The 203,801-nt window shown below is 73.2% G+C and carries 186 protein-coding genes, 1 tRNA gene and 5 pseudogenes (1 of these 192 cut by a window edge); 76 read left to right on the forward strand and 116 right to left on the reverse strand.

The window, feature by feature from the left end; genetic code table 11:
* Positions 1 to 1,665: the 3' portion of a hypothetical protein gene (locus ABGB16_RS00250; RefSeq protein ID WP_347665874.1), read on the forward strand. Its footprint begins 198 nt before the window's first position; the window shows 1,665 of its 1,863 coding nt (coding positions 199–1,863); its start codon lies beyond the left edge, outside the window; it ends in the stop codon at positions 1,663 to 1,665.
* A 69-nt stretch (positions 1,666 to 1,734) separates the two neighbouring features.
* Here the strand turns inward: ABGB16_RS00250 and ABGB16_RS00255 are convergent, their stop codons facing one another.
* The 17 genes from ABGB16_RS00255 to eno form a co-directional block, all read right to left on the reverse strand.
* The gene (locus tag ABGB16_RS00255) at positions 1,735 to 3,063 is read right to left on the reverse strand and encodes an NAD(P)/FAD-dependent oxidoreductase (RefSeq protein ID WP_347665875.1); all 1,329 of its coding nucleotides are present in this window, start codon (positions 3,061 to 3,063) and stop codon (positions 1,735 to 1,737) included.
* A gap of 102 nt (positions 3,064 to 3,165) precedes the next feature.
* Positions 3,166 to 3,735, reverse strand: coding sequence for a hypothetical protein (locus ABGB16_RS00260; protein WP_347665876.1), 570 nt, complete (start codon positions 3,733 to 3,735; stop codon positions 3,166 to 3,168).
* Positions 3,732 to 5,093 (reverse strand): DUF58 domain-containing protein, encoded by a 1,362-nt coding sequence (locus ABGB16_RS00265; protein WP_347665878.1) that lies wholly within the window; start codon positions 5,091 to 5,093, stop codon positions 3,732 to 3,734. The genes ABGB16_RS00260 and ABGB16_RS00265 overlap by 4 nt, the downstream gene beginning before the upstream one ends.
* 4 nt (positions 5,094 to 5,097) lie before the next feature.
* Positions 5,098 to 6,102, reverse strand: a complete 1,005-nt coding sequence (locus ABGB16_RS00270) for a MoxR family ATPase (RefSeq protein ID WP_347665880.1) — start codon at positions 6,100 to 6,102, stop codon at positions 5,098 to 5,100.
* Positions 6,102 to 6,662 carry a hypothetical protein gene (locus tag ABGB16_RS00275; RefSeq protein ID WP_347666042.1) on the reverse strand — a complete coding sequence of 187 codons (561 nt, stop codon included), beginning with the start codon at positions 6,660 to 6,662 and terminating at the stop codon, positions 6,102 to 6,104. Before ABGB16_RS00275 ends, ABGB16_RS00270 begins: the two co-directional genes overlap by 1 nt.
* A gap of 17 nt (positions 6,663 to 6,679) precedes the next feature.
* Positions 6,680 to 7,441 carry a DUF4129 domain-containing protein gene (locus tag ABGB16_RS00280; RefSeq protein ID WP_347666043.1) on the reverse strand — a complete coding sequence of 254 codons (762 nt, stop codon included), beginning with the start codon at positions 7,439 to 7,441 and terminating at the stop codon, positions 6,680 to 6,682.
* Between the two features lie 18 nt (positions 7,442 to 7,459).
* Positions 7,460 to 8,173, reverse strand: a complete 714-nt coding sequence (locus ABGB16_RS00285) for a uracil-DNA glycosylase (protein ID WP_347666044.1) — start codon at positions 8,171 to 8,173, stop codon at positions 7,460 to 7,462.
* A gap of 19 nt (positions 8,174 to 8,192) precedes the next feature.
* On the reverse strand, positions 8,193 to 8,879 hold the full coding sequence (locus ABGB16_RS00290; protein ID WP_347665881.1) for a dienelactone hydrolase family protein: 687 nt from the start codon (positions 8,877 to 8,879) through the stop codon (positions 8,193 to 8,195).
* Positions 8,880 to 9,108: 229 nt separating this feature from the next.
* The gene (locus ABGB16_RS00295) at positions 9,109 to 9,675 is read right to left on the reverse strand and encodes a hypothetical protein (protein WP_347665882.1); all 567 of its coding nucleotides are present in this window, start codon (positions 9,673 to 9,675) and stop codon (positions 9,109 to 9,111) included.
* Between the two features lie 180 nt (positions 9,676 to 9,855).
* On the reverse strand, positions 9,856 to 10,875 hold the full coding sequence (locus ABGB16_RS00300) for a hypothetical protein (RefSeq protein ID WP_347665883.1): 1,020 nt from the start codon (positions 10,873 to 10,875) through the stop codon (positions 9,856 to 9,858).
* On the reverse strand, positions 10,872 to 11,204 hold the full coding sequence (locus ABGB16_RS00305) for a PadR family transcriptional regulator (protein WP_347665884.1): 333 nt from the start codon (positions 11,202 to 11,204) through the stop codon (positions 10,872 to 10,874). The genes ABGB16_RS00300 and ABGB16_RS00305 overlap by 4 nt, the downstream gene beginning before the upstream one ends.
* Before the next feature lie 449 nt (positions 11,205 to 11,653).
* On the reverse strand, positions 11,654 to 12,583 hold the full coding sequence (locus tag ABGB16_RS00310) for a Ppx/GppA phosphatase family protein (protein WP_347666045.1): 930 nt from the start codon (positions 12,581 to 12,583) through the stop codon (positions 11,654 to 11,656).
* A gap of 22 nt (positions 12,584 to 12,605) precedes the next feature.
* Entirely contained in the window at positions 12,606 to 13,691 is a 1,086-nt protein-coding gene (locus ABGB16_RS00315) for a hypothetical protein (protein WP_347665885.1), read from the reverse strand.
* Positions 13,692 to 14,013: 322 nt separating this feature from the next.
* Positions 14,014 to 14,523 carry an amino-acid N-acetyltransferase gene (locus ABGB16_RS00320; protein WP_347665886.1) on the reverse strand — a complete coding sequence of 170 codons (510 nt, stop codon included), beginning with the start codon at positions 14,521 to 14,523 and terminating at the stop codon, positions 14,014 to 14,016.
* Positions 14,520 to 15,077 carry a DUF501 domain-containing protein gene (locus ABGB16_RS00325; protein WP_347665887.1) on the reverse strand — a complete coding sequence of 186 codons (558 nt, stop codon included), beginning with the start codon at positions 15,075 to 15,077 and terminating at the stop codon, positions 14,520 to 14,522. Before ABGB16_RS00325 ends, ABGB16_RS00320 begins: the two co-directional genes overlap by 4 nt.
* 34 nt (positions 15,078 to 15,111) lie before the next feature.
* Positions 15,112 to 15,744 carry a septum formation initiator family protein gene (locus ABGB16_RS00330; RefSeq protein ID WP_347665888.1) on the reverse strand — a complete coding sequence of 211 codons (633 nt, stop codon included), beginning with the start codon at positions 15,742 to 15,744 and terminating at the stop codon, positions 15,112 to 15,114.
* Positions 15,745 to 15,773: 29 nt separating this feature from the next.
* Positions 15,774 to 17,057 (reverse strand): phosphopyruvate hydratase, encoded by a 1,284-nt coding sequence (eno, locus tag ABGB16_RS00335; protein ID WP_347665889.1) that lies wholly within the window; start codon positions 17,055 to 17,057, stop codon positions 15,774 to 15,776.
* A 211-nt stretch (positions 17,058 to 17,268) separates the two neighbouring features.
* On the opposite strand from eno, the gene ABGB16_RS00340 reads away from it, so the two are divergent.
* Both ABGB16_RS00340 and ABGB16_RS00345 read left to right on the forward strand, forming a co-directional pair.
* Positions 17,269 to 17,961: a hypothetical protein gene (locus ABGB16_RS00340; protein ID WP_347665890.1), complete on the forward strand. Its 693-nt coding sequence runs from the start codon at positions 17,269 to 17,271 to the stop codon at positions 17,959 to 17,961.
* A gap of 56 nt (positions 17,962 to 18,017) precedes the next feature.
* Positions 18,018 to 18,902 carry an NUDIX domain-containing protein gene (locus ABGB16_RS00345; protein ID WP_347665891.1) on the forward strand — a complete coding sequence of 295 codons (885 nt, stop codon included), beginning with the start codon at positions 18,018 to 18,020 and terminating at the stop codon, positions 18,900 to 18,902.
* A gap of 60 nt (positions 18,903 to 18,962) precedes the next feature.
* Here the strand turns inward: ABGB16_RS00345 and ABGB16_RS00350 are convergent, their stop codons facing one another.
* The 5 genes from ABGB16_RS00350 to ABGB16_RS00370 all read right to left on the reverse strand — a co-directional run bounded on the left by ABGB16_RS00350 (position 18,963) and on the right by ABGB16_RS00370 (position 26,812).
* On the reverse strand, positions 18,963 to 20,579 hold the full coding sequence (locus ABGB16_RS00350; protein ID WP_347665892.1) for a DUF885 domain-containing protein: 1,617 nt from the start codon (positions 20,577 to 20,579) through the stop codon (positions 18,963 to 18,965).
* 89 nt (positions 20,580 to 20,668) lie between these two features.
* Positions 20,669 to 21,667: a nucleoside triphosphate pyrophosphohydrolase gene (locus ABGB16_RS00355; protein ID WP_347665893.1), complete on the reverse strand. Its 999-nt coding sequence runs from the start codon at positions 21,665 to 21,667 to the stop codon at positions 20,669 to 20,671.
* Complete coding sequence (locus ABGB16_RS00360) at positions 21,664 to 22,437, reverse strand: hypothetical protein (protein WP_347665894.1); 774 nt, start codon at positions 22,435 to 22,437, stop codon at positions 21,664 to 21,666. Before ABGB16_RS00360 ends, ABGB16_RS00355 begins: the two co-directional genes overlap by 4 nt.
* Before the next feature lie 154 nt (positions 22,438 to 22,591).
* On the reverse strand, positions 22,592 to 26,245 hold the full coding sequence (mfd, locus tag ABGB16_RS00365; RefSeq protein ID WP_347665895.1) for a transcription-repair coupling factor: 3,654 nt from the start codon (positions 26,243 to 26,245) through the stop codon (positions 22,592 to 22,594).
* 234 nt (positions 26,246 to 26,479) lie between these two features.
* A complete protein-coding gene (locus ABGB16_RS00370; protein WP_347665896.1) occupies positions 26,480 to 26,812 on the reverse strand; it encodes a hypothetical protein in 333 nt (110 codons plus the stop codon).
* Positions 26,813 to 26,995: 183 nt separating this feature from the next.
* Here ABGB16_RS00370 and ABGB16_RS00375 point away from each other — a divergent pair, with 183 nt between their 5' ends.
* Entirely contained in the window at positions 26,996 to 27,223 is a 228-nt protein-coding gene (locus ABGB16_RS00375; RefSeq protein WP_347665897.1) for a winged helix-turn-helix domain-containing protein, read from the forward strand.
* A gap of 134 nt (positions 27,224 to 27,357) precedes the next feature.
* On the opposite strand, the gene ABGB16_RS00380 is transcribed toward ABGB16_RS00375, so the two are convergent.
* On the reverse strand, positions 27,358 to 28,398 hold the full coding sequence (locus tag ABGB16_RS00380; RefSeq protein WP_347665898.1) for a S66 peptidase family protein: 1,041 nt from the start codon (positions 28,396 to 28,398) through the stop codon (positions 27,358 to 27,360).
* Between the two features lie 109 nt (positions 28,399 to 28,507).
* On the opposite strand from ABGB16_RS00380, the gene ABGB16_RS00385 reads away from it, so the two are divergent.
* Both ABGB16_RS00385 and ppc read left to right on the forward strand, forming a co-directional pair.
* On the forward strand, positions 28,508 to 29,560 hold the full coding sequence (locus tag ABGB16_RS00385) for a hypothetical protein (protein WP_347665899.1): 1,053 nt from the start codon (positions 28,508 to 28,510) through the stop codon (positions 29,558 to 29,560).
* Positions 29,561 to 29,689: 129 nt separating this feature from the next.
* Positions 29,690 to 32,476 carry a phosphoenolpyruvate carboxylase gene (gene ppc, locus ABGB16_RS00390; RefSeq protein ID WP_347665900.1) on the forward strand — a complete coding sequence of 929 codons (2,787 nt, stop codon included), beginning with the start codon at positions 29,690 to 29,692 and terminating at the stop codon, positions 32,474 to 32,476.
* A 116-nt stretch (positions 32,477 to 32,592) separates the two neighbouring features.
* Here the strand turns inward: ppc and ABGB16_RS00395 are convergent, their stop codons facing one another.
* Positions 32,593 to 33,372 carry a hypothetical protein gene (locus ABGB16_RS00395; RefSeq protein WP_347665901.1) on the reverse strand — a complete coding sequence of 260 codons (780 nt, stop codon included), beginning with the start codon at positions 33,370 to 33,372 and terminating at the stop codon, positions 32,593 to 32,595.
* A 54-nt stretch (positions 33,373 to 33,426) separates the two neighbouring features.
* Here ABGB16_RS00395 and ABGB16_RS00400 point away from each other — a divergent pair, with 54 nt between their 5' ends.
* Complete coding sequence (locus ABGB16_RS00400) at positions 33,427 to 34,581, forward strand: DNA recombination protein RmuC (protein WP_347665902.1); 1,155 nt, start codon at positions 33,427 to 33,429, stop codon at positions 34,579 to 34,581.
* A 337-nt stretch (positions 34,582 to 34,918) separates the two neighbouring features.
* Here the strand turns inward: ABGB16_RS00400 and ABGB16_RS00405 are convergent, their stop codons facing one another.
* Both ABGB16_RS00405 and ABGB16_RS00410 read right to left on the reverse strand, forming a co-directional pair.
* Positions 34,919 to 35,341: a hypothetical protein gene (locus ABGB16_RS00405; protein WP_347665903.1), complete on the reverse strand. Its 423-nt coding sequence runs from the start codon at positions 35,339 to 35,341 to the stop codon at positions 34,919 to 34,921.
* Positions 35,342 to 35,580: 239 nt separating this feature from the next.
* Positions 35,581 to 36,570, reverse strand: a complete 990-nt coding sequence (locus ABGB16_RS00410) for a 4-hydroxy-3-methylbut-2-enyl diphosphate reductase (RefSeq protein ID WP_347665904.1) — start codon at positions 36,568 to 36,570, stop codon at positions 35,581 to 35,583.
* 217 nt (positions 36,571 to 36,787) lie between these two features.
* Between ABGB16_RS00410 and xseA the strand changes: the two genes are divergently transcribed.
* Positions 36,788 to 38,002: an exodeoxyribonuclease VII large subunit gene (gene xseA, locus ABGB16_RS00415; protein ID WP_347665905.1), complete on the forward strand. Its 1,215-nt coding sequence runs from the start codon at positions 36,788 to 36,790 to the stop codon at positions 38,000 to 38,002.
* Positions 38,003 to 38,203: 201 nt separating this feature from the next.
* A complete protein-coding gene (locus tag ABGB16_RS00420) occupies positions 38,204 to 38,425 on the forward strand; it encodes an exodeoxyribonuclease VII small subunit (RefSeq protein WP_347666046.1) in 222 nt (73 codons plus the stop codon).
* Positions 38,426 to 38,571: 146 nt separating this feature from the next.
* Here ABGB16_RS00420 and ABGB16_RS00425 read toward each other — a convergent pair whose 3' ends face one another.
* From ABGB16_RS00425 to ABGB16_RS00435, 3 genes are all read right to left on the reverse strand, one after another.
* Complete coding sequence (locus ABGB16_RS00425; RefSeq protein ID WP_347665906.1) at positions 38,572 to 39,417, reverse strand: hypothetical protein; 846 nt, start codon at positions 39,415 to 39,417, stop codon at positions 38,572 to 38,574.
* A gap of 216 nt (positions 39,418 to 39,633) precedes the next feature.
* Positions 39,634 to 40,452 (reverse strand): hypothetical protein, encoded by an 819-nt coding sequence (locus ABGB16_RS00430; protein ID WP_347665907.1) that lies wholly within the window; start codon positions 40,450 to 40,452, stop codon positions 39,634 to 39,636.
* A 102-nt stretch (positions 40,453 to 40,554) separates the two neighbouring features.
* The gene (locus ABGB16_RS00435) at positions 40,555 to 41,340 is read right to left on the reverse strand and encodes a DUF4245 family protein (RefSeq protein WP_347665908.1); all 786 of its coding nucleotides are present in this window, start codon (positions 41,338 to 41,340) and stop codon (positions 40,555 to 40,557) included.
* A 159-nt stretch (positions 41,341 to 41,499) separates the two neighbouring features.
* Here ABGB16_RS00435 and glpX point away from each other — a divergent pair, with 159 nt between their 5' ends.
* Complete coding sequence (gene glpX / locus ABGB16_RS00440) at positions 41,500 to 42,531, forward strand: class II fructose-bisphosphatase (protein ID WP_347665909.1); 1,032 nt, start codon at positions 41,500 to 41,502, stop codon at positions 42,529 to 42,531.
* A 149-nt stretch (positions 42,532 to 42,680) separates the two neighbouring features.
* Positions 42,681 to 43,625: a DMT family transporter gene (locus ABGB16_RS00445; protein WP_347666047.1), complete on the forward strand. Its 945-nt coding sequence runs from the start codon at positions 42,681 to 42,683 to the stop codon at positions 43,623 to 43,625.
* 45 nt (positions 43,626 to 43,670) lie between these two features.
* Here ABGB16_RS00445 and ABGB16_RS00450 read toward each other — a convergent pair whose 3' ends face one another.
* A complete protein-coding gene (locus tag ABGB16_RS00450) occupies positions 43,671 to 44,636 on the reverse strand; it encodes an NAD-dependent epimerase/dehydratase family protein (RefSeq protein ID WP_347665910.1) in 966 nt (321 codons plus the stop codon).
* Between the two features lie 144 nt (positions 44,637 to 44,780).
* Between ABGB16_RS00450 and ABGB16_RS00455 the strand changes: the two genes are divergently transcribed.
* The gene (locus ABGB16_RS00455; RefSeq protein ID WP_347665911.1) at positions 44,781 to 45,476 is read left to right on the forward strand and encodes a TetR/AcrR family transcriptional regulator; all 696 of its coding nucleotides are present in this window, start codon (positions 44,781 to 44,783) and stop codon (positions 45,474 to 45,476) included.
* Between the two features lie 14 nt (positions 45,477 to 45,490).
* Here ABGB16_RS00455 and ABGB16_RS00460 read toward each other — a convergent pair whose 3' ends face one another.
* The 6 genes from ABGB16_RS00460 to ABGB16_RS00485 all read right to left on the reverse strand — a co-directional run bounded on the left by ABGB16_RS00460 (position 45,491) and on the right by ABGB16_RS00485 (position 50,897).
* The gene (locus ABGB16_RS00460) at positions 45,491 to 46,459 is read right to left on the reverse strand and encodes an NAD(P)/FAD-dependent oxidoreductase (RefSeq protein WP_347666048.1); all 969 of its coding nucleotides are present in this window, start codon (positions 46,457 to 46,459) and stop codon (positions 45,491 to 45,493) included.
* A 133-nt stretch (positions 46,460 to 46,592) separates the two neighbouring features.
* Positions 46,593 to 47,240 (reverse strand): rhomboid family intramembrane serine protease, encoded by a 648-nt coding sequence (locus ABGB16_RS00465; protein ID WP_347666049.1) that lies wholly within the window; start codon positions 47,238 to 47,240, stop codon positions 46,593 to 46,595.
* A gap of 118 nt (positions 47,241 to 47,358) precedes the next feature.
* A complete protein-coding gene (locus tag ABGB16_RS00470) occupies positions 47,359 to 48,045 on the reverse strand; it encodes a lytic transglycosylase domain-containing protein (protein ID WP_347665912.1) in 687 nt (228 codons plus the stop codon).
* Positions 48,046 to 48,323: 278 nt separating this feature from the next.
* Positions 48,324 to 49,733, reverse strand: a complete 1,410-nt coding sequence (locus ABGB16_RS00475; RefSeq protein WP_347665913.1) for a PhoH family protein — start codon at positions 49,731 to 49,733, stop codon at positions 48,324 to 48,326.
* 347 nt (positions 49,734 to 50,080) lie between these two features.
* The gene (locus ABGB16_RS00480) at positions 50,081 to 50,458 is read right to left on the reverse strand and encodes a hypothetical protein (protein ID WP_347665914.1); all 378 of its coding nucleotides are present in this window, start codon (positions 50,456 to 50,458) and stop codon (positions 50,081 to 50,083) included.
* Positions 50,459 to 50,552: 94 nt separating this feature from the next.
* Positions 50,553 to 50,897, reverse strand: coding sequence for a hypothetical protein (locus tag ABGB16_RS00485; RefSeq protein WP_347665915.1), 345 nt, complete (start codon positions 50,895 to 50,897; stop codon positions 50,553 to 50,555).
* A gap of 264 nt (positions 50,898 to 51,161) precedes the next feature.
* Between ABGB16_RS00485 and ABGB16_RS00490 the strand changes: the two genes are divergently transcribed.
* From ABGB16_RS00490 to otsB, 3 genes are all read left to right on the forward strand, one after another.
* Positions 51,162 to 51,602, forward strand: a complete 441-nt coding sequence (locus tag ABGB16_RS00490; protein ID WP_347665916.1) for a helix-turn-helix transcriptional regulator — start codon at positions 51,162 to 51,164, stop codon at positions 51,600 to 51,602.
* A gap of 162 nt (positions 51,603 to 51,764) precedes the next feature.
* Positions 51,765 to 52,118 (forward strand): hypothetical protein, encoded by a 354-nt coding sequence (locus ABGB16_RS00495; RefSeq protein ID WP_347665917.1) that lies wholly within the window; start codon positions 51,765 to 51,767, stop codon positions 52,116 to 52,118.
* Positions 52,119 to 52,186: 68 nt separating this feature from the next.
* On the forward strand, positions 52,187 to 53,011 hold the full coding sequence (gene otsB, locus ABGB16_RS00500) for a trehalose-phosphatase (protein ID WP_347665918.1): 825 nt from the start codon (positions 52,187 to 52,189) through the stop codon (positions 53,009 to 53,011).
* 65 nt (positions 53,012 to 53,076) lie between these two features.
* On the opposite strand, the gene ABGB16_RS00505 is transcribed toward otsB, so the two are convergent.
* The 4 genes from ABGB16_RS00505 to ABGB16_RS00520 form a co-directional block, all read right to left on the reverse strand.
* Positions 53,077 to 53,847, reverse strand: a complete 771-nt coding sequence (locus tag ABGB16_RS00505) for an isoprenyl transferase (protein WP_347665919.1) — start codon at positions 53,845 to 53,847, stop codon at positions 53,077 to 53,079.
* A 31-nt stretch (positions 53,848 to 53,878) separates the two neighbouring features.
* Positions 53,879 to 55,021, reverse strand: coding sequence for a geranylgeranyl reductase family protein (locus ABGB16_RS00510; RefSeq protein WP_347665920.1), 1,143 nt, complete (start codon positions 55,019 to 55,021; stop codon positions 53,879 to 53,881).
* A 68-nt stretch (positions 55,022 to 55,089) separates the two neighbouring features.
* Positions 55,090 to 55,473, reverse strand: a complete 384-nt coding sequence (locus ABGB16_RS00515; protein WP_347665921.1) for a hypothetical protein — start codon at positions 55,471 to 55,473, stop codon at positions 55,090 to 55,092.
* 37 nt (positions 55,474 to 55,510) lie between these two features.
* On the reverse strand, positions 55,511 to 57,355 hold the full coding sequence (locus ABGB16_RS00520) for a phosphoenolpyruvate carboxykinase (GTP) (RefSeq protein ID WP_347665922.1): 1,845 nt from the start codon (positions 57,353 to 57,355) through the stop codon (positions 55,511 to 55,513).
* A 401-nt stretch (positions 57,356 to 57,756) separates the two neighbouring features.
* On the opposite strand from ABGB16_RS00520, the gene ABGB16_RS00525 reads away from it, so the two are divergent.
* The 3 genes from ABGB16_RS00525 (at position 57,757) to ABGB16_RS00535 (ending at position 59,767) form a co-directional block, all read left to right on the forward strand.
* Complete coding sequence (locus tag ABGB16_RS00525; RefSeq protein ID WP_347666050.1) at positions 57,757 to 58,293, forward strand: GtrA family protein; 537 nt, start codon at positions 57,757 to 57,759, stop codon at positions 58,291 to 58,293.
* Positions 58,294 to 58,355: 62 nt separating this feature from the next.
* Positions 58,356 to 59,075 (forward strand): GtrA family protein, encoded by a 720-nt coding sequence (locus ABGB16_RS00530; RefSeq protein ID WP_347665923.1) that lies wholly within the window; start codon positions 58,356 to 58,358, stop codon positions 59,073 to 59,075.
* A complete protein-coding gene (locus ABGB16_RS00535) occupies positions 59,072 to 59,767 on the forward strand; it encodes a MaoC/PaaZ C-terminal domain-containing protein (RefSeq protein ID WP_347665924.1) in 696 nt (231 codons plus the stop codon). The genes ABGB16_RS00530 and ABGB16_RS00535 overlap by 4 nt, the downstream gene beginning before the upstream one ends.
* A 90-nt stretch (positions 59,768 to 59,857) precedes the next feature.
* On the opposite strand, the gene ABGB16_RS00540 is transcribed toward ABGB16_RS00535, so the two are convergent.
* Both ABGB16_RS00540 and ABGB16_RS00545 read right to left on the reverse strand, forming a co-directional pair.
* On the reverse strand, positions 59,858 to 60,430 hold the full coding sequence (locus tag ABGB16_RS00540) for a PH domain-containing protein (RefSeq protein WP_347665925.1): 573 nt from the start codon (positions 60,428 to 60,430) through the stop codon (positions 59,858 to 59,860).
* A 129-nt stretch (positions 60,431 to 60,559) separates the two neighbouring features.
* A complete protein-coding gene (locus ABGB16_RS00545; protein ID WP_347665926.1) occupies positions 60,560 to 61,435 on the reverse strand; it encodes a biotin--[acetyl-CoA-carboxylase] ligase in 876 nt (291 codons plus the stop codon).
* 109 nt (positions 61,436 to 61,544) lie between these two features.
* On the opposite strand from ABGB16_RS00545, the gene ABGB16_RS00550 reads away from it, so the two are divergent.
* On the forward strand, positions 61,545 to 63,128 hold the full coding sequence (locus ABGB16_RS00550) for an acyl-CoA carboxylase subunit beta (protein ID WP_347665927.1): 1,584 nt from the start codon (positions 61,545 to 61,547) through the stop codon (positions 63,126 to 63,128).
* 58 nt (positions 63,129 to 63,186) lie between these two features.
* On the opposite strand, the gene ABGB16_RS00555 is transcribed toward ABGB16_RS00550, so the two are convergent.
* From ABGB16_RS00555 to ABGB16_RS00565, 3 genes are all read right to left on the reverse strand, one after another.
* Positions 63,187 to 64,092 carry a hypothetical protein gene (locus ABGB16_RS00555; protein WP_347665928.1) on the reverse strand — a complete coding sequence of 302 codons (906 nt, stop codon included), beginning with the start codon at positions 64,090 to 64,092 and terminating at the stop codon, positions 63,187 to 63,189.
* Positions 64,085 to 64,585: a SigE family RNA polymerase sigma factor gene (locus tag ABGB16_RS00560; RefSeq protein ID WP_347665929.1), complete on the reverse strand. Its 501-nt coding sequence runs from the start codon at positions 64,583 to 64,585 to the stop codon at positions 64,085 to 64,087. Before ABGB16_RS00560 ends, ABGB16_RS00555 begins: the two co-directional genes overlap by 8 nt.
* Before the next feature lie 210 nt (positions 64,586 to 64,795).
* A complete protein-coding gene (locus ABGB16_RS00565) occupies positions 64,796 to 65,539 on the reverse strand; it encodes a M50 family metallopeptidase (protein WP_347665930.1) in 744 nt (247 codons plus the stop codon).
* A 105-nt stretch (positions 65,540 to 65,644) separates the two neighbouring features.
* Between ABGB16_RS00565 and ABGB16_RS00570 the strand changes: the two genes are divergently transcribed.
* Positions 65,645 to 66,196 (forward strand): Uma2 family endonuclease, encoded by a 552-nt coding sequence (locus ABGB16_RS00570; RefSeq protein WP_347665931.1) that lies wholly within the window; start codon positions 65,645 to 65,647, stop codon positions 66,194 to 66,196.
* Between the two features lie 151 nt (positions 66,197 to 66,347).
* The gene (locus ABGB16_RS00575) at positions 66,348 to 67,217 is read left to right on the forward strand and encodes an AraC family transcriptional regulator (RefSeq protein WP_347665932.1); all 870 of its coding nucleotides are present in this window, start codon (positions 66,348 to 66,350) and stop codon (positions 67,215 to 67,217) included.
* 273 nt (positions 67,218 to 67,490) lie between these two features.
* Here the strand turns inward: ABGB16_RS00575 and ABGB16_RS00580 are convergent, their stop codons facing one another.
* Together ABGB16_RS00580 and ABGB16_RS00585 are read right to left on the reverse strand one after the other, a co-directional pair.
* A complete protein-coding gene (locus ABGB16_RS00580; protein ID WP_145775191.1) occupies positions 67,491 to 67,736 on the reverse strand; it encodes a hypothetical protein in 246 nt (81 codons plus the stop codon).
* 101 nt (positions 67,737 to 67,837) lie between these two features.
* Positions 67,838 to 69,880, reverse strand: a complete 2,043-nt coding sequence (locus tag ABGB16_RS00585) for a protein kinase (protein WP_347665933.1) — start codon at positions 69,878 to 69,880, stop codon at positions 67,838 to 67,840.
* A gap of 94 nt (positions 69,881 to 69,974) precedes the next feature.
* On the opposite strand from ABGB16_RS00585, the gene ABGB16_RS00590 reads away from it, so the two are divergent.
* From ABGB16_RS00590 to ABGB16_RS00610, 5 genes are all read left to right on the forward strand, one after another.
* Positions 69,975 to 70,187 (forward strand): acyl-CoA carboxylase subunit epsilon, encoded by a 213-nt coding sequence (locus ABGB16_RS00590; protein ID WP_347665934.1) that lies wholly within the window; start codon positions 69,975 to 69,977, stop codon positions 70,185 to 70,187.
* An 88-nt stretch (positions 70,188 to 70,275) separates the two neighbouring features.
* Complete coding sequence (locus ABGB16_RS00595; RefSeq protein ID WP_347665935.1) at positions 70,276 to 70,737, forward strand: hypothetical protein; 462 nt, start codon at positions 70,276 to 70,278, stop codon at positions 70,735 to 70,737.
* A gap of 1,414 nt (positions 70,738 to 72,151) precedes the next feature.
* Positions 72,152 to 73,315, forward strand: a complete 1,164-nt coding sequence (locus ABGB16_RS00600) for a S8 family serine peptidase (RefSeq protein ID WP_347665936.1) — start codon at positions 72,152 to 72,154, stop codon at positions 73,313 to 73,315.
* 257 nt (positions 73,316 to 73,572) lie between these two features.
* Positions 73,573 to 74,229, forward strand: a complete 657-nt coding sequence (locus tag ABGB16_RS00605) for a Maf family protein (RefSeq protein ID WP_347665937.1) — start codon at positions 73,573 to 73,575, stop codon at positions 74,227 to 74,229.
* Between the two features lie 10 nt (positions 74,230 to 74,239).
* Positions 74,240 to 74,893, forward strand: coding sequence for an O-methyltransferase (locus ABGB16_RS00610; protein ID WP_347665938.1), 654 nt, complete (start codon positions 74,240 to 74,242; stop codon positions 74,891 to 74,893).
* Positions 74,894 to 75,105: 212 nt separating this feature from the next.
* Here ABGB16_RS00610 and ABGB16_RS00615 read toward each other — a convergent pair whose 3' ends face one another.
* Complete coding sequence (locus ABGB16_RS00615; protein ID WP_347665939.1) at positions 75,106 to 76,494, reverse strand: MFS transporter; 1,389 nt, start codon at positions 76,492 to 76,494, stop codon at positions 75,106 to 75,108.
* Between the two features lie 259 nt (positions 76,495 to 76,753).
* On the opposite strand from ABGB16_RS00615, the gene ABGB16_RS00620 reads away from it, so the two are divergent.
* Positions 76,754 to 78,505 carry a biotin carboxylase N-terminal domain-containing protein gene (locus ABGB16_RS00620; protein WP_347665940.1) on the forward strand — a complete coding sequence of 584 codons (1,752 nt, stop codon included), beginning with the start codon at positions 76,754 to 76,756 and terminating at the stop codon, positions 78,503 to 78,505.
* Between the two features lie 62 nt (positions 78,506 to 78,567).
* Here the strand turns inward: ABGB16_RS00620 and ABGB16_RS00625 are convergent, their stop codons facing one another.
* Positions 78,568 to 79,464 (reverse strand): LysR family transcriptional regulator ArgP, encoded by an 897-nt coding sequence (locus ABGB16_RS00625; protein WP_347665941.1) that lies wholly within the window; start codon positions 79,462 to 79,464, stop codon positions 78,568 to 78,570.
* 85 nt (positions 79,465 to 79,549) lie between these two features.
* Here ABGB16_RS00625 and ABGB16_RS00630 point away from each other — a divergent pair, with 85 nt between their 5' ends.
* From ABGB16_RS00630 to ABGB16_RS00660, 7 genes are all read left to right on the forward strand, one after another.
* On the forward strand, positions 79,550 to 80,146 hold the full coding sequence (locus ABGB16_RS00630; protein ID WP_347666051.1) for a LysE family transporter: 597 nt from the start codon (positions 79,550 to 79,552) through the stop codon (positions 80,144 to 80,146).
* Positions 80,147 to 80,215: 69 nt separating this feature from the next.
* On the forward strand, positions 80,216 to 81,655 hold the full coding sequence (locus tag ABGB16_RS00635) for a GuaB1 family IMP dehydrogenase-related protein (protein WP_347665942.1): 1,440 nt from the start codon (positions 80,216 to 80,218) through the stop codon (positions 81,653 to 81,655).
* A 122-nt stretch (positions 81,656 to 81,777) separates the two neighbouring features.
* Complete coding sequence (locus tag ABGB16_RS00640) at positions 81,778 to 82,269, forward strand: MarR family winged helix-turn-helix transcriptional regulator (protein WP_347665943.1); 492 nt, start codon at positions 81,778 to 81,780, stop codon at positions 82,267 to 82,269.
* Positions 82,263 to 83,996: an ABC transporter ATP-binding protein gene (locus tag ABGB16_RS00645; RefSeq protein ID WP_347665944.1), complete on the forward strand. Its 1,734-nt coding sequence runs from the start codon at positions 82,263 to 82,265 to the stop codon at positions 83,994 to 83,996. Before ABGB16_RS00640 ends, ABGB16_RS00645 begins: the two co-directional genes overlap by 7 nt.
* Positions 83,996 to 86,026 carry an ABC transporter ATP-binding protein gene (locus ABGB16_RS00650; protein WP_347665945.1) on the forward strand — a complete coding sequence of 677 codons (2,031 nt, stop codon included), beginning with the start codon at positions 83,996 to 83,998 and terminating at the stop codon, positions 86,024 to 86,026. The genes ABGB16_RS00645 and ABGB16_RS00650 overlap by 1 nt, the downstream gene beginning before the upstream one ends.
* Positions 86,027 to 86,976: 950 nt before the next feature.
* Entirely contained in the window at positions 86,977 to 87,651 is a 675-nt protein-coding gene (locus ABGB16_RS00655) for a DedA family protein (protein ID WP_347665946.1), read from the forward strand.
* 131 nt (positions 87,652 to 87,782) lie between these two features.
* Entirely contained in the window at positions 87,783 to 88,478 is a 696-nt protein-coding gene (locus ABGB16_RS00660) for a DUF998 domain-containing protein (RefSeq protein WP_347665947.1), read from the forward strand.
* On the opposite strand, the gene ABGB16_RS00665 is transcribed toward ABGB16_RS00660, so the two are convergent.
* Entirely contained in the window at positions 88,456 to 89,856 is a 1,401-nt protein-coding gene (locus ABGB16_RS00665; protein ID WP_347665948.1) for an NAD(P)H-quinone dehydrogenase, read from the reverse strand. The two genes, ABGB16_RS00660 and ABGB16_RS00665, sit on opposite strands and share 23 nt — an antisense overlap.
* A gap of 106 nt (positions 89,857 to 89,962) precedes the next feature.
* Between ABGB16_RS00665 and ABGB16_RS00670 the strand changes: the two genes are divergently transcribed.
* A complete protein-coding gene (locus ABGB16_RS00670) occupies positions 89,963 to 90,418 on the forward strand; it encodes a gamma-glutamylcyclotransferase (RefSeq protein WP_347665949.1) in 456 nt (151 codons plus the stop codon).
* A gap of 72 nt (positions 90,419 to 90,490) precedes the next feature.
* Here ABGB16_RS00670 and ABGB16_RS00675 read toward each other — a convergent pair whose 3' ends face one another.
* The 4 genes from ABGB16_RS00675 to ABGB16_RS00690 all read right to left on the reverse strand — a co-directional run bounded on the left by ABGB16_RS00675 (position 90,491) and on the right by ABGB16_RS00690 (position 94,122).
* Positions 90,491 to 91,453 (reverse strand): GNAT family N-acetyltransferase, encoded by a 963-nt coding sequence (locus ABGB16_RS00675; protein WP_347665950.1) that lies wholly within the window; start codon positions 91,451 to 91,453, stop codon positions 90,491 to 90,493.
* Positions 91,454 to 91,699: 246 nt separating this feature from the next.
* The gene (locus ABGB16_RS00680) at positions 91,700 to 92,449 is read right to left on the reverse strand and encodes a hypothetical protein (RefSeq protein ID WP_347665951.1); all 750 of its coding nucleotides are present in this window, start codon (positions 92,447 to 92,449) and stop codon (positions 91,700 to 91,702) included.
* 6 nt (positions 92,450 to 92,455) lie between these two features.
* A complete protein-coding gene (locus ABGB16_RS00685) occupies positions 92,456 to 93,487 on the reverse strand; it encodes a hypothetical protein (protein ID WP_347665952.1) in 1,032 nt (343 codons plus the stop codon).
* A 5-nt stretch (positions 93,488 to 93,492) separates the two neighbouring features.
* Positions 93,493 to 94,122: an MBL fold metallo-hydrolase gene (locus tag ABGB16_RS00690; protein WP_347665953.1), complete on the reverse strand. Its 630-nt coding sequence runs from the start codon at positions 94,120 to 94,122 to the stop codon at positions 93,493 to 93,495.
* A 155-nt stretch (positions 94,123 to 94,277) separates the two neighbouring features.
* On the opposite strand from ABGB16_RS00690, the gene ABGB16_RS00695 reads away from it, so the two are divergent.
* Positions 94,278 to 95,228 (forward strand): DUF4349 domain-containing protein, encoded by a 951-nt coding sequence (locus ABGB16_RS00695; RefSeq protein WP_347665954.1) that lies wholly within the window; start codon positions 94,278 to 94,280, stop codon positions 95,226 to 95,228.
* Here the strand turns inward: ABGB16_RS00695 and ABGB16_RS00700 are convergent.
* The 3 genes from ABGB16_RS00700 to ABGB16_RS00710 all read right to left on the reverse strand — a co-directional run bounded on the left by ABGB16_RS00700 (position 95,185) and on the right by ABGB16_RS00710 (position 98,492).
* A complete protein-coding gene (locus ABGB16_RS00700; protein WP_347665955.1) occupies positions 95,185 to 96,447 on the reverse strand; it encodes an amidohydrolase in 1,263 nt (420 codons plus the stop codon). The genes ABGB16_RS00695 and ABGB16_RS00700 overlap by 44 nt on opposite strands.
* A complete protein-coding gene (locus ABGB16_RS00705; protein WP_347665956.1) occupies positions 96,444 to 96,566 on the reverse strand; it encodes a hypothetical protein in 123 nt (40 codons plus the stop codon). Before ABGB16_RS00705 ends, ABGB16_RS00700 begins: the two co-directional genes overlap by 4 nt.
* A gap of 342 nt (positions 96,567 to 96,908) precedes the next feature.
* Positions 96,909 to 98,492, reverse strand: coding sequence for a methylmalonyl-CoA mutase family protein (locus tag ABGB16_RS00710; RefSeq protein WP_347665957.1), 1,584 nt, complete (start codon positions 98,490 to 98,492; stop codon positions 96,909 to 96,911).
* Between the two features lie 198 nt (positions 98,493 to 98,690).
* On the opposite strand from ABGB16_RS00710, the gene ABGB16_RS00715 reads away from it, so the two are divergent.
* Both ABGB16_RS00715 and ABGB16_RS00720 read left to right on the forward strand, forming a co-directional pair.
* A complete protein-coding gene (locus tag ABGB16_RS00715) occupies positions 98,691 to 100,925 on the forward strand; it encodes a protein kinase (RefSeq protein WP_347665958.1) in 2,235 nt (744 codons plus the stop codon).
* 67 nt (positions 100,926 to 100,992) lie between these two features.
* Positions 100,993 to 102,663, forward strand: coding sequence for a phospho-sugar mutase (locus tag ABGB16_RS00720; protein WP_347665959.1), 1,671 nt, complete (start codon positions 100,993 to 100,995; stop codon positions 102,661 to 102,663).
* Positions 102,664 to 102,907: 244 nt separating this feature from the next.
* Here the strand turns inward: ABGB16_RS00720 and ABGB16_RS00725 are convergent, their stop codons facing one another.
* Entirely contained in the window at positions 102,908 to 103,585 is a 678-nt protein-coding gene (locus ABGB16_RS00725) for a GPP34 family phosphoprotein (protein ID WP_347665960.1), read from the reverse strand.
* A 101-nt stretch (positions 103,586 to 103,686) separates the two neighbouring features.
* Positions 103,687 to 104,319: a uracil phosphoribosyltransferase gene (gene upp / locus ABGB16_RS00730; RefSeq protein ID WP_347665961.1), complete on the reverse strand. Its 633-nt coding sequence runs from the start codon at positions 104,317 to 104,319 to the stop codon at positions 103,687 to 103,689.
* Between the two features lie 142 nt (positions 104,320 to 104,461).
* On the opposite strand from upp, the gene deoC reads away from it, so the two are divergent.
* From deoC to ABGB16_RS00780, 10 genes and pseudogenes are all read left to right on the forward strand, one after another.
* The gene (gene deoC, locus ABGB16_RS00735; protein WP_347665962.1) at positions 104,462 to 105,451 is read left to right on the forward strand and encodes a deoxyribose-phosphate aldolase; all 990 of its coding nucleotides are present in this window, start codon (positions 104,462 to 104,464) and stop codon (positions 105,449 to 105,451) included.
* Between the two features lie 5 nt (positions 105,452 to 105,456).
* Positions 105,457 to 106,887 carry an aldehyde dehydrogenase family protein gene (locus tag ABGB16_RS00740; protein WP_347665963.1) on the forward strand — a complete coding sequence of 477 codons (1,431 nt, stop codon included), beginning with the start codon at positions 105,457 to 105,459 and terminating at the stop codon, positions 106,885 to 106,887.
* Entirely contained in the window at positions 106,880 to 107,704 is an 825-nt protein-coding gene (locus ABGB16_RS00745) for an aldehyde dehydrogenase family protein (protein ID WP_347665964.1), read from the forward strand. The genes ABGB16_RS00740 and ABGB16_RS00745 overlap by 8 nt, the downstream gene beginning before the upstream one ends.
* A gap of 205 nt (positions 107,705 to 107,909) precedes the next feature.
* Positions 107,910 to 108,260: pseudogene (locus ABGB16_RS00750) on the forward strand (BlaI/MecI/CopY family transcriptional regulator); the annotation flags it as partial.
* 31 nt (positions 108,261 to 108,291) lie between these two features.
* Complete coding sequence (locus ABGB16_RS00755) at positions 108,292 to 109,197, forward strand: M56 family metallopeptidase (protein WP_347665965.1); 906 nt, start codon at positions 108,292 to 108,294, stop codon at positions 109,195 to 109,197.
* Positions 109,198 to 109,521: 324 nt separating this feature from the next.
* On the forward strand, positions 109,522 to 110,772 hold the full coding sequence (locus tag ABGB16_RS00760) for a cytochrome ubiquinol oxidase subunit I (RefSeq protein ID WP_347665966.1): 1,251 nt from the start codon (positions 109,522 to 109,524) through the stop codon (positions 110,770 to 110,772).
* A 9-nt stretch (positions 110,773 to 110,781) separates the two neighbouring features.
* A complete protein-coding gene (locus tag ABGB16_RS00765) occupies positions 110,782 to 111,786 on the forward strand; it encodes a cytochrome d ubiquinol oxidase subunit II (RefSeq protein WP_347665967.1) in 1,005 nt (334 codons plus the stop codon).
* On the forward strand, positions 111,783 to 113,471 hold the full coding sequence (cydD, locus tag ABGB16_RS00770; protein ID WP_347665968.1) for a thiol reductant ABC exporter subunit CydD: 1,689 nt from the start codon (positions 111,783 to 111,785) through the stop codon (positions 113,469 to 113,471). The genes ABGB16_RS00765 and cydD overlap by 4 nt, the downstream gene beginning before the upstream one ends.
* A 17-nt stretch (positions 113,472 to 113,488) precedes the next feature.
* Positions 113,489 to 115,225: pseudogene (gene cydC / locus ABGB16_RS00775) on the forward strand (thiol reductant ABC exporter subunit CydC); the annotation flags it as partial.
* Between the two features lie 59 nt (positions 115,226 to 115,284).
* Positions 115,285 to 115,959 (forward strand): permease prefix domain 1-containing protein, encoded by a 675-nt coding sequence (locus ABGB16_RS00780; RefSeq protein ID WP_347665969.1) that lies wholly within the window; start codon positions 115,285 to 115,287, stop codon positions 115,957 to 115,959.
* 108 nt (positions 115,960 to 116,067) lie between these two features.
* Here ABGB16_RS00780 and ABGB16_RS00785 read toward each other — a convergent pair whose 3' ends face one another.
* Positions 116,068 to 116,403 (reverse strand): helix-turn-helix transcriptional regulator, encoded by a 336-nt coding sequence (locus tag ABGB16_RS00785; protein ID WP_347665970.1) that lies wholly within the window; start codon positions 116,401 to 116,403, stop codon positions 116,068 to 116,070.
* 116 nt (positions 116,404 to 116,519) lie between these two features.
* Between ABGB16_RS00785 and ABGB16_RS00790 the strand changes: the two genes are divergently transcribed.
* Both ABGB16_RS00790 and ABGB16_RS00795 read left to right on the forward strand, forming a co-directional pair.
* Positions 116,520 to 117,500, forward strand: coding sequence for a DNA primase (locus ABGB16_RS00790; protein WP_347665971.1), 981 nt, complete (start codon positions 116,520 to 116,522; stop codon positions 117,498 to 117,500).
* A gap of 63 nt (positions 117,501 to 117,563) precedes the next feature.
* Positions 117,564 to 119,999: a transposase gene (locus ABGB16_RS00795; RefSeq protein ID WP_347665972.1), complete on the forward strand. Its 2,436-nt coding sequence runs from the start codon at positions 117,564 to 117,566 to the stop codon at positions 119,997 to 119,999.
* 184 nt (positions 120,000 to 120,183) lie between these two features.
* On the opposite strand, the gene ABGB16_RS00800 is transcribed toward ABGB16_RS00795, so the two are convergent.
* The 4 genes from ABGB16_RS00800 to ABGB16_RS00815 form a co-directional block, all read right to left on the reverse strand.
* On the reverse strand, positions 120,184 to 120,777 hold the full coding sequence (locus ABGB16_RS00800) for an ATP/GTP-binding protein (protein ID WP_347665973.1): 594 nt from the start codon (positions 120,775 to 120,777) through the stop codon (positions 120,184 to 120,186).
* Between the two features lies 1 nt (position 120,778).
* Positions 120,779 to 121,156, reverse strand: coding sequence for a DUF742 domain-containing protein (locus ABGB16_RS00805; protein WP_347666052.1), 378 nt, complete (start codon positions 121,154 to 121,156; stop codon positions 120,779 to 120,781).
* Between the two features lie 100 nt (positions 121,157 to 121,256).
* Positions 121,257 to 121,661, reverse strand: coding sequence for a roadblock/LC7 domain-containing protein (locus tag ABGB16_RS00810; RefSeq protein ID WP_347665974.1), 405 nt, complete (start codon positions 121,659 to 121,661; stop codon positions 121,257 to 121,259).
* Complete coding sequence (locus tag ABGB16_RS00815; protein WP_347665975.1) at positions 121,658 to 125,185, reverse strand: nitrate- and nitrite sensing domain-containing protein; 3,528 nt, start codon at positions 125,183 to 125,185, stop codon at positions 121,658 to 121,660. Before ABGB16_RS00815 ends, ABGB16_RS00810 begins: the two co-directional genes overlap by 4 nt.
* A 194-nt stretch (positions 125,186 to 125,379) precedes the next feature.
* Here ABGB16_RS00815 and ABGB16_RS00820 point away from each other — a divergent pair, with 194 nt between their 5' ends.
* Positions 125,380 to 125,985 (forward strand): ATP-binding protein, encoded by a 606-nt coding sequence (locus ABGB16_RS00820; RefSeq protein WP_347665976.1) that lies wholly within the window; start codon positions 125,380 to 125,382, stop codon positions 125,983 to 125,985.
* Here the strand turns inward: ABGB16_RS00820 and ABGB16_RS00825 are convergent, their stop codons facing one another.
* On the reverse strand, positions 125,986 to 127,062 hold the full coding sequence (locus ABGB16_RS00825) for an adenosine deaminase (protein ID WP_347665977.1): 1,077 nt from the start codon (positions 127,060 to 127,062) through the stop codon (positions 125,986 to 125,988).
* Positions 127,063 to 127,156: 94 nt separating this feature from the next.
* On the opposite strand from ABGB16_RS00825, the gene ABGB16_RS00830 reads away from it, so the two are divergent.
* The gene (locus ABGB16_RS00830) at positions 127,157 to 128,311 is read left to right on the forward strand and encodes a putative RNA methyltransferase (protein WP_347666053.1); all 1,155 of its coding nucleotides are present in this window, start codon (positions 127,157 to 127,159) and stop codon (positions 128,309 to 128,311) included.
* 28 nt (positions 128,312 to 128,339) lie between these two features.
* Here ABGB16_RS00830 and ABGB16_RS00835 read toward each other — a convergent pair whose 3' ends face one another.
* The 12 genes from ABGB16_RS00835 to ABGB16_RS00890 form a co-directional block, all read right to left on the reverse strand.
* Complete coding sequence (locus tag ABGB16_RS00835) at positions 128,340 to 129,020, reverse strand: DUF4272 domain-containing protein (protein ID WP_347665978.1); 681 nt, start codon at positions 129,018 to 129,020, stop codon at positions 128,340 to 128,342.
* A gap of 110 nt (positions 129,021 to 129,130) precedes the next feature.
* Entirely contained in the window at positions 129,131 to 130,411 is a 1,281-nt protein-coding gene (locus tag ABGB16_RS00840) for a thymidine phosphorylase (protein ID WP_347665979.1), read from the reverse strand.
* Positions 130,412 to 130,558: 147 nt separating this feature from the next.
* Positions 130,559 to 131,263, reverse strand: a complete 705-nt coding sequence (locus ABGB16_RS00845; RefSeq protein ID WP_347665980.1) for a cytidine deaminase — start codon at positions 131,261 to 131,263, stop codon at positions 130,559 to 130,561.
* A 15-nt stretch (positions 131,264 to 131,278) separates the two neighbouring features.
* Positions 131,279 to 132,559: an ABC transporter permease gene (locus ABGB16_RS00850; protein WP_347665981.1), complete on the reverse strand. Its 1,281-nt coding sequence runs from the start codon at positions 132,557 to 132,559 to the stop codon at positions 131,279 to 131,281.
* A gap of 4 nt (positions 132,560 to 132,563) precedes the next feature.
* Complete coding sequence (locus ABGB16_RS00855) at positions 132,564 to 133,895, reverse strand: ABC transporter permease (protein WP_347665982.1); 1,332 nt, start codon at positions 133,893 to 133,895, stop codon at positions 132,564 to 132,566.
* Positions 133,892 to 135,478 carry an ABC transporter ATP-binding protein gene (locus ABGB16_RS00860; protein ID WP_347666054.1) on the reverse strand — a complete coding sequence of 529 codons (1,587 nt, stop codon included), beginning with the start codon at positions 135,476 to 135,478 and terminating at the stop codon, positions 133,892 to 133,894. The genes ABGB16_RS00855 and ABGB16_RS00860 overlap by 4 nt, the downstream gene beginning before the upstream one ends.
* Positions 135,479 to 135,678: 200 nt before the next feature.
* Positions 135,679 to 136,749 (reverse strand): BMP family ABC transporter substrate-binding protein, encoded by a 1,071-nt coding sequence (locus ABGB16_RS00865; RefSeq protein WP_347666055.1) that lies wholly within the window; start codon positions 136,747 to 136,749, stop codon positions 135,679 to 135,681.
* 281 nt (positions 136,750 to 137,030) lie between these two features.
* Positions 137,031 to 137,372 (reverse strand): hypothetical protein, encoded by a 342-nt coding sequence (locus ABGB16_RS00870; protein WP_347665983.1) that lies wholly within the window; start codon positions 137,370 to 137,372, stop codon positions 137,031 to 137,033.
* A 62-nt stretch (positions 137,373 to 137,434) separates the two neighbouring features.
* The gene (locus ABGB16_RS00875) at positions 137,435 to 139,252 is read right to left on the reverse strand and encodes a glycoside hydrolase family 13 protein (protein WP_347666056.1); all 1,818 of its coding nucleotides are present in this window, start codon (positions 139,250 to 139,252) and stop codon (positions 137,435 to 137,437) included.
* An 8-nt stretch (positions 139,253 to 139,260) separates the two neighbouring features.
* Positions 139,261 to 140,163 carry a sugar ABC transporter permease gene (locus ABGB16_RS00880; RefSeq protein WP_347665984.1) on the reverse strand — a complete coding sequence of 301 codons (903 nt, stop codon included), beginning with the start codon at positions 140,161 to 140,163 and terminating at the stop codon, positions 139,261 to 139,263.
* Complete coding sequence (locus ABGB16_RS00885) at positions 140,160 to 141,800, reverse strand: ABC transporter permease subunit (protein WP_347665985.1); 1,641 nt, start codon at positions 141,798 to 141,800, stop codon at positions 140,160 to 140,162. Before ABGB16_RS00885 ends, ABGB16_RS00880 begins: the two co-directional genes overlap by 4 nt.
* Positions 141,800 to 143,050, reverse strand: coding sequence for a maltose ABC transporter substrate-binding protein (locus tag ABGB16_RS00890; RefSeq protein WP_347665986.1), 1,251 nt, complete (start codon positions 143,048 to 143,050; stop codon positions 141,800 to 141,802). Before ABGB16_RS00890 ends, ABGB16_RS00885 begins: the two co-directional genes overlap by 1 nt.
* A gap of 198 nt (positions 143,051 to 143,248) precedes the next feature.
* On the opposite strand from ABGB16_RS00890, the gene ABGB16_RS00895 reads away from it, so the two are divergent.
* The 3 genes from ABGB16_RS00895 (at position 143,249) to ABGB16_RS00905 (ending at position 146,677) form a co-directional block, all read left to right on the forward strand.
* Positions 143,249 to 144,328 carry a LacI family DNA-binding transcriptional regulator gene (locus ABGB16_RS00895; RefSeq protein ID WP_347665987.1) on the forward strand — a complete coding sequence of 360 codons (1,080 nt, stop codon included), beginning with the start codon at positions 143,249 to 143,251 and terminating at the stop codon, positions 144,326 to 144,328.
* A 186-nt stretch (positions 144,329 to 144,514) separates the two neighbouring features.
* Positions 144,515 to 146,161: a glycoside hydrolase family 13 protein gene (locus tag ABGB16_RS00900; protein WP_347665988.1), complete on the forward strand. Its 1,647-nt coding sequence runs from the start codon at positions 144,515 to 144,517 to the stop codon at positions 146,159 to 146,161.
* A gap of 195 nt (positions 146,162 to 146,356) precedes the next feature.
* Positions 146,357 to 146,677 (forward strand): multidrug efflux SMR transporter, encoded by a 321-nt coding sequence (locus ABGB16_RS00905; RefSeq protein ID WP_347665989.1) that lies wholly within the window; start codon positions 146,357 to 146,359, stop codon positions 146,675 to 146,677.
* 113 nt (positions 146,678 to 146,790) lie between these two features.
* On the opposite strand, the gene ABGB16_RS00910 is transcribed toward ABGB16_RS00905, so the two are convergent.
* From ABGB16_RS00910 to ABGB16_RS00935, 6 genes are all read right to left on the reverse strand, one after another.
* Positions 146,791 to 147,234: a hypothetical protein gene (locus ABGB16_RS00910; protein ID WP_347665990.1), complete on the reverse strand. Its 444-nt coding sequence runs from the start codon at positions 147,232 to 147,234 to the stop codon at positions 146,791 to 146,793.
* Positions 147,235 to 147,254: 20 nt separating this feature from the next.
* Positions 147,255 to 147,641, reverse strand: coding sequence for a GntR family transcriptional regulator (locus ABGB16_RS00915; protein WP_347665991.1), 387 nt, complete (start codon positions 147,639 to 147,641; stop codon positions 147,255 to 147,257).
* A 1-nt stretch (position 147,642) separates the two neighbouring features.
* Positions 147,643 to 148,566: a YhjD/YihY/BrkB family envelope integrity protein gene (locus ABGB16_RS00920; RefSeq protein WP_347665992.1), complete on the reverse strand. Its 924-nt coding sequence runs from the start codon at positions 148,564 to 148,566 to the stop codon at positions 147,643 to 147,645.
* A 128-nt stretch (positions 148,567 to 148,694) separates the two neighbouring features.
* Positions 148,695 to 149,252, reverse strand: coding sequence for a 2'-5' RNA ligase family protein (locus ABGB16_RS00925; protein ID WP_347666057.1), 558 nt, complete (start codon positions 149,250 to 149,252; stop codon positions 148,695 to 148,697).
* Between the two features lie 47 nt (positions 149,253 to 149,299).
* Positions 149,300 to 150,325, reverse strand: coding sequence for a tryptophan--tRNA ligase (gene trpS / locus ABGB16_RS00930; protein WP_347665993.1), 1,026 nt, complete (start codon positions 150,323 to 150,325; stop codon positions 149,300 to 149,302).
* 33 nt (positions 150,326 to 150,358) lie between these two features.
* Complete coding sequence (locus tag ABGB16_RS00935) at positions 150,359 to 151,384, reverse strand: hemolysin family protein (RefSeq protein WP_347665994.1); 1,026 nt, start codon at positions 151,382 to 151,384, stop codon at positions 150,359 to 150,361.
* A 163-nt stretch (positions 151,385 to 151,547) separates the two neighbouring features.
* Here ABGB16_RS00935 and galE point away from each other — a divergent pair, with 163 nt between their 5' ends.
* Both galE and galK read left to right on the forward strand, forming a co-directional pair.
* The gene (gene galE / locus ABGB16_RS00940) at positions 151,548 to 152,531 is read left to right on the forward strand and encodes a UDP-glucose 4-epimerase GalE (protein WP_347665995.1); all 984 of its coding nucleotides are present in this window, start codon (positions 151,548 to 151,550) and stop codon (positions 152,529 to 152,531) included.
* On the forward strand, positions 152,528 to 153,766 hold the full coding sequence (gene galK / locus ABGB16_RS00945; protein ID WP_347665996.1) for a galactokinase: 1,239 nt from the start codon (positions 152,528 to 152,530) through the stop codon (positions 153,764 to 153,766). The genes galE and galK overlap by 4 nt, the downstream gene beginning before the upstream one ends.
* A gap of 52 nt (positions 153,767 to 153,818) precedes the next feature.
* Here the strand turns inward: galK and cysN are convergent, their stop codons facing one another.
* The 9 genes and pseudogenes from cysN to ABGB16_RS00990 form a co-directional block, all read right to left on the reverse strand.
* Positions 153,819 to 155,120, reverse strand: a complete 1,302-nt coding sequence (cysN, locus tag ABGB16_RS00950; RefSeq protein WP_347665997.1) for a sulfate adenylyltransferase subunit CysN — start codon at positions 155,118 to 155,120, stop codon at positions 153,819 to 153,821.
* Complete coding sequence (gene cysD / locus ABGB16_RS00955) at positions 155,120 to 156,031, reverse strand: sulfate adenylyltransferase subunit CysD (protein ID WP_347665998.1); 912 nt, start codon at positions 156,029 to 156,031, stop codon at positions 155,120 to 155,122. Before cysD ends, cysN begins: the two co-directional genes overlap by 1 nt.
* 77 nt (positions 156,032 to 156,108) lie before the next feature.
* Complete coding sequence (locus tag ABGB16_RS00960) at positions 156,109 to 156,927, reverse strand: inositol monophosphatase family protein (protein WP_347666058.1); 819 nt, start codon at positions 156,925 to 156,927, stop codon at positions 156,109 to 156,111.
* Between the two features lie 122 nt (positions 156,928 to 157,049).
* Positions 157,050 to 157,640: an aminoacyl-tRNA hydrolase gene (gene pth / locus ABGB16_RS00965; RefSeq protein WP_347665999.1), complete on the reverse strand. Its 591-nt coding sequence runs from the start codon at positions 157,638 to 157,640 to the stop codon at positions 157,050 to 157,052.
* Between the two features lie 140 nt (positions 157,641 to 157,780).
* Positions 157,781 to 158,476 (reverse strand): 50S ribosomal protein L25/general stress protein Ctc, encoded by a 696-nt coding sequence (locus tag ABGB16_RS00970; RefSeq protein WP_347666000.1) that lies wholly within the window; start codon positions 158,474 to 158,476, stop codon positions 157,781 to 157,783.
* Positions 158,477 to 158,762: 286 nt separating this feature from the next.
* Positions 158,763 to 159,743 carry a ribose-phosphate diphosphokinase gene (locus ABGB16_RS00975; protein WP_347666001.1) on the reverse strand — a complete coding sequence of 327 codons (981 nt, stop codon included), beginning with the start codon at positions 159,741 to 159,743 and terminating at the stop codon, positions 158,763 to 158,765.
* A 53-nt stretch (positions 159,744 to 159,796) separates the two neighbouring features.
* Positions 159,797 to 161,344: pseudogene (glmU, locus tag ABGB16_RS00980) on the reverse strand (bifunctional UDP-N-acetylglucosamine diphosphorylase/glucosamine-1-phosphate N-acetyltransferase GlmU).
* 113 nt (positions 161,345 to 161,457) lie between these two features.
* Positions 161,458 to 161,529: transfer RNA gene (locus ABGB16_RS00985), tRNA-Gln, on the reverse strand.
* Between the two features lie 29 nt (positions 161,530 to 161,558).
* Complete coding sequence (locus ABGB16_RS00990) at positions 161,559 to 162,404, reverse strand: helix-turn-helix domain-containing protein (protein WP_347666002.1); 846 nt, start codon at positions 162,402 to 162,404, stop codon at positions 161,559 to 161,561.
* Between the two features lie 134 nt (positions 162,405 to 162,538).
* Here ABGB16_RS00990 and ABGB16_RS00995 point away from each other — a divergent pair, with 134 nt between their 5' ends.
* On the forward strand, positions 162,539 to 163,531 hold the full coding sequence (locus ABGB16_RS00995; protein WP_347666003.1) for an acyl-CoA desaturase: 993 nt from the start codon (positions 162,539 to 162,541) through the stop codon (positions 163,529 to 163,531).
* Between the two features lie 198 nt (positions 163,532 to 163,729).
* Positions 163,730 to 164,419: a TetR/AcrR family transcriptional regulator gene (locus ABGB16_RS01000; RefSeq protein WP_347666004.1), complete on the forward strand. Its 690-nt coding sequence runs from the start codon at positions 163,730 to 163,732 to the stop codon at positions 164,417 to 164,419.
* 80 nt (positions 164,420 to 164,499) lie between these two features.
* Here the strand turns inward: ABGB16_RS01000 and ABGB16_RS01005 are convergent, their stop codons facing one another.
* The 7 genes from ABGB16_RS01005 to ABGB16_RS01035 form a co-directional block, all read right to left on the reverse strand.
* Entirely contained in the window at positions 164,500 to 164,961 is a 462-nt protein-coding gene (locus ABGB16_RS01005; RefSeq protein ID WP_347666005.1) for a DUF4383 domain-containing protein, read from the reverse strand.
* Positions 164,962 to 165,213: 252 nt separating this feature from the next.
* Complete coding sequence (locus tag ABGB16_RS01010) at positions 165,214 to 165,672, reverse strand: DUF4383 domain-containing protein (protein ID WP_347666006.1); 459 nt, start codon at positions 165,670 to 165,672, stop codon at positions 165,214 to 165,216.
* A gap of 89 nt (positions 165,673 to 165,761) precedes the next feature.
* The gene (locus tag ABGB16_RS01015) at positions 165,762 to 167,561 is read right to left on the reverse strand and encodes an ABC-F family ATP-binding cassette domain-containing protein (RefSeq protein WP_347666007.1); all 1,800 of its coding nucleotides are present in this window, start codon (positions 167,559 to 167,561) and stop codon (positions 165,762 to 165,764) included.
* Between the two features lie 118 nt (positions 167,562 to 167,679).
* Positions 167,680 to 168,636, reverse strand: a complete 957-nt coding sequence (locus ABGB16_RS01020; protein WP_347666008.1) for a 4-(cytidine 5'-diphospho)-2-C-methyl-D-erythritol kinase — start codon at positions 168,634 to 168,636, stop codon at positions 167,680 to 167,682.
* Positions 168,633 to 168,761 carry a hypothetical protein gene (locus ABGB16_RS01025; RefSeq protein ID WP_347666009.1) on the reverse strand — a complete coding sequence of 43 codons (129 nt, stop codon included), beginning with the start codon at positions 168,759 to 168,761 and terminating at the stop codon, positions 168,633 to 168,635. The genes ABGB16_RS01020 and ABGB16_RS01025 overlap by 4 nt, the downstream gene beginning before the upstream one ends.
* Before the next feature lie 9 nt (positions 168,762 to 168,770).
* Complete coding sequence (gene rsmA / locus ABGB16_RS01030) at positions 168,771 to 169,640, reverse strand: 16S rRNA (adenine(1518)-N(6)/adenine(1519)-N(6))-dimethyltransferase RsmA (RefSeq protein WP_347666010.1); 870 nt, start codon at positions 169,638 to 169,640, stop codon at positions 168,771 to 168,773.
* 4 nt (positions 169,641 to 169,644) lie between these two features.
* On the reverse strand, positions 169,645 to 170,559 hold the full coding sequence (locus ABGB16_RS01035) for a TatD family hydrolase (RefSeq protein ID WP_347666011.1): 915 nt from the start codon (positions 170,557 to 170,559) through the stop codon (positions 169,645 to 169,647).
* A 141-nt stretch (positions 170,560 to 170,700) separates the two neighbouring features.
* On the opposite strand from ABGB16_RS01035, the gene ABGB16_RS01040 reads away from it, so the two are divergent.
* Both ABGB16_RS01040 and ABGB16_RS01045 read left to right on the forward strand, forming a co-directional pair.
* Positions 170,701 to 171,948 (forward strand): hypothetical protein, encoded by a 1,248-nt coding sequence (locus ABGB16_RS01040; protein ID WP_347666012.1) that lies wholly within the window; start codon positions 170,701 to 170,703, stop codon positions 171,946 to 171,948.
* A gap of 169 nt (positions 171,949 to 172,117) precedes the next feature.
* Positions 172,118 to 172,969 carry an alpha/beta hydrolase gene (locus ABGB16_RS01045; RefSeq protein WP_347666013.1) on the forward strand — a complete coding sequence of 284 codons (852 nt, stop codon included), beginning with the start codon at positions 172,118 to 172,120 and terminating at the stop codon, positions 172,967 to 172,969.
* Between the two features lie 89 nt (positions 172,970 to 173,058).
* Here the strand turns inward: ABGB16_RS01045 and metG are convergent, their stop codons facing one another.
* Positions 173,059 to 174,861, reverse strand: coding sequence for a methionine--tRNA ligase (gene metG, locus ABGB16_RS01050; protein WP_347666014.1), 1,803 nt, complete (start codon positions 174,859 to 174,861; stop codon positions 173,059 to 173,061).
* 210 nt (positions 174,862 to 175,071) lie between these two features.
* Between metG and ABGB16_RS01055 the strand changes: the two genes are divergently transcribed.
* The 3 genes from ABGB16_RS01055 (at position 175,072) to ABGB16_RS01065 (ending at position 179,323) form a co-directional block, all read left to right on the forward strand.
* On the forward strand, positions 175,072 to 176,736 hold the full coding sequence (locus ABGB16_RS01055; protein WP_347666059.1) for a phospholipid carrier-dependent glycosyltransferase: 1,665 nt from the start codon (positions 175,072 to 175,074) through the stop codon (positions 176,734 to 176,736).
* Positions 176,737 to 177,197: 461 nt separating this feature from the next.
* The gene (locus tag ABGB16_RS01060; protein ID WP_347666015.1) at positions 177,198 to 178,532 is read left to right on the forward strand and encodes a VWA domain-containing protein; all 1,335 of its coding nucleotides are present in this window, start codon (positions 177,198 to 177,200) and stop codon (positions 178,530 to 178,532) included.
* A 2-nt stretch (positions 178,533 to 178,534) separates the two neighbouring features.
* Positions 178,535 to 179,323 (forward strand): peptidase, encoded by a 789-nt coding sequence (locus ABGB16_RS01065; RefSeq protein ID WP_347666016.1) that lies wholly within the window; start codon positions 178,535 to 178,537, stop codon positions 179,321 to 179,323.
* 108 nt (positions 179,324 to 179,431) lie between these two features.
* Here the strand turns inward: ABGB16_RS01065 and ABGB16_RS01070 are convergent, their stop codons facing one another.
* On the reverse strand, positions 179,432 to 179,701 hold the full coding sequence (locus tag ABGB16_RS01070; protein ID WP_347666017.1) for a hypothetical protein: 270 nt from the start codon (positions 179,699 to 179,701) through the stop codon (positions 179,432 to 179,434).
* 180 nt (positions 179,702 to 179,881) lie between these two features.
* Between ABGB16_RS01070 and ABGB16_RS01075 the strand changes: the two genes are divergently transcribed.
* Positions 179,882 to 180,538 carry a 4'-phosphopantetheinyl transferase superfamily protein gene (locus ABGB16_RS01075; protein ID WP_347666018.1) on the forward strand — a complete coding sequence of 219 codons (657 nt, stop codon included), beginning with the start codon at positions 179,882 to 179,884 and terminating at the stop codon, positions 180,536 to 180,538.
* A gap of 104 nt (positions 180,539 to 180,642) precedes the next feature.
* Positions 180,643 to 181,620: a hypothetical protein gene (locus ABGB16_RS01080; RefSeq protein ID WP_347666019.1), complete on the forward strand. Its 978-nt coding sequence runs from the start codon at positions 180,643 to 180,645 to the stop codon at positions 181,618 to 181,620.
* Positions 181,621 to 181,687: 67 nt separating this feature from the next.
* Here ABGB16_RS01080 and ABGB16_RS01085 read toward each other — a convergent pair whose 3' ends face one another.
* Positions 181,688 to 182,968 (reverse strand): multidrug effflux MFS transporter, encoded by a 1,281-nt coding sequence (locus ABGB16_RS01085; RefSeq protein WP_347666020.1) that lies wholly within the window; start codon positions 182,966 to 182,968, stop codon positions 181,688 to 181,690.
* A gap of 231 nt (positions 182,969 to 183,199) precedes the next feature.
* Here ABGB16_RS01085 and ABGB16_RS01090 point away from each other — a divergent pair, with 231 nt between their 5' ends.
* Both ABGB16_RS01090 and ABGB16_RS01095 read left to right on the forward strand, forming a co-directional pair.
* Positions 183,200 to 185,554, forward strand: a complete 2,355-nt coding sequence (locus ABGB16_RS01090) for a hypothetical protein (protein ID WP_347666021.1) — start codon at positions 183,200 to 183,202, stop codon at positions 185,552 to 185,554.
* Between the two features lie 20 nt (positions 185,555 to 185,574).
* A complete protein-coding gene (locus ABGB16_RS01095) occupies positions 185,575 to 186,096 on the forward strand; it encodes a GNAT family N-acetyltransferase (protein ID WP_347666022.1) in 522 nt (173 codons plus the stop codon).
* 80 nt (positions 186,097 to 186,176) lie between these two features.
* On the opposite strand, the gene ABGB16_RS01100 is transcribed toward ABGB16_RS01095, so the two are convergent.
* The 3 genes and pseudogenes from ABGB16_RS01100 to ABGB16_RS01110 form a co-directional block, all read right to left on the reverse strand.
* Complete coding sequence (locus tag ABGB16_RS01100; protein WP_347666023.1) at positions 186,177 to 186,395, reverse strand: hypothetical protein; 219 nt, start codon at positions 186,393 to 186,395, stop codon at positions 186,177 to 186,179.
* Positions 186,392 to 186,751: pseudogene (locus ABGB16_RS01105) on the reverse strand (hypothetical protein); the annotation flags it as partial. The gene ABGB16_RS01100 and the pseudogene ABGB16_RS01105, both read right to left, overlap by 4 nt.
* 43 nt (positions 186,752 to 186,794) lie before the next feature.
* On the reverse strand, positions 186,795 to 187,028 hold the full coding sequence (locus tag ABGB16_RS01110) for a hypothetical protein (protein WP_347666060.1): 234 nt from the start codon (positions 187,026 to 187,028) through the stop codon (positions 186,795 to 186,797).
* Positions 187,029 to 187,270: 242 nt separating this feature from the next.
* Between ABGB16_RS01110 and ABGB16_RS01115 the strand changes: the two genes are divergently transcribed.
* The gene (locus ABGB16_RS01115) at positions 187,271 to 188,020 is read left to right on the forward strand and encodes a helix-turn-helix transcriptional regulator (RefSeq protein ID WP_347666024.1); all 750 of its coding nucleotides are present in this window, start codon (positions 187,271 to 187,273) and stop codon (positions 188,018 to 188,020) included.
* A gap of 26 nt (positions 188,021 to 188,046) precedes the next feature.
* Positions 188,047 to 188,517 (forward strand): NUDIX domain-containing protein, encoded by a 471-nt coding sequence (locus ABGB16_RS01120; protein ID WP_347666025.1) that lies wholly within the window; start codon positions 188,047 to 188,049, stop codon positions 188,515 to 188,517.
* On the opposite strand, the gene ABGB16_RS01125 is transcribed toward ABGB16_RS01120, so the two are convergent.
* On the reverse strand, positions 188,505 to 188,984 hold the full coding sequence (locus ABGB16_RS01125; RefSeq protein ID WP_347666026.1) for an HD domain-containing protein: 480 nt from the start codon (positions 188,982 to 188,984) through the stop codon (positions 188,505 to 188,507). The genes ABGB16_RS01120 and ABGB16_RS01125 overlap by 13 nt on opposite strands.
* Positions 188,985 to 189,088: 104 nt before the next feature.
* Complete coding sequence (locus ABGB16_RS01130; protein WP_347666027.1) at positions 189,089 to 190,255, reverse strand: hypothetical protein; 1,167 nt, start codon at positions 190,253 to 190,255, stop codon at positions 189,089 to 189,091.
* 237 nt (positions 190,256 to 190,492) lie between these two features.
* Here ABGB16_RS01130 and ABGB16_RS01135 point away from each other — a divergent pair, with 237 nt between their 5' ends.
* Complete coding sequence (locus ABGB16_RS01135; protein ID WP_347666028.1) at positions 190,493 to 190,684, forward strand: hypothetical protein; 192 nt, start codon at positions 190,493 to 190,495, stop codon at positions 190,682 to 190,684.
* Between the two features lie 449 nt (positions 190,685 to 191,133).
* Here ABGB16_RS01135 and ABGB16_RS01140 read toward each other — a convergent pair whose 3' ends face one another.
* From ABGB16_RS01140 to ABGB16_RS01160, 5 genes and pseudogenes are all read right to left on the reverse strand, one after another.
* Positions 191,134 to 191,592, reverse strand: a complete 459-nt coding sequence (locus ABGB16_RS01140; protein WP_347666029.1) for a hypothetical protein — start codon at positions 191,590 to 191,592, stop codon at positions 191,134 to 191,136.
* 376 nt (positions 191,593 to 191,968) lie between these two features.
* Positions 191,969 to 192,403, reverse strand: coding sequence for a hypothetical protein (locus ABGB16_RS01145; RefSeq protein ID WP_347666030.1), 435 nt, complete (start codon positions 192,401 to 192,403; stop codon positions 191,969 to 191,971).
* Between the two features lie 608 nt (positions 192,404 to 193,011).
* The gene (locus ABGB16_RS01150; RefSeq protein WP_347666031.1) at positions 193,012 to 193,230 is read right to left on the reverse strand and encodes a hypothetical protein; all 219 of its coding nucleotides are present in this window, start codon (positions 193,228 to 193,230) and stop codon (positions 193,012 to 193,014) included.
* A pseudogene (locus tag ABGB16_RS01155) lies at positions 193,227 to 193,586 on the reverse strand (hypothetical protein); the annotation flags it as partial. The gene ABGB16_RS01150 and the pseudogene ABGB16_RS01155, both read right to left, overlap by 4 nt.
* Positions 193,587 to 193,629: 43 nt before the next feature.
* Positions 193,630 to 193,863: a hypothetical protein gene (locus ABGB16_RS01160; protein WP_347666032.1), complete on the reverse strand. Its 234-nt coding sequence runs from the start codon at positions 193,861 to 193,863 to the stop codon at positions 193,630 to 193,632.
* 159 nt (positions 193,864 to 194,022) lie between these two features.
* Here ABGB16_RS01160 and ABGB16_RS01165 point away from each other — a divergent pair, with 159 nt between their 5' ends.
* Complete coding sequence (locus ABGB16_RS01165; RefSeq protein WP_347666033.1) at positions 194,023 to 194,805, forward strand: XRE family transcriptional regulator; 783 nt, start codon at positions 194,023 to 194,025, stop codon at positions 194,803 to 194,805.
* A gap of 273 nt (positions 194,806 to 195,078) precedes the next feature.
* On the opposite strand, the gene ABGB16_RS01170 is transcribed toward ABGB16_RS01165, so the two are convergent.
* The 3 genes from ABGB16_RS01170 to ABGB16_RS01180 form a co-directional block, all read right to left on the reverse strand.
* Positions 195,079 to 195,366, reverse strand: a complete 288-nt coding sequence (locus ABGB16_RS01170) for a hypothetical protein (protein ID WP_347666034.1) — start codon at positions 195,364 to 195,366, stop codon at positions 195,079 to 195,081.
* Positions 195,367 to 195,493: 127 nt separating this feature from the next.
* Positions 195,494 to 195,862, reverse strand: a complete 369-nt coding sequence (locus ABGB16_RS01175; protein WP_347666035.1) for a hypothetical protein — start codon at positions 195,860 to 195,862, stop codon at positions 195,494 to 195,496.
* A 118-nt stretch (positions 195,863 to 195,980) separates the two neighbouring features.
* Complete coding sequence (locus ABGB16_RS01180) at positions 195,981 to 196,505, reverse strand: SRPBCC family protein (RefSeq protein ID WP_347666036.1); 525 nt, start codon at positions 196,503 to 196,505, stop codon at positions 195,981 to 195,983.
* Between the two features lie 256 nt (positions 196,506 to 196,761).
* Here ABGB16_RS01180 and ABGB16_RS01185 point away from each other — a divergent pair, with 256 nt between their 5' ends.
* From ABGB16_RS01185 to ABGB16_RS01195, 3 genes are all read left to right on the forward strand, one after another.
* Entirely contained in the window at positions 196,762 to 198,450 is a 1,689-nt protein-coding gene (locus tag ABGB16_RS01185) for an SdrD B-like domain-containing protein (RefSeq protein ID WP_347666037.1), read from the forward strand.
* Between the two features lie 834 nt (positions 198,451 to 199,284).
* Positions 199,285 to 200,514, forward strand: coding sequence for a low temperature requirement protein A (locus ABGB16_RS01190; RefSeq protein WP_347666038.1), 1,230 nt, complete (start codon positions 199,285 to 199,287; stop codon positions 200,512 to 200,514).
* Between the two features lie 643 nt (positions 200,515 to 201,157).
* Complete coding sequence (locus ABGB16_RS01195) at positions 201,158 to 201,970, forward strand: IS5 family transposase (protein WP_347666061.1); 813 nt, start codon at positions 201,158 to 201,160, stop codon at positions 201,968 to 201,970.
* Positions 201,971 to 201,994: 24 nt separating this feature from the next.
* Here ABGB16_RS01195 and ABGB16_RS01200 read toward each other — a convergent pair whose 3' ends face one another.
* On the reverse strand, positions 201,995 to 202,867 hold the full coding sequence (locus ABGB16_RS01200; protein WP_347666039.1) for a hypothetical protein: 873 nt from the start codon (positions 202,865 to 202,867) through the stop codon (positions 201,995 to 201,997).
* Positions 202,868 to 203,388: 521 nt separating this feature from the next.
* Between ABGB16_RS01200 and ABGB16_RS01205 the strand changes: the two genes are divergently transcribed.
* Positions 203,389 to 203,577, forward strand: coding sequence for a hypothetical protein (locus ABGB16_RS01205; RefSeq protein ID WP_347666040.1), 189 nt, complete (start codon positions 203,389 to 203,391; stop codon positions 203,575 to 203,577).
* Positions 203,578 to 203,801: the final 224 nt, after the last annotated feature.

Here is a 203,801-nt window from a genome sequence, read left to right on the forward strand (position 1 = left end):
CGGGTGCTGGCGCTCAATCCGGAGGACCAGGCCCTGTACGAGTGGTTCCTGGCGGTCGACGCGCGGGCCCTGCTGGGCGACTTCGGTCTGCTCAGCGACCGGCTCAACGCCCCGGACGGGGTGAACCTGATGGCCAACACCACGGTCATCGCGCTCGGCGTGCTGTTCGCCCCGGTCACCCTGCTGTTCGGCGCCCCGGCCACGTTCGCCCTGCTCGCCGGGATCAACCTGGCCGGCACCGCGCTCGCCTGGCACCTGCTGTTCACCCGGCTCCTGGGGGCCCGCCGGCCGGCCGCCGCACTCGGCGCGGGGCTGTGCGGGTTCGGCCCGGGGATGATCTCGCAGACCAACAGCCACCTGCACATGACCGCCCAGTGGCTGGTCCCGGTGATCGTCTGGCTGGTGGTCCGGATGCTGCGCGCCGCCGACCCGCTCGCCGGCCGGCGGAAAGCGGGTGGCGATCGGGAGGGCCGCCCCGGCCCGGACCGGCGCGGCGTGCTCACCTCGGCCGTCGGGCTCGCCGCCACGGTCAGCGTCCAGGTCTTCGTCGGCGAGGAGGTGCTCTTCCTCTGCGCGGCGACGCTGCTGGTGATGGCCGTCGCGTACGCCCTGACCGACCGGGCGCTGCTGCGCCGGGCGCTGCCGGGCTTCGCCGCCGGGATGCTGCTCGCGGCCGGGCTGGCGCTGCTCGTGCTGGCGTACCCGCTGTGGTTCCAGTTCGCCGGCCCGCTGGGCGTCGCGGACGGGATGTTCAGCCCGCACTACTTCTCGGCGGACCTGCGCAGTTGGTGGACCCTCTCCCCGCTGTCGGTGGCCGGCAGCGACGACGCCGCGCGGCTCACCACCGGGCCGGCCGAGTACAACACGTTCCTCGGCTGGCCGCTGCTCGTGGTCGTCGTGGGGTGCGCCCTCTGGCTGGGCCGCCGTCCGCTGGTGATCGCGTCCGTGGCCGGCGCGCTGACGATGGGCGCGCTGTCGCTCGGCCCCACCGTGGTGCACGGCGGCGACCGCACCGGCGTGCCCGGCCCGTACGCCCTGCTCGCCGGCCTGCCGGTGGTGGACGGCGCGCTGCCGATGCGGTTCGCGCTGGCCGTGCTGCCGCTGGCCGCGACGCTGCTGGTGCTCGCCGTGGACCGGGCGCTGGGCGTCCCCGGGCGGGCCCGCCGGCTGGTCCCGGCGGCGGTGGCTGCCGCGCTGCTGCCGGTCTTCCCGGCGCCGCTGCCCACCGCCGAGCGCCCGGCGCTGCCGGAGTTCGTGACGGGCGGGCACTGGCGGCAGTGCGTCCGCCCCGGCGGGGTGCTGGTGCCCGTGCCGCTGGCCACCCCGAAGGAGCCCTGGCCGATGCGCTGGGCCACGGCCGCCGACGCCGCCTTCGGCATGCCGGAGGGCTTCTTCATCGGCCCGTACGGGCGGGACGGCACCGCCGCCATGGGCACCTGGAAGCGGCCCACCTCCGCGCTGCTGGCGGACGTGGCGAAGCAGGGCGGACGGCCGGTGGTGGGCGACAGGGAGCGGCAGCAGGCGGCCCGGGACGCCGACCGGTGGGGGGCGTCCTGCTTCGCGCTGGCCGTCGACACGCCGCACGCCGAGGACCTGCGCGCCACCCTGGACCAGCTCTACGGTCCGTCCACGAGGATCGCCGACGCCTGGGTCTGGCGCCGGTAGCCGGACGGCCGATGTGAGAAAGGGCCCCTTCTCTACCGGAAACGATAAGAAGGGGCCCTTCCGTACACCTCAGACGCGGGGGGCCACCGGCTGGGACGCCTCGATGAACTCCTCGCGCGGGTCGTGCAGCTGGCCGAGCGCGACCACCTCGCGCTTGAGGAAGAACGCCAGCGACCAGTCCACCACGACCCGGACCTTACGGTTGAACGACGGGATCCGGCTCATGTGGTACGTCCGGTGCATGAACCACGCCGGCCAGCCGGTCATCTTGATCCCGTAGACCTGGGCGACGCCCTTGTGCAGGCCGAGGCTGGCCACGCTGCCGGCGTGCTTGTGCCGGTAGTCGACCGGCTCCCGCCCGCGGATCACGTTCGCGATGTTGTCGGCCATCCGGCCCGCCTGACGCACGGCGTGCTGGGCGCTCGGCGAGCAGAAGTTGCCCGGCTCCTTGGTCAGGTCGGGCACCGCCGCGCAGTCGCCGGCGCTCCAGGCGCCCTCGACCACCCGGTCGCCGTCCACGACCTGCAGCGTCGGCAGGCAGGTGACGCGGCGGCGGTCGTCGCGCGGGAAGTCGGTGGCGTCCAGCATCGGCGACGGCTTCACGCCGGCCGTCCAGACGATGGTGTCGGCGCGGAAGCTGTCCCCGTCCGAGAGCTTGACCACCCCGTCGACGCAGGACTCCAGCCGGGTGTCCAGCCGGATGTCCATGTTCCGCTTCAGCAACTGCTGCACCGTGTAGGCGCCCATGTCCCGGTCGACCTCGGGCAGCACCCGCTGGGTCGCCTCGACCAGCACCCAGCGCATGTCCTCCGGCTTGAGCTCCGGGTAGTACCGCAGCGCGTCCCGGGCCATGTCCTCCATCTCGGCGAGCGCCTCGATGCCGGCGTAGCCGCCGCCGACGAACACGAAGGTCAGCGCGGAGCGGCGCAGGTCCGGGTCGGGGGTCACGGCCGCCACGTCGAGCCGGTCCAGCACGTGGTTGCGCAGGTAGATGGCCTCGCCGATGGTCTTGAACCCGATGCCGTGCTCGTGCAGGCCGGGGATCGGCAGCGTCCGGGAGACCGAGCCGGGGGCCACGACGACGTGGTCGTAGGCGATCTCCCGCGGCGGGCCGCTGATCGGCTGCACCGTGGCCACCTTGCGGCCGTGCTCGATGCGGGTGACCGCGCCAGCCACGACCGTGCACCGCCGCAACACGCGCCGCAGCGGCACCACGGAGTGCCGCGGGGAGATGTTGCCCGCGGACGCCTCGGGCAGGAAGGGCTGGTACGTCATGTGCGGCTGCGGGTCGACGACGATGACCTCGGCCTCACGCGAGCTGAGCTTCTTCGACAGGCGCAGGGCGGCGTACAGCCCGACGTGCCCGGCACCGACGACAAGGATCCGCTTCGGATTCACGTCAACTATCTTTCCCCGGGCGGCCCGGCTAATCCCGAGCGATACCCCCTTCTGTGACCCAACACAACACCTGTGAGCTGCACAACGTCTGGTCGCGTCCCGTCATCTGCGACGCATCAGCCACCCCAGCAACGCGCTCACGCCCACCGCGACGAGCAGCCCCGCCACCGTCGCGGCGAGGAAGCCGCGGTCGGTTCCGGCGTCGGCGGCCCGCAGCAGCAGCACCCCGAGCACCGCCGAGGCGAGCAGCACCCCGCCGACCCGGGTGAGCCAGCGCACGACCAGCTCCGGGTCCACCACCGCGTCGTACGGCAGCAGCGCCGCCAGCGCGCACAGCGAGTGCGCCAGGTACAGCGCCGCCGCCACGGCGAGCAGCCGCCAGAGCGCGATCGGCCGCTCGTACCCCTCGGTGGCCAACAGCCAGCCACCCACGGTGACCAGGGCCGCGAAGGTCGGCCACACGCGGCGCGGCCCGATCGCCGGCAGCAACGCCACCACCGCCAGGGCGGCCAGCGACCGCCCGGCGAAGACCTCGGCCGGGTACGCCAGCAGCAGCCCGGCCAGCCCGGCCACGAAGACGCCGACGCGGACCAGCAGCGGCGTGAGGCTGACCCGGTCGGCGGCCGAGCGCGCCGCCCGGGCCCGTTCCGTCACCGCCTCGACCGGGTTCATCGCGCGCCCGCCCTCGGGGCGGTGGCGAGCCTGGCCACGTCCCGCAGGACCTCGTCCAGGCTGCCCGCGCCGGCCCAGCGGACCACCGGCACGCCGTGCTCGCGGAGCTGGCAGATCATGGTGTCCCGGTCCAGCCGCCACAGCCGGAAGGCCACCTCCGACCAGCCCTTGCGGCCCGGCGGGGGCAGGTCGGCGGGGAGCGTGTCCACGGCCACCACGAACCGCCCGGAGCGGGCCATCCGGGCCAGCATCTGCGCGGACCGCTCGTCCAGCAGCGGGGTGAGCACCACCACCAGCGCGTCGGAGGAGAGCAGGTGCGGGCCGAAGACCGGGTCGTACGGCTCGTGCGGCGCCGACTCGGCCTGCACGTCGAGCAGCCACTCCAGCAGCGTCAGGTACTGCCGCCGGCCGGTGGCCGGGCGCAGCCGGCGGGCCGCCGGCCCGTACTCCAGCATCGCCACCCGGTCGCCGCGGTGCAGGTAGTGCTCGCCGATGGCGGCGGCGGCCCGGACGGTGGTGTCCAGCACGGAGGCGGCCCCGCCGACGCCGCCGGAGCGGCCGGCCTCGGCGAGCACATCGAGCAGGATCACCACCTCGGCGTCGCGGTCGGACAGGGTCGCCGCGACGTGCAACTGCCGGGCGCGCAGCGAGACCCGCCAGTCGATGCGCCGCAGCCGGTCGCCGGGGGCGAACACCCGGACCCCGGCCAGCTCGCCGCCCTCGCCCGGGCGGCGGGAGTGGTGCGCCCCGACCAGGCCGGCGGCCCGGGGCATCGCCTCCACCGCCTCGAACGGCTCCGTCTTCGGGTACACCCGGGCCCGCACCGGCTCGGCGATCGTGGCCCGGGACACCAGCAGGCCGCCGGCGGCGGCGACCCGGGCGCCGGCCGGGCCGACCGGGTGCCGGCCCCACCGCCGGGCCGTGCCGGACAGCTCCAGGTCGACGGCGGTGTCCGGGTCGACCACGGTCACGAAGGGACGGTCCACCCCGGTGCGGGACAGGTCCGCCCGGGCGCCGCCCACGCCGGCCCGCCGGACCCACAGCCACGGGGAGACCCGCGTACGGACCACCGCGACGTCGTATCCCACCGTGTCCGGGTTGCCGACCGTGACGGTGGCCGTGAACTCCCCGCCCTCGACCAGGTGCCCCTCGTCGGCGGCCACCCACACCTGCGGCCCCGCGGTCGGCCGGCGGCGCAGCGCGTACGCGGTGCCGAGCGCGAACGGGACGGCGAGCACGACCAGGTCGACGCGGCCGAGCAGCACCCCGGCGATCAGCAGCAGGCCGGTGAGCAGCACCGCCCGGCCGAGCGCCCAGGTGGGGGCCCAGCCCGCCGCCGGCCCCTGTCCGGTCGACACGACGTCAGTGCCCGGCGCCGGCGGCGTAGCTGGGCAGCGCGCCGCTCGCCGGGGCCGGGGTCTGGTCGAGCACCTCACCGACGACGAAGGACGGGTCGACCCGGCGCAGCCACATCTCGGGGCGCAGCGTGATCCGGTGCGCCAGCGCCGGGACGGCCACCTCCTTGACGTCCTCCGGCACCACGTAGTCCCGGCCGGCGAGGACCGCCCGGGCGCGGGCGAGCAGCAGCAGCGCCAGCGAGCCGCGCGGGGACGCCCCGACCAGCACCGACGGGTGCTCCCGGGTCGCGGCGGTCAACTGCACGATGTAGCGGCCGAGGGAGTCCTCCACCACCACGTCCTCCAGGGCGGCCTGCATGGCCCGCAGGGTGGCGGCGTCGACGACCGGCTTGATCTCGGCCTCCTCGCGGCGGCGGGCGATGCGCCGGCGCAGCACGTCCCACTCCTCCTCGTGGTCGGGGTAGCCGAACGACACCCGCAGCAGGAACCGGTCGAGCTGCGCCTCCGGCAGCGGGTACGTCCCCTCGTACTCGATCGGGTTCGCGGTGGCCAGGACGTGGAACGGCTCGTCGAGCCGGTAGGTCACGCCCTCCACGGAGACCTGCTTCTCCTGCATCGCCTCGAGCAGCGCCGACTGGGTCTTCGGCGGCGTCCGGTTGATCTCGTCGGCGAGCAGCAGGTTGGTGAAGACCGGGCCGGCGCGGAACGCGAAGTCGCCGCTGCGCTGGTCGTAGAGGAACGAGCCGGTGACGTCGGCGGGCAGCAGGTCCGGGGTGAACTGGAGGCGGCGGAAGTCCAGGCCGAGGGCCTGGGCGAAGGACCGGGCGGTCAACGTCTTGCCGAGGCCGGGCAGGTCCTCCAGCAGCACGTGGCCGCCGGCCAGGATGCCGGAGAGGACCAGTTCCAGGGCCTCCCGCTTGCCGACCACGACCGAGCCGACCGCGTCCAGCACCGTCCGGGCCAGGCGGCCCACCTCGGCGGCGGGCACGGTCCGGTCCACGTCGTTCATCAAATCTTCTCCAGTTCGGCGACGATCGCCGCGAGCTCGCGCGGCGAGGGGGTACGTCGGGGCGGGGCGTCGAGGAACGCCCACAGCCGGTCGCCCAGCAGGGCGCGGGCGCGGGCCGGGTCCGACTCGCGGGTCACGCCGTGCCGCTGGCGCAGCCGTTCGTCGGCCAGTTCCCCGAGCCGGGGCAGGATCACCTTGGCGAACCGGTCGGGGTTGCCCCCGCACCAGTCCAGCGGGCGTTCCCAGCCGATGACCGCGGCGCGCAGCGCGTCCCGGGCCGTCCAGTGGTAGTGGCCGTCCTCCTCGCCGGCGGGCGCCCGGCCCCCGGCCCGGGGCGGGGGCGGCGGGGTGAGCGCGGCGGTGACCCGGCGCACGGCGAGCAGGGCGAGCACGCCGGCGACGACGATCCAGAGCGAGACCTGCAGGCCGACGGCCCGCAGGCCGGTGACCACCACCGCGGTCAGCGCCCCGGCCGCGGCCAGGGCCTTCAGCACCGAGCGGACCCGCCCGCCCCCGGTCGGCCCGGCCGGCCGCGGGCGTTCCTCCTCGAACGTCAGCAGGTCGTGGATGCTGGTGCTCACGCGCCCACCACCCCGCCCCGGGCGGCGGGCGTCGACTCACCGGCGGCCACGGCGGTCAGCTCGCCGCGCAGCCGACGCAGGGCGGCCCGGGCCTGGTCGCGGGTGCGCTCGCCGACCGGCCGGGTGGCGTACCGGGCCTCGCGGTAGACGTGGGCGAACTCGGCCAGCACGTCGGCGCTGACGATCGCCGGCACCCCCGCCTCGGGATCGCCGCGCAGCAGGCGGGTGACCAGGTCGGTGGGGGTGTCTCCGGCCCGTCGCCGCACCCCGGCCGCGGCGGCGGCCTCCTCCAGGCGTACCCAGCAGGCGATCACGGCGGTGCGCGGGTCCACGTCGGCGTCGTCCAGCTCGACCAGGCCGGCGTCGAGCGCGGCGACCACCTCGCGGGCGGTGCCCTCGGCGGTGCGCCGGGCCCGGCCCTGCGGCAGCGCCCGGCTGGTGCGCCGGGCCACGCCCCGCAGCAGCGTCCACACCAGGTAGCCGAGGGCGACGGCGATCGCCAGGCCGAGCAGGATCAGCGCCACGGTGCCGAGCCACCCGGGGATGTGCGCCCGGGTGCTCTCCCCGGCGTCGCGGGGCTCGGCCGGGAGCGACGGCGGCGCCACGGAGGGGTACTCCGGCACGTACGGGACGTTGTCGACGGCCGGCGGGATGCGGCTGGCCCCGATCGACGAGTGACCGGCGGCGAGCGCGGCGACGGCGAGCAGGACGGTCACCGCCGCGACCGGCCACCACCTGCGCAGCACGCCGAGGTCCATCGCCACCGTCCCATGCCGTCAGTCCACTTCGGCCAGCCGCTTCGCCCGGTCGAACACGTCGTCGAGCATCGCCGGCGTCAACCGCCCGGTGAAGGTGTTCTGCTGGCTGACGTGGTAGCAGCCGAGCAGATCCGGTACGGCCCCGCCGGACCAGTGTGCCCCATGGCCGAACGCCGGTCGCGGGCTGGGCGGGCGGACGCCGTACACCGCGCGCAGCGTGGGCCACCACGCGGCCCAGGCGAACGCGCCCAGCGCGACCACGACGCGCAGGCTCGGCCTGATGAGCGCGACCTCGCGGCGCAGCCACGGGGCGCAGGTGTCCCGCTCGGCCGGCGTCGGCTTGTTGTCCGGCGGCGCGCAGCGCACGGCGGCGAAGATGCGGGTGTCGCGCAGGGCCAGCCCGTCGTCGGCGGCGACGCTGGTCGGCTGGTTGGCCAGGCCGGCCCGGTGCAGCGCGGCGAAGAGCACGTCGCCGGAGCGGTCCCCGGTGAAGATCCGCCCGGTGCGGTTGCCGCCGTGCGCGGCGGGGGCCAGTCCGAGGATGGCGATCCGGGCGTCGGCGGCGCCGAAGCCGGGCACGGGCCGCCCCCAGTACTCCTGGTCCCGGAAGGCCGCCCGCTTCGTCCGGGCGGCCTCCTCCCGCCAGGCGACCAGGCGGGGGCAGGCGAAGCAGTCGCTGATCGCGCGGTCGAGGTCGGGCAGGTCGGTCGCCCGCGCGGCGCGGGCGACCACCTCGCCGGGGGTACGGGGCTCAGCCAAGCTTCGCCCGGAACAGTTCGAGGGTGCGGGCCCAGGCGGTGGCCGCCGCGCGCTGGTCGAAGTGGCCCGGCCGGTCCTCGTTGAAGAACGCGTGCGCGGTGCCCGGGTAGTCGTAGGTCTGGCAGGCGCCGCCGGCCGCCTCGACGGCCCGGCGTACGGTCTGCACGCCCTCGTCGGCGGAGGTGCCGTCCGCCTCGGAGCAGTGGATGAGCGCCGCCTTGCCCGCGTACTCGGCCCAGTCGGTGCGCATGCCCTCCCAGGGCAGCCGGGGGTAGAAACCGGCGGTGGCGACGATCCGCTCGGAGCACGTCCCCGACCAGAGTGCCAGGCTGGCGCCGGCGCAGAAGCCGGCGCAGCCGACCGGGCCGCTGACCTCCGGACGGGCGGCGAGGTACTCCGCGGCGGCGGCGATGTCCGTGGCCGCCTCGTCCATCTGCGTGCTGTTCAGCATCTGCCGGGGCTCACTCGGCCGGCTGGCCGGCCCGCCGTGGCGGAAGTCCGGCGCGAGGGCGACGAAGCCCGCCTCCGCGAAGCGGTCCACCACCGCCCGTACGTGGGGCACCAGGCCCCACCAGTCCTGGATGACGATGACCGCCGGGCTGGCCGCACCGCCGGAGGGTATCGCGAGATACCCCTCGCTCGCCCCTCCGTTGCTGGTGAAGCTCACCATCTCGCCCATCGACCCGTCCTCCTAGCGGTCAGTCATCGTCGGCTGGTCGCAGGGTGTTCCTACGTGCCGGTAGCCTCCCACGCCGCGACGGCCGCCGGAAGACGGCGAAACAGTGGCGTTCACCTCCCGTTGTCCCGCCGGTGACCCCCGGGTACGCCCGCGGCGGCGCGGTCGTCCCGCGCCGCCACCGGCCGGTGCCGGGCCGTTCGGGTCGGGCCGGCATGCGGGGTACGGCCCGTCAGGCCTTCTTCGTCAGGCAGAGCAGGTAGCCGGTGCTGCCCGGCTTGATGTTGTAGAAGAAGTAGCCGTCCTGACCCGGCTGGAGGAACTGCTTGCAAGCCTCGCCCGTCCTGGCCTGGGACTCGCTCTGCCCGTTCACCCGACCGGCCACCGTGTACACCGCCTTGGTCGAGGTGCACGGTACGACCTCGGCGCCGCTGGCGTCCTTGCGCTCGCCGTCGGTCACCTCCGGCAGTTCGGCGAGGCAGTCGCCGGCCTTGGCGTCGGCCGTGGCGTCCTCGTCGAACGCCGCGGCCACGGCGGTGCCGAGCCCGAACTTGAGCGCCGCTACCACGCCGACGGCGAGCAGCGCGGCGGCGACACCGAGCACCTTGCGGGCGACGGACCGCTTCGCCTCCGGCTGCGCGCCGTCCACCTCGGCCTGCTCCGTCCCCTGCCCGGCCGTCGTCGGCGCTGTCTCCTGCCCGGCCGCCGCCGGCCCTGTCGGCCGCTCGGCCGGCTGGTCGGCGGGCCGGGGCGCGTCCTCGGACGACGCGGCGGGGGGCATTGCGACCTGCTCTGACACGGGGATTCCTTCCGTGGGGCGGATGAGCAGACGAAACCGTAGCGATCACCATCGTGGGGCGATGTCCCGTTCGGCTCGTCCGTTCAGCCAATTTCCACCCGAGGTTCACCCGGCCGGGCGCCACGGCACGTCAGGGCGCCGGGAGGACCCGGCGCCCTGACGTGTGACGTGCCCCATAGGTCAGGAGGTGGGCTCCGGCGCCACAGTCGACGCCGAGGCGCCGGCCGTCGGAGCGGGGCGGCCGGTGGGCACGCCGGACGCCGTGGGCGCCCCCGGCGGCGTCGCCGTCCCCGAGGGCTCGGGCAGCGGGCCGACGGGCGGCGCCGGGCTACCGGGCGGCGTCGGACCCGCCCCCGGACCGGACCGGTACGGCGCCTGCTCCGGGCAGTACGGGTAGGTCGGCGCCCCCGGCTGCGGCGCGACGAACCTGTCGGCGCAGTCCGGGTACCCGATCCGGATCGGGTTGCCGTCCTGGTCGAACAGCCGGGCGTTCTCCACGAGCCGCCCCTCGCTGTCGTACACGAAGACGTCCCGGATGAACGGCGCCTCCACCGACGCCGGCTGGTACCCGGAATCGTTCCGGCCCAGCTGTCCATCCGCGTCGGCGAACCCGGCGATCGCGAAGACGGCGAGCACCGCCGTGCCGGCGTTGACCGCGATCCGGGGCCAGCGCCGCAGCTCCGGGGCGCGCCGGCCGAGCCACACCGAGGCGACCACGCAGGCGCCGAGGAGCAGCAGCGCGGCGAGGGTGCTGCCGCCCAGCCTCGGCAGCAGCCCGAACGCCGCGCCCGTGGTGACCGTGGTGATCAGCATGGCGGCCAGGTACCCGCGCAGGACCCACCACGCGGGGCGGAGCAGCCGCAGGTACTCGCTCGCGGAGGCGTACCCCAGGACGGGACCCAACCGGGAGTCGGCCGCGCGCAGCCGGGCGCGCAGCCGGGCCGTGGCGGCCGCGACCCGCTGGTCCAGGTTGCGGGCGGCGGCCGGGCCCCCCGCGCCGGCCGCCGCCCGCAGCTCCGCCGCGTACGCCTCGGGCGCGCCCAGCCGGTCGGCCAGGGGCCCGTCGCCCTCGGCGGCCACCTCAGCGAGGTGCTCCGGCAGGTCCTCGGTCAACTCGTCGCGGACGGCCGGCGGCAGATCCGCCAGGGCGGCCCGGACCCGGGCCACGTACTCCGCGATCTCCTGCTCCATGACGGTCATGCCGCCGCCCCCCGATCGTCGAGCAGACTGTCCATGGTGGTGGCGAACGAACGCCAGAGCTTGCCGGAGCGGGTCAACTGGTCCCGGCCGGCGGCGTTGAGCGAGTAGTACTTGCGGTGCGGGCCGGACTCGCTCGGCACGACGTACGTGGTCAGCAGGCCGGCGGCGAAGAGCCGGCGCAGCGTGCCGTAGACCGAGGCGTCGCCGACCTCCTCCAGCCCGGCCTCGCGGAGCCGGCGCAGGATGTCGTACCCGTAGCCGTCCTCCTCCCGGAGCACGGCGAGGACGGCGAGGTCCAGCACGCCCTTCAACAGCTGGGTGGTATCCACGCATCACACACTACTGTGCATTGCGAAATACCGTCAACGAACGCGGCCGGCAGCGGTACCGGCGCGGCACTCGCGGCGGCAGCCTCCGGCACCACCGCCAGCTGCATCACGCACAGTAATCCAGCGGCGGACGCGGCCACCGCCCTTCGCCCCCTTTGCTCTGCACCCAAGGAGGCGACACCGCCGTGAACAGGGGCGGTAGAAGCCATCCGCCTCCCCAAAGATTGCGGCGGGGTCACGCAGCGTGCCTGCCGCGTCTGCGGGTGCAGAGCAAAGGGGGCGGCGGGCGGGGGGCGGCGGGCGACGCCAGCGCCTGAGGAACCCGCGTTGTCGGCGATGTGGGGTGGTCGGGGTGGCCTGGATACCGCGATGCCGCCGATGTGGCGGTGGCGCCGATGTGGCGGTGGCGCCGATGTGGCGGTGGCGCCGATGTGGCGGTGGCGCCGCGGCTAGGCCAGGCTCCAGGCGATGCCGTCGAGGATGTCGTGCTCGGAGGCGACCACGGACGGCATCCCGGCGCGTTCCATGATCACGCGGAGCACCAAGGCGCCCGCCCCGATCACGTCGGCCCGCCCCGGGTGCATCGCCGGGATCGCCAGCCGCTGCTCGCGGCTCTTGCCCAGCAGGTCGGCGGTCACCCGGGCCACCTCGTCGTAGGACACGCGGGCGTGGTGGATGCGCTCGGGGTCGTACCCGGGGAGCCCCTCCGCGACGGCGACCACGGTGGTGACCGAACCGGCGAGCCCGACCAGCGTGGCGGCCTCCCGCCCCGGCACGGCCGCCAGCGCGCGGTCCACCGCGGCGGCGATGTCGGCCTGCGCGGCGGCGATCTGGTCCAGGCCCGGCGGGTCGCCGTGCAGGTGCCGCTCGGTCATCCGGACGCAGCCGACGTCCACCGAGATCGCGGCCCGCACGCCGCCCTCGCGGGTGCCGACCACGAACTCGGTCGACCCGCCGCCGATGTCGACGACCAGGTACGGCGGCTGCGCGTCGGCCGGCAGGCCCCGGACCGCGCCGGTGAACGAGAGCCGGGCCTCCTCGTCGCCGGTGACCACCTCCGGGCCGACGCCGAGGGTCTGCTCCACCATCGCCCGGAAGTCCCCCGCGTTGGAGGCGTCCCGGGACGCCGAGGTGGCGCACATCCGCACCCGCTCCGCGCCCAGCTTCTCGATGTCGGCCGCGTACGAGGCCAGCACGACCCGGGTCCGCTCGATCGCCTCCGGGGCGAGCCGGCCCGTCCGGTCGACGCCCTGGCCGAGCCGGACGATCTCCAGCCGCCGGACCAGCTCGCCCAGCGGCGAGTCCGGCCCGGCGTCCGGGCCGGGCAGGTCGGCGACCAGCAGTCGGATCGAGTTGGTCCCGCAGTCGATGGCGGCCACGCGCGTCGTCACGGCAGCAACCCTACGGCAGCGGGCCGGGTGTGGCCGGCCGAGCCGCCTCCCCGGGCGGGCGGAACCGGGCCGCCCCACAAACCCGGAGTGCCTCGGTAGCCGGAAGCGCCCCGGCCGCGGGCGGGCCGGCGCCGCCGCGGCGGCGCACGAGGTCCGGCAACCAGCCGAGAAGGCCGACGAGCAGCAGCGCCGACAGCAGCGGCAGTCGCCACCACCAGCGCACCGTGGCCGGCGGCGGGTCCGGCGGCGCGGCCACCCACGGCCGGGCGGTCTTCGACCAGGCCAGGAACGCGTCGCCGACCGGGAGCGCGCCGAGGGCGTACCGGCGGGTCCACGGGGTGTCGACGGGCAGGCCGACCAGCTCGCCGTAGTTCGCCAGCGCCCCGGCGAGCGCGGCGTCGCCCTGGGACTGCGCGACGCCGAGGGCGACCACGGTGGCCGACAGGCTCACCCCGAGCACCAGCGGGCCGGAGTCGACGTCGCCCGCTCCCGTCATGCCGTCCGGGTACTCGCGCACGGCCGGGCCGAGCCCGAGCGGCGCGGCCACGTACCGGTCGCGGAAGCGCAGGTACTGCTCGCGGGCGAACGCCGGGTCGACGTCCACCAGGAACCGCTGGATGACGCTCTGCGAGGTGGCCCGGGCCACCTCGGCCGGGGCGCCGGTGGCCAGGTCCACCCGGTGCGGCAGCAGCCTGGTACGCGGGTCCAGGCGCTGCCGGACGCCGTCCAGCCAGCGCGCCACGGTCGGCGCGAAGCGGGGCGGCAGCAGCGCGTCGTGCAGCCGCAGCGAGGCCACGGCCACGGTGGAGTCCACCGGCCACGCCTGCCCCGGGTACGCGGCCAGGTACGGCGACGCCGACGCGTCGAACGCGGCCCCGATGGCGGCCGACGCCTCGGCGAAGCGGCGCACCTCGGCCGGGTCGCGGCCGGCCGCCGGTTGCAGGGCCAGCACGCCGCCGCGCAACCAGTTCGTCCAGCCCTGCCAGAAGATCCCGTACGCGGGGACGAGCCCGGCGTCGAACGGGGCCCGCCCGGCGGGCGACTCCAGCCGCGCGAGCGCCCAACGGGCCTCCCGCAGCGCCGTCCCCCGCCGCACCGCCGGCGCCCGCAGACCCAGCTCGACGTGGGCCAGCCCGTACAGGGCGTGGGTGAAGAAGTAGCCTCCGGGAACAGCGCCTGCGCGTCCTCGCCCGCGCCGTCGTCGAGCGCGGCACGCAGGAAGGCGAGCTGCCGGGCCACCCCCGGCGGCTGACCGGCCGGGCCGGCGGTGGCCGGCGCGACCAGGCGTACCGCCCCGGTCAGGGCGACGGCGCTCAGCAGCACGGCGCACACCCGACGCACGATCCCGCTGCTCGCCGGCTTGGTCGCCGCCCGGGTACCCATACCCGTCAGGATGCCGGACGTGATCAAGCATGCCCCTACAGGCGCAGCAGCATCCGGGTGTTGCCCAGGGTGTTCGGCTTGACCCGTTCCAGGTCGAGGAACTCGGCGACGCCCTCGTCGTACGAGCGCAGCAGCTGCTCGTACACCGGCTGCGGCACGGGCGCGCCGTCGATCTCACGGAAGCCGAACCCGCCGAAGAACCGGGTCTCGAAGGTGAGCACGAAGATCCGGGCCACCCCGATCTCCCGGGCCGCCTCGATCAGCTCGGCGACGAGCCGGTGCCCGATCCGCCGCCCCCGGTACGCCGGGTCCACGGCGACCGTGCGGATCTCGGCCAGGTCCTCCCACATGACGTGCAGCGCCCCGCAGCCGACCACCGCCCCGTCGGGCGCGACCGCGACGCGGAACTCCTGCACGTCCTCGTACAGCGTGACGGTGGCCTTGCTGAGCAGCCGCCGGTCGTCGGTGTAGGTGTCCACCAGCCGCCGGATGCCGCGCACGTCGGAGGTGCGGGCGCGGCGCACCACGACGTCGTCGGTGGTCACGGCTGCCCCGGCACGTCCACGCAGGGGCCGGCCGTCCACCACTTCTCCACCAGCGCCAGCGTCTCGTCCCCGAACGGGTTGACCCCCGGGCCGGCGCCGAGCGCGTGGCCCAGGTGCACGTGCAGGCACTTCACCCGGCCGGGCATGCCGCCGGCGGAGATGCCGGCGATCTCCGGCACCTCGCCGATCGCCTCACGGCGGGCCAGGTAGTCCTCGTGCGCCGCCCGGTACCGGGCGGCCAGCTCCGGGTCGGCGGCCAACCGCTCGGCCATCTCCTTCATCAGCCCGGCGGACTCCAGCCGGCTGCACGCGGCGGTCGCCCGGGGGCAGGTCAGGTAGAACAGCGTCGGGAACGGCGTCCCGTCGGCCAGCCGGGGGGTCGTCTCGACGACGTCGGGCAGGCCGCAGGGGCAGCGGTGGGCCACCGCCCGGGTGCCGCGGGGCGGGCGTCCGAGCTGCGCGGCCACCGCGGCCAGGTCGGCCTCGGTGGCCGGTTCCCGTCGCGGCGGGGGTACGGAGCCCGCCGCCGGCTCCTGCGGTGGTACGACAGTCACGGTGCCCATCTTTCGTCGGTGCTGGATCGGGTGGTCAGCCGGCGGGGCGCTCGGCGTTCGCGGCCTGGACGCTGGACCACAGGGTGTCGTACCAGGGTTCCGGGTCCGTGGGCGGTGCGGGCGGGGCACCGCCGGCGGCGTCCCGGGCCGCGCCCTCCGGGTCGTACAGCACGATCACCGGCACCTCGCCGGGGTAGACCATGCCGAAGCGCTCCCGGGCCTGGATGCGGATGTACTCTTTGTCGCGCCACTTGGCCGCCCGGTCCGACAGCTTGGCGATGTGCTCGCGCTGGGCCTCCTGGGACGCCTGCATCCGCTCGATGTCGGCCTGCTGGTCGAGGTAGACCCGGACCGGGTAGGTGTACGCGAGGGCGAGCGCGATCAGCACCGCGAACAGCACGGTGGCGCGCCCGGTGAACCGTCGGGGGTGGGGTGCGGAGATCCGCTTGACCCCGCCGCCGGCCCCCGTACGACGGGCCGCGGCGGGACGGTTCGCGGAGCGTACCCCGTCGGTGGCCCGCACCGTGCTGGGCGACCGGCCGGCGGCGCGCTGATCCGCGCGGACGCCGTCGCGGGCCGACCCGCGCGCGCGGGCCCCGCCCGGCCGGCCGGGGTGACCCGGCCGGCGGACGGGGCGCTGACCGTTCGGCGTGCGCCGCTGCTGCATCGACACCCCTCCCCCGAAGGCTGCCCGTCTCAGGCGGAACGGTAACGCGGGAACGCGCCCGCCCCGGCGTACCGCGCCGCGTCGGCCAGCTCCTCCTCGATGCGGAGCAGTTGGTTGTACTTGGCCACCCGGTCCGAGCGGGCCGGGGCGCCGGTCTTGATCTGGCCGCAGCCGGTGGCGACCGCCAGGTCGGCGATGGTGGTGTCCTCGGTCTCGCCGGAACGGTGGCTCATCATGCACGTGAAGCCGGCCCGGTGCGCCAGGTCCACCGCGTCCAGGGTCTCGGTGAGGGAGCCGATCTGGTTCACCTTGACCAGGACGGCGTTCGCCGCCTTCTCCGCGATGCCGCGGGCGATGCGCTGCGGGTTGGTGACGAACAGGTCGTCGCCGACGATCTGGATCCGGTCGCCGACCGCGGCAGTCAGCGTGGCCCAGCCGCTCCAGTCGTCCTCGGACAGCGGGTCCTCGATGGACACGATCGGGTAGTCGCCGATGAGCTTGGTGTAGTAGTTGCTCATCTCCTCGGCGGACTTGGCGCTGCCCTCGAAGGTGTACGTGCCGTTGTCGAAGAACTCGGTGGCGGCCACGTCGAGCGCGAAGACGATGTCGGTGCCGAGCCGGTAGCCGGCCTTCTCGACCGCCTCGGCGATCAGGTCCAGCGCGGCGGCGTTGGTGGGCAGGTTCGGGGCGAAGCCGCCCTCGTCGCCGAGCCCGGTGGAGAGGTCCTTCTTCTTCAGCACGGACTTCAGCGCATGGTAGACCTCGGTGCCGGAGCGCAGCGCCTCGCGGAAGCTGGGCGCGCCGATCGGCGCGATCATGAACTCCTGGATGTCGACGTTCGAGTCGGCGTGCGCCCCACCGTTCAGGATGTTCATCATCGGCACCGGGAGCAGGTGCGCGTTCGGGCCGCCCAGGTAGCGGAAGAGGCTCAGCTCGGCGCTGCCCGCCGCGGCCTTCGCCACCGCCAGCGAGACGCCGAGGATGGCGTTCGCGCCCAGCTCGGCCTTGTTGTCGGTGCCGTCGATGTCGAGCATCTTCTGGTCGATCAGCCGCTGCTCGCTGGCCTCGTAGCCGACCAGCTCGTCGACGATCCTGTCCTCGATGTTGGCGACCGCCTTCTTGACACCCTTGCCCTGGTAGCGGTCGGCGTCACCGTCGCGCAGCTCGATCGCCTCGAAGGCGCCGGTGGAGGCGCCGGACGGCACCGCGGCGCGGGCGATCGTGCCGTCGTCGAGCCCGACCTCGACCTCGACCGTCGGGTTGCCCCGCGAGTCGAGAATCTCCCGGGCGACGATTCCCTCGATGGTTGCCACTGAGTCGCTCCTCGTTTGTGTGTTCCGGTCCGGTATGGGCCGCGACGGTGCGGCTGAGGCAGGTGTTGAACGCAGCGTATCGGGCGACGGTCCGGCGTACCGCGTCGGTCGGCGCACCCGCCGGGGCCGCACGTCGGACATTCCCGTATTCTCGTGCCTCAACCGACAACCGGTTTGCGCGACGTGGCGCCGATCGACAAGGCTGGTCGACATGCCCGCCGCCTCGACGCCGTTCCGCGCGCTCGCACTGTCGGTCATCGCGTCGCTCACCGTCACCGGCTGCCAGGCCCTGGACGACGCGGGACGGGCGATCGGGCGGGCGGACCTGGTCAACGACCTCGCCGCCCGGCTGGACCAGGCGCTGGAGCTGACCTATTCCGCCGACTACCAGCTCCCCGCCGGGCGGACCGCCTCGATCGTCCAGGCCCAGGACCCGGCCCGCTCGGCGTACACCTGGCCGGGCGGGAAGCTGACCGTCACCGTCGAGGTCACCGCCCAGTGCGAGACCGACCGGGCCAGGGCGGTCTGCACGCTGCTCGCCCCGCCCGCGCCGAACGCGAAGCCCGCGGTGGCCCTGTTCGCTGAGGCGAAGCGGCGCGGCCTGGCCACCCCGCCGGTGGTGGTGGGGCTGCTCACCGAGGCCGCGCTCGACCCGCAGGCGGTCATCACGCAGAGCGACACCACCCTCGCCGGCCACCACGCCACCTGCGTCGACGTACGCCGCTCGGCCGGCGACTTCTCCGCCTGCGTCACCAACGAGGGCGCGCTCGGCAGCTTCACGGGCGAGCTGGACGGCTCGCCGGTGGAGCTGGCGCTGACCCGCTGGTCCGAGCAGATCGACGGGGCCAGCTTCGAGCTGCCGCCCGGGGCCGGCGTGGTGGACCGCCGCTCCGCCAACCCGTGACCCCGCCGGTGGAGCCCGCCACCCCGCGACCTGCTGGCGCCGCATCCGCCGCTCGGGTGGCCGGTCCGGCGCCCGGCTTCGCCGGCACGTCGGCCGCCGGGTTCGCACCGGGGGCGGACCGGCCCGGGCCACCCGTGCCCGACGACCTCGCCCTGCTGGTCGCCGGCAGGAAGCTGCTGACCGGCCCGGACGGCCGGTTCCCCCGGGTGGCCGAGCTGCCCGCCGACACCGCCTGGGTGCCGCTCGGCACGCTGGACGGGGTGCCGGCCTGGGGCGCGGAGGCGACCGAGGCCGGGCACGGGCCGGCAGAGCGCGACGACGACCGCCGCTGGCGGGGGTGGCGGGAACTCGTCGCCGAGCTGCCCGGACCGCAGGCCGACCTGGCCGGGCGGGCGCTGGCCGTGCTCACCTTCCGGCGCACCCACCGGTGGTGCGGCGCGTGCCGGGCCGAGCTGGTCGACGTGCCGGGCGAGACCGCCCGGCGCTGCCCGGACTGCAAACTGACCGTGTTCCTGCCGCTCTCCGTGGCGGTGCTGGTGGCGATCACCCGACCCGGCCGGGCCGGTGGCCCCGACGAGCTGCTGCTGGTCCGGCACGCGTACGGGCCGACCGAGCTGTGGGCGCTGGTCGCCGGGTTCGTGGAGGCGGGCGAGTCGCTGGAGGCGGCCGCCCAGCGCGAGGTGGCCGAGGAGGTCGGGCTGGCCATCGGGCGTCCCGCCTACGTCGACAGCCAGCCCTGGGCGATGTCCGGGCCGGGCACGCTGCTCGCCGGCTTCACCGCCACCGCCGCCGACCCGGCCGCCGAGCCGGTCGTCGACGGCCGGGAACTGGCGCAGGCCCGCTGGTTCCCGCTCGACGCGCTGCCGCCGGAGCTGCCGCCGGCGTACTCGATCTCGCGGTGGCTGATCGACCACCTGGCCGTCCGGCGCCCCGGGCGCTGACGCCTCCGCGCGGCCCGGCCGTCAACAAGGGCCCCCTTCCATGGGGCCCTGCCCTACAGCTCAGACGCCGAGCAGGGCGCGCAGGTGGCGCGGAGGCGGGCAGTCGTGGGCGAGCATCGCGTCGTGCCACTCGCGGACCGACACCCCGGCGGGGCGGAGCGCGGCGATCTCGGCCACCTCGCTGTACCCGACGAAGTAGGTGGAGAGCTGGGTGGAGGTGAGCAGCGCCCGGCGCCACTTGACGGCCGCCTCGCCCTCCTCCTGGAAGCCCCGCTCGGTCATCAGCGCCATCGCCTCGGACTCGGGCAGGCCCTCGCAGTGCACCAGCTGGTCGAGCAGCGCGTTGATGGTCATCCGCAGCTGCATCTTGAGCTGCTGCAACCGCACGGGCAGCCCGCCGAAGCCGAGCTTGGCCATCAGCTCCTCGGCGTACACCGCCCAGCCCTCGATGAACGGCCCGGACTCGGCCAGCGCCCGCACCCGGGTGCCGCCGGCGTACCGGCGGGCGTGGGCGAGCTGGAGGAAGTGCCCGGGCATCGCCTCGTGCACGGTCAGGTTGCGGATCATGTGGTCGTTGTACTCGCGGTAGAACGACTCGACCCGGGCCGCCGGCCAGTCCGCCGGGGTGGGCGCGATGCAGTAGAAGGTCGGCAGGGCGGCCGTCTCCAGCGGGCCGGGCGCGTCGCAGTACGCCACCGCCACCCCGCGGGCGAACTCCGGCATCTCCTGGATGACGCACGGGTCGTCGACGAGGGTCACCAGGTCGTGCGCGCGGACGAAGTCGGCCGCCTCGTCGAGCGCGACCGAGGCGAGATCCACGATGGTGGCGTCGTCCGGGTGCTCGGCGGCCAGCAGGTCCAGCGCCCGGCGTACCGTCTCGTCGTCGGCCGGCCCGCCGACCAGCTCGACGGCCGTTTCCCGGATCTCGGCGGTGACCCGGTCCAGGTTGGCCCAGGCCCGGCGGAGCACCTCGGCGGCGCCCAGCTCCGTGTCGAGGGCGTGCCAGAGCCGGGCCTCCCACAGTCGCCGGCCCAACCGGGGATCCCGCCCCGCCGCGTCGGCGGCCACGCCGGCGCGCAGCCAGGCGACGAACTCCTCCAGCGCGGCGATCGCGGCGGTGGCCGCCGGCTCCACCCGGTCGTACAGCGCCGGTGCCTCGGCCAGCAGCCCCGGCACCTCGTCGCGGATCAGCGCCGCCGTGCCGGTGAACTGCCCGACCGCCGTCTCGGCGTGGACCCGCGGCATGTCGCGCAGCGTCGCGCGGGCGGTGGCCAGGGCGTCCGGTACGGCGGCGAGCCGGCCGGCGAGGTGGGTCAGCCGCACCTCGGCCGGGGCGTACGGGCGGGCGAGCAGGGCGTGCAGCAGCGGACCGGGGTTGTGCCGCAGCGGGTCCCACTCGTACGCCCGGATCTCGGTCGACTCGAACAGCTCCCGGTCGACCAGGGCGCTGAGCAGGGCGTGGTCGACCCGCTCCTCGATGTCGAGGGAGTCCGGGTCCAGTTCGGAGAGTGCGTTCGCGGCGTCGGTCAGCATCGCCCGGTCGGCGGCCACCGCCTCGGCCGACAGGTCGGGCAGCCGGTCGTCGGCCCGATGATCCCCGGCCCACGACGCCAACTGGGGCCGACTGTCCAGCAACGCATCGACCACGTTCTCCGCGAGCACGGGAAAGGACTCCACACCTCGACCCTACCGACCGCCCCCGACTCTTCCGCCGATCATGGAGTTGACGGGGCGAAATGTCCGGCTCACCGCCGCCAACTCCATGATCAACTAGCCTCCGTCGCTGGGGGGACGGCCCCGCGCTCCGCCGTGCGGACCGCCTCCGCGTACGACAGGGCGGCGCGGCGGAGAGCGGCCTCCGGGTCCAGGTCCGCCTCGCGGGCGGCGGCGACCGCGGCGAGCAGACTCGCGCCGAGGCGGGCCTCCGGGTCCACCTGGGACTCGGCGAGCGGCGGCGGGACGGCCAGCCCGGCCCGGCCGGCGCGCTGCAGGATCTTGGCGGCCAGGGCGAGCGCGGGCAGGCTCGGGGCGATGCCGTCCAGCACGGACTCGCGAGCCTTCTCGGCCCGCTTGATCCGCTCCCAGGTGGCCGTGATGTCGTCCAGCGTGCCCGCCTCCGCCCCGGCGAAGACGTGCGGGTTGCGCCGCACCATCTTGTCGACCAGAGTGCCGGCCACGTCGTCGACGTTCCACCGCTCGCCCTCGGGCAGATCCTCGGCCAGCCGGGCGTGCAGCAGCACCTGGAGCAGCACGTCGCCCAGCTCCTCGCGGAGCGCGTCGGTGTCGTCGGCGCCGATCGCATCGTACGCCTCGTAGCACTCCTCGATCAGGAACGGGGCCAGGCTCCGGTGGGTCTGCGCCCGCTTCCACGGGTCGCCCCCCGGCGAGGCCAGCCGGTCCATCACCTCGACCGCGTCGAGCAGCCGGGCGCCCGGCGGGTCCCACGAGCCGTACATCAGCTCCAGCTCGGCCAGGCCGGGCTCGCGGGCCAGCCGCAGGCCCAGCTCCCGCGCCAGCGCCTCGTCGCCCGCCGGGCCCGCCAGCCAGACCACGACGCCCTGCGCCGCCGCCGCGTCCAGCAGGGCCTGCGTGGCCGGGCCGTCCACCACGGTCACCGCGCCGCCCGCCGCCCGCACCGCCGCCGTCAGCGGGCTCTCCGCCCCGGCCAGCACCGGGTTGCCGCGTACGGCGTCCCAGGCGGCGGCGGTCAGCAGCCCGGCCGGCAGCCGGGGCGAGGTGACCAGGAGGACGATCCGGGCGGTCATGCCCCGGCTGCCGCCGACGCCGCCGGGTTCTGCGGGGTGGAGATGTCGGTGACCGGGCCGTCGTGGTCGATGTACGGCAGCGAGTAGAAGACCAGCGCCTGGCCGGTGCTGACCACCGACGGCACGCCGATCGGCCGGTACCTCGGGTTGATCGACGCACCGGCCCGCTGCGCCTCCTCGCGCAGGGCGGAGCTGAGCGCGGTCGCGGCGCGGACGAAGCCGCCCTCGCCGAACGCCTGCCGGACCTGGGCCACGGTCAGCCCCGAGTTGATCGCCCCGGTCTTCTCGATGGCGTGGTAGACCGCCATGAGCGCGTCGTCGCTCAGCTCGGCCGGGGGCAGGCTGGCGCCCAGGACCTGGGAGATGTCGATCCACTCGGCCCAGAGCCTGGCGTACTCGGCCTCCGCGGGCACCCGGAGCTGCGGCGCCAGCTGCTCCGGCGTGACCTGGTCGGGCACCGTGGCGCCCTTCGCGGCGACCACCCGCCGGCCCAGCTCGATGCTGACCAGCAGGTTCAGCACGTCCTGCCGGGTCACCGCGGCGCGCTGCTGCTCCGGCGGCGGGGTGGCGCCGGTCTGCGCGGCCTGGGCGCGGACGGCGGCGCCGTACGTCGCCTGGACGTCGTCGTAGATGTCGTCCACCCGGGCGACCGAGTACGTCGTGTCGCCGACGTACGCGGCGACGCTCGGCGCGGACCTCCCGCACGCACCGAGGGAGAGGACACCGAGGGCCGCGACGGTGGCGGCGGCGATGAGACGGCGAGCACGCATGACGGTCACTCTCTCATGCGTCCGCACCGGTTGTGACGCCGCCCACCAGGAACGTGCCGGTCACCGGGCCCGCGGGGCCGACGCGGCACCGCCTACCGGGCGCGCCGGGCCGACGCGGCACCAGCTACCGGACGCCGGGCCGACGCGGCACCGCCTACCGGGCGCCCGCCCCGGCCGGCTGCGCCGCCCGCACCTCCCCCAGAACGTCGACGAGCAACTGCGCGCACCACTCCAGCAGGGCCTGGTCGCGCAGCGGCTCGCCGCCCACCCGACGGGTGCTCGGGCGGGGCACGCTGACCTGGTCGGCCGCCTGCTTGTAGACCGCGTCCGGGTGGTAGCGCTTGAGCCGCAGCTGCTTCGAGTCGGGCAGCGGCAGCGGGCTGAACCGGATGTGCTTGCCCTGCATCGAGACGTCGGTGAGGCCGTACCGGCGGGCCAGCAGCCGGAACCGCGCCACCGCGACCAGGTTCTGCACCGGGGCGGGCGGCTCGCCGTACCGGTCGGTCATCTCCGCGACGACCTCGCGCAGCCGTTCGGAGTCGCGCGCCTCGGCGAGCTTGCGGTACATCTCCAGCCGCAGCCGCTCCACCCCGACGTAGTCGTGCGGCAGGTGCGCGTCGACCGGGAGATCAATTCGGACGTCTTCCACCGTGCCGTCGGACTCCTGGCGCTCGCCCTTGAACGCCTGCACCGCCTCGCCGACCATCCGCACGTACAGGTCGAAGCCGACGCCCTCGATGTGGCCGGACTGCTCGCCGCCGAGCAGGTTGCCCGCGCCGCGGATCTCCAGGTCCTTCATCGCCACGTACATGCCGGCGCCCAGCTCGGTGTGCTGCGCGATGGTCGCCAGCCGCTCGTGGGCGTGCTCGGTGAGCGGCTTCTCCGGCGGGTAGAGGAAGTACGCGTACGCCCGCTCCCGGCCCCGGCCGACCCGGCCGCGGATCTGGTGGAGCTGGGCCAGGCCGAGCAGGTCGGCGCGCTCCACGATCAGGGTGTTGGCGTTCGGGATGTCGATGCCGGACTCCACGATCGTGGTGCAGACCAGGACGTCGAACTCCTTCTCCCAGAAGCCGACCATCACCTTCTCCAGCGCGTCCTCGCTCATCTGGCCGTGCGCCACCGCGACCCGCGCCTCGGGCACCAGCTCGCGGATGCGCCGGGCCGCCCGGTCGATCGACTCGACCCGGTTGTGCAGGTAGAACACCTGCCCGTCGCGCAGCAGCTCGCGGTGGATGGACGCCGCCACCTGCCGGTCGTCGTACGCCCCGACGAAGGTGAGCACCGGGTGCCGCTCCTCCGGCGGGGTGGCGATGGTGGACATCTCCCGGATGCCGGTGATCGCCATCTCCAGGGTCCGCGGGATCGGGGTGGCCGACATGGCCAGCACGTCGACCGAGGCGCGCAGCGTCTTCAGGTGCTCCTTGTGCTCGACGCCGAAGCGCTGCTCCTCGTCGATGATGACCAGCCCCAGCGACTTGAACCGGGTGGCCGCCTGGAGCAGCCGGTGGGTGCCGATGACGATGTCGACGGTGCCGTCCGCCACCATCGCCAGGGTCTGCTCGGACTCCTTCGGCGTCTGGAACCGGGACAGCTGCCGGATGGTGATTGGGAACTGGCTCATCCGCTCGAAGAACGTGTTGTAGTGCTGCTGCACCAGCAGGGTGGTGGGCACCAGCACCGCCACCTGCTTGCCGTCCTGCACCGCCTTGAACGCCGCCCGCACCGCGATCTCGGTCTTGCCGTACCCGACGTCGCCGCAGATCAGACGGTCCATCGGGACGGTCTGCTCCATGTCCCGCTTGACCTCCTCGATGGCGGCGAGCTGGTCCGGCGTCTCCTGCCAGGGGAAGGCGTCCTCCAGCTCCCGCTGCCACGGGGTGTCCGACCCGAAGGCGTGCCCCTTGGACGCCTTGCGGGCGGCGTAGAGCTGGATGAGCTGCGCGGCGATCTCGCGCACCGCCTTGCGGGCCCGGGCCTTGGACTTCTGCCAGTCCGCGCCGCCCATCTTGTGCAGGGCCGGCTGCTCCCCGCCGACGTACCGGGAGAGCTGGTCGAGCTGGTCGGTGGGGACGAACAGCCGGTCGCCGGGCTGGCCGCGCTTGCTCGGGGCGTACTCGATGACCAGGTACTCGCGGGACGCGCCGTTGACCGTGCGCTGCACCAGCTCGACGTACCGGCCGATGCCGTGCTGCTCGTGCACCACGTGGTCGCCGGCCCGCAGCTCCAGCGGGTCGATGGTGTTGCGCCGCCGGCTCGGCAGCTTGCGCATGTCCCGCGTCGAGGTGCCCCGGCCGCCGGTGACGTCGTCGCCGGTGAGCAGCACGAACCGGGACGCCTCGGCGACGAACCCGGCGATCAGCCGGCCGCAGGTGACGACCAGCTCGCCGGGGCCGGGCGGGGCGGTCACCTCCTCGGTGAACCGGGCGCCCAGGCCGGCGTCGCGCAGCACCTCGACGGCCCGCTGGGCGGGGCCGTGCCCCTCGAACACCAGCGCGGTCGACCAACCGTCGCCGGCCCAGCGCTTGAGGTCCTCGACCACTCGGCCGGTCTCGCCGTGGTACAGCGGGGCGGGCTGGCCGGCCAGGGTCACCACGATCGCGTCGTCGGGGGTCACGTCGACCTCGCTCGGCGCGTCCTCCCACGGCTGCCGGGCCGGCGTCGCCTCCGCTGCGACCAGGCCGAACGGGGCGACGGTCCACCAGGGCTGGCCGAGGGCGCGGGCCGCGGCGCGCACGTCGGCCAGGGTGCGGAAAGCGGCGGCGCCGAGGTCGACCGGGGCCTGGCCGCCGACCGCGGCGGCGGCCCAGCTCGCCTGGAGGAACTCCTCGGAGGTACGCACCAGGTCGTGCGCCCGGGTGCGGATCCGCTCCGGGTCGCAGAGCAGCACGTGGGTGCCGGCCGGCATGCAGTCGAGCAGCAGCTCCAGCGCGTCGGGGCCGACCAGCGCCGGGGCGAGCGACTCCATGCCCTCGACCGGTACGCCCCCGGCCAGCTTGTCTAGGATCTCGGCCAGCTCGGGGTGGTCCACCGCGAGGGCGGCGGCACGCTCCCGCACGTCCGGGGTGAGCAGCAGTTCCCGGCACGGCGGCGCCCAGAGCAGCGGCACGGTCTCGATGGTCCGCTGGTCGGCGACGGCGAAGGTGCGGATCTCCTCGACCTCGTCACCCCAGAACTCGACCCGGGACGGGTGCTCGTCGGTGGGCGGGAAGACGTCGAGGATGCCGCCGCGCACGGCGAACTCGCCGCGCTTGGTGACCAGGTCGACCCGGGCGTACGCCATGTCGGCGAGCCGGCGGGCGACGGCCTCCAGGTCGGCCTCGTCGCCGGCGGCGAGCCGCACCGGTTCCAGGTCGCCGAGGCCCTTGAGCTGCGGCTGGAGCAGCGAGCGGACCGGTGCGACGACCACCCACAGCGGCCCGGTGCGGCCGTGCGCGTCGACGGCGTCCGGGTGGGCGAGCCGGCGCAGCACCGCCAGCCGCCGGCCGACCGTGTCGGAGCGGGGCGAGAGCCGCTCGTGCGGCAGCGTCTCCCAGGACGGGTACACGGCCACCTGCTCGGCCGGCAGCAGGCTGCCCAGCGCCGAGGCCAGGTCGTCCGCCTCCCGGGTGGTGGCGGTCACGGCCAGCACGGGCCGGCCCGCCCCGCCAGCGGACTCGTCCGCGGCGACGGCTGCCACCGCGAACGGGCGCAGCGCCGTCGGCGCGGTCAGGTCCAGCCCGTCGACCTGGGCGGCACCGGAGCGCGCCAGGTCACGCGCCCGGGCCAGCCCGGGGTCGGCCAGGGCGGCGGCGAAGAGTCCGGTGAGCATCTCGAGATCACTTCCAGGAGGTCGGCGCACGACGACGACCCCGCGTCCGGCCGGACGGGGGGTTCCACGACCACCAGCCTATCCCCGCCCCCCGGCCCTGCCCGGTACTCGGCCCACCACGCCGGGGCCGCTCGGGGTTCGCCGTTCGCCGTTCGCGCCCGTTCGCCGACATGGCGGTGTCCGAGCGCGCCGGATGCCGCCATGTCGGGGAACTGGAGTCGATCACTGCAAGGCTCACGCGGCGTGCAGCGCTCCCGGATCGAGCTGACGCACCAACCGCTGGGACAGGCGGGCCAGCGCACGGGACTGGGCCAGGTCGACCGGCCAGCGTTCGACGTCCGAGCCCGCGGAGAGTTCCAGCAGGAGGCCGGACGGCGGGATCTCCCCGACATCCATCCGCCACAGGCCGATCCCGACCTGGATCACCTCGTCCCCTCGGACGGCGGTGCCGACCAGGCGGGACAGGTGCAAATCGTTCGGGCCGGCACAGTCCGGGCCACGCAGGCACCACGGCGGATAGCCGGTGTTCGATAGATTGCTGATGGGCCGGGGGTCCTTCCCGGTCAAGGCCCGGGGAGCGGAGTGCCACCTCCACCCCGGGCCGCTCTGTTGGCTGAGGAGACCTGCCACGGTCACCCCGATCAACCTATGACTACCTGTCATGTCAGGTCAACACCTGTCACCACATTTCATTGACGCTCTACCGGCAGCCGTGATCACATGGGCGTTACCTGCCACGGAAGTCAGCCCATGCCTGCGTACACGAAGAAACAACGTCTCATCGACACCCTGACCGAGCGCATCGAGTCGGGCGAGTATCCGCCGGGCGCGAAGCTGCCCTCCGGCACCGAACTCTGCGCCGAGTTCGACGTGTCCCGCCAGGTGGTGCGCTCCGCCGTCGACTGGCTCAAGGCACGAGGACTCGTGGAGGGTGCTCCGGGCGCGGGCGTCTTCGTCCGCGCTCACCCCTCGCAGTGACCCGGCCGCACACTCGCGCCTGCCATCCTCTGCGCGCAGTTTCACGGAAGTAGTGGTCTCAGGCGCCCCGCGAGGCCGCAACTTCCATGAACTTGCGCGGATCTTGGCGCGGCGGGCGCGCACAGGCGCGTGGGTCAGTAGCGGACGCGGATGCGGCGGGCGGCCGCGTCGACCTCGACCTCGCCGCCGTACGGGACGATCAACTGCGGGTCGGTGTGGCCGATGTCGAGATCGAAGACGACCACGGCGTCCGGGGCGTACTCGGCCAGCGCCCGGGTCACCGCCGCCCGCTGCTCGGCGACGTACGCCCGCCGCTGTTCCACGGTGTGCGGGCGCGCGAAGTCCCACGCCTTGGCCCGGCCGACCAGCACCGCCGGGAAGCCGGCGAGCAGGCCCCGCTCCCCCATGTTGCGCAGCATGCGGTACACCTCGGTCGCCGACGGCAGCTCCTCCGACGTCTCGACCAGCAGCACCGAGCCGGCCAGTTCGGCGTTCGGGGCGACCCGGCCGGCGGCCAGCAGCCAGTGCAGGATCTCCAGGTTGCCGCCCCAGGTGCGGCCCCGCACCACCCGCTCCGGCCCCTGCCAGTGCCAGCCCTCGCCGGGGAACATCGGCGGCTCGCTGTCGAGCGTCGCCGGGTCGCGCCAGTCGTTCGGCTGGTCGCCCCACTCGGGCGCGGGCGCGAGGTCGTACCAGCCGGAGGTGAACAGGGCGGCGCGCAGCGAGTCGAAGGTGAGCGGGTGCGGGGCGCCGGGCCGGCCGAGGTGCACCATGACGGACCCGCCGTGGTACGCCACGATCCCGAGCCGGTGCAGCTGGTTGAGCAGGTTGGTGTTGTCGGAGTAGGCGAGGAACGGCTTCGGGTTGGCCCGCAGCACGTCGTCGTCCAGGTACGGGGTGACCGTGATCTGGTCGTCCCCGCCGATGGTGGCGAGCACCGCCGTGATCGACGGGTCGGCGAAGGCGGCGGTGAGGTCCCGGGCCCGGTCGCGCGGGTCGGCTCCCAGCACCCGGGTGGTCGGGTACTCGACCGGTTCCAGGCCGAACTCCTCCCGCAGGCGGCGCAGGCCCAGCTCGTACACGTGGGGGAAGATCGCCGGCAGCCCGGCGGAGGGGGACACGACGGCGACGCGGTCACCGGGCCGGGGCTTCGGCGGATAGCTCAGGGGCTGCACGCTCAGACGCTACCGAGCCCCGCGACCGCTTTTCGGCGCTCGGACTGCCGCCTGACCGGGGCGCCGTGAAATCCCGCAATCCCGGCGTATCACCCCATAGGCTGGCCACGTGACCCAGGAGCCCGACGCCCCGGTGCGCGCCTGGCTGCCCCGCGCGGCCGCGCTGCTGGTCGGCACCCTGGCGCTCGCCACCGCGTTCATCGCCGCCTACGTGGGGGCGCTGCACAAGCCCACGCCGCGCGACGTGCCGGTCGGGGTGGTGCTGGGCGACCAGCACGCCCAAGCGGTCATGGCCGCCGTGCGCGGCCGGACCGACACGATCAAGCCCGTCGGGTACGACGACCCGCGCTCCGCCGACGACGGGCTGACCGCCCGCGAGGTGTACGGGGTGCTCACCTCCAGCCCCGACGGCGGGCTGCGGCTGGCCCTCGCCAGCGCGTCCGCGCCGGCCGCCACCGAACTGGTCGACCAGGTGTTCACCGCGGCCGCCCAGCAGGCGCGGCTCCCGCTCCAGGTCGTCGACGAGGTGCCGGTGGAGCGCAGCGACCCGCGCGGGCTGGTGCCGTTCTACCTGGCGGTCGGGTACGTCCTCGGCGGCTACCTCGCCTCGACCGCGCTCGGGCTGCGCACCGGCACCGCCCCCCGCGGCCTCGCCCGCGCCGGCCTGCGAACCGCCGCGCTCGCGGCGTACGCGGTGGTGCTCGGCGTGGCCGGCGCGCTGGTCGTCGGACCGGGGCTGGACGTGTGGCGCCACGACGTCCCGGCGGTCGCCGCCGCCGGGGCGCTCGCCGTCTTCGCCGCGGCGATGGTCGCCGCCGCCGTGCAGGGCTGGCTCGGCCTGCTCGGCACCGGGATCGTCATCCTGCTGCTGGTGGTCCTCGGCAACCCCGGCTCCGGCGGCGTCTACGCCCCCGAGTTCCTGCCGGACTGGCTGCGCGGGATGCACCGGTGGAACGTGCCGGGGCTGACCACGGACCTGATCAAGTCGGCCGTCTACTTCGACCGCCCGGCGGCGGGCTGGCCGGCCGGTGGCCTGGCGGTCTGGGCCCTGGCCGGCGTCGTGGGCTTGCTCACGGCGGCCCTGGTCCGGGGCGGGCGTGCCGCCGCCCCGCGGGCCGTCTCCACCAGTGCCACCAGCGACGATGCGCGGCTCGACGGCTGAACGGACGGCACCGGTCGCCCGTCCCGGAAAAGGGGACGCCCTCGCCCCCTTCCGCTCCCCCGGGCCGGCGCGGATACGATCCAGGAAGTCGGACAGCGCTGTCCTTCGTACTCGTGGAAGGAGCGCACCGTGACCGACCAGCACGACCACGACGGGCCCGACGCCGCGCTGCGGGCCGACATCCGCCGCCTCGGCACACTGCTCGGGCAGACCCTCGCCCGGCAGGAGGGCCGCCCGCTGCTGGACCTGGTGGAGGAGATCCGGGCGCTCGTCCGCTCCGACGCCCCCGCCGCCGCCCAGCGGCTCACCGGGCTCGACGTGACCACCGGCACCAAGCTGGCCCGCGCCTTCTCCACCTACTTCCACCTGGCCAACATCACCGAACAGGTGCACCGGGCCCGCGACCTGCGCCGCCGCCGGGCGATCCAGGGCGGTTGGCTGGACCAGGCGGCCAAGATGATCGCCGAGCGCGGGGTGCCCGCCGAGGAGATCGCGGCGGCGGCCCGCCGCCTCGCGGTACGGCCGGTGTTCACCGCCCACCCGACCGAGGCGGCCCGTAGGTCGATCCTGTCCAAGCTGCGCGCGATCGCCGACGAGCTGGACGCCGAGACCACCAACGCCATCCTGTACGGGGCCAGCGACGAAGGGCCCGCCAACCGGCGCCTGGCCGAGCTGCTGGACCTGATGTGGCAGACCGACGAGCTGCGGCTGGACCGGCCGGACCCGACCGACGAGGCCCGCAACGCGATCTACTACCTGCGCGACCTGTACGCCGAGGCCGCCCCGCAGGTCCTCACCGACCTCGCCGACACACTGCGCGTCCTGGGCGTGGAGACCTCGCCGACGGCCCGCCCGCTGACCTTCGGCACCTGGATCGGCGGCGACCGGGACGGCAACCCGTTCGTCACCCCGCAGGTCACCCGCGAGGTGCTGCGCATCCAGCACGAGCACGGCATCGAGGCCACCGAGAAGGCGATGGACCAGCTCATCAACGAGGTCTCGGTCTCCCGCCGGCTGCGCGGGGTGTCGCTGGACCTGTCCGCCAGCCTCGCCGCCGACCTGGACGCGCTGCCCGAGGTGGCGCCCCGGTTCCGCCGCGTCAACGCCGAGGAGCCGTACCGGCTGAAGGCCCGGTGCGTGAAGGCGAAGCTGACCAACACCCGGGAGCGGCTGCGGCAGGGCACCACGCACGTGCCCGGGCGGGACTACCGGGGCTCCGCCGAGCTGATCGCCGACCTGGAGCTGCTGCGCGCCTCGCTGGCCCGCAACTCCGGCCAGCTCACCGCCGTGGGCCGGCTCGCCGCCACCATCCGCACGGTGTCGGCGTTCGGCCTGCACCTGGCGACCATGGACGTCCGCGAGCACGCCGAGGCGCACCACGCGGTGCTGGCCCAGCTGTACGCGGCCGTCGGCGAGGTGCCGGACTACGCGAGGCTGAGCCGGCTGGAGCGCACCAAGCTCCTCGCCGACGAGCTGACCGGCCGGCGTCCCCTGTCCACGCTGGACACCCCGCTGACCGAGGGCGCCCGCAAGACGTTCGACGTGTTCGGCACGATCCGGGACGCCCAGGACCGGTTCGGCTCGGAGGTCGTCGAGTCGTACATCATCTCGATGACGCTCGGCGTCGACGACGTCCTCGCGGCGGTGGTGCTGGCCCGGGAGGCCGGGCTGGTCGACGTGCACAGCGGCCGGGCCCGGATCGGCTTCGTGCCGTTGCTGGAGACCCCGGCCGAGCTGAACGCCGGCGGCGACCTGCTGGACGAGCTGCTGTCGCTGCCCGCGTACCGGGCCCTCGTGGCGGCCCGCGGGGACGTGCAGGAGGTGATGCTGGGCTACTCCGACTCCAACAAGGAGGCGGGCATCACCACCAGCCAGTGGTCGATCCACCGGGCGCAGCGCGCGCTGCGCGACGTGGCGGCCCGGCACGGGGTGCACCTGCGGCTGTTCCACGGCCGGGGCGGCACCGTCGGGCGCGGCGGCGGCCCGACCCACGAGGCGATCCTGGCCCAGCCGTACGGCACGCTGGACGGCGCGATCAAGGTCACCGAGCAGGGCGAGGTCATCTCCGACAAGTACAGCCTGCCGGCGCTGGCCCGGGAGAACCTGGAGCTGACCATGGCCGCGGTGCTCCAGGCCACCCTGCTGCACACCGCGCCCCGGCAGCCCGCCGAGATGCTGGAGCGCTGGGACGCGACGATGGACGTGGTCTCCGAGGCGGCGTTCCGGTCGTACCGGTCGCTGGTGGAGGACCCGGACCTGCCGGCGTACTTCTGGGCGTCCACCCCGACCGAACTGCTCGGCGCCCTGAACATCGGCTCCCGGCCGGCGAAGCGCCCGAACACCGGGGCGGGGCTGGCCGGGCTGCGGGCCATCCCGTGGGTGTTCGGCTGGACGCAGACCCGGCAGATCGTTCCCGGCTGGTTCGGCGTCGGCTCGGGGCTGGCGGCGGCCCGGGCGGCCGGCCTGGACGACGTCCTCGCCGAGATGCACCGCAACTGGCACTTCTTCCGCACGTTCCTGTCGAACGTGGAGATGATGCTGACCAAGACGGACCTGACCATCGCCCGCCGGTACGTCGAGATGCTGGTGCCGAAGAAGCTGCACCCGATCTTCACCAAGATCGAGGCGGAGTACGAGCTGACCAGGCGGGAGGTGCTGGCGGTCACCGGCGAGTCGGCCCTGCTGGAGAACTCGCCGGTGCTCCAGCGCACCCTCGCGGTGCGGGACACCTACCTGGAGCCGCTGCACCACCTCCAGGTGGCGCTCCTACGGCAGTACCGGGACTCGGGCGCGGCCGGCCGGGCCGTGGCGACCGCCCCCGGCGGCCGGCGACCGCCGAGCGACGGCACCGCCCTGGAGCGGGCCCTGCTCACGACGGTCAACGGCATCGCCGCCGGCATGCGCAACACCGGCTGAGCGGTAGGGAAGGGCCCCCTGTCGATGCGTTCCGCAGCAGGGGGCCCTGTTGCACCGCTGGGGCGGCCGGTGCGATCCAGGCCCGACGCGGCGGCGGAGCGGAGAACCCCGGGCGGCTACCAGTCGCCCCCGCCGAAGTCCCCACCGCCGAAGTCCCCACCGAAGTCGCCGCCGCCGAAGTCTCCCGAGCCGGCGAAGTCGCCGCCGCCGAAATCGCCGGCCTGGTCGGCGCCGAAGTCGGCGCCGTCGTCGAACCCTTCCTGGTAGCCGGCCTCGTAGCCGTAGCCCGGGTCGGCGAACGCGGGGGAGAACAGCGCGTCGGCGATCAGCACGCCGCCGAGCACCCCGGCGCCGGCCCCGAGCGCGGTCTTCCACCACGGCGTCGAGTACCAGCCGGCGGGCACCGGCCGCCCCTGGTAGCGCCCGCCCGGGTAGTAGTAGGGCATGTCCCGGCCGGGCCGCGGGCCGGCCTTGAAGACCTGCCCCTGCACGTTCACCTGACGCTCCCGGGTCAGCTCCCCGATGCCCTGCGCGGCGGCCAGCGGAGGCAGCTCCGGGCCGGGGTCGAGGCCCAGCGCGATCCGGGCCGCCCGGACGTACGCCAGCCCCTCCAGCGCCGTCTCCCGGGCCAGCCGGTACTGCTGGACCGTCCGCGCCTGCTCCAACTGGCCGCCCGCCGCGTTGTACCGCTCGCCGGCGTCCACCAGCGCCTGGCGCACCGCCAGGTCGTCGCCGTGCAGGTTCATCACCTGCCCGCCGAGGCGCTCGTACCAGCGCAGCGCGTCGGCCCGGACGTCGGCCAGGCTGCGTGCCTCCCGGGCGGCGCACTCCTGGCGCCACCAGACGAGCCCGCCCACGAGCAGCGCCACCAGGAGAAGCACGAACAGGATCCGCATGTCTTCGAACGTACCCGGCGGCGTCACGTCGTACGCGTTTGGCAAGCTCGGGGAATGAGCTTCTCGACGCTGGCCGTGGTGGTGCTCTGCCTCGCCGCGGGCGGCGGGCTGGGCTGGTTCGCGGCCCGGTCCCGGGCGGCGGCCGAGATCGCCCGGCTGGAGGCCACCCTCGCGGCCGTCCGGGAGGGCGAGGGGCGGCTGGAGCAGTCGATGCGGGCGCTGAGCTACGAGGCGACCGCTCAGTCGCAGGAGGCGGTGGCCCGGGCGGTGGCCCCGCTGCACGACACCCTGCGCCGGTACGAGTCCCGGGTCGCCGAGCTGGAGCGCGACCGGGTCGACGCGTACGCCGAGCTGCGCGAGCAGGTCCGCGCCATGAGCACCGTCTCCGGTGAGCTGCGCACCGAGACCAAGCAGCTGGTGGCCGCGCTGCGCGCGCCGCAGGTGCGCGGCCGGTGGGGCGAGCACCAGCTGCGCCGCATCGTCGAGGCCGCCGGCCTGCTGGAGCACTGCGACTTCGACGAGCAGGTCACCGCCGCGACCGACCACCAGACGGTACGCCCCGACCTGGTGGTCCGGCTGCACGGCGGGCGCTCGGTCGTGGTGGACGCGAAGGCGCCCTTCGACGCGTACCTGACGGCGATGGAGGCCCGCGACGAGCGTGGCCGGAACGACCACCTCGACGCGCACGCGCGGCACCTGCGGGCGCACGTCGACGCGCTGGCGGCGAAGTCCTACTGGGCGGCGTTCGACCCCGCCCCCGAGTTCGTGGTGCTGTTCGTGCCGGCCGACCCGTTCCTCGACGTGGCGTTGCAGCGCGACCCGGCGCTGCTGGAGCACGCGTTCGCCCGCAACGTGGTGCTCGCGACGCCGGCCACGCTGGTCGCGCTGCTGCGTACGGTGGCGTACTCGTGGCGGCAGGAGGCCCTGGCCCGCAACGCGGTGGCGGTGCACACCCTCGCCCGGGAGCTGTACGGCCGGCTGTCCACGTTGGGCGACCACGTGGGCAAGCTGGGCTCGGCGCTGGGCGGGGCGGTGACCGCGTACAACCGGGCGGTCGGCTCACTGGAGGCGCGGGTGCTGGTGAGCGCGCGCAAGCTCGCCGAGCTGGGCGTCTCCGACCAGGAGCTGGCCACGCCCGCACAGGTCGAGGTGGCGCCCCGGCAACCGCAGGCACCGGAGCTGGTGCCACCCCCCACGACGCACCCCTGACCGCCGCCCACCGCCGCCCGCCGCCGCCCGCCCCCGCCACCGGCCGCCCCCCCCCGCCCCCCGCCCCCCGCCGCCCCCCCCCCCCCCCCCCCCCCCCCCGCGCCCACGCCCACCCCCCCCCCCGCCCCCACGCCCTCGCCCTCGCCCTCGCCCTCGCCCTCGCCCTCGCCCTCGCCCCGGCGATCATGAAGTTGACGGCGCCGGAACGGACATTCCGCCACGGTAACCTCCATGATCAACGGAGGAGGCGGAGGAGGCCGGGCGGCGGCAGGCGGTGGACGGCGGGCGGGGGCGGCGGGTGCGGACGGCGGGGCGGCGGGTGCGGGTGCGGGTGGGGTCAGGCGCGCCGGGCGGACTCGACGACGAACGGGGTGCCCTGCTGGCAGGTGCTCAGCATGCCGGGCTTCGGCTGGCCGCTGACGGTGACCTTCGCGCCCGCGGCGAGCACGTCCGCAGGGCCGCCGATGAGCTGGTAGCCGTCGAGCAGTCGGCAGCCGGGCTCCACCCCGGCCTCCACGACGCCGGTGAGCGTCATGGCGCCGGGGCCGGGCGGGCGGCTCGGGCCGGTCGGGCGCGTCGCGGGGGGCTGTGCCGTCGGAGCCACCGGGGCGGTCGGGTCCACCGAACCGGTGGCGGGCGGGGTGGTCACCGTCGTCCCGCCGGAGGGACTGGGGGCGGCTTCGCCGGCCCCCTCGCCGCCGCAGGCGCCCAGCGCCGCGCAGACGACCAGGGCTACCAGGAGCGTCCGAGGAGTCTTCATACCCGTTCGGACGCACCACACCCGTGATCCGTTCCGGCAACCACAGGCGTCCCGCGCCACCGGCAGCCGGGAGAACCGGCCCGGGAGCCTCGGCCGGCGCGAGGCGACCCGGGAACAGGCGCGGCCGGCGCGAGGCGACCCGGGAACAGGCGCGGCCGGCGCGAGGCGACCCGGGAACAGGCGCGGCCGGCGCGAGGCGACCCGGGAACAGGCGCGGCCGGCGCGGGACGGCCCGAGGATCAGGCGCGGCCGGCGACCGCCGCCTTCATGTCCCGCTTGAGCTCCTGCGGCAGGGAGAAGGTCAGCCGCTCGTTGGCGGTCACCACCTCGTCCACGTCGGTGAAGCCGCGCTCGGCGAGGTGCGCCAGGACCTCCTGGACCAGCTCGTTCGGAACGCTGGCCCCCGAGGTGAGGCCGACCGTCGTCGCCCCCGCCAGCCAGGCGTCATCGATCTCGTGCGCGAAGTCGATCAGGTGGCCGGCGCGGGCGCCGGCGTCCAGGGCGACCTCGACCAGCCGCACGGAGTTCGAGGAGTTGCGCGACCCGACGACCAGCACCACGTCGCACTCCGGCGCGATCTCCTTGACCACGTGCTGGCGATTGGAGGTGGCGTAGCAGATGTCGTCGCTGGGCGGCGACTGGAGCAGCGGCAGCCGCTGCTTGAGCCGGGCCACCGTCTCCAGCGTCTCGTCGACCGACAGCGTCGTCTGGGAGAGCCAGACCACCTTGGCCGGGTCCCGCACGGTGACCTTGTCGGCGCCGTCCGGGCCGTCGACGAGCTGGATGTGCGCGGGGGCCTCTCCGGTCGTGCCGATGACCTCCTCGTGCCCCTCGTGGCCGATCAGCAGGATGTCGTAGTCCTCCGCGGCGAACCGCTTCGCCTCCTGGTGCACCTTGGTCACCAGCGGGCAGGTCGCGTCGATCGCCTTCAGCGAGCGCGCCTTCGCCTGCTCGTACACCTCGGGGGCGACGCCGTGGGCGGAGAAGATGACGGTGGCGCCCTCCGGCACCTCCTCGTTCTCCTCCACGAAGATCGCGCCCTTGGCCTCCAGGGTGCGCACCACGTGCTTGTTGTGCACGATCTCCTTGCGCACGTAGATCGGCGCGCCGTACAGCTTCAGAGCCTCCTCGACGGTCTGCACCGCCCGGTCGACGCCCGCGCAGTAGCCGCGGGGCTTGGCCAGGAGCACGCGCTTGCCGGTCCGGGACGTCGCATCAGCCTGAGTCACCCGCCCATCCTACGTGCCGCCTCCGCGGCGACGCCGGCTGCGACCGCCAGCGCAGGAGCTGCCCGGGGCTGGCAGAGCGGGCGTGGTGATCCACTCCATATCGCCGGCATGGCGGCATCTCGCGCGCTCGGACACCCCAATGTCGCCGACATGGAGTCGATCAGCATCATCGACGGCGCGGCGCGTGATCGTCGGAGGGTGCCCGTAGGGTGGCGGGGTGAGCGAGGTCCCCAGGAGCAGTGCCGACGAGCCGTGGCCGGTGCGGGTCGTCAGCCAGAAGGTGGGGGCGTGGATCGCCCGCCTCGGCTGGGTGTGGGTGGACGGGCAGGTGGCGCAGATCAGCCGCCGCCCCGGGGCCAGCACGGTCTTCCTCACCCTGCGGGACCCGTCGGCAGACCTGAGCCTGACCGTCACCACGAACCGGGACGTCCTCGACGCGGGCGCGCCGGAGCTGCGCGAGGGCGCCCGGGTGGTGCTGCACGCCAAGCCCGAGTTCTACGCGGCCCGGGGCACGCTGAGCCTGCGCGCCGACGAGATCCGGCAGGTCGGCCTCGGTGAGCTGCTGGCGCGGCTGGAGAAGCTGAAGAAGCTGCTGGCGGCCGAGGGCCTGTTCGACCGGGCCCGCAAGCGTCGGCTGCCGTTCCTGCCGGGCCGGGTCGGGCTGATCACCGGGCGCGCCTCCGCCGCCGAGCGGGACGTGCTCACCAACGCCCGCCGCCGCTGGCCGGCCGTGGAGTTCCGCACGGTCAACGTGGCCGTGCAGGGCCCGGGCGCCGTGCCGCAGATCGTGGACGCGCTGAAGGTGCTCGACGCCGACCCGACCGTGGACGTGATCGTCATCGCCCGGGGCGGGGGCGGCATCGAGGACCTGCTGCCGTTCTCGGACGAGGCGCTGTGCCGGGCCGTCTTCGCCTGCCGTACGCCGGTGGTCAGCGCGATCGGCCACGAGACGGACGCGCCGCTGCTGGACTACGTCGCCGACGTACGGGCCTCCACGCCGACCGACGCGGCCAAGCGGGTGGTGCCCGACCTGGGCGAGGAACTGCGCCTGATCGAGCAGGCCCGGCACCGGCTCCAGCGCGCCGTACGCAACCTCGTCGACCGGGAGTCGCACCGCCTCGACGGGCTGCGTTCCCGGCCCGTGCTGGCCCGGCCGCAGGTGATGGTCGAACAGCGGGCGACGGAGGTCGGCGCGCTCCGCCAGCGGGCCGGGCGCTGCCTGGAGCACCGGCTCGGCGCGGCCGAGGACGAGCTGCGGCACACCCTCGCCCGGCTGCGCGCCCTCTCCCCCGCCGCCACCCTCGACCGGGGGTACGCGATCGTGCAGCGGGCCGACGGGCACGTCGTCCGGGCGGCCGGCGAGGTGGCCGGGGGCGACCGGCTGCGGGTACGCCTCGCCGAGGGCGAGCTGGCCGCGACGGTCGAGGGGTGAAGCGGGGTGGACGAGGGCTGAGCCGTGACGGCCGACGGTCGCCCGGCTGCTGCTGAGGCCGGGCGGCGCGGCGGGCGAGCCGGGGTACGGCGGGTGCGCCGGGGTACGGCGGGTGCGCCGGGGTACGGCGGGTGCGCCGGGGTACGGCGGGTGCGCCGGGGTACGGCGGGTGAGCCGGGATGTGCTGGGATGGGGCGGATGATGATGGACGAGAAGGACGCCGGGCCGGACGAGCGGCTCAGCTACGAGCAGGCCCGGGCCGAACTGGCCTCGGTGGTGGAACGGTTGGAGGCCGGCGGCACCTCCCTGGAGGAGTCGCTGGCGCTGTGGGAGCGCGGCGAGCGGCTGGCCGAGGTGTGCCAGCGCTGGCTCGACGGCGCGCGGGCCCGGATCGAGGCGGCCCGATCACAGCCCGGCACCTGACCGGCCCACCTGCACCTGACCAACCGACCTGACCGGCCAGCTTCCGTCGGTCACGACCATGTTGGTTCGGGCCGCGGTAGCAGCAACGGACGGCCACAGACGACGGGTGCGGGACGACCGACGCCGCCCCCGCACCCGGTCAACCGTCAGTTGAACAGGTTGTACAGCTCGTTCGGGGCCTCCACGACCTGGTCCGCCGGCGGGCGCTGGGCGGCGGTCGCCGCGCCGTAGTCGGCGTACGTGATCCGGATGTCCTGGGCCTTGGTCTGGCCGGACGCCGGGATCTGGATGACCAGCTCGCTGAGCCGGCCCTGCGGATCCAGCTTCGCGGTGAACGGCAGCGACCGGGCCTGCTGGCCGAGTGCCTTGATCAGCTCGGCGTTCAGGGAGCCGGCCTCGGCGGCCTTCGTCACGTCGATAGTGCCCGCGTACGCGCCCTCGCCCGTCTGCCGGACGTCGGTGACGCCCTGGGTCAGCACCTCGCTGCCGGCCGGGTCGACCTTGTCGAAGTCGAAGCCCAGGTTGCGGTTGCCCTTGATCCGGGACTGGTCGAGGTGCTGGTACTTGCCGAGGTTGAGGTTCTGCACCCCCGGCAGCTTGGCGGCCTGGCCGCCCAGGTCGACCTTCACCCAGCTGTCCGGCTTGGCGTGGATCACGTCGAGTTTCATCATGACGTCCGAGGAGGCGTCACCGAGGGTCAGCCGCATCTCGGCGCTCTGGCTGGGCTCGTGCACCTGCCCCTCGGCGGTGGTGCCCACGCCGGTCATGGTGAACCGGAAGTTGCCGTTGCTGATCTCCCGGGTCGAGTCGAGCAACGCCTGCTTGGCGTCCCCGGCACCCGGCGAGGCGCTCCCGGAGGCCGCCGCGCTGCCGGACACGGCCGGGGAAGCCGAGGGCCCCGCCTCGCCGGCCCCGGTGCCGTTGCAGGCGGCCAGACCGGGAGTGAGCAGCGTCGCGGCGAAGACCGCCGCGCTGAAGCGTCGAATGGTCACGTCAACCTCTCCACGTGGGTCGTCCGGCCCCCGCTGGGCGCCGGAGGCGTGGCGCCGGAGCCCGAACGCTGGCCCGGCGCACGAGTCCCGTCCGGCTGGCGCAGCGAGCCGACGAGGTCGCGTACCTTCTGTTCCCTGTCGCCGCCTTCCGCAATCCCTGTCCGGTCCACCCGGGTCGGGGGCGGCGGACGCCCGCCGCCCCCGACCGGCGGCGGATCAGCTCTTGAACATCTCGTAGACCTGGTCGGACGCCTCGACCACCTGGTCGGCCGGCGGCTGCTGCACGGCGGTGACGGCGCCGTAGTCGGCGTACGTGACGGTCACGTTCTGCGCCTTGCTGTCGCCGAAGGCGGGCAGCTGCACGGCGAACTCGACCAGCCGGCCCTGCGCGTCGAGCTTCGCGGTGAACGGCACCGCGCTGGCCTTGTCGGCCAGGCCCGTGACCGTGGTGGCGTCGAGCAGGTCCGAGCCGGTGGTCTTCGTCGCGTCGAGGGTGCCGGCGTACGCGCCCTCGCCGGTCTTGCGGACCTCGGTGACCGACTTGACCAGTGCCTCGCTGCCGGCCGGGTCGACGTCGGCGAGGTCGAACTTCAGGTCCTCGATGTCCTGGGCCTTGGTGCGATCGACGTGCTGGTACTTGCCCTTCATCGCCTTCGCGCCGGGGACCGCGTCGGCCATCGGGCCGGTGAACTCCAGCTTCACCCAGCTCTCGGTGTCGATGAAGACGAGATGCATGTCCATCGAGATGCCGTCGGAGCCGCCGTCGGCGGCCATCTTCATCTCGGCGCTCTTGGACGGCGCGTGGACCTTGCCGCTGCCGGTCAGCTCGCCCCCGCCCATGGTGAACGCGAAGTTGCCCTTGCTGATCTCCTTGGTCGAGGCGAGCAGCGCCTCCTTGGGATCGGCAGGGACGGCCGGGGCGGCGCTCTTGCCGTCGGCGGCCGGCTCGGCGTCCTCCGCCGACGCGCAGGCGGCCACACCGGGGACGAACAGGGCGGCGGCGAGGACGCCGACGCTCCACCGTCGAATGTTCACGTAGCTCTCTTTCCGCAGTGACTACCCGGCCCACCACAGGCCGGGCTGAGCCCGGGCAGCCTAACGGAGGACACCGACAGCGGTCGGCCCGGACGAGGCGGCCTAACGGAGCGAGGCGGCGAGCCAGCGCAGCTCGTTCTCCCGCGCGTCGCCGATCACGATCACGGTGCGGTCCGGTTCGAGCAGGACGAGCGCCTGCTCGTTGCCCCGGGCCGTGTACCGCTGCCAGCTCCGCCCGCTGACCTCGGTCGAACCCTGCGGTTGCCCCTCGGCGGTCAGTTCGGCGGGCAGCAGCCGCTCCGGCGGCACGTCGCTCTGCACCACCTGGGCACCCCGCCCCTCCGGGGTGAGGTAGCCGATTCGCAGGCTCGAGCCACCCTCGGCGCTGCGGTAGCTGGCGCTGACCGTCTTCCAGTCGGAGCCGAGCCCGGCCGGCTGGGCGACCGGGAACGCCTGGGCGGCGCGGGCCTGGTCCAGCGCCGACGCCGGGTCGACGGTGGCCGGCTGGTCGCCGCCGAGGAGGCCCCGGTAGAAGGCGAGCAGCAGGGCGATCGGGATCAGCAGCACCAGCATCGAGATCGCCATGTCCTTCGGCGACCGCTCGGACCGGACCTTGTCCCGGCCGGCCGGGGGCGCCGGCGACTCCCCGGCGGCCCACGCCGGGGCGGCGGGGGCCGCGCCGGTGGGGTCCGGTTCCACGACGTCCGGCTCGGGCGGCGCCCCGGCGGCGGACGCCGACCCGACGGTGGCGGGCTCGCCGGCTCCCGCGCCCGGCGGCGGGGTCGGCTCGCCGGCTCCCGCGCCCGGCGGTGGGGTCGGCTCGCCGGCTCCCGCGCCCGGCGGGGTCGGCTGGGCGGGGGTACGGTCGACTGGCTGTACGCGTTCCACCTCCCCATTCTTCCAGCCGCCCCGGTGCCGGGAAGCTGGCCACCGCCGCCCCGCCCCGGCGATAGGTTGGCGATCGTGTGAGGATCAGCGACAAAGCCGGTAGCGGTGCGGGCCGCATGCTGCCGGTCCACCCCGCAACGTCGCGAGGAGGAAGCCGTCATGACGAACACCAGGACGCGAACCCCGCAGGATCTCGACCGGAACCTCGCCCTCGACCTGGTCCGGGTGACCGAGGCCGCGGCGATGGCCGCCGGCCGGTGGGTCGGCCGGGGCGACAAGGAGGGCGGCGACGGGGCCGCCGTCGACGCCATGCGCAAGCTGATCAACTCGATCCCGATGCGGGGCGTCGTGGTGATCGGCGAGGGCGAGAAGGACAACGCGCCGATGCTCTTCAACGGCGAGGAGGTCGGCGACGGCACCGGTCCCGAGGTGGACGTGGCGGTCGACCCGATCGACGGCACCACGCTGATGAGCAAGGGCATGCCGAACGCGCTGGCCGTCCTCGCGGTGGCCGAGCGGGGCGCGATGTTCGACCCGAGCGCGGTCTTCTACATGGAGAAGCTGGCCGTCGGCCCGCTGTACGCGGACGTGGTCGACATCAACGCCGGGGTGGCGGAGAACCTGCGCCGGATGGCCAAGGCCAAGGGCACCGACGTGTCCGAGATCACCGTCTGCGTGCTGGACCGGCCCCGCCACACCGAACTGGTACGGGAGATCCGCCGCGCGGGAGCGGGCATCCGCTTCATCTCCGACGGTGACATCGCCGGCGCCATCGCCGCGGCCCGGGGCGAGTCGGACGTCGACGTGCTGATGGGCATCGGCGGCACCCCCGAGGGGATCACGTCGGCCTGCGCGCTCAAGTGCATGGGCGGCATGATGCAGGCCAAGCTCTGGCCGCGCGACGCGGAGGAGCGGGAGAAGGCGTTGGCCGCGGGGCACGACCTCGACCGGGTGCTGACCACCGACGACCTGGTCACCGGCGACAACTGCTTCTTCGTGGCGACCGGCATCACCTCCGGCGACCTGCTGCGCGGCGTGCGCTACCGAGCCGGCGGGGCGTACACGCAGTCGATCGTGATGCGCTCGAAGAGCGGCACGATCCGGGTGATCGACTCGTACCACCGGCTGGAGAAGCTGGCCCTGTACTCGGCCGTCGACTTCGACGGCCGCCCGCTGGCCGAGCAGGAGTGAGCCGGGCAGGAGTGAGCCGGGCAGGAGTGAGCCGGGCAGGAGTGAGCCGGGCAGGAGTGAGCCGGGCAGGAGTGAGCCGGGCAGGAGCGCGTCGGGCGGCGGCCAGCCGGGCGAAAGCGGGTACCGCCGGGGCGGTCGCACCGCCCACCCTGTCGGCCGGCCGCCGGGCCGCCGGCGTGGCGCTGGCCACCGCCTCCGGGGTCGCGGTGGCCGGGCAGTCGCGGATCAACGGCGAGTTGGGCGTACGCCTGGACGACGGGATCGCCGCCGCAGTGGTCTCGTTCGGCCTGGGGCTGCTGGTGCTGCTGGTGCTGGTCCCCGCCACTCCCGCCGGGCGGCGCAGCCTGGCGGTGCTGCGCGTGGCGCTGGCCGACGGGTCGCTGCGGCCGTGGCAGTGCCTCGGCGGCGTCTGCGGCGCGTTCGTGGTCGCCGCCCAGGGGCTGACGATCGGCTCTCTCGGCGTGGCGGTCTTCACGGTGGCGGTGGTCGCCGGCCAGTCCGGCAGCAGCCTCGCCATCGACCGTTGGGGTGTCGGTCCCACCGGCCGGCAGCCGGTGACCGCGGCCCGGCTCGCCGGCGCGGCGCTGACCGTACTCGCCGTGCTGCTGGCGGTCGGCGACCGCCTCGGCGACCCGCGGACCCTGGGCCTGGCCCTGCTGCCGCTGCTGGCCGGGGTGGGCGTCGCGTGGCAGCAGGCGGTGAACGGCCGGGTACGGGTCGCCGTCGGCAGCGCCCTGACCGCCACGGGCGTCAACTTCGCCGTCGGCACCGTGGCCCTGCTCGTCGCGTTCGCGGTGGACGTCGCGGTACGGGGCCGCCCCGGCGGCGCCCTTCCCGGCGAGCCGTGGCTCTACCTGGGCGGCCCGATCGGCATCGTGTTCATCGCGATCGCCGCGGCGATCGTCCGGTTCACCGGGGTGCTGCTGCTCGGCCTGGCGACGATCGCCGGGCAGGTCGTCGGCGCCGTACTGCTCGACGTGCTGCTGCCGACCGCCGCCTCGCACCCGGGGCCGGCGACGCTGCTGGGCGCCGTGCTCACCCTGGTCGCGGTGCTGGTCGCCGCGCTCGCCCCGGTGCGGGGATCCGCGCGCTAGGAAGGGGCCCTTCCGGTACCGAACGCGTCGACGAGGTGTCCCTCCTCACACCGCGCGCAGGGCGGCGACCGTGTCCGCGAGCGACCGGTCGAGCGGGGTCGGCTCGACGCCGAGGACGGCGGTGGCGGCCGAGGAGTCCAGCAGGTACGGACGGTCGAACTGGTACGCGGTCTCGCGCAGCTCCCGCGCCATCGGGTTGACCAGCCCGGCCAGCCAGAGCGCCGGGTACGGCAGCCGGGTGAGCCTCGGCGCCGGCGCGCCGGCCAGGGCGGCGGCCCGGGTCGCCAGTTTCCGCACGGTGACGGCGGGCGCGCTGGGCACGTGCCAGACCCGGCCCCAGGCGCGCTCGTCGGCGGCGGCCGCGACGAGCGTACAAGCGACGTCGTCGACGTACGTCCAGGTGTGCGGGGCGTCGTAGTCGACGGGCATGACCACGCGGCGACCGGCGAGCACGCCGGACAGGACCATCATGGGCAGCGCCGTGGCACCCGCGCCCAGGTAGTCGGAGCCCCGCACCTCGGTCGCCCGCACCCGGCCGGCCCGGTGTGCGGCCAGCGCCTCCGCCCACATCTGGTTCCGTACCCGTCCCTTGGTGCCGGTGGCCGCCGGCGGGGTGGCCTCGGTCATCGGCCCGTCGACCGGCCCGTACCCGTAGAGGTTGCCGACGGTGGCGAGCACCGCGCCGGTGCGCTCGGCGGCGGCGAGCAGCGCGCCCGCCAGCGGCGGCCAGTCCGTCGGCCAGCGGTGGTATGCCGGGTTGGCGCAGTTGTACAGGGCGACCGCCCCCTCGGTGAGGGTGGCGAGCCGTTCTACGTCCGCGGCGTCGGCGGCGACCCGCTCCACGGCCGGGCCCTCTCCCGAGCTGCCGACCGGCGCCGGGCCGGCCGACCCGTGCTGTCCGGGGCCCGCCCCGCGCCGGCTGATCAGCCGGACGCGCTCGCCGGCGGCCGCGAGGCGGCGGGCGGTGGCGGTGCCGACAGGTCCGGCGCCGACGATCACATGCAGCGACATCACAGGTCACCCTTCGAAGCGGGGGTACGAATTGAGAGCACCGATCTCGCTCTGGCCTGCCCAGCATGACGCCACCCCGACCACTTCGTCAAGAGCAGTGCTCTCTGTTTTGTCTAGCGCTCTCTGGCATGGGAGAGTGGGGGCATGGCCGCCTCCTCCATCCGTGCCCGGGTCCGCGCCGAGATGATCGACGAGATCAAGGTCGTCGCCCGCCGGCACCTCGCCACCGACGGCGCGAATCTCAGCCTCCGGGCGGTCGCCCGGGACATGGGGATGGTCTCGTCGGCGATCTACCGCTACTTCCCCAGCCGGGACGACCTGCTCACCGCGCTGATCATCGAGGCGTACGACGCGCTCGGGGCCGCCGTGGAGGCGGCCGACGCGGGCCCCGACCGGCTGGACCTGCGCGGGCGCTGGCACGCCGCGTGCCGGGCGGCCCGGGACTGGGCGCTGACCCACCCCGCCGAGTACGCGCTGCTCTACGGCAGCCCCGTCCCCGGGTACGCGGCCCCGGACGACACGATCGGGCCGGCCCAGCGGCCCCCCGTCACCCTGGTCGGCATCCTGCGCGACGGCCTGGCCGCCGGCCGGTTGAGCCCTCCCCCGGCCGACGGACTACCCGGGGAACTGCGCGCGGACCTGGCGGAGATCGCCGACGCGTACTTCCCGGGAGTGCCCGAGGCGCTGCTCGCCCGGGGCATGGCCGGCTGGACCCAGCTCTTCGGGCTGATCAGCTTCGAGTTGTTCGGCCGGATCAACCGCGCGCTGCCGCACCGGGACGCCTACTTCGACCACCAGACCGCGCTGATGGCCGACCTGATCGGCCTGCCCCGCGACTGACCCGGACGGGAGCGTCAGCCGGCGTCCGAGGAGTGGCCGGGGAAGAGGTGGGCGCTCGGGTCGATGGCCACGGCCGCGTTGTTGACCGCCGTGGCGGCCTCGCCGAAGCCCGTGGCGATCAGCCGGACCTTGCCCGGGTACTCGGTGATGTCCCCCGCCGCGAAGACCCGGGGCAGGTTCGTCGCCATCGCGCTGTCCACCACGATGTGCCGGCGGTCCAGCCGCAGCCCCCACTCGGCGAGCGGGCCGAGGTCGGCGGTGAAGCCGAGCGCGGCCACCACGGTGTCCACGGGCAGCAACTCCGTCGCGCCGCCCCGGACGGTGATCTCGGCGCCGGTGACGGCGCCGTCCCCGTTCAGCCGGGTGACCTCGGCGTTGACGACGACGCGTACGGGCAGACCCAGCACCCGGGCGACGGTGGCGGCGTGCGCCCGGAACTTCTCCCGCCGGTGCACGAGGGTGACCGACCGGGCCAGCGGCTGCAATGCCAGCGCCCAGTCGAACGCGGAGTCCCCGCCGCCCACGATCAGCACGTCCCGGTCGGCGAGCGCGGCCGGGTCCGGCACGAAGTAGACGATCCCGTTGCCGGTGAAACTGTCGGCCACCGGCAGCGGACGCGGGGTGAAGCTGCCCAGCCCACCGGTGACGACGACCGCCCCGCACGCGAGCTGCTCCCCGCCGGCGAGACCGAGCACCGGCCGAGCGTCGGCATACGACAGCTTCTCGGCGCGGGTGCCGAGCAGATACTCGGGGTGGAACGGGGCGGCCTGGGCGACGAGGTTGGCCACCAGGTCGCGGCCCTTGACCGCCGGGAATCCGGCGACGTCGAGGATGAGCTTCTCCGGGTACATCGCCGTGATCTGGCCGCCCGCCTCGGGCAGCGCGTCGACCACCGCGACGGAGAGTCCCCGGAACCCGGCGTAGTACGCGGCGAAGAGCCCCGCCGGACCGGCGCCGATCACTGCGACATCAACCTCGCGCATGATGTACCGTCGCTCTCCGCTCACGGACAAACGTCCTGGTGCCGACGGTAGGCCCCCCGCCTGGCCTGGGCAAGCACGTCCCACGGGGCGTCACGCCGCGTCGCACCACGGCCGCCGGTGGACGGGAGCCCCGCTATGCCGGAGGCGCCAGCAGCGGGCCCTTCCTTTCCCCCGGGTCGAAGCGGCGGCGCCGGAAGATGATCGCGGCGGCCACCCCGCCGACGAGCCCGAACAGGTGCCCCTGCCAGGAGATCCGCTCGTCGGTGGGGAGGATGCCGAACAGTTGCCAGCCGTAGAGCAGGCCGACCAGCAGCACCACCGCGAAGTTCCACCAGCTGCGCTCGACCAGGCCCCGGGTGAGCAGGACGCCCAGGTAACCGAAGATGACCCCACTCGCCCCGATCACCACGGAGTCCGGCGAGCCGGTGAACCACACGCCCAGGCCGCTCACCAGCACGATCATCAGGGTGGACCAGACGAACCGCCGGAAGCCGGCCGCGAGCACGAACGTGCCGAGCAGGATCAGCGGCACGCTGTTGCTGTAGAGGTGGGTGAAGTCGGCGTGCAGCAGCGGCGACAGGAAGACCCCGTCCAGGCCCTCGATCCGGCGCGGGATGATGCCCCCGGCCAGGTCGAGGTCGTAGCCGAGGCCGACGTCGACGGCCTCGACCAGGAACAGCACCGGCACGACGGCGCACATGGCGACGAACGCCCGGCCGATCGCCGCGTAGAAGGCCCAGGTGCCGAAGCGGCGCGGGTCGCCGGGCGGGTCGTCGCGCAGGTTCACCCTCCAACAGCTATCAGCAAACCGCACCACCCGCCAGCGGTGGCCGGCGGCAGCCCGGGTACGCCGACGGCGGGGTGCGCGGGCGCGCCCCGCCGTCGATGACGTTCCGCGATCAGTACCAGCCGGTGCTCTGCGAGTGCTGCCACGCCCCGCAGGGCGTGTTGTACCGGCCCTCGATGTAGCCGAGGCCCCACTTGATCTGGGTGGCCGGATTGGTCTCCCAGTCGTCGGCGACCGAGCCCATCTTGCTGCCCGGCAACGCCTGGGGAATGCCGTACGCGCCGGAGGAGGGGTTGCGGGCCTTGTGGTTCCAGCCGCTCTCCTTGGTCCACAGCTTGTCCAGGCAGGGGAACTGGTCGATGCCGAAGCCGGCGTCGATCATCAGCGCGCAGCCGATCCTCCGGTTGCCGCTGTACTCGTTGCACGAGGCGGGGATCGGCCCGTCGTACGGCTTGGCCGCCTTGGCCGCGGCCTCCCTCGCCTCGCGCTCCTTCTTCCGGGAAGCCGCCGCGGCCTCGGCCTCCCGGGCCCGCTCCGCGGCCTCCTTCGCCGCCTCGGCGGCGCGCAGCTTGGCCTGGTACTCGGCGGCCCGCTGCTTCGCCGAGGTGACCCGGTACTCGGCCTGGCGCTCCTGCTGGTAGTCGTACTCCGCCTGGTCCACCTGGAGGCCCGCCTGCGCGGTCAGGCCCTGCTGCTGGGTCTGGCGGTCTTCGCCGAGATAGAAGCCGCCGGCAACGCCCACGGAGAGCAGTGCGACGGCGGCGGTGCGGGCGCCGAAACGGCTCCACGGCCGACTCACGAAGTGTCCCTTCGTCGGGGGCAAGGACACGGCGCGACCACGACCCGAGGAGGGGGCCCGGCCCGCGCCGTGAGCGCCCCGACCCTGCCGGTCGCAGCCGACGCACTCGTTCCCGCCGGTCCCGGTCGCCCTGTGACGGACGACGACAGACGATCTCTCCGATGCGTGGGCGCTCGTTGGACACCATCGCGCACGGTGGGGCTGATGGGAAACCAACAGCCCCAATTGTGATCTGCACCACACGGGAGACCGGGACGAAGGCGGGCGTAACGGACGGGTCAGAGCGGAATGTCCTCCAGGAGATCCGTCACCATGGCCGCGATCGGCGACCGTTCGGACCGGATCAGCGTGACGTGCGCGAACAGCGGATGACCCTTGAGCGCCTCGATGACCGCCGTCACCCCGTCGTGTCGCCCGACCCGCAGGTTGTCCCGCTGGGCCACGTCGTGGGTGAGCACCACCCGGGACCCCTGACCGATCCGGGACAACACGGTGAGCAGCACCCCGCGCTCCAGCGACTGCGCCTCGTCGACGATCACGAAGGCGTCGTGCAGGCTGCGCCCCCGGATGTGGGTGAGCGGAAGCACCTCCAGGATGCCCCGGGAGATGACCTCCTCCAGCACGTTCTCGTGCACCACCGCGCCGAGGGTGTCGAAGACCGCCTGCGCCCAGGGCGACATCTTCTCCGACTCGGACCCGGGCAGGTAGCCCAGCTCCTGGCCGCCCACGGCGTACAGGGGACGGAACACGACCACCTTCTTGTGCCGGCGGCGCTCCATCACCGCCTCCAGACCGGCGCAGAGCGCCAGCGCGGACTTGCCGGTGCCGGCCCTGCCGCCCAGCGAGACGATCCCGACCGACTCGTCGAGCAACAGGTCGAGCGCCACCCGCTGCTCGGCCGAGCGCCCGTGCACGCCGAACGCCTCCCGGTCGCCCCGTACCAGCCGGACCGTCTTGTCGGGCAGCACGCGGCCGAGCGCGGAGCCCCGCCCGGAGTGCAGCACCAGCCCGGTGTGGCAGGGCAGCCCGGCGGCGGCGTCCAGGTCGAGCGTCTCCCCGGCGTACAGCCGGCTGATGTCGTCCTCGCCCAGGTCCAGCTCCGCCATGCCGGTCCAGGTCGGGTCGCTGGCCTGCCCGTGCCGGTACTCGTCGGCGCGCAGCCCCACCGAGGCGGCCTTGACCCGCAGCGGCATGTCCTTGCTGACCAGTGTCACCTCCCGCCCCTCGGCGGCGAGGTTCAGCGCGACCGAGAGGATCCGGGCGTCGTTGGACTCGGTGCGGAAGCCGGGCGGCAGCACCCCGTCGTCGGTGTGGTTCAACTCCACCCGCAGGGTGCCGCCCGAGTCGTTGGCGGGCACCGGCCGGTCCAGCCGGCCGTGGCGCACCCGCAGCTCGTCGAGCATGCGCAGCGACTGTCGGGCGAACCAGCCCAGTTCGGGATGGTGCCGCTTGCCCTCCAGTTCGGAGATGACCACGAGGGGCAGGACCACCTCGTGCTCGGCGAACCGGTGAAAGGCCGCGGGATCCGAGAGCAGGACCGAGGTGTCCAGGACGAATGCCTGGCCGGATGGTCGGGGCTCCTCGGGCTCGACCGGCGCGGCCGCGCGGCGGCTCCGGGCGGCTCGGCGGGTCGTGGCAGTCGCGGCCGGGGTCTGGTCGGCACCGGCGGGGGTACGGCGAGTCGTCACAGGCCTGCTCCGGCGGATGGGCATCCGCCATCCGCGTTCCGCCTCCTCCGGTGCCCGGGGACACGGGGTCGGATGCGGGCCCCGTGCGCGAGGTCGCAGATCCGGGCTGGCCGGCTGGCCCGGGGGAGCCCCGCGCCATGCCTAGACGCTAGCGGCACCCGGGCGTCGCGACCAGGGGTTGACAGGTGGATCTCCGGTGACGGCGGCGTGAACAGGCGCGGCGGAGCCGGCCGGGATGCATGCCCCCTGCGCGCATCCCGGCCGGTGGGACCGGCGTCACCGGTCTGACGCGGTCCCGACGGTGCGCGTCCGCCGCGGACTGCGCACCGTGCTCGTGCCGCGGGCCGTCAGCCCTGCCAGCGGACGAGAGCCCCGGTGGGTTGCCGCCCGCCGGCCCCGGCGGTGGCAGTGGCGGCGGTGGCGGTCACCGCGACGGCGCCCCCGCCGGCCGGGGCGGCGAACGCGGAGCCCGTGTACGTGGTGCCCTGCCGCGCGGCCGGGCCGCGCCGGGCGGCGGTCACCGGCGGTCCGGCCAGGGCGGAGGCGATCGCCGCCTGCGCCTCCCGGCGGCGCCGGTGCCAGGCGCCGCGGTCGCCGTCGAAGTAGCCCTGCCGGTACCCGAACCGGTAGCCGATCCGGTAACTGAGCTGCCCGTGCAGCCGCCCGGCGGCGTAACTGGTCGAGCCCAGGACGAGGACGAGGAAGACCGCGAGGAACGGACTCATCCGGCGGCTCCCGGGCACGTGGGCCACCGGCGGGCCGCGCCGCCGGCGAGCCGGTACGGGCGGGCGGGCGCCGGGGCCGCGCCCCGCCGGGCGCTCACCGCTCCTCCGGCTCGGCGGGGTTCGGACCGGCCACGAGCAGCCGCTCCAGGTCGTCCGTGCGGATCTCCTCGATCAGCTCGACGCTGATCCGGCAGCCGTCGAGCACGACCTCCGCCACCGAGGACCGGCGGATCTCGCCGCCGGCGTCGTAGACCCGGACGCTCAGCTCCGGGCAGCCGAGGTGGGTACGCCAGGCGTTCCACTCGACCCGGTCGCCCACGTTGAGGGACAGGTAGCGGCAACCCCGGGCGAGGTAGAGGCGCCACGGCGCGCTGAGCCCGGCGGCCACCCCGTCCGCGATCAGGCCGAACGCCTGGGCGCGGGTGGCGAGTTCCGTCACCGCACCCCCCTCGTAGCGAGCAAGGGACGCATGTGAACAGCAGTCGTCTCATGCACGTGACACACGTTAAGTTGTCCCATGAGCGTGACAGTATCAGCTTTTCGTCTGATTACCCCGGCACTCGTGGACATCTATCCTGCCCAGGTGGCACCCCTCGACAACAGCATCGGACCAGCCCCACACGAACGCGAACAATCGTCTCGTTCGCGTGACAGAACCGCGCGCGCCCTCCCCGCCGGGCACGGTTGGCCGTACGGTCACGGCATGACCGAGAGCGCTCCCACCCGCAAGACCGCGTTCGCCGCGTTCGTCCGCCGGGCCCTCGACGACGCGCGCGCCATGCGCGCCTGGAGCGGCACCGAGGTCTCCCGGCGCACCGGCGTGTCCCGCCAGACCATCAACCGCTGGGTACGGGGCGACTGGGTGAGCGACCCCGAGGCCGAACGCGTCGTCGCGTTCTGCGAGGGGCTCGGCCTCAACCCCGCCGTCGCCTTCGCGGCACTCGGCTGGGACCGCACCGCCGCCACCCGCGCCGCCACCGCCCCACCCCCCATGGACCCGGACGTCGAGGCGCTGCTGCGCCGGCTGGTCGACCCGAACGTGTCGGACGCGGAGAAGTTCCACATCCGGGAAACGATCCGTTACCTCGCGTATCGCCCCGCCCTCCCGGCGGATGTCCGAAAAAGAGGTAAACGGGCCGGGTAGTTCCTCAGATGGCGAAAGAACGCCTGGTCAGGCTCATTCGTTTCGCTCCGGGGCCGGAACGGGCACGCTAGCGTCCCTATTCGTACTGCTTGGGCTCGTCGTCGGTGGGGGGACGGGACAAGGCCGAACCCAGCCCTGCGGGACAGAAGGAGGGGTCTGTCCATGACCCTGAAGTGGTGGGCAGTCGTGGTCGCCGTGGTGTCGCTGACCTCGGCCGTGACCGGCAACGTGGTGAGCGGCGCGCTCGGCGGCAGGGAGCTTCCCCTGGTCGCCAACCTGCTCGCGCTCACCGTCGCCGGCACGGCCGTGGTCCTGGCCGTCGTCGCCGAGCTGCACGGCCGGCTCGACGACCGCATCAGCGAGCTCAGGGAGTTCCTGGTGGACCGGCTGAACGAGATCGAGGCCCGCACCGGCGACCGGAACACCGGCTTCGTGGAGGGCTACCTGCTCAGCCACGGCCAGGACGCCGAGGTGGTGCCGCTCGGGCGCCGGGGTCGGGGAGCCGCCGAACGCTGACCGCTGACCGGTCGGGGCCGCCTTCTCGACCACGAATGAGCCGCCCGCCCCGGGGTACGCTGACGCGCGTGCCGCCGTCGAATCCGGGCAACCACCAGCCGACGAACCCGTTGGACGCCGACCAGGCCTGGCGCAGGACCGCCGGGCGGGCGGCGGAGACGGTGCTCTTCTTCGACTTCGACGGCACCCTCGCGCCGGTCGGCGACGACCCGACCACGGTGCGGCCGGCCCCGAAGGTACTGGCCGCGATCGAGGCCCTCGCCCCGCTGGTCCGCCGGATCGCGATCGTCTCCGCCCGGCCGGTGGAGTTCCTCCGCGACCACCTCGGCGGGCTCGACGGCGTCGACCTCTACGGCCTGTACGGCCTGGAACACAGCCACTCCGGCGGCGAGACCGTCACCGAGCCGGCCGCGCTGCCCTGGGTGCCGACCATGCGGGAGCTGGCCGATCTCGCCCACGCCGAGCTGCCCGACGGGGCCCTGGTGGAGTACAAGCGGCTCTCCGTGGCGCTGCACTGGCGGACGGCCCCGCGGCTCGGCCCCGCGGTGCAGGAGTGGGGCCGGCGCCAGGCCGACCGGCTCGGCCTGCGGGTGCAGGCCGGGCGGATGGTGCTGGAGCTCAAGCCCCCGGTCGACCGGGACAAGGGCATGGTGATCGGCGAGGTGGTCCGGGACGCCGGCGGCGCCTGGTACTTCGGCGACGACGTGTCCGACATCAAGGCGTTCTCGGCGCTGCGCGCCCGGGCCGCCGCCGACCCGGAGTTCCTCGGGGTCTGCGTGGCCGTCGCCAACCCGGAGACCGGGCACGAGGTCGCCGAGGCGGCCGACCTGACCATCGACTCCCCCGCCGCCCTCGGCGACTTCCTCACCGCGGCGGTTCCCCGCCTCCGCTGAGCGGCCGGCGCCGCCCGGGGCGACCGACACCGCCCGGGCTGCCGCCGACCGGGAAACAGCAGGGATCAGACGCCGAAGCGGCGCTGGCGGTTGGCGTACGAGCGCAGGGCGCGAAGGAAGTCGACGCGGCGGAAGTCGGGCCAGTTCAGCTCGCAGAAGTAGAACTCCGAGTGGGCCGACTGCCACAGCATGAAGCCGGAGAGCCGCTGCTCACCGCTGGTGCGGATGATCAGATCGGGGTCGGGCAGGCCCCGCGTGTAGAGGTGCTCGGCGATGTGGTCGACGTCCAGCGTCTCGGCCAGCTCCTCGATGCTGCCGCCGGCCGCCGCGTGCTCCACCAGCAGCGAGCGGACCGCGTCGGCGATCTCGCGCCGCCCGCCGTACCCGACGGCGATGTTGACCTGGGCGCCGCCGGCGCGCTCCCGGGTGCGCTCCTCGGCGGCCTTCAGCGCGGTCGCGTGGTGCGCGGGCAGGACGTCGAGCGCGCCGACCATCCGCAGCCGCCAGGGGTTGCCCTCCTCGGCCAGTTCGGTCGTCAGGTCCTCGATGATCTGCAGCAGCGGGTTCAGCTCCTCCGCCGGGCGGGACAGGTTGTCGGTGGAGAGCAGCCAGAGCGTGACGTGCCCCACACCGGCGGCGTCGCACCAGCGCAGCAGCTCCTTGATCCGCTCCGCGCCCATCCGGTGCCCGTCGTTCGGGTCGACGTAGCCCATCTCCCGGGCCCAGCGGCGGTTCCCGTCGCACATCACGCCCACGTGCCGGGGCACCGGCTTGCCCGCGAGCTTGGCCGTCAGCCGCCGCTCGTACACGGAGTAGAGGAGGTTCCGCAGAGTCATCACCTTGCAGGGTAGCGACCCGCCGGGCGGATCAGTCCCGCGGTGGCAGATCCCGGGACGCGAGACCGAGGCCGATCATCGCCAGGGTGCGCCCGTCCAGCCGCCCGTCGCCGAGGCCCAGCTCGACGACCGTGCCGAAGACCCGGTCGTCACGGCGGGCCGCCCGGACCGCCCCGTCCACGACCCACCGCCGCCGGGCCAGCCAGGCCGCCAGCGAGCTGTGTCGCAGGTGGGTGCCGAGGCGCCGGCGCAGCGCGGCGGCGTACGCCCGGGCGGCGTGCCCGGGCGCCCCGGCCGCGGCGGCGCCGGCCAGCGCACCCGAGAGCAGGGCATAGAAGATCCCCTCCCCGGTGAACGGATTGACCAGCGACAGCGCGTCCCCGGCGAGCACCAGCCGGCCCCGGCCGGGCGGCGGGCGGTGGGTCGACAGCGGCAGGTGGTGGGCGCGCAGCGCGGTCACGGTTGCCGGGTCGGTGCCGGGCAGCAGCGCGGCCAGCCGGTCCAGCAGGTGCGCCCGGGTGAGCGGCTCGCCGCGCAGCACCTCCCCGTACCCGACGTTCGCCCGGCCGTCGCCGATCGGAAAGGACCAGGCGTACGCCGGCCAGCGCGCCCCCGACGTGACGATGAGCTGCTCGGGCGGCCCGGGCCGGGCCGGGGCGTACCCGCGGATCGCCAGCGCCAGGTGGCGGTCCGGGTTCGCCGGGTGGCCGAGCGCCCGGCGGACCACCGAACCCGCCCCGTCCGCGCCGACGACCGCCCGGCCGGCGATGACGCCGTCGAGCACCACCCGGGCGTCGCGCGCCTCGACCCGGCGTACGGTGTGCCGGCGCAGCTCCGCGCCGGCCGCCACCGCCGCCGCCACCAGCCGGGCGTCGAACACCTCCCGCGGCACCGTGTACGCGGGCCGCGGCAGCGCCCGGGCCACCGCGCCGCCGCCCGGGCCGACCAGCCGCAGCCTCGGCAGCGGCGGGTAGCCGGCCACCGCGCCGGTCACGCCGAGCCCGTCGAGGACGTCCAGCGCGTGCGCGGCGATGCCGTCCCCGCACGCCTTGTCGCGGGGAAAGTCGGCGCGGTCCAGCAGCAGCACCCGGGCACCCGCCCGGCGGGCGGCCAGCGCGGCGGCCGACCCCGCCGGCCCGGCCCCGACCACCACCACGTCGAACTCGTCGGTCACGGCGTCACCGAACCGGCTGATTCGCTCGCAAGCTCACTCATGTCCGTCACCTCGCTCCGCTCGGCGGGTCAGCCCGCCGGGATCGGGCCCTCGGCCCGGCCGGCGCGCCACAACCCGTACAACGCCAGCGCGGCGGCGGCGAGCAACGGGCCGCCGTCGCGGACCAGGCCGTCGACCCCGAGCAGCCACCCGCACAGCGGCAGGTCGACGGCGAGCACGCCGAGCGTGATCGCCACCAACAGCCGGCGGGCCCACCGGATCAGCAGCAGGAAGCCGAGCGAGCGCAGCATCGCCCAGCCGGTGCGTACCGCGAGGCCGAAGCCCTGCTCCGGGGCGTACCACCAGTTGAGCAGCTCGACCACGACGGTGGCCGCCGCCGTGACGGCGAGCAGGACGGTGAGCGCCCGGACGGCGGACGGCCGCCGGACCTGGGTCTCGGCGGCCGTCCTCATGGGATCCGATGGTGCCCGGTACGGGCAACCGTCACACCTACCGGGTGGGCTGCTCCGCGTCGAGCCGGGCGCGCAGCGCGTCCAGCTCGGCCCAGAGGACGCCGGGGAGCTTGTCGCCGAACTTCTCGAACCACTCGGTGACCAGCGGAAGCTCGTTGCGCCACTCCTCCGGGTCGACCTTCAGGGCGATCCGGACGTCCTCGGGGGTCATGTCCAGACCCTCGACGTCCAGCGCGTCCTGCGCCGGGACCATGCCGATCGGGGTCTCCACCGCGTCGGCGCGTCCCTCGATCCGCTCGACGATCCACTTGAGCACGCGCGAGTTCTCGCCGAAGCCCGGCCAGAGGAAGTTGCCCTCGGGGTCCTTGCGGAACCAGTTGACGTAGTAGATCCGGGGCAGCTTGGCGGCGTCCCCGTCGGCGCCCTTGCCCATCTCGATCCAGTGCCGGAAGTAGTCGCCGCCGTGGTAGCCGATGAACGGCAGCATGGCCATCGGGTCGCGGCGCACCACGCCGACCGCGCCGGACGCGGCGGCGGTGGTCTCCGAGGAGAGGGTGGCGCCCAGGTAGACCCCGTGCACCCAGTCCCGGGCCTCGGTGACCAGCGGGACGGTGTCGCGCCGCCGGCCGCCGAACAGGATCGCGTCGATCGGGACGCCGTTCGGGTCGTAGTAGTCCTCGGCGAGAATCGGGCACTGCGTGATCGGGGTGCAGAACCGGCTGTTCGCGTGCGAGGAGAGGCTGTCGCTCTCCGGCGTCCAGTCGTTGCCCTTCCAGTCGGTCAGGTGGGCCGGGGGCTCGCCCATGCCCTCCCACCAGACGTCGCCGTCGTCGGTGAGCGCCACGTTGGTGAAGACGGAGTTGCCCCGGTCCAGGGTGCGCATCGCGTTGGCGTTGCTCTTCCAGCCGGTGCCGGGCGCGACGCCGAACAGGCCGTACTCCGGGTTGACCGCGTAGAGCCGGCCGTCGGGGCCGAAGCGCATCCAGGCGATGTCGTCGCCGATGGTCTCGACCTTCCAGCCCGGGATGGTCGGCTCCAGCATGGCCAGGTTGGTCTTGCCGCACGCCGACGGGAACGCCCCGGCGATGTGGTAGACCCGCCCCTCCGGCGAGGTGATCTTCAGGATCAGCATGTGCTCGGCGAGCCAGCCCTCGTCCCGGCCCATGACGCTGGCGATGCGCAGCGAGTAGCACTTCTTGCCGAGCAGGGAGTTGCCGCCGTAGCCGGAGCCGAAGGACCAGATCTCCCGGGTCTCCGGGAAGTGCGAGATGTACTTCGTCTCGTTGCACGGCCACGGGACGTCCCGCTGGCCGGGGGCGAGCGGCGCGCCGATGGAGTGCAGCGCGTGGACGAAGTCCGCGTCGTCGCCCATCGCCTCCAGGATCCTGCTGCCCATCCGGGTCATGATGCGCATCGAGGCGACCACGTACGGGCTGTCGGTGATCTCGACGCCGAACATGGGGTTCTCGGCCTCGACGGGGCCCATGCAGAACGGGATGACGTACATGGTGCGCCCGCGCATGCAGCCGCGGTACAGGTCCGTCATGGTGTGCTTCATCTCGTCCGGCGCCATCCAGTTGTTGGTGGGGCCGGCGTCCGCCTCGTCGACGGAGCAGATGTAGGTGCGCTCCTCGACGCGGGCGACGTCACCCGGGTCGGTGCGCGCGTAGAACGAGTTGGGCTTCTTCTCGGGGTTGAGCCGGATCAGCGTGCCGGCCGCCACGAGTTCGTCGGTGAGGCGGCGCCACTCCTCGTCGGACCCGTCCACCCAGACCACGCGGTCGGGGGTGGTCAGTTCCGCGACCTCTCGGACCCAGGCGAGCAGTTTGGGGTGGGACGTCGGGGCCTGATCGATACCCCGAACGGTAGCCGGAGCAACCATGACACATCTCCTTGTGGTCGACGCTGACCGATCTATGGGATGCACGAGTCGTGACGGCGCGATGCGTCGCCTCGTGGAAACTTGGGATTTGGCCTCAGCGTAAACCGGGTGGTGGCGCGAGTCAGTGGGACTGGTTGTGAAGAACTGCACAAGCTAGGGCCACGCTGCGGCATCACGAGCTAATACCCGCTTTCACGAGCAGTTTCACGCAAATCCTTGAGTCAACCCTCGCCCCGGTTCGCCGCCGGGCGGCGAGGACGAACGGACGTGCGGGGGGCCGCCCGGGCGGAGCCGGCGGGACCGGCGGCCGGCGCGGAGCCCGCGGGCCGCGTAACGCCCCTCCGCCGTTGCTACCGACCGAAAGTACGCGTAACCGGTACGCTCGTCCGGTGGCCGCCACGATGACCGGAGACCAGCCAGGGTCCCCGCAGACCCGCACCGGCCCGGTGCGCGCCCTGATCGACCGCTTCGGCCATCTGGTCCGCGAACTGTCCAAGTTCGCCACGGTGGGCGGAATCGCGTTCCTCGTCGACTTCGCGCTGTTCAACTACCTCGTCCACGCGCAGCAGGTCGAGCAGGTCACCGCGAAGACGGTCTCCACCGTGGTCGCCGCGACCCTCGCCTTCCTCGGCAACCGGTTCTGGACCTGGCGGCACCGCCAGCGCTCCCACCCGGCCCGCGAGTACGCGCTGTTCTTCATCTTCAACGGCGTCGGCCTGGGCATCGCGGTGGCCTGCCTCGCGATCAGCCGGTACGGCCTGGGCGCCATCTGGCCGCAGGTGTTCCAGACCACCTTCGCCGACAACGTCGCCAGCTACCTCGTCGGCACCGGCCTGGGCACGCTGTTCCGGTTCTGGTCGTACCGACGGTTCGTCTTCGTGGAAGCGGGAACCCGGTCCGTTCCGGAGGCGGCGCACGAGCGGGACCGCCGCGCGTGACGTTCCGCCCACCTCGTCCGGCCGGAACGAGCCGGCCCGTCCACTCGCCTAAGGTGTTCGGTATGCGTCTTGTCCGTCTGCTGCCTGAGCGCTGGCAGAAGTTCCTCCACGAGGCGCTCAAATTCGGCGTCGTCGGCGGCATCAACACGGTCATCAATTACGCCGTGTTCAATGCGCTGGCACTCACCGTCTTCGAGAACGGCCAGTTGAAGGCGACAGTCGTCGCCACCGTCGTGGCGACAATCACGTCGTACCTGATGAATCGGCACTGGACGTACCGGGACCGGCCGAAATCGGCCATGCGCCGCGAATACGCCCTGTTCTTCCTGTTCAACGCGACCGGCCTGCTCATCGAGCTCGGCGTCCTGGCGGCGGCCAAGTACGGCCTCGGTATGACCAGCCTGCTGGCGCTGAACGTGGCGAAGACCGCCGGCGTGCTGCTCGCCACCCTGTTCCGCTTCTGGTCGTACCGGACGTTCGTCTTCCAGCCCGCGCCGGCGGCGCCGGAGGCGGACACCTGGCACAGCATCCCGCGCGACGAGTGGGACACGATGGCCGAACTGGACCCGGTGGCCGAGCTGGCCGAGTCGATCACCGAACTGGAGCAGGCGCAGCCGGAGGCGACCGCCCGCCGCGACGGCGGCAGCCCGGCGTACGGGCCCGCTCCGGCGCAGCAGCGGCCGCTGCCGGTCGAGTCGGCGTTCGGCGCCGCCCTCGACAGCGAACTGGCGGCGGAACTCGCTGACGAACTGCACGCCGGCACGCGGCGGCGACGCCGGTGAGCGCCACGGCCACGCCGGTCGCCGACGGGGCCGGGCAGGCGGGTGAGGCGACCGCAGCCGTGGGCGGCGGGGCCGAGTCGGCCGGCGACTCCGGTGACGGCGCGGACCGGCTCGCCAACGCCTTGGTCCGCTCCGGCACCGGCGCGCCCGCCGAGCTGTTCTTCGAGGACCTGACCGCGGGCCGCACCTTCGACCTGGGCGTGGTGCGGGTCGACGGCGACGAGATGGTGGCCTTCGCCCGCCGCTTCGACCCGCAGTGGTATCACGTCGACGCCGAGCAGGCCGCCGCGAGCCACCACGGCGGGCTGATCGCCAGCGGCTTCTACACGGTCAGCCTGTTCATGCGGGCGTACGTGGACCACGTGCTGTCCCGGGCCGCGGCCGACGCCTCCCCCGGCCTGGAGGAGCTGCGCTGGCTGGCCCCGGTCCGGGCCGGCGACCGGCTGTCGGTGCGCCTCGACGTGCTGGGCAGCCGTCCCTCCGCCGCCCGGCCGGGTCTCGGCACGGTGATCCTCGCCGGCACGATGTTGCGGCTGAGCCCGGAGGACCGGCCGGAGCAGGAGGTGCTGCGCACCCGCTTCCGCGGCTGGTTCGCCCTCCGCTCCGCCCCCGCCGCAGACCCGGCAGGCCCCGCCCCCGCCGCGGACCCGGCAGGCCCCGCCCCCGCCGCAGGCCCCGCCGACCGAAGTTGACCAAGAGATTTGCGTCGGGCCAGGTGTCGGCGCATGACGCAAACTTCTTGATCAACCAGTAGAACGGGGCCGGCGGGGGGGCCGGCGGGGTCAGGCCGAGGGGTCGCGCAGGGGCTTGCCCTCGCGCATGTCGGCCAGGATCTCGCGCATCTCGCCGTCGCCGAGCGAGTGCTTGTCGTGGTGCGCCTCCACCAGCTCGTACAGCTTGGTCTGCACCCGGTCCACCCGGGGGACGTCCCGGAGCACCGCCTGGCCCCGCTCGCCGGCCGACTCGATGGTGAGCGTGCCGCAGCCGAGCAGCCGCTCGACGAAGCGCTGGTTCATCGCGTGGTCGTTGATCCGGGTGAGCGGGATGTCCCGCCGGTCCCGGGAGAGCACCCCCTGCTGGAGCAGCACCCGCTCGTTGGTGAACAGGTAGTGGGTGCTGCGCCAGACCACGAACGGCCACAGCCCGAGCCAGAGCACCAGCAGCAGGGCCAGGCCGGCGACGACGTACAGCGCGATCGCCGCGGCGTCGCCGTCCGGCAGCAGGATCCAGGCCGCCACGACCGCGGCGACGGCGAGCACCAGCACCAGGATCGGCCGCAGCACCGCCTTCCAGTGCGGGTGCAGGTGCAGGACGACGTGCTCGTCCTCGGTGAGCACGTCTTCGGGGAACGCCACGGGAACCTCCTCGCCGAAACAGGACGCGCTGACCGTATCCGGTCGGCGCAGCCGGGCGGATCAGCCGGTGCGGTGGTTCGCGCGCGGCCCGCCCGGGACGGCCTCGCCGACGGGTGTGAGAGGAAGCCCCTACCGCAGGTGCAGGACGTCGCCCGCGGCCAGGGTGCGCCGGCCGGCGGGGGTGTCGACCAGGAGCTGGCCGTCGGGGTCGACCCCGACGGCCGTGCCGGTCAGCTCGTCCCCGCCGGGCAGCAGCACCCGCACCGGGCGGCCGACCGTGGCGCAGGCCGCCAGGTACGCCTCCCGCAGGCCGCTCGCCTGCGCGTCCCCGCCGGCGGAGCGCCAGCGGTCGTACCAGTCGGCGAGGGACCGCAGCAGGGCCCGCAGCAGCGGGTCGCGGTCGGTGGCGGCGGCGCCGGCCAGTTGCAGCGAGGTGGCGGGCAGGCCGGTCGGGTTCTCGGGCAGCTCGTCGGCGCGCAGCGTCACGTTGAGGCCGATGCCGAGCACGATCGCCGGGGCCTGCGCCGGGGACGGGCCGGGGGCCGCCTCGGCCAGGATGCCGGCGCACTTCGCGCCGTCGACGAGCAGGTCGTTCGGCCACTTCAGGGCGGCGTCCAGCTCGGCGAGCCGGGCCACCGCCTCGACCAGCGCGACCCCGGCGAGCAGCGGCAGCCAGCCGTACCCGGTGGCGGGGGCCGGCGGCCAGCCGCGCTCCGGGACGGCCTCGCCGGGCCGCAGCAGGACGCTGGCCGCGATGCCCGCCCGCGCCGGGGACTGCCACGCCCGGTCGCGCCGGCCCCGGCCGGCGGTCTGCCGCTCGGCGACCACGACCAGGCCCTCCGGCTCGCCCGCGCCGGCTGCCTCGGCCGCGTCGGCGTTCGTGGAGCCGGTCTCGGCGCGCAGCTCCAGCCGCCGCCACGGCCCGTGCGGCGCGACCAGCGCGCGGCGCAGCCGGGCCGCCGACAGCGGCGGGCGGTCCAGATCGGTGTACGGGGAGCCGGCCATCCCGCCAGCGTACGGCCCGCGCCGCCGGCTTTCCCGACGCCCGCCCGTGGGCGGAACTGAGGCGCACTGCACAACCGCGCGGGTCCTGAACCATCGTTATATTCCGTGGGTGACTACCGAGACCGGGATCAACATCCACAGCACCGCCGGCAAGCTGGCCGGCCTGGAGCGACGGGTCGACGAGGCGGTGCACGCCGGGTCGGCGCGGGCGGTCGAGAAGCAGCACGCGCGGGGCAAGAGGACCGCCCGGGAGCGGATCGAGATGCTGCTCGACGAGGGCTCCTTCGTCGAGCTGGACGAGTTCGCCCGGCACCGGTCCACCAACTTCGGCCTGGAGCGGACCCGCCCGTACGGGGACGGGGTCATCACCGGCTACGGCACCGTCGACGGCCGGCAGGTCTGCGTCTTCGCCCAGGACTTCACGGTCTTCGGCGGCTCCCTCGGGGAGGTCTTCGGCGAGAAGATCGTCAAGGTGATGGACCTGGCCATGAAGATCGGCTGCCCCGTCATCGGCATCAACGACTCCGGCGGCGCCCGCATCCAGGAGGGCGTCGCGTCCCTCGGCCTCTACGGCGAGATCTTCTTCCGCAACGTGCGGGCCAGCGGCGTCATCCCGCAGATCTCCCTGATCATGGGCCCGTGCGCGGGCGGCGCCGTGTACTCCCCGGCGGTCACCGACTTCACCGTGATGGTCGACCAGACCTCGCACATGTTCATCACCGGCCCCGACGTCATCAAGACGGTGACCGGCGAGGACGTGGCGATGGAGGAGCTGGGCGGCGCCCGGACGCACAACACGCGCAGCGGCAACGCCCACTACCTGGGCGCCGACGAGGACGACGCCATCGAGTACGTCAAGGCGCTGCTGTCGTACCTGCCGTCGAACAACCTGGACGAGCCGCCGGTCTTCGACGCGCCGGCCGACCTGGCCGTCACGGACGCCGACCGGGAGCTGGACACGCTGATCCCGGACTCGGCCAACCAGCCGTACGACATGCACCGGGTGATCGAGCACGTCCTGGACGACGGGGAGTTCCTGGAGGTCCAGCCGCTCTACGCGCAGAACATGGTCGTCGGCTTCGGCCGGGTGGAGGGGCGGCCGGTCGGCGTGGTGGCCAACCAGCCGATGCACTTCGCCGGCACCCTCGACATCGCCGCGTCGGAAAAGGCGGCCCGGTTCGTGCGCACCTGCGACGCGTTCAACATCCCCGTACTGACCTTCGTGGACGTTCCCGGGTTCCTCCCCGGCACCGGCCAGGAGTGGGACGGCATCATCCGCCGGGGCGCCAAGCTCATCTACGCGTACGCCGAGGCCACCGTCCCGAAGGTCACCGTGATCACCCGCAAGGCGTACGGCGGGGCGTACGACGTGATGGGCTCCAAGCACCTCGGCGCCGACCTGAACTTCGCCTGGCCGACGGCGCAGATCGCGGTGATGGGCGCGCAGGGCGCGGTGAACATCCTCTACCGCTCCGAACTGGCCGCCGCCGAGGACCCGGCGGCGCTGCGCGCCGAGCTGATCGCCGAGTACGAGGACACCCTGGCCAACCCGTACATCGCGGCGGAGCGCGGGTACGTCGACGGCGTCATCGCGCCGCACGAGACACGCACCCAGATCGTCCGCGCGCTGCGCGTGCTGCGCACCAAGCGCGAGACCCTGCCCCCGAAGAAGCACGGCAACATCCCGCTGTAGGGGCGAGGGCCCCTGTCGTACCTTGGGATCTTGCGGTCCTCGCACCGACGAGGAACGGTCAGCAGGGCGGGTTGGCCGCCGCGCACATCCGCTGCGCGGCGGCACGGCCCAGGGCGGTCAGGTCGGCATACGTCAGGCCCGGGCCGGTCCCGTCGACCCGATCGGCGATCGCGCCCCGGGCGGGCACGATGACCGTCACCAGGTCTCTGACCCGGATGACCAGCGTCACCTCGACCGGTGGGACGGGTCCGGCGTGGACCGGGTCGCCGGAACGCAGCGTCACGTGCCGCACCAGCACCGACCGGTCCCCCGCGAAGCCGCTCACCGGCGTCTCCCAGCGGTGCACGTACCGGGCCGTCGGCGACTCGCCGGCGACCAGCGCGAGCCCGGGCGCATGCCACTCGGCGCAGGCGTTGAGCAGGCGGTCGAGTTCCCCGAACACCTGCGAGCCCTGCGCCGGATCGATCCGGTAGACGTCCTGGCTGAGCACGGGCGTCCCCCCTCGACCGTCGGCGGCGGTGCTCGTGCCGGCGGAGCGCAGCAGGGTCTGGGAGCGGGAGTACCGGGAGACGGGCAGCCGGGCGGACACCAGCCGCTCGTCGCCGCACCTTTCCAGCACGCGGTCGACCCGCACCGGCAGGCTCAGGCCCGCCTCGCCGAGGCGTACGTCGGTGGCGGTCGGCAGGTCGCGCTGCGACAGCAACGCCTCCCACGGGATCTCCGCCCGGCCGCCGGGGGTCGGCCCGACCGCCGAGGTGGCGGCCACCGACGGCGGACGGTGCGTCGCCACCCCACCGGCGACCACGGCCGAGGCCGACGCGACCACCAGCACGGCGGCCGCGGCGGCGATCACCGTACGCCGGCTGCGGCGGCGGGCCCTGGCCCGAATCTCCGCGGGCTCCGGCCAGCGCACCGCCAGCAGATCCCGGTGCAGCTGTTCGGCGAGCGTCAGGTCGTCACGCATCGGCGGCCTCCTCCAGGTCAGAGACGGCGAGCAGCCCGGCGAGCGCGGCACGCCCCCGGGAGAGTCGGGCCTTGACGGTGCCGACCGGGGCGGCGGTCTCCCGCGCCACCTCGGCGACCGGCATGCCGAGCAGGTAGTACAGGGCGAGGGCGATGCGCTGTTCCTCGGGCAGCCGGCGCAGCGCGGCGACCACCTCGACGGTGTCGGTGTTCGGCGGCGGGGCCGTCTCCTGCACCCCGTGCCGCAGGTACGCCCGGGCCCGGCTGCGCAGGCTGCGCCACCGGCTCACCGCGATCCGGCTGGCCACCACCCGCACCCACGCCTCCGGGTCGTCGTACCTGCTCACCGTCGACCAGCGCTGCCAGGCCCGGATGTACGCCTCCTGCACGGCGTCCTGGGCCTCGGCGAGGTTCCCGGTGAGCACGTAGACGAAGCCGAGCAGCCGTTGCCGGCTCCCCCGGTAGAACTCGTCGAACCCGTCGACGTCCGGCACCTGCTACCTCCCCCGCCTCGGTCGCAGGGGACACGCGCGGGACGGGGGCGGCGGTTGCCGGCTCAGCCGCCGGGTTTCCGGCCCCGGCGTGATCCGGCTCCCGGCCTGCCCGTTCCGTTCCTCCGCCGCGATCAGAGCGTCCATGCCGGTCCTTCGCCGCGATCAGAGCGTCCAGGCCGGCGCGCGGGAACCCGTCAGCGGGGGCGTGCGTCAGCCGGTGAGGCCGGCGTCGGTGAGGATCGGGCCGGCCAGCAGCGCGGCACCGGCAGCCAGGGCGAGCAGGTTGACCAGTGCGAACAGCGTCACCCACAGCAGCGGCGGGAACGGGGTGAGCCGGGCCAGTTGGTCGGCGTCCGACTCCGGCAGCCGGCCCCGGGAGCGCAGCCGCTGGAGTTCGGCCACCGGCCGTACGCCGCCGAGGAGCAGGAACCAGACGGACGTCCAGGCGAAGGCGGCCTGCACCTGCGGCGAGGCGTACCAGGAGACGGCGAGCACCACCCCGCCGGTGACCAGTAGCGACAGCACGCCGAAGACGTTGCGGACCAGCACCAGCATGGCCAGCAGCAGCGCCACGGCCACCCAGAGCAGCAGCGTGATCCGGTTGCCGCCGAGCAGCCAGGCCCCGGCCAGGCCGACCAGCGACGGCGCGACGTACCCGGCGAACAGGGTGAGGATCATGCCGGGACCGGACGGTCGGCCGGCGGAGAGGGTCAGCCCGGAGGTGTCCGAGTGCAGCCGGATGCCGTGCAGCCGGCGGCCGGTGAGCAGGGCCGCCAGGGCGTGCCCGCCCTCGTGGGCGATGGTGACGGCGTTGCGGGCGATCCGCCAGGGCGTGCGGGCCGACACCACCAGCAGCGCCACCGCCGCGGTGACGAGCACGAGCAGCGGCGGCGGGTCGGGCTGTGCGGAGAACAGTCGGTCCCAGAGCGCCGTCAGGCCGTCGATCGACACCATGGGGCGCGAGCCTACCCGGCGCGGCTGCGGGCCGGCGGGTCGCCCGAGCAGGGGTGCCGCCCGTGCGAGACTGGGCGGTGACGCGCGGAGCAGGAGGTGTACGGGATGACCGCGGCGCCCCTTGAGCCCCATATCGGGCCGTGGACCGAGGCGGACTACTTCGCCCTCGGTCCGACGCTGGATCGCATCGAACTGCTCGACGGGAGTCTGATCGTGAGCCCTGCCCCGAGCAAGCGACACCAGTCGGTGTCCCGCCGTCTCGCCAACGCCGTCGAGCCGGCGGCCGGCGCGCAGGGGCTCCTGGTGTTCGAGGCCGTCAACGTCCGGCTCGGCGTCGACCGGATCGCCATCCCCGACCTCGTCGTGGCGGAAACCGACGACGAGGGCGCGGTCGTGGAAGCCGCCGAGGTGGCCCTGGTCGGCGAGATCGTCTCCCCCGGCAACGCCGCAGCCGACCGGGTGGTCAAGATGCAGCTGTACGCCATCGCCCGAATCCCCTGGTATCTGCTCGTGGAGCCGGACGGCGACACCCACTCGCTGCGGCTGTTCCGGCTGGACGGCCAGCACTACGTCGAGGAGTCGGTGGCCAAGGCCGGCGAGGTGCTGGTGCTGACCGAGCCGTTCCGGCTCCGGATCGATCCCGCCGCGTTGCGCTGACAAGGCTCGCGCGTTTCCGCGTCGCCCGTCTGTCGGGCTCCATGAGCGTGCGTTGGCGCCGCGACGTTCCAGGCGCATGATCGGATCGGACCTCTACGGTCGGGCGGCGGCCAGGGCCCTTCGGCCAGGCTTGACGTCGAAAGGAGGCCTCGTGATCGCGGCACTCAACCGGCTTGTCGACCTGGTCGAAAAGCACCTCACCGAGGAGTTCGACGTCAACGGATTGGCCGGGGCGCTCGGCACGACCGGATACCACCTGCGCCGGATGTTCTCGTCGTTGGCCGGCATGCCGCTGTCGGAGTACGTGCGCCGGCGCCGCATGACCGTCGCCGCTGCCGACGTCGTTCGGGGCGAGGACGATCTGCTGAGCATCGCCGTCCGGCACGGGTACGGCTCGACCGAGGCGTTCGGACGCGCGTTCCGGGCGGTCCACGGTGCCACCCCCGGTGACGTTCGCCGCCACGGAGGCCCCCTTCGCACACAACCGCAGCTCAGGTTCCGCCTGACCGTCGAAGGGAGCATCCCCATGGACACCCGCATCGTCGACCGCCCCGCGTTCCGGCTCGTCGGACACGCAACCCGGGTTCCGCTCATCCACCAGGGCATCAACCCGCACATCCAGCAGCACATCACCGCGCTGCCGCCGCAGGAGCATCTCCGGCTGAAGGCCCTCAGCGACACCGACCCGGGCGGGCTGCTACAAGTCTGCGACGACCTCGACCCCGACGGCACCGAGGGCAGCGAACTGACCTACCTGCACGGGGTCGCTGCGTCCCGGGACACGCCGGTCCCCGACGACCTCGACGCCATCGAGGTACCGGCCGGCAGGTGGGCGGTCTTCCGCACCGCCGGCCCCCATCCGCAGGCCCTGCAGAACACCTGGGCCGCGACCGCGACCGAGTGGTTCCCCTCCAACCCGTGGCGTCTGCGGCCGGGTCCCTCCATGGTTGCGATCCTCGAGCGCGCGGACGACTTCAGCACCGCGACCTGCGAGCTGTGGCTACCCGTCGAACCGACGTGACGGACCTGCGGAACCCAGACAGCAAGGATCGCCGCCGCCTTTAACACGGATCGCGGGATCAGGCAGTTGGCGCCGAACATTGAAGGTCACCGCCTGATCGTCGCGCCCGCCCGGTTCCGACTTCCCCGGGAGAGCCGGTCGGCGGCGGCGGGATCGGCTGCGACCGTACGGTCGCGAGCTGGCCCTGCCGCCTCCGACCGGTCCATCCGGCGTTGCCGTCCGCCCGGTTGTCAGGCCCGCCGCCACGCGGTCCGCGAACGTCGCGGGCCGAGGTCAGGCCCGCCGCCGCGCCATGTGCGGCACCGTGACCGGCGCCGGCCGTCGCACGTCCTTCGAAGCCACCGTGGACCGTCGCGTCATCCGCCAGGCGGCCACCCCGGCGACGGTGACGGCCACGACGCTGAGCAGCGCGACCAGTACCGGAAGGCCCACGCCAACCAGCAGCAGCACCGCGTCGCCGAGCGCGACCAGCATCCACAGCGCCAGCCGGGGCCGGCGGTCGGTGAATCGGCGTCCCATGTCGTACCTCCTTCCGTCGTCGGGGTTCAGGTACCCCGCCCGATGGAAGGTCATGCGAATGGCTTTCGCACCGGCCCGAATTCCCCCAGGCCGGCCCGTCGTCAGTCCTTCCTGTCCGGCTCGAAGTTCTGCGCGATCAGCTCGAACTCGTCGAGGTTGGCCTCCCACTCGGAGGCGGCCACCTCCCAGCGAATGGCGTAGCCGCGGTTGCTGGCGGTCACGAAGCCCCGGTTGCGGACGTGGATCCGGGTGTTGTCCCGGGTCTCCAGCCACTCCCAGTCGGCACAGGTCTTCCAGAACCCGTCGACGCTGCGGATGCTCAGGTACTTGTAGTCGTTGACCCTGTTCTTCCGGTCGGGCTCGATCGCCCGCCACGCGGCGGCGGCGTCGCGCTGCGGCGTGCTGGTCCGGTCGATGACGACCTCGCGGACACCGTTCGGCTCCCGAAACTGCACCCAGGTTTTTTCCGCGCTGCGCCGCCAGCCCTCCGGCAGCGGCATCGTGAACCCGGTCGGGTCCCGGTGCAGCTTCCACCCGGCGGGCAGGACCAACCCCGTCGGGCTGGCCGACGCGCTCGGGCTCGGCGGGGCGGCGCTGGTCGCCGACGGGGCGGGCTCGGAGGTGGGGGCCGTTGACGGCTCGCCGGGCCCCGCGCTCGTGGTGGCGCCGGCCTGCTGGCCGCCACCGCCGCGATCCTCCTCGTCGCCGCCGCGCAGCAGCGGAACGGCCACCAGCAGGCCGAGCAGCAGCACCGCGACCAGCGCGCCGACGAGCAGGTTGCGGCGGCGGTTGTCGGGTCGCGTACCGGGAACGACGGCGGCCCGGCCCGACGGCGCCGGCGGCGGGCTCACCGGGGTCGGCAGCACGGAGGTCCGCCTGGCCTGCTCCCGCGGCTCCTCGGCGGCCGGCTCGACGCGGGTGTCGTCGAGCCGCACGGGCGGGGCGACCTTGGCGGTGGGATCGTCGTCCGGGCGCGACGCGGGCGGGGCGACCATGGCGGTCGGGTCGTTGTCCGAGCGCGAGGCCGGCGGGCCGACCTTCGCGGTCGGGTCGGCGTCCGGGTGTGACGCGGGCGGCTCGACCTTCGCGGTCGGCGCGGCGTCCGCGCCGTCGGCGACCCTGGCGGTCGCGTCGTCGCCGGTCGCCGCCATGCTCGCGGAACCCGGCGTGGTGGCCGGCGCATGCGCGACGGCGGACGGCGGGACCGGCCGGTCCGCGGGCTGCCCGGCGGGACGCGGCGCGGGCACGACGGCCGGTCGCGGCAGGCGCATCCCGTCCGGCTTCGGCCGGCGTACGCCCTCCAGCAGCGGAATCCCCTTGGACCGGCGCCCGGCGGCCCGGCGCAGCAGCCGCTCGGCCTCGTCGGCGTCGATCCGCTCGGCCGGGTCCTTGCGCAGCAGGCCGGTGAGCACCGACTTGAGCGGGCCGGCGTTCTTCGGCGTCGGCATCGGCTCCGTGGCCAGCGCCGCCAGCGTGGCCATCGCCGACGGCCGGGCGTACGGCGACTTGCCCTCGACGGCGGCGTAGAGCGTGGCGCCCAGCGACCAGAGGTCCGCCTCCGGCCCGGCGGTGCCGTCCTTAGCCCGCTCCGGCGCGATGTACGCCGGGGAACCGAGCACCATGCCCGTCCGCGTGACGTTGGGGTCGCCCGGGATCGTGGCGAGGCCGAAGTCGGTCAGCACCACGCGACCGTCGTCGCCGAGCAGCACGTTGCCCGGCTTGACGTCGCGGTGCATCACCCCGGCCTTGTGCGCCGCCTTCAGCGCCCCGAGCACTCCGAGGCCGATCTCCACCGCCTTGGCCGGCGAGACCGGGCCGTCGGAGGCCAGAGTGTCCTGAAGGGACTTCGACGCGACGTACTCCATGACGATCCACGGGTCGCCGTCGGTGCGCAGCACGTCGAAGATGCGGACCACGTTGATGTGGTTGAGCCGGGCGATCGCCCGAGCCTCCCGAAGGGAGCGTTCCCGCATCTCGCGGCGCTCCTCAGGGGTCAGACTGGGCGGCGGGACGAGTTCCTTGATCGCCACGTCACGGTGCAGTACCTCGTCGCGCGCCTTCCACACCCGGCCCATGCCGCCCTGGCCGAGCGGCGAGATGAGCCGGTACCGGTCGGCAACGAGTTGGGGAAGCGGGTTCGACATCGGGGGAGACGGTACCCGGAGCGCGCGCCGCGCACACCGCCGGCACGCCACTGTGCGGCGAAGGTCAAATTCTGGTACGCGTACGCTGGGGGCCATGCCTGCCGAAGAGCCGCTGTTCCGGGTGACCCGGGGCGTACCGACCGCCGAGGAACTGGCCGCCCTTGTCGGCGTAATCGTCGCGCGGACCCGCCCCGTCGCCGCGCCCGCGCCGGCCGCCGTCTCGGCCTGGGCCCGCAGCGGCCGCCCGACCGGCGCGGCGCTCGCCGCCGGTCCCGGCGCGTGGCGCGCCTCCGGCCTGCCGCGCTGACGCGGAGGCGCCGTACGGGGCTGACGGGTGTCACGGGGAGCGGTTAACCTCACTCAGGGAGACGGCGCCGTGACGGGTAGGGAGGGCCATGATCCCGGAGGAGGACCTGCCAGCGCCCTGGTTGCGTGGCTACGGCGGCATCGAGGCAGACATCCGCCAGATGCGTGAGTTCGCCGACAGGCTCCAGGCCGAGGTCGAGCGGAACTACGCGCCGCACCTGTCGCACATCGCGGACGACATGAAGGCCCCGATCCCCAACCCGGCCGACGCGTTCGTCGAGCTGGTGCAGTTCCTCCAAGCCCACAACGATACCCAGAAGGCCACCGTCGCGATGGTCTGGTCCGTCAGTGGCGCCACCGGCCACCTGGCCGCCGCCGCCGACCGGATCGCCACCCAGTACGCCGACGTCGACGCGTTCGCGGCCGCCCGCGTCTCCGACGTGGAGCATGCCCTCGCCGACCCCGGCACCGCCGCGCCGGCCCGACCCGCGCCCATCCTGCCCGATCCCACCAGCCTCGAGAGCGGGGCGGGGCGGCGGGTGCTGCCGTGATCGAGCGGGGCAGCGGCCGGACGTCCGGCCTCACCGACTGGCACCTGATGGACCTGCTCAGCATGTGGGCCTGCGTGCAGGATCACGACACCACCGGGCACTGGAAGCAGGTCGCCGGCTGGCGCAAGGTCTGCGACCTCGCCCAGGCCCACCTGGGCCGCCTCCAGGAGTACCGGCGCGGCCTGGCCGAGGCGTGGCCGCCGGCCACCAACGCCGCCGCCCGGACGTACCTCGCCGAGCTGGACGACCTGATCGAGAAGGTGCAACACACCCACGACGCGGCAGCCGCGAACTACGACGCGCTCGCCGCCGCCACCCGCGCCATCAGCAGCGCCCGTGTGGAACTCAAGCCGCTCTACGAGGCGTACGTCGACAAGCTCCAGCAGAAGCGGACGTACGAGGCGACGCTCGCCGACCCGAAGGCGTTGATGGGCAGCCGGATACCCGACAAGCCGGTGACCGACGCCGACCTGGAACGACTCAACGTTCAGGCGCGGAGCCTGATGTACGGGTTGAGCGGCGAACTACAGCAGGCACAAGTAATGCTCCGCCAACCCCCACCGGCGTCGCCGCGTCCAGGACGACAGCCAAACGATCCTGACACTTACGCGAACGGCAGCGTCCCAGTCATCCCGCCTATTACACCGATCGCCCTTACCGCACCAAGCGGGTCAGCTTCGTCAAGTCTGCAGGCCATGAGCACTCGGCCCGCGTTATCCACTCCGGCCAGGTCTCAGACAGGGCGCGCCGTGGGCTCTGGACCGATTCTTGGGGGAGTTAGTGCAGGACTTCCACCTTCGGCGGTTCCCCCTGCCACGACGCCGCCTGTTACCGCTAGTAACCCCATCGGGCCAATGCCGGCCATACCGCCAGCCTTGCCAGGCAACGGTTGGCCAGGGCGCGGCGGCACAGCAACCAACCAAACGGGCGGCCAACGGCCTGAGATCATCAGCCGCCCGACCGGAAGCGGCAATGGGGGGCCGAATCCCCCAGCCGCACCATCGCGGCCTTTGCCGTCGAATGGTTTGATCGGCGGTGTACCTGGAATGGGCCTTGGCCAACCGGGCGGGCAGCCTCAAACTCGGCGGGTCAACCCAATTGGTGGAGTGATCGGCGGCGGGGCTGGCACCTCGCCCACGGGTTCGGCCGGTTCTCATCCTGGCGCCGGACGAGGACCCAGCCTCCTCGGGCGTCATGCTGCACCTGCAACGGGTGACGTTTTCGGCACAGGTCGCCCATCATCACAACACGTAGCATCTCCGCTTCGTGATACAAGTCGACACCAAGAGAATGACGGCTCTCACGTCTGGGACCCTGACCAACCTTGGGCTGTCAATAGGGGCGTCCCCCCGGTTGTTCGCCCTTCCGACGAACCGGGCCCCATAGATCCAGGACCTGCAATCGGGTTCAATCGGTGATCCGCCTCCTGGCAACAGCGCTCCTGATCGCATATGCACTGGTCCCATCAGTCGGCATCGATGGGTATATGCAACCCTACCCACAACGCGACGGGGTCACTCGCATACGAGCCGACCAATGGCATCTCGGCTATTTGCAGGTTCCGACTGCCCAAAATATCTCTCAGGGTGAGGGAGTTGTAGTGGCGGTCCCGGACACGGGCGTGGACGAGCACCCCGACCTGACACACAACCTGATTGAAGGAACCGACATCGTTCCAGGAGGCAACGGCGACGGTCGCGCGGACAGAAACAGCCATGGCACCAGCATGGCCGGCTTGATCGCCGCACATGGCCAAGGCAGCCGACTTGGCGCACTCGGCATTGCACCTGAAGCAAAAATAATGCCAATCATGTCCTCAGCAGCAAATAACATGGGCAGCGCTGACGACTTAGCCGCAGGGGTTGAATATGCCACCACCCACGGCGCGGACGTTATAAGCATATCCAGCAGCGGAGGAACGAGCGTTAGGCTAATCCAAGCGATCAAGACCGCGATTGCCGCAGACATCGTTGTGGTGGCAGCAGCCGGCAACTCACCAGAGGATACCTTTGTTGGATACCCTGCCACCGAGGAAGGGGTGCTAGCAGTTGGAGGTGTCGACCGCAACGGGGTACACGCGCCGGTCTCGGTTGTCGGCAGGGAGGTAGACATTGCCGCTCCTGCTGTTGACATCTACAGCACGAGTTACGACGGGAAATACTCCAAGGGCACCGGCACCTCCAGTGCTACCGCGATCGTCGCTGGCGCTGCTGCCCTCGTCCGCTCCAAGTACCCCGACCTTCCTGCGGAAGAGGTCGTGCACCGGCTCACCGCCACCGCCGTCGACAAGGGTCCGCCCGGCCGGGACGACGAGTACGGCTACGGCGTCATCGATCTCGTCGCGGCCCTGACGGCAGACGTACCGCCGCTGGGGTTCGAGTCGGCGGCGGCCAGCGCTCCGGTCGACGGCGGCGGGACCACGACGGCGGCTGCGGAGCCAGCCGATGAGGGTGATGGTGGGGCGACGGCTCGCGGTCTCGCCACGCTGGGCGTGATCGTGGCGGCTGGGGGGGCGTGGGCACTGATCGCGCGCCGTCGTCGGCGCGGTGACGACCCGCCTCCACGCATCAGCAGGTGACCAGAGTCCACGTCAGCCGGCCGAGGCGCTCTCCCCCGGCACCATGGCGGCGACATCGCGCCATCCCACTCGCCGGACACCGCCACATCGGCGACATTGGGCCATCCCGCGGTCTGGATACCGCCATGTCGCCGACATGGGGCGCAGCGCCGGCCCCCGCCCGGGCGGGCGGGCGATCGGGCGGGCGGGCGACCCGCCAAGGGGGCGTCGGGGTACGGACCACCAAGCGCCGTGGATCAGCCGGTAGCGTCGGCGGGGTGCCGAACTCGATGCCGCTCCGTCTCGTGCTCGCCTCGGCGAGCCCTGCCCGTCGCAAGCTTCTTCAGGCCGGCGGGATCGAACCCGACGTGCTGGTCAGCGGGGTCGACGAGTCCCAGGTGGTCAGCGAACGGGCCGAGGACCTGTGCCTGGAGTTGGCCCGGCTGAAGGCGCAGGCGGTCCTCGACCGGCTGCGGCCGACCCCGGACGCGCGGACGCTGGTGCTGGGCTGCGACTCGGTGCTCGGTTTCGACGGCGAGATCCTCGGCAAGCCGGCGGACGCGGCGGACGCGACCCGGCGGTTGAGGCGGATGCGTGGGCGCAGCGGGGTGCTGCACACCGGCCACTGCCTGATCGACGTGACCAGTGCGTCCCGCGCCGAGGCGGTCGCCTCGACCGTCGTCCATTTCGGGGACATCAGCGACGACGAGATCGACGCGTACGTCGCGACGGGTGAGCCGCTCGCGGTGGCCGGTTCGTTCACGATCGACGGGCTGGGCGGGGCGTTCCTGAACGGTATCGAGGGCGACCCGGGGACGGTGGTCGGGTTGTCGCTGCCGCTGCTGCGCCGGCTGCTCAGCGAGCTGGGCCTTCGGATCACCGATCTGTGGACGAAGGTCGCGCCCGGGGGCCAGTCCGTCGAGCCGCTCGGTTAGCGTCCATTTCATGACGACCAAGACGCTGCCGCTGACCCCGGAACTGCACGAGTACGTCGTCGCGCACGGATCTACGCCGGACGACGTGATGCGCGATCTGGCCCAGGAGACGCGCGCCGCGCTGCCCGAGCAGGCGACGATGCAGGTGGCGCCCGAGCAGGCCGCGTTCCTGACCTTCCTCACCCGGACGCTCGGGGTGCGGCGGGCGGTGGAGGTCGGGACGTTCACCGGGCTGTCGGCGCTGGCCATCGCCAGGGGGTTGGCCGAGGGCGGCCGGTTGACCTGCTTCGACATTTCGGAGGAGTACACCGGCATCGCGCGGCGGTACTGGGCCCGGGCCGGCGTCGAGGACCGGATCGACCTGCGCATCGGCCCGGCCGGGGACACGCTGCGCGAGCTGCCGTACGAGCGGCACCTGGACCTGGCGTTCATCGACGCCGACAAGGTCGGGTACCCGGTCTACTGGGCCGAACTGGTCCCCCGGATGCGCCCGGGCGGGATGATCGCGGTCGACAACACGCTGCGCGGGGGTCGGGTGTTGGCCCCGCAGAACGCCGACGACCGGGCGATCGCCGCGTTCAACGACGAGATCATGGCCGACGTCCGGGTCGACGTGGTGATGCTGCCGATCGCCGACGGGGTCACGCTCGCCCGCGTCCGCTGATCGCCCACCCACGGGACTCCAAGCCGCCATGTCGGCGACGTGGGGCCTTCACGCCCCGAGGACACCGCCATGTCGGCGACATGAGGCCTTCGCCGCCCCCGGGACACCGCCATGTCGGCGACATGAGGCCTTCGCCGCCCCAGGGACACCGCCATGTCGGCGACATGGCGGGGGCCCGAGGCGCCCCACCAGGGCGCGAGCCCCCGCCCCGGTCAGGCGCCCACCGGGGCCGGTGCCGGGGTGTCGGTCGTACGGCCGGACCGCAGCGCGCGGCCGAGCCGCAGGGCGAGCAGCACCGCCGCCGCGATGAAGCCGGGCAGCAGCAGGAAGGCCAGGTGCGGGCCGACCATGTCGGCCACCCAGCCGAGCGCCACCGGCGCGATCCCGAAGCCGACCGCCATCGAGTACGACGCCCACCCTGCCGCCTTGTCGGCCGCCGGCCCGGCGACAGCCAGGGCGATCGAGATCGCCAGCGGGTAGTGCAGCGCGTTGCCGAGGCCGAGCACGACGAGTCCGCTGACCGCCAGCCAGCCGATCGGCGCCGTCCAGAAGACGGCGAACCCGGCCAGGGAGGTCCCGAGCGCGACCAGCAGCAGCGGCACGGGCGGGTAGCGCAGGGCGGCCCGGCCACCGACCAGCCGGCCGAGGAACATCCCGGAGACGATCGCCGCGACCGCCGCCGAGGCGACTCCGGCGCCGAGCCCGGCGTGCGAGCGGAGTACGTCGGCCGTCCAGAGCGACAGGCACACCTCGATCGATCCGGTTGCGGCCATCAGGAGCCAAGCGATCCAGTACGCCCTGGGCAGCGGTCCGCGCCCGGCGCGGGGCGCGACGGCCGGCGCGGTGGAGGGACCGGCCGGAGCGGCGGAGGAAGCAGCCGGAGCAGCGGAAGAGGCAGCCGGGGCAGCGGAAGAAGCAGCCGGAGCGCTGGAGGGAGCAGCCGGAGCGGCGGAGGAAGCAGCCGAGGCAGCGGAAGAAGCGACCGGGGCGGTGGAAGAAGCGACCGGGGCGGTGGAAGAAGCGACCGGTGCGGCCGTGCCGGGCAGCCGTACCCGGAAGGCCAGGGCGGCGAGGGCGACCAGCGCGATCAGGCCGACCTCGACGGCCATCACCGGCCGCCAGCCGAGCCCCGCGTCGACGGTCGACCCGATGACCAGTGGGGCGAGGATGCCCATGCCGGCGCAGGCGGCGTTGGCCTCGGTGAGGGCGGCGGGCGCGGCCGGGCCGTGGTGGGCGGTGAGCACGACGTTGACCCCGCTGACGACCATCATGCCGAAGGTGGCGATCACGATGACGGCGGCGAGGGTGGCGGGCATTGTCCGGAGTGCACCGAACGCGGTGACGCCGGCGGCGACCCCGGCGAGGCCGAGCCAGGTGGCCGGGCCCCGTCCGACGCGGCGGGCGACCGGAGCGAACAGCGCCCCACCGAGCATCGCGCCGACCGCGATGGCGGTGCTGTGCAGGCCGGCGACGGCGGCGCTGGTGCCCTGCTCGTCGCGCAGCAGCGGGACGACGGGGCCGAAGCCGTACAGGAAGAAGCCCCACAGTCCCAGTTGGGCGTAGACCAGCCAGGTGATCTTGTCATGGGCGAGACGGGGCACGCTCGTTACGCTACGCGCGCCGCACCGGCGCCCCGCGCCTGGTGAGAGGCAACTCCCGCGGTTCCGCTCGGGGCGAGAGGGGGCGCCGTCTCCGCCGGAGGCGCCAAGAAGGGGCCCCTCCTTGCCCGGTTCGGCGGGCGTCCGGGCAGACCGGCGGGCGGCTCGGGCGGGCGACGAATCCCACACTGAGCGATCGTTAGGGCCGGCGAGGGTGGCCGATACACTCCCGGTCAGTAGCCTCCCGGGGAGGAGCCCCAAGATGCGCAAGGTACTCATCGCGAACCGCGGCGAGATCGCCGTCCGCGTCATTCGCGCCTGCCGCGACGCCGGGCTGGGCAGCGTCGCCGTCTACGCCGACTCCGACCGGGACGCCCTGCACGCCACCCTCGCCGACGAGGCGTACGCCCTGGGCGGCGACACAGCCGCGGACAGCTACCTGCGCATCGACAAGCTCATCGAGATCGCGGCCAAGGCCGACGCCGACGCGGTCCACCCCGGCTACGGCTTCCTCTCCGAGAACGCCGACTTCGCCCAGGCCGTCATCGACACCGGGCTGACCTGGATCGGGCCCACCCCGCAGGCGATCCGCGACCTCGGCGACAAGGTCACCGCCCGGCACATCGCCCAGCGGGCCGGCGCTCCCCTGGTCCCGGGCACCCCGGACCCGGTGGCCAGCCCGGACGAGGTGATCGCGTTCGCCGTCGACCACGGCCTGCCGGTGGCCATCAAGGCGGCATTCGGCGGCGGCGGGCGCGGGCTCAAGGTGGCCCGCACGATGGAGGAGATCCCGCAACTGTTCGAGTCGGCCACCCGCGAGGCGGTCGCCGCGTTCGGCCGGGGCGAGTGCTTCGTCGAGCGGTACCTGGACAAGCCCCGCCACGTCGAGGCGCAGGTCCTCGCCGACCAGCACGGGAACGTGATCGTGGTCGGCACCCGGGACTGCTCCCTGCAGCGCCGGCACCAGAAGCTGGTGGAGGAGGCCCCCGCGCCGTTCCTCACCGACGTCCAGCGCGCCCAGATCCACGGCTCCGCCAAGGCCATCTGCCGGGAGGCCGGCTACCACGGCGCCGGCACGGTGGAGTACCTGGTCGGCGCGGACGGCACCATCTCCTTCCTGGAGGTCAACACCCGGCTCCAGGTCGAGCATCCGGTCACCGAGGAGACCGCCGGCATCGACCTCGTCCGGGAGCAGTTCCGCATCGCCGACGGCGAGAAGCTGCGCCTGACGGAGGACCCGATTCCGCGCGGGCACTCCATCGAGTTCCGGATCAACGGCGAGGACCCGGGCCGCAGCTTCCTGCCCGCCCCCGGCACCGTCACCGCGCTGCGGCTGCCCACCGGCCCCGGCGTCCGGGTGGACACGGGCATCTCGGCGGGCGACGTGATCGGCGGCAACTTCGACTCGCTGCTGGCCAAGGTGATCATCACGGGCGAGACCCGTACGGAGGCGCTGGAGCGGGCCCGCCGGGCGCTGGACGAGATGGTCGTCGAGGGCATGGCCACCGCGCTGCCGTTCCACCGCCTCGTCGTCCGCGACGAGGCGTTCACCGCCGAGCCGTTCGCCGTGCACACCCGGTGGATCGAGACGGAGTTCGACAACACGGTGCCGCCGTTCGCCGCCGCCGCCGGCCCCGCCGGGGCGCCGGCCGAGCGCGAGACCGTCGTGGTCGAGGTGGGCGGCAAGCGGCTGGAGGTCACCCTGCCCGCCGGCCTCGGCGCGGGTACGGCCGCCGCGGCGCCCACCGGGAAGAAGCCGGCCCGCCGGGGCGGCGGGGCCAAGGCCGGCGCGGCGGTCAGCGGCGACACGCTCGCCTCCCCCATGCAGGGCACGATCGTGAAGATCGCCGTCGCCGACGGGGACACGGTCGCCGAGGGCGACCTGGTGGTCGTGCTGGAGGCGATGAAGATGGAGCAGCCGCTGCACGCCCACAAGGCCGGTACGGTCAGCGGCCTGTCCGCCGAGGTCGGCGCGGTGATCTCCGCCGGCGCCGCGATCTGCACCATCGCCTGAGGTCTGCGGGCCCCTCCGCGCGGAGGGGCCCTTCCCCGTCCTGGACGGGCTCAGCGACGGGCTCAGCGGAGCGCCTCGGCCGCCGCCGCGTGGACGGCGTCGGTCAGCGCCCCCAGCACCACCGAGTCCAGCCGCCAGTGCTGCCAGTACAGGGGGACGTCGACGGTCCGGCCGGGGTCGAGGTCCACGCACGCCCCGCAGCCCAGGTCGACGGCGGCGAGCTGTTCGGGTACGAGGCCCCAGCCCAGCCCGAGCCGGATCGCCTCGCTGAACGCGGGCACGGACGGCACGTAGTGCACGGGTGGGTCGAGTTCCCGCCCGGTCACCGATCGCAGGAACCGGTGCTGCACCCGGTCCTTGCGGTCGAAGACGAGCATCGGCGCCCCGGCGAGCGCGGACGCGGTGAGTCCGTCGGGGAACCAGCGGTCGACCAGCGCGGGGGTGGCCAGCGCCCGGTAGCGCATGGCGCCCAGCGGGCGTACGCGGCAGCCCTGCACCGGCTCCCGCTGGGCGGTCACCGCCGCCATCACCGAGCCGTCCCGGAGCAGTTCGGCCGTGTGGTCCTGGTCGTCCTGGCGGATGTCGAAGGACAGTGCCAGCTCCCCCGGCAGCCGGGCCAGCGCGCCGAGGAACCAGGTGGCGAGCGAGTCGGCGTTGACCACCACGGGCACCCGGGCCCGGGTAGGGGCGCCGCCCAGCGGGCTGCGCGCGTCGGCCAGCGCCTCGCGTTCCAGCAGGACGAGCTGACCGGCGAGCCGGAGCAGGGGGCGACCCGCCTCGGTCACCCGGCACGGCCGGGCGCGGCGGACGAGGACCTGCCCGACGGTCTCCTCCAGCGCCTTGATCCGCTGGCTGACCGCCGACTGGGTGACGTGCAGCAGCCGGGCGGCGGCCTCGAAGCTGCCCTCGCCGGCCACGGCGGCGAGCGTACGGAGCTGGGTGGAGTCGAGCCCTTCCATCAGCTCAGCTTATGAAACGTCAGAAAGTTCAGTTGGACGGGGCTTACCGTCCGGTCGTAGCGTCGCCGTCGTGCCGTACCCCGACCTGATCACCTCGGCGGCAGCCGGGTTCTCCGTCTCCCTCGCCCTGATCGTCGCGATCGGGGCGCAGAACGCCTTCGTGCTGCGCCAGGGCCTGCGGCGGGAGCACGTCGCGCCGGTCGTCGTCGCCTGCGCCGCCTCGGACGCGCTGCTGATCGCGGCCGGTGTGGCCGGGGTCGGCTCGGTCGTCGCGGACCGGCCGGCGCTGCTGGCCGCCGTCCGGTTCGGCGGGGCGGCGTTCCTGCTCTGCTACGCGGTGCTCGCGGCGCGCCGCGCGCTGCGCCCCGACGCGCTCGTGCCGACCGACCGCCCGGCGGCCTCGCTGCGGGCGACCGTCCTGGCCTGTCTCGCGTTCACCTACCTCAACCCGCACGTCTACCTGGACACCGTGCTCCTGGTCGGCGGGATCGCCCAGCAGCACGAGCACCGGTGGGTGTTCGGCGCGGGCGCCGCGGCGGCCAGCGTCGTCTGGTTCACCGCGCTCGGCGCCGGGGCGCACCGGCTCGCGCCGCTGCTCGCCCGTACCGCCGCCTGGCGGGTGCTCGACGGCGCGGTCGCCGTCGTCATGGCCGGGGTGGCGGTGGCGCTGCTCGTGGGGTGAGCCCGCGGCGGCGGTGTTTTCCGCGGCCATCGGGCGGCGGGGACGCGGGGCAGCAGGAATGATGGCCCGGTGCGCTTCCTTCACGGCGCGGCTCCCGCGCACGACCTGACCTACAACGACGTCTTCATGGCCCCGGCCCGCTCGGAGGTCGGCTCCCGGCTGGACGTCGATCTGGCCACCGCCGACGGCACCGGCACCACGATCCCGCTGGTGGTCGCGAACATGACGGCGGTGTCCGGCCGGCGGATGGCCGAGACCGTGGCGCGGCGCGGCGCCATCGCGGTGATCCCGCAGGACATCCCGATCGAGGTGGTGGCCGACGTCGTCGCCTGGGTGAAGCGGCGGCACCTGGTGCACGACACCGCGATCACGCTCGGCCCGACCGACACCGTCGGGGACGCGATCCACCTGCTGCCCAAGCGCGCGCACGGCGCGGTGGTCGTGGTGGACGACGACGGCCGGCCCCTCGGGGTGGTCACCGAGGCGGACACCGTCGGGGTGGACCGGTTCGCCCAGCTCCGGCACGTCATGTCGACCGAGCTGCACACGGTGCCGGCGGAGGCGGACCCGCGTACCGGGTTCGACCGGCTCTCGGCGGGCCGGCGGCGGCTCGCGCCGGTGGTCGACGGCGAGGGCCGCCTGGTCGGGGTGCTGACCCGGCAGGGCGCGCTGCGCGCGACCCTCTACAAGCCGGCGGTGGACGGCCGCGGCCGGCTGCGGATCGCGGCGGCGGTCGGCATCAACGGCGACGTCACCGGCAAGGCCGCGGCGCTGCTGGAGGCGGGGGTGGACACGCTGGTGGTGGACACCGCGCACGGCCACCAGGAGCGGATGATCTCCGCGCTGCGGGCGGTCCGCCGGCTCGACCCGGGGGTCCCGGTCGCGGCCGGCAACGTGGTCACCGCCGAGGGGGTACGCGACCTGGTCGAGGCGGGCGCCGACATCGTGAAGGTGGGCGTCGGGCCGGGTGCCATGTGCACCACGCGGATGATGACCGGCGTGGGCCGCCCGCAGTTCTCGGCCGTGCTGGACTGCGCGGCGGCGGCCCGCGAGTTGGGCCGGCACGTCTGGGCCGACGGCGGGGTGCGGCACCCCCGGGACGTCGCCTTGGCCCTCGCGGCCGGCGCATCGAACGTGATGATCGGATCCTGGTTCGCCGGCACGTACGAGTCGCCGGGCGACCTGTACACGGAGGCGGACGGCCGGCGGTACAAGGAGAGCTTCGGGATGGCCTCGGCCCGCGCGGTCAGCGCCCGGACCGCCGACGACAGCCCCTTCGAGCGGGCCCGCAAGGCGGTCTTCGAGGAGGGCATCTCCTCCGCCCGGATGTACCTGGACCCGAGCCGGCCCGGCGTGGAGGACCTGATCGACGAGATCATCGCCGGGGTGCGCAGCGCGTTCACGTACGCCGGCGCGCGCGATCTGGCGGAGTTCCACGAGCGGGCGGTCGTCGGGGTGCAGAGCGCCGCCGGCTACACCGAGGGGATGCCGCTGCCGACGAGCTGGTGAGCACTGGGTGACGAAACGCGCCGCGGGCAGTGACTTGACCGCGGCGCGTACGTTGCGCAGGGCGGGGATTTCACGGGCGGCCCGGGGAAATTCGTTTGGCCCCTTACTTTCAGGGAGCTAACGTGGAGCGCGTGAATCTGGTCTGCCTGGACGACGTGCCGCTCGGTCGCCTGCTGGCCATCGCCGGCCACGTGGTGGGCCAGCGGTGGAACCGCTACCTCGCGGAGGAACACGGCCTCACCCAGGCCGGCATGGCCACCCTGATGACCCTCGCCCGGTTCGGCGAGCTGCCGCACCGGGCGGTCGCCGAGCTCTGCTTCGTCCGCCCGGCGACCCTGACGGGCATCGTCGACACACTCGAGCGCGACGGCCTCGTCGAGCGCCGGCGCGACGAGGCGGACCGGCGCAGCATACGCCTGGCCCTGACCCCCGCCGGCCGGGAGCGGGTCGCGGCGGTCACCACGATCATCCATTCCGGCAGGCCGCTCACCTCGGTCGACGCCGACCCGGCGAAGGCGGCCGTGATCCGGGAGTTCCTGCTCGAAATCATCAGCCTGGGAGAGGAGCCGCACGTGACGATGCCCGAGGCGAGACCGGAGGGGCCAGCGTGCTGATCCGGCTGCTCCGCGCCTTCCTGCCCCCGTACCGCCGGGCCCTCACGGCGGTGGTGGTGTTCCAGTTCGTCGGCACGATGGCCTCGCTGTACCTGCCGAGCCTCAACGCCGACATCATCGACCAGGGCGTGACCCGCGGCGACACCGGCTACATCCTGCGGACCGGCGGCTGGATGCTGCTGGTCAGCCTCGTGCAGATCGCCTGCTCGATCGCGGCGGTCTACCTCGGCGCGCGGACGGCGATGGGGTTCGGTCGGGACGTCCGGGCGGCGGTCTTCGGGCACGTCAACCGCTTCTCCGCCCGCGAGGTGTCCCGCTTCGGCGCGCCCTCGTTGATCACTCGCAACACGAACGACGTGCAGCAGGTGCAGATGCTCGTGCTGATGAGCTGCACCATGCTCGTCGCCGCGCCGATCATGAGCGTCGGCGGCGTGGTGATGGCGCTGCGCGAGGACGTCGGGCTCTCCTGGCTGATGCTGGTCTGCGTACCGGTGCTGGCGATCGGGCTGGGGCTGATCATCCGTCGGATGGTGCCCGGGTTCCGGCTGATGCAGACCCGCATCGACACCGTCAACCGGGTGCTGCGCGAGCAGATCACCGGCATCCGGGTGGTCCGGGCGTTCGTCCGGGAGCCGTACGAGACGGAGCGCTTCGGTCGCGCGAACGCCGACCTCACCGCGACCGCCCTGCGCACCGGCCGGCTGATGGCCCTGATCTTCCCGGTGGTGATGCTGGTCCTCAACGTCTCCAGCGTCGCCGTGCTGTGGTTCGGCGCGGAACGGGTCGACGCCGGCCAGATCCAGGTCGGCGCGCTCACCGCCTTCCTGCAGTACCTGATGCAGATCCTGATGGCGGTCATGATGGCCACCTTCATGCTGATGATGGTGCCGCGCGCCGCGGTCTGCGCCGAGCGGATCGTCGAGGTGCTGGACACGGAGTCGTCGGTGGTGCCGGCGGCACGTCCGGTGACCGAGGTGGCCGCGCGGGGCGAGCTGGAGCTGCGCGACGTGCGGTTCCAGTACCCGGGGGCGAGCGCGCCGGTGCTGCACGACATCTCGTTCCGGGCCACGGCCGGGCGCACCACGGCGATCATCGGCAGCACCGGCGCCGGCAAGACCACACTGCTGTCGCTGATCCCCCGGCTGGTGGACACCACCTCGGGCACCGTGCTGGTCGACGGGGTGGACGTCCGTGACCTGGCCCCGGACGAGCTGTGGCGGCGGATCGGGCTGGTGCCGCAGCGGCCGTACCTGTTCAGCGGCACGGTCGCCAGCAACCTGCGCTACGGCAACCCGGACGCCACGGACGAGGAGCTCTGGGCGGCCCTGGAGATCGCCCAGGCCCGCGACTTCGTCGCCGCGATGCCCGGCGGGCTGGACGCCCCGATCGCGCAGGGCGGCACGAACGTCTCCGGCGGGCAGCGGCAGCGCCTGGCGATCGCCCGGGCCCTGGTCCGCCGGCCGGAGATCTACCTCTTCGACGACTCGTTCTCGGCGCTCGACCTCGGCACCGACGCCCGACTCCGCGCGGCGCTGCGGCCGGTCACCGCGGACGCGGCGGTGGTGATCGTGGCCCAGCGGGTCTCCACGATCGTCGACGCCGACCAGATCATCGTGCTCGAGGACGGGGGCATCGTCGGGATGGGCCGACACGCCGAACTACTGGAGAGCTGCCCGACGTACGCGGAGATCGTCGCCTCGCAGCAGACCGCGGAGGTGGCAGCCTGATGACCGCCGTACCTGAGCAGAAGCGCGCCCCGGAGGCGGCGGCGACGCCGAAGCGACTGCCGCCCGGCGGCCAGCGCGGCGGCCCGCCCTGGATGGGCGCCGGCATGCCGGCGGAGAAGTCGCTGAACTTCGGGCCGTCCGCCCGCCGGCTGCTGGGCCGGCTGCGACCGCACCGGCTCCAGCTCGTCGTCGTCATCGGCCTGGCCGTGGTCAGCGTCGGGCTCAGCGTGTACGGGCCGAAGGTGCTCGGCCGCGCCACCGACCTCATCTTCAGCGGGGTGATCGGCCGGCGGCTGCCCGCCGGGACCACCGTCGAGCAGGCCGTCGCGGCGGCCCGGGCGAACGGCAACGACAACTTCGCCGACATGCTCGCCAGGATGGACGTGGTGCCCGGGGTCGGCATCGACTTCGCCGCGCTGGGGCGGGTGCTGCTGCTCGCGCTCGGGCTCTACCTGGCCGCGAGCCTGCTGATGTGGTGGCAGGGCTGGCTGCTCAACGGCATCGTGCAGCGCACGGTGCTGCGGCTGCGCGCCGACGTGGAGGACAAGCTCAACCGGCTGCCGTTGCCGTACTTCGACCGGCAGCCCCGCGGCGAGCTGCTCAGCCGGGTCACCAACGACATCGACAACATCTCGCAGACCCTCCAGCAGACGCTGAGCCAGCTGCTCACGTCGCTGCTCACCGTGGTCGGCGTGCTCGCCATGATGTTCTGGATCTCGCCGCTGCTGGCGCTGGTCGCCCTGGTCGCGGTGCCGCTGTCGGTGATCGTGACCGGGCAGATCGCGAAGCGGTCGCAGCGGAAGTTCATCGCCCAGTGGGCGCACACCGGCGAGCTGAACGGCCAGATCGAGGAGGCGTTCACCGGCCATGAGCTGGTCAAGGTCTTCGGCCGGCAGCGGGAGGTCGAGGCGGCCTTCCACGCCAAGAACGAGGAGCTGTTCCGGGCCAGCTTCGGCGCCCAGTTCATCTCCGGGATCATCATGCCGGCGATGATGTTCGTCGGGAACCTCAGCTACGTCGCGATCGCCGTGGTCGGCGGCCTGCGGGTGGCGTCCGGGTCGATGAGCCTCGGCGACGTGCAGGCGTTCATCCAGTACTCCCGGCAGTTCACCCAGCCGCTGACCCAGGTGGCCTCGATGGCGAACCTGCTCCAGTCCGGGGTGGCCTCCGCCGAGCGGGTGTTCGCGGTGCTCGACGCCGACGAGCAGAGCCCGGACCCGGCCGTGCCCGCGCGGGTGACCGACCCGCACGGCCGGGTCGAGTTCGAGCACGTCTCCTTCCGGTACGAGCCGGACAAGCCGCTGATCGAGGATCTGTCCCTGGTCGCCGAGCCGGGGCACACCGTGGCGATCGTCGGCCCGACCGGCGCGGGCAAGACCACCCTGGTCAACCTGATCATGCGGTTCTACGAGCTGGACGCCGGCCGGATCACCCTCGACGGCGTCGACGTCACCACCCTGGCCCGGGACGACCTGCGCGGCCGGATCGGCATGGTGCTCCAGGACACCTGGCTGTTCGGGGGCACCATCCGGGACAACATCGCGTACGGCCGGCCGGGCGCCACCGAGGAGGAGATCGTCGCCGCTGCCCGGGCCACGTTCGTGGACCGGTTCGTGCGCAGCCTCCCCGACGGCTACGACACGGTGATCGACGAGGAGGGCAGCAACGTCAGCGCCGGCGAGAAGCAGCTCATCACGATCGCCCGGGCGTTCCTGGCCGATCCGTCGCTGCTCATCCTGGACGAGGCCACCAGCTCGGTGGACACCCGCACGGAGGTGCTGCTCCAGCGGGCGATGGCGGCGCTGCGCTCGGACCGCACCAGCTTCGTCATCGCCCACCGGCTGTCCACCATCCGCGACGCCGACCTGATCCTGATGATGGAGAACGGCCGGATCGTGGAGCAGGGCACCCACGAGCAGCTCCTCGCGGCGAAGGGGCCGTACCACCACCTCTACCAGTCCCAGTTCAGCCAGTCCGCGATCCCCGAGGCGGGGCCGGACCCGGCCGCCGTCGAGCCCGCGTCCGTGTAGGGCGGGCATGACCGGGGGCCGAGGGTCGGCGACGAACAGCTCCAGCTCCCGGCCGAGCCTGCGGTGGTCGATCATGTCGCTCTCCCTCGGGTACGACCCGGAGGCGACCTGAGCCGGAACGCCGCGAGGCCCCGGAGCGGATCGCCCCGGGGCCTCGGTGACGGTGACGTCAGCGCGGCGCGCCGGGGTGCCCCGGCGTCGTGGTCCGTACCGCGCTGCGCATGGGGAGACGGTAGGCGGACGGCGGGGGTGACGCGCATCCGGTTTCCGCGCCGACAAGGCCGCCGCGCCTGCCGGCCAGCCGAGACCGGGTCATCGTCCGACGGTAGCCGGACGGTCACCTTTCGCAATTGGCTCCCCTGTGGTTGCATCGATGCACTACGGTCCATGGACATGATCCCGCCCCTCGACCCACGACGGGCCTCCTCCCCTCCGGGAGGTTTCCATGCACAGAGGCGGACATGTCGAGCCGCTTCGTCCACGCCGAGGAGTTCTCGACATTCGAAGAACCGCTCTGCCAGGTGGGAGCGCCGGGAGGCGGGCCGGTAACGCGAACGCAGCGTATCCGACCTGCTCACCCAACATGCCGCAGCGTGATCGCGGGCCGAAGAGGGGCGGGCGGCCGACACGGGACCTGCCGGCCGCCCGCGGCGGCCCGGTCGTCGGGAACGGGGGGCCCGACGCGCTCGGGGCCGCGCGCCGACAACGGTACGCGCACGCAGGCCGATCCGCCGCCCGCCACCGTCCGGAAGCCGAGGTCACGGGCCGGATGGCGGCCGGTCGTGGGGGCGGACACCTGCCGCGTCGTCACCTTTCGTCGCTTCGTTTCGTTCCTTCCTGGTGGCCCCGCCGTGTGCGTAGTCACCACCGGCCAGGGGCGGCCCCGGCGACGCCGGACCCGCCGTCAGGCTCGGTTCACCCGATCAGCCGGACCCGGCGAGGTGGCAGTGGTGCCCGAACTTCTCACTGACGTCACGTCACCGCTGTGGGCGTACCTGGCGCTGCTCGGGCTGCTGGTCGTCGACGCGTTCGTGCCCGTCATCCCCACCCAGGCCCTGATGATCACCGTCGGGGCGCTCACCGTGTACGGCGGGCTGAGCCTGCCGCTGGCGATCGCGGTCGGCGCGCTCGGCGTGTTCGCCGGCGACCTCGCCTGCTACCTGCTGGGCCGCAGCGCGCCGGACTGCCGCCGGTCCCGGCAGGCCGAGCCGAGCCGCGCCCGCCGGGTGGCCTACCGCGTCACCCGGGGCCTGAGCCGCCCCGGCCCGCTGGTCATCCTGCTGTGCCGCTTCGTGCCCGGTGGCCGGATGGCGGCCTGCTTCGCCGCCGGGCGCAGCCGGTACCCGTACCGGCTGTTCCTCGCCTACGAGGCGGTGGCGGCGGGCAGTTGGGCGACGTACGGGGCGCTGGTCGGGCACCTGGGCGGGATGGCCCTGACCGAGTCGGCCTGGCGGCTGCTGGTGGTGGCGGCGATCGCGGCGACCGGGTTCGCCGCCGCCGGGTGGGCGATGACCGCGATCAGCGCCCGTAACGCCGGCACGGAGGCCGGGACCGAGGTTCGGGTCGGGGCCGACCAGCCGGCGCACCCCGGCTCATCCTCGCGTGTCCCCACCGACGGCGCATGAGCTGTCCGTACGCCCGGAACATCCACCTCGACGTCGCCTGGCAGCGCCACAGCCGGTAGGGGAGGTCCCGGGGCCGGGGATGGGTGGCCGTCCCGGATCCGTTTCGGGCGGCCCAGGCGACAGGCTGGGGCATGCCCGAGAGCCGGACGTGCGGACTGTTGGCCCTCGGCGGGATCGCCCTGGCGACGGTGCTCGCCGTGCTCGGCCACCTCGAAGTGAACGACGATCTGAACCCGTGGTCGCTGACCGTCAGCGACTTCGCCGTCTCCGACCGGGGCGGCGTCATCGACGTGGCCATGACGGTCCTCGCCGCCGCTACGGCGCTGCTGATCCGGGCCCTCTGGCGTACCGGACCGGGGCCCGACGCCGGCGGGTCGCGGCCCGGCGACAACGGTCCGGGGCCGGCCGGCGGGGGATCGTCCGGGCGGGCCGGACGGCGGCGCGTCGCCGGGATGTTCCTGGCCGCCTGGACCGCCGGCCTGGTCACCGCCGCCGTGGTGCCCACCAACGAGCCCGGCCTGCCGATGGACACCGCGGCCTACCTGCACCGGTACGCCTCGGTGGTCGCCTTCCTCGCACTGCCGGCCGCCGGCTGGCTGCTCGCCGGACTGCTGGGCGGCGGTGCCGGCGGCTGGGTGCGCGGATTCGCCCTGGCCAGCCTGCTGCTGGCCGGGGCGATGGTCTGGTCCGCCTATCCCGGCGAGCGCATGCTCATCGGGCTCGCCGAACGCCTGCTCATCCTCGCGGAGGTCGCCCTGCTCGGGGTGCTGGCGGCGAGCCTGGCCCGCCGACCGGCGCGGGAGATCACTCCAGTTCGTGGAGCATGAGCTGGCGGGCGGCCTCCGTGATCGAGCCGGACAGGCTCGGGTAGATGGTGATGGTCTGCGCCAACTCGTTGACCGTGAGGTTGTTCTCCACCGCCATCGTGATGGGCAGGATCAGCTCGCTGGCCTTCGGGGCCACCACCACGCCGCCGACCACCTGGCCGCTCGCCGGCCGGCAGAAGAGCTTGACGAACCCGTCGGCGAGGTCGTCCATCTTCGCCCGGGCGTTCCCCGACAGCGGCAGCATCACCTGCCGGGCGGGCACCTTGCCGGCGTCCACCTCGTTCTGGGAGACCCCGACCGTGGCCAGCTCCGGGTCGGTGAAGACGTTCGCCGCGACCGTACGCAGCCGCAGCGGCCGGACGGCCTCGCCGAGCGCGTGCCACATGGCGATCCGCCCCTGCATGGCGGCGACGCTGGCCAGCGGCAGCACGCCCGTGCAGTCGCCGGCGGCGTAGATGCCGGGCACGTTGGTCCGGGACACCCGGTCCACGTTGACGTAGCCGCCCCGGGCCAGCTCGACGCCGTACTCGGCGAGGCCCAGGCCGGTGGTGTTGGGGATCGAGCCGACGGCGATCAGCGCGTGCGAGCCGTACACCTTGCGGCCGTCGGACAGCTCGACCTCGACGCCGGTGGGCGAGCGGCGGACCGCCTCCGCGCGGGAGTTGTTGAGGATGCTCATGCCCCGGGAGCGGAAGACCCGCTCGATGGCCATGGCCGCGTCGGCGTCCTCGTGCGGCATCACCCGGTCCCGGCTGGAGACCAGGGTGACCTCGACTCCCATGGCCAGGTACGCGCTGGCGAACTCGGCGCCGGTGACCCCGGAGCCGACCACGATGAGATGCTCGGGCAGCTCGGGCAGGTCGTACACCTGGCGCCAGGTCAGGATGCGTTCCCCGTCGGGTACGGCGGTGGGGAGCTGGCGTGGGGTGGCGCCGGTGGCGATCAGCACGGTGGACGCGTCGATCGGGTACTCCGCGCCCTCGGCCGGCGTGACGATCACGCGGTGGGTGTGGCCGAGCCTGTCCTCGCCCATCCGGGCGGTGCCGGGGACGAACGTGACGCCGGCCTTCACCAGCTTGGCGTGGATGTCGGCGGACTGGGCCAGCGCGAGCCGCTTCACCCGTTCGTGCACCGCCCGGGCGTCGACGGTGACCGCCTCCAGCCCGTCGGAGTGCACCCCGAACTCCTCGGTGTCCCGGTACCCGGTGACCACCTCCGAGCTGGCGATGAAGGTCTTGGACGGGACGCAGTCGGAGAGCACGCAGGCGCCCCCCGCGCCGTCCGCCTCCACCACGGTGACATCAGCGTCCAGCTGGGCGGCGACCAGGGCCGCCTCGTACCCGGCCGGCCCCCCGCCGATGATCACGATCTGGCTCACAGCGCCCGCCCCTCGTCCATGCTCACAGTGACTTTCTTCTCCCGAACGCGTCCGACACGCACCGTCGTATTCTCCCCCACCCGTCCGCCGGGCTATCGTCATCGCCGTGCGTCATTACGCCGCCTACGGCTCAAACCTGGACCCTGCCCGGATGCGCGCCTACTGTCCGCATTCGCCGATGGTGGGCATCGGCTGGCTGGAAGGCTGGCGCCTCACCTTCGCGGGCGAGGGCACGATGGGCTGGGAGGGCGCGGTCAGCACCGTCGTCGAGTCCCCGGGGGACCGGGTGTTCGTCGCGCTGTACGACATCCACCCGTACGACGCCGCCCAGCTCGACGAGATCGAGGGGGTGACCGCCGGGACGTACCGCAAGCTGCACGTCCGGGTCTCCACCCTCGACGGGGACGTGACCGCCTGGGTCTACGTCTTCGACGGCTACGAGGGCGGTCTGCCGACGTCGTGGTACCTGTCGGAGATCGCGACCGCGGCCGAGAAGGCGGGCGCGCCCGCCGACTACGTCGGCGAGCTGCGGTCCCGGCCCACCGGCACCGCGTCGGCGTAGCGCGTCTCCCACGCCCCCAGTCTGCGCCGTCGGCGCGGCGGGCGGGCCGGCACCCCCGTGCCGGGTCGCCTGTCACACACCCGTGGCCGCGACCGTCCGCTCGTACACGTCGATCCAGTGCAGCTCCCGCAGCCCCACGGAGCGGTAGAGGTTGACCGGGACGGTCGGGTTGGCCAGGTCGACGCCGAGGCCGGCGGCGGCGCGGCCCTTCGCGGCGTACGTGGCGAAGGCCCGGCGCAGCAGCGCCGCGCCCACCCCGCGCCGCCGGTACGCCGGCAGCACCGACAGCGTGCGCACCCAGCCCATGTCCTGCTCCAGCGCCTGGTCCGAGGACTGGAGGGCACCCGCCGGCTCCCCGTCGACCTCGGCGACGAACCACTCGTCCCAGACCTTGCCGGACGACGGGATCAGCTCCCGCCACGCCTCGAAGTCGAGCGGCTCGTAGTCCGGGGTGTCCCGGAACGCGGTGTCGTAGATGCGGTGGAACAGCCGCAGGTCGGCCTCGTCGCCGGCGCGCAGCGGCCGGACGCTCACCCCGGGCGGGGGCGCCGGCTCGGCGGTCAGGTCCGCGAGGGAGCGGCTCATCCGCACGTACCGCTTGACCCGGATGAATCCGGCCTCGGCCAGTTCGGCCGCCCAGCGGGTCTCCGGGGCGCAGACCCCGCAGCGGACGGTCAACGCCGCCAGCCCGCGCTCGGCGGCCCGCTCGGCGACCCGGTCGAGCTGCCGGGCCAGCAGCGGGGCGCGCAGGTCCGCCCCGCGCTCGGGGTCGACCAGGACGTCGACGAACTCCCGGCCGATCCCGGTCGGGTTGTTCAGGATCGCCCAGGCGACCGCGACCCCGTCCGGGTCGGTGACCAGCCAGGAGTCCCGGGCCGGATCGAGGAAGGGTGCGGTGAGCGCCGCCCTCACGTCCTCGGCGTCGAAGTCGGGGTGGCCGATCGCGAAGGTGTCGGCGGCGTGCACGACGGCCAGGATCGCCGGCACGTCGTCGAGGGTGGGGCGGCGGGCGGTCCAGCCGGCGGGGAGAGTCACGGGGCGATCCTGGCAGCCGACCCCGGTCCGCGCCGCTGATTTTCCGCCCGCGCCGCGCCGCGTCGCTTGCGGCGGCGACCCGCGGTGGCGCTCGCGTCCGGCGGCGGTACTCGGCGACGGCTCGCGTCCGGCGGCGGTACTCGGCGACGACTCGCATCCGGCGGCGGTACTCGGCGACGACTCGCATCCGGCGGCGGCGCTCGACGGCACCGGCGGTGAGCGGGGTGTCCCGCCATACCGCAGGCGTCAGGAAGGGACTCTTGCCTGCACCTCGGCGCGGACGGCGGCGAGCAACTCCAGCAGCTCCGCGCCCTCACCGGGGACGAGGGCGCGGAACGCGGCCGAGGCCAGCCGGTCGGTCACCGCCTCCGCCCAGAGCCGGCGGCGCACCAGCGGGGCGACCCGCGGGTACGGCGGCGGCCAGCCGCACGCCAGCGCGCCCGCCTCGCCCTCCGGCCCGGCCAGCACCGCCTCCAGCGGGGTCATCCCACCGGCCCGCACCGCCAGCAGGTACGCCCCGGCGAAGTGCTCGCGCAACAGCAGCAGGCCGACGGCGGCGCGGGCGCCCGGGGAGCCGTCGGGGACCGGCATGGCCCGCCAGGCGGCGAAGAGCGGCATGGCGCTGTCGTCCGCCGCGTCGACCACCCGGTGCAGCAGCCCGGCCAGCCGGGTCACCCCCGGGAGCTCGGCCAGGTGCTGGACGCCCCACCGGCAGCACTCGGCGAGGTTCGCCGTCGCCACCTCGGCCGGGCGTACCACCCGGGTCGCGGCGTCCCAGCCGTCGGCGACCGCGTCGGGCGCGACGAAGCCGAGGGCGGCGGCCACCGTGGGCGCCCGGACGTCGCCGAGCGCCCCCGCCCGGCCGGTGATGTAGAAGGCCCAGCCCGAGATACCGAGCAGGCGGGCCCGGCGCAGGGTGCCCGGGCAGCGGCTGAACGCCTCCCCGAGTTCCAGCACGTACGGCTTGCTCGCGGCGGCGAGCTGCTCCGGCGTCATCGTCAGTCAGTCTGCACCGCCGTCGCCGCCGACGGCAGCCCCCTCTTCGGCGTCGAGCGCCTCGATGGCCCCCTCGACCTCGCCGGCGCGGCGCCTGGCGGTGGTGACCGCCCGCTCCGCCGAGCGCCGGGCCAGCTTCCGCCGGCTCAGCTCCTGCTCGGCCTCGGCCCGGCGGCGCTCCAGCTCGGCCAGGGAGCGCTCGATGTCGGCCAGTTCCTCCGCGCCGTCGCGCTCGGCGCCCGCGGCGGTGGCCAGCTCCGCCTCGGCCCGCTCCTGCTCGGTACGCGCCTTCGTCAGCTCCCGTTCCAGCGCCCGGCGCTGCCGCGCCCGCTCGGCCCGGGCCGCCCGTTCCGCCGCCCGCTCGTCGCGTTCCCGCCGCGCCCGGTCCCGTTCGGCGGCGCGGTCCCGTTCGGCGGCGGCCTCGCGTGCGGCGGCAGGCTTCCGTTTGGCGGTGGGCTCCCGTTCGGCGGCGGGCTCCCGTTCGATGGGGCGGCCCCGCCGGGGGGCCGGTGCGGGCTCCTCGCCGCCGGTGACCAGGCGCAGCTGGGGACGGGGCACCTCACCGAAGCCGGCGTAGCTGGCGGCCCGCAGCAGCCGGCCGGACCGCACCTGCCCGGCCACCTCGGCGTCGGCCAGCGCGGCGTTGAGGGTGGCCTCCACCTCGGCCAGCGGCAGCTTCCCGGCCGGCGGGCCGCCGTCGGCCTCGGCGGCCAGGTGACGCACCTCGGCGACGAGCGCGGCGACCACCGCACGCCGCTGGGCGGACAGCTCCCGCAGCCGGGGGCCGCGCAGGTCGCGCTGGGCCGCGCGCAGCGCCTCGGCGAGCTGGGCCAGGTCGGCGACCAGCTCGGGGCGGCGGATGGCGAGCAGGTTGACCAGCCACGCCGCCACGGTCGGCCGGCGCAGCCCGGCGATCTCCCGGGCGGCGGCCGGATCGCCGGCCCGTCGGGCCTCGGCGACGGCGGCGTCCCGGGTGGCGACGAACCGGTCCGGCGGCTCGGCGTACAGGCGCCGGACCAGGTCCTGAGGGGGTGGCACCTCGGTCAGACGACGAACCGGCTGCCCGGCTCGAGGCGCTGGTACTCCGTTTTGGACAGGGCGGCGTACTGACGGTTGTAGACGGCGAAGCCGTTGTCGTTGAGCAGCGCGTCGTGCAGGGCGTACGCGCGGCGCGGGGCGACGGCCCGGATGAAGTCGAGCACCTCGGAGAACTTGCACCAGGGGGCGTGGATGGGCGCGAAGAGGGTGTCCACCGGCGTGTCCTCGGGCACCACGAGGGAGTCACCCGGGTGGTAGACGGCGTCGTTGATCAGGTAGCCGATGTTGTCGATCACCGGGATGTCGGGGTGGATGACGGCGTGCCGCCCACCGTACGCGCGCACCGGAACGCCGGCCGCGGTGAACGACTGGCCGGGGGTGACCGGGTCCAGCGCCTCGGCCGCGTCGCCGAGGACGCCGGCCAGCGACGCCGGGCCGTGGACGCGGAACGGCCGGCGGTCGAGCTGCCGCGTGATCGCCTCGGCGTTCACGTGGTCGGGGTGCTCGTGGGTGATCAGCACCGCGTCCGCCCCGTCCAGCGCCGCCGGGTCGCTGAACACGCCGGGGTCGACGACGAGCACTCCCCCGTCGTGCTCGACGCGGAGGCAGGAGTGGGCGTACTTGGTGACCTGCATCGTGACTCCTGGGTTGTCGAATCGTGACGTCCTCAGCGCAGTCTGCCGGAACCGGCGCGACGGCGCGTCACGTCTGACGTATCGCCCCGACGGCCGCCAGGCCCACGGGAAACCCGACGGCCGCCAGGCCCACGGGAAAGACGATCGGAGCAGGGATGGACGGACGGAACAGACGCACGCTGCTGGCCGCGCTGGGGTTGGCGGCCATGCTGGCGATGGGCGGGTGCAGTGGATTCCGCGGGGACTCGAACGCTGAGGACTCCGCGGCGGTGGCGCCGGCGGGCAAGCCGGGGACCGGCCAGCAGGCGGCGGGCGGCGCGGACGCGAAGGCCGGCGCCGGCGGCGGCTCGCCGGACCTGCGGGTCGACCAGCGGTCGATCATCTACACGGGAACGATGCGGGTCGCCGTGGACGACGTGGACGCCGCCGCCCGCGCGGCCGTCGACCGGGTGACCGGGGCGGGCGGCTTCGTCGGCGGCGACGAGCGGCGCAGCGGGGGCGCCGACGCCCGGGCGGAGCTGACGCTGCGCGTGCCGGCCGACCGCTTCGCCGGCGTGCTGGAGGACCTGGCGAGGCTCGGCCGGCAGCAGCAACGTTCGGTACGCACCGAGGACGTGACCGAGGAGACGATCGACCTCGACGCCCGGATCGCCACCCAGCGCGCCCGGGTGGAGAGCGGCCGCAAGCTGCTGGCCCGGGCGACCTCGATCGGCGACCTGGTGACGCTGGAGGGCGAGGTGGCCCGGCGGGAGGCGGACCTCGCCTCGCTGGAGGCGAAGAAGCGCCGCCTGGCCGACCTCACGGCGCTGTCCACGATCACGCTCACCCTCGTCGGGCCGGAGGTGGGCGGCGCGGACGAGGAGCCCGGCACGGGCTTCCTGGCCGGCCTGCGCGGCGGCTGGAACGCCCTCGTGGCCTCGGTGAACGTCCTGCTGACCGTGCTCGGCGCGATACTGCCCTTCGCGGTGCCGGTGGCCTTGGTGGTGGCGGTGCTGCTGCGGCTGCGCCGCCGCGGGCGGGCGCCGGCCGCGCAGCCGGCGGCCGGCGTCAGCCCCGGGGCCGTCAGCGAGCCGCCGCCAGTGCCCGCAGCGCGGTCTGCACCATGACCCGGACGCCGGCCGGGATCGCCCGCTCGTCCACGTCGAACGAGGCGCGGTGCAGGTCGACGTTCGGGCCGGACCGGCCGACGCCGAGGCGGGCCAGCGCGCCGGGGACGTACTCCAGGTACCAGGAGAAGTCCTCGCCGCCCATGCTCTGCGGGGTCTCCGCGACGCCGTCGGGGCCGAGCGCGGCGGCGGTGGCGGCGGTCAGCACCTGGATGGCCCTGGCGTCGTTGGTCACCGGCGGCCGGCCACGCAGGTACTCCAGGTCGACGGTGGCGCCGGTGGGGGCGATGACGTCGCGGACCACCTGAGCGACGATCTTGGGCGCCTGCTCCCAGGTGTCGCGGTCCATCACCCGCAGGGTGCCGGAGGCGCTCGCCTCGGACGGGATGACGTTGTACCGGGTGCCGGCCGCGGCCTGGCCGAACACCAGCAGCAGCCCGCTGTTGGCCGGCACCCGGCGGCCGACCAGGGCGGGCACCTCGGTGACCAGCCGGCCCAGCGCGTCGACCAGGTCGACGGTCAGGTGCGGGCGGGCGGTGTGTCCGCCCGGGCCGGTGAGCCGGACGGTGACGTTGTCGGCGGCGGCGGTGATCGGGCCGACCCGCAGGCCGATCCGGCCGACCGGCTGGTTGGGGTCGCAGTGCAGGGCGAAGATCTGCACCACGTCGTCCAGGCCGCCGGCCTCGATGACCTCCAGCGAGCCGCAGGGCAGGATCTCCTCGGCCGGCTGGAAGATCAGCCGGACCCGGCCGTCCAGCTCGCCGAGGTCGGCGAGCTGGGCCAGCAGCATGCCGACGCCGAGCATGACGGTGGTGTGCACGTCGTGGCCGCAGGCGTGGCACACGCCGTCCTTCGTGGACCGGTACGGCACATTCTTGACGTCGGTCAGCGGCAGCGCGTCGATGTCGGCGCGGAGCGCGACCACCGGGCCGTCCGGGCGCCCGTCGATGTCGCAGATGACGCCGTTGCCCTTGGGCAGCAGCCGCGGGTTCAGGCCGGCGAGCGACAGCTCGCGCCCGATCAGGGCGGCGGTCTCGAACTCCTCGCCGGAGAGCTCCGGGTGGGAGTGGATGTGCCGACGGGTGGCGATGAGGCGGGGTAGCCGGAGATCGAGCAGGTCGTCGAGCCCGAAGGGCAGGGGCTGGGCCCCGGACGGGGCCTCGGACCAGGGGGACGACTCCAACAGGCCGCTGGTCGGCCGCGTCAACGCACTCGTCACGTCGAATTCTCGATCACTAGAAATGGATGGATCTTCGGGCAGAACAGCAGACAGCCTAGACCTCCGACGGTGACGTTGCGCACCATCATTTTCGTGACGGTTGGGAGGCGCAGCGTCACGAATGTCCAGGCTCGAGGCCTCCAAGATCTGCGGGACAGCAGGTAGATCGCGGTCGAATGCCATCATCTGCCCCACCTCCTACAACGCGTAACCGATTCGCGGTCACGAAGTCGCCGTCGACCCGGGGCCGTCGTTCCGAATTGTCGCATTAGTCGCGTCAATTAACGGCCGCTCGGACAATTAACCGACCACCACGAGCGGCCGTACGACTCCCGACGGTGACACGGCGGGGCGCCGCGCTCCCGCACACGCTGTCCGTCCCGGTCACCCTGTCCGTCCCCGGTCACCCGGACGGCTTACCCACCGTTCCGGGACCGCACACGGCGCGGGCGGGAGACCGGTCAGAAACGGTCACTGGGACGGTAGGTGCCCCAGACCTGGCGCAGGGTGCCGCAGACCTCCCCGACCGTGGCCCGGGCGCGCAGGGCCTCCTTCATCGGGTGGAGCACGTTCTGCGTGCCCTCGGCGGCGACGCGCAGCTCGGCCAGGGCCCGCTCGACCGCGCCCGCGGCGCGCTCCGCGCGCAGCTTGGCCAGCCGCTCGGCCTGGGCCGCCTCGATCGCCGGATCCACCCGCAGCGGCTCGTACGGCTCGTCGGCGTCGACGGTGAACCGGTTGAGGCCCACCACCACCCGCTCGCCCGAGTCGATCTGCTGGGCGATCCGGTACGCCGACTGCTCGATCTCCCGCTTCTGGAAGCCGGCCTCGATCGCGTCCACCGCCGAGCCGTGCTCGAAGACCCGGGCCATCAGCCCGTCGACCGCCGACTCGATCTCGGCCGTCATCGCCTCCACCACGTACGACCCGGCGAACGGGTCGACGGTGGCGGTCAGGTCCGTCTCGTACGCGAGCACCTGCTGGGTGCGCAGCGCGAGCCGGGCGGCCTTCTCCGTCGGCAGCGCGATCGCCTCGTCGAAGCTGTTCGTGTGCAGCGACTGGGTGCCGCCGAGCACCGCGGCCAGCCCCTGGACCGCCACCCGGACCAGGTTCACCTCGGGCTGCTGGGCGGTGAGCTGCACGCCCGCCGTCTGGGTGTGGAACCGCAGCATCATCGACTTCGGGTCCTTCGCCCCGAACTCGTCGCGCATCAGCCGGGCCCAGATCCGCCGGGCGGCGCGGAACTTCGCCACCTCCTCCAGCAGGGTCGTGCGGGCCACGAAGAAGAACGACAGCCGGGGCGCGAAGTCGTCCACGGCCAGCCCGGCCGCCAGCGCCGCGCGGACGTACTCGACGCCGTTGGCCAGCGTGAACGCGATCTCCTGCGCGGGGCTCGCGCCCGCCTCGGCCATGTGGTAGCCGGAGATGGAGATGGTGTTCCACTTCGGCACCTCGCCGCGGCAGTACGCGAAGGTGTCCGCCACCAGCCGCAGGGAGGGCTTCGGCGGGAAGATGTACGTCCCCCGCGCGATGTACTCCTTCAGGATGTCGTTCTGGATCGTGCCGTTGAGCGCCGCGCCCGGCACCCCGGACTCCTCCGCGACGAGCTGGTAGAGCAGGAGCAGCACCGACCCCGGCGCGTTGATCGTCATCGAGGTGGAGACCTTGTCCAGCGGGATGCCGTCGAAGAGCACCCGCATGTCCTCGATGGAGTCGATGGCCACCCCGACCTTGCCCACCTCGCCGTGCGCGATCGGGTCGTCGGAGTCGTACCCCATCTGGGTCGGCAGGTCGAAGGCGACGGACAGGCCCATCGTGCCGGCGCGCAGCAGCTGGTGGTAGCGCGCGTTGGACTCGGCGGCCGTGCCGAATCCGGCGTACTGGCGCATGGTCCACGGCCGGGAGGTGTACATGGTGGGGTAGACCCCACGCGTGTACGGGAATTTCCCCGGGTCGCCGAGCCTGGCGTCCAGGTCCGCGGGCAGGTCGGCCGCCGTGTAGACGCCCTCGATCGGGAAGCCGGACTCGCTTGACCGCCGTTCGCTCATCCCCGGATGGTAGGACGCGTCGAGACATCGACGGGTGAGGGATTCGGCACACCCCGGGCGCGGCCCGGGGTGAACGGCCGGGCACGTACTGTCGAGTACGGTAAAGGTCCGCCGCGTCGGGTTTCGCATCGGGCGTCGGAACCAGCAAGATAGAGGGGTTGTGTCCCAGCCCCCTCGACTTCCCCCGGTGGCTTTTCTGTGACTCAGATCCCGACGTGGAGCGGCGGAGCGGCCAGCCCACCCCACGGACGCGCGGCACCCGGAACCACCATCGGTGACCGGTACTCGCTCCGGTCCCCGGTGGGCAACGGCGGCATGGGCACGGTCTGGCGTGCCACAGACACCCTGTTGCGGCGCGACGTGGCGGTCAAGGAGGTCGTCCTCCCGCCCGGGCTCGCCCCCAGCGACCGCGACGCGATGTACGAGCGCACCCTGCGCGAGGCCCGCGCCGCCGCGGCCATCCAGCACCCGGCCGTGGTCCAGGTGTACGACGTGGTCACCGAGGGTGGCCGGCCCTGGATCGTGATGGAGCTGCTGGACGCCCGCAGCCTCGCCGACATGGTGATCGAGGACGGGCCGGTCGCGCCCCGCGCGGTCGCCAAGATCGGCATCGCCCTGCTCGGCGCGCTGGAGGTGGCGCACGCGATCGGCGTGCTGCACCGCGACGTGAAGCCGGCCAACGTGCTGATCTGCACCGACGGCCGGTGCGTCCTGACCGACTTCGGCGTGGCCCGGATGCCCACCGACGTGCAGCTCACCACGCCGGGGATGGTGCTCGGCTCGCCGCACTTCATCTCCCCCGAGCGGGCCATGGGCCAGGACTTCGGGCCGCCGAGCGACCTCTTCTCCCTCGGCGTGACGCTGTACACGGCGGTCGAGGGGCGGCCCCCGTTCGACCGGGGCGACCCGATCGAGACCATGCACGCCGTGGTGGAGGACCCGCCGGCCACCCCGCAGCGCAGCGGCCCGCTGACCCGGGTGCTGATGGGTCTGCTGGAGAAGGACCCGGCCCGCCGGCTCGACGTGCACACCGCCCGCGCCATGCTGCGCGAACTGCTGGCCGGCCCGCTGACCAGCACCGCCACGGCGGTCAACTCGGTCACCGACCCGTACGCCGTGGTGCCGGTGCAGCCGCGGCCGGTCGCCGTCCCGCCGCCCCCCGCCGCCGCCGAGCCCAAGCCGACCGGCAAGATCGGCGGCCGGGCGATGCTCGGCCCCGGCGAGTCGCTGACCGACCGGCTGGCCGCGCTGCGCCGGGGCGAGCAGCCGAAGACCACCGCCGCCACCGCCACCGCCGGGCTCGACGACACCAGCGCCGACGCGCTCGCCGGCCCGCTGAGCACCCCGACCGGGGCCATGCCCGCGCCGGCGGCCCTGCCGGCGGCGCCCGCCCTGCCGAAGCCGCCCGCCGGCCGGACGTACGGCGGCGGATCGGAGACCACCCAGCGGGTGGACGCCACCGCCGCGCCGGAGGCCACCCAGCGGGTCACGTACGGCTCCCCGGAGGCCACCCAGCGCGTGCACGGCGCCGCGCCCGACACCACCCAGCGCGTGCCGTACGGCAACGCGCCCGAGGTCACCCAGCGCGTCCCGTACGGCGGTGCGCCCGACGCCACCCAGCGGGTCCCCTTCGGCCCCCGGCCGGACGCCACCCAGCCCGTGCCGGGGTACCCGGGCGCGCCTGAGGCGACCCAGCCGGTCGGGGCGTACGGCGCGGGCCCGTGGGCGGTGCCCGGCACCGGCCAGCCGTGGACGGTCCCGGCCCCCGCGCCCGCCCCGACCGGGGGCGGCGCGCTCGGCGGGGTACGCCGGGCCGGCGGCCAGCTCGTCACCACCGTCAAGGGCTGGCCGCGCAAGGCGCAGTTGGCCGCGGCCGGCGGCCTGGCCGCGCTGCTGCTGATCGGCGCGGTCGTCCTGTTCAGCGGCGGCGACCCGGAGACGCCGGCGCCCCCGCAGGCCCAGCCGACCGCACCGGCCGGGCCCGGGGTAGAGATGCAGGAGCACTCGACCAAGGGCATCACGGTGCGGGTCCCCAAGGGGTGGGAGCGCAAGAGCGCCGGCGGCGTGTGGGTCGACTTCGTCGACCCGGAGGACAGCGGGCGCAAGGTGCGCATCCTCGCCGAGAAGTGGAGCGGCACGTCGATGAGCTGGGCCGAGACCGCCGCCCGTGGTCTCCAGGGCAACTTCAGCTCCTGCAAGAAGCCGTACAACCAGATCGCGATGAGCGAGCAGGAGCTGGCCGGGCAGGTGGCGGCCGAGTTCGAGTACACCTGCGGCGAGGGCGACACCATGCGCCACGGTGTGTGGCGCGGGGTGGTCCACGACGGCAGGGTCTACTCGTTCTACCTCTCCGCCACGCACGCCCGGTTCGCCGAGAGCAAGCCGATCTTCGATGAGATGGTGAAGTCCTTCCAGCTCAACGGGGCCAACTGAGGACATCGAGCCGGCCGGATCAAGGCCGACGGGGCGTGGTGATCCGCCGCCGTGCTATCAAGTGGCAATGGCGGCGGAAACCACTGACATCGACGACATTCGCGCGCGGGCCCAGCGGTGGCTCGACGACGACCCGGACCCGGCCACCCGCGAGGAGCTGCGGGCGGTGCTCGACCGGCTGCCGGCGAGCGCGCCCGAGCTGGCCGACCGGTTCGCCGGGCCGCTGACCTTCGGCACCGCCGGGCTGCGCGGGCCACTGCGCGCCGGCCCGAACGGGATGAACCTCGCCGTGGTCACCCAGGCCGCGGCCGGGCTGGTCGGCTGGCTCGCCGCCCAGGGCGCCACCGGCCCGCTGGTGATCGGGTACGACGCCCGGCACGGCTCCCGGGAGTTCGCCGAGCGCACCGCCCAGGTCGCCACCGGCGCGGGGCGGCCGGCGCTGCTGCTGCCCCGCCCGCTGCCCACGCCCGTGCTGGCGTACGCGGTGCGGCACCTGGACGCGGCGGCGGGCGTGATGGTGACCGCGAGCCACAACCCGCCGCAGGACAACGGCTACAAGGTCTACCTCGGCGCGCAGCTCGGCGGGGCGCTGGGCGCGGGCGCGCAGATCGTGCCGCCGGCCGACGCCGAAATCGAGGCGGCCATCCGGGCGGTCGGTCCGCTGGCCCAGGTGCCGCTCGGCCCCGCCGGCCAGGTGCTCGGCGACGACCTGGTGGTCTCGTACGTCGACCGGGCCGCCGCCGTGGTCTCCCCCGACGGGCCGCGTGACCTGTCGGTGGCGTACACGCCGCTGCACGGCGTGGGCGCGGCGGTGCTGGCCGCCGCCTTCGTGCGGGCCGGGTTCGCGGTCCCCGGGGTGGTGCCCGAGCAGGCGGAGCCGGACGCGGCGTTCCCGACCGTCTCCTTCCCCAACCCCGAGGAGCCGGGCGCGGTGGACCTGCTGGTGGCGCTCGCCGAGCGGACCGGCGCGGACATCGCCGTCGCGAACGACCCGGACGCGGACCGCTGCGCGGTGGCGGTACGCGACGCCGCGGCCGGCGGATGGCGGATGCTGCGCGGGGACGAGGTGGGCGTGCTGCTCGCCGACCACCTGATGCGCCGGGGCGTCAAGGGCCTGTACGCCACCACGATCGTGTCGTCGTCCCTGCTGCCGGCGATGTGCGCGGCCCGCGGCCTGCCGTACGACGAGACGCTGACCGGGTTCAAGTGGATCGTCCGGGCCGGTGGTGGCGCGGAGCCGCTGGTGTACGGCTACGAGGAGGCGCTCGGCTACTGCGTCGCCCCCGACCACGTCCGGGACAAGGACGGCATCACGGCCGCGCTGACCGTCGCCGAGCTGGCCGCCGACCTGAAGGCGCGGGGGCGCACGCTCACCGACCGGCTGGACGAGCTGGCCGCCGAGTTCGGGGTGCACCACACCGACCAACTCTCGGTGCGGGTGGACGACCTGCGGGTGATCGCCGACGCGATGGCCCGGGTGCGGGCGGCCACCCCGACCCAGCTGCTCGGCCGGCCGGTGACCGAGACGCGGGACCTGCTGCCCGGGGCGGACGTGGTGATCCTGCGGACCGGGGCGGCCCGGGTGGTGATCCGGCCGTCGGGCACGGAGCCGAAGCTGAAGGCGTACCTGGAGGTGGTGGAGCCGGTCGCGGACGGCGACGTGGCCGCGGCCCGGACCCGCGCGGCCGCCGCCGTCGCGGCGCTGCGTGCCGAGACGGCCGCCGCCCTCGGCCTCTGAACCCAGACGGCCAGGGCGCGGCCGACGCAATCACGCGGAGTGATGACGCCCTGCGCCCCGACCCACCTCCTGCGGGCCCTTTGCTCTGCACCCGCCGAGGCGGCGGTCACCGTACGTGGCCGTCGCGCGGACGGGTGCAGAGCAAAGGGGCCAGAGCGAGTGGTGGGTGGTCGGGCAGACCCGCGCCGGGACCGGCGCTGGCGCGAGCGCGTTCCCGGGCTCGCGCCCCGGCCCCGGTGGGCGGTCAGACGCGCTTGCCGATGGCGGCGTCGATCGCCTTGCCCAGGGCGGCGACGACGAGGCTGACGGACGGGCGGACCACCGAGTCGTCCAGGCTGACGGTGCCGGAGAAGCCGGCGCCGCCGGCGATCTCCTCCAGCCGGACGTGCGCGTCCCGGGCCGCGTCGCCGGCCAACCCGAGCGCCGGCTCCATCCGCAGCACCGCCACCAGCGTGGCCAGCGCGGCGGTCCGCTCGTCGGGGACCTGCCCGCCGGCCAGCGCCTCGGCCAGCCGGCCGCGGGTGTCCGCCTCCACCGCCGCGTCCGCCAGGGGGTAACGGTGCACGTGGATGAACCCCAGCTCGGTCTCGTCGATGTCCCGCACCACGCCCCTGCCGACGAGGTCGCCGAGGATGCGGTCGCGCAGGCCGTGGCGCAGCCGCTGCACCCAGGAGGAGGGGCTGTGCGGGGTGTCGGCGGCGATCCGGGCCAGCACGTCGTCGAGGATCGGCTCACCGGTGGGGGTGGGGTCGGTGGCCGCCAGGTTCCCCTCGGCGTACGCGATCCGGCCGGCCAGGGCCAGCTCGATCAGGACCGCGGCGGCCATTCCCAGGTCGAGGCTGATCCGCGGCATGGTCGCCTTGCCGGATTCGTCGTCATAGGCGAGGAGCAGCAGCTCTTCGGCCAGCGCAACACCAGTCATGGCCCGAGACGGTAGCGCCTGACCGCACCTCCGCGCGCCCTGACCCGCCCGGGGAAGAGGCGCGCCCGCGGGCCGCCCCGGACGGGGGCGGCCCGCCGGGGTCAGAAACGGGGCATTCCGCCGAACTGACGGTCGCCGGCGTCGCCGAGGCCGGGCACGATGAACATCTTGTCGTTGAGGCCCTCGTCGATCGAGGCGGTGACCAGACGCAGCGGCAGCCCGGACCGCTCCAGCCGTTCGATGGCCAGCGGCGCCACCAGCACGCAGAGCACGGTGATGTCGGTGCAGCCCCGGTCGGCGAGCAACCGGCAGCAGTGCTCGAGCGAGCCACCGGTGGCGACCATCGGCTCCAGGACCAGCACCGGCAGGCCGCTCAGGTCGCGGGGCAGCGACTCCATGTACGCGCGCGGGGCGAACGTCTCCTCGTCCCGGGCCAGGCCGACGAAGCCCATGGAGGACTCGGGCAGCAGGCCGAGCGCGGCGTCGGCCATGCCGAGACCGGCCCGCAGCACCGGCACGAGCAGCGGCGGGTTCGCCAGCCGGGTGCCCAGGGTGTCGGTCACCGGGGTCCGCACCGGGTACTTCTCGACGGGGAAGGAGCGCGCCGCCTCGTACACCAGCATGGTGGTGAGTTCGTGCAGCGCCGCCCGGAACGACGAGGAGTCGGTGCGCGCGTCCCGCATGGCGGTCAGCCGGGACTGGGCGAGCGGGTGGTCAATGACGTGTACGTCCACGATCGCCCAACCTACCGAACCGTCCGCGCGGGCGGCGCGGGAGCGGCGGACCGGCGACACCGCCCACCAGGCGGACCGCCGGCCCGGACACCGACGACAGTGACAGTTATCACTGAGCTGACGGATGCGTAGACTCCGGGACATGACGGCGACAGCGACGTCGGCCCGGTCGGACCTCTCCGAGCTGGGACGATCCGAGACCGCTCTGCGGACCTTCCTGAACGGCCTGCCGGGCGTGGACCAGGTCGGCGCGGAGCAGCGGGCGGCGCAGCTCAGCACCCGCTCCATCAAGACCACGGCCAAGGCCCAGGCGATCGATCTGGCGATCCGGATGGTCGACCTGACGACCCTGGAGGGGGCGGACACCCCCGGCAAGGTGCAAGCGCTCGCGGCCAAGGCGCTGCGCCCCGACCCCGCCGACCCGTCCTGCCCGCACGTCGGCGCCGTCTGCGTCTACCCGGCGATGGTCCCGCACGTGGCCGAGGTGCTGCGGGGCACGGGCGTGCACCTGGCCAGCGTGGCGACGGCCTTCCCCTCGGGCCAGGCGCCGCTGGAGGTCAAGCTCGCCGACACCCGGGCCGCCGTCGCCGACGGCGCGGACGAGATCGACATGGTGATCAACCGGGGCGCCTTCCTCGCCGGCCGCTACAAGGAGGTCTTCGACGAGATCGTCGCGGTCAAGGAGGCGTGCGGCGGTGCTGATGCCGGTCGCCAGGGGCGACCGCGAGCCCACCTCAAGGTGATCCTGGAGACCGGCGAGCTGGCCACGTACGACAACGTGCGGCGGGCCTCCTGGCTGGCCATGCTGGCCGGCGGCGACTTCATCAAGACCTCCACCGGCAAGGTCCCCGTGGCGGCCACCATGCCGGTGACGCTGGTGATGCTGGAGGCGGTCCGGGACTTCCGCGCCGCCACCGGGCGGCAGGTCGGCGTGAAGCCGGCCGGCGGCATCCGCACCAGCAAGGACGCGATCAGGTACCTGGTGATGGTCAACGAGACCGTCGGCGCGGACTGGCTCGACCCGAACTGGTTCCGGTTCGGCGCGTCCAGCCTGCTCAACGACCTGCTCATGCAGCGCACCAAGCTGAAGACCGGCGTCTACTCCGGTCCCGACTACTTCACCCTGGACTGAGAGCGATGTTCGAATACGCGCCCGCCCCCGAGTCCCGCTCGGTGGTGGACATCAAGCCCTCGTACGGGCTGTTCATCGACGGGAAGTTCGTCGACCCGACCGACGGCGGCAACTTCAAGTCGGTCAACCCGGCCACCGAGGAGGTGCTGGCGGAGGTCGCCGAGGCCGACGCGGAGGACGTGGACCGCGCCGTCCGCGCCGCCCGCCGGGCGTACGAGAAGGTCTGGGGCCCGATGCCGGGCCGGGACCGGGCCAAGTACCTGTACCGGATCGCCCGGATCATCCAGGAGCGCTCGCGCGAGCTGGCGGTGCTGGAGTCGCTGGACAACGGCAAGCCGATCAAGGAGTCGCGGGACATCGACATCCCGCTCGTCGCCGCGTACTTCTTCTACTACGCCGGGTGGGCCGACAAGCTCGAGCACGCCGGCTTCGGCCCGGACCCGCGGCCGCTCGGCGTGGCCGCCCAGGTCATCCCGTGGAACTTCCCGCTGATGATGCTGTCCTGGAAGATCGCCCCGGCGCTGGCCGCCGGCAACACGGTGGTGCTGAAGCCGGCCGAGACCACCCCGCTGACCGCGCTGCTCTTCGCCGAGATCTGCCAGCAGGCCGACCTGCCCGCCGGCGTGGTCAACATCGTCACCGGCGCCGGCGACACCGGCCGGACGCTGGTCGAGCACCCGGGCGTGGACAAGGTCGCCTTCACCGGCTCCACCGAGGTCGGGCGGGGCATCGCCCGGTCGGTCGCCGGCACCCGCAAGAAGCTCACGCTGGAGTTGGGCGGCAAGGCCGCCAACATCGTCTTCGACGACGCCCCGGTCGACCAGGCGGTCGAGGGAATCGTCAACGGCATCTTCTTCAACCAGGGGCACGTCTGCTGCGCCGGCTCCCGCCTGCTGGTCCAGGAGTCGGTGGCCGACGTGGTGCTGGAGTCGCTGAAGCGCCGGATGGCCCAGCTTCGGGTCGGCGACCCGCTGGACAAGAACACCGACATCGGGGCGATCAACTCGGCCGTCCAGCTCGCCCGGATCCGGGAGCTGTCCGAGGCCGGCTCCGCCGAGGGCGCCGAGCGCTGGTCACCCGCGTGCGAACTGCCCGACCGGGGCTTCTGGTTCGCGCCGACCATCTTCACCGGGGTCACCCAGGCGCACCGGATCGCCCGGGAGGAGATCTTCGGTCCGGTGCTGTCCGTGCTGACCTTCCGCACCCCGGCCGAGGCCATCGAGAAGGCCAACAACACGCCGTTCGGGCTGTCGGCCGGGATCTGGACCGAGAAGGGCTCCCGCATCCTGTGGATGGCCGACCGGCTGCGCGCCGGCGTCGTCTGGGCGAACACGTTCAACAAGTTCGACCCCGCCTCGCCGTTCGGCGGCTACAAGGAGTCGGGCTACGGTCGCGAGGGCGGCCGGCACGGGCTGGAGGCGTACCTCAATGTCTGAGCGCGTCGCGGTACGCAAGACGTACAAGCTCTTCATCGGCGGGAAGTTCCCGCGCAGCGAGTCGGGACGGTCGTACATCGTGCAGGACTCCAACGTCGTACTGGCCTCGCGCAAGGACGCGCGCGACGCCGTCGTCGCCGCCCGGGCCGCCGTGCAGGGCTGGGCCGGGGCGACCGCGTACAACCGGGGGCAGATCCTGTACCGGGTCGCCGAGATGCTGGAGGGCCGCCGCGAGCAGTTCGTGGCCCTCGGCGTGCCGGGCGAGGAGGTGGACGCGGCGACCGACCGCTGGGTCTGGTACGCCGGGTGGTCCGACAAGCTCTCCCAGGTGTACGGCGGCGCGAACCCGGTCGCCGGTCCGTACTTCAACCTGTCCGACCCGGAGCCGACCGGGGTGGTGGCCGTGGTGGCCCCGGAACGGCCGGCGCTGCTCGGCCTGGTCAGCGTGATCGCGCCGGCGATCGTCACCGGCAACACGGTCGTGGTGGCCGCCTCGCCGGCGCAGCCCCTGGCGGCGGTGACGCTGGCCGAGGTGCTGGCCACGTCCGACCTGCCCGGCGGCGTGGTGAACATCCTGACCGGCCGGCTCACGGACACGGTGCCGACGCTGGCCGGGCACATGGACGTCAACGCGATCGACCTGACCGGGGTGGCCGACGCCGAGCTGGCGAAGGAGCTGGAGGTCCGGGCGGCGGAGAACCTGAAGCGGGTGCTCCGGCCCGCCCCGGCCGACCACGACTGGACGGCCGACCCGGGCCTGACCCGGATGACGTCGCTGCTGGAGACGAAGACGGTCTGGCACCCCAAGGGGGTTTGATCGTCCCTGGCCTTGGGGGTTTCCGGGGAGCCCCGCCCGCTCGGGGCGGGGTTTCCGGGGGAGCCCACCCGCTCCGGGCGGTCAGGCTTGATCCCTCCGCGGGCGGGCTCCCCCGGAAACCCTCGGTGGGCGCTGTCCGCCCGGGTGGTCATAGCAGGGGTGCTGCCCTGGGAATCGGGTCTACTACGCGGGGTAGGATTGTGTCGTGACTCGGCTGGGGGATCTTGAGCGTGCGGTGATGGACGTGCTGTGGGACAAGGTCCCGGCCACGTCGGACGGGGCGACCGTACGCGAGGTCGCCGACGCGCTGGACGGCCGCGAGCTGGCGTACACGACGGTGATGACCGTGCTGGACCGGCTCGCCGGCAAGGGCATGGTGCAGCGCCAGCGGGAGGGGCGGGCCTGGCGCTACCGGGCCGCGGCCAGCCGCGAGGCGCACATCGCCCAGCTCATGCTCGACGCCCTCGAGCTGGGCGGCAGCCGGGACGCGGCGCTGGTGCGCTTCGCCCGCTCGGTGAGCGGGACCGAGGCCGACGTGCTGCGGGCCGCCCTGGCCGACGAGGCGACGGACCGGTAGGGCGGGCGTCATGGCGTACGCCGCGCATTTCGCCGCGACGGTCCTGGCCTGCTATTTGACCGCCCAGGTCCTGGCGTCCTCGACCTGGACGTGGCGCGCCCCGCGGGTCGCGATCGTCTGCTGGCAGGCGGTCGGGCTGGCGCTCGGCCTGTCCGCGATGGGCCTGCCGATGGCGCTCGGCCTGGCCGCGTACGACCGGCCGACCGGTGGCGCCCTGCTCGCCCTCGCCACCGACCTGGCCCACGGCACCCTTCCGGCCGATCTCGGGGAGGTCCACCTCGGGCTGGTCGGCGTCGGCTTCGGCATCGGCGCGGTGCTGCTCACCACGACGGTACGCAGCGTCCACGCGACCGTCCGGGCCCAGCGGCGGCACCGGGACCTGCTCGCCCTGGTGGCCCGGCGGGATCCCGCCGTCCCGGGGGCGCTGGTGCTGGACCACCCGAGCGCGGCGGCGTACTGCCTGCCGGGGGTCAAGCCGCGGGTGGTGGTCAGCGCGGGTGCGCTCGACCTGCTCGACCGGGCCGAGCTGGAGGCGGTGCTGACCCACGAGCGGGCGCACGCCCAGGAGCGGCACGATCTCGTGCTGCTGCCGTTCACCGCGCTGCGCCGGGCGCTGCCCTGGTTCCGCTGGGTGCGGGACGCGCACGAGCGGGTCGCCCTGCTGGTCGAGATGCGCGCCGACGACAAGGCCCGCGAGCTGCACGCCGAGGCGCCGTTGGCGGGCGCGCTGCGCCGGTTCGCCGCGGCCGGTCACCGGATCACCCCGGCCGGCGCGCTCGGCGTCGGCGACCGGGACCTGGACGTCCGGGTCCAGCGGCTGCTGGTCGCCGACCGGCCGCCCCGCCTGCTGGGGGCCGCCGCGCTGGCGGTGGCGACGACTCTGGTCGCGCTGCCGGTCTCCCTCTTCCTGAGCTGAGTTCGGCCCGCGGCGGCACCGTTCCGGGCTCGAGTGCCGTCCGCGCCGGCTCACCCAGCCGGGCGTGGTGGACCAGTCGGTCGCCCTGTGGAGCTGCCCCGTCTGTGCTACCGGCCCGGGCGGGCCGCGACCACGGCGGGGTCGGGCCGACCGCGCCCGGCGGAGGGATCAAGCCTGACCGCCCGGAGCCGGGCGCAGTCGGCCCGACCCCCAAGCTCAGCCACCCGCAAGCTGGCACCCAGCCCACACCGGCCGCGACAATATGTCGTGAGGCTACGTGTAGGCTGGATATGACAAGCGAGCCTACTCCTCCGGAGGGCGGCCATGGATTCCCTGCTCCTCGCACGGCTGCAGTTCGCCATCACCACCTCGACGCACTTCCTGTTCGTCGCCGTCACGCTGGGGCTGGTCACCCTGCTGGTGGGGCTCCAGACCGCCTGGGTGGTCACCGGCAACCCGGCGTACGAGCGGCTGACCCGGTTCTGGGGCCAGCTCTACGTGATCAACTACGTGCTGGGCATCGCCACCGGCCTGGTGATGGAGTTCCAGTTCGGGCTGAACTGGAGCGAGCTGTCGCGCTACGTCGGCAACGTCTTCGGGGCGCCCCTCGCCATCGAGACGCTGGTCGCGTTCTTCCTGGAGTCCACGTTCCTCGGCATGTGGATCTTCGGGTGGCACCGGCTGCGTCGGGGCGTCCACCTGGCGCTGCTGTGGGGCGTGGCGCTGACCGCGTACGCCTCGGCGTTCTGGATCATGGTGGCCAACTCGTGGCTGCAGAACCCGGTCGGCTACGAACTGCGCGACGGGGTGGCCCACCTCACCGACTTCGGCGCCCTGCTCACCAACCCCACCCTCGGCATGGCCTTCGGGCACGTGGTGTCCGCCGCACTGCTCACCGGCGGGATGCTGATGGCGGCGGTCAGCGCGTACCACCTGATCCGGCGCACCCCCGACCACGCGCTGTTCCGCACCTCGCTGCGGATCGGGCTGGTCACCGCGACGCTCGCGATCACCCTCGTGCAGGGTTTCGGCTTCGCCCAGTTCGGCCCCGTCGGGCGGGTGCAGCCGACCAAGTTCGGCGGCAGCCCGGAGCAGGAGGCGCTGGTCGCCGACTGGACGGCACGGTTCGGGCCCGGCGACTACACCCCGCCGGTGCTCGCCAACGTCGGGCTGGGCTTCATGATCCTGATCGGCTTCGCCCTGGGCTGCCTCTGGCTGCTGCTGCCGCTGCTCTGGCGGGACGCGATCATCCGGCTGCGGTTCCCGCTGTGGCTGGTGCTGCTGGCGCTGCCGCTGCCCTTCGTGGCGGTGCTCCTGGGCTGGATCTCCCGGGAGGTGGGCCGCCAGCCGTGGGTGGCATACGGGCTGCTCCCCACCGGGCAGGCGGTCTCCCCGGTCGGCGCGCCGGTGATGCTCGCCTCGCTGATCGGCTTCACCGCGCTGCTCGGCACGCTCGCCGTCGCCAACTGGGTGCTGCTCGCCCGGCACGCCGCCCGGGGCGCCGCGGACCCGGCGCTCGGCCGCCCGCCCGGCCCGGGCACCGACGACACCCGCCCCGTGCCCGTCTTCAGCTGAGGAGCCCCCGTGGAACTCGCCTGGTACGCCCTGCTCGGCTTCTTCTTCGCCACCTACCTCGTGCTCGGCGGCTACGACTACGGCGTCGGGCTGCTGCTCGCTCGGGGCGGCGGGACGTCCCGCCGCGCCACGCTCACCGCCCTCGGCCCGTTCTTCCTCGGCAACGAGGTGTGGCTGGTGGCCACCGCCGGCATCCTGTTCGGCGCGTTCCCCGCCCTGGAGGGTGAGCTGCTCTCCGGGTTCTACCCGGTGGTCGTCACCGCGCTGGTCGGGGTGATCGCGGTGACCGTCGGCGTGCAGTTGCGTGGCCGCCCGGCCGCCGCGTCGGCCCGGGCCCGCTGGGACCGCGTGGTCGTCGCCGGCAGCCTGCTCGCCGCGCTCGGCTGGGGTGCGCTGCTCGCCGGCCTGCTCCAGGGCGTGCCGCTGACCGGCGTCGGGCACGTGGCCGGCGTCGGGCACGTGGTCACCCCGTTCGTGGCGGCCGGCGGGCTCGCCATGGCGGCCCTGGTCGCCGTGCACGGTGCGACGTTCCTCACCCTCCGGCTGCCGGTCGCCGACGCCGCCGCGCTCGCGCGTACCGCCCGCCGGCTGGTGCCGGTGGCGCTCGCCGCGGTCGCCCTGGCCACCGTCGCGGGCGGGCTCTCCGCCGGGGTACGCGCCGCGGCGCAGCGCCCGATGTTCGCCGTACTGCTGCCGGTTGCGCTGTTCGCGGCGCTGCTGACGGCCCGCGTCGCGCTCGCCCAGCGGCGGCCGGGCCTCGCCTTCGCGGCCACGAGCGCGGCGCTGGCCCTGCCGGTGGCGGCGGTCGGCGCGGCGCTGTGGCCGTACGCGCTGGTCTCCACCGTCGACCCGGCGCTCTCGCTGGCTGTCGCCGACGCGGCGGCCAGCCGGTCGACCCTGTCCCTGCTGGGCTGGCTCACGGTGCCGCTGCTGCCGGCCCTACTAGGCTTTCAGGCGATGTGCTGGTGGGTGTTCCGGGGACGGACGGACGGCAGGGCACCGGTGTACTGGTGAACCGCCGCCCCTTCGACCCGCGTCTGCTGCGCCGGGTCCCCGCGGCCCGGCGCGACCTCGCCGTGCTCGCGGTGCTCGGCGGGCTGACGGCGCTGCTGGTCGTGGGGCAGGCCACCGCGCTGGCCACGCTGCTGGCGACCGCGTTCCACGGCCGGCTGGACCGGCCCGCGCTGGCCGGCTTCCTGGCCGCCGTCGCCGGCCGGGCGCTGGTCTCCTGGGCGCAGGGCACGGTGGCGGCGCGGGCCGCCGCGACCGTGAAGGCGACGCTGCGGGAGGACCTGCTGGCCGCCGTCGGCCGGCACGGGCCCGCCTGGGTCGCCGGGCAGCGGGCCGGGCAGCTCGCCACGCTGGCCGGGCGCGGGCTGGACGCGCTGGACGCCTACTTCACCGGGTACCTGCCGCAGCTCGTGCTCAGCGTCACCGTGCCGCTGGCCGTACTGGCCCGCATCGCGCTCGCCGACTGGGGCTCGGCGCTGATCATCGCGCTGACCCTGCCGCTGATCCCGGTGTTCGGCGCGCTGCTCGGCTGGCAGGCGCAGGCCGCCACCGAGCGCCAGTGGCGCCGGCTGTCGCTGCTCGGCGGGCACTTCCTCGACATGGTCGCCGGGCTGCCCACCCTGCGCGCGTTCGGCCGGGCCCGGGCCCAGGTCGAGGTGGTACGCCGGATGGCCGACGGGCACCGGGTCGCCACCATGCGTACGCTGCGCATCGCGTTCCTGTCCGCCCTGGTCCTGGAGCTGGTGGCCACCCTGTCGGTGGCGCTGGTGGCGGTGCCGGTGGGCATCCGGCTGCTCGGCGGCGGGCTGACCCTGTCCACCGCGCTGCTGGTGCTGCTGCTCACCCCGGAGGCGTACCTGCCGCTGCGGGCGGCCGGCAGCCGGTTCCACGCCAGCATGGAGGGGCTGACCGCGCTGGACGAGGCGCTCACCCTCTCCGCCGGCGGGCCCGCCGGGCCGACCGCCGCCCCGGCGGCCGGGGCGCGGCCGGCTCCCGACGGGCGGGGCGAGATCCGGCTCGAGGGCGTGACCGTCGCGTACGAGCGGACCGTGGCGCTGCGGGACGTGTCGCTGACCATCTGGCCCGGGGAGCGGATCGCCGTCGTCGGGCCGAGCGGGGCCGGCAAGAGCACCCTGCTCAACCTGCTGCTCGGCTTCGTCGCCCCGACGGAGGGCCGGGTGACGGTCGGCGGCGTCGACCTGGCCGGGGCCGACCCGGACGCGTGGCGGCGCCAGCTGGCCTGGGTGCCGCAGCGGGCCCACCTGTTCGCCGCGACGCTGGCCGACAACATCCGGCTCGGCGCCCCGGACACCCCGGACGACGCCCTCGCCCCGGCGGTCGCCGCCGCCGCGCTGGACGAGGTGGTCGCCGCCCTGCCCGACGGGCTCGACACCGTGCTCGGCGAACGCGGCCACGGCCTGTCCAGCGGCCAGCGGCAACGGGTCGCGCTGGCCCGGGCGTTCCTCCGGGACGCCCCCGTCGTCCTGCTCGACGAGCCCACCGCCCGGCTGGACAGCGCCAGCGAGGCCGTGGTGCTGGCCGCCACCCGCCGGCTCGTCGCCGGGCGGACCGCCCTGCTGGTGGCGCACCGGCCGGCCCTGCTGGAGGACGCCGACCGGGTCCTGCGGGTCGAGGACGGCCGGGTCACCGAGCTGACGCCGGCCCCCGCGCAGGAGGTGGCGCCATGAGTACGGCCGAACGGACGGTGCTCCGGCTCGCCCGGCCGTACCTGGGCCGGCTGCTCGGGGCGGGGCTGCTCGCCGCCGCCACGGAGTTCGCCGGGCTGGCCCTGATGGCCACCGCGACCTGGCTGCTGATGAGCGCCGCCGGCCGCCCGCCGCTGGACCGGCTCACCGTGGCGATCGTCGCCGTCCGGGCGCTGGCGATCGGCCGGGGCGTGTTCCGCTACACGGAGCGCCTGGCCGGCCACGACGCCGTGCTGCGGATGGTCACCGACGTCCGGGCCCGGGTCTTCGCCACCCTCGCCGGCCGGCGCGACGCGGCGCGACAGCGCACCGGGGACGCGCTGAGCCGGCTGGTCTCCGACGTGGACGCGGTGCAGGACCTGCTGCTCCGGGTGCTCGTGCCGGGGGCGGCCGCCGCGCTGGTGAGCGTGCTGGCGGTGGCGGGGGCCGCGGCCGTCTCCCCGGCGGCGGCCGGGGTGCTCGCGGTCGGGCTGCTGGTCGCCGGGGTCGGGCTGCCGTTGGCGGCCACCGCGCTGACCCGCCGCGCCGCCGACGAGGTCGCCCCGCTGCGCGGCGCGCTCGCCGCCGACGCGGTCGACCTCACCCACGGCGCCGCCGACCTGGCCGCCTTCGGCGCGACCGGGTACGCGCTGGACGCCGCCGCCGGGCGGGCCCGTCGGCTGGCCCGGCTCGAACGGCGGCTCGCCGCGACGGGTTTCGCGGTCGACGCGGCCGGGGTGCTGGTCGCCGGGGCGACCGCCGGGGCGGTGGTGGTCACCGCGCTCCGCGCGGGGGTCGGCGGGGTGCTGGTCGGGGTGCTGGCGGTCGGCGCGCTGACCGCCGTCGAGGTGGCGCTGGCCCTGGTCGGTGCCGCCCGGCAGCGGGCCGGGCTGCGGGCCGGGCTGGTCCGGGTGGCCGCCCTGCTGGCCGCCCCGGCGGCCGAGCGACCGGAGCCGTCGGCCGCGCCCGCCGCCACGGTCACGGACGCCCCGCACGACGTGCGCTTCGACCGGGTGACCGTCCGGTACCGGTCGGACGCCGCGCCCGCGCTGGACGGGTTCGCCCTGGATCTGCCGGCCGGCCGGCGGGTCGCCGTGGTCGGGCCGAGCGGGGCCGGCAAGAGCACCCTCGCCGCCGTCCTCACCGGCGCGGTGCGCCCCGACAGCGGGCGGGTCACCCTGGACGGGGTGGACCTGTCGGCGTACCCGCCCGAGGAGCTGCCGCGGGCGGTCGGCGGGCTGCTCGCCGAGGCGTACGTCTTCCACGCCACCGTCCGGGAGAACCTGCTGCTCGGCCGGCCCGGCGCGGACGAGGCCGAGCTGGCCGACGCGGCCCGGGCGGCCGGCCTGCTGGACTGGGTACGCGCCCAGCCCGCCGGCTGGGACACCGTCGTCGGTGAGGAGGGTGGCCAGCTCTCCGGCGGCCAGCGGCAGCGCCTCGCGCTGGCCCGGGCACTGCTCGCCGCGCCCCGGGTGCTGGTGCTGGACGAGCCGACCGAGGGGCTCGACCCGGTCGCCGCCGACGCGGTGCTCGGCTCGGCGCTGGCCGCCACGCCGGCCGGGCACTCCGTGCTGCTGATCAGCCACCGGCTCAGCGGGCTGGCCGGCCTCGACGAGATCGTGGTGCTCGACGCCGGCCGGGTGGCGCAGCGCGGCCGGCACGCCGAGCTGGTCGCGACGCCGGGCTGGTACCGGGACCAGTGGCTGCTGCAGGAGGCGGCCGAGCGGGGCTACCTGGCCCTGACCCCCCGCCCCTGAGCCGGGATTCGGGGAATCTCCCCGACGCGCCGGCCGCCCGGGCGTGGCAGGCTCGCCCCATGGCCCGCTGCGACGTCGTACGCGTCGAGGATCGGCTGCGCGAGCTGGACGACCGGCTGCGCGGCCCCGCTCGGCTCAAGGCCGACCTGCTGACCGAGGCCCGGCACGCGTTGGAGGACGCCGTCGAGGCGTACCGGGACCGGGGGCTGTCGGCGGCGGAGGCCGAGCGGCGGGCGGTGGCCGAGTTCGGCGACCCCGCCGGCCTCGGTCCGGCCTACCAGGCGGAGCTGGCGGCCGGCTCGCTGCGCGGCCTGGCGCTGCGGGTGCTCGCGGTCGCCGGCGTGCTGGTGGCCGCGGGCGACCTGACCTGGCGCGGGTCGAGCTGGAGCGGCACGGGCCCGCGGCCACCGGCCGGCTACCTGCTGCTGTCCGGCTCGCTCGACGCGATCTGGCTGGCGATCGCCCTCCTCGCGGCGGCCGGGCTGCTGCTGGTGGCCGCCTCGGCCCGGTCGGCGCACCCCGCCCTGCCCCGGCTCGCCCGGCTGGTCGGGCTCGGCCTGACGGTGGCGCTCGGCCTGGGCGCGCTCAACGGCGCGGCCCTGTACGCGTGGTCGCTGGGGCTGTGGGAGGCGGCCCTCACCTGGCCGCCGATGATCGTCGGCGGGGTCGCGGTCACGGCCGCCCTCCTGTGGCTCGCCCGGGCGGCCCGATCCTGGCTGCTCGCGGCCCGCTGACGGGCGGCGGATCACTCCGGTCGCCCCGCTGACGGGCCGCGGCGGGCCACTCCGGTCGCCCGCCGACGGACGGGGGTGGGGCGAACCGGTGCGGCTCGGGGCCGCGGGTCAGGCCCGGGAGACGGGGCTGTCGCCGAGGAAGCGGCCGACGGTCGCGCTGAACTCGCGCCAGCCGTCCCGCTCGCCGGCCAGCGCGCGGCGCCCCGAGTCGGTGAGCTCGTACGTCCGGCGTTCCCGGCCGTTGACCGTGCTCCAACTGCTGGCCACGTGCCCGGCCCGTTCCAGCCGGCGCAGCGCCGGGTAGATGGTCCCGGTGGGCAGGTCGAGGTGTCCCTCGCTGCGGGCCCGCAGCGCCTCGATGATGGCGTAGCCGTGCAGCGCGCCCCGCTCCAGCACCGCGAGCAGCAGCGCGTCGAGGTGTCCGTGCAGCGCCTGGGCCTTCACGTGTAGCAACGCTACTTGTTCATCAGCCGGACCGCTACCGGGGTGCGGGCAGCAGCCGGCCGGAGCCGCCCACTAGGGTATGTGCCCAGAGTCACTCGGCGGTCGGACGTCGCCGGGTGGGCAGCCCGAAGCACACGGAGGTCAGCGTGGCCCGCCAGTCGCCCCAACGGCCCGACGCCGACGAGCCCGAGCTCGACGACACCGACGCCACCGTCGAGGAGAACGCCGACGCCACCGCCGAGGAGGACGCCGACGGCCCGGCGGCGCGGAACGTCGACCGCTCACTCTGGGACGAGCTGCGGATCGACCCGGTGGAGATCAACCTGCCCGCCGGCACCGGCTTCACGCTGCGGGCGTACCGGCCGGCGCGGGAGCTGACCCCCACCGACGTCACCGAGCGGGACCAGGACGACCCGTTCCTCGCCCGCCGACAGGTGGTCGAGGTGGAGGACGACGACGAGGTCGTGATCCTCGACGAGGAGGTGGCCGCCGAGTTCGCCGAGGCCGACGAGGAGGAGGCGGCCAAGGCGAAGTCCCGGGCCAAGGACACCGACGCCGAGGCCGAGGAGGCCGACGAGTCGGACGAGGACGCCGAGGACGAGGCGGGCGACGAGGAGGTGCCGATCTTCCTCAGCCACCGGGGCCGGCTGCTGCTGTTCAAGTCACCGGAGTCGCTGGTCAGTTTCGTCCGCTCCGGCGCGCCCAACGACATGTCCCAGCTGGACAGCTGGAATGAATTGGCCGAACGGGTGGAGCCGGCCGACATCGCGCCGCTCGACGAGGACACGTACGAGCTGGACCTGGTCGTGGAGAACCTGCGCGGCGGGCACGACGCCTGGGACCCGCCCCTGCTCATCGAGGCCGGTGAGGTGGCCCGGGACGTCGCGTACGCCCTGCGTATGCCCGCGGTGCTGGACATGCTCTCCGCCGGGTCCAGCCTGGACGATCTGGACGAGGCGCTGCGCGTCTCGGTCAACGGCGGGCTCGGCGGATTCCTCGGCCGGCGGCGGCTGAAGAAGATCGGCGCGCAGACCGCCAGCCTCGGTTGGCGCACCATTGTCGGCAAGATCTCTGCGGTCGTGGACTGGCGCGACTGACGCGTACCAGGGAGCATCAGTCTCTGGCAGAGAAGACCTCAGTCCCGGGAGGAGGACGACGCCGTGGCGCTCGTGCGCGTGTACTGCGGTCTGGCCTCGGCGGATCCGGCCGACCGACCGGCCTCGGCCGGTTCGACGCTGACGTCCGCAGTGGTCGACGACGCAGGCCGGCTGCTCCATGTCTGCGAGATCGGTGACGACCCGGCCGGCTACGCCCAACTGGTCGCGCTGCTCGTGGAGCGGTCGGGCGGGCCGAGCGGCGCCGCGATCGCCGCCGACAGCGACGACCACACGGTCACCTCGCTGCTCAGCGCCGCCGGTCGTCCCCTGGCGATCGCCGACGACGACTCGGTGGACGACTTCGCCGAGCGCTTCGCCGACGACGACTCGGTCGAGGAGATCCAGTCCCCGCCGGCCGAGCGGCGGGCCGTCGGGCTGGCCCGCGCCCTCCAGGCCGGCGCGCTCTCCGCCGTCACCCTGCCCGCCCCCCGGGACCTCGCCGGCTACAAGCAGGTCCTCGCGGCGCACGCCGCGCTCGCCAACGGCCGGCACTCCGCCGCCGTGGCGCTGCGCGAGGTGCTGCGGGAGCTCTATCCGGCCGCGCTGCGGGCATACCCCGACCCGGCCGAGCCGGTCGCGCTGGCCGTGCTGGACGCCCTGCCCGAGCCGGGCATGCTCGGCGGCACCATCGCCCGCGGCCGGGACGTCTCGGTGGCGGCGGACGCCATCGCCGCCCATCTGACCGCCGACGGTGTCGCGGACGCCGACTCGATCAACGACGCGGTGACCGCGCTGCGGGTGGCCATCTCCGAGACCCCGCGCCGCGCCGCGGTCAGCCGGGCCCTCACCTCGGCCGCGGCGGAGACCGTCCGCCAGGCCGTCGCCTCGGTACGGGCCTGCGACGCGGGCTGCGAGGCGCTGGTCGGCGCGCTGAGCGACCGGGTCACGACCCCCGCTCAGGCTCCCGGCCGGCGGGGCGAGCCGGGCGAGCGACCCGGCCTCACCGGCGGCACCAGCGGCGGCCTGCGCACCATCCGGCCGAACCAGTCCGAGCAGGGGCCCACCGGTGGCCGGCGCACCCCGACCGACTCCCTTCTGGCCGGGGGGCGGCGCAGCCAGACTGACCCCGTTCCGGTCGGTGGCCGGCGCAGCCTGCCCGAGCCGGTCTCCGGCGGCAACCCACCCCTGCCGCCCCGGCCGCTCGGCCCGCCGCCGGTCGCGCCGGAGCCCGTCGCGCCACCGCCGGTAGCCCCCCGCCCGGTGGCCCCGGCCGCCTCGGCCACCCCGCCGGTGTCCGCGCCGCCGGTGTCCGCGCCGCCGGTGTCCGCGCCGCCGGTGTCCGCGCCGCCCGTGTCGGCCCCGCCGCGTTCCATCGTGGACGCCCCGACCAACCGTCCGGTCTCCGCGCCACCGCCCCCACCGCCGGGCATCACGCCGATCGCCCCGGCCCAGCGGGAACGGCCCGTGCCGCCGGCCGAGGCGGGCGAGCCCTTCCGGCCCACCCTCACCACGGCGGCGATCCAGAACGCCCGCGCGGAGCGGCAGCGCACGGTCATCCCGCCCCGGCCAAAGACGACCGACGACGCCGGCCCGCCGACCGGTGCCTTCAGCGCGACCGACCTGAGCATCCCGGTGCCGAGCCCCCGTCCCGGCCCGGAGTCCGCTCCCCCGGGTTCGCGGGCGAACTGGCCGCTGGTCAACAACGCCGACGACCTCGCCGACAGCGACGCCGACAACCCCGGGGCACGGCCCTTCGGTGAGCGGGGTCCCCGTCAGGTCGACGCGCCGACCGATCCGGGCCCGGGCGAGGGCCGGGTCACCCCGCCCTGGCTTGCCGACGACCTGCCGCAGGAGCCACCGATGCTGCGGCTGGTCGAGCCGCCGCCGTTGGCCGACCGGGCGCTGCGGGAGGGGCCGATCCCGGCCACCGACCCGCACCTGGAGAACCCGCCGCTGCGGCTCGTCGACCGGGGGGACCTCCACCGGCCGGAGCCGGAGCGCCCCGCCATGGAGCAGCGGCCGGCGCGTCCCGCCCCGCTGGAACGGCGGACCGCGCCGGTCTCGGACGAGGGCGACGGCGACCTGCTGATCTTCGCGGCCACCAAGTCGGCCTGGTTCGTCGGTCACGGTGACGACGCCGAGCCGGACTGGTCGAGCACCGCCGACAGCGGCTGGCAGGCGGCCGAGCAGGCCGCCCGCCCGGCCGTGGGCGCCGAGACGAAGGCCGGGCTGCCCAAGCGGGTTCCGCAGGCCAATCTGGTGCCCGGCTCGCCGCTGCGGGAGGAGCGTCCACTGCGGATCGTCCGCGACGCGGCCAGCCTGGCCGAGAACACCACCGGCTACTTCCGCGGCTGGCGCCGGGGACAGGAGATCGGCGGGTTCGCGGTCGGCGGGCGCCCGGGGCGGGAGGCGGCGGGCGGCTGGGACTTCACCCGGGACACCGGCGACCGCGACGACGACCGGGAGTACGAGTACCGCTCCGCCGGATACCGGTCCTGACGACCGGCGGTCGGGGGTCTCCTGAACCACACCCATGTCGGCGACATCGGGGTATCTGAGCCCACGCGATGCCGCCATGTCGGCGACATGGGTGTGGGTTCACTCCGACCGCCGACGTCGGGCGGGCAGCGCAAAGCGCCCGGTGGCCCGGCGGTAGCCGGTCACCGGGCGCCCGCGGTGCGACTCAGGCCGGCGCGACGGCCCGCGAGCGGCGCATCGTCAGCACGTACTCGACCAGCGAGATCAGCACGTGCTTGGTCGACTCCCGGTTGCGGGCGTCGCAGGGCACGACCGGGATGTCCGGGCTGATCGCCAGCGCGTCCCGGACGTCCTGCGGGTCGTGGTACTGCATCCCGTCGAAGCAGTTGATGGCCACCAGGTACGGCAGCCTCCGGTGCTCGAAGAAGTCGATCGCCGCGAAGCAGTCGGCCAGGCGTCGGGTGTCGACCAGGACCACCGCGCCGATGGCGCCCCGGACCAGTTCGTCCCACATGAACCAGAACCGTGTCTGGCCCGGGGTGCCGAACAGGTACAGGATCAGGTCCCGGTCGATGGTGATCCGGCCGAAGTCCATGGCCACGGTGGTCGTCGCCTTGCCCGGCACCTGCCGGGTGTCGTCGACGCCCACGCCGGCCGAGGTCATGATGGCCTCGGTCGTCAGTGGCGTGATCTCCGAAACCGAGCCGACCAGCGTCGTCTTGCCGACGCCGAACCCACCAGCGATAACGATCTTCGCCGACGTCACCCGCCCGCTCGGGGCGGGCTGGCGGTGCGACATGTCAGAGCCTGCGAAGTCCACTCAGCACCCTCTCCAGCAGTTCAGTGCCCACCGCGTCGTCGGAGTCGTCCAGGATGGTCGGCTCGTGCACCGCGACCAGGCCGTCAGTCGCCATGTCGGCGATGAGCACCCGGGCCACACCGAGCGGGAGCTGCATCCGCGCCGCGATCTCGGCGAGCGACTGCACACGTCCGTCACACAGCGCGGCGATGTACTGGTGCTCGCGGCCCTGGCCGCCGTTGCCACTGGCAGCGGCCCGGCCGCGCACCGTCGTCTCGACGAGCGCCTCCAGAGCGATGGCCAGCCGAGGTCGGGTGCGACCACGGGTCACGGCGTACGGACGGACCAACGGCCCGGTCGACTCGTCATGATCGACCATGTCGCCGCTCACCTCCCTCGTCCCCGACACCGGCTGAGCCCGGTGGTTCCCGTCTTTGTTGTCGTTGCTGCTCCGCCTGACCCACCGGTCAGCGCGAGGGTCAGCCCATCATCCCCACAGCCGGGCGCGGCTGCGGGGTCAACGCGTCGCCCACCCGGTCGACCAGGAGGGCCATCTCGTACCCCACCTGCCCGACGTCACAACTGCGGGCGGCGAGTACGGCGAAGGAGGAGCCGTCCGAGATGGACATCAGGAACAGGAAGCCATTGTCCATCTCGACGACGGTCTGCAGCACCGCACCGCCCTCGAAGCACCGGGCCGCGCCCTGGGTGAGGCTGACCAGCCCGGACGCGATCGCGGCGAGCTGGTCGGCCCGGTCGCGCGGGAGATCCCGTGACGCCGCGAGGAGCAGGCCGTCCGCGGAGACGGCGACCGCGTGCGCGACACCGGGCACCCGGTCGGCGAAGTTGGCCAGCAGCCAACCGAGATCCTGCGTACTTGTCATCCTTGTTGCTCCTTCTGCCCGCTCCCGGCCACCGGCCCTGAGCCAGACTGCGAGGATTGCTGCCCTCCCGGAGTCGCCTCCGGGTTGGTCGGGTTGCCGTCGGGCTGACTACGCCCGCGCTGCACGCCTCGATGGTATGCCGAAAGCAGACCGCGGACCGCCTCCGGTGTCCGGCGTTGGACCGGCGCGGCCGGCTTCTCGATCCCGCCCGGCACGAGTTGGGCCATCGGCACCCGCTTCGGCAGGCCCTTGCGGGTGGTCTCCGCCACGGGGACCTCGGTGGCCGCCGAGGCGGCACGCCATCCGTCGTCGGCCGCGGTCTCCCAGCCGCCGAGCTGCTGCGGGGACCGCCGGCCGGATGTGGCGTCGGTCTGTCCGGGGTGGATGCCGCCACCGGGTGTCAGCCCGCTGTCGCGGGACATTCCTCCGGCCGTCGGTGTTTCTGCCATCGGTGCGTTACCTGTCGTGCCGGGTGCTGTTGTCGGTGCGGCCTGACCGCTGGCGTCGCCCGCGGCGAACCGCTGGGTCGCCGCCGGGTCCGGCGTCGGGGCCTCCGCGGCCCCGGCCGCCTCCTCCGGGGCCGGTCGGCGGGTACGGAACCAGGCCGACTCGAGCTCCCGGAAGATCGGCAGCTCCATCGTCTCGTCGACGTACCGCTGCTGCGGCTGCTGCGCCTGCGGGGCCGCTGGGGCCTGCGCGGGCGGGGCCGTCGGCGCGGCCGACAGGTCGGTACGCGGCACGCGCGGCAGCTCGGTGGTCATGTCCAGGGCGGCGGCGAGGCGCTCGGGCACCGGCGGAGTGGCCGGCTCCCGCTCCGGCGCGGCCACCGGCGGCCAGGCGGGCGGCGCCTGGGCCGACGACACCGGCCGGGTGGGCAGCGGCTGACCGGAGACCGGCGCCGAGTACGGCTGACCCGAGACCGGCCGGGCCGGATACGGCTGACCGGAGACCGGCGCCGAGTACGGCTGACCCGAGACCGGCCGGGCCGGATACGGCTGACCCGAGACGGGCGCCGAGTACGGCTGACCCGAGACGGGGTAACCCGGATAGGGCTGACCCGAGACCGGGGGGCCGGAGACGGGCTGGGCCGAGACCGGGATGCCGGAGACCGGCGGCGCGGAGACGGGCGGCGGGGTCCAGCCCCGGGCCTCCGGGCTGCTGGGCAGCTGCCGCGGGATGGGCGGCTGCCCGCCGGGCCCCGCGTCGCCGTCACCGGCGCGCCGCTGCGGCAGCGGGTCGCCCGGCTGACCGTTGACGACCCGCGGGACGTGGACGTCGCCGCCGGCGGTCCCGGCGGTCCCGGTCAGGTCGGACCAGGCCGGCATCGACCGCACCGGGCCGGCCGCCGAGCCGTGGCCGTTGCGCGGGGCGGGGTCGAACGACCGCCCGCCCAGCGTCACCTGGTTGCCGGAGTGTCCGGGCCGGGACGTCGGCGCGGACGTCGAGCTGTTGCCGAAGGCCGCGAAGGCGCCCAGGGTCGGCGCCGCGCCCGGCTGCGGGCCGGACGCGGGCAGCGCGGGTGCGTGCTGGGTCCGGCCGGACAGCGCCCGGGGCACCAGCACGGCGGTGGGCAGCGTGACGTCGGCGACGGTGCCCCGGTCGGTGCCGGGCCGCAGCTCGACCTTGACGCCGTGCCGGGAGGCCAGCCGGGCGACCACGACCAGACCCATCATCCGGGAGACCGCCACGTCCACCTGCGGCGGCGTGGCGAGGCGCTCGTTGAGCTCCCCCATCTGGTCGGCGCTGATGCCGATGCCCCGGTCCTCCACGTAGAGCGAGGCGCGGTCGCCGACCCTCCGGGCCTCCACCATGACCTGGGAGTCCGGCGGGGAGAAGGCGGTGGCGTTGTCGAACAGTTCGGCGACGAGGTGGACCAGGTCGTTGACCGCGTGCGCGGCGACCTCGATGTCCCGGTCGATCACGCCGAACTCGATCCGGGTGTAGTGCTCGACCTCGGACTGGGCGGCCCGGAGCACGTCGGTCAGCGCCGCCGGCTCGCGCTGCACGCGGGTCGAGTCGGCGCCGGCGAGGACCAGCAGGTTCTCGTCGTTGCGGCGCATCCGGGTGGCGAGGTGGTCGAGCTGGAACAGCTCGGCCAGCCGGTCCGGGTCCTCCTCGCCGCGCTCGAGCCGGTCGAGGTGGCCGATCAGCCGGTCGACGAGGATCTGCGACCGGCGGGCCAGGTTGACGAACATGGTCGCGACCGACGCGCGCAGCGCGGCCTGCTCGGCCGCCGTCCGCACCGCCTCCAGGTGGACCGCGTTGAACGCCTCGGTCACCTGCCCGAACTCGTCGTTGCTGCGCACCGGCAGCGGCTCGGCGATCTGGTTGGCCACCTGGACCGGGGAGAGCTGGTTGGAGACCTGCGGGTCGCGCAGCCGGGCGACGGCCTGGGGCAGGCCGTACTGGGCGATGTTGAGCGCGCCCTGGCGCAGGTCGCGCAGCGAGCGGGCCATGGACCGGGCGACCAGGTACGCGAACAGGATGGCCAGCAGCAGCATGCTGAGCAGCACGCCGGTCTGGAGGAACACCGTCCGCTGCACGTCGGCGCGGAGCTCGTCGGCCTGGCGGACCACGTCGCCGTCCAGCTTGACCTCGACCGCGCGGATCAGCTTGGCGTTGGCCACCATGGCCGCGTCCCACTGGTCCGGGCCGAAGGGCGCGCTGGCCATGCTGCCGTCGATGTTGCCGTCGATCCAGCCGGTGTAGTTCTGGGCCTCACGCCGGTCGCCGCCGGCCACCGTCTGGTCGTGCAGGTCCACCTCCGCCTGGCTGGCCACCGCCTTGAAGCTCTGCAGAGCCTGCTGCTGGCCGGTGCCGCTGGCGATGTAGTCGGTGCGCAGGACGGGAGTCAGCTCCCGCTGGATCAGCGCCCGGTGCACCACGACCCGGCGGACCGAGAGGTACTCCTTCTCCCGGGCGACGGCGGCGGCGGCCCGCATCCGGTCGCTCAGGTCGTTGTCACCGGCGAGCTGGGTGGCGGAGTCGCGGATGGCGAGCAGGTCGTTGATCAGACCCTCGTACGCCTGCATCGCGTCGGCGATCTTCAGCTTGCCGTTGAAGACCTGGCTGCGCGTGGCGGGCAGGTCCCTCAGGTTCTGGTCGATCCCGTCGAGCAGGCTCTCCAGGGTGCGCGGGAGCCCCTGGATGTCGGCGCGCTGCCGCAGGTACGGGTTCTTGGCCTGGTCGACCCGGGAGTTCACCCGGTTGTACGCCTCCTGATACTGCTCCCGGGTCTGGCCGGACGCGGAGCCCAGGAGCAGCACCGCGGAGGTGCGCTCGTCCTGGAGGCTGTTGACGAGGTCGCCGGAGTAGCCGACGAGGCCGGCCAGGTCACCGGAGCGGTTGGCGTTACCGAGCGTGTCGAGGTTGTCCACGATGCCGCTGGTGCCCACCACGACCGTGGCGATGGTCGGCATGATCATGATGAGGCCGAGCTTCGACCAGATCGGCATGTCGCGGAGCCGGCCGGCCGGCCGACGCAGTCGCGACAGGAAGCCCGCCGTCTTCGGCCGTTTGCTCACGTCACCGCCCTCGCGATCACAGCGTCCGCGCGTTGCTCCGGGCAACGCTCAGCAACCGACCCGTCGGGTCGGACCTCCGAGATTCCATCACGCCGCCGTGCAAAGAGAAAGCCCAGGTTGGCCGTCGCGGACGGTGTGATGAGATATTGACGCAATTTGCTCGCAATCAGTCTCGGCCGGAGTCACTTACAGTGATGGATACCCCGCACCACGTCGTCCTACTCGCCGGCCCCTCCGGCTCCGGCAAGTCGTACATCGCCCGGCGGACTGGCCTGCCCGTTCTCTGCCTCGACGACTTCTACAAGGACGGCGACGACCCTTCGTTGCCGCGCCGGGACGGTCTGGTCGACTGGGACTCACCGCAGTCGTGGGACGCCGAGGCCGCCGTGGCGGCGATCGCCCGACTGGCCAGAGACGGCAAGGCCGAAGTGCCGGTTTACGCGATCGGCGCGGATCGCCGGGTGGCCACCCGGCCATTCGACGTCGCCGGATCGCCACTTTTCGTCGCCGAAGGAATCTTCGCCGCCGAGATCGTCGAGGAGTGCCGGCGCCGGGGCGTGCTCGCCGGGGCGTACGCGCTGCGCCGCCCGCGCGGCGCGACCTTCCTGCGGCGGCTGGCCCGCGATCTGGCCGAGCAGCGCAAGGCGCCGCGGGTGCTGATCCGGCGGGGGCTCGCCCTGCTGCGCGACGAGCCCGCGGTGCTGCGCCGCCAGGCGGGCCTCGGCGCCCACCCGCTCGGGGCCGGCGAACTGCTGCGCCGGGTGGCCGACCTGCTCGCCGGCCACCCGCGGCGCTCCTGATCAGCCGAGCAGCTTCGCGTACGCCGGCTTGATCACCTCGTCGATGATCTCCAGCCGCTCGTCGAAGGGGATGAACGCGCTCTTCATCGCGTTGATGGTGAACCACTGGAGTTCCTTCCAGCCGTAGCCGAAGGCCTCCACCAGCAGCGCCATCTCCCGGGACATCGAGGTGCCGCTCATCAGCCGGTTGTCCGTGTTCACCGTCACCCGGAACCGGAGGTCGCGCAGCAGCCCGATGGGGTGATCGGCGATCGACGGGGCGGCACCGGTCTGCACGTTCGACGAGGGGCAGAGCTCCAGCGGGATCCGCTTGTCGCGGACGTACGCGGCCAGCCGGCCGAGCGCGGGCCGCCCGCCGGGGGTGATGTCGTCGACGATGCGCACCCCGTGGCCGAGCCGGTCGGCCCCGCACCACTGGATGGCCTGCCAGATCGACGGCAGCCCGAACGCCTCGCCCGCGTGGATGGTGAAGTGGAAGTTCTCCCGCTGGAGGTACTCGAAGGCGTCCAGGTGCCGGGTGGGCGGGAAGCCGGCCTCCGCGCCGGCGATGTCGAAGCCGACCACCCCGGCGTCCCGGTGCCGCACCGCCAGCTCGGCGATCTCCTGCGACCGCGCGGCGTGCCGCATCGCGGTGAGCAGGGTGCCGACCCGGATCGGGGTGCCGGCCTCGGCGGCGAGCGCCGCGCCCTCGGTGAACCCGGCGACGACCGCCTCGACCACCTCGTCCAGGGTCAGGTCCCGCTCCAGGTGCTGCTCCGGGGCGAACCGCACCTCGGCGTACACGACGCCGTCGGCGGCCAGGTCGAGCGCGCACTCGCGGGCCACCCGGCGCAGCGCGGACGCGGTCTGCATGACCCCCACCGTGTGCGCGAACGTCTCCAGGTAGCGCTCCAGCGAGCCGGAGTTCGCCGCCTCGACGAACCAGCGGCCGAGCGCCTCCGCGTCGCCGGTGGGCAGCTCGTGGCCGACCTCGGCGGCCAACTCGACGACCGTCGCCGGCCGCAGGCCGCCGTCGAGGTGGTCGTGCAGCAGCGCCTTCGGGACCTTGACGATGTCCTCGTATGAGATTGCGACCATGCCCAGACACTAGGTCCGCCACGCCACGTGGTCACGGACGCCGTCCGTGGCGTCGTCGGCGCGTGACGGGCCGGCCGGTACGGTGACCCCGGTGATGGATCCCCGCGTCGTGCACCGGCTACGCTGCCCGGTCTGCGCCGAACCGCTCGCCGAGGCCGCCGCCGGGACCACCCGGGCGCTGCGCTGTCCCCGCCGGCACAGCTTCGACGTGGCCCGTCAGGGGTACGTCAACCTGCTCGCCGGCCGCGCCCCGCACGTCGGCGACACCGCCGAGATGGTGGCCGCCCGCGCCGACTTCCTGGCCGCCGGCCACTACGACCTCGTCTCCGCGGCGCTGGCCGACGCCGCGACCGACGCGGTCCGCCGGCTGACAGCGGCCGGCTCCGCCGGCGGCCGGTCACCCGGGGTGACGACGCCCGCCGAGCCGACCTCCCCCCTCCGCCCGCTTTGCTCTGCACCCACCGACGCAGCGGTGACGAAGGGTGACCGCTGCGGATGCGGGTGCAGAGCAAAGGGCCCGGAGCGGGGCATGCCCACCGGCGCGCCCACCGCCGGCGCGCCCACCACCGGCGCGCCCACCGCCGGCGCGCCCACCACCGGCGGGCCCACCACCAGCAGGCCGACCACCGGCGGCGAAAGCGGGGACGGCACCGGCGCCGACCGGCCCGTCGGGGCGTACCCCCTGGTGGTGGACGCCGGCGCGGGCACCGGGCGGCACCTCGCGGCGGTGCTGGCGGCGCTGCCGGACGCCGTGGGCCTGGCCCTGGACGTCTCCAAGCCGGCGCTGCGCCGGGCCGCCCGGGCCCACCCGCGGGCGGCGGCGGCGCTCGCGGACACCTGGCAACGGCTGCCGCTGGCCGACGCGTCCACGGCCGTGCTGCTCAACGTCTTCGCCCCGCGCAACGGCGCGGAGTTCCGCCGGGTGCTGCACCCGGCCGGCGCACTGCTGGTGGTCACCCCCGCCGAGGACCACCTCACCGAACTGGTCGACGCGCTCGGTCTGCTCCGGGTGGACCCCGCCAAGGCCGACCGGGTGGCGGGCAGCCTGGGCGAGCACTTCGACCCGGTCGCCACGACGGTGCTCCGGTCCCGGCTGGAGCTGACCCGGCCGGAGGTCGCGACCCTGGTCGGGATGGGGCCGAGCGCCTGGCACGCCGGCCCGGCCGTGCTCGCCGCCCGGATCGCGGCGCTGACCGAACCGGTCGGGGTGACCCTCGCCGTCCGGCTCGGCACCCACCGCCCCCGCTGAGCGGCGCCCGGCACGCCGGCGGCGCCGGTCAGGTGGACAGGTCGACCTCTTCCCACCCCGGCGGCTCGTCGTGGTACGGCCCGCGCAGAACCACCGCCCACTCCAGCGCCCACCGGCGCTGGCCGATCGCGTTCGCGTCGATCAGGCCGGGCAGCCGGCGTCCGGCCCGCTCCAGCTCCAGGTACGCCCAGTCGAGGCAGTAGTGCAGGTCGAGCAGCGCCGCCGCGTCGGCCGGGTGCTGGGGCGCGGCGAGGATGCGCGCGCGCCACTGCTGGAAGGTCTCCCCCGCGGCGATCTGCGGCAGCCGCTCCACCAACCGGTCGTCCACGGGCAGCGTCGGGTCGAGCTGCTTGGTCAGGCCGAGCACCCACGTCAGGGAGAAGAGCGCGTCGTGGTGCAGCACGAACGACCGGTGGTCGCCCCGGCCGCCCGTCACGAACTGCCACTCGGGCGGCGTGACCGAGTCGACCAGGCGCGAGCCGAGCAGCCAGCTCATCGCCGCCTGCGGCGGCATGCCGAAGCAGCGGGCCAGGATCAGGTGCAGCACGGCGATCCGGGCCTCGATCTCGGCGGTCGGCCGCAGCTCGATCTCGTCGCCCGGCTCCCACACCAGGGGGAACTGGCTGGGGGGGAGGGGCAGTCCCAGTCGGGACAACTCGTCCAGGCTGGCCTCGCGAACCTCTTGCGGGTCGGGGGCGGGTACGCGCACGCTCACATCCCTGTCAGTCGCATCGGCTCAGCGCCGATCATTCCCCCTTGGCCTGCGAGAATAACGGTTCGCAGCGGCGTACACCATGGGCACTCGCGGCTCCGACCGACTCATCCGATCCGCTCGACGACCAGCGGCGACACCGCCGGGGCCGTCGGCGAGATCCGCACCGCGCGGCCCGCCTCCGCCAGTGCCGCCGGGATCCGGGTGACGTGCTCCGCCCGCAGCTCGTACAGGGGTTCGCCGGCGCGCACCGGGTCCCCGGGACGCTTGTGCAGCACCACCCCGGACGGGAAGCTCACCGGGTCCTCCTTGCGGGCCCGGCCGGCCCCCAGCCGCCAGGCGGCCACCCCGATCGCGTACGCGTCGACGGACTCGACGAAGCCGTCCGCGTCGGCGCGGACCACCTCGACCTCGTTCGCGGTGGGCAGCGGGGCGTCCGGGTCGCCGCCCTGCGCCCGGATCATGCGCCGCCAGACGTCCATCGCCCGGCCGTCGCGCAGCGCGGCCTCCGGGTCGGCGTCCGGCAGCCCGGCCGCGTCGAGCATCTCCCGGGCCAGCGCCAGGGTCAGCTCCACCACGTCGGCGGGGCCCCCACCGGCCAGCACCTCCACCGACTCGGTCACCTCGGCCGCGTTGCCGACGGCCAGGCCGAGTGGCGTGGACATGTCGGTGAGCAGGGCGACCGTCCGCACGCCGTGCGCCCCGCCCAGCTCGACCATGGTCCGGGCCAGCTCGCGGGCGTCGTCCACGGACTTCATGAACGCGCCGGAGCCCACCTTCACGTCGAGCACCAGCGCGCCGGTGCCCTCGGCGATCTTCTTGCTCATGATCGAGCTGGCGATCAGCGGGATCGCCTCCACGGTGCCGGTGACGTCGCGCAGCGCGTACAGCTTCCGGTCGGCCGGGGCGAGACCCGCGCCCGCCGCGCAGACCACCGCGCCCACCTCGCGCAGCTGGCGGATGAACTCGTCGTTGCTCAGCGCGGCCCGCCAGCCCGGGATGGACTCCAGCTTGTCCAGCGTGCCGCCGGTGTGGCCGAGACCGCGCCCGGACAGCTGCGGCACCGCGCCGCCGCAGGCCGCCACCAGCGGGGTGAGCGGCAGGGTGATCTTGTCACCGACACCGCCCGTGGAGTGCTTGTCGACGGTCGGCCGGTCCACCGCGGAGAGGTCGAGCCGCTCCCCGCTGGCGATCATCGCGGCGGTCCACCGGGCGATCTCCGGCGCGCTCATCCCGCGCAGCAGGATCGCCATGGCCAGCGCGGACATCTGCTCGTCGGCGACCAGCCCCCGGGTGTACGCGTCGACCACCCAGTCGATCTGCCCGTCGCTGAGCACCCCCCCGTCCCGCTTGGTCCGAATGACGTCAACCGCAGTGAAAGCACTCACCTTCGAGTTCCTATCAGTCGTTGCGGAACGGGCAGGCGGGCCGCCACCGTCGAGGGATCGGGCCGACCGCGCCCGGCGGAGGGATCAAGCCTGACCGCCCGGAGCCGGGCGTGGTCGGCCCGATCCCCAAGCTCAGCCACCCGCAAGCTAGCCGCCCCAGCGGATCGGGATCTCCAGAGGCGGCTCCCCCTCGCCGGCCCAGAAGATGGTGCCCGAGGCGTCGACCACCACCACCCGCGGGGTACGGGCGTGACCCCAGGCGATCGCCTCGGCCGGGTCGCCCCAGCTCGGCCCCTCCTCCAGCACCCCGGTCTCGGCGCCCTCGGTGTCCCCGGCCGACCGCTCCCAGTACGCCGTCCAGACCTGCTGCCCCGCCGACAGGTCCGGGTGCACGAACACCGTGCCGCGCCCCCGCCAGGCGGCCAGCCGGTCCGGCACCACGGGAACCGGCTGCTCCCTGGTGACGGCCTCCAGGTCGGCCACGTCGAAGGCGTGCGGGAGCAGCTCCGTCATGGCGAGCGGGCCGCCCTTGGCCTCGATCAGGCACTGCGGGCCGCCGTGCTCCCAGAGCAGCTGCCGGCACCGGCCGCACGGCATCAGCGGCTCGCCGGTGGCGTCGACGCAGGAGAGCGCGACGAGGCGACCGCCGCCGGTGGCGTGCAGCGCGGAGACCACTCCGCACTCGGCGCAGAGCACCACCCCGTACGCGGCGTTCTCGACGTTGCAGCCGGTCACGATCCGGCCGTCGTCGACCAGGGCGGCAGCCCCGACCGGAAACTTCGAGTACGGCACGTACGCGTGCCGCATCACCTCGGTGGCCGCGGCCCGCAGCCGCCCCCAGTCGATCTCCATCGCGCGATACCCCCGTCAGCCCTTGATGTACGGCTTGCCGTCGGCGGCGGGCGCCCGGACCCTGCCGACCAGGCCCGCCACCGCCAGAATCGTCGCCAGGTACGGCAGCATGGCCAGGAACTGGCTCGGAATGCTGCTGCCGATGGCCCCGAGGTACGTGGCGAGTTGGTCGGCGAAGCCGAAGAACAGCGCGGCGAGCAGGGCGCCCGTCGGGCTCCACCGGCCGAAGATCAGCGCGGCCAGGGCGATGAAGCCCTTGCCGCCGATCATGTTCTTGGTGAACGAGTACAGCGCCAACGTGTAGGAAGCGCCGCCGATCCCGGCGACCACGCCGGCGAGCAGGACGTTGCGGTAGCGCAGCCCGAGCACCCGTACGCCGAGGGTGTCGGCGGCGGTGGGGTGCTCGCCGACGGCCCGGGTGCGCAGCCCCCACCGGGTACGGAACAGCGCGATGTGGATGACCAGCACCAGCAGCAGGCCGACGTAGAGGAAGATGTTGCTGCGGAACAGCGCCGGCCCGAGCACCGGGATGTCCTTGAGCAGCGGGATCTCCCAGTTGCTGAACCGGGGCGCGGAGTTGTACCTCTGCGCGTCGGTCTGCATCAGCCGCTCGTAGAGGAAGCCGGTGACGCCGACCGCGAGCAGGTTCAGCACGATGCCCATCACGACCTGGTCGACCAGGTAGCGGATGGCGAAGACGGCCAGCAGCAGCGAGATGAACGCGCCGCCGATCGCGGCGGCGACCAGGCCGACCCAGACGTTGCCGGAGAGGCTGCCGAACAGCGCCCCGCTGAACGCCCCCATCAGCAGTTGGCCCTCGATGGCCACGTTGACCACGCCGGAGCGCTCGCACAGCACGCCGGCCAGCGCGCCGAAGATCAGCGGCAGGGCCAGGATGAATGTGCCCCGCACCATGTTGACCAGCGGCATGAAGTTACGTCCGGCCGGCGCGGCGGAGACCTGCCAACACAGGAACGACAGGACGAACGCGACCAGCCCGACGCCCAGCACCACGGTGAAGCAGCGCTTCGGCACCCCGGCCAGCAGGGCGGCGCCGGCCGCCGCGGCGACGACCCCGAACAGGATCGCGCCGACGGTGCCGTTGATCTCCAGCGCCGCGCCGCCCTCGGTCTCGCTCAGGGTGAACCGGGCCTGCTGGTCGGTGGCGAGCGCGCCGAAGAGGACGGTGGCGAGCACGCCCAACGCCAGCAGGACCGCGCCGACCCTGCGGTTGCGGGTCCAGAAGCCCTCGGCGACCGTGGCGACGGCGACCTCGGGAACAGCGGTGGTGGACATCGCCTTACCAGCCCTTCGCCAGGCTCGTCTGCAACCGGGCGGCGCGGGCGGCCCGGAGCTGGAAGATCGCCTTCACCAGGGCCGGCGCGGCGATGAAGATGACGATCAGCGCCTGGAGCACGGTGACCAGCTCCAGCGAGATCCCCGAGTAGCCCTGCATCCGGTTGCCGCCCGCCTGGAGGGCACCGAACAGCAACGCCGCGAGCAGAACGCCCCACGGCTTCACCCGCCCGAGCAGGGCGACCAGGATGCCGTCGAACCCGATCTGGGCGACCACCTGCGGAGTAAGTGCGTCCGCCGTCGAACCGAGCACCATCTGGCTGCCGCCGAGGCCGGCGAGCAGGCCGGCGATGGCCATCATCAGCACGTACGCCCTGGGGACGCTGATGCCGGCGGTGCGGGCGGCGTCGGGGTTCGCGCCGACCGCGCGCAGCTCGAAGCCGAGCGTGGAGCGGTTGAGCAGCCAGGCGACGAACCAGGTGGCGAGCACGGCCAGCAGGATGCCGGCGTGCACCCGCAGGTTGTCGCCGAGCAGCCGGGGCAGTTGGGCGGAGGCGTCGACCGGCTTGCTGATCGCGTCGGCCCGGCCCGGGTTCTGTACGCCGTTCTGGACGATGATCCAGGACAGGAAGTAGAGCGCGACGTAGTTGAGCATGATCGTGTTGATCACCTCGTGGGCACCGGTGCGCGCCTTGAGGATGCCCGGGACGAAGCCCCAGAGCGCACCGCCGACCGCACCCGCGACCAGCGCCACGACCAGGTGCAGCCCCGGGGGCAGCGGCAGCAGGAAGCCGGCCAGCGCGGCGAGGATGACGCCGATGGTGGCCTGCCCCTGGGCGCCGATGTTGAACAAGCCACCGCGGAAGGCGAGCGCCACGGACAGGCCGGTGAAGACAAGCGGCGCGGTGTAGGTCAGCGTCTCCGAGATGGGGCCCAGGGCGGCACGCCAGCCGGACGCCTCCGGGTCGAAGATCGCCCCCTTGAACAAGTTCGCGTACGCGTCGCTGACCACCGTCCAGCTGGAGTTCAGCGCGTCGGACGGGCGGGCGGTGATGTAGCCGTAGGTGGCCAGCACGTCCGGGTCCGAGACGACGATCAGGACGGCGCCGACGAACATCGCCAGCACCACCGCGAGCACGGTGACGGTGACGGTGTTGGCGGCCCAGAGGTTGTCCAGGAACAGCCGGCCCAGCGCGGGCTTGACCTCCGGCTCGGGCCGCTTCGCGGCGGTCGCCGTGGCGACCCGGTCGGTGGTGCCGACCGCAGTCCGCGCCGCCTGCTCCTCGGTCGCCGGTTCCCTGTTCGGCGAGCCCGACTCGGGGGTTGGGTTGCTCATGCCTCGTCCTCGCTACCGGGGCCCTCGGGGGCCGGGGTCGCCGCGGCGGCGGCCGGTTCGGTGGCGCCGGTGACCGCGTCGGGGGTGATGCCGGCCATCAGCAGGCCGATCTCCTCGCGCGGGGTGTCCGGGCCGACGACGCCGATGATCCGGCCGCGGTACATCACCGCGATCCGGTCGGCCAGGCCGATCACCTCGTCCAACTCGCTGGAGACGACCATGACGGCGGTGCCGATGTCCCGCTCCCGGATGACCCGGGAGTGGATGAACTCGATCGAGCCGACGTCGACGCCGCGGGTCGGCTGGGCGGCGATGAAGAGCTTCAGCGGGCGGGACAGCTCCCGCGCCACGATCACCTTCTGCTGGTTGCCGCCGGAGAGGGTGCCCACCGGCGCGTCGCCCGACGGGGTACGGACGTCGAACTGCTCGATCCGCTCCCTCGCCGACTTCGCGATGGCGTCCGGCTTGAGGGACAGCCCCTTGCCGAAGGGCGGCCGGTCGTAGATGTCCAGCACCAGGTTCTCGGCGACGCTGAACTCCTTGACCAGCCCGTCGACGCTGCGGTCCTCGGGGACGTAGCCGACCCCGGCGCGCAGCACCCTCTTGGTCGGCCAACCCTGCACGGGCTCGCCGTCGAGGGCGACCGTGCCGGCGAGGACGGGCCGCAGTCCCATGATCGCCTCGATCAGCTCGGTCTGGCCGTTGCCCTGCACGCCCGCGATGCCGAGCACCTCGCCCGCGCGCACGGTGAGGTCGACCCCGTCGACGGCCCGAATCTGGCGGTCGTCGTCGACGACCAGGCCGGAGACCTCCAGGACGGGCTTGCCCGGGGTGGCCGGCTTCTTGTCCACCGTCAGCCGGACGCTGCGGCCGACCATCAGCGCCGCCAGCTCGTCGCGGCTGGCGGTCGGCGAGGCGGTGCCGACGGTCTTTCCGCGGCGGATCACGGTGATCCGGTCGGCGATCGCCTTGACCTCGCCGAGCTTGTGGGTGATGAAGACGATCGACTTGCCGGCGGCCTTGAGCGACCGCATGACGGCGAGCAGCTCCTCGGTCTCCTGCGGGGTGAGCACGGCGGTCGGCTCGTCGAGGATGAGCAGGTCGACGTCGCGGGTGAGGGCCTTGACGATCTCGACCCGCTGCTGGATGCCGACCGGCAGGTCCTCGACGACGGCGTCCGGGTCGACCCGCAGGTTGTACCGCTCGGAGACCTCGGCGACCTCGCGCCGGGCGCGCCGCCGGTCGAGGAATCCGGCGATACCGCCCCGGACCTGCTCGGCGCCGAGCATGATGTTCTCGGCGACGGTGAAGACCGGCACCAGCATGAAGTGCTGGTGCACCATGCCGATCCCGGCCGCGATCGCGTCGGATGGGCCCCGGAGCCTCAGCGGCCTCCCGTCGACCACGATCTCACCCTCGTCGGGCTGGTAGAGCCCGTAGAGGACGTTCATCAGGGTCGACTTGCCGGCACCGTTCTCGCCGAGCAGGGCGTGGATCTCTCCAGGCTCCACCGTCAGGTCGATGTGGTCGTTGGCGACCAGATCACCGAACCGCTTGGTGATGCCGCGCAGTTCGAGTCTCAGCGCAACCTCCGGGAGTGCGAGCGATGGGGCGGCATGGCCGCTGTCAGCCGGTCACCGGGCCGGGCCGGGCGTGGGTGGAGCGGACCGGCCGCCCCGGCGCCGCGGGGGGTGTCCCGCGTACGTCGAGGCGGCCGGTCGTCATGCCTGGGGCCCGCCGGCCTCCGCCGCCGATGGTGGCGCCACGGCGGCCGGCGGAGCGGTCACTTGGCCGGCTGGGCCTTCGAGGTGACCGTGATGGTGCCGGCGGCGATGTCCGCCTTGACCTTCTCGACCTCGGTCTTCAGGTCCGCCGGGACCTTGCTGTCGAACTCGTGGTACGGGGCGATCGAGACGCCGTTGTTGGCGAGCGTGCCGACGAAGCCCGCGCTGGCCTGGAGCTTCTCCCCGCTGGCGGCCTTGGTGACGGCCTCCTTCACGGCGTCCGTGATGTTCTTGACCACGGTGGTCAGCAGCGCCGGGCAGTTCGGGGTGCTCTCGCACCCGTCGGCGTCCACCCAGATGACCGAGTACTTGCCGCCGGAGGCCTGGGCCGCGGCGGTCGTGCCGAGGCCGGCACCGCCGGCGACCGGCATGATGATGTCCGCGCCCTGGGCGACCAGGGTGTCGGAGACCTTCTTGCCCTCGTCCTGCTTCTCGAACGAGTTGGTGAAGGACCCCTTCTGGGTCGCCTTGTCCCAGCCCAGGACCTGGACGTTCTTGCCCTTGGTCTTGTTGTAGTGCGCGACGCCGTCGGCGAAGCCGTCCATGAAGATGGTCACCGGCGGGATCGGCAGGCCGCCGTAGGTGCCGACCTTGCCGGTCTTGCTCATGCCGGCGGCCAGGTAGCCGGCCTGGAAGGCGGCCTGGGCGGTGTCGAACTGCATCGGGTAGACATTGGGTTCCGGCAGCTTGGAGTCGACGATGGCGAACTGCTGGTTCGGGTTCGCCTTCGCGATCTTGGACGTCGCATCGCCCATCAGGCCACCGACGGCCAGGATGAAGTCGCACTTCTGGTTGACGAACTGGGTCAGGTTGACCTCGTAGTCCGCCTGCGCCTTCGACGCGACGTACTTGATGTCGATGTTGTCGTTGGCCTTCTTGGCCTCCTCGAGGCCCTTCCAGGCCGAGGTGTTGAACGACTTGTCGTCGATGCCACCGACGTCGGTGACCATGCAGGCGCTGTACTTCTTGGCACCGCTGCCGGCCGTGTCGCCGCTCTCCTCGGGGGCCTCACCACACGCGGCGGCGCCCAGCACGAGCCCACCCGCCACGAAGGCGGAGGCGATCCGCATCCCACGCACAGAGCGCAAGACGTCTCCTTCCCATTGCACACCGCGCTTCGTGCGGTGGCAGCCCTTTGAAACCGACGAGCGCTGCGCGCGCCGGCGTCCCACGTTACGGACGGGAGCGTACGCCCCACGCCCTCCCACCGGCCGACAATCGTGCACGACTGTTGAGCGCTTGTTACCCCTACGTAACCCTTGGGTCGGGCAGATCACTTACCGGGCCGCCCGAGGGCCGGGTCCGGCGTCGCGGACCTCGGCCTCGCGCGGCCTTTCCCGTGCTCAGGCGGTCACCTCCAGAAGACCGCCACCGCCGCGTTGACCAGGGTCAACCCGATGATGGCGAGGAAATGACCCCGGTTGACCGTCTCCCGCTTACGGGAGAAGAAGACCATGACGAAGATCAGCAGGGCGAGCACCAACTTGGTAACAAGTTTGGCGGGGGCCGGCTCGGCGCCGTCGCGCAACGGGGCGGACAGCCCGATTCCGGTCAACAGGCCCAGGACCGACCCCCAGAGCATGGCCGCGTTGATCCGCAGCCGACCGCTGACGTACTGGGCGATCGCGCCGCCCAGCAGCAGCGCGAACCCGATCAGATGCACGTAGAGAAGTACCAACCGAAGAGCTTCCACGCGCACCATCCTCCCCCATCAACGACACCTTGTAGTAGGGGCCCGCCGGCCCCTCCCACACCTCAGCCGGACAGCAGCCGCCACACCTGGAAGGTGGGGCCGTCGCCGGGCAGGGTGACCACGCCGTCGGCGTCCGGGCGCAGCGCCGGCGCGCCCCCGTACGCGTTCTCGCCCGCCGGCAGGCCGGCGATCCGGACCGGGTCGGCGGCGGCCCGCCGGGCCAGCACCAGGACCCCGCCGTCCGGGATCTCGCGCAGGAAGACCAGCGTGTCCGGGTCCGCGTGCACCCAGCGCAGGCCGCCGTGGCGCAGCGCCGGCTCGCCGCGGCGCAGGGCGACCAGCGCCCGGTACGCCCCGAGCGTCCCGTGGTCCCAGCTCTCCCGCCGGTGCCACGGCATCGGGGTACGCGACCCCTCTCCGTTCGTGCCCGTCAGCCCCAGCTCGTCCCCGGCGAAGATCAGCGGGGTACCCGGCATCGTGGCGAGCAGGCCGGCGGCCACCTCCTGCCGGGCCGCGTCCCCCACCACCGTCCGGATCCGGGCCGAGTCGTGCGAGCCGAGCAGCTGCCACGAGTGGACGTACGACCGCCAGGAGACCAGCGACCGGTAGGCGTTCATGGTGGCGAGCACGGCGTCGGTGTCCCGCCGGCGGACCCCGCCGGGCGTGCCGAGGAAGTTCGGCAGCGGCTCGTCGCCGTGGCGCAGCCAGGACCAGACGGGGTCGGTGAAGCCGACGTAGTTCATCGTGCCGTGCCAGCCGTCGCGGTCCAGGTCGCCGGTGTGGTCGTGGCCGTGCTCGGCGAGCAGCAGGCCGTCGGGCCGGGTCTCGGCGACCACCCGGCGCAGCAGCCGCGCCACCTCGTGGGTGTACGCGTCCGCGCCCCGCCGCCCGGTCATGTTGGCGACGTCCACCCGCCACCCGTCGAGGGCGTACGGGGGCCGCAGCCAGCGGCGCAGCAGCGAGTCCTCGGCCGTGGCGAAGCGGCGACGCAGCTCGGCGCTGCCCCAGTTGAGCTTCGGCAGCGACTTGACCCCGTTCCAGGAGTCGTAGTCCCCGGTCACCTCGTCGAAGTAGTACAGCTCCCGCTCGGGGGCGCGCGCGTCCGAGGCGGCGGCGGTGAACCAGCGGTGGGCGTCGCCGGTGTGGTTGCTGGTGATGTCGCCCAGCAGCCGCCAGCCGCGGGCGTGCACCGCGTCGGCGAGCCGGGCCAGCGCCGCGTCCCCGCCCAGCAGCGGGTCGACGGTGTCGAAGCTGGAGGCGTCGTACCGGTGGTTGGAGCGGGCCGGGAAGACCGGGGTCAGGTAGACGGTGTTGACGCCGAGCCGGTCCAGGTGATCCAGCCGCTCGGCGACGCCGTCCAGGTCGCCCCCGTAGAACTGGTACGGGGTCTCCGGGCCGCGCCCGATCACCGGCGTGTCCCAGTCGCAGGGGATCGCCCAGTCCGGCGCGGCGCGGCCGTCGGCGGCGGCGGAGCGGGCGAACCGGTCGGGGAAGATCTGGTAGATCACCGCGTCCCGGGCCCAGGCCGGCGGCGGGGCGTGACCGACCAGCCGGAAGTCGCCGGCGTCCGGCACGTCGTGGTCGACGAGGCCGGCGGCGTTGAGCCAGCGGTAGCCGCGGGCGCCGGTGAGCATGAACCGGTAGTTGCTGACCGGGTTGCGCACCTCGACGTCGGCGCGCCACCAGACGTCCCCGCCGGCGCGCCGGTCGACGACGGCCTCGGCGAAGCGGGGCTCGCCGTCGCCGGTGGTCCGGACGTGCACCTGACGCACGTCGGCGCCGGCCGGCACCCGGACGAAGACCGGGACGGTCGCCCCGAGCGCGGGCTCCTGGTCGGGGACGTACGTGGCGGACCCGTCGTGGTGCGGTAGCAGCGGGATCGTCATCCTCAACCCTTGACGGCTCCGGCGGTGAGGCCGGAGACGATGTAGCGCTGGAGCAGTTGGAACACCAGCACCGTGGGGATCGCGGTGAGCAGGGTCGCCGCCGAGAAGATCCCGAAATTGGCGTTCCGCTCGTTGCCCTGGAGCATGCCGTACATGCCGACGGCGAGGGTCTTCGAGTCGGTGTCGGTGAGGAACACGTTCGCCATCAGGAACTCGTTGATCGTGCCGATGAACGCCAGCAGGGCCGTCACCGCCAGGATCGGTGCCACCAGCGGCAGCATGATCCGGAAGAACACCTGAGCGTGGCTGGCGCCGTCCATGGTGGCGGACTCGTCCAGCTCGCGCGGGAGCGTGTCGAAGAAGCCCTTCATCAGCCAGGTGTTCACCCCGAGCGCGCCACCGAGGTAGAGCAGCAGCAGGCTCCACGGGGTGTTGAAGCCGATGACCGGCCACAGGTCGGTGATCGTGCCGAAGATCAGGAAGATCGCCACGATCGCCAGGAACTGCGGGAACATCTGGATCAGCAGCAGCGACAGCAGCCCCACCCGCCGGCCCCGGAACCGCATCCGGGAGAAGGCGTACGCGGCCAGCGCGGACAGGAACACCGACGCGAAGGACGAAACCCCCGCGATCAGCAGCGAGTTGAGGAACCAGTGGCCGAACGCCGTCTTGTCGAAGAGGTTGGTGAAGTTCTCGAACGACGCCCCGGTCGGCAGCAGCTCGGTCGAGGAGAGGGTGCCGAGCGGGTTCAGCGCCGCCGAGAGCACGAACAGGATCGGGAAGAGGCTGAACGCCACCGCCAGCACCCCGACGACGTGCCGCCAGCCCACCTGGGCGAACCAGCGACCCGTCGACCCCCTCGCCGCGGTCCGGTTGCCGGGGGACGCCTCCACGTGGGTGGTCACGAGTACACCTCCTCCTGCTGCCGGGTGCGCCGGAAGCTCACTGCGGACACCACCGCGACGATGGTGAAGATGAACAGCGAGATCGCCGCGGCGAACCCGAACTCCGCGCCCTGCCCGCCGAACGCCAGCCGGTAGGTGTACGTGATCAGCAGGTCGGTCGCGCCGTTGGTCGGGTTGTCCGCCGGGAACGGGGCACCCTCGGTGGTCAGGTAGATCGCGTTGAAGTTGTTGAAGTTGTACGCGAACGACGAGATCAGCAGCGGCGAGAGCGCGACCAGCAGCAGCGGCAGCGTGACCGCGCGGAAGGACTGCCAGGGGGAGGCGCCGTCGACCGAGGTGGCCTCGGTCAGCTCGCGCGGGATGGCCTGCAACGCCCCGGTGGTGACCAGGAACATGTACGGGTAGCCGAGCCAGAGCTGCACCAGGATCACCGCGAACCGGGCGGTCCACTCCCCGCCGAACCAGTCGACGCCCAGCCCGAACAGGTTGTTGACCAGGCCGAAGTCGGTGTTGAACATGTCCCGCCAGACCATCAGCATCGCGAACGACGGCATCGCGTACGGCAGGATCAGCAGCACCCGGTACAGGTTGGTGCCCCGCATCCGGGGCGAGTGCAGCGCCAGCGCGATGAGCAGGCCGAGCACGAACGTCCCGCCGGTGGAGCCGATCGCGAAGGCGAAGTTCCACAGCAGCGTGCCGAAGAAGGGCCCGGCGATGTTCGGGTCGGTCAGCACCCGGCTGAAGTTCTTCAGGCCCACGTTGACCCGCCAGCCCTGGGCCAGCCGCTCGCCGTCGGCGGCGACGAAGGAGCCGGCGGCCTCGTCGGCGGTCCAGGTCCTGCCGGTCTCGCTGTCCCTGATGCAGTCGCAGCCCGCGTCGTACGCCCGGACGGCCTTGCCCTCGTAGGCGCGCGACAGGCCGTTGGACCGGATCGCGCCGCTGGCGGTCGGCACAACGAGGTCGGTGATCTCCCTGCTCCGCACGCTGGCCTGGCCGAAGTTGAGCACGGTGTAGCCGTCGGCGGCGGTGACCTTGCCGCCCGGGGCGACCGTGACGTCGCCCGCGCCGAGCGGGCGCAGCCCGCCCGCGTCGCCGGCGGAGACCTGGTTGGTCTTCGGGTCGGTCAGCAGGAAGACGAGCGGGCCGGTGGCCGGATCGCCCTCGGTGGCGATGGAGAGGGCGTACTCGGTGGAGCCGGGGACCTGCTTCACCGAGGAGCTCTGGATCGCGACGATCGCGTCGTCCTTGCTGCCCCGGTGGCCGTCGCCGAAGTTCGTGAAGGCGGTGCTCGCGGTGTAGAGCACGGGGAAGACCTGGAAGGCGATCAGGAAGAGCGTGCCGGGGACCAGGTACTTCGCGGGAACGTGTCGGCGGGTCAGGTAGAGGTAGAACAGGCCGGCGGTGGTCACGGCCAGGATCGCCAGGCCCACCCAGTGCTCGGCCTCGACGAGCGGGAACGCCGCCCAGACCGCGATCCCGGCCACCAGGCCGAGCAGGACCACCTTGACGACGAGGCCGGTCGCGGTGATCGGCGCGTGGTGCCGCGCCCGCTGGGACGCGCGCGGGAGCCCGGGGCCGACGGGCTCCCGGCCCGGGGTCCGCGTGGCGGGCCCCGGGCCGGACAGCGACGTGCTCATTACTTGATCTGGCCGGAGATGGTCTTGCCGGCGGCGGTGATCGTCTTGGCCGGGTCGGCGCCACCGATGATGGCCGCCTCCGCCTTGCCGAACGGGTCCCAGATCGCGGCCATGGCCGGGATCGCCGGGAGCACCTGGCCGTTCTTGCCGGCCTCCTGGAACTTCGCCAGGTCGGGGTCGGTGCCCTTGACCTGCTCGAAGGCGGCGGTGAGCGCCGGCGGGCGGGGCTCGGCGCTGTACAGCGCGACGGCCAGGTCCGGCTTGGTCACGTAGTTGGTGACGAACTCCTGGGCCAGGGCCTTGTTCTTGCCCTTGGCGGCAACGTAGAACGCCTGCACGCCCACGAACGGCTGGGCCTCCTTGCCGCCGGCGAAGCCGGGGACCGGGGAGATGTCGTAGGAGATGTTGGCCTTCTTGGCGTCGGCGATGGCCCACGGGCCGGAGACCAGGAAGGCGCACTTCTTGCCGGTGAAGGTGGCGATGGAGTTCTCGCCGGTGATGGAGCGCTTCAGCGCGCCGTCGCCCTTCTCGCCCAGCTTCGCGATCTTCTGGAAGGCCGCGATCGACTCCGGCTTGCCCACGCCCAGGTCCTTCGGGTCGTAGTCGCCGTTGGCGGCGGTGCCGAAGAGGTAGCCGCCGCCGGAGGTGTACAGCGGGTAGATGTGGTACGCGTCGCCGTTCTGGCCGGCCTGCAGGCAGAGGATCTCGCTGGCCTTCTTCTCGGCCTTGAGCTTCTTGCCGGCGGCGACCAGGTCCTCGATCGTCTTGGGCGCCTCGGGGGCCAGCTCGGTGTTGCGGATCAGGGCGATGTTCTCGGTGGCGTACGGGACGCCGTAGACCTGACCGTTGAAGGTCACCGCCTTGACGGCGAGCTCGCTGAACGCGCTCTTCTGCTCGGCGCCGAGCTGCACCGGGTCGATGGCGCCGTTCTGGACCAGGTTGCCGATCCAGTCGTGCGCGCCGACCACGACGTCCGGGCCGCTGCCCTGCTGGGAGGCGGTGACGAAGTTGGTCTGCAGGTCCTTGGAGACGGCCTGGACCTCGACGGTCACGCCGTTCTCCTGGCCGAACTTCTCGGCGAACGGCTTCAGGGCGGCGGTGCGCTTGTCGTCGGCCCAGATCACCAGCTTGCCGCCGGCGGCCTTGGCGGACTCGTTCGCGGCCGGCTCCTCCTTGTCGCCGCCACCGCAGCCGGAGGCGGCCAGCGCCAGGCCGAGGACGGCGACCACACCCGCGGTACGGATGCGCATCGGTACTCCTGTCGTCATGGCCGGCTCCGCCGGGGGAAGGCGGGCCCGCCAGTGGAAACCTCTGTAAGTTCTTGCTGCTGGCGCCCGGTTGCTGCGCCGTTCATACGCATGTTGCGGGGACGTTAGCAAGAGGTTGCAGAGAATGGAAGGGCTTGCAGGCGTGTACGCAAGATCTTGCCCTTGCGTTAAAGTGCCGCCATGCGCGCTCGATTGTCCGACATCGCCCAACAGGCCGAAGTCAGCGAGGCGACGGTGTCGCGGGTGCTCAACGACCGCCCTGGCGTGGCCCCCGAGACCCGCCAGGCCGTACTGACCGCCCTCGATGTCCTCGGCTACGAGCGCCCGGCCCGGCTGCGCAAGCGCAGCGCCGGCCTGGTGGGACTGGTCGTGCCCGAACTGGACAACCCCATCTTCCCCGCCTTCGCCCAGGTCATCGAGTCGACCCTGGCGCAGAGCGGGTTCACCCCCGTGCTGTGCACCCAGACCCCGGGCGGGGTCACCGAGGACGAGTACGTCGAGATGCTGCTCGACCGCCAGGTCTCCGGCATCGTCTTCGTCTCGGGCCTGCACGCCGACACCGCGGCCAACCACGACCGCTACCGCGCGCTGATCGCCCGACCGCTGCCGGTCGTCATGATCAACGGGTACGTGCCCGGCATCGCCGCGCCGTTCGTCTCCTGCGACGACCGGGAGGCCACCGAGCTGGCCGTCGCCCACCTGGTCGCCCTCGGACACCGCCGGATCGGCCTGATCACGGGCCCGGACCGGTTCGTGCCGGTGCAGCGCCGGGTCACCGGCTGGCGGGCGGCGATGGGCCGGCTCGTCGGCCTGCCCGAGGCCGAGCTGGACGGGCTGGCCGAGCTGTCGCTGTTCGGCGTGGAGGGCGGCGAGGCGGCCGCCGGGCGCCTGCTGGAGCGCGGCGTCACGGGCATCGTCTGCGGCTCGGACCTGATGGCGCTCGGCGCGATCCGGGCCGCCCGGCAGCGCGGCCTGTCGGTGCCGGGTGACCTGTCGGTGGTCGGGTACGACGACTCGCCCCTGATGGCGTTCACCGACCCGCCGCTGACCACCATGCGCCAGCCGGTCATCGCGATGGCGGTCGCCGCCGTCCGGGCGCTGGTCGACGAGATCAACGGGCACGCCGCGCCGCACTCGGAGTACCTGTTCCGGCCCGAGCTGGTGGTGCGCGGCTCCACCGCCGTGGCCCCGCCGGCGACCGCCGGGGGCGGGTCGGACGGCCAGCACCCGACGCCGCCGGCGCTCGCCATCCCCGCCTGAGCCCGTTCCGGCGATCGGCGCTCGCGATCCCCGCCTCGGTCCGCTCCGACCATCGGCGTCATTTCTTGCGCAAGAGCTGCTTGACTCTTGCAGCGGCCGGGCGGCATCCTGCTGTGACGCCCGCGCGACACAGTGCCGAAACCGCGCGGGACACGCCGGCCCGCCACAGAACGGGGATCGTCACCGATGACCGCCAGCACCCCCACGCCGCTGACCTCCGACGACGACTGGTGGCGATCCGCGGTCGTCTACCAGGTCTACGTCCGCAGCTTCGCCGACTCCAACGGCGACGGCGTCGGTGACCTGCCGGGCATCCGCGAGCGCCTGCCGTACCTGCGCGACCTCGGGGTCGACGCGCTCTGGCTGACCCCCTTCTACACCTCGCCCATGGTCGACGGCGGCTACGACGTGGCCGACTACCGCGACGTGGACCCCATGTTCGGCACGCTCGCGGACTTCGACGCCATGATCGCCGACGCGCACGCCCTCGACCTGCGGATCATCGTCGACATCGTCCCCAACCACACCTCCGACCAGCACCCCTGGTTCCGCGCCGCGCTCGCCGCGGGCCCCGGCTCCGCCGAGCGGGAGCGCTACCTGTTCGCGGACGGCAAGGGGGAACACGGCGAGCTGCCGCCGAACGACTGGGAGAGCATCTTCGGCGGCCCGGCCTGGACGCGGGTGCCGGACGGCCAGTGGTACCTGCACCTGTTCGACCCGGCCCAGCCGGACCTGAACTGGCGCCACCCCGAGGTGCGCGCGGAGTTCGAGGACGTGCTGCGCTTCTGGCTCGACCGGGGCGTGGACGGGTTCCGCGTCGACGTGGCCCACGGCATGATCAAGGCCGAGGGGCTGCCGGACGTCGGCTTCAGCAGCATGACCACCGGCCAGCGCCAGGTGGAACTGCTGGGCAAGGGCCGGCTGCCGTACTTCGACCAGGACGAGGTGCACGAGATCTACCGGGCCTGGCGGCCGATCCTGGACAGCTACCCCGGCGGCCGGATGGCCGTCGCCGAGGCGTGGGCCGAGACGCCGCAGCGGCTGGCCCGCTACATCGGCCCGGACGAGCTGCACCAGGCGTTCAGCTTCGACTTCCTCGACGCCACCTGGTCGGCCGACTCCTTCCGCAAGGTCGTCGACACCGCCCTGTCCGAGGCCACCATCGTCGGCGCGCCCACCACCTGGGTGCTGTCCAACCACGACAAGCAGCGGCACGTCACCCGGTACGGCGACGGCGAGATCGGCCTGCGCCGGGCCCGGGCGGCCACCCTGCTGATGCTGGCCCTGCCCGGGTGCGCGTACCTCTACCAGGGCGAGGAGTTGGGCCTGCCGGAGGTGCTGGACCTGCCCGACGAGCTGCGCCAGGACCCGTCCTTCCTGCGCACCGGGGAGAGCCGGGACGGCTGCCGGGTGCCGATCCCGTGGAGCGGCGAGCTGGCCCCGTACGGCTTCGGGCCGGAGGGCAACGAGCTGAGCTGGCTGCCGGCCCCGGCCACCTGGGCCGCGCTCTCGGTCGCCGCCCAGGCCGGCGTGCCCGGCTCCACGCTGGAGCACTACCGCGCCGCGCTGCGGATCCGGCGCGGGCACCCCGCGCTCGCCGCCGACGCCGGCGGCGTGACCTGGCTGGAGGGCACCGGCCCGGGCGTGCTGGCGTTCACCCGCAGCTCCGGCGACACCGTGCTGACCTGCGTGGTCAACCTCAGCGACGCGCCGGTGCTGATCGACGGGTACGGCCGGCCGCTCGTCGCCAGCGCGGAGCTCACCGAGCAGGGCGCCGGGCACGTGCTGCCGGTCGACGCCGCCGCGTGGTTCGAACGGCCCGCAGCCGGGTAACCGAGTTGACGACCTGGTCGTTCGGCGTGCTCCGCGCCGCCGGGCGACTGGGCAGGCCCCTTGTGGTGGGGGGTGAGGTGGCGCCGGCGCCTCCCGGGTCCGTCCCGGGAGGCGCCGGCGTCCGTCGTGGACGGCTCTTCCGCCGGCGCCCTCCACCCCGAAGCCGCTGGCGTCGGTAGGCGGAGAATCGACGTCATGGCGTACCTGTTCCTACTGGCGGCGATCGCCTCCGAGGTGGTCGGCACGAGCCTGCTCAAGGCGACGCACGGGTTCACCCGGCCGTGGCCGACGCTCGGGCTGGCCGTCGCCTACCTGACCGCCTTCGGGATGCTCGCCCTGGCCGTGCGGGACATTCCCGTCGGCGTGGCGTACGCGATGTGGTCCGGCCTCGGTACGGCGGCCATCGTCGCGATCGGAGCCGCGTTCCTCGGCGAGCCGCTCAGCGTGGCCAAGGTGGTGGGCGTCGGGCTCGTCATCGCCGGGGTGGTCGTGCTCAACCTCGGGGGCTTGCACTGACGCACCGGTCCGGGTTGGGGGTGCGCCGCGCGATCCGGGCGCCCCCGTCGTGGTTTCGCGTCAGCAGCTTCCCGCGCCGGGCATTCGGCGGTCCGGGGTGCGGCGCGGCGGGGTCAGCGGCCCTTCTCGGCCAGCAGCTTCGCGATCCGCTGGAAGCCGGCCCGCAACTCGGCCTCGCTCGGCGCGGCGGGCGGGCCGGCCCGCTCGTCCGCCTCGGCCGCCGCCTCCAACTCGTCGTCGATGACGTCCTCGAAGTCGCCGTAGAGGTCGGCCTGCTCGACCTGGGCGGTCTCGTCCGCCGCGGCGATCTGGGCGGCGGCGATCTCGCTGCGGATCTCGTCGGGCGACAGCGCCGGCAGCAGCGGCTCGACCACCGCCATCAGCTGCTCCTCGGCCACCACCGCCTCGGCCAGCGCCAGCGCGTGCAGCCGCTCGTACGGGCCGCACACCACCGGCTCCCACTCGTCGGCGTCGCCGAGCGGGCCGAAGGTGATGATCCACGGCAGGCCGAGCATCGGCGAGTCGTCCGGCAGGTCCAGCGTCACTAGTGCGCCCACGGGCCCATCATGGTCGGTGCTCACGTTCCGGCGAGCGGCATTTGCCTGAATTGTGCGTCCAGGGCGGCCCGGACCAGGGCCAGCGCGGCCTCCGGCGGCACCCCGAGCCGGACGGCCTCGGCCGCGTAGCCCGCCGCCGCCCGCTGCAACCGGTCCGTCGCGTCGTCCCGGCCCGGCGCGACGAAGGTGCCGTGCCGGCCTCTCGTCTCCAGCAGCCCGGCGGCCTCCAGCTCCCGGTACGCCCGGGCCACCGTGTTCACCGCCAGCCCCAGCTCGGCGGCGAACTGCCGGACCGTCGGCAGCCGGGTGCCCGCCGGCAGCCGGCCGTCTCCGATCTGCTCGGCGAGCTGCCCGCGCACCTGCTCGTACGGCGGCACGGGCCCGGCCGGATCCACCGAGATCAGCATGTCACCCCGCTCCCCCGGGCACGCCCGGGTCGTTCTCGACGTCGAGGTCGGCGGGCCTCGGCTTCTGGGCCAGGTCCACCACCCGACCGTACGGGCTGGTCGCGGCCAGCGCCGCCCCGAACAGGACCAGCTGGTTGAGCAGGTACAGGTACAGCAGCAGCCCGACCGCGGTCGTCACCACCGTGTACGCCGGGTTCCGCTCGGTGCGCACCACGTAGTACCGCCCGACCGTGTTCAGCAGCGTGATGCCGACCGCGACGGTGAACACCACCGGGCGCAGCCGGCGGCGGCTCATCCGCAGCCGGGGCACCGCGACCAGCAGCGCGGCGGCCAGCACCATGTTGACCACTACGCTGAGCACGGCGCTGAGCGTGGTCAGCCCCAGCGAGCCCGTGCTGCGCAGCAGGAAGCGCAGCACCGACTCCAGCGCGTCCACGGCGGCCACCGACACGCCGATCAGCACGAAGATCCCGATCATGACGGCCAGGTCGACCAGGCGACGCACGACGAAGTTGCCCGGCTGCTGGTTGAGCCCGTACATCAGCCGCTGCGACGAGCGGATCGCCTCGACCCAGCCGATCCCGGTGAAGGCCAGGATGATCAGGCCGACCACCCCGACCGTGTTGCTGCTGCGGGCGATCTGCTCGGGATCGAGGAAGGGCAGGTTCTCCCGCAGGAAGCCGGCTGCCGCCCTGCTGACCTCGTCGTTGTCCTCGATGACCGCCCCGAACGCCGAGTACGCCACCAGGGCGAGCGCGAACACCGCGAAGAACCCGTAGTACGCGATGGCCGCCGCGAGCCGCCCGCCCAGCATCTCGGCGTACAGGTCCCCGGCCCGCCACACGTGGTCGAACGTCCGCGACCGGCGGCGCCAGGAGCTCACCCGCCGGCCGATGCCGGACTCGATCCGCCCCATCAGGTTCACGCCGTCATCCTCGCCGATCCGTCGCCGTCCCACCGGCGGCCCGCCGCACGCTCCGGCTGGAGCGCCCCGGCGCGGAGGCCCTCCCACCGCCCGGCCCGCGGCGCCCGACCCGGTCCACGCGGCGCCGCTCAGCCGCCGAGGAGGAAGTCCCGGCGGGGCTGCCACCGGGTCTGCCCGCTGTGCGAGAACAGGGTGAACGAGTCCACCTCGAACATCGCCGAGAAGTCCGCCAGGTCCTCGTACGCCTTGTCGAGCGCCTCCGGCGCCACGTCCTGCGCGACGGTGACGTGCGGGTGGTACGGGAAGCGGGCCTCCCGGTGCAGCTCGGGCGCGGCGCGGATCGCGGCGGCCAGCAGCTCGCACTCGCTGATCCCGGCGGCCACCGCCACGAAGACCACCTGGGTCACCGGGCGGAACGTGCCGGTGCCCCGCAGGTGCAGGGTGAACGGCAGGTGCGCGGCGGCCACCACGGCCAGGTGCCGCTCGACCGCGGGCAGCGCGGCCACCGGGATCTCGGTGGGACCGAGCAGCGTCACGTGCGCCGGGACCACCTGCGGGTCGCCGGCCTCGATCCGGCGCCGGGTGAGCATGCCGCCCCAGGGCTCGGGGATGTCCACCGCGATCCCGATCTGGATGGTGTCGCCGGCCGCCGGCGCCCCGTCCCTGCGCTCCACGCCCCGCGCCATCCCTCCGGCCACCGGCCCGTCCACCCGTACCCGCCGCGCCGGGACCGCTACTCGAACCGGACGGGCGGGAAGAACCCGATCCGCTCGTACACGTCGCCCAGCGTCCGCGCGGCCACCGCGCGGGCCTTCTCCGCGCCGGCGGCGAGCAGCTTGTCCAGCTGGGCCGGGTCGTCGAGGTACGTCCGGGTGCGCTCCTGAATCGGGGCGACGAACTCCCGCACCACCTCGCCGAGGTCCTTCTTCAGGTCGCCGTAGCCCTTGCCCGCGTACGCGGCCACCAGGTCGTCGATGCTCCGGCCGCTCAGCGCGGAGTAGATGGTGAGCAGGTTGGCGATGCCGGGCTTGGTCTCGGTGTCGAAGACGATCTCCCGGCCGGTGTCGGTGACCGCCGAGCGGATCTTCTTGGCCGAGCGGGCCGGGTCCTCCAGCAGGTCGATGATGCCGGCGGGCGAGGAGGACGACTTCGACATCTTCGCCGTCGGGTCCTGCAGGTCGGTGATCTTCGCGGTGTCCTTGACGATGTGCGGCGCCGGGACGGTGAACGCCGGGCCGAACAGCGTGTTGAACCGCTGGGCCAGGTCCCGGGACAACTCCAGGTGCTGGCGCTGGTCCTCGCCGACCGGCACCGCGTTCGCCTGGTAGAGCAGGATGTCGGCGGCCTGCAGGATCGGGTACGTGAAGAGGCCGACGCTGGCCCGCTCGCTGCCCTGCTTCAGCGACTTGTCCTTGAACTGGGTCATCCGGCTGGCCTCGCCGAAGCCGGTGATGCAACCGAGCACCCACGCCAGCTGCGGGTGCTCGGGCACCTGCGACTGGACGAACAGGGTGCTGCGCTCCGGGTCGATGCCGACGGCCAGCAGTTGCGCGGCGGCGACCCGGGAGCGCTGCCTGAGCACCGACGGGTCGTGCCCGGCGGTGATGGCGTGCAGGTCGACCACGCAGTAGAAGGCGTCGTGGGTGTCCTGCAGCGCCACCCAGTGCCGCACCGCGCCCAGGTAGTTGCCGAGGTGGAACGAGTCGGCCGTCGGCTGGATGCCGGAGAGAACGCGGGGGCGGGCGGGTGCGTCGGACATGCCGGCAATTCTGTCAGCAAGGCCCGGCGCACGTCATGACGGGCCGGCGGGTCGGGCCTCCGCCGCCACCGCCGGCGCGGCGATCTCGCGCCGCGGCTCGGGCACGCGCACCGCCGAGACGCGGAGCCGGGCCACCCGGCGGCCCTCCAGCGCCAGCACCCGCAGCAGCCAGCCGCCGGGCGGGTCGTCCGGGCCCGGGGCGCCCCCGTCCACCGTCCCCGGGGCGACCGGCACCTCGTCGCCGGCCACCGGCAGCCGGCCCAGCGCGGCCATCACGTACCCGCCGACCGTCTCGTACGGGCCGGCGGGCAGCCGCAGCCCGGTCCACTCGGCGAAGTCGGCGAGGTTGAGCCGGCCGTCGACCACCGCCGGCAGCCCGGCCAGCGGCGGCTCGGGGGTCGTGTCGTACTCGTCGTGGATCTCCCCGATCAGCTCCTCGATCAGGTCCTCCAGGGTGACGATGCCGGCCGTGCCGCCGTACTCGTCGACCACCACGGCCAGGTGGTGCCGCTCACGGCGCATCTCGGTCAGCGCGGCCAGCACCCGCTTGCTGCCGGGCAGCCGCTTGACCTCCCGGGTCAACTCGCCCACGGTGGTGCACGGGTCGAGGTCGGGGCGCAGCAGCACGTCGCGCAGGTGCACGAAGCCGACCACGTCGTCGTGGGTGCCGTCGACCACCGGGTACCGGGTGTGCGTCTCGGCCCGGACCAGCCGTTCCGCCTCGGCGATGGTCAGCCCGGCGGACAGGAACACCACCTCGGTGCGGGGCATCATCACCTCGCGGACCAGGCTCGCCCCGGCCACCAGCACCTCGTCGATGATCCGCCGCTCGTCCGGGTCGATGACGGTGTTCGCGGCGACCAGGTCGCGCAGCTCCGCCTCGCTGATGCGCTCCCGGCCCGCGGCGGGACTCGCCCCGAGCAGGTCGGTGACCAGCCGCGTCGCGGCGTCGGCGGCCCGCACCACCAGCCGGGCGACCGTGCGGGCCAGCGGGCCCGGTTCGCGTCGGGCCCGCCCCGGCGGTCGACGCCGGGGCCCGGGACCACCCGCTTCCCGCATGACAGTGATGGTAGACACCGCCGGGGTACGGGCACGCGCCGTCCGCGCGGGACGCCGCCCGGGGCGGCGCGGTTGGCCGGGCCGGCGGCAGCGCGGACCCGGCGGACGGCCGTAGTGTGATCACGAGCGGTCGCGGCGAGGCGGCCAGGCAGGAGGATCGGACGTGAAACTGCTCGTCACCGGCGGCGCCGGCTACATCGGCAGCGTGGTGACCCGGATGCTGCTCGACGCCGGCCACGAGGTCGTCGTCCTGGACGACCTGCGCACCGGGCACCGGGAGGCCCTCGCCCCGGAGGCCACCTGGGTCGACGCGCCGGTCCACGAGGCGGCCCGGGTGCTCACCCCCGGCTCCGGCTTCGACGGGGTGCTGCACTTCGCCGCTCTCATCGCCGCCGGCGAGTCGATGGTCAAGCCGGAGCTGTACTGGCGGACCAACACCGTCGGCTCCCTCGCCCTGATCGACGCGGTCCGGGCGGCCGGCGTGCCCCGCCTGGTCTTCTCCTCCACCGCCGCCGTCTACGGCAACCCCGTCGAGCTGCCCATCCCCGAGACCGCGGTGAAGGCCCCCACCAACACGTACGGGGCCACGAAGCTCGCCGTCGACATGGCGCTCACCTCCGAGGCGATCGGACACGACCTGGCCGCCGTGTCGCTGCGCTACTTCAACGTGGCCGGGGCATACCTGCGCGGCGGGCACGCCATCGGCGAGCGGCACGACCCGGAGACCCACCTGATCCCGATCGCGCTGGAGGTCGCCGCCGGCCGCCGGGAGAAGCTCCAGCTCTTCGGCGACGACTACCCCACCGTCGACGGCACCTGCGTCCGCGACTACATCCACGTCGAGGACCTGGCCCGCGCCCACCTGCTGGCGCTGACCGCGGCCGTCGCCGGCCGGCACCGCATCTACAACCTGGGCAACGGGGCCGGGTTCACCAACCGGCAGGTGGTCGAGGTGGTCCGCGAGGTCACCGGGCACCCGGTGCCGGTGGAGGTGTCGCCGCGCCGCGAGGGGGACCCGGTCGAGCTGGTCGCCTCCTCCGCCCTGGCCCGCGAGGAGCTGGGCTGGGCGCCCGAGAAGCCGACCCTGCACGACATGGTCGGCGACGCCTGGGCCTTCTACCGCACCCACCTGCTGGACCGCCCGTGACCGACACCGCGCCCCCCGCCGTTCCCGCGTCCCCCACCGCGCGCCCGCGCGCGGCGGTCGACCCCGCGCGCCCCGGCCCGGTCGCCGACGTCGCCGACCGGGCCGCCGCCGGCTTCGCCGACCGGTACGCCGGGTCGCCCGCCGGCCGCTGGGCCGCGCCCGGCCGGGCCAACCTGATCGGCGAGCACACCGACTACAACGACGGCTTCGTGCTGCCGTTCGCGCTGCCGCTGCGCACCGTCGTCGCCGCCGACCGCCAGGACGGGCCGCGGTGGACGGTCTGGTCGGAGCTGTCCGGCGAGCCGGTCAGCTTCGGCGCCGACGAGGTCGCCGAGCCCGGCCGGGTCACCGGCTGGGCCGCGTACGTGGCCGGGGTGGTCTGGGCGCTGCGCGACGCCGGCCACGACGTGCCCGGCGCGCGGCTGGCCATCGCCTCCGACGTGCCGCTCGGCTCCGGGCTGTCCTCCTCCGCCGCCCTGGAGGCGGCGGTGCTGGCCGCCCTCGTGGACCTGGGCGGGCTGGACCTGCCGGCCGAGCGGTGGCCCCGGCTCGCCCAGCGCGCCGAGAACGCCTACGTCGGCGCGCCCACCGGGATCCTGGACCAGTCGGCCGTGATCCGGTGCCGGGCCGGGCACGCGCTGTTCCTCGACTGCCGCACCGAGGCGATCGAACACATCCCGTTCGACCTGGCCGCCGCCGGCCTGGCCGTGCTGGTCGTCGACAGCCGGGCCCCGCACCGGCACGCCGACGGCGAGTACGCCGCCCGCCGCGCCGCCTGCGAGCGGGCCGCCCACCTGCTCGGCGTACCCGCGCTCCGCGACGTCCCCGCCGCCGGGCTGGACGCCGCGCTGGCCCGGCTCGACGACGACGAGACCCGCCGCCGGGTCCGGCACGTCGTCACCGAGGACCAGCGCGTCCTGGACACCGTCGAGCTGCTGCGTGCCGGCCGCGTCCGCGACACCGGCCCGCTGCTGACCGCCTCGCACGCCTCGATGCGGGACGACTTCGAGATCACCGTGCCGGAGGTCGACACCGCGGTCGAGGCGGCCCTCGCGGCCGGCGCGTACGGGGCCCGGATGACCGGCGGCGGCTTCGGCGGCTGCGTCCTCGCCCTGGTCGACGCCGACCGGGCCGACGCGGTGGCCGACGCCGTCACGGCCGCGTACGCCGAGCGGGGCTACCGCGCCCCCGGCCTGTACCGCGCCACCCCCGCCCCCGGCGCCCACCGCCTGTGAAGAAGGGGCCCGGATCGGGGCCCCTTCTTCACGGCTGGCGGAACGAACGGCGTCAGGACGTCTCGACGATCATCCCGGCGCCGACCGTACGGTTGGTGGTCTCGTCGATGATCACGAAACCGCCGGTGGTGCGGTTACGCCGGTACTCGTCGGAGAGCAGCGGCACCGTCGTACGCAGCCGCACCCGGCCGATCTCGTTGAGCTTCAGCTCGCCGGCCGCCTCGTCCCGGTGCAGCGAGTTGATGTCCAGCCGGTAGTGCAGCCCGCGCACGATCGCCCGGGCCGACCGGGTGGTGTGCTTGATCGCGTACTTGCCGCCGACCTGCAGCGGCCGGGTCTCGTCCATCCAGCAGACCATCGCCTCGATGTCCTGCGTGACGGCCGGGGCGTTGTTCGGCCGGCAGATCATGTCGCCGCGGGAGATGTCGATCTCGTCGGTCAGGCGGACCGTCACCGACATCGGCGGGAACGCCTCCTCCACCGGCCCGTCGGCGGTCTCCACGGACGCGATCCGGCTGGTGAAACCCGAGGGCAGCACCATCACCTCGTCGCCGGGCTTGAGCACCCCCGACGCCACCTGCCCCGCGTAACCCCGGTAGTCGGTGACCGTGGTCGACTGCGGCCGGATCACGTACTGCACCGGGAACCGGACGTCGACCAGGTTGCGGTCGGAGGCGATGTGCACCCGCTCCAGGTGGTGCAGCAGCGACGGCCCCTCGTACCAGGGCATGTTCTCCGACCGGGCCACGATGTTGTCGCCCTTCAGCGCCGAGATCGGCACCACGGTCAGGTCGGGCGCGTCGAGCTTCGCCGCGAACGCGGTGAACTCGTCGGCGATCCGCTCGAACACCTCCTGCGACCAGTCGACCAGGTCCATCTTGTTCACGCACAGCACCAGGTGCGGCACCCGCAGCAGCGAGCACAGGAACGCGTGCCGGCGCGACTGCTCCACCAGCCCCTTGCGCGCGTCCACCAGGATCAGCGCCAGGTCGGCCGTCGAGGCGCCGGTGACCATGTTCCGGGTGTACTGGATGTGCCCGGGGGTGTCGGCGATGATGAACTTCCGCCGCGGGGTGGCGAAGTAGCGGTACGCCACGTCGATGGTGATGCCCTGCTCCCGCTCGGCCCGCAGCCCGTCGGTGAGCAACGCCAGGTTGGTGTACTCGTCGCCCCGGGCCGCCGACACCGCCTCGACCGCGGCGAGCTGGTCGGTGAACAGCGACTTCGTGTCGTACAGCAGCCGGCCGATCAGGGTCGACTTGCCGTCGTCGACGCTGCCCGCCGTGGCGAACCGCAGCAGGTCCATCGGCCGCGGCGCCGCATCGGCCCCGGGGGCCAGGGTCTCCACGCTCATCAGAAGTAGCCCTCCCGCTTACGGTCCTCCATCGCGGCCTCGCTGACCCGGTCGTCGCCGCGGGTCGCGCCGCGCTCGGTGATCCGCGTCGCGGCCACCTCCTCGATCACCTTCTCCACCGTGTCGGCGTCCGACCGCACCGCCGCCGTGCAGGAGGCGTCACCCACCGTCCGGTACCGCACCTGCGCCTTGAACCGCTCCTCGCCGGAGCGCGGCTGGAAGAACTCGTTCACCGCGTACAGCATGCCGTCCCGCTCGATCACCTCACGCTCGTGCGCGTAGTAGATCGACGGCAGGGGAATCCGCTCCCGGGCGATGTAGTGCCACACGTCCAACTCCGTCCAGTTGGACAACGGGAACACCCGGATCGACTCCCCCGGGTGGTGCCGCCCGTTGTACAGCGCCCACAGCTCGGGCCGCTGGTTCTTCGGGTCCCACTGGCCGAACTCGTCGCGGAAGCTGAACACCCGCTCCTTGGCCCGGGCCTTCTCCTCGTCCCGGCGGGCGCCGCCGAACAGCGCGTCGAAGCGGTGCTTCTCCACCGCGTCCAGCAGCACCGGGGTCTGGATCCGGTTGCGCATCCCGTCGGCCGACTCCCGCACCATGCCGCTGGCCAGGGCCTCCGGCACGCTGGCCACGATCAGGTGCAGGCCCAGCTCGGTCACGCGCTGGTCCCGGTACTCCAGCACCTCTGGGAAGTTGTGGCCCGTGTCGACGTGCATGACCGGGAAGGGGATGCTGGCCGGGGCGAACGCCTTCTGGGCCAGCCGGAGCATCACGATCGAGTCCTTGCCGCCGGAGAAGAGCAGCACCGGCCGCTCCATCTCCGCGACCACCTCGCGCATCACGAAGATGCTCTCCGCCTCCAGCGCGTCGAGGTGGGAGACCTGGTACGCGGCGGGGGCGGTCATGACACGGGCTCGATTCGCTCGGATCCGCTCATGGATTCCAGACCTTTCCGGTCGGACACGTGAAGAAGAACGTCAGGCTACCCGGAATGCCGCTGCAGCGCTGCAAGCAACCGACTGGCGAGATCCTTGCGGCACACCAGCAGGTCGGGCAGACGAGGATCCGCCTCGTTGTATTTCAGCGCAGATCCGTCGATTCGGGAAGCATGCAAACCGGTGGCTGTGGCCACAGCCACCGGAGCGGCCGAGTCCCACTCGTACTGACCGCCCGCGTGGATGTACGCGTCGACCTCACCGGTCACCACCGCGGCGATCTTCGCCCCCGCCGAGCCCATCGGCACGAGATGCGCGCCGACGTCCTCCGCCAGATCGGTCAGAAAAACGGGCGGACGGCTACGACTGGCCGCCAACCGGGTGGCCCGCCCGCCATCCGAGGTCGCCGCCTCCAACGTCATCGGCGGGTACGCCGGCGGGTGGTCCGTGGCCAGCACCCGGTGCTGCGCCGGCAGCGCCACCGCGCCCGCGACCAGCCCGTGCGGCGCCGGGGCCGTGCGCGCCCAGAGCGCCACGTGCACCGCCCAGTCCGCCCGCCCCTCCTCGGCGAACTCCCGCGTGCCGTCCAGCGGGTCGACGATCCACACCCGGTCCGCGGTCAGCCGGGACACCGTCCCGGCGTTCACCTCCGCCGCCCACGCCAGCCGGGACCCCTCGTCCTCCTCCGAGAGCACCGCGTCACCCGGACGCCACTTCGCCAGCTCCGTCCGGATCAGGTCGTGCGACACCTTGTCCCCGGCCGACCGCAACGCCCCCGGGTCGGCGAACCCCATCTCCGTACGCAGGCCGAGCAGCGCCTGCCCGGCCCGGGCCGCCAGCCAGCGGGCGAACGCGCCGTCGATCATCGGAGGACTACCCACCACTCGCTCCCGTCGCCTCGCCGCGACCGCACCGTCGCCGGTCGCGAAACGCCGAAAAGGCGCAGACTACCCCCGCACGACCCCGATCCGGGTACGCCCCGCCCTGGTCAGCCCCCGTGGTACAGGTTCTGCGTCGGCTCCACGCCCCGGGTGACCACCGACTCCACCACGTCGGCCGCCCGGTCGACCAGGAACTCCAGCTCCTTGCGCTCGGCCGCCGAGAAGTCCGACAGCACGTAGTCCGCCGGATCCTGCCGCCCCGGCGGCCGGCCGATGCCGAACCGCACCCGGACGTAGTCCTTCGTCCCCAGCGACTTCGACATCGACCGCAGGCCGTTGTGCCCGCCCTCGCCGCCGCCGCACTTCGCCCGCAGCACGCCGTAGCCGATGTCCAGCTCGTCGTGGACCGCGATCACCCGCCCCGGCGGCACCTTGTGGAACTGCGCCAGGCCCGCCACCGGACCACCCGACAGGTTCATGTACGTCAGCGGCTTCACCAGCACCAGCTTCGGCCCGCCGAACCCCAGTCGCCCCTCGGCGACCTCCGCCACCGCCCGCTTGTGCCGGCCGAACCGCGCGCCCAGCCGGGCCGCCAGCAGGTCCGCCACCATGAACCCGACGTTGTGCCGGTTGCCCGCGTACTCCCGACCGGGGTTGCCCAGGCCGACCACCAGCCACGGCCCCGCCTCGTCCGTCACGCCACGTCCCTTCCGCTCTCACCGCCGCACCGCCCGCCGGCCATTCTCACCCCGCGCCGCGCGGCGGCTGGCGGCCGTCCCGATACGCCGACAGGCGCCCCCGGACACCGGGAGCGCCTGTCGCACAGATCGCGGACCGATCAGGCCTGGGTCTGCGCCTCGGCCGGGGTCTCCTCGCCCTCGGCCGCGGCGGCCTCGGCACCCTCCGCGGTGGTCTCCTCGCCGACCTCGGCCTCGGCCTCCTCGGCCGCCGCCTCGACCTCGGGCAGGGTGGCCTCGAGCTGCTCGGCCGTCGGGGCGGCGGTCACCGTGGCGACCGGCAGCTCCGGGTCCGCGGCCAGCTCGACGCCGGCCGGCAGCGTGACGTCCGCGGCCGTGACCTGGACACCCGCCTCCGCGCCGTCGATCGAGGCCTCCAGGTGGTCCGGCACGTTCGTGGCCTCGGCGGTCACGGTCAGCGTGGCGTGGTCGTGCACGATCAGGGTGTCCTTGGCGGCCTCACCGGTCAGCTCGACCGGAACCTCGACGGTGACCTTCTCGCCCCGACGGACGAGCAGCAGGTCGATGTGCTCGAAGGTGTCCTTGATCGGGTCCCGCTGGATCGCCTTCGGCAGCGCCAGCACCTGCGTGCCGTCGCTGACCTCGATCGCGAAGAGCTGGTTGGCGCCGCCCTTACGGATCGCGGCGGCGAACTCACGCGCGGGCAGCGCGATGTGCTTGGGCTTCTCGCCGTGGCCGTACAGCACGGCGGGCACCTTGCCGGCCCGGCGGGTACGACGGGCACCACCCTTGCCGAACTCGGTACGGGGCTCGGCGCTGATCTTTACCTCGGACACGGGGAAACTCCTGATGCTTTCGCGCGGCGGCTTGTCGACTGGCGGTGCTGGGGCGAGGGGCTCGCTGGGGGCGCATGCGTCATGAACGACTGCCCGGAGCACCGCGTCGATGACGGCGCCTCCGTGCGGCGCTTTTCAGCGGCCCGCAGGGCACCCTCGCCGTGGCAACCGCACTAGTCTACCCGAGGGCGTAGCGCCCCCGACGGCAGTACCCGCCTCCCCCGCCACCATGGGCCGAAACCCCCGTCCGGCGGCCGGCCACCCCGGCCCGCCGCCGGACGGATCGTCAGCTCAGGCCGCCGAAGAGGGTCGTCACCGACCCGTCGTCGAAGACCTCCCGGATCGCCCGCGCCAGCAGGGGGGCGATCGACAGCACCGTGAGCTTGTCGAGCTGCTTCTCCGGCGGCAGCGGCAGCGTGTTCGTCACCACGACCTCGCTGATGGGGCTGTTCTTCAGCCGCTCCGTCGCCGGGTCCGACAGCAGCGCGTGGGTCGCCGCCACCACGATCTCCGCCGCCCCGGCCTCCTTGAGGATGTCCGCGGCCTTCGCGATCGTGCCACCGGTGTCGATCATGTCGTCCACGATGAGGCACACCCGGCCCTCGACCTCACCGACCACACGGTTCGCCACCACCTGGTTCGGCTTGAGCGGGTCCCGGGTCTTGTGGATGAACGCCAGCGGGCACCCGCCCAGCCGGTCCGTCCACCGCTCCGCCACCCGCACCCGGCCCGAGTCCGGCGCCACCACCGTCATCGGCCGGCCGGCGAACCTGCGCTCCACGTACTCGGCCAGCACGTCCATCGCGAACAGGTGGTCCACCGGGCCGTCGAAGAAACCCTGGATCTGCGCGGTGTGCAGGTCCACCGTCAGAATGCGGTTCGCGCCGGCCGTCTTCAGCAGGTCGGCCACCAGCCGCGCCGAGATCGGCTCCCGGCCGCGGTGCTTCTTGTCCTGCCGCGCGTACGGGTAGAACGGCAGGACGACCGTGATCCGCTTCGCCGACCCGCGCTTCAGCGCGTCGATCATGATCAGGGTCTCCATGACCCACGTGTTGACCCCGTGCGTGACCGACTGCACCACGAAGGCGTCCGAGCCGCGCACCGAGTCCTTGTACCGTACGAAGATCTCGCCGTTGGCGAACTCGTACGCGTCGGTGGGCGTCGGCGCGACGCCGAGCACCTCACCGATCTCCTTGGCCAACTCCGGAAAGCCACGCCCGGAGAAGAGCATCAGGCTCTTGCGGTTTTCGGCGACGATGCTGCCCATGGGCCCGTCTGCTCCCGTTGGTCGGTGATACCCGGCTGCGGTGTGGGCCGGGACTATTCGGTTGCAGTATCTCCCCTGCCCGAGGGCCGTCCCACCGCCTCGGCACCCCCGTGGATTGCCTCACTGTCCCTTGCGGCTCACCCGTCAGCCGACGCATCCTCCGCCGCTTCCGCCGCAGCCTGCCGGGCCCGCTCGGCCGCCTCCGCCGACGCCGTGCCAGCCCGCCGCAGGGACACCCAATCCTCGATGCTCCGCTGCGGCGCGCGGGTCACCCCGAGCGCCCCCGGCGGCACGTCCTCGGTGATCGCGCTGCCCGCCGCGACGTACGCGCCCGCCCCCACCTCGACCGGGGCGATCAGCGTCGTGTCGCAGCCCACGAACGCCGCCTCCCCGACCGTCGTGCGGTGCTTGTTCACCCCGTCGTAGTTCACGAAGATCGTCGCCGCGCCGATGTTGGCCTTCGGCCCGATCGTCGCGTCCCCCACGTACGACAGGTGTGGCACCTTCGCGCCCGCGCCGACCTCGGAGTTCTTCACCTCGACGAACGTGCCCACCTTCGCCTTCTCGGCCAGCTTCGCCGCCGGCCGCAGGTACGCGTACGGCCCGACGCTCGCCCCCGGGCCCACCTCGGCGCCGACGGCGTGGCTGCGCAGCACGGTCGCCCCGGGGCCGACCACCGTGTCGATCAGCGTCACGTCGGGGCCGACCACCGCCTGCGCCCCGACCACCGTGCCGCCCCGCAGCTGGGTGTTCTGGTCGATCACCGCGTCCCGGTCCACCGCGACCGTCACGTCGATCCAGGTCGTCTCCGGATCCAGGATGCTGACCCCGGTGCGCATCCAGGCCTCGTTGACCCGGTCGCGCAGCAGCCGGCGCAGCGCCGCCAACTCCACCCGGTCGTTGCAGCCGAGCGTCTCGGCGTGGTCGGCGGCCACGTGCACCGCCACCGGCTCCCCCGCGGAGCCGAGCAGCCCGAAGACGTCGGTCAGGTACTCCTCGCCCTGGTCGTTGTCCGTGGAGAGCTTGCCCAGCGCGTCCCGCAGCCGCGCCCCGTCGAACGCGTAGATGCCCGCGTTGATCTCCCGCGACGCCCGCTGCTCCGGCGTCGCGTCGCGCTCCTCGACGATCTGCTCCAGCCGGCCCGCGGCGTCCCGGACGATCCGGCCCAGCCCGGTCGGGTCGGGCACCTCGGCGGCCAGCACCGTGGCCGCCGCCCCCGCGTCCTCGTGCGCCGCCACGAGCGCGGCGACCGTCTCGGCGCGCAGCAGTGGCACGTCGCCGTTGAGCACGACCACCGTCCCGGCGGCCTCCGGCACGGCGTCCAGCGCGATCCGGACCGCGTGGCCGGTGCCCAACTGCTCGGCCTGGAGCACCGGGGTGGCGTCCGGGGCGATCTCGGCCAGGTGCGCCCGTACCTGGTCGGCACCGTGCCCGACGACGACCACCGTCCGGTCGGCGGCGAGCGGCGCGGCGGCGGCGAGCACGTGGCCGACGAGTGTCCGGCCGAGCAGCGGATGCAGCACCTTGGGCAGCGCCGACTTCATCCGCTTGCCCTCCCCGGCGGCGAGCACGACGACGGTACGGAGGTGGGGCTGGGACACGACGTGGCTCCCGTCGGGAAGGCGACAGTCTCGCGGCCATGCTAACCACGCAATGGCTGCAATCCGCATCCGGCCAGACAAATGCCGGCATTGGACCGGCGGAGAAACGCGAGCTGGGGTGCCTGGATTCGAACCAGGAGCTCAAGGCTCCAAAGGCCTGCGGGTTGCCGTTACCCCACACCCCATCGCCCGCCCAGCGTAGCGGCACATCGATCTAGCCCGGCACACCGCCTGCCGCCCGGAACAATTCCGTGATCATACCTTCGATCCGCCAGTAGAGCTCGCGGCTGCGAGGCACGCTGATCACCAGGCACCCGTGGTAGTCATCGCCGGTGTTCCGGCGGACCGTCGTCGGGTTGTGCTTCTTGAGCACCGACCGCCCGAACCGCGTCGCCGGCAGGCCCAGCCGATCCGCCCACCACTGCGCCGCCGCGGCGGCGTCGGCAGACTCGTGGATGCTGACCCGATAGGCCGGCACCTCGCGCCCGACTCCGCACGTCTCGAGAAAACGGAGGAACAGCGCCAGTAGCCCCGGGTCGCTGTTGATGAACTGAAGGCGGTCCTGGGGACGCCACGGCTTGGACTTGGCGCCCTCGCACCAGTAGATGGCCGCTCCGAGGAGCAGGACGTCCCGACGGTCGAGCGACCCCACCACCTCCCCGGCGCGCCGCCGCTCGTCCGCCCGCGCCTCCTCCCGCGCCTGCCGGTGCACCGCCCACCGGGCGTCCGTCATCACCTTCGCGTGGGCTCGGCGCCGCGTCGCCGTGTCCTCGTCCGGATCGAGGGGCAGGTGTTTCACCCACTGGTACGCGGTCGACTTCGCCACCCCGAGCCGGCGGGCGATGTCGTTGACCGAGCAACCCTGGCCCCGCAGCTCCACCGCCTCGGCGCGCAGGTCGTCCCTGGCGTTGGGGCGCCGGGTCCGCTCCGGCGGCGGCACCCCACGCAGCATTTCCCGCACCCGGTTGCGCCCGAGGCCGGTGCGGGCCCGGATCTCGTGCACCGAGAGTTGCTCGACCGTGCGCAGTCGGCGGACCTCGGCCGCCTGGGAGTCGTCCACGTCGGCAGGTTAGGACGCCCGTACGACGGTTAAGGGATTCGCGTACGGGACTGTCCCGTGCGTTCTACGAGACCGTAAGTTACGGTGACGTAAGCGTAGGTTCGTTTGCTCAAGCTGTCCCGCTGCGAGGTGCCATGTCGACCGCCGTACTCGACCCCCGTCCCTCCGGTCCCAAGCCACTCACCCAGGGCCCGCAGTCCGCCGGCATCCTGGTCGCCCTCTGGGCGTTCGTGGTCGTCCCGTTCCTGGCGCTCGTGGCCGCCGTACCGGTCGCCTGGGGCGGCTGGCTGAGCTGGACGGACCTGGCGGTGGCGGCGTTCTGGTACGTCCTCTCCGGGCTCGGCATCACCATCGGCTACCACCGCTACTTCACCCACGGGTCGTTCAAGGCCCGCCCCTGGCTGCGGGTGGCGCTCGCGGTGGCGGGTTCGTTCGCGGTGCAGGGCGAGATCATCCAGTGGGTCGCCGACCACCGGCGGCACCACGCGTTCTCGGACCTGGAGGGCGATCCGCACTCACCGTGGCGGTTCGGCGAGAGCGTCGGGGGGCTGGCGAAGGGGCTGTTCCACGCGCACGTCGGCTGGCTGTTCGGCCGCGAGCTGTCCAACCGGGAGCGGTTCGCCCCGGACCTGCTCGCCGACCGGGCGACCCGCCGGGTGGACAAGCTCTTCCCCCTGCTGGTGGTGGTCTCGGTGCTCGGCCCGGCCCTGATGGGCGGCCTGCTCACCTGGTCCTGGCAGGGCGCGCTGACCGCCCTGTTCTGGGGCGGCCTGGTCCGCATCGCGCTGCTGCACCACGTGACCTGGTCGATCAACTCGGTGTGCCACGTCTACGGCGAGCGTCCGTTCGCGATGCGGCAGGGCGACCGGGCGTCCAACTTCTGGCCGCTGGCGCTCCTGTCCTTCGGCGAGAGCTGGCACAACCTGCACCACGCCGACCCGACCAGCGCCCGGCACGGGGTGCTGCGCGGGCAGGTCGACATCTCGGCGCGGGTGATCTGGCTGTTGGAGAAGACCGGCGCGGCGTGGGCGGTGCGCTGGCCGAAGCCGGAGCGCCTGGCGGCCAAGCTGGCGAGGACGGCCCGAACGGACGGCGCCGGGGCGACGGCGCGGACCGCGGGTCGGTAAAGCGGTCAGTGGGATCGGCGGGCGCCTGGCAGGATGGCCGGGTGACCGAGCGGAGCGGCGGCGGGCGGACGGCCCGCACGGACGCGGGTACGGTCGGACGCGGCGCGTCGCCGTGGCGGAGACAGCCGGGGCGGCGGCGTGAGCAGCGGAGGCCCCATTCCACGACAGGGCGTCACCGAGCGCCGGCGAGGTGACGACATGGCAGATGTTCAGGTCGGTGACGGCAGCGGCGGCCGGCGGCGTGCGGTGCCGGCGCCCGCGGGCAAGCCCACGTCCCGGGTGCGGATGTCGGCCGCGCAGCGGCGGGAGCAGTTGATCTCGATCGGCCGGCAGCTCTTCGCGGAGCGCGGCTTCGACGCGACCTCGATCGAGGAGGTGGCGGCGCGGGCGAAGGTCTCCAAGCCGGTGGTCTACGAGCACTTCGGCGGCAAGGAGGGGCTCTATGCGGTGGTGGTGGACCGGGAGGTCCGGGCGCTGCTGGACCGGATCACCACGGCGCTGACCGCCGGCCATCCCCGCGAGCTGCTGGAGCAGGCCGCGATGGCCCTGCTCGGGTACATCGAGGAGGAGACGAGCGGTTTCCGGGTGCTGGTCCGGGAGTCGCCGCTGATGTCGGCGACGGGCAACTTCAGCAGCGTGATGAACGACGTCGCGCACCAGGTCGAGCACATCCTCGGCGCGGAGTTCAAGACCCGGGGGTACGACCCGAAGCTGGCCGAGCTCTACTCGCAGGCGCTGGTGGGCATGGTGGCGTTGACGGGGCGTTGGTGGCTGGAGGTGCGCAAGCCGCGCAAGGAGACGGTGGCCGCGCACCTGGTCAACCTGGCCTGGCACGGGTTGTCGCACCTGGAGCCGAAGCCGACCCTGGTGACGACCGGGGGCCGCTGACGGCCCACCCGACTCGATGTCGGCGACATGGCGGCATCCGGAGCCCTCGGACACCCCCATGTCGCCGACATCGGGGGGCATCACCCGACCCGGGACGACCGAGCCTCGGCGTGGGCGTGGGCGTGGTCGGTCGGGCCGACCTTGTCGTAGAGGCCGGTGGCGAGCAGCACCAGGCCGAACAGCATCGACACGATGACCGTGGACATCGAGAAGTTGAGGAAGTTCGCGGAGGTCTGCAGCACGGTCATCATCAGGATCGCGGTGACCAGGAAGACGACGCCGGCGGTCAGGTTCATGTAGTGGCCAAGGTTGCTGCGCCGGGTCGCGCCGATCAGCAGCACGGCGCCGAAGACCACGGAGACCAGCGCGAACGCGAGGTTGGTACGCAGGCCGAGGACCCAGTCGCTGCCCCGGCCGAACAGCCCGTCGCCCCAGGTCACGACAGTTCCCCACACGCCGAAGAGCAGGATGTACAGCCCGATGAGCCCGGACAGGGCCCGGTAGAACGGGCGCGCCGGATGGTTGACCGGAAAGTGCGCCATGACCCCTCCGTCCGGATGCGACCGATCCCGACGATTGTCACCCGTGTCGCCCCGGCCCGTCCCCGGAAACGCCGAAGGCCCGGCCGAAGCCGGGCCACCGACAACCGTGTGACGTCTGATTGTTCCCCACCGCCTGGCCGCAAGGGCACGGCGACCGGAACCACCGAGGTGTGTGCCGGAGGCCGGCCCGCGCAGGGATCAAGCCTGACCGCCCGGAGCGGGCCGGCCTCCGGCACACACCCGGCGCGGCGATCAGAGCACCAGCCGGGCCTTCTGCCAGGCCTCCTTCTCCTCGTCCGTGCCGACCTTGCCGTACATGCCGACCATGAGCAGCACCAGGGAGAGCGTGAGGACCACGATGTCGGTGGCCATGGTGAAGTTGAAGATGTTGGCGTCGGTCTGGAGGAAGGCCAGCTCGGCCAGGCCGAGGACCATCAGCGCGTACGCCAGCCACTGGTTGACGGCGACGTCGACGTTGCGGCCGATCGCGGTGCTGGCCAGGATCAGCAGCCCGAGCACGACGCTCAGCAGCGAGTATCCGAGGTTGGTCCCCTGACCGAGCACCTTGGTGTCGTCCTGCGCGAGGAAGTCGCCGCCGGCGCTGGCGATGATGCCGAGCACTCCGAAGACCACGAAGTACAGACCAACGAGCCCGCCGATCGCCCGGTAGACCGGCCGCGCGGGGTGGTTGACGGGGGTGTGGGAGGCCATGTCTGCGTCTCCAAGACCGTTCGGGTGTGGGGTCGCCTGCGATTGTCCCGCACGGCCGGCTGTGACGCCGCACACCCCCCGCCCACCGGTCAGCTCGCGGGGACCTGGTCGGCGAGGGCCAGCCAGGCCTCCTCGGCCTGTTCCCGTTCGGCCCGTACGTCCTTGAGCTGGGCGTCCAGCTCGGCGACCCGGGCGTAGTCGGTGGCGTTGGCGGCGAGCTGGTCGAGCAGCTCCGCCTCCTTCTGCTCCAGCTTGCCGACCTGGCGTTCCAGCCGGGCGAGTTCCTTCTTCGCCTGCCGGGCCTCGGCGGCGGACATGCCGGTAGGGGCCGGGGCGGCGGGCGCCTCGGCGACGACCGGGGCGGCGGCGGGTTCCCGCTGCGCGGCGCGGGCGAGGTACTCGTCGACGCCGCCGGGCAGGTGTACGAGCCGACCGTCGCCGAACATCCCGTACACGGAGTCGGTGACCCGCTCGACGAGGTACCGGTCGTGGCTGGCCACGACGATCGTGCCGGGCCACGAGTCGAGCAGGTCCTCCAGCGCGGCGAGCGTGTCGGTGTCGAGGTCGTTGGTGGGCTCGTCCAGCAGGAGCACGTTGGGCTCGCCGGCGAGCAGCCGCAGCATCTGCAGGCGGCGGCGCTCCCCACCGGACAGGTCGCTGACCGGCGTCCAGAGCCGGCGGTCGTCGAAGCCGAAGACCTCGGCGAGCTGGGCGGCGGAGACCTCCCGGTCGCCGAGCTGCACCCGCCGGGCGACCTCCTCGACGGCTTCGAGGACGCGCAGGTGCCCGGGCAGCTCGGCCAGCTCCTGGGAGAGGAACGCCGGCCGCACGGTGGAGCCGGTGGCGAACCGCCCGCCGTCGGGCCGGGTGACGCCGGCCAGCATCCGCAGCAGGGTCGTCTTGCCGGCCCCGTTGCGGCCGAGGACGGCGATCCGGTCGCCGGGGCCGACCTGCCAGGTGACGTCGTGCAGGATCTCCTTCGGTCCGGCGTGCAGCCGGACGTGCTCCAGGTCGTACACCTGCTTGCCGAGCCGGGCGGTGGCGAGCCGTTGCAGCGACATGGTGTCGCGCGGCGGCGGGACGTCGGCGATGAGCGCGTTGGCGGCCTCGATCCGGAACCGGGGCTTGGAGGTCCGGGCGGGCGCGCCGCGGCGCAGCCAGGCGATCTCCTTGCGGAGCAGGTTCTGCCGGCGGGCCTCGGTGGCCGCGGCGACCCGCTCCCGCTCGGCGCGCGCCAGGGTCCAGGCGGCGAAGCCGCCCTCGTAGGCGCGGACGGTCTGGTCGGCGACCTCCCAGGTGGCGGTGCAGACCGCATCGAGGAACCAGCGGTCGTGGGTGACCACGACGAGGGCGCCGCGGCGGCCGACGAGGTGCCGGGCCAGCCAGTCGACGCCGCCGACGTCGAGGTGGTTGGTGGGCTCGTCGAGGATGAGCAGGTCGGAGTCGCGGACCAGCAGCGCGGCGAGGGCCACCCGGCGGCGCTCGCCGCCGGACATCGGGCCGACGGGCGCGTCGAGGCCCAGGTACGGCATGCCGAGGCCGTCGAGGATGGCCCGGACCCCGGCCTGGCCGGCCCACTCGTGCTCGGCGCCCATGCTCTGGTCGAGCCAGGCGGTGCCGAGCACGACGTCGCGGACGGTGGCGTCGGGGGCGAGCGTCAGCGCCTGCGGCAGCCAGGCGACGCGCAGGTCGCGCCGGTGGGTGACCCGGCCGTCGTCGGGCTCCTCGATGCGGGTGAGCAGCCGCAGCAGGGTGGACTTGCCGGCGCCGTTGAGGCCGACGACGCCGACCCGGTCGGCGTCGTCGAGGCCGAGCGAGACGTCGGTGAGCAGCGGCCCCGCCGCGCCGTACCCCTTGGACACCCGGTCCAGGTTGACGATGTTGGCCACTACCCCCACCTTCCATGATCAAGGCGTCCCGGTGCCGGGGGGCACCTGGGGACGCCTGGGTTACCAGGGTACGCGGACGCGCCGCCGCGCGGCTGCGGCGAGCCGGGCGGCGGGCGGCTCAGCCGATCCGGGCCCCGGCCACCGGGCCGTGGGCGGTGCGCGCCTCCCGGCACACCCCGGCGGCCTCCAGTTCGGCGGCGATCCGCGCGGCGTCGGCGGCGTCGGCGGCGAGGAAGACGCACGTCGGGCCGGAGCCGGAGACGATCCCGGCGAGCGCCCCGGCGGCCTCGCCGGCCTTCAGGGTGGCGGCCAGGGACGGGCGCATGGCCAGCGCGGCGTCCTGGAGGTCGTTGCCGAGGGCCGCGGCGAGCACCCGGGGGTCGCGCTGGCGCAGGGCGGCGAGCAGCGCGTCCGTGCTGCCCAGCGGCGGGCCGGCCGCGCCGGCGGCGCGGAGCCGGTCCAGTTCCCGGTACGCGGCGGGGGTGGACAGCCCCCCGTCGGCGACGGCGACCACCCAGTGCCAGGAGGTGGGGCGGGCCAGCACCGGGCTGACCGTCTCGCCCCGGCCGGTGCCGAGGGCCGTGCCGCCGTGGATCAGGAACGGCACGTCGGAGCCGAGGTCGGCGGCGATCCCGGCCAGCTCGTCGCGGGACAGCCCGGTGCCCCAGAGCGCGTCGCAGGCGACCAGGGCGGCGGCCGCGTCGGCGCTGCCGCCGGCCAGCCCGCCGGCGAGCGGGATCTGCTTGCGCAGGTGCAGCCGGGCGTGCGGCGGGACGCCCGCGTACCGGGCGAGGGCGTGGGCGGCCCGGATCACCAGGTTGGTGTCGTCCAGGGCCAGCTCTCCGGCGCCCTCCCCCTCCATGGTGAGGGTGAGGGTGTCGCCCCGGCGGGCGGTCAGCTCGTCGTGGATCGAGATCGCGTGGTAGACGGTGTTCAGCTCGTGGTAGCCGTCCCGGCGCAGTGGGCCCACCCCGAGGTGCAGGTTGACCTTGGCGGGCACCCGCACCCGCACCGGCCCGCTGGCGCCGCGCCGCTGCTGGTCGTCCTCGCCGTTCGGTCGCCAGGCCTCGGTCACGGGGCGATGTCCCGCGGGCGCAGGCGGATGTCGAACGGCTTCTCCACGGTCGGCTCCTCGGCGGGGTCGGCGACCGGCCCGTGCCGGCCGTCGACCAGGTCGTACGCGTACAGGGGTGCGGGCACGGCGCCAGCCTACTGCGCGGCCGGCGTACCGGCCGGGGCCGACGCGGCGACGGCGGCGAACTGCTCGACGGTCAGCGACTCGCCGCGGGCGCCGGGGTCGACGCCGGCGGCGGTGAGCGCGGCGGCGGCCCGGTCCGCCCCGCCGGCCCAGCCGGCCAGCGCGGCCCGCAGGGTCTTGCGGCGCTGCGCGAACGCGGCGTCGACCACGGCGAAGACCCGCTCCCGGGGTACGTCGGGCCGGGGCGGCTCGCGGTGGGTGAAGGCGACCAGCCCGGAGTCGACGTTCGGCACCGGCCAGAAGACGTTCGGGGGCACCCGGCCGGCGGGACGGGCGTGGGCGTACCAGGCGAGCTTGACCGAGGGGACGCCGTAGACCTTGGAGCCGGGGCCGGCGACCAGCCGGTCGGCGACCTCCTTCTGCACCATCACCAGGCCGTGCCGCAGCGTGGGCAGCTCGGCGAGCAGGTGCAGCACCACCGGCACGGCCACGTTGTACGGCAGGTTCGCCACCAGCGCGGTCGGCGCCGGGTCGGCCAGCTCGGCGGCGCCGACCCGCAGCGCGTCGGCCCGGTGCACGGTGAGCCGGGCGGCGTCCGGGCCGGCGAACCGGGCGGCGGTCTCCGGCAGCGCGGCGGCCAGCGTCGGGTCGACCTCCACGGCGTGCACGTGCGCGGCGACCGGCAGCAGCGCCAGGGTGAGCGAGCCGAGGCCGGGCCCGACCTCCAGGGCGACGTCGTCGGGGGCCAGCCCGGCGGCGGTGACGATCCGGCGCACCGTGTTCGGGTCGTGCACGAAGTTCTGGCCGAGCTTCTTGGTGGGGTTCACGCCGAGGCGCGCGGCGAGGTCCCGGATCTCCGCCGGGCCGAGCAGGCCGGTCACGGCGTCACCACGGGCCGAAGGCGCGCTCGCCGTTGGCCGACAGCGCGGCGCACAGCTCGTCCAGGTCCGCGCCGGTGGTCGCGGCCAGCGCCCGGACGGTGAGCGGGACCAGGTACGACGCGTTGGGCCGCCCCCGGTGCGGGGTCGGCGTGAGGTACGGGGCGTCGGTCTCCACCAGCAGCTGGTCCAGCGGGGTGAGCGCGGCGGCCTCGCGCAGCGCCCCGGCGCTGGCGAAGGTGACCGTGCCGGCGAAGCTGAGCAGGTAGCCCCGGCGGACGCACTCGGCGGCGAACTCGGCGTCGCCGGAGAAGCAGTGCAGCACGACGGTGTCCGGCGCCCCCTCGTCGTCGAGGACGCGCAGCACGTCGGCGTGGGCCTCCCGGTCGTGGATGACCAGCGCCCTGCCGTACCGCTTGGCGATGGCGACGTGCGCCCGGAAGCTCTCCTCCTGGGCGGCCCGGCCCTCGTCGCCGGTGCGGAAGAAGTCCATCCCGGTCTCGCCGACGCCCCGGACCCGGTCCCGCACGGCGAGCGCCTCGATCTCGCGCAGCGCCTCGTCCAGGTCGGCGAGCCGGGGCGCCTCGTTGGGGTGCAGCGCGACGGTGGCCAGGACCGCCGGGTGGCGGTCGGCGGTGTCGGCGCTCCACCGGGACGACGCCACGTCGACGCCGACCTGGACCAGCCGGTCCACCCCGACCTCGGCGGCCACCGCGATCGCCGCCGCGACCGGGTCGTCGGCGACGGCGTTCCCGCCCGCGCCGCCGGCGGGGGCGCCGGCCTCGGTGACGGTGATGTCCAGGTGGGTGTGGCTGTCGGGTACGGGGCTGGGCAGCGGGTCGGGGGCGGGCGGGAACTCGCCGGCCCGCCGGGCGGCCCGCTGCCGGCGGGGCTCAGTCGACTCGGTCATCGCCGCCAGCATCACACACCGCCGGTCCGACCCGGTCCGCCACCCGGCGTTCCCGGCTCGCGCCGCCCGGCCCGGCCGCTGACCAGCGCCTTCTCACCGGGCCGTCACGCCACGTTCACCTGGCCGCCACCGGGGCCGCCTAGCGTCGCCGGGGTGAGCGTCGCGCCCGAGGTCAGCGGAGCCGCCGAGGAACGCGGCGGGCTGCGCGTGGCGTACGGCGGGGCCGTGTACCCGGCCGAGGAGATCGCCCGCGGTGCGGCGTACGAGCTGTTCAGCGCCCAGGAGGCGGCCGGCTTCGAGTGGGCGCCCCGGCCGGGGGTGGCGCTGCCCTGGCGGCGGTTCACGCACGCCAGCGAGGTCGACGCGGTGCTCGGGGCGGCGGGGCCGGCCGGGGAGGCGGAGGCGCCGCTGCTGGTGCCGCTGCACCGCGAGCGGGGATGGGCGCAGGTGCACCGGCTCAGCCAGCAGCCGGCGGCGGCGGCGGACCCGACGCTGGCGGCGGTCCGCGCGTCGGCGGTGATCCGCCGGGGCACCCGGATGGTGAAGGTGCTCTCCGCCCGGCAGCTCGCCGGGTACGCCCGGGGCCGGCTGCCGTACGGCTTCTGCCACCGGGAGCACGACGTGGCCCACCTGCGTACGCCGGAGGCCCTCGCGGTGCTGCGCAGCGACGCGCCGGACGGGCGGGCAGACCTCGACGTGGTGTACGCGCTACGCTGGCGGGCCGCCGACCCGGCCGACTACGCCCAGCCGGTGGGGACGGCGTACCGGGGCCTGACCGCGCTGCCGCCCCGGGACCGGCTCGGCCCGCCGGTGCTGGGCACGGGGTTCGTGCCGAGCGAGGCGCAGCTGATCCCGGAGTTCGTCACCCGGGACTTCGCCGACCTGCCGATGCCGGCGAACGCCACGCTGGTCGCCTACCCGGCGTCGGGGGTGGAGGTGGTCCTCTACCGCTACGAGGCCGAGCAGCGGGGCTGGCTGCGGATGGTCGGCCCGCAGTGGCGCCACCTGCTGGCGGGGGTGCCGGGGCTGCCGCCGGACCAGGAGTACCTGCCGACCGGGGAGGCGGCCCGCTCGACCCGGTTGGTCGGCGGGTACGCCGGGGCCGTGTACGAGGCGGTGGCGGACCTGCCCGGCGGGTTCCGGGTGCTGGCGATGACCCGGGCGGCGCGGTTCCCGGTCGACGCCGTGGCCCGCCGGCTGCGGCACGCGGGCTGGCGGGGCGTGCCCTGCCTGGTGCTGCGGGAGGAGGCCGACTGGCTGCGGCTGCGGCTGACCCGGCCGGACCCGGACGCGGTGGCCGTGACCGGGGCGCAGTGCCAGGAACGGGGCGTCTACGAGGTGTGGGCCCCGGCGTCCGAGGTGACCGACGACCGGGTGGTGGACGTGCCGTACCCGCTGTGACGCCCCCGCAGACGGCGGGCCGCGGCCGGGCGACGCCACAGGAGGGGCGACGCGGCAGGAGGGGCGACGCGGCAGGACGGTGGGCCGCAGCCGCGGCGGGCATAACGGCGGGTGGGTCGGGAATGCGCGGGCCGTCCGACGACCCTTGCCCGGATCTCAGGAGACGCGCATGCCCTTCATCACCGTCGGCGCGGAGAACACCGCGCCCATTGACCTGTACTACGAGGACCACGGCGCGGGTCAGCCGGTGGTGCTGATCCACGGCTTCCCGTTCAGCACGGCGACCTGGGAGAAACAGGTGGGGGCGCTGCTCGCCGCCGGCTATCGGACGATCACCTACGACCGGCGGGGCTTCGGCAACTCCAGCCAGCCGGCGGCCGGGTACGACTACGACACGTTCGCCGCCGACCTGGACGTCCTGCTGACGGAGCTGGACCTGCGGGACGTCGTCCTGGTCGGCCACTCGATGGGCACCGGCGAGGTGGTCCGCTACATCGGCGTGTACGGGTCGAGCCGGGTGAACCGGGCGGTGCTGCTCAGCCCCCTGGAGCCGTTCCTGCTGAAGACGGAGGACAACCCGGAGGGGGTGGACCGGAGTCTGTTCGACGGCTTCCAGCAGGCGATCATCGCCGACCGGTTCGCGTTCCTCACCACGTTCTGCGACGCGTTCTTCAACCATCAGGACGACAAGGGCAGGATGGTCAGCGAGGAGGCGTACCGGGCGCACTGGAACATCGGGGCCCGGGCGTCGGGCATCGCCACGTTGCAGTGCGTGGACGCCTGGCTGACCGACTTCCGCGGCGACCTGCCCCGGATCGACGTACCGACGCTGATCGTGCAGGGCGACCAGGACAAGGTGCTGCCGATCGGGGCGACCGGGCAGCGGTTGCAGCCGATGCTGCCGAACAGCCGGTTGATCACGCTGCAGGGTGCGCCGCACGGCATTCCGTGGACCCACGCCGACGACGTGAACCGGGCGATCCTGGAGTTCGCCGCCACGCCCGCGATGGCCCGGGCCTGAGGCGCCCGTCCCGGCCGAGGCGTACCGCCGGCGCCGCCTCCCCTCGCGGGGGCGGCGCCGGCGTCGCGTGCGGGCGTCGCGGCGGGCCGTCAGCCGGCGAGCCGGGCCAGCTCCTCGTCGACGATCGACGGGTCGAGCTTGCGGAAGACCGGCTTCGGCGCCGCGAGGGGCCGGCCCACCTCCAGCGGTACGGACTCCCAGCGCGCCCCGACCGTGTAGTCCCCGGTCAGCACCGGGTACGCCGGCCCGCCGTCGAGGTCCTCGACCTCCTCGATCACCGGCATCGGCGCGTGCACGCCGGTGCCGCCGAGCAGCTCGTGGATCTTCTGCGCGGAGTGCGGCAGGAACGGGGTGAGCAGGGTGTTCGCGTCGCTGACCACCTGGAGGGCGACGTGCAGGATCGTCCCCATCCGGGGCTTGTCCGCCTCGTCCTTGAGCTTCCAGGGGGCCTGCTCGGAGAGGTACCTGTTGGCCTCCGCGACGACCCGCATCGCCTCGCCGATCGCCTGCTTCTGCCGGTGCCTGGCGATCAGGTCGCCGACGGTGGCGAAGCCGGCCCGGGCGGTGGCGAGCAGCGCCTCGTCGGCCTCGGTGAGCCCGGCCGGGTCGACCGACGGGACGGCCCCGAAGTTCTTCGCCGCCATCGAGATGGACCGGTTGACCAGGTTGCCCCAGCCGGCGACCAGCTCGTCGTTGTTGCGGCGGAGGAACTCCGCCCAGGTGAAGTCGGTGTCGTTGCTCTCCGGGCCGGCCACGGCGATGAAGTAGCGCAGCGCGTCGGCGTCGTACCGCTCCAGGAAGTCCCGGACGTAGATGACGACCTTGCGGGACGAGGAGAACTTGCGCCCCTCCATCGTCAGGTACTCGCTGGAGACGACCTCGGTGGGCAGGTTGAGCCGGCCCAGCCGGCCCGGCTCGCCGTCGCGCGCGCCCTCGCCCGAGTACCCGCCGAGCAGCGCCGGCCAGATCACCGAGTGGAAGACGATGTTGTCCTTGCCCATGAAGTAGTAGCCGCGGGCGTCCTTCCCCTGCCCGTCGGCAGACCACCACTTCCGCCAGGCGTCGGGGTCGCCGGAGCGGCGGGCCCACTCGATGGACGCCGACAGGTAGCCGATCACCGCGTCGAACCAGACGTAGATGCGCTTGTCCGGCCGGTCCCGCCAGCCCTCCAGGGGGATCGGCACGCCCCACTCCAGGTCCCGGGTGATGGCCCGGGGCTGGAGGTCGTCGAGCAGGTTCTTCGAGAAGCGCAGGACGTTCGGCCGCCAGCCCTCCCGGGTGTCCAGCCACTGCCGCAGCGCGTCGGCCAGGGCCGGCAGGTCGAGGAAGAAGTGCTCGGTCTCGACGAACTCCGGCGTCTCACCGTTGATCTTCGACTTGGGGTTGATCAGGTCGACGGGGTCGAGCTGGTTGCCGCAGTTGTCGCACTGGTCGCCGCGCGCGCTGTCGTACCCGCAGATGGGGCAGGTGCCCTCGATGTAGCGGTCGGGCAGGGTCCGGCCGGTCGACGGGGAGATCGCCCCGACGGTGACCTTCGGCACGATGTAGCCGTTGCGGTGCAGCCCCTCGAACAGCTCCTGCACGACCGCGTAGTGGTTGCGGGTGGTGGTGCGGGTGAACAGGTCGTACGACAGCCCCAGCGCCCGCAGGTCCTCCGCGATCACCCGGTTGTACCGGTCGGCCAGCTCGCGCGGGGTGACCCCCTCGGCGTCGGCCTGCACCTGGATCGGGGTGCCGTGCTCGTCCGTGCCGGAGACCATGAGCACGTCGTGGCCGGCCATCCGCATGTACCGGGCGAAGACGTCGGAGGGAACGCCGAATCCGGATACATGGCCGATGTGGCGCGGGCCGTTGGCGTACGGCCAGGCTACCGCCGCGAGAACGTGACTCATGACCAGCAAGCCTAGTGACCACGGCCGGCAACCCGCGAACCAACCGGCCGGCGGGGCCTGACCCGGCTTCGGGCATACCGCCCGAAGAAGCCCACTCGCCATCGACGGCCGTGCCGGCTTCGGCGTCGGCGTGCGCCAACGGACACCTCCGCGGCCTAGGATCGTCAGGTGAGCAGTGCGTCGACAGCGCGAAGCGCCAGCGCGGGCCGGATGGAGTCGGAGCACCCCGGACCGGCCGGCGGCGACGCCACGGCTCTCCCCTCCAGCGGCGGCGGCCTTCCCGCCGTCGTCCGGCGGCGGCTCGCCACCGTCGACGCCCGGCTCGACGTCAACTCGTGGCTGGCCACCGCCGTGGTGGTGGCCATCGCGGCGATCCTGCGCCTGGTCGGAGTCAGCGGCCCGAAGGGCAAGATCTTCGACGAGATCTACTACGCCCGGGACGCCTGGGGGCTGGTCGACAAGGGCGTCGAGTGGAACTACAAGGACAACGGCCCGTCGTACGTGGTGCACCCGCCGCTGGGCAAGTGGCTGATCGGGCTCGGCGAGTGGGCCTTCGGCTACCAGGACGCGGAGTTGAAGATCTCCGTGCCGGGGCACCTGACGACCACCGCCCCCGAGTTCGGCTGGCGTATCTCGGCGGCCGTCGCCGGCGTCCTGTCGGTGCTGCTGCTGGTGCGCATCGGCCGCCGGCTGTTCCGGTCCACCGCGCTCGGCTGCGCCGCCGGCCTGCTGCTCGCCCTGGACGGCTTCCACCTGGTGCTCTCCCGCACCGCGCTGCTCGACATCTTCCTGCTGCTGTTCGTCCTGGCGGCGTTCGGCGCCCTGGTGCTCGACCGGGACGCCCGGCGGCGGCGGTGGGCCCGGGCGTTGGAGGCGGGCCTCGACCCCGCCCTCCCCGGGCGGGCCGGCCGCCCCACCGGTGGCTGGCGGAACTGGCCCTGGTGGCGGCTGGCCGCCGGGGTGCTGCTCGGCTGCGCGTGCGCGGTGAAGTGGAGCGCGTTGTACTTCGTGCCGGCCTTCGCGCTGCTGGTGCTGCTGTGGGAGGTCGGCGTCCGGCGCTCGGCCGGGGTACGCCGGCCGTGGCGGGACGCCCTGCTCGACGAGCTGCCGTGGCTGGCCCTGGCCGGGGTGCTGATGGTCGTCACGTACGTCGCCACCTGGTCGGGCTGGCTGCTGACCGACGACGGCTACTACCGCCTGGCCGCCAACTACCCCAACGTGCCGGCGCTCAGCGACACCCCCGTCGTCGGGGCGCTGAACAACCTGTGGGAGTACCACAAGGCGGCGTACGGCTTCCACAAGCAGCTCGACGACCCGCACAAGTACCAGTCCTGGCCGTGGCAGTGGCTGCTGCTCGGCCGCCCGGTCGCCTTCTACTGGTCCGGCGAGGGCGCCTGCGGGGCGCCGAGCTGCGCCTCGGAGATCCTGCTGCTCGGCACGCCGCTGCTCTGGTGGTCGTTCCTGCCCGCGCTGGTCGGGGCGGCCTGGCTGGGCGCCGCCCGGCGGGACTGGCGGGCCGGCGCGATCCTGCTGTCGGCGGCCGCCGGCCTGCTGCCCTGGTTCTGGTTCGCCCTCGACGGCCGGACGATGTTCTCCTTCTACGTCGCGCCGGTGCTGCCGTTCCTGGTGCTCGCGGTGGTCTACGTGCTGGGCGCGATCGTCTCGCCGGCCACCGCCGGGGCGGCCGCGGAGGGCGGGCGCGCCCGGTCGGACGAGGACGCCGCCGAGCGGCGGCTGATCGGCGGTGTCGTGGCGGGCGCGTACGTGCTGCTGGTCGCCCTGTGCTTCGCGTACTTCTATCCGATCTTCGTCGGCCGGCTGCTGCCGTACGCGGACTGGTCGGCCCGGATGTGGCTGGACGGCCGCTGGATCTGATCCCGGCGCGGGCGCGGCCGGCACACGGCCCGGCCGCGCGGGCCTTCGCGATGGCCCGGCCGCGCGGGCCTTCGCGATGGCCCGGCCGCGCGGGCCTTGGCGGCGGCGCGGGCGGGGAGTCCATTCGACGGGACTTTCGCGAGCATAGGCGCGCGCCCCGATCGCCTGCCACGGGGGAAGCGGGCGATTGGGGCGCGCAAGAAAAGCTTAGCCACCTTGCATCACCGGCACAACGGGTGGGCTCGCGGCAATTTTCGACCCGCATCGCGCCGGCTCCCGGTCCACCCGGGGACCCGACCGCCGACACCGGCGAGGAGAGCCTCGCGGAGCCCCGACCAGGAAGAACCGCCCGGGAACGGCCGACCCGGCGAGGAGCGGGCACGGCCGGGCCGTCGAAACGGCGGGACAGCGCCGCCGGACCCGGGCGAGCCTCCAAAGTGGATCTCACTACACTTCGCCCGGTGATCAACAAGAGACGATCGACAACGGTCCTCCGTGGACTGCTGGCGGCGACCGTCCTGCTCGGCCCGGCGGTGCTGTTGGGCGGACCCGCGCCGGCACGGGCGGAGAACGAGCCTCCCGCCGAGCCGCCCCGGGTCGAGCTGGTGCTCGACGTCAGCGGCTCGATGCGGGCCCGGGACATCGACGGGCGCAGCCGGATCTCCGTTGCCCAGCAGGCGTTCAACGAGGTGGTGGACGCGCTGCCCGAGGAGACGCAGCTCGGCATCCGGGTGCTCGGCGCCACCTACCGGGGCAAGGACAAGACGGTCGGCTGCCAGGACACCCAGCAGATCGTGCCGGTCGGCCAGGTCGACCGCACCCAGGCCAAGGCGGCGGTGGCCACCCTCCGGCCCACCGGCTTCACACCCGTCGGGCTGGCGCTCCGCTCGGCCGCCCGGGACCTCGGCACCGGCGCCACCGCCCGCCGGATCGTGCTGATCACCGACGGCGAGGACACCTGCGCCCCACCGGACCCGTGCGAGGTGGCCCGGGAACTGGCCGCGCAGGGCACCAAGCTGGTGGTGGACACCCTCGGCCTCGCGCCGGACGAGAAGGTGCGCCGGCAGCTGGTCTGCATCGCCAACGCCACCGGCGGGACGTACACGTCCGCGCAGAGCGCGGACGAGCTGACCGACCGGATCAAGCAGCTGGTGGACCGGGCGCGGGACACCTACACGGCCGCCCCGACCGTGGTGGGCGGCACCGCCCGCTGCCCCGACGCGCCGCTGCTCGCCCCCGGCGTCTACACCGACCGGGAGCAGTTCTCCGAGCACCGCTGGTACCGGGTCCCGGTACGCCCCGGACAGGAGCTGCGCGCCTCGGTGAGCATCGCGCTGGACCGCCCGGTCAACCCCGACCACGGCGTGCTGCTGCGGGCCACCGCGCCCGACGGGCGGGAACTGGTCCGGGGCGTGGACGCCGGCAGCGGCCGGACCGACGTCGTCTCGGCGGGCCTGCGCTGGTCCGCCGCCGCCGACCGGGACGACGAGGACGACGACAGCGGGGACGACGACCGCGAGACCCCGAGCCCGGCGGCCGGCGCCGCCGACGCCGCGCCGACCATCGTCTGCCTGGTGGTCAGCAACGCGTTCGCACCGCGCCCCGGCACCCAGGTCACGCCGGGCATGCCGATCGAGCTGACCGTCGACGTGGTCGCCTCGTCGCCGGCCCCCGCCGGCCCGGACCTCGGCCGGGGCTGGGTCCTGCTGCTCCTGCTGGTCCTGGCCGGCCTGGTCACCGGCCTCGTCGCCGGGCTGCTCACCCGCTGGTGGGTCGCCACCTGGAGGGAGAACTGAGGATGCGTACCCGCATGATCCGGGCCGGGGTGGCCCTCGCCGCCGCCCTGGCGCAGCCGGCGGCCCCCGCGCTCGCCGCGACCGCCGCGCCCACCCCCTCCCCCGGTGCCGCCACGGTCACCAAGGCCGGCACCTCGTTCCTGACCGCCACCCCGATCACCGCCGGCCAGCCGGTCCACGTCGGCGCCTCGACGGGCGACTACCTCTACTGGTCGTTCCCGGCGACCGCCGGGCAGATCCACGAGATCACCGCCACGGTCGCCTTCCCCAAGGGTCGTACCGGCGCCTCCACCTGGACCGTCGACGTCTTCGACGGCCTGCGCCGGCGGCAGGCCTGCACGGCGGGGGCGCAGACCCCGACGGCGGCGGCGTCGGCGACCAGCGTCCCGCTCGGCTGCACCCTGCGCCAGGTACGTTCGTGGGCGGAGCCGTGGTCGGGCGATCCGCTGCCCGGCACGTACTATCTCCGGCTCTCCGTGGTCGACCTGCCGGAACCCGACCTCGGCCTGCCGATCGACGTGGACCTGCTGGTCTCCGACGTCGGCGACGGCCAGGCCCCCGGCGACGACGGCGAACTGAAGGCGCCGCTGGTGCCGAACACGAAGGCCGGCACGGTGCTGACCGGGGAACCGGCGGCGGCGCCGGCCGACGAGGAGCAGGACGGCGCCGGCCTCGACGGCTGGCTGCCCGAGCTGTCCTCGCGGTGGATCTGGACCACCGTCGGCGGGGTGCTCGCCGCCGTGGCCGGTGTGGTGGGCTTCGCCCTGACCCGCCGCCCGCGCCGCCGCTGAGCGGCGCGGGACCGGGCCGGGCACCGCCCCGCACCGGTGGCCGCCCCCATGGCTTCGGGGGCGGCCACCGGGCCGGAGGCGGTCGGCCGCCAAGATGCGGGCCGGGATTCAGTGTGCGCGCCGGCCCCGGGGCAGCCAGCCGACGAACCGGTCCCGCAGCGCCGTCCCGGGCACGTCGGGCAGGTCCTCGCTCGCCGCGGCCAGGCACGCGCCCAGGTAGACGCTGAGCCCGCTCCGGTCGGGCCCGTACTCGGCGATCAGGAGGTCGCGGCGGGGCGCGCACGGCCATTCCGCGCCGCAGGTCGCGCAGAGCCAGGCGGGCGACGCCGGGCGGTGGTCGCCCGGTGGCGGGTCGTGCGGCGTCGGCTGAGCGATCATCGAGTACGTCCTCTCGCGTCGACAGGTCCCGGGCGGCCCGCCCGTCGCCCCTGGACGGGTGACCCGCCAGGTACACCAGGTACGGCGTCCGGCAGCCCTCCGGCGTCACCCCGTGCGGTACGTTCGCACGGATGGGCATCCGGGAGTTCACGATCGCGCAGGTGCTGACCGGGGGCGGCGATGCGTGACCTGCTGCCGCCCGAGGTCGAGGTGGCCGTGGCCGACGGCGACGACTGGGCGGGCGAGCTGCTGCCCGCCGAGCGGGCCTGCCTCGGCGAGCGGGCCGTGGAGAGCCGCCGCCGGGACTTCACCGCCGGGCGGGTCTGCGCCCGCCGGGCGCTCGCCCGGCTCGGCGTGCCGGAGGTGGCCGTGCCCTCCGCGCCGGACCGCGCGCCCGTCTGGCCGGCCGGGCTGGTCGGCACCATCACCCACACCCGCGGCTACTGCGCCGCGGCGGTCGCCCGCGCCGACGAGGTCCGCTCCGTCGGCATGGACGCCGAGCGGCACCGGGAGCTCAACGCCGGGGTACGCCGGCTGATCGGCCTGCCCGACGAGTGGGACGACGTCGCGCGGCTGCCGGACGCCGTCCCCTGGCCGGTGGTGCTGTTCAGCGCGAAGGAGACCATCTACAAGGTCTGGCACCCGGTCGTCGGCACCTGGCTCGACTTCCACGACGCCCGGGTCACGCTCGACCCCGACTCCGGCCTGTTCACCGCGCGGATCGCCCCCGCCCGGCTGGCCGCCGCCCCGGTGCAAAACCCGCCCGCGACGGTCACCGGCCGCTTCGCGGTGGACGCCGACCTGGTCCGCACCGCCGCCGTCCTGTTACCCCGCTGAGACGGTGCGGTGCCGCGCGACTTGCCGCAGGCGGCTAACGTCAGTGCGTTCGAGATCGCCATGAGCAGCGCGTTTCAGATCGCCATGAGGTGCCGAGGAGTACGGTGAGCCACCCCCAGCCCCCTTACGGGCCGCAGGACCCCTACCAGCCGAACCATGAGCCGCCCACGGCACCGATGCCGCAGTACCCGGCCGAGCAGGGCGGCTACCCGCCGCCTCCGCCGACCGTGCCGCAGCCGCCGGTCTCCGGATCGCCGTACCCGCCGCAGCCGCCGGTCTCCGGGTCGCCGTATCCGCCGCAGCAGGGGGGCGGCTTCCCGCCGCCGGCGCCGGAGTCCGCGTACCCGCCGCCCGCCCCGGACCCGTCGTACCCGCCGGTGTCGGGTACGCCGTACCCGCCCACCTCGGGCGCGCCGTACCCGCCGGGCGCCGCCCCCGCGGGCCCGGGCTTCCCGCCGGGCCCGGCGCAGCCGCCGAAGAGCAACAAGAAGCCGATCATCATCATCGCCGTCGTCGCGGCCGTGCTCGCACTGCTCTGCTGCATCGGCGGCGTCGTGGCGCTGGTCAAGGGGGCCAGCGACGCGGCGGAGGAGGCCAAGCGGGACATCACCCTGCCCAGCGTGACCACCGCGCCCAGCGGCCGGCCCACCCCGAAGTCCTCGTCGTCCTCCCCGGCCACCGGTGAGACGTTCAACATGGACGCGGGCGACACGCTCGTCATCACCGACGACGACGGCACCCTGGAGATCACGGTGACGCGGTTCCGCACCACGACCAAGGGCTGCAAGTCGTACTCGCCCGAGCCGGACAAGGGGCTCTACCTCACCGCCGAGGTCACCGCCACGGTGACGAAGGGCAACATGTCGATCAACCCGTTCTACTTCCAGTGGGTGGCCGCGGACGGCACCACCGCGAACGGGATCGCGGGCGCCCTCGCCGGCTGCGGCGACCTGCTCGACTCCGGGGTCAACCTGCGGGAGGGCAGCAAGCGCACGGGCGTGGTGACGTTCGACGTGGCCGACAAGGACGGCGTGCTGGAGTACCGGCACAAGCTGGAGACCGCCGGCTCCTGGAAGCCGTAGGGGCAAGAAGCGGGTACGCGGGGCCGACCGGGCACGCCGGCCGGCCCCGCGGCGTCCTACCGGCCCGTCAGTGCACCGCCACGGCCACCGGGTCCGCGTCGAGGTCGGCGAGCCGGGCCGGTCGCACGACGACGAGCAGGACCACGGTCGAGGCCACCATCCCGCCGGCGACCACCAGGGACATGGCCACCGCGCCGGTGCCCAGCACGCCCACCAGCGGCGCGGCGAGCGCGCCGACGCCGAACTGCACCGCGCCGAGCAGGGCGGAGGCCGTACCAGCCGCCTCGCCGTGCCGGGACAGCGCCAGGGCCGGCGCGTTCGGCAGCGCTAGGCCCGCCGCCGCGAGCACCACCCACAGCGCCACCAGCAGGCCCGGCAGCCCGCCGAACCCGGTCGCGGCGAAGGCGAGCAGCGCCAACCCGGCCGCGGTCCCCACGGCGAGGGCGGCCACGAGGATGCGCTGCGGCGAGTGCCGGCGCAGCAGCCGTACGTTGAACTGCGTCGCGGTGATCAGCCCGACCGCGCCCGCGCCGAACGCCAGCCCGAACTCCTGTTCGTCCAGCCCGTACTGCTCCTGCAGGACGAACGACGACCCCGCCACGTACGCGAACAGCGCCGCCATCGCCAGCCCGGCCACCAGGACCAGGCCCACGAACGTCCGGTCGCGCAGCAGCGAGCCGTACACCGTCGCGGTGGCGACCACGCCGCCGCGCCGGCGGCGGTCCGGCGGCAGCGTCTCGGGAAGGCCGAACGCGGCGACCACGACGAGCAGCATGCCGAACGCGGCCAGGGCGACGAACACCCCCCGCCAGTCCGTCCAGCGCAGCAGCCCGCCGCCGAGGGTGGGGGCGAGGATCGGCGCCGCGCCCATGACGAGCAGCAGCCGGGAGAGCAGCTTGGCGAAGGCCGCGCCGTCGAACAGGTCGCGGACGACGGCCATCGCGACGACCGAGGCGGCCGCCACGCCGAGCCCCTGCACCACCCGCAGCCCACCGAGGACGGCGACGTTCGGCGCGAGGATGCAGAGCACCGACGCCACGACGTGCAGCGCGATGCCGGCGATCAGCGGCACCCGCCGCCCGACGGCGTCGGACAGCGGGCCGATCAGCAGCTGGCCGACGGCGAGTCCCGCCAGCGTGCCGGTGAGGGTCAACTGGACCGCAGCCGACGTGGTCCGGAAGTCGGTGACGATCGTGGGAAGCGCGGGCAGGTACATGTCGATGGTCAGCGGACCCACCGCGATCAGCGAGCCGAGCACGAGGACGAGCCGTAGGCGCTGCCGGCGGCTCATCAGGTCACCCGGCGTCGACGGGGCCGGGGGCGTTTCGAGATCCTGGGTGACGGTCATCGGGACGTCTCCGTCCGGTCGTGGGGTAGCCGGGCGCGGAGGTGTTCAGCAGTCACACCTGGCTCCAACCCCGATCAGGCCCGCTGATTCCCCACCGGCGAAGAGGTGCCGCAGCTCACAGCGCTGTCCGACACGTGTGTCCGCGTCGCTCCCGGGCCGGCGGGGGACGGCCGTGGCGGCGCCGATCGGCCGCGTGGTGGCCCCTCGCGCGCGGCTGTCACACTTCGTGCCATGCTGGGCACCGAACGCCTGCGACCGTGGCCTCTGGTCGGGCTCGTCCTCTTCGTTCTGGCGCTGGCCGGGGCGGCGACGCTCGCCCTGGTGCTCAGCGGCGGCAACCAGCAGACCGTCGGCGTCGTCGTCTCGGTCGCCTCGGCGATCCTCACCCCGCTGATCAGCGCGATCGCGGTGGCGCTGTGGCGGCGTCGACGCTGGGAGGGGCTGGACCCGGCGGCGACGCTGACGTCGGCCGCGGACGACCTGGCGCTGGCGGTACGGCGGGAGTGGGAGCAGGCGGTGGTCGATCGCCGGTTGCGCCGTCCGATCCCCGTCCGCTGGGCCTGGTCCGACCGGCCGGTGAGCGGCCGGGTGGAGGACACGGTCGGCGGCGCGGACGGCCTGACGCACGGTCGCTTCGAGCCGTTGCCGGGTGCCGCGTCGGCGTCCGCCGCCACCGTTTCGGCCGGCGGGCTGGCGGAACTCTTCGCCGTCTACGCCGGCCTGGGTTCCGGTCGGACGGTTGTCCTCGGCGCCCCCGGAGCCGGCAAGTCGGCGGCGGCCATCCTGACCGTGCTCGAAGCCCTCGCCCACCGCGAGGCACTCGACGACGAGGTACGCCCCGCGGTGCCGGTCCCGGTGCTGCTCAACGCGAAGAGCTGGGAGCCGGGCCGACAGTCGCTGCACAGCTGGATCGCCGAGCGGCTCGCGGCCGACTACCGGTTCCTGCGGGCCCCGAAGTACGGGCCGGACGTCGCCGCCCGGCTGGTCCGGGACCGCCGCATCGCGCTGTTCCTCGACGGATTCGACGAGCTTGCCGCCGAGTCACAGGCGCTCGCGCTGGAAGCCCTCGACGACCAGGCCGACTGCCGGCTGATGCTGTTCACCAGGAGCGAGGAGTACGCGCAGGCGGTGCGTGGGGCGCGTCTGCACGGCGCCGCCGCCCTCGAACTACGCCCGGTTCCGGCCGTGGTCGCCGCCGACTACCTCGCCCGATGGCAGGTCGCCGAACTGCCGGCGCCGTGGCGACGGTTCGTCCAGCTGCTCCGGAGTGCGCCGGACAGCCCGTTGGCGCGGGCACTGAACTCGCCGCTGACGGTGACCCTGGTCCGGGACACCTTTCCGGACCCGGCCGACCTGGAGGAGTTGCTCGCGCCGGACCGGTTCGCCACGCCGACCGAGGTCGAGGACCATCTCCTGGACATGGTTCTGCCCGTCGCCTACCGCCGCCGCCCGGGACAGCCCTCCGGCCCCTACGACCTGCCGCACGCCAGTCGCTGGCTCACCGCCCTCGCCACCGCGATGAGCCGGCACGACGGAGAATTCGCCTGGTGGCGCGTGCACCATCGGGTGCCGGCACGCGTACGCGTGATCAGCACCATGCTTCTCGGTGGGCTCGTCGCCGGCGCGACCGCGGCCGTCATCGCCGCGCTCACCGAGGAGTTCGGGGAACGCGACACCGTGGACGTCGGGCCGGCCGCCGTGGTGGGGCTCCTGCTCGGCCTGGCGATCGGGCTGGCGTCGGAGCGCCGGGTATCGCCGGCGGGTGGGTTCGCCGGCGGCACCCGGTTCCGCTCCAACCCGGGGCTGGGCCTGGTCTCCGGGCTCTCCGTCGGCAACGCCACCGCGTTGACCGTCGGGCCCGCCCTGGGCGCCGCCGGGCTCGGGGTCGCCCTGGCCGCCGCCTTCGCCGCCGGGACCGCCACGAGCCTCGCGTCGCATGCTGCGCTCCAGCGCACCGACTCGGCCCTGCCACCGCAGTCCGGCCCCGCCGGCATCCTCCGGGCCGGGCTCACCCAGGGTCTGCCCGCGGGCCTCGCCACCGGAGTGCCGGTCGGGCTCGCCACCGGGGTCTCGGCCGGGCTCGCGTACGGGATGCGGGGTGGACTCGTCACCGGTCTGGTCATCGGCGTGACGTTCGTCCTCGCCTTCGGGCTCATCGACGGCATCTCGGCCGCCTCGCAGCACGTCGCCGCCCCGCTACAGCCGATCAGCGCCTGGCGGCAGGACCGGCGGCGGAGTCTCGTCGTCGGCGCCGTCTTCGGGGTCTCGGTGGGCGTCGCCGCCGGCATCACCGATGCCATGGCCATGGCCCGGCACGACCCGCTCCCGGTCGCTGCCGTGGTCGGGCTGGTCACCGGCGTGGCCGTCGGGGTGGCTACGACCATCGCCGCCGCCCTGACCGTCTCCTGCACCTGGCGTACGACCCTGGCTTTCCTGCAACTGTCGATCCGGGGAGAGGGGCCGATCCGGGGGATGCGGTTCCTGGAGGACGCCCACCAGCGTGGCGTGCTGCGCGTCGTGGGATCGGTCTACCAGTTCCGGCACGCCCGGCTCCAGGACCGCCTCGCCAGGCCTCCGCTGCCCTGACGAAACGCCGAAGCTCGGCCTTGCTGTCGATCCGGCAGAATGGCGGCGTGCTGAGCCCTGTCACTCTTCGGTCGATCCTGCCCGATGACCTGCCCCTCGTCGAGCGGCTGTGGCAGCTGTACCGGCACGACCTGTCGGAATTTCGCGGCATGCTGCCGAACGACATGGGCCTTTTCACCGCGGGCCCCCTGCCGGCGTACCTCGACGACCCCGACACCTGCGGCTACATCTTCTGCCAGGGCGCAAGCCCGGTGGGCTTCGCATTCGTGTCCGGCTTGCGGGCCGGGCCGCTGCACATCTCCGAATTCTTCGTCGTACGGGCCGCGCGCCGCTCGGGCGTCGGAAGTCATGCCGCCCGGCAACTCTTCGCCAGACACACTGGGCAGTGGGAGGTGGCCTTCCAGGAGGAAAATCCTGGTGCCGCCCGCTTCTGGCGTCGGCTCGCCGCCGAGGTCTGCCCGACAGGCCACCGGGAGGAACGGCGTGCCGTACCCGGCAAGCCCGAGATTCCTCCGGATACGTGGCTACTGCTGACGACCTGACGCCGTCAGCGCGCCAGATCGGATCCACCGGTGCGAGCCGTCGCTGTAGTGGAACTTCTCGTCGCCGCGCCGCAGGATGCTCACCGCAGCCAGCCCAGGAAGCGTCGGTGCAGGGTGCCGGCGGGCGCCCAGGTCAGGTCCTCGGCGGCCCGGGCGAACTGCGCCCCCATGTAGAGCGCCAGCGACATCGGCGCGTCCGCGAACTCCGCCCGCAACTCCTGCCGTCGGGTGCGACAGGGCCAGGGAGCGCCGCAGCCGCCGCAGCTCCAGATCGGCAGGACCGGCCCGTGGACGGTCACGCCCGGACCCCCAGGTAGCGCGCCATGATCGTCCGGGCCTGCCGGCTGGTCGCCCACTCCACCTGCCAACACGGGTACGGGTTGAGACGTCCCCACCACGCCCGGCAGCCCGTACACATCCCGTCGAGCCCGCGCAGGTGTACGGCGAGGATCGCCTGCTCCTGGTCGTCGTTCACTTCGCCTCCCCGTCCGGCCAGTGGCCACGGTTGATCGGGATCCGGTGCCGGGCACGGCAGGGCAGGTCGGCGCCGCAGCGGCAGATACGCCGCCACTTCCGCCAGCACCACACCGGGCGGTGTCGTCGGGCAAGGGTGAGGGCGGCTGCCAGGACGTACTCGTCGTACGAGACGCGCTGTCTGCCCGGGTTCGACGTGCCATGACGGACGTCCTCGACTCGGCTCACCGCTCGGGTCTCGTCCCGTAGCAGGTGAGCTGGCCCAGGGTCATCCGAACGGTCGGCACGATCTGCGTCGGCTCGCAGTGCCAGTGGCTGTCCCGCAGCCGTTGGGCCTGGTCGAGTAGGCGGCGCTGGGCGGCTGCCTGCTCGGCGGCCTGGTGACGCTGGCCGGTACCGGGCGGGACCGGGTCGGGCCGGCCGATCAGTCTCCGGACGAGTGCTCGGATGGACAGCATCACGGTTGCCTCCCTGCAAGGTGTCCAGCAGCAGACGTCCCATGACTGACTTCTTCATCTCGTGAGCTGAGCCCGTATCGGTGGGCCAAGTGCGTCATTTGGACGGCGGCTCTTGCGCAATCAGGGTGCGCCCATCGGTGGTGACGAGTTCACCGCCAGTTATGGACGGCTAGGGACGTCCTTGGTAGGGTTAGTCGTCCCCGCAAGTCGTCCCCCGACCGCCCCAGCGAGCAGGAGTCGCGATGCCGAACGACCGCCTACGCAACGGGATGCTCAAGAAGGGCCTGACGCCGGCCGCTCTCGCGGACAAGCTCGGTGTCGATCCCAAGACCGTCGAGCGGTGGGTCACCCAGAGTCGGAACCCGTACCCGCGTTACCGCCACTCCATTGCCGAGCTGCTGGACGAGAGCGAGTCGTACCTCTGGCCGGACGCTCTGCCGACGCAGCGGGCCGTGCAGGTCAGCCAGTCCGAGGTCGTCCACATCTACCCGCGCCGCGGGGCCGTCCCGACCGACCTCTGGCAGCAGTTGCTGGAGAAGGCCACCCGACAGGTCGGCGTCCTGGTCTACGGCGGGTTGTTCCTGCCCGAGTTCAACCACCGATGGGTCCCGACGCTGCGCGAGAAGGCACTGGCCGGGGCTCAGGTGGAGTTGCTATTCGGTGACCCGGAGGGCGAGCACATCGCCCAGCGCGGAGACGCCGAGGGCATCGGCCCGGCCATGTCGAGCAAGATCCTGAACGCGCTGGCCTTCTACAAGGACCTGCGGGGCCTGGAGAACGTCGGGATCTACTACCACGACACGATCCTCTACAACTCCATCTACCGCTTCGATGACGAGATGCTGATCAACACCCACCTCTATGGCACGCCGGCCGCCTACGCTCCGGTGATGCACCTACGCCGGCTGGGCGGTGGAGAGCTGTTTGACAGCTACGTTGCCAGCTTCAACCGGGTGCTCGGTGTGAAGCGGGCCGTCTGGCCGGAGCACTGAGCCGCCGGCACTGAGAGGGTAGGAACATGGCCCGGATCGAGCACTTCAACAACCCGAACGCGCCGAAGCCGAACAGCATCGTCGTAGCAGTGACTGTCTTCGTCCAGGACGAGCAGGGACGGGTGCTCCTCATCCAGCGCACCGACAACGGACTGTGGGCGCTGCCTGGCGGCGCCCAGGACTTCGGCGAGTACATCGCCGAAACGGCCGTGCGGGAGACGCGTGAAGAGACCGGCGTCGAGATCGAGGTGACCGGCGTCGTCGGGATCTACACCAACCCGAACCATGTCGTGGAGTACAGCGACGGCGAGGTGCGACAGCAGTTCTCGATATGCTTCCGAGGCCGATACATCGGCGGCAAGCCTACGACCAGCGACGAGTCGTCGGCTGTGCGTTGGGTACCGCAGGACGAGCTGAACCACCTCACCGTCCACCCTTCGACGCGACTCCGGATCGACCACGGCTTCGAAGGGCTGACGGATCCCTACATCGGGTGACCTGCGAGCCGGGACCGCGTGCGCAGTACGGCTTGCATCAGCGCTGGCTCGGCTTTGCGCCAAAACCGGGTGACCAAATCATCAGGCCCGTACCGTTCCCGGACCTCGGCCAGCCTTTCCTCCGGGGTGAGGTCCTGCCCGTCCGGGCCCGTCGTCATATCGGCGAACCATAGAGCGTCCGAGGTTATCGACTCCTCGCGTGGGAACTCTGCCGCCAAGGCATCGCCCAAACCGCGTTCGTCCGCCTCGTAGGAAGCGCAGGAGTGATGGGCGACGAGGCTTGCGAGGCGACTGCTAAAGCCCATCCGCAGAAGCCATCGAGCCCCATCCAGCGAGTGGAAACCGGTATCAACGATGGCCGGCGAGTAACCGATGTCATGAAGCCATGCGGCGGCAGTCAACAGATCTAGTTCGTGAGGAGCCACAACGCGGCCCACTCGCTCGGCTTTGTTCGCGACCGATTGCACATGCCGCCATCTTCTAGGCAGAGGTGCCGATAGGCAGCGATCAGCCAGGCGACGCGCTTGCGCGACAGTTCCATCCACATGTCGAGGATAACTGGAGGTGGTCATTAAGTCGAGCTATCCGTTTGCTGCGTCCGGGCAACAAGGCGATCAGTTAACTCGATCGTCGCGAGATACCACCAGAAAATCCAGTCAAGAAAGGCTGCGTCATAATCGCCCTTTTGACGCTCACTTTCGTGGCGAATTGCGAATTCGTTTGCTATTTGAAATAGCGCTCCCTCGTCTCGACTAAGTAGCTCTTTCTTGAGTAGTTTTCGGCGGTCCTCAAGCACATGAGCTAATGTTATGACCGCAGACCTCTTGTCTTGAGCCGTCGCAGTGCGGCGACGGAAAAGGGCGGTAGCATGTTCGATATGATCTCGCGATCTCTGGTTCGGTGAACCTAGGGCGCGAGCAAGAAGAACTCGCCGGTCGTCCTCAATCAGATGCACAAGCCGACCCGCGTTCTCTCCACTGGTGGCCAGTCTGAGCGGAATGTTCGCGCTTTCCAAAACCCGATTGACTTTTGTGGTGTAGAGGGCTCGTGCCGGCTTCACCGAAAAAGCGCTGTAGTGCCACCCGCACTGATTCCAGTTATGCCATGAACGGTCACGAGGTCGGGCCACTAAATCATGGAAGACCTCAATCACAGTAAAGAACGTGTCATCATCCCACGCTGTTGGCTTCATTGGCCAAAGCTCAGGTATTCCCGTAAACTCTTCGAGCTTAGCTGATCGGTCCACTTCTTCGCCGTACGGATCATCAACGCAAATCCTCGGAAAGGCCCGTTCGAGATATCCGGCGTTTTCAAGTTCGCCCAGCAGGCTGACAACCCTGCGCCTTGCGGCTTCGGCGTTAACTGCACTAGGGGCGGGTGAGGAACTACCCTTGCGCTCATTCCAGTACGGTTGTGGGCTCGTGGCTTCTTTAAGTCCATGAGCATTTTCGATCAGACGGTCAAGGTAAGTCGACTGATCGAGTTGCGGAACGTGCGGCGTCTCCGGTTTGGTCGCTGCTGTGGGCGAGGATGCCCACGGATCATCAAAGGAAGCCCTTGATGCGTGTTTCGGAAGGGCCAGGTATTCCTCCTTTGGGACTGAGCTAACGAAGGCTTCCTCAAGAAGAAGTTCTACCCGGCTTACAGTTGATTCGTGGCCGATCAGGATTAGGCTCTGCGCCTCGTCGACAAAGAGCTCTTTGGGCCACGCAAGTTCATAGTCAGGACCGTCGAACATGGACGCCAACTCTACGGCAGCCTGCGGCCGGTGAGCAAAGGTCTCCGGCTGATGTTCGCCTAGCTATGGTCCACTAGGGTGCCCTCGGGTACCTGTGGCTGGGGTTGAGGAGCGTTCAATTGGCCATCCGGACATGGTTAGCGCGCATTCACTGGCTATTGGGATGGGGTCTCGCTGTTGGCGGCGCGGCGCCTTGGGCTCTCCTGGTTGCTGCGGCACGACGCTTGGTGGTCGGGAGTGCTCGTCAACGCTGGCACCGCCTTGGTGCTCTTTGCCTCATTGCTCCTCATTGGTAGGGATATCGAGCGGCGCTTGAACGATGTCCAAGCGGAGCAGCGCAATATCAGCGACCGCCAAGACGAGACAAAATCCAGAATTGACAACCTTGCAGAGGAAGTTCCCAAGCGCAGAAAGCGCTTCGACTGGTGAGAGAAGAGTTGTCAAATCAGGTGACCGGGAGATTTTCCAAGATTCGCGCGTCCGGGATCAAGGCGGCCCGCTTCGCAGGCCGCTCGCGCCGCCGAACCTGGGCCGGGTCGATGGCCCGCCGCCGCGCCTCTGGCCTTCGGCCAGCGCGTCGGTGTTAGCCCGCCGGCGGCGCGACATACGACGAAGCCCCGGGCCGCCATGGGTAGTGGCAGATCCGGGGCTTCGGTGTTGTCTGGACAAGGGCAGTGCCTCCGGCGGGTCCTCGGGCACTCCGGGATGGTGGCGCCATCCGACAACCTCCGTCCGGGCAAAGCCGAGTGGGTGGGGACGAAGGCCGACGGGATGGCGGTAGCGCGAGACGAGGCGAATCGTCTTGTCTAGAAGGGCGGTTCGGAAATGATCGCTTCCTGGAGTTGGGGATAAGAGTAGTACCCTCCCGCCTTATCGAATTACTGCACCGCCTCGCGAAGCCCCCACCATTCGGTCGAGCATTCGGTAAAGCGCCCTAGCGTTAGGTTGAAAAACTTCAACATCAGGTCAGGCATCCCTGAGGCAAAGTGAATCTGATTGTTGGAGATGAATGATGCTATGACCGACTTGACGTCCGCAACGCTCATCTCTCGCGCAATCGGCAGGATCAGGCGATCCATATTATCCTCGGCGATCCTGAAATTCTTCGATTCCGAAAATACCTTGATGGCTGCTTGGGTAAAGCTTAGCCCGGGATTGAGTGACGCTACGTCTAGGAGGTTGCCGACGTTTAGCCTCTCGCGTCGCTCGTTAACAATGTTTGCAATGTCTGCCGGTAAGCGCCGAGTAAAGAGTCCATGATCCAAAAGAGATCTTAGTTCCGCGCCTTCGACGGCTGCCTTAACTCGGGATGCGAGGACTGCAGCAATGCTCGCCAAGCCAACTCCAAATCACCTAGAGCGCCTGCAAATCGGATGAGCTCAATGGGCGTAAGCCCGAGACCTTCCTCCTTGATCTTGACCACTCTGTCGAGCGCGTGGGTTAGCAGATCAGGTTCAATGCGCTCCAAAGCGTGCGCTGCGAGTGCGCACCGATCGCCGCGCTTCAAGTTCCCATCAGGCGGGCTAATTGCTGCTTTGACGATTAGTTCAGCGAGGCCCCTGCGGAGGCCACCCTTGCCTCGTTCAAAATATCGCTCACGCAGGTAATCGCATAGATCGTCAAGGTTGTTCGGGAATGCCGTGCTATCGACTTCCTGACGGAACCTCTCGATGGCCTTCTTGCCGGGAGTCGGACCTTTCGATAAAACTGCGTCTACGCGGCGGTGCCGAGGTGGACCCGGACGAGCTCTGGGGTTGGCTCGAAGACCTCATCCGGCCTAACGAAGGCGGGATGAGCGCATACGTGCCGGTCCTTGCGAAGTCGCTCTAGCTCATCGACCTCACGGTCACTGAGAAGCTCGAACTTGTCGCGACACAGGTGTAGAAGGTCACGTTCCACCTTTGCGACGTGCTCAACATTACCGCTGGTAATCGCCCGGTCTAGTCCTTCGACGAAGTCGCGCGCCTCGCCTTCGCCAGTTCCTGCAATCTCGCGGATCTTGTTTACGAGGTCGAGTGCAACGGCTACCCAGGTCGCGACGATTGCGGGACGAAATGCTCCCGCTTGATATGCGCGCACGGCTTCGGTTAGGTATCGCTTGGACCCAGCATCCCGGACTGCCGCCTGCAAGTCCTCCAGTGCTCGCATATGCCCTCTCTGGCCGGACGGCAACTCAACTGAGCGATGCTACGGCTGCAGCCGGTCACGCGCAACGTCCGCCGCCTGCCGTGCCCGACTGGAGACCAGGACTGAGGCGAGCGGCGAGCCTCCAAGATCCTTTGGTACAGATCCACGACAACTGAGAGCAACTAGCAGCGGCAGACGTTGGCAAGTGTCGGCAGGTGCGCCCCTGGTCGGAGCGCCGATCGGCCCGATTGATGACATTCGCTCGCTGCGGTGGGTTAAGGGGTTCAAATCCCCTCAGCTCCACCAGTAACACCGTTGAGCAGCGGCAACGCTGCTCACAAGATCAGCGGGTACACATCCGGTACAACTCACCGCGGATCTTGGTTCTTCGGGGAGCGCTGCGCTTGGCGCTCGCGTCGCGGAGTGCGCTGCTGACGATGTTGCGGCGGCGGTCTTTCTTGGGCCACCAATGGACATAGGTCTCGAGGGTGATCCGCAGGCTGGAGTGCCGTAGCGCGTTCTGCACGTCGGTCGGATCAGCACCCGAGGTGATGAGTACTACTGATGCTCGGCTCGGTTCGGCTGGCGCGGTTGCTGTACTTCGCTGCTGTACTGCTGGCGTCAGAACCTCAGCGCAGCCAACCCAGGAAGCGGCGGTGCAGGCTGCCGGCGGGTGCCCGGGCTAGGTCCTCGGCGGCGCGGGCGAATTGCGCTCCCATGTAGTGCGCCAGGGACATCCGCGCGTCGGCGAACTCCGCTTGCAACTCCTGGCGGCGGGTTCGGCAGGGCCAGGGCGCGCCGCAGCCGCCGCAGCTCCAGACCGGCAGGACCGGGCCGTGGGTGGTCACGCCTCAACCCCCAGGTAGCGCGCCATGATCGCCTGGGCCTGCCGGCTGGTCGCCCAGTCCACCTGCCAGCACGGGTACGGCACCAGTCGTCCCCACCACGCCCGGCAGCCGACGCACATGCCGTCGAGCCCACGCAGGTGTACGGCGAGGATCGCCCGCTCCTGGTCGTCGTTCACCTGGTCTCCCCGTCCGGCCAGTGGCCACGGTTGACCGGTATCCGGTGCCGGACACGGCAGGGCAGGTCGGCACCGCACCGGCAGATCCGCCTCCACTTCCGCCAGCACCACACCGGCCGGTGCCGCCCGGCGAGGGTCAGGGCGACCGTAAGCAGGTACTCGTCGTACGAGACGCGCTGTCTGCCTGGGTTAGACGTGCCATAAGAGCCGGCCACGACTCCGCTCACCGCACGACCATCGTGCCGTAGCAGGTGAGCTGGCCCAGAGTCATCGGCACGTCCGGGATCACCTGCGTCGGCTCGGAGTACCAGCGGGTGTCCCGTAGCCGCTGGGCCTGGTCGAGGAGGCGGCGCTGCGCGGCTGCCTGCTCGGCGGCCTGGTGACGCTGGCCGGTGCCGGGCGGGACCGGGTCGGGTCGGCCGGTCAGTCGCCGGATGAGTGCTCGGATGGACAGCATCAGGGTTGCCTCCCTCTGGACCGACGGAGACCGCGTCCCGTCGTCGCACCTGCCCACCCACCATGACGCCGACATGTCGCCGGCCGCGACGACGTAGCACGCGGCAAACCGGCCACATATGGGGCGACATTTAGGCGACACATGACTAACGTGAGGGGCATGAACGCCCCCAACGTCGCCCTCCGGGCCGTCCGCACCGGGATGCGTATGAGCCAGGACGACTTCGCCCGCGCCCTCCAAGCCGCAGGCCACCGTGTCGGAGAGCCCAACGACGCCAACAAGCGGCTCGTCCAGCGGTGGGAGTCGGGGGCGATCGCCGCCCCCCGGCCCGTCTACGTCCGCGCCCTGGAGGTCGTCACCGGCCTGCCCATCGACCTGCTCGGGTTCGCGTCCGTGCCCGGCGGTCACGTCGCCGACGACCACCAGGGCGGCCACGACCTGACGTCGCCGATGTCAAGCCTGGCCACACCCACGCCCGCGCACCGCCCGGCGGCGCTTCACGGGTCCTACGCCGGTGTATGGCTCAGCCGATACCAGTACTACTCCAGCGGCCGGGGCGAGTCGTTCGCCGGGCAGCACTTCGTGGTCGTACTCCAGCACGGCGACCGCCTGACCGCGCGCAGCCTGCCCGGTTCGGCCGCGTCGTCGCTGTCGCTGGACCTCACGGTTGACGGCAGTGTCGTCACCGGCACCTGGGTGGAGCAGACCGACCCGGGCGGCTACTACCGGGGCGCCCGGTACCATGGCGCGATCCAACTGCTGGCGGAGCCGACGGGCCGGCGGATGGCGGGCAAGTGGGTGGGGTTCGGTAAGGACATGGACGTCAACACCGGCCCGTGGGAGCTGATCTTCCAGGACGCCTCGACATCCAAGGCGACGCTCGACCGGTACAACATCCCGCCTGATCGGGTGGATCCGCCCCAGACGCAGAGTCACCCCTGAGACGGCTGACGACTGTTGCCAGACTTCCGAAACGTGATCAACTCGATGGCTGCCAGCTCGGAGGTGGCCGAGCAGCGGCACCAGGCGGAGCTGGGGTGGGTGCGACTGGCGCACAGGGCGGATGCCTCGTCGAACGCAAGGCGAAGATCGAGCAGGCGGAGAAGAGTTCACGCAGGGGAAGGAACGCAGGAAGTCCAGCCTGGGCGATTCATGGTGACCGGCGGATGTGCTGCTCGTCGGCGTGCAGAAGAGCGGGAGTGCCAGCCTCACCAGTCAGGTCAGGCCGCACCTGGAGCCGCAGTACGGGCAGTACGCGCGTTTCGCGTTCGAAACCACCCCGGTATCGCACTCCGTGCAGTGGCCCTGTTCCCACAAGCCCTGGTCAATTCCAAGCCCGCCGTCGTAGTAGTCGCGGTCAGGCCAGGCGACCAGCTCCACCTCAAGACCTGGCTCGTCCTCGAAGCGCGTCGCTTCAGCCAGGACCAACGTCGTCCGAATGCCGTCGTGGTCCTCGGTGTAGTGCGGCAGGACACGGCGCATGACATCGACGAGTTCACGCACCGGTAGGTAACACCACGAGCTGCTCTGCGAGGCTGTCTCGCTCTTCATCCGTGCTCACGCGACCGACCCTACGGGCGCCCGTCGATGCTTACACTCCGCCGTTTCCTTGCTGCTGCGCCAGCGCGAGTCATCGCCGGAAACTGACCGGGTCGGCGAGGTACCGATCGAGGTCCGGATCCTCCTGCATCTCTTCGAAGTCGTCCGCGATCACCCACCCGTGACCGAGTTCGGTGCGAAGCTGGGCCAGCGTTCGCCGGACGGCCGCATTGAAGGCCCGGCATTCCGGCTCGCGCCAAGGTCCAGGGTCAGGTGGATAGTCCCAGTTCAGTGATGCGTCGTACCGCTCGACCAACTGGGTCAGCTCATCCCGAAGAGCCGCGCTGATCGGCAGCGCCTCCAGGCGCACCGGATACCCCCAGGCATCCTGGTCCTCTGGCCTGGCCGGCCACAGGACACCCCCAGACCCCGCATCGAAGAAGAACCGGGCGTGCGGCATGGGAGAAGCCTGGCACAAGTTCCAGGCGCAACAGCAACCATCACGGCCACTTGACGTCCTGGTCTCATCCGGCGGTGAGATGGAGGGGCAAAAATGGCTGACGACATCGGCACCAGATTTACCTGTGCCCCATCTGCGCCCCGCCTTCACCGGTCGGCTCCGGGCGCGCCTCGTCGTGGCGGGGAGGCTTTGCCAGGGTGGCGGCGAGGTAGGCATTGCGGCGTGCGATGAGTCGTTGCAGGTACGGCCGCAGGATGAGACTGGCCACGAGCCCGCCGACCGGCCCCATGGGGGCCGTGAAGTCGATTACGTCACGCATGACCGTGGTCGACGGATCCGCGGGGTCGGGCATGAAGCTGTGCTCGTGGTGCCATCGACCGAACGGGCCGCGGATCTGCTCGTCCGTGAAGGCGTGCGGCCGCCGGTAGTCCGTGATGCGAACGGTCATCGCCCAGGAGAGGCCGAAGTGCCGTGCCTCCCACGTCACGGTGTCTCCGGCCTTCAACCGGCCGGTCGTCACGCCGCCGACCGCCCGCTCGGCGCTCGTACCCATGGACTCGGTGTGCATACCGACGTCGAGGCAGGCATCGAAGACGGCTTCCAGGGCCGCCTGCACTTCCGTCGTCAGCTCGATGCGCGGCACCCAGCCACAGTAGTTGAGTCGGGTCACCTGGAGCCGCTTCGTCCCCTGTTGCTGCGCAGGTCGGGAAGCAAGTGAATCAGGTTCTTGCGGGCGTGGCGGGCTCAGCCGGGGATCCTCCCGCCCGGTCCTGAACGTAACCCTTTCCGTCAGGGGGGACGCCTAACATATCGACCGGACCAAGATTCCGGTCCGGCCCGGCGACCGCCTCCAGCGCGTGTCCCGGCCCTCGTCCCGTTCCCGACCAGACAAGGAATCCATGATCAACCACGTGTTCCGCCCGAAGATCCGCCGCGCGCTGCGGGCCGGGTCAGTCGCGACTGCCGTCGTCGCGTCGATGCTCACCGCCCTCCCGGGCGCGGCGGTCGCCGCGTCCAGCCCCGCCGACGTCGTCCTGGGCCTGCTCACCGATCCCGGCGAGGTCGGGCCGGACGGGGGCCGCGTCCGCCTCAACGTCTCGGTACGCAACGCGGGGGGCGCCGAGGCCAACGACGTCACCGTGAAACTGCAGTTGCCGGCCGGCGCCACCCTCGGCTGGGGCGGTGAAGGACCCAACGGCTGGACCTGCGACGCCGCTGCCACCAAGTGCAAGTGGGGCGACCTCGCCGCGGGCGACGGCACCGAGCTCGACGTCTGGGCGACTCTGCCCTCCGGCACGGACGGCCAGCAGGTCACGGCCTCCGCCACCGCCGCCACCCAGAGCCACGAGTCGTCCACCACCAACAACACCGGCACAGCCACGATCGAGTACGTGGTGAAGCCTGACCTCGCCTTCTCTTTCGTCGATTCGAACGGCGAGATCTCCACCCTGGGCGGCAACGGCTCGCGGGGTGCCGTGCAGGCCCGGGCGGTCAACGAGGGCACCGCCACCGCCCCCGGTGCCCGCTTCACCTTCCAGATGCCGCCGGACGCCTTCGCCGGCTCCTGGACCCAGAGCGATCCGTCGTGGGAGTGCGACTTCTCCACCTCCACCTGGATCTGCGAGAACGACCAGGAGATCCGGCCGGGCGAAATGGCTTACTTCAACCTCTACCCGTACTTTCCGGCGGGCACGGCGGGCGACACCCGGACGGTGACCGGCTTGGTGTCGACCCCGGCGACCGAGCGGTCGCTGGCCAACAACAGCGACACGACCACGTTCACGTACGCCGTGCCACCTCCGGGCGACCTGTACGTCTCCGGGCTCGACGTGGTCGCCACCGACGAGTTGCGGGCGAACCAGGAGTTCGAGGTGTCGGCGTACGTGGGGACCGCGGGCGGCAGCCCGTCGGAGGACGTCGTGGTCCGGCTCCCGCTCCCGCCGACCGTCGACTTCCTCTCCGTCGACGCTGGCGACCCCGCCTGGGCCTGCCGGCTGGAGGAGACGACCGACCGGTTCGTCGAGTGCACCCGTGACCACTGGGACATCGGCACCCCGGGGCTCAACGTGCGGGCGCGACTGCGGGCGCAGCCCGGCACCCCGGCCGGCCCGCTGACCTTCACCGCGACCGCGTCCGCCGGCACGCCGGAGTCGTCGACGGAGAACAACACCGCCTCGGACACCGTCACCTACATTCCCGAGGGCGCTGTAACCGGCCACGTCTGGCTCGACCTCGACCGGGACGGCCAGCGCGACGCCGGAGAGCCGATGGCCTTCGACAAGATCGTCGGCCTGACCGTCGTACCGGAGACGGGCTCGCTGCCGTGGGACTGGACGGGCATCTACACCAATACGGTCACCGGGACCTACTGGGGCGGACGGCTGAAGCCGGGCCGGTACACCGTCAAGGTCCTCCTGCGGGACGGCAGCACCACCCAGTTCACCACGCCTGACCTGGGCGACGACGCCACCGACTCGGACATCGTCAGCTACGTCGGCGGCTACTACCCGTACGGGCTCAGCGCCCTGGTCGAGGTGCGCGACGGCGCCGAGACCCAGGTGGACGTCGGCATCCTGCCGCAGTCCTGACGCTGTGCCGGGGGAAGGCCCGGGTCCGTTCGGGCCCGGGCCTTCCCCGTACGTGACCTGAGCAGTCCGGCAGAAGTCCGACGATCGAAAAGCCCGTCTCCCACCACGCGAGGACGTCCGGGCCTCCGTACCAGTGCACCTTTGGCTGCCGGCTCGTCGACATCCACCGGTACCGGCGGTAGATCCAACGGGGCGTACTGCTCGATGAGCCCATCCCACCTGTCCGACCGCAGCATCACAGGCGGATCGTCCAGGTGCAGATCCTCCGTACGAATGCCCCAGTGCGCGCAGCCCTGCTGCTCCACCCGGAAGACGAGCATGTGCGGGTCGTGGGGATCCCAGAAGCTCAGCTCGTCCAGCCGACGCATCCGATCTTCGTTCCGGGTCAGGTCGTCCCGCCGGCGAACAGCGCGTAGGCCTCATGCACCGCAGCCGGCAGCGGGACGACCAACCGTTGTTCGGCAGTGGCGATGGTAGCGGGGCTCTCCCCGTCGTCCGGCGCCAGAGGCTCACGCCAGGCTAGCGGCGAACCTTCGAATGAACGTCCAGCACCCGTCACGGTCGCGCAGCGCCGCAGACTCGGCTACCGGATCGAAGATCCCCACCATACGCAGCCTAGGTCAACAATCCTCCCCGATTGAGGCGGGAACCGAGAGTGCCTACCGGACCGCACGCGCGACTGGAGCACACCTGAGAACAGCCTGTATGCCGATTCGGCCGCCGCCAGTCTGACCGCCTGCCAAGCTGTATCGGGTGGCGGGTGGGGACGGAGTACCTGATCGCAGTTCGGCGCGGCCACCGCTCGGTACGCGCTGGCTACGCGAGGGCACCGGCGTGTCCACCGTGGAAGTCTTCTTCGACCTGGCGTTCGTCTTCGCGTTCATCCAGGTCACCGCCTTGATGAGCGACGACTTCACCGGCCACGGCATGCTGAACGCGATGCTTGTGCTGACCCTGCTGTGGTGGACATGGTCCGTCTACACCTGGTTGGGAAACAACCTCCAGGCCCGGGCCGGGCTGGTCCGGATCGCGATGCTGGTCGCGGCGATGATCACCTTCGTGATGGCGGTGGTCGCTCGGCAGGCGTTCACCGATCTCCCGGGTGCGGCCATCTCGGGGCCGCTGGTGTTCGTCGCGTGCTTCGTGGCCATCCGGCTGGTGCATCTGGCGCTGCGCTGGCACGCCGTTCCCGGCACTCGGCCACGCATCGCCCTGCTGATCGCCGTACCAGTGTTCATCGCCTCGATCCTTTTGTTCGCCGCCGCCGTCGTGCCGCAGCGACTGTTTCACGACGCGGGGATGGTCAAGGGCAGCCAAACCGGTCTCTGGACGCTCGCCATCGCCATCGACTATGGCAGCAGCCTGCTGATGCAGTCGTGGGGGTGGCACGTCGTCTCGGTCCGGCACTGGGCGGAGCGGCATGGCCTCATCGTGCTCGTCGCCTTCGGCGAGTCGCTCATAGCGGTTGGCCTTACCAGCAGCCGCGTGCCGATGAGTGGGCCGCTCGTCGCGGCCACCGCCTTCGCCGTCGTCATCGCAGCCGCACTGGGCTGGACATACTTCGACGTCGTAGCCATCGCTGCCGAACGCACGCTGATCCTCAAACCTGTCCAGCGCCGGCTTGCCGCTGCCCGTGACGCCTACACCTATCTACATCTGCCGATGGTCGCCGGCATCATGCTGCTCGCCTTTGGCCTGGGGAAGGTGGCAGCGATCATCCAACACAACGAACTGCATCATGCGTCCGTGCCGCTGGTAGGTCTCGGCCTCTACGCCCTCTACGGTGGGGTGTCGCTGTTCCTGCTCTCCCACGTCGGCTTCCAACTGCGGATCACGCGCTTGGTCAGAAGGACCATCTGGCCACGACTGATCGCCGCAGCGCTGCTGGCGGGGATCATCCCGATCGCCAACCAACTCCCGGCGGTGGCAGCGCTCGGCCTGCTGGCGGCCATCTGCATCGGCCTGGTCATCACGGAGGTCATCCTCGCCGGCGGACAGCGTAAGGAACTGCGCGAGGCCGCTCTGACCGGAAGCCTCTGGCCCGAGCGGCCAACACCGCCCTGACCGCGATGGCTGCGGGCCTTCCTTCTGCCTGGCCGGACCTTCGATCTCGACCTGGCGTCAAACGTCCCGCGACGCCGTTTCGTCAACCTTCATGCGAGACCAGGAATGATCCTGCGCCAAGCTTCGCCGGCTGTCCCTGCATCACGGGGCCCTGGCCGTGCCTGAGGTCGGGCTCGGCTTTCGTGTTACGGCCCGGCACCCGGCGGACACCGCCACCGTGGCCGCTCTTGACCTGACCCGGACCGGCTACGGAGTCGGCTCCTGGGTGAGCGGCTCGACCACAGCGGCCCTCACCCCCCTCCCCCGTGCTGATCTTGATCTGACCAGGAGTGCGGGAGCAGTTGGCGCAGGGCGTCGCCTGCCCGGCCTCGACGGACACCGCACCCATGCTTGGGGCTTGCCGGCCCTCCCTCATGCGGCATTCTCGGCGCTAAGAGCCTGGTAAATAAGGGTTTCAGGGCATCGCTGGGCGCGCGGCAAAGGTCGACTGCGGTGATCGCGCCGGCGTGGCGGCGTGACATGAGGAAGGGCCTCCGGTACGAGCAAAGGCGACTAAACCAGCACGACCGAAGGCCCAACCCTGTCTGTACACCTTGTCGCCGGTGTCGCCGCATCCACCACCCCGGCCACCCTTGATGCTCACCTGCCCACCGCCCGGCCACGGCACTACCCGTCCGACACCAGCGACGCCGAGTGGGCTGTCCTGGCCCCACACGTCCCGGCCGGGACCGGACGTGGCCGGCCGATCATCTACCCCCGCCGCGACATCGTGGACGCGATCCGCTACCTCGACCGCACCGGCTGCCAGTGGGACGCGCTACCGGCCGACTTCCCCCACCACAAGCTGGTCTACCACTACTTCAAGACCTGGACCGCCGACGGAACGCTGCACCGCATGCACAACAGCCTGCGGGAACAGGTCCGCGCCCAGGTCGAGGACCGCGACCGGCAGCCGACGGCCGCGCTGGTCGACTCCCAGTCGGTACGCGGCGCGGAGACCGTCGGGCGGGCCAGCCGCGGCTACGACGCGGGGAAGAAAGTCAACGGCCGTAAACGGCACATCGCCGTGGACACCTGCGGCCTGCTCCTCGCGATCCTGATCACCGGCGGCAACGTCCAAGACCGTGACGGCGCCCGCCCCCTCCTTCAGGCGTTGCACGCCTGCTTCCCCGGCATCCGCCTCGTCTGGGCCGACAGCGGCTACGCCGGCAAGCTCGTCGACTGGGCCACCACCCACCTCGCGCTGACCGTACGGATCGTCGCCAAACTCGCCGGACAGACCACCTTCGTCGTCCTACACCGCCGCTGGTGCGTCGAGCGCACCTTCTCGTGGATCAACCGGTGCCGACGTACCGTCCGTGACTACGAACGGCTACCCAAGCACCACGCCGCGATGGTCCAGTGGGCCATGGTCATCGTCATGGCTCGCCGCCTCGCCCGTCACCAACACACCTGAAACCCTTATTTACCAGGCTCTAAGTCAAGACGCAACCAGGTCCAGCACAGCGCCCATGAGGAACACACCCAAAGCCACCATCTTCACCGCGAGGAATGGCGGGGACTTCTTCGCTTGCCTGATAAAGAAATCAGCCAGACCCTTGTTAAGCCGATACCACTTGAGCTGCCCTCTCAAGCTAAGACTGGCGGCAAAAATCCATAACGGCAGACCAATTCCCAGAAGAACCATGACAAGGCCTAGCCAACTCCGCTCCACCCACTCCGACGGCAAAATTGAAAGAATGCCCCCACAGGACGCCATCGCGATAAGCGTGGCGAAATAACCGATGATAAATCTACGGCCACCACCGATGGATTTATAATCGGCAACAACGGCACGCTCACCTGAGGAGAGGTGTTTCATTGCCAGCTTCTCTACACGATGAGTGACGTATGCGTATTGACAATCACACATCCTTGTGTCCGGCAGCCGCTCTTTACATGCATTCTCGCATTTGGCCTGCTCGATGACATTCTGGTGGAAGTTCCTGTAGGCAGTTAGGGTAAGCCGAAGATTCGATGGCACCCAATTTGGTGGCGAATGGATCAGAAAATGGATAGCGCTAGCAGATCTACCCGGCGGTATCACCACACGCATAAGACCCTGGCGGATCACTTTAATACGGGCTTGGTGGAGAATAAGAATACCGCGCTGCTCTGCACGGACGGAGGCGCGGTTCGCCCAATCCGTCAACCACCCTGCTGTAAGCAGGTCGAACACCACGACCAAGCCGGCAAAAATCTGAAGCACCTTGCCTGCGCGCGCCACCCAGAACATCGGGAAGCCCCACAGGGCATGATCATCGGGCAGCTTTCCGCCCCACCACGTGCGGAAGAAGTCGAGGATCGCGCTCACGGTGGCCCCTGATCGTCACGACGAAGGACCACATCGTGACATCCGGCCGCCAGCACTCCAAGGGCGTACTGCGTGCCAGGTTCGGGCTGACCGCAGCCGGACGCCTACGGAAGGAGGGGCGGCGGGAGCTCAGCAGGCCACCGACGTCCAGGCCCGGACAGCGAAGCGCCCCCGGCAGCCGGCCTTTCTCCGGCCGTCCGTTCTAGCCCCGGAGTACACGAGCCTTCATCCGCTCGGCGTTGGGAAGCTGCGCCGGCTGCCATTGTCCATAGCTTGTTCTGGTACGCCGTACGCCGGGGCGTGACCGGCCGGAGGCCGCACGCGCGGCCCGGCGCGACACGGCGGCGGGCCGCAGGCCAGCCCTTGACCAAGTAAAGAAAGTCTGAACACGCTACGCTTCAGCCATAGCGGCGTCAGCTCAGCCGAGGTTGCGGCTGATCCGGCATACGTTGGGCAATCATCTCCGCCGCTTCCTGCGCCGACACCGCCCCCGTGCCGATCCTGATGTCTGCATCGGGTGGGTGGGGCGTCTGTTCGATGGCCGCAAAACGCTGGTCATCGTCTCCAGTGGCCCGAGACCGGATGCGATCATGGAGAATCGCGGGGTGGCAGTACAGCTCGACTACCGTCCAGCGCGCCCCGGTCTCCGCGCCGGTTATCGCTTCGACCGCTTCGATCTGGCCAACATGCACGACAGGTATCTGACCTGAGGCCCATAGCTGCTCAAGCCCAACCGGTCGACGAAGTACGTTGCGCCGTACCGGCTGTTCTCCCACAGAATCGCGCCCGGTCTCTGGCGTAGATCGTGGCTCTTCGAACTTAAGCGGGGTTGAGGTGTCCGCGGTGGCGTCGCGTGGTGGTGGTGCGGGTGCGTAGGCGTTGGTTTTCGGGGTTTCGGAAGCCGTAGGCGTCGCGGGCGATGGTTTTGATAACC

The organism is Micromonospora sp. B11E3, assembly GCF_039871625.1.
In the GTDB taxonomy this organism is placed as follows: Bacteria; Actinomycetota; Actinomycetes; order Mycobacteriales; family Micromonosporaceae; genus Micromonospora.

Bases quoted from the DNA above. Each gene is read 5' to 3' on its own strand.
- ABGB16_RS00620 (WP_347665940.1), top strand. From the start codon at position 76,754: ATGCGCAAGGTACTCATCGCGAACCGCGGCGAGATCGCCGTCCGCGTC.
- ABGB16_RS00490 (WP_347665916.1), top strand. From the start codon at position 51,162: ATGACCGAGAGCGCTCCCACCCGCAAGACCGCGTTCGCCGCGTTCGTC.
- ABGB16_RS01045 (WP_347666013.1), top strand. From the start codon at position 172,118: ATGCCCTTCATCACCGTCGGCGCGGAGAACACCGCGCCCATTGACCTG.
- ABGB16_RS00270 (WP_347665880.1), bottom strand. From the start codon at position 6,102: ATGAACGACGTGGACCGGACCGTGCCCGCCGCCGAGGTGGGCCGCCTG.
- ABGB16_RS00865 (WP_347666055.1), bottom strand. From the start codon at position 136,749: ATGCGGATCGCCTCCGCCTTCGTGGCGGGTGGGCTCGTGCTGGGCGCC.
- ABGB16_RS00890 (WP_347665986.1), bottom strand. From the start codon at position 143,050: ATGCGCATCCGTACCGCGGGTGTGGTCGCCGTCCTCGGCCTGGCGCTG.
- ABGB16_RS01055 (WP_347666059.1), top strand. From the start codon at position 175,072: ATGGAGTCGGAGCACCCCGGACCGGCCGGCGGCGACGCCACGGCTCTC.
- ABGB16_RS01070 (WP_347666017.1), bottom strand. From the start codon at position 179,701: ATGATCGCTCAGCCGACGCCGCACGACCCGCCACCGGGCGACCACCGC.
- ABGB16_RS00340 (WP_347665890.1), top strand. From the start codon at position 17,269: ATGCCCGCCGCCTCGACGCCGTTCCGCGCGCTCGCACTGTCGGTCATC.
- ABGB16_RS00720 (WP_347665959.1), top strand. From the start codon at position 100,993: ATGGCGGCGGAAACCACTGACATCGACGACATTCGCGCGCGGGCCCAG.
- ABGB16_RS01145 (WP_347666030.1), bottom strand. From the start codon at position 192,403: ATGCGAGCACTGGAGGACTTGCAGGCGGCAGTCCGGGATGCTGGGTCC.
- ABGB16_RS00570 (WP_347665931.1), top strand. From the start codon at position 65,645: ATGACCGCGGCGCCCCTTGAGCCCCATATCGGGCCGTGGACCGAGGCG.
- ABGB16_RS00595 (WP_347665935.1), top strand. From the start codon at position 70,276: ATGATCCCGGAGGAGGACCTGCCAGCGCCCTGGTTGCGTGGCTACGGC.
- ABGB16_RS01185 (WP_347666037.1), top strand. From the start codon at position 196,762: ATGATCAACCACGTGTTCCGCCCGAAGATCCGCCGCGCGCTGCGGGCC.
- ABGB16_RS00580 (WP_145775191.1), bottom strand. From the start codon at position 67,736: ATGGGACGCCGATTCACCGACCGCCGGCCCCGGCTGGCGCTGTGGATG.
- ABGB16_RS00725 (WP_347665960.1), bottom strand. From the start codon at position 103,585: ATGACTGGTGTTGCGCTGGCCGAAGAGCTGCTGCTCCTCGCCTATGAC.
- ABGB16_RS00460 (WP_347666048.1), bottom strand. From the start codon at position 46,459: ATGCGCGAGGTTGATGTCGCAGTGATCGGCGCCGGTCCGGCGGGGCTC.
- ABGB16_RS01010 (WP_347666006.1), bottom strand. From the start codon at position 165,672: ATGGCCTCCCACACCCCCGTCAACCACCCCGCGCGGCCGGTCTACCGG.
- ABGB16_RS01175 (WP_347666035.1), bottom strand. From the start codon at position 195,862: ATGCCGCACGCCCGGTTCTTCTTCGATGCGGGGTCTGGGGGTGTCCTG.
- ABGB16_RS00760 (WP_347665966.1), top strand. From the start codon at position 109,522: ATGGATTCCCTGCTCCTCGCACGGCTGCAGTTCGCCATCACCACCTCG.
- ABGB16_RS00885 (WP_347665985.1), bottom strand. From the start codon at position 141,800: ATGAGCACGTCGCTGTCCGGCCCGGGGCCCGCCACGCGGACCCCGGGC.
- ABGB16_RS01120 (WP_347666025.1), top strand. From the start codon at position 188,047: ATGGCCCGGATCGAGCACTTCAACAACCCGAACGCGCCGAAGCCGAAC.
- ABGB16_RS00745 (WP_347665964.1), top strand. From the start codon at position 106,880: ATGTCTGAGCGCGTCGCGGTACGCAAGACGTACAAGCTCTTCATCGGC.
- ABGB16_RS00280 (WP_347666043.1), bottom strand. From the start codon at position 7,441: ATGGACCTCGGCGTGCTGCGCAGGTGGTGGCCGGTCGCGGCGGTGACC.
- ABGB16_RS00800 (WP_347665973.1), bottom strand. From the start codon at position 120,777: ATGTCGCACCGCCAGCCCGCCCCGAGCGGGCGGGTGACGTCGGCGAAG.
- ABGB16_RS00935 (WP_347665994.1), bottom strand. From the start codon at position 151,384: ATGCGGGAAGCGGGTGGTCCCGGGCCCCGGCGTCGACCGCCGGGGCGG.
- ABGB16_RS00450 (WP_347665910.1), bottom strand. From the start codon at position 44,636: ATGTCGCTGCATGTGATCGTCGGCGCCGGACCTGTCGGCACCGCCACC.
- ABGB16_RS00925 (WP_347666057.1), bottom strand. From the start codon at position 149,252: ATGGCGCGGGGCGTGGAGCGCAGGGACGGGGCGCCGGCGGCCGGCGAC.
- ABGB16_RS01130 (WP_347666027.1), bottom strand. From the start codon at position 190,255: ATGTTCGACGGTCCTGACTATGAACTTGCGTGGCCCAAAGAGCTCTTT.
- ABGB16_RS01160 (WP_347666032.1), bottom strand. From the start codon at position 193,863: ATGCTGTCCATCCGAGCACTCATCCGGCGACTGACCGGCCGACCCGAC.
- ABGB16_RS00975 (WP_347666001.1), bottom strand. From the start codon at position 159,743: ATGGGCAGCATCGTCGCCGAAAACCGCAAGAGCCTGATGCTCTTCTCC.
- ABGB16_RS00915 (WP_347665991.1), bottom strand. From the start codon at position 147,641: ATGCTGATCTCGGTGGATCCGGCCGGGCCCGTGCCGCCGTACGAGCAG.
- ABGB16_RS00260 (WP_347665876.1), bottom strand. From the start codon at position 3,735: ATGAACCCGGTCGAGGCGGTGACGGAACGGGCCCGGGCGGCGCGCTCG.
- ABGB16_RS00625 (WP_347665941.1), bottom strand. From the start codon at position 79,464: ATGGAAGGGCTCGACTCCACCCAGCTCCGTACGCTCGCCGCCGTGGCC.
- ABGB16_RS00710 (WP_347665957.1), bottom strand. From the start codon at position 98,492: ATGAGCGAACGGCGGTCAAGCGAGTCCGGCTTCCCGATCGAGGGCGTC.
- cysN (WP_347665997.1), bottom strand. From the start codon at position 155,120: ATGAGCGTGGAGACCCTGGCCCCCGGGGCCGATGCGGCGCCGCGGCCG.
- ABGB16_RS00515 (WP_347665921.1), bottom strand. From the start codon at position 55,473: ATGAGGACGGCCGCCGAGACCCAGGTCCGGCGGCCGTCCGCCGTCCGG.
- ABGB16_RS00830 (WP_347666053.1), top strand. From the start codon at position 127,157: ATGGATCCCCGCGTCGTGCACCGGCTACGCTGCCCGGTCTGCGCCGAA.
- ABGB16_RS00300 (WP_347665883.1), bottom strand. From the start codon at position 10,875: ATGACCGTCATGGAGCAGGAGATCGCGGAGTACGTGGCCCGGGTCCGG.
- ABGB16_RS00740 (WP_347665963.1), top strand. From the start codon at position 105,457: ATGTTCGAATACGCGCCCGCCCCCGAGTCCCGCTCGGTGGTGGACATC.
- ABGB16_RS00610 (WP_347665938.1), top strand. From the start codon at position 74,240: ATGACGACCAAGACGCTGCCGCTGACCCCGGAACTGCACGAGTACGTC.
- ABGB16_RS00660 (WP_347665947.1), top strand. From the start codon at position 87,783: ATGCCCGAGAGCCGGACGTGCGGACTGTTGGCCCTCGGCGGGATCGCC.
- ABGB16_RS00810 (WP_347665974.1), bottom strand. From the start codon at position 121,661: ATGACAAGTACGCAGGATCTCGGTTGGCTGCTGGCCAACTTCGCCGAC.
- ABGB16_RS00650 (WP_347665945.1), top strand. From the start codon at position 83,996: ATGACCGCCGTACCTGAGCAGAAGCGCGCCCCGGAGGCGGCGGCGACG.
- ABGB16_RS00755 (WP_347665965.1), top strand. From the start codon at position 108,292: ATGGCGTACGCCGCGCATTTCGCCGCGACGGTCCTGGCCTGCTATTTG.
- trpS (WP_347665993.1), bottom strand. From the start codon at position 150,325: ATGTCCGACGCACCCGCCCGCCCCCGCGTTCTCTCCGGCATCCAGCCG.
- ABGB16_RS00400 (WP_347665902.1), top strand. From the start codon at position 33,427: ATGAGCTTCTCGACGCTGGCCGTGGTGGTGCTCTGCCTCGCCGCGGGC.
- ABGB16_RS00895 (WP_347665987.1), top strand. From the start codon at position 143,249: ATGCGCGCTCGATTGTCCGACATCGCCCAACAGGCCGAAGTCAGCGAG.
- ABGB16_RS01035 (WP_347666011.1), bottom strand. From the start codon at position 170,559: ATGCTGGCGGCGATGACCGAGTCGACTGAGCCCCGCCGGCAGCGGGCC.
- ABGB16_RS01110 (WP_347666060.1), bottom strand. From the start codon at position 187,028: ATGCTGTCCATCCGAGCACTCGTCCGGAGACTGATCGGCCGGCCCGAC.
- ABGB16_RS00395 (WP_347665901.1), bottom strand. From the start codon at position 33,372: ATGCGGATCCTGTTCGTGCTTCTCCTGGTGGCGCTGCTCGTGGGCGGG.
- ABGB16_RS00905 (WP_347665989.1), top strand. From the start codon at position 146,357: ATGGCGTACCTGTTCCTACTGGCGGCGATCGCCTCCGAGGTGGTCGGC.
- ABGB16_RS00820 (WP_347665976.1), top strand. From the start codon at position 125,380: ATGGATACCCCGCACCACGTCGTCCTACTCGCCGGCCCCTCCGGCTCC.
- ABGB16_RS00585 (WP_347665933.1), bottom strand. From the start codon at position 69,880: ATGTCGAACCCGCTTCCCCAACTCGTTGCCGACCGGTACCGGCTCATC.
- ABGB16_RS01065 (WP_347666016.1), top strand. From the start codon at position 178,535: ATGCGTACCCGCATGATCCGGGCCGGGGTGGCCCTCGCCGCCGCCCTG.
- metG (WP_347666014.1), bottom strand. From the start codon at position 174,861: ATGAGTCACGTTCTCGCGGCGGTAGCCTGGCCGTACGCCAACGGCCCG.
- ABGB16_RS00825 (WP_347665977.1), bottom strand. From the start codon at position 127,062: ATGGTCGCAATCTCATACGAGGACATCGTCAAGGTCCCGAAGGCGCTG.
- ABGB16_RS00455 (WP_347665911.1), top strand. From the start codon at position 44,781: ATGGCCGCCTCCTCCATCCGTGCCCGGGTCCGCGCCGAGATGATCGAC.
- ABGB16_RS01005 (WP_347666005.1), bottom strand. From the start codon at position 164,961: ATGGCGCACTTTCCGGTCAACCATCCGGCGCGCCCGTTCTACCGGGCC.
- mfd (WP_347665895.1), bottom strand. From the start codon at position 26,245: ATGCTCACCGGACTCTTCGCCGCCGCCCTGGCCGACCCCGGGCTGGCC.
- ABGB16_RS00695 (WP_347665954.1), top strand. From the start codon at position 94,278: ATGGACGGACGGAACAGACGCACGCTGCTGGCCGCGCTGGGGTTGGCG.
- ABGB16_RS00900 (WP_347665988.1), top strand. From the start codon at position 144,515: ATGACCGCCAGCACCCCCACGCCGCTGACCTCCGACGACGACTGGTGG.
- ABGB16_RS00525 (WP_347666050.1), top strand. From the start codon at position 57,757: ATGACCGGAGACCAGCCAGGGTCCCCGCAGACCCGCACCGGCCCGGTG.
- ABGB16_RS00780 (WP_347665969.1), top strand. From the start codon at position 115,285: ATGGCCCGCTGCGACGTCGTACGCGTCGAGGATCGGCTGCGCGAGCTG.
- ABGB16_RS00505 (WP_347665919.1), bottom strand. From the start codon at position 53,847: ATGACTCTGCGGAACCTCCTCTACTCCGTGTACGAGCGGCGGCTGACG.
- ABGB16_RS00375 (WP_347665897.1), top strand. From the start codon at position 26,996: ATGCCTGCGTACACGAAGAAACAACGTCTCATCGACACCCTGACCGAG.
- ABGB16_RS00360 (WP_347665894.1), bottom strand. From the start codon at position 22,437: ATGCGTGCTCGCCGTCTCATCGCCGCCGCCACCGTCGCGGCCCTCGGT.
- ABGB16_RS01090 (WP_347666021.1), top strand. From the start codon at position 183,200: ATGCTGGGCACCGAACGCCTGCGACCGTGGCCTCTGGTCGGGCTCGTC.
- cysD (WP_347665998.1), bottom strand. From the start codon at position 156,031: ATGACCGCCCCCGCCGCGTACCAGGTCTCCCACCTCGACGCGCTGGAG.
- deoC (WP_347665962.1), top strand. From the start codon at position 104,462: ATGACGGCGACAGCGACGTCGGCCCGGTCGGACCTCTCCGAGCTGGGA.
- ABGB16_RS01115 (WP_347666024.1), top strand. From the start codon at position 187,271: ATGCCGAACGACCGCCTACGCAACGGGATGCTCAAGAAGGGCCTGACG.
- ABGB16_RS00405 (WP_347665903.1), bottom strand. From the start codon at position 35,341: ATGAAGACTCCTCGGACGCTCCTGGTAGCCCTGGTCGTCTGCGCGGCG.
- ABGB16_RS00330 (WP_347665888.1), bottom strand. From the start codon at position 15,744: ATGCAGCAGCGGCGCACGCCGAACGGTCAGCGCCCCGTCCGCCGGCCG.
- ABGB16_RS00850 (WP_347665981.1), bottom strand. From the start codon at position 132,559: ATGTCCACCACCGCTGTTCCCGAGGTCGCCGTCGCCACGGTCGCCGAG.
- glpX (WP_347665909.1), top strand. From the start codon at position 41,500: ATGACGAACACCAGGACGCGAACCCCGCAGGATCTCGACCGGAACCTC.
- ABGB16_RS00520 (WP_347665922.1), bottom strand. From the start codon at position 57,355: ATGGTTGCTCCGGCTACCGTTCGGGGTATCGATCAGGCCCCGACGTCC.
- ABGB16_RS00960 (WP_347666058.1), bottom strand. From the start codon at position 156,927: ATGATCGACGGCGCGTTCGCCCGCTGGCTGGCGGCCCGGGCCGGGCAG.
- ABGB16_RS00530 (WP_347665923.1), top strand. From the start codon at position 58,356: ATGCGTCTTGTCCGTCTGCTGCCTGAGCGCTGGCAGAAGTTCCTCCAC.
- ABGB16_RS00480 (WP_347665914.1), bottom strand. From the start codon at position 50,458: ATGAGTCCGTTCCTCGCGGTCTTCCTCGTCCTCGTCCTGGGCTCGACC.
- ABGB16_RS00495 (WP_347665917.1), top strand. From the start codon at position 51,765: ATGACCCTGAAGTGGTGGGCAGTCGTGGTCGCCGTGGTGTCGCTGACC.
- ABGB16_RS00590 (WP_347665934.1), top strand. From the start codon at position 69,975: ATGCCTGCCGAAGAGCCGCTGTTCCGGGTGACCCGGGGCGTACCGACC.
- ABGB16_RS00680 (WP_347665951.1), bottom strand. From the start codon at position 92,449: ATGACGCCGGAGCAGCTCGCCGCCGCGAGCAAGCCGTACGTGCTGGAA.
- ABGB16_RS00690 (WP_347665953.1), bottom strand. From the start codon at position 94,122: ATGCAGGTCACCAAGTACGCCCACTCCTGCCTCCGCGTCGAGCACGAC.
- ABGB16_RS01000 (WP_347666004.1), top strand. From the start codon at position 163,730: ATGGCAGATGTTCAGGTCGGTGACGGCAGCGGCGGCCGGCGGCGTGCG.
- ABGB16_RS01075 (WP_347666018.1), top strand. From the start codon at position 179,882: ATGCGTGACCTGCTGCCGCCCGAGGTCGAGGTGGCCGTGGCCGACGGC.
- ABGB16_RS00805 (WP_347666052.1), bottom strand. From the start codon at position 121,156: ATGGTCGATCATGACGAGTCGACCGGGCCGTTGGTCCGTCCGTACGCC.
- ABGB16_RS00420 (WP_347666046.1), top strand. From the start codon at position 38,204: ATGATGGACGAGAAGGACGCCGGGCCGGACGAGCGGCTCAGCTACGAG.
- ABGB16_RS00555 (WP_347665928.1), bottom strand. From the start codon at position 64,092: ATGCGTGACGACCTGACGCTCGCCGAACAGCTGCACCGGGATCTGCTG.
- ABGB16_RS00545 (WP_347665926.1), bottom strand. From the start codon at position 61,435: ATGGCCGGCTCCCCGTACACCGATCTGGACCGCCCGCCGCTGTCGGCG.
- ABGB16_RS01165 (WP_347666033.1), top strand. From the start codon at position 194,023: ATGAACGCCCCCAACGTCGCCCTCCGGGCCGTCCGCACCGGGATGCGT.
- ABGB16_RS01085 (WP_347666020.1), bottom strand. From the start codon at position 182,968: ATGACCGTCACCCAGGATCTCGAAACGCCCCCGGCCCCGTCGACGCCG.
- ABGB16_RS00995 (WP_347666003.1), top strand. From the start codon at position 162,539: ATGTCGACCGCCGTACTCGACCCCCGTCCCTCCGGTCCCAAGCCACTC.
- ABGB16_RS00290 (WP_347665881.1), bottom strand. From the start codon at position 8,879: ATGGGCGAGATGGTGAGCTTCACCAGCAACGGAGGGGCGAGCGAGGGG.
- ABGB16_RS00845 (WP_347665980.1), bottom strand. From the start codon at position 131,263: ATGGAGATCGACTGGGGGCGGCTGCGGGCCGCGGCCACCGAGGTGATG.
- ABGB16_RS00565 (WP_347665930.1), bottom strand. From the start codon at position 65,539: ATGGTGTCGATCGACGGCCTGACGGCGCTCTGGGACCGACTGTTCTCC.
- ABGB16_RS00355 (WP_347665893.1), bottom strand. From the start codon at position 21,667: ATGACCGCCCGGATCGTCCTCCTGGTCACCTCGCCCCGGCTGCCGGCC.
- ABGB16_RS00855 (WP_347665982.1), bottom strand. From the start codon at position 133,895: ATGAGCAACCCAACCCCCGAGTCGGGCTCGCCGAACAGGGAACCGGCG.